Source organism: Methylocystis bryophila, assembly GCF_027925445.1.
In the GTDB taxonomy this organism is placed as follows: domain Bacteria; phylum Pseudomonadota; class Alphaproteobacteria; order Rhizobiales; family Beijerinckiaceae; genus Methylocystis; species Methylocystis bryophila.
Map to the genome: position 1 here is coordinate 3,401,792 of NZ_AP027149.1, position 226,829 is coordinate 3,628,620.

The window sequence follows — 226,829 nt, forward strand, 5'->3', positions numbered from 1 at the left end:
ACCCTGCGCGCCGCAAGCGCGCGCAAAGGCGGCAAAATCTGGATTTGGGAATTCGATGCCGTGCTCATAGGCCGGCACGCCGATCGACTCGGCCTCCAGCCGGATCAAGCCGAAGGCGGAGTTATTGTAGATGACGACCTTGACCGGCAGCTTGTGGTGAACCGCCGTGAGGAACTCGCACATCAACATGTTGAAGCCGCCGTCGCCGGTGAGCGCGATCACCTGCCGCGCGCGATCCAGAGCCTGAACGCCATTGGCCTGCCCCAGCGCCGTCCCGACGGCGGCGTTGTTGAAAGAGCCGATGATGCGCTGCGATCCGCTTTGCCGGATCCAATTGGCGGACCATAACGTGTTGAGGCCGGTGTCGAGCACGAAAACGGCGTCGCGCTTGGCGAGATCGCTCACCGCCCGGGCGACCGCCTGCGGATGAATGCGCTCGGCGCTGCGCGCGAGGTCCGCCTGCTGATCGAGCTTGCGGCTCCAGGCCCGGCAATCCTGCGTCAGGCGATCCCAGAAGCTCGTGTCAGTCTTCGGCGCGACCTGATCGATAAGCAGCTTGAGCGTCGGCCGCGCCGAGCCCAGGACGCCAAGCGTCGTGGGCGCGCGGCGGCCAAGCGCCTCGGGCCGCTCATCGATCTGCACGACCACCGGCCGGTTCGGCAGGAAATTCGGATAGGGATAGTCCGTGCCAATCATCAGCAGCAGCTCAGCGCTCATCACCGCATCGTAAACGGGCTTCGAGCCGATCATGCCGATCCCGCCCATCCAGTGCGGATCGTCGTAAGGCATGATGTCCTGGCCTTTGACGGAATGGATCAACGGGGCCTTGATACGGTCGGACAGCGCCCGCAGCTCCTCTGCAGCTCCACGGCAACCGGCGCCGCAGAGGATGAGGACGCGGTTGGCTGCGTCGATCCGACTGGCGAGACGAGCGACGTCGTCCGGGTTTGCAGCGATCTCCGGACGGGGCCGCAAAGTGTCCACGCTGGCGACCCCGCGACTGCATCGCGCCATCATGATGTCTTGCGGCACAGTGAGATGAGCGACGCCCCGGCCGGCATAGGCCGCAGCGATGGCTTGGTGAATGACCGCCGGCGCCTGTTCCGGCGACGCAATGGTTTCGGTGTAGAGCGACACGTCGCGAAACAAGAGATCGGGCTTGGTCGTCTGGATGTAATCCGTGCCCTGCATTTTGAGCGGCATGTCGCCGGAGATCGCGAGCACGGGCGCATGATCGCGCGAGGCTTCATAGAGGCCGGCGACCAGATGCGTGCTGCCCGGCCCCGTGGTGCCGGCGCAGACGGCGAGCCTGCCCGTGAGCTTCGCCTGGCCTGCCGCCGCAAGAGCTGCCCCCTCTTCGTGGCGAACGCCGATCCATTCGATCGAAGAGTGTCGCACGGCGTCGGCAAGCGGATTGAGCGAGTCGCCGATCAGAGCAAAAATCTGTTTGACGCCAAGACTTTCGAGAACATCGACCAACACTTCCGCGACTGTTTCCGCCATGAACGCCTCCCAAATCTCGCCGTCGGTCGAGCCTCAGTCCGCCGGACCCGCCACCTCATCTAGTCGCGCCTCGGCGAAGTCCATCCCTGATGGTCTTCAAAGCGACGCTTCATGCGGAAACAATTCCCGCAGCCCCTTCTCGCTCGCCGCGCAAACACCGCGTTCCGTGACGAGCGCCGTCACATAGCGAGCCGGCGTCACGTCGAAGCCGAAATTCTTCGCAGGCGAACTCTGAGGCGTGACGCGCACCCGCGCCACCTCGCCTGCATCCGTCAAGCCCTGCATGAAGGAAACCTCGTCGCCGCTGCGCTCCTCGATTGGGATTTCCGCGACGCCGTCAGAGAGCCGCCAATCGAGGGTCGAGCCGGGTAGAGCGACATAAAAGGGCACGTCGTTGGCGTGCGCCGCGAGCGCCTTGAGATAGGTGCCGATCTTGTTGCAGACATCGCCCTGCCGCGTCGTCCTGTCGCTACCGACGATGCAGAGATCGACCTCGCCGTGCTGCATCAGATGGCCGCCGGCGTTGTCGACGATCACCGTATGCGCGATCCTCTCGGCTCCGAGCTCGAAGGCCGTGAGGCTCGCGCCCTGATTGCGCGGGCGCGTCTCGTCGACCCAGACATGGAGATCGATCCCCGCGCGCGCCGCCTTGTAGATCGGCGCGATCGCCGTGCCCCAATCGACGGTTGCGAGCCAGCCGGCGTTGCAATGCGTCAGTATGTTGACGCGACCGCCCTTGCGCCGCGCGGCCTCCTCGATCAGCTTGAACCCGTTCTCCCCAATCGCCTCGCAGCAGGCGGCGTCCTCGTCGGCGAGACGGCCCGCCTCCGCGAAAGCCTCGGCCGCACGCTCCCCAATCGGGGCGCTGAGGAGCTTCGCGAGCACGCGGTCCAGCGCCCATTTCAGATTGATCGCAGTCGGCCGCGTGGCGAGGAGCGCCGCATGCGCGCTGCGCAACGCCGCCTCGCTCGCGTCCTGCCTTGCCGCGAGCGCGAGTCCATAGGCGCCCGTCACGCCGATCAGCGGCGCGCCACGCACGACCATGTCGCTGATCGCGCGCGCAGCCGCCTCGACGGAAGCCAGCCCGCGGGTCTCGAAGCGAAACGGCAGTTTCGTCTGATCGATGACGTGAACCGTGGCGCCATCCTCGTCGAGCCAGATTGTCCGGTAATGCCGCCCCTCGATTTCCATGCGCCCGCTCTCCTTGATCCAGTCTTTCGTTAGCATGACGAAGCCCGCCAACGAACCTTGCTTGCCGCTCGCCCTTGCTCGAGGACCAGCCCGCGCTAGAATCCCCTCGCAAGGCCTATAATCGAGACAGAACCATGCGCGAATATCTGAAGTTCTACATCGACGGTCATTGGGTCGAGCCGGCGGAGCTCAGGACGCTCGAGGTCATCAATCCGGCGACGGAGGCCGTCTGCGGGCATATCGCGCTCGGCTCGGCGACGGATGTGGACCGCGCCGTCGCGGCGGCTGGCGAAGCCTTCAAAAGCTTCTCACGGACGAGCCGCAGGGAGCGTCTCGAGCTACTACAGCGGATTGTCGTTGAGCTCGAGAAACGCCATGAGGACATGGCCAGGGCCATCACCGAGGAGATGGGCGCGCCCGTCTGGCTCGCGCAGCGCGCGCAGGCCCGCATGGGCGCGGCGCATTTCAGCACGGCGATCGAGGTGCTGAAGCGTTACGAATTCGAGGAGCGCCGCGGCGCGACGATCATCGTCAAGGAGCCGATCGGGGTGTGCGGCTTCATCACGCCCTGGAACTGGCCGCTCAATCAGATGGCCTGCAAGATCGCGCCCGCGCTCGCGACCGGCTGCGCCATGGTGCTGAAGCCCTCCGAGATCGCGCCTTTTTCGGGCATAGTCCTCGCCGAGGCGCTGGAAGCGGCGGGGACGCCGCCGGGCGTCTTCAATCTCGTCAACGGCGACGGCCCGACGGTCGGGGCGGCGATCAGCTCGCATCCTGGCGTCAGCATGGTGTCCTTCACGGGCTCGACTCGCGCCGGCGTCGAGGTGGCCAAGAACGCCGCCCCCACCGTCAAGCGCATCTGCCAGGAACTCGGCGGCAAGAGCCCGAACATCCTCCTCGAGGACGCCGACATGAAAGCCGCCGTGACGGCGGGCGTCAACGCGGTCATGCTGAACTCCGGTCAGTCCTGCAATGCGCCGACGCGGATGCTCGCGCCGCGCAAAAGAATGGAAGAGGTCATCGGTTTTGCAAGAAGCGCGGCGGAAGCGACGACGGTCGGCGATCCCAACGGAAATGCGCAGATGGGCCCGGTCGTCTCCGAGGCGCAATGGAACAAGGTGCAGGGCCTCATCCAGAAGGGACTGGAAGAAGGCGCGAGCCTCGTTGCGGGCGGTCTCGGCAAGCCCGAGGGCCTGGAGAAAGGCTACTACGTCAAGCCCACCGTCTTCGCGAATGTCACGAACGACATGACGATCGCGCGCGAGGAGATTTTCGGGCCGGTCCTGTCGATCCTTGCCTATGACAGGGTCGCCGACGCAATCGAGATCGCCAACGACACCGAATATGGCCTCTCAGCTTATGTCTCCGGCGCCGACCCGGCCCGGCTCATGGAGACCGCATCGCGCTTGCGCGCGGGCCAAGTCCAGCTGAACAGCGCGCCCATGGACCTGATGGCGCCCTTCGGCGGTTACAAAATGTCCGGCAATGGTCGCGAATGGGGCGATCACGCCTTCGCGGAATTCTTGGAGACGAAAGCGATCATCGGCGTTGCGCCGTAGGTTGAGACGCGTCAAGCTGCGCGCCTCGACGCGCTCTCAGCCGAAATTCATTGCGGCGTCACACAATAAGCCGTGAAACCGCGTTATCTCTGATATCTTGGCTCTCCGCTAATCCTTTGGCCACCCCGTCTCGATCCTGCTTGGAGCGATTTTGACTCATTTTCCGCTTCGCATCGAGACGAGAGATCGGCATGCGCAGGCCCACGACGCTGCGAAGTTGCGATTTAATGTAATCGGGCGGCGCATCCGTCACCGCCCACGGCTCAGGCCGCGAGGATTCATGTAACGTGGTCAAGCGCGTCACCACGTCGAGCAGTCGCTCTTCCTCAGTAAAAAACTCGATTGTTCCATAGGCATGCACGGCGACATAGTTCCAGGTGGGGACGACTTTCCCCGTTTCCTGCTTCGTTGGATACCATGAGGGCGTTATGTAGGCGTCGGGTCCCATGAAGATGACCAAGGCCTCGCCCATTACGGGCGCCTGCCATTGCGTATTCGCCTTGGCGATATGTCCGTAGAGCGCGCCGAGTGCGCCCTCCGCCTCGTCATAGAACAGAGGCAAGGGCGTGGCGATCAGACCGCTAGCCGTGACGGTCACGAGATTGGCAAGCCGAGCGGCCCGTATGGTTTCCCGGATCGCGGCTCCGTCGGTCTCGCGAAATTCAGGGCTGATGTACATGCTTTTTTCGCCTCTCGCGTCCGTTCATTTCCAACAACGCAGCCCTTTCGTTAGCCACCCCAGCAGCTTCGGCGAACAAGCGGCTCGACCCTCACGAACGTGGAATCGTTCGAGCGATAAGGAATCGCGCCAAATGAAAAGTTTGGAGCCTGTCCTGACCGGAAAACCGCTTCGCGCTTTTCCGGGACATGCTCTAGTCCCCGTCGAGAAAAGCGGCGATGGCGGGATCGGCGCGGAGCCGCGCGAGGTCGGCCTCGCTCGGCAATTGCGGCTTGTCGCGCTCTCTGTTCACGAGGCAGAGGAACCCCAAGGTTTCGCCGGCGTTTGCGCGGAATTGATGCCAGGTCCAGGGCGCTATCGCCACGAGATCATGCGGCGCGAGGGCAAGGATCTTATCGCCCACGAGGCATTGGCCGCGCCCGCGCAGGATCATCACCGCATGTCGATGCTGATGGCTCTCGAGCGTCGAGTGACCGGAAGCCTCGATCTCGAAGTAGCGAAGCTCGCCTTCAAGGCCTTCGCCGCCAAAAAGCGTCTGGCGCGAGATCGACTTGAAGGGCGCCGATCCCTCCTCCTTGTAGGCGAGCAGGTCGACCCCGGACCATCGAAATCCCGATTCGGCCTTGCGCAACACGTCTTCGCCGCCGCCGCTCATGCCGATCCTGCGCCATAGTTTTCGACGCCGCGCACGAAGGCCGCCGTCTCGCGAGCAAGCGCCTCGCGCTCGGAAAGCAGCAGATCGCCGCCGATGAGCAGCATTGTCTCCTCGCCGTAAAAGTCGAGCGTCTCCTTCACCCGCGCGAGCGTCAAGCCGCCCGCCGGAACAGGCATGGCGCGTCGCAGGCGTCCGAGCGGCTTCCGCGCGCCGTCGGCAATGCCGCGGCACGTCTCGCGGCTGTAACCGAAGCGCCCGCCGAAGGTGGCGTAGATCACCGCGTCGGCGCCGAAGAGCCGATAGAGCTTGTTGTATAAGGGCTGCGCGATGCGCGCGCCGCCGGTGAAGCTCGGATGCGCGAAGAAGGCGAAATCCGCATGCTTGCGCGTCAGCGCGACAAGATTTGAAACGCCAATGAGCGCCGGCGCAACCATGACCGCCTTGAGGCCCTCGTCGCGAGCCAGGCGAATGCGCGCGTCGATCTCTTCAAAGCTTCCCCAGAGACTCGGGACGTAATGGGTGAGTCGACCCGTGACCTTCGCGGCCTCTCGCATCGCGCGCGCGCAGGCGGGGGCGCGCTCGGCGAAGGGCGCATAGTCCTGATCCGCGAGGCCGTGATCGTCCTTAATGAAATCGGCGCCGCCGAGCGCGAACTCATGGGCGAGCTCGGCGAGCGCCGCCGGGGAGAGGCCTTGCGGCTTCAGGGCCGAGCATGTCAGCGCGCGGCGTTCGACGCCCGCCAGCGCGCGCAGCCCCTCGATCCCGTGATTCGGCCCGCCGAAGGCCGCGAGCAAGGAGGGCGGCAGCTCCGCGTCCTCGAGCGAGACGTCCTCATGCATGGAGCTGTTGCCGAGCAGCATATTGAGCAATTGCCCAGCGTCGGCGCCGACCGTGCGCGCGGACAATCCGATCGTCGCGTCGAACAGGCGCTCGCCCCGCTGTTGAATGCAGAGCACCTTGCCGACGATGTTTTTCATAATATCGGGATCGCGGACGCCCGCGAGCGGCATCTCGACGCTCTGCTCCACGGCGATCTTTTGGGCGCGATCCTCGACCACGCCCGCGTCGCAGCGCAAGCGATAGCGGGCGATGATCCTCGGCTCCTCGACCGCTTGCGCGCCATGTCCCGGCCGCACGGCCTCAGTCTCGCTGTCGGCGCGCAAGGCTATCGCCACCAGACGTAGATAAAGCCGACGGCGACCGCCAGCAGAAAGCCGATCATCAGTTGGCGGAAGAAACCGCCCCCGAACTCTTCCATTTCCTCATCCCTCAACCGCCGCCGGTCCGAGCTTCCGCACTTATAGCAAGATTTGCGACCGCGGGATCGGGATTCTTGAGCGGCGCGCGATCCCCCGCCTCGGCGTCCGAGCTCAGCGCGCCGCGCCCTCTTCCTGAGGAGGATCTGCAGGAGCCGTCTCGAAGGAGAGGGCTCGGAATGACTCCGCGCTTGGCTGCCCTTCGAGACGCCCGCTTCGCAGCCTCTCAGGGCGAGGCGAGAGTGGAAAAACGCTCACTCGATCTCTTTGCGCGCCGCTTGCGCCGGCCGCAACGATATCGCAAAAGGTCGTCGCTTTCGCGTTCCCCGACAGGGGAAGCGCCCGCGATGAGCTGGGAGAACGAGAGAGAACGAGGGAAAGAATGGCCGCCGTTCCGCTCCTCGCCATAGAGCGCGCCTCGAAGCGTTTCGGTTCGACCGTCGCGCTCGACGACGTGTCCGTCGACGTGGCGCCGGGCGAGTTCTTCGCGCTTCTCGGCCCATCGGGCTGCGGCAAGACAACCCTGATGCGCCTCATCGCCGGCTTTGAGAGGCCCGATTCCGGGCGGCTCACGCTCGAGGGCCGCGATCTGGCGGGGCTGCCGCCTCACCAGCGGCCGATCAACATGATGTTTCAGTCCTACGCGCTCTTTCCGCATCTCGACGTCTTCGAGAACATCGCCTTCGGTTTGCGACGCAAGGGTCTCGCGCAAGACGATGTGAAGAAACGAGTGCAGGAGCTTCTCGACGTCGTCCAGCTGGGGGGCTTCAACGCGCGCCGAATCCACCAGCTTTCCGGCGGCCAGAAGCAGCGCGTGGCGCTCGCCCGGGCGCTGGCGCCGGGGCCGAAGCTCTTGCTGCTCGACGAGCCGCTCGGCGCCCTCGACCGAAAATTGCGAGAAGAGACCCAGCTCCAGCTCAAGCAGATTCAGCGCAAGCTCAATACAGCCTTCGTTATCGTCACGCATGATCAGGACGAAGCGCTGGCGCTCGCCGATCGCATCGCCGTGATGCGCGCAGGCAAGATCGAGCAGATCGGCGCGCCGCCGGACGTGTACCGACGACCGCAAAACCGTTTCGTCGCGGACTTCATCGGCGCGACGAATCTGATCGAGGGCCATGTGTCGCGCGCGGACGGAGTCTGGTTCGTCGCTCCTTTCGGGAAGATCGCGCGGGCCGTCTGCACGCTCGACGACGGCGCCAGGGCCGCGCTGTCCTTGCGTCCGCAGGACATTCGTCTCGCGCGGGACGGCGCGGGGCTACCGGGACGCGTCGCGCAGGCGAGCTTTCGCGGCGAGACCACGCTGCTGTGGGTCGAGCTCGACACGGGGGGGACGCTCCGCGTCTCCTGCCCTCCTGACGCGGGCCTCGCGCAGGGCGACAGCGTGCGCGTGACGATCCCGCCCGAGGCCGGCGCGCTCCTCGCGGAGCCAAGGCCGTGAGCGCGCGGCTGAGCCGTGGGCGCCGGGCCGTCCTGGCCCTGCCCTATCTTTGGCTCTTGATCTTCTTCATCGCGCCGATGGCGCTCGTCGCAAAGATTTCCTTCTCGCATCCCGCGGAAGCGCGCCCCCCCTATGAGCCGGTCTTCTCGCTCTCCGACGGCTTCTCCGGCGCGATCGAGAAGCTGCGCTCCCTCAATCTCGACGCCTATCGCGCCTTCGCTGAGGACAATCTCTACCGCGACTCTCTTGTCACCTCGCTCGTCATCGCGGCGACCTCGACGCTGATCACGCTGTGCATCGCCTATCCCTTCGCGCTGGCCATGACGCGCGCGCCGGCGCGCCTGCGCCCGATACTGGTCGCCCTCGCCGTCGCGCCTTTTTGGACGAGCTTTCTTATCCGCGTATACGCTTGGATCGCGCTCTTGAAGGACGAAGGCCTCATCAACCACGTGTTGACGACTCTCGGCCTCATTCAGGAACCGCTCGGCATCTACGCGACGAATGTCGCCGTCATGATCGGCATCGTTTACAGCTATCTACCGTTCATGCTGCTGCCGCTCTATTCGACGCTCGAGCGCCTGGACCCTTCGTTGGGAGAGGCGGCGGCAGATCTCGGCGCGACGCCAGCGACGGTTTTCTTGCGCGTGACCCTGCCCTTGTCGCGGCGGGGCGTCATCGCGGGCTGCCTGCTGGTGTTCATTCCGGCCGTCGGCGAGTTCGTGATTCCCGATCTGCTCGGCGGCTCCGACACGCTGATGATCGGCCGCACGATCTGGAACGACTTCTTCGCCAACAGGGACTGGCCGACGGCAAGCGCCGCGGCGATGCTCCTGCTCCTGCTTCTGCTCGGCCCTCTGCTCCTCACCGAGCGGCTGCGGTTGCGCGACGAAAGAGAGAACTCATGAGCGCGCCCGCTCGCCTTGCCGGCCGTGCGGCGCTCGCGTTTGGCTTCCTCTTCCTCTACGGGCCGATACTGGTGCTGGCCGCGATGAGCTTCAACGCCTCTCGGCTCGTGACGGTCTGGGGCGGTTTCTCGACGAAATGGTATTTTTCGCTGCTCGAGAACGACGCGCTGCTCGACGCGGCAAGGATCAGCCTGGAGGCCGCCGCGATCTCGGCGACGCTCGCGACGAGTCTCGGACTTTGCGCCGCGGTGGCGCTGACGCGCTTCGGCGCGTTCAGATCCCGCTCACTCTTCTATGGCGCCGCGCATGCGCCACTCGTGCTGCCCGAGGTGGTGCTCGGGCTCGCTTTTCTCAGCGCTTTCGTGTCCTTCGGCTTCAACCGCGGATTTCTCACGCTGGTGATCGCGCACGCGACCTTCACGATGTCCTTCACCACCGTGGCGCTCACTTCAGCGTTGCGCGACCTCGACCCCTCTCAAGAAGAGGCCGCGATGGACCTCGGCGCGACGCCGCCGCGAGCCTTCGTCTTGGTGGTGCTTCCGGCCATCGCCCCGGCGCTCGCCAGCGCTTATCTCATGGCGTTCACTTTGTCGTTCGACGATCTCGTCATCGCGAGCTTCGCCACGGGACCCGGCGCGACGACGCTGCCCATGCGCATCTATTCGCAGGTGCGGCTCGGCGTGACGCCCGAGGTCAACGCGGTCTCCACCCTGCTGCTGGCCTTCGTCTTTTTCGTGCTCGCCGTCGCTGCGCTGTTGCGCCGGCGTCGGCCCGCTTGAAGCGGGCGCATTACGATTCACTAACCGATTCATTTATTTGCAGAACGAGTCGCGCAAAAGTTTCTCCTGGACAATTTGCCGATGTCGGATTCTCATGGAGATGATTCGGGGGAAAGTCGCTGCGTTCCCTCTCGCCGCAAATTGATGGAGACATTCCATGGCGCGGGCCTCCGCCGCCAACGCGACGACTCGCGCCGAAGCGATCTGGAGCGCCGATCGCCAGGGCTGCAACGCCGGCGGCCCCGACCCGGGCGAAGAAAAGTGGTTGAGGCGCCTTGCGCTCCTCGCTGGCGTCATCTGCATCCTCGCCATATTCGAAATGGTCGGCGCGCTTTCGAGCGACGCGCATGATCGCCTGCTTCTCGACGCAGCCGCCGATCTTGACCTCTTTTCCAAGGCGATCTGGCGCGACCTTTCCGAGATCATCGTGCAAAACCGCGAAAGCGCCGCGATCGACGAGCCGCTTTTGGCGATCGCGCCGCTTCACGCGAGCCGCGGACGCAGCATTGTCGTCACCGACGGGAAAGACCACATCGCCGCGACCTGGCCGCAGTCGAAGCTCGCCGGCTCCACGCTCGTTTCAATGTTCGGCAAGCAGTCTCAGACGGACCTTGAACGATCGGGGCCTGTCCGCATCGTTATGAGCGACGGCACGCCGGCTCTCGCCATTATTCGTAAGCTTCCGGCCCCGTTTGGCAGCCTCGCCGCGATCCAGCCGCAAAGCTCCGTGCTGATCGACTGGCGCGCGGCCTCCTCTCGTCACAAGCTTCTGCTGGCCGCGACCGTGGCCGTTCTCATCGTCATCGTCGTCGCCGCCTTCAGGCAAGCGAGACGCCGACAGGCCGCGGAACAGACGAACCGTCGCATCAAGAGCCGGCTGGCGACGGCGCTCTCGCGCGGCCGCTGCGGCCTGTGGGACTGGGACATCGAACAGGGACGCCTCTACTGGTCCGACTCGATGCACGAGATGCTCGGGCGGGAAATCGAGCGCGGCTCCCTCACGATCGGCGAACTCGCGGAATTGATCCATCCCGACGACAGCGATCTTTTGAAGGTTGCGTCAACGGTAGCCTCGGGGCGGACCACAGCCGCCGATCGGGAGTTTCGCATCCGTCACACGAGCGGCGCTTGGATCTGGATGCGCGCGCGCGCGGAGGTCATCGTCGATCCCGAAACGAAGCGCATGCATCTTGTCGGCATCGCGGTCGATGTCTCGGAGCAAAAAGCGCTCGCGCAAGCGACCGAAGCCGCGGATCGGCGTCTGCGCGACGCGATCGACGCCGCCTCCCAGGCCTTCGTTCTGTGGGATGCGCACAAGCGGCTGGTCGCCTGCAACGCCAATTTTCTTGAGTTCCACGGCCTCAAAAGCGAAGACGCGTCTCCCGGCGCCGCCTATGACGCGGTGATGGGCCGCGCGAGCGGTCCGACGCTGCGCAACGAGGCGACGCCCAGCGCGTCGCTGGGGGCCTTGGCCTGCGCCTATGAGGCTCGCCTCGCCGATGGCCGCTGGCTGCAGATCAACGAAAGGCGAACGAAGGACGGCGGCTTTGTATCGGTTGGCACTGACATCACACAGCTCAAGCACAACGAAGAAAATCTTCTGATATCCGAGCGTCGCCTGCAAGCGACCGTGGTCGAGCTGACTCGCTCGCGGCAGGCTTTGGAGATGCAAAAACAGGAGCTCGCGGCGCTCGCCGAGCAATATCACTTTCAAAAATCCGAAGCCGAGGCCGCCAATCTCGCCAAGAGCGAGTTTCTCGCCAACATGAGTCACGAGCTGCGCACGCCGCTCAATGCGATCGTCGGCTTCTCGGAGCTGATGCTACAGCAGCCTTTCGGCGAGCTGGGCTCGAGCAAATATCTCGAATATTGTCGCGACATTCACAAGAGCGGCGGGCAACTCGAAGCGATGGTCGCGGACATATTGGAAATGTCCCGGCTCGAGCGAAACGAGCCGCAGCTCTCGGTCAACTCCGTCGACCTATCGAAGGTGGTTGACGACGCCGCGACGGCATGGCGTCAGAGGGCTTTGGAGAAGGGCGTCACCTTCTTCTGCGAGATCGAGGACGCGCTGCTGTGCGCGGGCGATCACGCCGCCATCGTGAAGATCCTGGGCGTGCTCCTTTCCAACAGTCTCAAATTCACGGCGCCCGGCGGCGATGTGCGGCTGCGTGCGCGCAAACGCTTCGGGACGATCTGGATCTGCGTCGCCGACAACGGCCAAGGCGTCGAGCGCGAGGCGCTTGCCAAGATCGGAACGCCGTTCCTGCAGTCCCGTGCGGTCATAGAAAATGGCATGAAAGGCTCGGGCCTGGGACTCGCGATCGCGCATGCCCTCGTCGAGCTGCTGGGCGGCGGTCTGCGGCTGCGCTCGCGCGTCGGCGTCGGCACGCTCGCGCTCTTCCGCCTGCCGGCCGATCCCACGGCGTCGCGCGACGACGCTTGGCGCGCCCAGCGCCCGCTGGCCTCGGTCGCGGCGGCCAGGCAGCCTCAGCCCTTGGGCGCCGCGCCGCGCCTCGCTCACGCCCGATCGGAAGGCGTCTCGGGAAGCGGCGCACGCAGCCACGGCGTCGAGAAGATCACGCGCAAGCCCGGCGCATTGTCCTCCAAGCGTAAATTGCCTTGATGCAGGCGGGCGATCGCGAGCGCCAGCGCCAACCCTAAGCCCGATCCCGGCAAAGATCGCGATGATTCGAGGCGCCCGAAGCGTTCGAGCGCTTTTTCGCGATCCTCCGGCAGGACGCCGGGTCCATGATCGGCGACGGCGATCTCGATGAGGGGGCCGGCGCGCCGGACCGTCACCCTGACTTCCCGCGCGTCGCCGCCAACCCCGTATTTCAACGCGTTGTCGACAAGATTGCCGAGCGCCTGAGCGAGGAGCTCGCGATTGCCCCGGGCAATCAGTCCTTTCTGCGCCTCGCTTTCGAGCCGCGCGCCGAGCTCCTCCGCCAATGGCTCATAGAGCTCGGCGATCTCGCCCGCGATCTCGCCAACATCCACCTCGCTCATCCCGTCGCCGACATGGCCGGCTTCCGCCCGGGCGATCATGAGCAGCGCGTTGAAGGTGCGGATGAGGCCGTCCGATTCGTCGAGAACGGCTCCGAGCGCGGCGCGGTATTCGTCCGGTGATTTCTCGCCCCGCAGCGCCGCCTCCGCACGGTTCCGCAAGCGCGTCAGCGGCGTCTTGAGATCATGCGCGATATTGTCGGAAACCTCGCGCAGCCCCTGCATCAACTGGCCGATGCGCGCGAGCATCGCGTTGAGATTCTCGGCGAGACGATCGAGCTCGTCGCCAGCCTCGGAGGTCTGCAGGCGTTCGCTCAAGTCGCCCCACATGATGCGGCGCGCCGTGGCGGAGAGCTCGTCGACGCGCTCCAGCATGCGATACGCCACATAAAGGCCGCCGAGAGTGCCGACCATCGCGAGCCAGAACAGCGAAGCCCCCAGACCCTGACTGAGGATTTGGCGCAGCACGCGATGATCCTCGATATCGCGCCCGACGAGGAGACGAAAACCATCGGGCAAGATGACCAGCTTGGCGAGAGCGATATGCGCCTGGCTAGAGGCTTCGGCATGGCGACGATAAAGCGTTTCGATCAGCGTTCGCTCTTCCCCGCCGATGGCTGGCGAGGCGACAATATTGCCGCCGACGAACTCTCCAGCCGGCGTCGTCACGAGATAGATCATGCCCCCCGGCGCGCGTGCGCGACGGGCGACGGAGAGGCTGAGCTGCAGCAGGCCGCCTTCCGAGTAAATGTCTTCCAGCGTCTGGATCTCGGCGTCGATGGACCGACTGATCTGCTCGTCGAGCACGATCTCCACATTGCGTCCCACGCTGCCGAGCACCAGCACGGCGCCCACCGCAAACAGGATGAAATAGGCGGCGGAGAGCTTGAACGCCGTCGTTCGGAAAAGCTTAGCGAGCGCTTTCACGGATCATGTATCCCGCGCCGCGGACGGTATGCAGCAACGGCGTCGCTCGTCCCTTGTCGATCTTGGAGCGTAGACGCGAGATGTGGACGTCGATCACATTGGTCTGCGGATCGAAGTGATAGTCCCAGACGTTTTCGAGCAGCATGGTGCGGGTGACCACCTGGCCGGCATGCTTCATCAAATACTCGAGCAAGCGGAATTCCCGCGGCTGCAACGTCACCTCGCGGCCACCGACGGTCACATTGTGCGACAATCTATCGAGCTCGAGATCGCCGACGCGATAAACGGTCTCCTCGCCGCGCGATGCGCCCCTCCGGCGCCGCGACAAAACCTCGACCCGCGCCAAAAGCTCCGAGAAAGCGTAAGGCTTGACGAGATAATCGTCGCCGCCGGCGCGCAACCCCTTCACCCGGTCGTCAACTTGTCCGAGCGCCGACAGGATCAGGCAGGGCGTCTCAACCTTCTGCTCGCGCAGGCTCGAGATCAGCGAAAGCCCGTCGAGCTTGGGGAGCATCCGATCGACGATGAGCACGTCGTGCTGACCCTCACGCGCCTGGGCGTAGCCTTCGAGGCCGTCCGTCGCAAGATCGACGACATGCCCCTCCTCGCGGAAAGCCTTGACGAGGTAGGCCCCCGCTTCCTTGTCGTCCTCGATGATCAGCAGTCGCATGGCGACAATATAGGGGTTATGTCGTCAGAACCGAAGAGTCGAAGCTTCGATCGCCGAGACCTTCCGACCCTCGACGTCGTCTCGTGCGGGGAGCAAAATTTCCCCTTGGCGCCCCCAGAGTATGCGTCTATAAGCCTATTTTCGTGGCGCGCGGCCTTCCGGTCCCGCGCCGCGACTGTTTTGCGCGGGGCGCGCGATGCGTCCAGCCTCCTTCAAAAACGGGCTCAGGCAAGAGACGATGGCCAATCCCCTCCAATTCATCCAGGACGTGCGCTCCGAGGCCAAGAAGATCTTCTGGCCGACGCGCCGCGAAACCATGATCACCAGCTCCATGGTGATCCTGATGGTGATTCTGGCCTCTCTCTTCTTCGTCATCGTCGATTCGGCGCTGCGCTTCGGCGTGAAGCTGATGCTGACGGCCGGACATTAAAGTTCAAACTTCGGAGCGGCTTTCATCCTCATGAGCAAGCGCTGGTACATCGTCCACGCCTATTCGAACTTCGAGAAGAAGGTCGCGGATTCGATTCGCGAGCAGGCCGCCCAGCGCCATCTTACCGAGCGCTTCGACGAGATTCTGGTGCCGACCGAGCATGTCGTCGAGGTGCGGCGCGGTCGCAAGATCAACACGGAACGCAAGTTCTTCCCGGGCTATGTGCTCGTGAAATGCGATCTCACCGATCAGGTGTTCTCGCTCATCAAGAACACCCCCAAGGTCACTGGATTTCTCGGCGCCGACAACAAGCCCATGCCGATCTCCGAGGAGGAGGCGAACCGGATCAAGGGCCAGGTGGTGGAAGGAGCCGAGCGGCCGAAGTCGACGATCACCTTCGAGGTGGGCGAGACGGTGCGTGTCGCCGACGGGCCCTTCGCCTCCTTCAACGGCCTCGTCGAGGAGGTCGACTACGACCGCTCACGCCTGAAGGTCGCGGTTTCGATTTTCGGCCGCGCGACGCCGGTGGAGCTCGAATTTGGGCAGGTGGACAAGGTCTGACGACCCAACGAGGCGCAATCTCAGTTGCGCAGATGATCGTTCACGCGCGTCCTTAATTCACTCAAATCCCTGCGCCACTGCTCCAGAGCGAAGGCTACGGCAAAGATTGACCGAACCGCTTCCTCCGGCATGGGCCGCAAAAGCCCCTCTGCCCGGAGCGCGACGATCTCGTCGTGGAACGCGTCAAACGCGCTTTCCCAACCTGCCTCGGCCGGCGCTTCGCCGCGCGCGCGCAGCCGCCTGGCGTTCAGCCGCAACTGGTCTTCGATCACTTTCGCGAGCGACGCGAGCGACGCCTCCAACCGCATGGCGATCGCCTCGGGCAAAGGCGCATCGGCGGCGCGCCCCGTCATGATCAGATCATGCCGCAGGCGCAGCAGCGTTCGGCGCAGCTGCTCGAACTCGGGCTCGCTTGAAGGATCCTCAGTCAAGAGCGAGAGGCGCTCATGCCCGGCCTCCAAGCCCGCCGCTTCGAATTTTGCGTAGGCGGCGGCAATCCGTCGGTGCAGATCCGTCACCTTCTGCCGATCGAAGGGAATTGTGAAGCCCGCGAGAACCATGGGCGCCGCGTCGGCGATCGCCTCCAGCATGGCGGCCGCCGAACGCCTCGCCATGTTGCTCGCCCGCGCGGGCAGGACGACGAGCGAGACGGCCAACGCCACAGTGGCGCCAAGCGCGACCTCCTCCACGCGGTCGATTGCGGAAGCGAGCGGCGTTGCGTGCGTCAGCGTCGGCACGACAACCACGATGAGGCCCGTCGGGACGGCCGCGGCGAATTTCGGGCTGACGGCGGCGAGCAGCGCCAGCGGGGGCACGGTGGCGGCCAAGGCCGCGAGGAGGCCGGCGTCAGTCGTTTGCGGGATGAGCGCCGATATGGCCGCCGCATAAACGACGCCGCCGAGCGTGCCAACGAAATAGTCGAGCGTCGCCTTCACCGACTTCCCGACGCTCATCTGCGTCAGGAGCACGCTGGTCAGCAGCGCCCATAAGATCATTGGAAGCCCGAGCAGCCGCCCAAGCCCGAAGGTCAGCAATGTCGCGAGCGTGACGCGCAGGCAAAGATAGAATTCCATCTTGTAGCGGGCGATGAAACGCCACATGGTCCACCCACCGCAGGCGCGGCGCCCCTAATCCGCAAGGAACATCGACCACATAGGCGCAGGCGCCCGGTGCGAAGCGAAAGCCTTTGCATTTCCCCCGACAGAGCTTTAAAAGGCCAGAGCCCTCTTCACGAGGGCTTTTTTCGTTCCCTGAAAGAACGAAACCGCACGTGGCGGGCGCGCCCTTTCGCCAAGGGAGACCGCGTCGGACCACGACCTGCAACCGGCGACGCTGCGCGGGCTCCGCGTGGCGGCGCCTATCGTTGGAGAAGCAAATGGCGAAGAAAATCGCGGGCTTCATCAAGCTCCAAGTGCCGGCGGGCGCGGCCAATCCGTCGCCGCCGATCGGCCCCGCGCTCGGTCAGCGCGGGTTGAACATTATGGAATTCTGCAAGGCCTTCAACGCGAAGACCGCGCAGATGGAAAAGGGGACGCCGATCCCCGTCATCATCACCGCCTATCAGGATCGCTCCTTCACCTTCGAGATGAAGCAGCCGCCGGTCTCCTTCTTTCTGAAGAAGGCGGTGGGCCTGAAGATCGGCAAGAAGCCGGCTTCCGGCTCCAAGACGCCGGGCCGCGGCACGGTCGGCAAGATCACCATGGCGCAGATCCGCGAGATCGCGGAGAAGAAAATGCCCGACCTCAATTGCTCGACGGTCGAGTCGGCCATGACCATGATCCAGGGCTCGGCGCGGGCGATGGGCCTGCAGGTGGTGGAGTAAGACGATGGCGCATATCGGCAAACGCATCGCCAAGGCGCGCGAGGGCATCGAGCGCACCAAGCTCTATCCGCTCTCCGACGCCGTCAAGCTCGTGCGCGAGCGGGCCAAGGCCAAATTCGACGAATCGGTCGAGATCGCCATGAATCTCGGCGTCGATCCCAAGCACGCCGACCAGATGGTGCGCGGCGTCGTCAACCTCCCGAACGGGACGGGCCGCACGCTGCGTGTCGCGGTCTTCGCGCGCGGACCGAAGGCTGACGAAGCGAAGGCGGCGGGCGCGGACATCGTCGGCGCCGAGGATCTCGTCACCACCGTGCAGGGCGGCACGATTGATTTCGACCGCTGCATCGCCACGCCCGACATGATGCCGCTCGTCGGCCGTCTCGGCAAGGTGCTGGGCCCGCGCGGCCTGATGCCGAACCCGAAGGTGGGCACGGTGACAATGGACGTGACCGCCGCGGTCAAGGCCTCCAAGGGCGGCGCCGTGGAGTTCCGCGTCGAGAAGGCGGGCATCGTGCAGGGCACGATCGGCAAGGCTTCTTTCGACGACGGCAAGCTCGTCGAGAACGTGAAGGCCTTCGTCGACGCGGTCGCCAAGGCGAAGCCCGCGGGCGCGAAGGGCACCTATATCCAGCGCATCGCCATCAGCTCCACCCAGGGGCCGGGCGTGAAGGTGGACGTGGGCAGCGTCGGCGGCGTGACGGCGTAAGTCAGCGCCAAAAAAAGCAATTTGCGAAGCCGGCGGGCGACCGCCGGCTTTTTCTTTGCGGATTGGCGCAGCCTATACTCGACCCGTAAGCTGATTGGGGAACGCGCATGCGTTATTTCACTGCGATCGCCCGCCCGGTTTTCTTCGTCATGGGGCTCGCTCTGGCGCCCGCCCTCGCCTCTGGCGACGACGACAAAGCGGCGATCGCGGCGCGGCTTGCGGAATGGAGCGACGCCTTCAACACGCGCGAGGCCTCCAAATGCTGCGATCTCTTCTCGGCCGACCTGATTTCCACAATGCGCGGCCGGCCTGACGAGGGCCGCGACGCGGTGTGCCGGCGGATCGCGAGGGCGCTCGCCGATCGCAATGTCAGTCTGCGGTATACAGCGAAGATCGAGGAGATCATCCTGAGCGGCGAGCTCGCGGTCGTGCGGCTCGTTTGGACGATGACGACGCGTCGGGGCGCCAAGGTCGTCGCCTGGGAGGAGCCGGGCGTCGACGTCTTTCGCCGCGAAGGAGACGGCAAATGGAGAATTTTTCGCTTTCTCGCCTTCTCCACCGCGCGAGACTGAGGGTCAACGCCGCCGTAATCACGGCGTCATCCGCGTGCTGCTCTACTCTCCCTGCATGGTTTTGGTTTGCGTGCAGACGCCCGGAGCGGCTTCCCGGCCAGGACATGCTCTAAGCTTTTGATTGCGAGCGAATTCTGATCGCAAAAGTCTGTCAGCTTTTACGGAACCCGCTCTCGAGCGACGAAAGGGCAAGATCAATGGCCGTCAAAACCGACTTTTCCGCCGAGGAATGGAATACTGTGCTCGCGGCCCCCGTTCTCGCGGGCTTCGCGATCACCGCCGCCGACCCAAGCGGGATTTTCGGCACGCTCGCGGAAGGCTGGGCCAGCGCCAAGGAGCTCGCCGCCGCGAAAGCGGGCGCCAGCGACGAATTGATCAAATCCACCGCCGAAGACCTCTTCACCTCCGAGGGCCGCTCCAACGCGCAAAACCGAATGGCTGCGCTGCTGGAGGACGCGAAGGCCGAGGAGCTCAAGGACCGCGCGCTCGAGGAGTTGAAGCGCGTCGTGGCGCTCGTCGACGCCAAGGCGCCGAACGACGCGGCAGCCTTCAAGCATTGGCTATCGCATATTGCGCAGATCGTCGCGGAGGCGAGTTCGGAAGGCGGCTTCCTCGGCTTCGGCGGCGTGCAGGTGTCCGAAAAGGAAAAGGCGACGCTCGCCGAGATCGACGGCGTGCTGGGCGTCTAATACGACTTTCGAAGGTGCGCCTCGTGCGAGCCAGAGGCTCGCGGTCCTGGCCCGCTCGGACCGCGAGCCTCCGGCTCGCTGGAGACGGGGAATTGCCGTCTCCTACTGCGGGTTCTCGAGGCTGAAGGACTGGCTCGCCTCGTCATAGGCGAAGATCTCGCCGTAGCGGCCCCAAGTCGTCACGCTCCTGAGCGTCGTCTCGGCGTATTCCTCGCTCATATAATCCTGGAGCTCCTCGCGAAAGCGCGTCGCCGGCGCATGATGCGAAGGCCGCTCATCGAGCACGCGACGGATTCGCTGCGCGAGCGGCACGTAAGCGAGCAGGTGATCGCCGAAGAGCTTCTTGCGCTGATCGACGCCGAGCTCCGCGAAGCGCCGGCCGGCCGAAGTCAGCTTGATGTCGCCCTCGGCCAGTTCGGCGAAACGCAGAAGCTGCAAAGTTTCGGCGACCGGAAAAAGATCGTCGATCTCGAGCTGCAGGCTGTCGGCCAAGGCCGGTAGGTCGGCCTTGCCGTCGTAAGGCTCGGCCGCAACCTCCTCGATCATGCCGGCGAGGGTGTTGGTCGAGACGGTCGGCAGCGCCATGCCGAGGCCCAAACCTGGGAAGGCGCCGGACCCTGTCTTGGCCATTTCGGCGCGGCGCGTCATTAGCGCATAGATGCGATCGACGAGCTGACGGAACTCGGGATCAAGCCGATTGCGCGGATGCTGCATGGAGACGCCGATCTCGGCCGCGATGCGTCCGGGATTGGACGACAGCACGACGATGCGGTCGCACATCAACACGGCTTCCTCGATGTTATGCGTGACCATGAGAATCGATTTGATGGGCATCCGTCCTTCGACCCAAAGGTCGAGGAGATCGGTGCGCAGCGTCTCGGCGGTCAGCACGTCGAGCGCCGAGAAGGGTTCATCCATCAAGAGAAGGCTGGGGGCCACCACGAGCGCGCGCGCGAAGCCGACGCGCTGCCTCATGCCGCCCGAAATCTCCTTCGGATAGGCGTTCTCGAAGCCGTCGAGGCCGATGATGTCGATCGCCTGCAGCGCACGCTTGCGCGCCTCCTCTCGGGGCGCGCCCTTGGCCCGCAGCCCCAGTTCCACATTGGCCAGGACAGTGAGCCAAGGGAAAAGCGCGAAGCTCTGGAAGACCATGGCGACGCCGTCTACGGGACCCGCGACCTTCTCGCCGCGATAGCGCACCTCTCCGCCAGACGCACGGTTCAGCCCCGAGACGATGCGCAGCAGGGTCGACTTGCCGCAGCCCGACCGTCCCAGCAGTCCGACGATCTCGCCTTCCTTCAGCGTAAGCGAAACGTGGTCGAGGACCGTGGTGCCTTTATCTGGGCCGCGTCCGTAGTTCTGCGAGACGTCGTCGATGACGAGGAGCGGCGGGTTGGAGCTTCTTGATTGCATGGAGGCGGCCTTTACGGGTAGCGGGATTCGTCACAGCAAACGCAGCCGGCTTTCCGCAAAGACCGAGAGCCGGCGCCAGAACAGACGGTTGACCAGGATCACGACGATGCTCATCGCCGCCACGCCCAGCACGATCTTCGGATAGTCGCCGACCTCGGTCGCCTGAGCGATATAGGCGCCGACGCCCTCCGCGGAGACGCGATCGTTGCCCCATTTGACGTATTCGGCGACGATCGAGGCGTTCCACGAGCCGCCCGAGGCCGTGATCGCGCCGGTCACATAATAGGGGAAGACGGCCGGCAGGATCACGCGCTTCCACCAGTCCCAGCCCCTGACGCGAAAATTCTGCGCCGCCTCGCGCAAATCATTAGGAAAGGCGCTCGCGCCGGCGATCACGTTGAAGGCGATATACCATTGCGTGCCGAAGACGATCAGCACGGAAAGCCAGATGTTCGGGTTGAGGTGGAAGCGCAGTATGCCGATCACCGCCACCGGAAACAGAACATTCGCCGGAAAGGCGGCGAGAAATTGCGCGAGCGGCTGCACTTTTTCGGCGACGCGGGGCCGCAGACCGATCCAGACGCCGATCGGGACCCAGATGAGCGTCGTCAGCGCGATCAGCGCCGAGACGCGCAGGAAAGTGTAGAAGGTGAGCTGCGCCACGCGGAGGACTTCGGCGAAGTCGATGCTCGTGCGCAAGAACTCGATGATCAACGCCGCCGCAGCGCAAATCGCGGACCCGAGAATAAGATACCAGGCGAAGTCGAGAGCCCGCTCCGCGTACGGGTTGTTCTCGCGCGCAACGCTTCTCGTCCCGGGAAGCCGCATCTGCAGAAGCGCGATGCGCGCCAGCAACCGCGCGAGCGGAGTGGTCGCGTTCCGCAGCCAGCGTGTGCGCAGAAAAAGATCGCGCACCCAGGATTCCGCCGGCGTCTGCGAGGCCGTCAGCTCGACTCGAAACTTGTCGGCGAAGGCGACGATGGGACGAAATAGCAGCTGATCATAGGCGAGAATGATCAACGCCACGGCGACGACCGCCGCGGCCACGCAATCGATTCGGCGCTCGTCGATCGCGAGCGCAAGATAGGACCCGATCCCCGGCAAACGGATATTCACGTCCCCGACCAAAATCGCCTCCGAGGCGACGACGAAAAACCAGCCGCCCGACATCGACATCATCATGTTCCAGATGAGGCCGGGCATGGCGAAGGGCGTCTCGAGCTGCCAGAATTTCTGCCAGGGCGTGAGGCCGAAATTCGCCGCGACCTCCTCGAGATCGCGCGGCACGCCACGCAACGACTGATAGAAGGAGAAGGCCATGTTCCAGGCTTGGCTCGTGAAGATCACAAAAATCGCCGCGCATTCCGCGCCGAGCGTCGAGCCGGGAAAGAGCCTCAGAAAGAAGGTCACGGTGAAAGAGAGGAAACCCAATATCGGCACGGATTGCAGGACGTCGAGAATGGGAATCAACGCCATCTCGGCCCGACGGCTCTTCGCGGCGAGCGTCGCATAGGTGAGAGTGAACACGAGCGAGACGCAGATCGCCGCGAACATTCGCAACGTCGTGCGCAGCCCGTAATAGGGAAGATATTGATAATCGAGCGACACGCCGGTTGCCTCGGGCGCGCTCAAGGGAGTGGTCATGCCGCGCGAGCCGTAGCTCATCAAGACGAAGACGCCGAGCACCAGCAGGAAAGCCGCGACGTCCCAGAAATTCGGCAGCCTCGCGACTTGTTCTCGGGAAAGCAGGGCGTAGCGGTCCATGGTCATAAAGGGCCTGTGCGGTTCAAGACGATGGGCCGGGCGTCGCCAATGCGACGGCCGAGATAGCCAGGAGGGAGACGTCGCTCATAGGCTTGACGGCGAACGAGAAACGACGCGCGAGGCTTTACCACCTCAGCGGCTGACGTCCAACGCGATCGCTCAATCTGGCGCGCCGCCCCCAGCGGCTCGGCGATCCTTGCCCGATAGTCTTGAACCGGGGCGCCCGATCACGGAGGTTGACGTCGGATCCGCGCCCGCGCGCTCGAGCCGTTCGAGACGGGCCTCGAGGGCGCCGAGCTTCGTTGCTGTCGCGCTCGCAAGCTGCGCCTGCGCGAGGCTCGCCTCGTGCGCCGCCTCGAGCGCCTTGATGCGCTCGCCGGCTCTTGAGGTTTCGGCCGTGTGACGAAGCTGCTCGATCTGCGCGCGCAGGCTCCGCACGTCATCGCGAAGGTGGGCGAGCTCGACGAGGGCGACCCGGTCGAGCGACGCGGGTTCAGCGATTCGCCCACTCGTCGGCGGCGCAAGCCCGCCGGCCCGCAGCCCGAATTCCAGACCCAGGGCGGCGCCCATGAGAATCGCCAGAGCCAGCGCGCTCCAGAAGGATGCGGGCGAGCGCCAACCTGCGACAGAATAGCGCAGGCGCCGAAGCGCGCCGCTCTTGTCTGCAGCTTTCCTAGAGGCGAGCGGCGCTTCTTCAGCGCCAACCAACGACGGAAGCAGGGAAGAGTTTTCTTGCATGCCCGGCCGAGCTCTATTAGCGCCGCATGGGAATTCGAGGCCGACAGGGCCTGAGGGAAGGCTTCATTAATCATGGCCTCGCCGCGTTAAATCCGCGTAAAATCGATCCTGCCCGGCGCGCGGCGTTCGCGCTTTGACGCCGACTGATAATCGTGTATCCGGGACGGATAACTTGGAAGGAAACGGACTGGAGCATGTGCTGGAGTGGTGAGGCGTCGGCAGTATTGGCGACGGTGGGCATCGGCGGAGCGGCTTATTCGGCGTTGAAGCGTAATCCGGAACCGATGGCGTTGTGGGTGTGTCTCCTCTATTTCGCCAGCATGGAGTCTCTGCAGGCCGTCAGCTATTCCGTGCTCGGCCAATGTGAGTCGCCGCTCAACCAGTTGATGACGCTCTTCGGCTACCTGCACATCGCCTTCCAGCCATTTTTCATCAATGCGGTCGCCCTCTACTTCATGCCGAAGGACGCGGCGCGCAAGGTCGCGCCTTGGGTCTTCGCGGCGTGCTTCGCGAGCGCAATCTTCATGATCGTGCAGCTCTACCCATTCGCCTGGGCCGGGCACTGCCAGATCGGCCGCCCCTTGTGCGGCGATGTGCTTTGCACGGTGCGCGGCGAATGGCACATCGCCTGGCATCTGCCAGTCAATGGCATCCTCAACAGCATGACCGACAACGCCTACCTCGGTCGCGGCTTCATTTCCTATCCGTTGACGGCCTTCTTCATGCCGGCCTTGATCGGCAGCTGGCGTTTCACGCTTTTTTCCTGGGTCGCCGGCCCCTGGCTCGCCTCTCAGACGACGAACGACATCACGGAATGGCCGGCCGTCTGGTGCCTCTTCAGCATCGGCCTCGTGCTCGCGATCATCAAGACGCCCTTGCGCGCGCATCTGCATGTCGGCGAGCCTTGGTGGCGAAGGCTCGCCAATTGGTGGGAGGCGCGACGCGCCGAGCCGGCGCTGCCCCAGGGCGCGCGCGAGGCGCCGCCCGCGGAGTGAGAGCCGGAAGTTCTCGGACTTTGCCACGGCAAGAGGTTTCGCGGGCGTCGAAGTGCTCGCCCAGTTGCTGCACGGACGCGGAAGTCGGCCGTCGCTGAGCCGAATTCCGCGTCTTTGTGGGACGGACCGGCCTTATCGTAAATGATTTGTAAACGGACTCGAACGTATAAACTGTTGCGATAAGGCACGGCGAAGGGGTTCCTCCCGTTCCCCTCGCTTACAGCACGTTCACCCTCCACAGATTGTTCTTAGCCGTGGCATTTTTGTCACAGCCCGGGACTTTTTGATTCCAGTTCCGACTATCAACTTGCTTTGACCGTATTCAATGGTAGCTTCGAGACCGGTAAGCACTTGGGTCAAGATTCTCACAACCATCTCCTGAAGAGTAATCTGCGTTGAAGGCGTTCATTGACTAGCATCACGGGGACTTCTTTCTTTGTGGGCGATTCTTGTCTTCAAGCTGGCCCATTGACGGCGGCGGGAAGCCTGAGGCGTCCAAAAATGCAGGCGGGCCATCTCGAAAGCCCGAGGCGAACCGCGAGTCTTCACCGGCCTCGCGAGGCGCTCCGCGGGCTTCATCGAGCAGAGAGAGAGCATTCAACGATGAAGACGATCCGTTACCTTTTCGCGGCCTTGCAGGCGCGGCCATGTCGAAACGACGCGGCAAACGTCATGAGAAAGCTCGCCCTCGCTGCAAGCCTAGCGCTGGGACTCGTCGGCGGATCGGCGTTCGCGGCCGGTGTTCCCAGTCTCAACGCGCCGATCATCGTGCCGCCGCCAGTGTTTAGTTGGACCGGCCTCTATGGCGGCGTCAACATCGGCTATGGCTTCGGCAATAACAATCAGGATCCGGGGGGGTTGGTCTACGAACGGTTCCTTTGCTGCATCGTGCCGGGCTCAGCCTGGTCGATTCCCGATGACCCCCGCGGCGTGCTCGGCGGAGGACAGGCCGGCTACAATCACCAGTTCAATCCTTGGCTCGTCGTCGGCATCGAGGCAGACACGCAGGCGACCGACGTGCATAGCCAGGGAAACGGGATTAACGGAGCGCCCGGAGTGGGCGCGATCGGGACCGGCCCGCATTTCGCCTTCGCCAGTCAAAATAAGAGCGTCGATTGGTTCGGCACGGTGCGCGGACGCATCGGCGTGACGATCCCCAACTTGCCCAATCTGCTGCTTTACGGCACCGGCGGGCTTGCTTATGGCGGCGTGGTCCAAAGCGTAAATGTCTCGGACTTTTTCCCCGAGCTCCCCGGCGTTATCGTGGGCGCCGGCACGAACTACGACAAGACGAAAGTCGGCTGGACGGCCGGCGGGGGCGTCGAGTGGTTCCCGGCCCCTGCGCACTCGCTGTTCCACGCCTTTTCGATCAAGCTCGAATATCTCTACACCGATCTTGGCCCAACGACCCTCTATGGAACGTCGATCCTCGTCCTCACTTCCCCTCCCGGACCGGGACCGACCTTTTTCTATTCCCAAACCTCCCCGACGCGCTGGCATACGGTCCGCATGGGGGTGAACTGGCACTTCAATCCCTTCGCACCCGATCCCGTGATCGCGAAATATTAATCGGCTTTGGCCTGGGCCCCAGCAGCCCTCCAGGCAAAATCCCCAAAAAAGAGACGAGTTGGAGCGAATTCCGCAAATCCGGAATTCGCTCCAACCTTTGATTTGGCGCGTTCCTTATCGCTCAAACGATTCGGTTCGAGCAGGAAACGCGCTAGGCCAAGGTCAGGGCGCGCTCTTCCAGCCGGTCGCGAACGACGTCGAATGTCGATCGGCGATCGACCCAGGGCGACGCGGCGCTGCGGAGGCGCGACGAAACCTTATCGCGGCGTCGATAGTGTTGGAAGACCGGCGCGCAAAGGACTCCGTCGGCCTTCGGCTCGCCGTATTTCCGATAGTAATCGGCGAAATTGGCCGCCTTCTCACCGACGTTCAGGAGCGATTCGCAAGCCAGGTCCTCGGCGTAAACGACATCATGGCATTCGAGCTTGATATGGAAATACTCAAGCTCATCCCATTGTTCCGCAGCATCGACAACAATCGTCGTTCCATTGACCAGACTGCCCGCCCCGATCAGCACGCCGTCGACGTACAAGCAATGCTCCTGGGTCAGATAGAGATCCCGGCTGGGAACATTGGGCGCTATCGCGGAGCGCGCGACACGAACCGGACGAACATCCTCTTGCCAGGGCTTTGTCGCGTCGCTCTTCCTGTAGCGATAATGGCCGACCCATTGGACGGCGCGGGCTCCGCCAAAATGGGTCGGAAGCATGTCTCCTGCCGCAATATCCTCGACATTGCGCTCCCCCTCCAGCGTGCGAATCTTCGTTCCTCGCAGAAAGCAGTTGCAGCCGAAAGCTTGGCCGAACGTCATCGCAGAGGCGCTCTTGCTCGTCAAAGAGCCTGCAGCGATGACGCCGATCGCCAGCAGATTTCTTGTCACAAATCTGCGCCGAGCGTCTGATATTTCCCCAGCGTCCGGGGTTATTCGATTTTCAGTCGCCATAAAGGTCCGCCTCCATCTATTCGCGTATTCGCGCTGTGGCGCGCCAAAACGTGAGATCCACGCCAAGCTGACGCGCGACAGGCCGCAGCAGAGGTTCCGAGCATTTGCGGGACCAAAAGCAAATCAGATAAAAAAACAGTCATTTATGGCCTCGCCAGGGCGCTTCGATATCCAGCGTTCCCAGATTGCAAATGAAATTGCGCCGCAAGAAGAGAGTCGGACGGTCTCCGTCTCTTGGCGTTTACATTGCGAGGACGCCGTTGACGCGAATGAGCGAGGCCGCGCGCCGTCCTGCGCGCCCGGCTTCCTCGAGCCGAGGTGAAGATCGGCGCTCTCGCACGCCCTCCTTCGCGGAACATGTCGCGAATGTGGACGAACGATTGACCGGCTCTCGCCGCCCCGGCGCGGCCAAATTCTGATCGGCTGGAAGAGCCCGATCACCAGAAGGCCCGGCCCCCTTTCCTTAATGACTTATTGCAGCTCGAAACATCGACCGGCGGGCGGCAAAACTGTTGCTCCCCTGCAAAACTGTTGCTCCCCTGCAACACTCCTCGAAAAAACGACACTTTATCGCCAGAAACAACGCCTCTTGCCTTGCAGACTCAGGCTCGGCGCCTTCTAATTTCACCAGCTTCAAGGGCTGGGCGCCTCAGGGCGTCCGCGCGCACCGCCTTCGCAAGAGGCGAGGCGCGTGGCTCCTGAGAGCGCATACACCGCGTTAAGGAGAATTTGCCTCCTTGCGCGGCATTATTGGCCGGAGGCTCGCGACTCCCCTTCGGGGGTGGAAGCGAGAGGCGCCCGCAGGAGCAGGCGGGTTTCTCGAGGCCCATGAAGGACGCGGTTCTTCCGTGTCCTGAACGGGTCGAGTCTCGGTCTTCAAGAGAGCAGAGAAAGAGCACAGAGCATGAAAAAGATCCTCCTTTCCGCGACCGCGCTCAGCTTCGCGCTGACCGCGTCCGCCTTCGCGGCGGACCTTCCGAGCCGCAAGGCTCCCCCGGTCTACGTGCCGCCGCCGCCCATGCTGACCTGGAACGGCTTCTACGCCGGTCTGAACATCGGCGGCGGCTGGAACGCCAACAACCCGCGCAACGAAGGCTCGGCCTATTGGGATCCGAAATACCCCTTCGGCGGCTTGGGCGTCCTGCCGAACGCAGCCACCTCCTCGAACCTGTTCTTCCTGCCTAACGGCAATCAGACGGGCAATGCGGGCGGCGTCATCGGTGGCCTGCAGGTCGGCTATAACTTCCAGTTCAACCCGTCGATCGTGGTCGGCGTCGAGACCGACTTCCAGGGCTCGAGCCTCGGCGGCAATGGCCCGGGTAACTACTCGATCTACCCGTCGCCTTTCGTCAACCCCACCAGCGGCGCGCTCAACGACGTTCTGGTTCCGGTCGCGGCGATCAACGGCGGCCGCCTCGGCCTCGACTACATCGGCACGGTGCGCGGCCGCGCCGGCTGGCTGTTCACGCCCACTCTGCTCGTCTATGGCACGGCGGGCTTCGCTTATGGCGGCGTGAGCGCCTGGGGCCAGAGCAACATCCGCACCGGCTGGACCGCCGGCGGCGGCCTCGAGTGGATGTTCGCCCCCAACTGGTCGGCCAAGGTCGAGTACCTCTATGCCGACCTCAGCAGCGGCGGACAGACTGGCGGCTTCGGCTGGAACTGGGGCTATCACTTCCATCCGCAGGTCAACATCGTCCGCGCCGGTGTGAACTATCACTTCAACTGGGCGGCCCCCGCTCCGGTTCTCGCCAAATACTGAGCGGCTTCAACAGCCTCAAAGCAGAAAGCCCGGCCTCGCGCCGGGCTTTTTGCTTGCAGCAAGCACTCGCCCTGTTGCACGAAGAACACAGTGCTGTTGCAGAAATGGCACACCTGCCAGGAAAATAGACGACGCGGCGTTTTGTGTGTTGAAGTCAAGCGCAATTGCTGTGCATCTTCTTATCGAAAGTCGTCGAAGAATCCACCTCCAAGACGTCCTCGCTTTACCGCCTATTCCACGAAGGAGGCGAATATGAAAAAGGTTGCTTCTATTTCCGCGATCGCGCTGGCGATCGGCATGAGCTCCGCGTTCGCAGCAGATCTCCCCTCCCACAAGGCTCCGGTCTATGTGCCGCCGCCGCCGCCCCCGCTGACCTGGAACGGCTTCTACGCCGGTGTGAACGTCGGCGGCGGATGGAACTCCAACAGTGTGAACCAGGTCTACGCGCCCTATTGGGATCCGCGGTATAGCTTCGCCTCCAATGTCACCCCGACGGGCGCGACGAACCTCTTCTTCCTGCCCGGCAGCTCGAATTTCAACGGAACCTCGGGCGGCGTCGTGGGCGGCGGACAGGTCGGCTACAACTTCCAGTTCAACCCGTCGGTCCTGGTCGGCGTCGAGACCGACTTCCAGGGCTCGAGCATCGGCAACAACAACAAGTCCGAAGCCGCTCCCTTTTACGCTTCGCCTCTCGCCGCCGGCGGCCTCCTGGTCCCGCTCGTGGCGACTGGCGGCGGCCATGCCGGGATCGACTGGATCGGCACGGTGCGCGGCCGCGCGGGCTGGCTCTTCACGCCCTCGCTGCTCGTCTACGGCACGGCCGGCTTCGCCTATGCCGGCGTCTACGCTGGGAACTACAACAACACCCGCACTGGCTGGACCGCCGGCGGCGGCCTCGAATATATGTTCACTTCCAACATCTCTGCGAAGATCGAATATCTCTATGCCGATCTCAGCAGCGGCGGGCAGACCGGCGGATGGGGCTGGAACTACGGCAACCACCGTCATCCGCAGCTCAACATCGTCCGCGCCGGCGTGAACTATCACTTCAACTGGGCGGCCCCCGCTCCGGTTCTCGCCAAATACTGAGCGGCTTCAACAGCCTCAAAGTAGAAAGCCCGGCCTCGCGCCGGGCTTTTTCATTCAATCCAAAGCTCTACAGAAACGGGCGAGCCCGGCTCAGTCCACGGGCGGACCGTCGTCCTGATGAACGGAAAGCGCGCGGCGCAACTTGCCCAAGGCCCGATTCTCGATCTGGCGAACGCGCTCCTTGGATATGCCCAGCGATTCGCCGAGCGCTTCCAACGTCACGACCGAATCGTTCAAGCGCCTTTCGCGAAGAATTCGCAGCTCGCGCTCGTTCAGCACGGCGAGCGCGTCGGTCAGCCAGCGCGCGCGTCGGTCCTGATCCACTCTTTCCTCGACGATCTCGTCCGGGAGAGGCCCGTCGTCGACGAGAAAATCCATTCTCTCTGTCGCATTCGCATCGTCGGAGATCATCTGCGCATTGAGCGATGCGTCGCCGCCGCCCAGGCGCGAATCCATCAGCTCGACGTCCGCGCGGGGAAGCTTCAAGGCGTCGGCGATGCTTTGCAACGGATCGGCGCAGTGAGCCGCTCCGCTGCCCTGCGCAAGCCGCGCGCGCAATCGGCGCAGGTTGAAAAACAAAGCCTTCTGCGCGGAACTCGTCCCGCCGCGCACGATCGACCAGTTTCGCAGCACGTAATCCTGGATTGACGCCCTGATCCACCAAGTGGCGTAGGTGGAGAATCGCACGTCCCGCTCCGGCTCGAAGCGGGCGGCCGCCTCCAAAAGCCCGATATGGCCCTCCTGGACCAGATCAGCCGCGGCGAGCCCATAGTGGCGGAACCGCGCTGCGATCGCGATCACGAGCCGCATATGAGCCGCGGTAAGGCGATGCAGAGCATGCTGATCCTGCCTGTCGCGCCAAGCCAAGGCTAGAATGCGTTCCTCCTCGCGCTCCAAAAAAGGGGCGGACGTGGCGGCCTTGAGGAGCTCGCGGCTGATTCCTGGCATATAAGCCATAGCCATCTCCCTAGCCGAGGCTCACCGCAATATCGCTGCGAGGACGCTCGACGCTTCAACTTCGTATTTTAGCCATTCTGAAAGCCATAACCCCGTCGCTCTCCCTTTGGTTCCGCCTCGGCCAAGAAATTCATTCAGTTACAATCTTGTAATATTCGCCTAAGCTGAGCTGCTGGTCCTTGTCGAGCCCGTTGATAAGTCGGAAATATTCCCCCGGCGGATTGGCGGTGGCCATGCGTCGCGCCATGGTGTCGAGCGAATCGCCTGACTCGGCGACAACGATGGCGAGCCTTGGGCTTCGCAAGGCGGCGACCTCTTCTCCCGAGAGCGGCCGAAAGGACGCAATCGAAGCGTCGAAGCGCTTTTCCGTTTCCTCGGTCAGCGCGTGCATCGCAAAGAGCAATCTGAAATACCGGCCATTGTGCTCGAAGACCGCGACGCGAAAGTTGAATTCGCCGGCCCGGGCGTTCGCCGTGACGGCTTTTAACCCGTTGATTTGCGTGGCCTTGACCGAGGAGCGCAAGAGACCTTGTATCCATCCGCCCGAGGTGAGGTAATTTTTGGCCGAGTCGCCGGGCGGCGCATCGACCCAGTCGAGGTAGAGAACCTCATCGTCGCGATCGCCCACGCCGCGAAGCGAGGCGGCTGAATTTTTGAGCATGAAGCCCTCCGGCGCCTTGAGCGTGAAGCGAAGCCCGCCATGGGTGTAGCGATCGCCTTGGACGAAGCCGGTCGCCGGATCGCCCCCGAAGGCCACGCCATCTATCGCGACGAGATAGCCCGCACGGTCGCGCTCGCCCGAACCGGGAGCGCTGATCGCGCGCGCCGCCGCGACGGCGCGAGCGACCCGTTCCGGCGTGGAAGGATGTTCCGAGAGAATATCCGAAGCATAGGAGGACCGCCTATCGGCGTTGAGCGCAGCGAGCTCCTCCGTCGAGCGGCCAAGCGCGGTGAGGAAGCGCGAGGCGCCATAAGGATCGAATCCCGCGGCGGCGATCACCTTCACGCCCATCGCATCGGCTTCGAATTCTTGGCTCCGCGAGAAGCTGGCGAAGGAGAGGCGCTGCCGGATTCGCGCTTCCTCGCGATTTTGCCCTGCCTTGAGGGCCTCGGCTGCCTTGGTGATCACCTCCGCCTCGCGCTGCCGCTCGTCGCGCAAGGCGCGATGGCGCGCCGTCACATGGGCGATCTCATGCGCCATGACCGCCGCGACTTCCGAAGCGTCATTGGCGAGCGCCAAAAGCCCCCGGGTGACGTAAAGATTGCCGGACGGCAACGCATAGGCGTTGGGAACCGGGGTGTTCAGAATCGTGACCTTATAGGCGGTTTGCCCCGCCCCGCCGCTCGCCGCGGCGAGTCGCTGCAGGATGCGATTGAGATAGGCCTCCGTGACGGGCGCGCGATAGACGCCGCCAAACTGCTCGACAAACTCGTCGACCGGCACCGTCTCCCGACTGGCGCCAGCGACCGGCGGCGCGACGGTGACGTTCGGCTTAAACAACTGTCCTTGTCGTTCCAGCTCCGCGCAAGCCGAAAGCGCCAGCGTGGCGAGAAGGACGAGGAAGGGATCGAGCTTAAGCGCGCCCCGACTCCTGCTTTTGTGGTTTTTCAGCAGAAGCAGCGAAGCCACCCGCGCCGTGAAGAGTTTCAGCAACTTTAACCGCCCCTTGCACCTAGAAACGAGCGAGGGCGAGGGAGAGTGCCGCCGCCAAATCGCTAGCCGCGAAACGTCAATCCTCAAACGCATCGCCAAGGAGCTCGATCTCCGCGGGGCTCGAAATTTCGATCCTCGGTCCGCTATTCGTTTCGATCAGGCCGCGCACGCGAATGCGTCGTCCGAGCAGCGAGCGGGGAGTCCATCCCTGGGCCAAGAATATAGGCAGATTCTTCCTGGAAATCACGACGGTGGCGTCGCGCCCCCGATTTTTCCCGAGATTCAAGTAATAGGCCGTCGTCGTCTCGCCGACCGAAGCGACCCTGCCAGAAAGCGCGGCCATGCCCTTCTTCTGGGCGAGCGCCGCAAACGTCGCTTCCGAAGCCTTGGACTCGTCGATCTCCGGATCGTCGGCCCAGACCCCGATTCTTCGCGCACGGGGGAGGGTCTCCGCCGCGAGATAGGCTTTGGCGCAAGACGCGGCGGCGAGGTCGGGACGATAACGCCCAAGGCCTTCGCCGATCATCACGACGCCCACCGAAACGAGCGGCGCGCCGGGCTCGTCGCTCGAGGCTGCTGACATCTGCACGGGCAGCCGTCCCCAGCGGTCGGGAGCCGCCGCGAGGGGCTCGACGAAGACCTGCGCGCCCTCGAGCCAGGCGATCAGCCGCGTGAGCGCCGCATCGCGTGTGACGCCCTGCGCCGTGGGGAATTCAAGCCCTGCGAGCATCGTGCGGCGGCCGTCGACAAGGTGGAAGTCGAAGTCGTCCGAAATTCTGGCGATCGTCGCGGGCTCCGCCGCAGCGAGCGAGCATGGGCCGGCCTCGGGGGCGTTCGGCGGGCTCTGCGCAAGGGCCGCCCCCGAACCGAGAAAGGCGGAGAACGCGAGGACGCGAAATGCGCCCCGGAGCTTTCTCGGCGCGCTCCGCCGCTTCGTCGAGCCGACTCCCGAGCGCGCCGGAGGATGCTCCAACTTACTCCGGCGGCCTGACCGGGATCTGTTCCGGCGAAAGCGCCGGCGCGAGCCGCACGCCCGTGATCTCGAACTGCGTGCGCCGCCGGCACATGAGCGGCAGCGGGAGGTCGAGCACGAAGAGCTTCTGGTTATATTGCAGCGCAACGGAACTTCCCGGGGGAATATTCTCGAGCTGCTTGCGCGCTTCGGGGTCCGGCACGGAAAAGTCGAAGGTGTTGTCGACCGGCGAGTTTCTCCCCGAGCCGAACGCGCTCGAGCGCGCGAAGTTCGGCTGCGCCAATTGCCCTTCCCAAGTCCAGCAGGCGATACCTTTCTGCGAGAGCTTCGAGATCACGCCGGTGCGCTCGCCCACCGCATAGTTGAAGGAGTCGAGCAGCAGCAGGCCCACCACGAAAATCGTAATAGGAGCGATCAACACAACGAAAATCTTGAGTTTCCAGTTGAGATTCCAGAAACGTTGGAACAGGCCGGTCGCTGTCGAACTCATCATCTCCTCCAAGCCCCTTGGTCGACCGTCGCGCGGCGCGCCGGCCAGAGAGCGCGGCGGGACTCTGCCCGCGAATGCAATTTCGCACAAGCGCAAAAAGATGCGTCCGGCGTCACGGTGAGCGCCTCAAGACCCGCCGTCTGCAGTCCCCACATGCGCCGGAGCACTGCAGCAAAAATTCGGAAAACTGCCTCGGGCGCGGCGCTTCCGCGTGCGGCGCGTCGATGGGATTGGGTCAGCGCATCCTTGCCAGCGCGACGGCGCGCCGCCTATACCCGGCCGCGACGACCACTTCGGATCAGGAGACGCGCGCACATGGCGGATAAGAAGCCCTCGGGGCATGAGCGCCCGGTCTTCACCGACAAAGAGGCGCTGCTCTTCCATTCGCGCGGGCGCCCCGGCAAGCTCGAGATCGTCGCGACGAAGCCGATGGCGACGCAACGCGATCTCTCGCTCGCCTATTCGCCGGGCGTCGCGGCGCCGGTCCTGGCGATCGCCCGCGATCCCTCGACCGCCTATGATTACACGGCCAAGGGCAACATGGTCGCCGTCATTACCAATGGCACGGCGATCCTTGGACTCGGCGATCTCGGCGCGCTCGCCGCCAAGCCTGTCATGGAAGGCAAGGCCGCGCTCTTCAAGCGCTTCGCCGACATTGATTCGATCGATCTCGAGGTCGACACGCGCGACATCGAGGAATTCATCGCCGCCGTCCGCTATCTCGGCCCGTCCTTCGGCGGCATCAATCTGGAGGACATCAAGGCTCCGGAATGTTTCATCATCGAGGAGCGGCTGCGCGAAGTGATGGACATTCCGGTCTTCCACGACGACCAGCACGGCACCGCGATCATCTCGGCGGCGGGACTTCTCAATGCGCTGGCGCTCACCGGACGCGACATCAAGGAGGCGCGCCTCGTCTGCAACGGCGCCGGCGCCGCGGGCCTCGCCTGTCTCGACCTCGCCAAGGCGCTCGGCTTCAACCCCGCCCATGTGACGCTCTGCGATACGAAAGGCGTCGTCTATCGTGGCAGAAGCGAGGGCATGAATCAGTGGAAGAGCGCGCATGCGGTCGAAACCAAGGCGCGCACGCTCGCCGAGGCGCTCGAAGGCGCCGACGTCTTCTACGGCCTTTCGGTCAAGGGCGCGCTGACGCCGGCCATGCTGCGCGGGATGGCCAAAGACCCAATCGTCTTCGCGATGGCCAATCCCGACCCCGAAATTTCGCCCGAGGAGGCGCGCGAAGCGCGTCCCGACGCGATCGTCGCGACCGGGCGCTCGGACTACCCCAACCAGATCAACAACGTCTTGGGCTTTCCCTACATCTTTCGCGGCGCGCTCGACGTGCGCGCCAAGACGATCAACATGGAGATGAAGATCGCCGCGACCAAAGCCCTGGCGCAGCTCGCGCGAGAGGATGTGCCGGACGAGGTCGCCAGCGCCTATCGCGGCGCGCGACCGCGATTTGGCCGCGACTATCTGATTCCCGCGCCATTCGATCCGCGACTCATCTCGGTCGTGCCGCCGGCCGTCGCGAAAGCGGCGATGGATTCGGGCGTCGCGCGCCGGCCGATCGTCGACATGAAGTCCTATCGCGGCGAACTCTCGGCGCGCCGCGATCCCGTCGCCGCGCTGATGCAGACGATCTTCGACCGCGTCCGAAGCGAGCCCAAGCGCGTCGTCTTCGCAGAAGGCGAAGAGGAGCAAGTGATCCGCGCCGCGCTTGCCTTCGTCAATGAAGGCCTGGGGCGCGCCATTCTCGTCGGGCGCGAGAATCGCGTCGTCGAAACCGCCGCCGCCGCCGGCCTCGAGCTCGGCGACAAGCTCGAGATCCACAACGCGAAGCTCTCCTCCCGCAACGCCGATTACGCGCAGTTGCTATACGCCCGTCTGCAACGCAAGGGCTATCTCTTTCGCGACTGTCAGCGGCTCATCAACAACGACCGCAATCATTTCGCCGCCGCGATGGTCGCCAAAGGCGACGCGGATGCGATGGTCACCGGCGTCACGCGCAATTTCTCCAGCGCGCTCGAGGACGTGCGCCGCGTCGTCGATCCGAAAGCCGGCAGACGCCTGATCGGCGCCTCGCTCGTGCTCGCCAACGGTCGCGTCGTCGTCGTCGCCGACACGGCGATCACCGAAATGCCCGAGGCGTCGGACTTGGCCGAAATCGCCATTGAAGCGGCGCGGCTCGCCAAGCGCATCGGCCTCGAACCGCGCGTCGCGATGCTCGCCTTCTCGACCTTCGGCTATCCGCCCGGCGAGCGCACGGCGCGCGTCAATGAGGCCGTGAAGATTCTCGATCAGCGCAAGGTCGACTTCGCTTACGACGGCGAGATGGGCGCCGACATCGCCTTGAACCGCCAGCTCATGGCCGCCTATCCCTTCTGCCGGCTGAAGGACACGGCGAATGTTCTGGTGATGCCGGCCTTTCACTCGGCGGCGATCTCGACCAAGATGCTGCAGGAACTCGGCGGCGCGACCGTGCTCGGGCCGCTCGTCGTCGGGCTGGATAAGCCGATCCAGATCGTGCAGCTCGGCACAACGGCGAGCGAGATCGTCAATATGGCGGCGCTGGCGGCTTTTGGCGTAGGTGGCTGAGAGGGCGTCGGGAGCGCGCGTAACAGAGGGCGATCTGGTAAATGTCTTATTCCCCCCGCCCTCACCCGGAGGAGCCCGCGAAGCGGGCGTCTCGAAGGGTGGGCGAGCCCAGATTTTCGCATGACTCGGAGACCCACATCCTTCGAGCCGGCTCCTGCGGAGCCTCCTCAGAGGCTGTGACTTAATTGCGAGGAGGGTGAGCGGCGTGAGATGTGGGGGGTGGCGTGCTTCTTTTTTATTGCGGCGCGCCACTGCTTTCTGGTTTTTTGCATGCGCTTAGGCGGTCTGCAGCCTCGCTTCGGTCAGGATGTTGGACGCCAGGCTAAACCAGCGCATCAAGGTCTCGATTTTTTCCTTGCCGCGAAGCAACGGGCGGTCGAGACCGAGGTTGCGGAGTTTGGCGTGGACAAGCTCGCAGCGTGAACGGCGTCGATAGGTTCTTTTGCCCTCGTCGCTCGCCATGCGCTCGCGCCACGCGGCCACCGAAGGCGTATCGCCCGGGCGGACGAGATAGGGGTCGCGCCCTGATTTCGACTTGAGCGGCGGACAATAAAAATCTGTGCCGGCCCGCGCCGCCGCATCGATGTCCTCCGCCGCCAGATAACCGCCGTCGACCAGATAGACCTTCGCGCGCCGCCCATAGGTCGTTTCGATCCTTTGCGCCATCGGTTCGGCCAAGCCCCGATCCGACCCGATCGTTTCGCACGAGACACATACGATCACGCCGGTCTCGGGCAAGCTGGTAAACTGCACATTATAAGCAGGGCGAAAGCCGCCATCGGCCATCTTCAGGACCCGAGCCTGCGGATCGGTGGTGGAGGCGCGCGGCTCCTTTTGCCGCTCCGTTTCCTTCTTGTTGGTCTTTTGCCGCTTCTCGCGCAGCTTTTCGGCTTCGCAAAGCGCCGCCAACGCCGCTTCCACCTTCGCCTGCCGCTCGCGCGCGGCCCGTTCGCGCGCAGCCTTTTGGCGCTTGCCCGAAGCGCCGGGATCGTCGTCTTCGTCCTTGGACAGGCGCTCCACCAGCGCCTTGGCCTTCGCCAATTCACTTTCCAGCGTCTTGCGGCGGCGGAAAGAGGCGGCTCCGGCGTTCGCGCGCAAACGCACGCCGTCCTGCGCGATTTCGCCGAGACTGATCACGCCGGCCACCGAAAGGCTGGCCACATGCTCGGCCAGCAGCCGGCCGATCAGATCGCCGCGCTGGCTGCGAAACTCCGACAGAAGCCGATGATTGACGCTCACGCCGCCGCACAGCCAGCGAAAGGCGACGGCGCACTCGCACAATTGCGCCAGCGCCCGCGCGCTGCCGACGCCCCGCGCGGTCGCATAAAGCCACAGCGCCAGCAAAAGATGCAGCGAGGTTTGCGGCATGCCCGGCGCGCCCTCGCGCGATTTCACATCCGCTTCGAGGACGGAAAGATCGACCTTCGCGGCATATGCCCAGATGATCCGCGCCGGATGATCCTCGTCAATCAAGGCGTCGAGGTCGCAAACCTGTAAGCTCACCTGATCGCGCACCGGCTCCCGAAGCCGGGCGCGGCCTGTTGTTTTCGCCGCGCACGCATCAACAACGGGAAGATCATCAAAAAGCTCGCCCACGACTCATGCTCCCTGGAAGGAATCCAGCGAATCACGAGTTGTGGGCGTCAGCAATCGAAAAAGTCACAGCCTCTCAGGATGAGGGCGAAGGCAGTGCCGATTTACCGGGCGACCTGGCCGCCTCGACCAGCGCTTTTGCCGCGTTCAGATGAACGTCGAGAACAAGCCGGTGAGCACGGCGAAGACGAAAGCCGTCGCGGCGACGATCTGATAATTGTCTGTGCCCCACAGGGCCAGGATCGCGCCCATAATGCCGCCTCCGAGCGTGCACAGCACGAGAGTCGGGCGAAGGGTCAGGTTCATTTCCTTGACCAGAGGCGTTTCTTTCCCACTCATGGCGTCTCTCCAGAAGTCGGCCTCCTCGAAATTGCTGCTAATTGCAGGATCGCAGAAATCCACCCTGAGGGGTAGGCGATTCTTTGCCGTTTGACCCGCGATCTCGCCAAAAGCGTCCGGACGTCCGCTGGGCCATCGGCTTGCTCGCCGGAGACGGTCCTTTTATGAAGCCGGGATAAGGCTCAGCCCTGCGTGCTCGGGGGCGCTGGCCGCGGAAGGTCGGGGTTTCGGCCCACGATCCGCGAACGGGGTCGCCACCCCGTCATGACACTGTCACAGGCGCGCGGGGAAAGGAGAGGCGGCGCTCAATCGCCTCGGCTCACGAACCCGGCCGAAGATGAAATTGCTGCGCAGGACAAGGTGCGGCGCCGGCGTTCATAGGATCAAAGGAAAGATTCTCCCACATGCACATAACGATGATCGGTTCGGGCTATGTCGGCCTGGTTTCGGGCGCCTGCTTTGCGGATTTCGGCCATGTCGTAACCTGCGTCGACACGGACGCGGGCAAGATCGATCGCCTGAACCGCGGAGAGATCCCGATCTATGAGCCCGGCCTCGACGAGCTCGTCGCGACCAACGCCCGCCAGGGCCGCCTCTCCTTCACGACCGAGCTGGCGCCGGCCGTCAAAGGGGCCGACGCCGTCTTCATCGGCGTCGGCACCCCGTCCCGGCGCGGCGACGGCCATGCGGACCTTTCTTATGTCTTCGCCGCCGCCAAGACGATCGGCGAGGCTCTGGGCGAAAAATTCACCGTCGTCGTGACGAAATCGACCGTGCCCGTCGGCACCGGCGACGAGGTGGAGCGCATCATCCGCGAGATCAGGCCCGACGCCGACTTCGCTGTCGTCTCCAATCCGGAATTCCTGCGCGAGGGCGCGGCGATCGAGGACTTCAAGCGTCCCGACCGCGTGGTCATCGGAACCGAAGATGCGCGTGCGCGAGAGGTGATGGAGGAAATCTATCGGCCCTTGAGCCTCAATGCGCCGCCGCTCTTTTTTGTCGGTCGTCGCACCTCCGAGCTCACCAAATATGCGGCCAATGCGTTCTTGGCGACGAAGATCACCTTCATCAACGAGATCGCCGATCTTTGCGAGAAGGTGGGCGCGGACGTGCAGGACGTCGCGCGCGGCATCGGGCTCGACAAGCGCATCGGCCCGAAGTTTCTGCACGCGGGGCCTGGCTATGGCGGCTCCTGCTTCCCCAAGGACACGCTGGCTCTCTTGAAAACCGGCCAGGACGAAGGCGCGCCGCTGCGCATCGTCGAGACCGTCGTCGCCGTCAACGACGCGAGGAAGCGCTTGATGGCGCGTAAGATCATGCAGGCGCTGGGCGGCTCCGTGCGCGGCAAGCGCATTGCGCTTTTGGGTCTCGCCTTCAAGCCCAACACCGACGACATGCGCGACGCGCCCTCCATCTCCATCGTCGCCTCGCTCGTGGGCGACGGCGCGAGCGTGCACGCCTATGATCCCGAAAGCATGGAGCAGGCGCGCCCGCTCATGCCTGAAGTGAGCTTCCATGACGACGCCTATGGCGCGATCGAGGGAGCGGACGCGCTGGCGATCGTCACCGAATGGGACGCCTTCCGCGCGCTCGATCTCGACCGCGTCAAGACGCTGATGAAGTCCCCGATCATCGTCGACATGCGCAATGTCTATCGACCCGCGGAAGCGAGGAAGCGCGGCTTCACCTATGTGAGCGTGGGAAGGTCTTAAGTCAGCGGGAGGCGGCTCTCACCGCCTCCCATTGACCCCCTGTTAGGCATGGCTGCGGCGCTCCCTACTTCCGACGCAATGGCCTGACACAGGGCTCACATGAAGACACGTCCCCTCGCGGCCCTGTTGTGCCTTCTCGCGCTCGCTGCTTGCGGGCGCGTCCACGGGGTGTTGACCCCCACCGGCGCGCAGGCGCCGGGGACAAGTCGCGTGGACATGCTGGTGGCCACGACCCGCAGCGACCTAGGGGCCGCCCCGGGCGAAATGTTCACGGGCGAGCGCGGCGAGGGCCTCAGCTTCGCCGACATTGCGATCTCGATCCCGCCGGATAGCGCGCGCCAGATCGGCGACGTGCAGTTCCCGCAATCGCTGCCCGCCGATCCCTTGCGCGACTTCGTGACGCTGAAAGCCGATCGGCTCAGCAAAGGAGCGGCGCTCGCGCAGTTGAACGGGCGTCTCGCGCATACGCCTCGGCGCCAGGTTCTCGTCTTCGTGCACGGTTTCAACAATCGCTTCGAGGACGCGGTCTATCGCTTCGCGCAAATTATTCATGACAGCAATACCGACGCGCTGCCCGTGCTCTTCACCTGGCCTTCACGCGGCAAGCTCCTTCAATATGGCTACGACCACGAAAGCGCGAGCTTCTCGCGCGACGCGCTGGAGCGAGTCCTGCAAGCTCTGGCGCAGGACCCGTCCGTCGGCGAGATTTCGGTGCTTGCGCATTCCATGGGCAATTGGGTCACGATCGAAGCGCTGCGACAGATGGCGATCCGCGACCGAGGCCTGCCCGCAAAGATCAACACTGTGATGCTCGCTGCGCCGGACGTCGATTTCGATGTCTTCCAGCGCCAGATCGCCGAGATCGGTTCGGCCGCCGCCTCGCGCTTCTATATCTTCGTCGCCCGTGACGACGGAGCGCTCGCCGTCTCTAGGCGCGTCTGGGGCGACATGCCGCGGCTCGGCGCCATCAACCCCGAGGCCTCGCCCTATAACGAGCTGCTCGAGCAGGACAAGATCCGGTGGATCGACCTCACCGGCGTCAGCTCGGACGATCCGCTGCGCCACGGGACCTTTGCGTCGGCTCCCGGCGTCGTGCGCGCGATCGGCGTGCGTCTTGCCGGCGGCCAATCGCTGGCTGAGGCTCCCGGAATCGGCGCGAGGGTGGGACAAGCCGCCACCGGCGCGGTCGGCGCCGTCGGCGCGGCGGCCGGCGCCGCAGTCGCAGCCCCCTTCGTTCTTGCCGACCCCGAGTCGCGCGACAATTTCGGCGACAATCTCGGTCGCGCCGGCGCGGGATTGGGTGACGCTCTGGGAGCGGGCGCCTTGACCGGCCGCTAGCTAGCGCTCAGACGCCTCCCCGCGAGACGTCGTCATCCTCGACGCCCATGCCGCTGGCTCCCGCTGCGGCGCCCAGACGCTGTCCCGAAGCTGCGCCCGCGCCGCCGAGACTCGACACTTTCTCGGCGACCGCGGTGACGATGAACTGATTGAGGCTCGAGCCCTGCCCCGCGGCTAGTCGTTCGGCCTGCTCCTTCAGCGGAAGGGGAAGTCGGAGCGCATAGGCGGCGATTTTGGGTTTCATTCTTTGGTCTTCGCTCCTCGGCGCCGCTAGGGAAGCTTTCGCGTGGGACGCGCTCGGCGTCTCATTGGCTGAGCCCGTTCTCATCCGAAAACGCTTCGCGCGTTCTGGCGGCATGTTTAGAAAGGCGCTTCTTTGCCGGCCGCAACATAAGCGTCGGCGTCTTGCGAAAGCAACAGGCGATCCTTGACGAGCTTATTGGCGACCGAACGCAGCGCCGCGACAAAATAGCTGCGCGCGCCATAACGCTCGACGAGCGACTGACGTGGGTCTCCTGAGGCGTCGCGCGCGGCGCGGGTCGATGGAAAAACATATTCGGCCCCGGCCGCGCAACCAGTCCGCTCCCTCGACGCGTTCCAGCCCGTGAAAGTGGCGATGGGCAAGGCCTGATCGGGAAGTCGCAGTCCCGACGTCTCATTGCCGTCGACGTCGATCTTGGGCGCAAGCCGATCATTGGCGGGAGGCGCAGGAAGACCTGGGATTTTCGGCCAAGCCAAGCTTTTCGCGGGCGCGAGCTCGGCTTCGCGCGAGGCAGGCGGCGCCGGGCCGCCGGAAAGATAGTCGTCAAGCGCGACAAGCAGCGCCCGCCGCGCAGGCTCGCTCGTGCGGCGATTGACCGGCGCGGCGCATGGCTCTTCGCCCGAAGGCCCGAGCACCGCGCCGGCGAGAAAGAAATGGCGCCGGCGCGGCCCTGCGAGCGACGGCTCGTGACGCGGCGCGGCGCGCCAAAAGGCGTCGGAACCGTAAAGCTCGACGACGAAGGGTCCGTCTGCGCCGAAGGCCGGCGCGGCCGCGTCCTCGAGAAGCAGCGCGTCGAAAAGCTTTTCCTGCGCGGCGTCCGAGAACGCCTCGACGGCTGCGCCGCGCGCGACGCCGATCCTCTTCCCCTGCCCCGCCCCTTTGAGCGCCTTGCGCAAGGCGTCCGGCTGCGGCTCAGGCCCTAGAAAAAGCACGCTCATGTTGCGCGCGCGCGCAATCTCCAAGAGGTCGCGGCGATCGACTTGCAATGACGCCGGCTCGTCCTCTGCGAGGATCAGCAGCGTCCGCGCGCGCTTCAGGGGTCGCCAGAAAACGAAGCGCGACGGGCCCTCTCCAACAAGCGCGCGCGCGTAACCGTCGGGCAGCGGCGGCGGCGGCGGGCCGTATGGCGCCTGCGTCTGCGCCGAGCTCCGGCAGGAGACAGCCAAGGCGAGCGCCGCGACGCAAAGGCTGGCGCGCCTCACAGTTCCGCCAGAAAATGCGCGAAGGCCATCGAGCCCTCGGGCCAGGGGCCGTGGCCGCTCGCGACATTAATGTGACCCGAGGCGCCGGCGTCGAGATATTTCGCCCCGATCGCTTCCGCCAGCTCGCGCGCGAAACCCGGATCGGCGAAGGGGTCGTCCTCGCTGCCGACGAGCGCGGCTTTGAAAGGGAGCCGTTGACGCGGGTAAGGCAGAAAGTTTTCGTCTATTTGCGGCGTTTCGCGTATCGCGCGGTCGGAAGGCGGCGCAACGAGAAAAGCGCCGCCGATCTTTTCGCCGACGCGCCCCGCCGCGTGGAGCGTCGCAAGCACCCCCAGCGAATGGGCGACGATCACGACAGGACGCGCGCATTCCTCAACGGCCCGCTCGATCGCGGGGCGCCATTCGGCGAGGACCGGCCGGCTGAAGTCGCGCTGCTCGATCCGGCGCGCGCTCGAGAGCTTCTGCTGCCAACGGCTCTGCCAATGATCGGGCGGAGAATCGTCCCATCCCGGAACGATCAGAATATCGGCCTCGGAAGCGCGCATGAGGGACCCCGTTTAGGTCGAGATGAGGATTCTGCTTTAGCGCAAAGCGCGAGGCAAGCGTCGATTTAACGCAAGCTTTTGCGCGAGGCTTCGTGGAGGACTAAAAGCGGCGTCGGCGTCAGTGTCGGGACCACAGCAATGAAGGGGACGCAAGATCAAGCGAATCTCGCTTCAGAGCCGCGCGTCTTCCGCTTCGCGCCCTCGCCGAACGGATTCCTGCATCTTGGCCATGCCTATTCGGCGCTGTTGAATTTCGAGCTCGCGCGCACGTGTGGCGGACGCTTCCTCCTGCGCACCGAGGACATCGATCTGGCGCGTGCAAGGCCGGATTACGAAGCCGCGATTTATGAAGACCTCGCTTGGCTCGGGCTCGACTGGGAGCGGCCCGTGCGCCGCCAATCCGAGCATTTCGCCGATTACGCCGCGGCGCTGGAGCGGCTCGACGCGATGGGTCTCGTCTACCCTTGCGCCTGCACGCGAAGCGAGATCGCGAAAGCCGCCGGACCCGATCCGCTGCGCGATCCGGACGGCGCGCCGCTCTATCCCGGGACTTGCCGCGGCAATAGGCGCGAAAGCTTGCGCGAGATCCTAAAGGCCGGCGGCGTCGCGCTGCGGCTCGACATGGCGAAGGCGATGAACGTCCTGGGCGCCGAGGCGGGGGCGCTTTCCTGGCGCGAGCACCGGCGCGGCGATATCCCAGCGCATCCCGAGCGCTGGGGAGACGTCGTGCTCGCCCGCAAGGACACGCCGACGAGCTATCATCTCGCGGTCGTCGTGGATGATGCGCTGCAGGGCGTGACCAACGTCGTGCGCGGCGCGGATCTGCTGCCCGCGACGGGGCTGCATCGCCTGTTGCAAGGCCTGCTCGGCCTGCCCGCGCCGAGCTATCGGCATCACGCCCTTCTGCTTTGCGCTGAAGGCGAAAAACTCTCGAAGAGCAAGAGCAGCAAGACGCTGCGCGACTTGCGCGCAGAAGGGATGAGCGCCGCGGCCGTGCGGGAGGCGGCAAGGCCAGCGCGCGACGTCCGCCGATCCACCACAGAGGGAAGCGGCTAGACGTGATCTAACGCCGCTGCGACGCCACACCAACCCAGCCCCCGAGCGTCAACCAAAAGAAGCCGAGGAAGAGGAGGGACAACGCCCCGAAGGTCAGGGTCATTCTAGCCTGTCCCTCGCCAAGCAACCATGAGCGCCTAAAGTGTTCTGAATGGCCGTGATCAAAGGAGTCTGGGGCTCCTCGCCGAGCACAGCCACCAACTTGGCGTTGTCGAGCTTCACCGGGTGACGCCACAGATAGCGCATCTCCCAAAGCTCGCTCAGGAACGGAACGAAGGGCGCCGCCATGCCGACCAACCACCAAGGAAATTGGCGTGCCGGCAGCCGCGGATTGTCAGTGACCTGACGCACGGCCTCCACCAACTCGGCGCCGGTAACCCAGTGCCCGCCAAAATGCAGCACCGCAGTCGTGGGCAGCTCGGTTTCGATTTCAGCCAGGCGGGCAGTGGTTTCAGCCAAGTCGGGCAAATAGGCCCAGGCATGACCAACCTCGAGTGGACCGGGGTAAACGACGCGGGTCGGTGGCTTTCCAGCCGGCGCGATAACTTTGGCAAGCCAGCTGTTCACGGCCGACGGCCCAAAGAAGTCGCCGGCCCGCACGACGAGCGAGCGCACGCCGCGTTGCCCGGCCTCGTGCAACATCGTCTCCATCTCTACGCGCACCGCGCCTTTGCGAGTCGTCGGGCGCTGCGGCGCCGTTTCCGCGACGAACGGCCAAGCGTCGGGACCGAAATTATAGATGTTGCCGGGGAAAATCAGCCGCGCGCCGCTGGCCTCCGCGGCCGCCACGGCATTGGCGAGCATGGGTAAGGCCAGGCCCCGCCAGTTGCGGTAGAGTGGCGGGTTGGCGGCATGGAAGATGATGTCGGCGTCGCCCGCAGCGGCGACCACGGCGGCACGATCCATGGCGTCGCCGCCGATCCAGTCGAAGCCTGGTTCACGCTCGGCGGCGGCGGAAGGGTTGCGGGCCAGCGCTCGCACCTGCCAGCCGCGCGCCCGAAGCGCCCGCGCCACATCGCTCCCCACTGCCCCTGTCGCCCCGATCATCAGGGCTAAACGCCGTGCCTCCGCCATCGCCACACCTCACCCTTTGCAACACGCTGACTTCAGACAAAATCGCCAGCGCTCACGTAACGATGCCGAGCTTTTAGCCATGCGAAAACTATGAAAAATCGTTTGGTCATCATACAATTTCGCATGACCAAGCCGGACTGGAACCTCTATCGGTCCTTCCTTGGCGTGATGCGCGCAGGCAGCCTCGGCCAAGCGGCAAAGCGCCTCGGTCTGACGCAACCGACCGTTGGCCGCCATATCGAGACGCTTGAGCAGACGCTGGGTATAGCCCTGTTCACCCGTTCGCCAAGCGGGCTCGCCCCGACTTCAGCGGCGCGGGATTTGTTTCATCATGCGGAGAGCATCGAAGCGGCGGCCGAAGCGCTCGTGCGCGCGGCTTCCGGCGAACGGGCCGAGGAGCAAGGCACAGTGCGCGTGACCGCCAGCGAGGTCATGGGAGCCGAGGCGCTGCCATCGATGTTGGCGTCGTTCCGCGAACGCTGGCCGCGCATCGACATCGAGCTGGCGCTCAGCAATCGCACCCACGATCTGCTGCGGCGCGAGGCCGACATTGCGGTCCGCCACGTCAGGCCAGCCCAGGAGAACCTGGTCAGCCGACGCATTGGGACCATCGCCATTGGCCTTTACGCTCACCGCCGTTACGTTCAGTCGCACGGCCTACCCAGGACTCTCGAGGAAGCCTATGAGCATACGCTAATCGGTTGGGACCACGACCCGCAAGCAACCCATTTGGCCGCATCCGTGCCGGGCCTTGACCGCGATCGCTTCGCCTTGCGTAGCGACAGTCATTTGGCGCAGCTCGCCATGGTGCGGGCCGGTCTGGGCATTGGCGCCTGTCAGGTTCCGATCGCCAATCGCGAAGCTGAGTTGACCCCGGTCCTCGCCGACGTCATCCGCTTTGATCTGGACCTATGGCTCGCCATGCACCAGGACCTGCGCGCCAGCCGGCGAGTGCGCCTGCTGTTCGACCATTTGGCCGTCACCCTATCAGGATGGATCAGGCAGGCTCACAGCGCCAATGTCTCTTTGTAGCGAGAGAGAGATTGCGTGAGGTGGAGGCCCGCCTGCTGAGCGTATTTCTGCCGATCAGCTCCGATAGTCGCCGTTGATCGCGACATATTCCTTGGTGAGGTCGCAAGTCCACACGGTGGCGGCGCCAGGACCGATGCCGAGATCGACAGCGAGCTTGATCTCGTCGCGCTTCATGATTTCTGAGACAGCGGCCTCATCGTAGGAAGGATCGCGTTGGCCCTTGTAGGCGACGCGCGTGTCGCCGAACCAGATCGCGAGCTTATCACGATCGGCCTCCTCGCCGGACTTGCCGACCGCCATCACGACGCGTCCCCAATTGGCGTCCTCGCCGGCGATCGCGGTTTTGACCAGCGGCGAGTTCGCGATTGAGAGCGCGATGCGTTTCGCCGCCCGCGCATTGACCGCGCCCGAAACGCGCACCTCGACGAATTTGCGCGCGCCCTCCCCGTCCTTGACCACCTGATGCGCGAGCTCGAGCAGCAGCGAGTCGAGCGCTGCGGCGAAGCCGTCGAGGCGCGCATCGGAGGCTTTGTCGATCTGCGGCGCGCCGCGCGCGGCGGCGGCGCCCGTCGCAAAGAGAAGCAGCGTGTCGGAGGTCGAGGTGTCGCTGTCGACGGTGATCGCGTTGAAGCTGTCGCGCACCGAGCGGGAAAGCAATACCTGCAGAGCCTCGGCGCCGATCGGCGCATCGGTGAAGACGAAAGCGAGCATCGTCGCCATGTCGGGAGCGATCATGCCGGCGCCCTTGGAGAAGCCGGCGATGCGCACCTCGACGCCGCCGATCTCCGCCGAGCGCGTCGCGAGCTTGGGAAAGGTGTCGGTCGTCATGATCGCCCGCGCCGCGTCATGCCAAGCGTCGGGGCTCGCCGTCTTGACGAGCTTCGGCAGCACGCGCTCGAATTTCGTGGCGTCGAGCGGCTCGCCGATCACGCCGGTCGAGGCGAGAAAAATCTGCCGCTCCGAAGCCTGCGCCGCCTTGGCGACGAGCTCCGCGGAGAGCTTCACCGCATCACGGCCCAACCGACCGGTGAATGCGTTCGCATTGCCCGAGTTGACCAGAAGCGCGCGCGCCTTTCCGGCGGAAAGCCGGGCGCGACACCAGTCAACCGGCGCCGAGGGACATTTGGAGCGTGTGAACACGCCGGCGACGCGCGTTCCCTCGTCAAACAGCGCGAGCATCACATCGACGCGCCGGCTGTAACGCACGCCGGCCATGCCGGCGGCGAAGCGTACGCCGTCGATCGGCGGGATTTCGGGAAGCGTTGCGGGCGCGAATTTTGAGACGGGACCGGCTTTCGCCATGAAGAGAGGTCTTTCGGGGGCAGTCGCGGCGCCAGGCGCCGCGCAGGGGACACAGGCCGGAGATCAGGCTCCGGCCGCTTCTCACTTCTTCTTGTCGTCGACCTTGGTCTTTTCGTCGGGCTTTTGCGTCCCCGCCGCCGGCGGCTGCGGCGCGTCGGCGCGCTCGATCTGGGCGGTCTGCTTCAGGCGCTCCAGCAAGGAGCGGCGCGCCGTCTCGGAGAGATAGCGTGAGATGTCCCCCTGCAGCTCCTGTTGCGACGGGAACTTTCTCGGGCGCTTCTCGACCAGCTTGATCACGTGCCAGCCGACCTGAGTTTTCACCGGATCGGAAACCTGGCCGGGGGAGAGCTTGACCACCTGCTCGGCAAATTCCGGCAACCACTCCTCCTTCACGCGCCAACCGAGGTCGCCGTTCTTCGCGCCGGGATCTTTCGACACTTCCGCCGCGACCTTGCCGAAGTCCTCGCCCGCCTTGATGCGCTTCAGCGCTTCCTTGGCCTGGTCCTCCGTCGAGACGACGAGGTGCAGGGCGTGATACTCATCCACCGGCTTGTAGTCCTTCGCCGCGTCCTCATAAGTCTTCTTGACCGCCGCGTCGGTGATCGCTTCCTTGCTGAGCTTGCCGAGCATCGCCTGCATCAAAGCCATGTCGCGCAGATAGGCGAGGCGCTTCATGAAGTCGGGGGTTTCGGCAAGCTTTTCCGCCTGCGCCTCCTGGACGAGAAGCTGCTGCGAGACGAGAAACTCGATCAGCGCGGACTCCCGCGCCTTGGGATCGACCTGGCGAGAGAAGTTCGATCCAATATATTCGTCGGCGAGCTTCAAGTCCTCGTCGGTGATCTCGACGCCGTTGACCTTCGCGAGAACCTTGGCCGAGGCGTCCGGGGCGGCAGCCAGACAAAGGCCAAGAGCGAAGATCGTAAACGCGAAGCGAGGAAGCAGCGCGTTCCAGCCAGACTCTGTCATAGGGGTCTCCGAATCATCCGAGCGTGAAGCACGCGACTGATCGCTGCGCCACCATCGTTCGCGGCGCGCTACGCGGGGCGTAACTACGCCCCAAGAAGCGCTCTGACAAGTCGCTGCTTCTCCATCTACGAGAGAGGGATGGTCTCAGCTCGCGAGCAGAAAACGCTCGGCCTGCGCGAGATCGACGGAGACAAGCTGCGAGACGCCGCGCTCGGCCTGCGTCACGCCGAAGAGCCGGTCCATCCGCGCCATGGTGATCGGGTTATGCGTGATCGCGACGAAGCGCGTGTCGGTCTTCTTGCGCATCTCGTCGAGAAGGTCGCAGAAACGTTCGACATTGTAATCGTCGAGGGGCGCATCGACCTCATCCAGGACGCATATCGGCGAGGGATTGGTGAGGAACACGGCAAAGATCAGCGACATCGCGGTCAGCGCCTGCTCGCCGCCCGAAAGCAGGCTCATCGCCGCGGGTTTCTTTCCCGGCGGACGGGCGAAGATTTCGAGCCCGGCCTCGAGCGGATCTTCGCTCTCGACGAGCGCCAATTCCGCCGTTCCGCCGTCGAAGAGCAGCGTGAACAGCTCCTTGAAATGCGCGTTGACCCTGTCGAAGGCTGCGAGCAGCCGTTCGCGCCCCTCCTTGTTGAGGCTCGCGATCGCGGCGCGCAATTTCTTGATCGCTTCGGAGAGGTCGTCACGCTCGGCGCACATTTTCGACTGCTGCGCCTCGATCGCCGCGAGTTCGTCGTCTGCACGCAGATTGACGGCGCCGAGCCGCTCGCGATCGGCGCGCAGCGTCTCGAGCTTGCGTTCGACCACGTCCGCCGGCGGCAAATCCTCGCCCGGCGAGACGCCCGCAAGAGAGACGAGCGCTTCCGGCGTCGCCTCCAGCTCATGCGCAATAGCGTGGGCCACATCGGCGGCGCGCTGCCGCGCAGCTTCAAGTTGCGCTTCGCTGCGGGCCTTTTCCTCTCGCGCGGCGCTCAGCGCGTCGAGCGCGGCGCGAGCGGCCCTGTCGCCCTCGGCGAGCCGCGTCTCGCCCTGCACGCGCGCATCGGAAGCCGCGCGCCGCGCAGCCTCGGCCTCCTCGACGCCGTTGCGCAGGGCGCGGCGCTGGCGCTCGAACTCGATCGGCGCCTCGGCAAGCTCTTCCTGCTCCTGGCGCGCCGCATGCAGACGCTCCTCGATCTCGCCGATACGATCCTGCGCATGGTCGCGCCTTTGCGACCAGGAAGCGCTCTCGCGCTGAATCGCCGCCTGACGGCTGGCCCGCATAGAGGCTTCATGCGCAAAAGCTGTCAACGCGGCGCGCGCCTCGCCCGCCTGTGCGCGCTCGGCCTGCGCCCGCGCCCGCAAGCTTTCGAGCGCGCCAGCGAGGAAGGCCGGCTCCTCCAAGGCCTCGAGCGCGGCTTGCGCCGCAGCGCGTTTCTGCGCCGCCTCGTCGCGGTTCTCGATGGTCTGCGTCTTCGCGGCCTCGAGCGCCGACAGACGCTGGCCGATCTGCGCCTGGCGCCGCTCGGCCGCCGCGTGGCGATCGCGCGTTTCGTCGAGGCGCGATCGCGTCCTGCGCTGCTCTTCGCGCGCGTCGCTCTCGGCCTGCTGCGCCTCGCGCATGCTTTCGCGCGCGGCCTCCGCCTCCTCGGCCGCCGCATCCGCCAGATAGCGGGCCTCTTCGGCCTCCTGGCGCAGCTCGGAAAGGCGGTTCTTCTCGACAAGGCGACGCGCCGCGGCCGTCGGCGCCTCGGCCGCCTGGGTGAAACCATCCCAGCGCCAAAGATCTCCCTCTTTCGAGACGAGCCTTTGTCCGGGCTTCAAGAGCGCGCGCAGCCGCGAGCCTTCCTCGCGGGCGACCACACCGATCTGCTGCAAGCGCCGCTGCATCGCCGCCGGGGCTTGCACGACTCCGCTCAAGGGCTTCGCGCCCGCCGGCAGAGACGCGTCGTTCGCCGCGTCCGTCAGCGCCCAATGCGCAGGCGCTTCCGGGTCGGAGGAAGCATCGAGATCGTCGCCGAGCGCCGCGCCAAGCGCGGTCTCATAACCCTTCGCGACGACGATCTCCTCGACAACCGGCGTCCAGGGATCGCCTGAGCCGGCGTTGAGAAGCTTCTCCAACGTGCGCGACTCGGTGTCGAGCCGCTGCGCGCGCGCTTCCGCCGCAGCGAGCGGCGCGCGCGAAGCGGCTTCCATCTCGCGCGCTTCCTGGTGACGCGCCGCAGCCAATTCCGCGGCTTCGTCCGCAGCCTGCGCCGTTTCGGTCGCCAGCTCCAGGCTCGCTTCGAGCCGCGCCAGATCGTCTGCGCCGCCGCCTTCCGAAGCGATCAGCGCGAATTCCGTGTTGAGCCGCGTGAGCTCCGCCTCGAAACGGGCGATGCGGCGGCCCTCCTCCTCGATCGTCGCCTGAAAGCTTCTCGCGCGCGCGTTGACGGATGCGAGGCTGTCTTGCGCCTCATGCAGCTCGTCTTCGGTCGCCGCGAGCGTCGCTTCGATCTCGACGAGGCGCGCCCTCGCCGCTTCCTCGCGCTCGCGGCAGTCTCCTTCCGCCTCGATGAGCTCGCCGCGCTCCTCCTCGAGGCGTTGCGCCACCTCCGCCGCGTCTTGGATCAGCGAGCGCTCGCGCTCGAGGTCGCGGCCAAACTGCTCAATGCGCCGCGTCAATTCGCCTACGCGCTCCTGGGCGCGCTTCTCCTCGACGTCGAGCGCGTCGCGCGCAACGATGAGCCGGTGCAGCGCTGCGCCCGCTTCCGCCTCCTTGTCGCGAAGGGAGGGCAGCTCATGCGCGGCGAGCGCCTGCTCGCGCGCCGCCGCCGCCTGCTCGATCATCCGCTCGTTGACGATCGTCGTGTCGGCGGCGAATTTGCGCTCGGCCTCGGCGAGCCGCGCGGTCGCGGCGCGGTGCCCGATGAGGGCCGCGAGGGCCTCGTTCTGGCGGATCTGCGCGGCGACAGCGCGATAGCGCGACGCTCCCCTCGCCTGTCGACGCAGGCTCTCGACCTGGCTGTCGACCTGCTTCAGCACGTCTTCGAGCCGCAACAGATTTTCGGAAGCCCCCTGCAGGCGCAGCTCCGCCTCGTGACGACGCGAGTGCAGGCCCGCAATGCCGGCCGCCTCCTCCAGCACGCGGCGGCGGGCCTGCGGTTTCGCCCCGATGATCTCGCCGATCTGCCCCTGGCGAACCAGCGCCGGCGATCGCGCGCCGGTCGAGGCGTCGGCAAAAAGCAGCTGCACGTCCTTGGCGCGCACCTCGCGGCCATTGACGCGATAGACCGAGCCCTGCTCGCGCTCGATACGGCGCGTGACCTCGAGCGTGTCCTCATCGTTGAAGGCGGCGGGCGCGCTCCGTTGGCTGTTGTCGAGGACGAGGCCGACCTCGGCGACATTGCGCGCCGGCCGGGAGCCGCCGCCGGCGAAGATCACGTCGTCCATGCCGGTGGCGCGCATGTTCTTGAACGAATTCTCGCCCATGACCCAACGCAGCGCTTCCACGAGATTGGACTTGCCGCAGCCGTTCGGCCCGACGACGCCCGTGAGGCCGGGCTCGATCAGGAACTCGGTGTGCTCGCAGAAGCTCTTGAACCCGAGCAGGCGCAGCCGCAGAAAGTGCATGACCCATGAGCGCCACAAAATAGGGGCGATTGCAAGGTTTTGGGGCCAATATGTTGTGGGTAGGAGCTCTTGCTGCCCGAGAAACAGTCAGTACGGGAGGCCTCGGGGCGACAGCGCGGCGGCGGCGGCCGTCATCGCGAGCGTAGTGGAGCCCTCCCGAACGCTGCCAATCGCCCGTCATCGCGAGCGAAGCGATCCCGCGGCCTCGCGCGCCTCCTGGCTTGCTTGGTCGCTCCGCGCCTCGCAGCGACGACTGCAGGAAGCCTCACCCGCCGCGCAGCGCCTTGAGGACTTTCAGCCCAGCGCGGCCGTCGGGCGTAAGGCCGAGCCGCTGCTGGACGTCGGCGATGGCTTCCTTCGTCTTCGTGCCGATCACGCCGTCCGGCTCGCCGAGCTGATAGCCGTTGCGAATGAGCAGCGTCTGCAGCTCCTTTCGCTCCTCGCGCGAGAGGCCGGGATCGTCCGTCGGCCAGGGCGTCTGGATGCCCGGCAGTCCCCGCAGCCGATCTGCAAGCACGCAGATCGCCAGCGCGTAGGATTCGGCCGCATTGTAAGAGAAGATAGCGTCGAAGTTCTTGGTCACGAGAAAGGCCGGGCCTTCACGGCCAGCCGGCAGCAGGAGCGCCGCGCGCGGGCCGCCGCCGAGCGGCGAGCCGTCGAGCCTGGTGATCCCGCGCGAGGCCCAGGCGGACATCGCCTGGCGATGCGTGCGGCCCGAAGGGCCCGCGTAATTCTGTGGCAGCTTCACCTCGAAGCCCCAGGGCAAATGATGCTCGAAACCGTTCTTGGCCAGATAATTCGCGGTGCTCCCGAAGGCGTCGGCGGGATCGCTCACGACGTTCTTTCTGCCGTCGCCGTCGAGATCGACCGCCTTCGAGAGAAAGGTCGTGGGCATGAATTGCGTATGCCCGAAGGCGCCGGCCCAGGAGCCGTAAAATTCCTCGGCCGCGACGTCGCCATTATCGACGATCTTCAGCGCAGCCATCAGCTCTTTTCTGAAGTAGTCGGCGCGGCGCGGCGCGGCGCAGGCGAGCGTGGCGAGCGACTGGATGACGGGGCGCTTGCCGAAGCCTTTGCCGAAATCCGACTCGACGCCCCAGACCGCGACGATATAGGGCGCGTCGACGCCAAAGCGGCTCTCCGCAGCATGCAGCCAATGCGCGTGCTTGTGCAAGAGCGCGCGGCCCTCCTCGACGCGGTCCTCGTCGACGAGGCCGGCCATGTAGTCCCAAATCGGCGTCGTGAATTCCGGCTGCTTGTCGGTGAAGCTCACGGCGTCATTGGGCTCGAGAGAGCCGAGCGCGCTCTGAATCGTCTCACGCGAGACTCCCGCCTCGGCCGCGCTCTGCCGGATCCCCGCAAGACAGGAGGCCCAGTCCGCCTGCGCCGGAGCGCAGAACGCAAGGAGCGCGGCGAGCGAAACGAGACACAGGTGATTCGCTTTCATGGGCCCGATGCTAGCCGCTTGCGTTCCTTACGCAAGCTTGGGCGCAAGCAGCTTCCCGCCCAGCCCAGCCTCCCTGTCATGTTGGATCCGCACTTTTGAAGGCGTTCAAGGCGACGGCAAGAACGACCGTGGCCGGCACCGCCAGCGCCACGCCCATAGAGCCAAAGAGCGTGCCGAAGGCGAGCATGCAGAAAAGCAGCACGGCAGGCGGCACGCTCAGCGACCGGCTCTGCAGGAAGGGCGTGATCAGATAGCCTTCGAGGAAGCTCGCGCCGCCGACGGCGAGCGCGGCCAGGGCGGCTGTCCCCAGCCCATGCGGGAGCGCGACGAGGGCCGTCACCACAATTGCGATGATCGACCCGAAATAGGGAATGAAGGCCAGAGCGCCGCTGATCGAGGCGAGAGCCAAGGCTGCCGGGACCCCAAAAGCCCACAAAGCCACCCCGGCGAAGACAGCGTTCATCAGCACCACGTAAACCTGGATGACGAGCCATTGCCGCAGCGAGGCGGCCGAGCCGTCGAGGAACCGCGCAATCTGAGCCCGCCGCGCGGCCGGCGCGAAGGCGGTCAGGCCCGAGACATGGGTGTCGGGATCGGCGGCAAGATAGGCGGCGCCGATGATGGCGAATACCGCGAAAGCGAGGGCGCTGCCGAAAGAGGTCAAAATCGCCGCGATATGCATCGCGACGGGGCCAGTCGCCTTGGAGAAATCGACGCCCGCAATCAGCTTCTCGACGAATTCGCCCCAGGGGTGCGCCTCGACGGACCCTTCGATCATGGCGATGGCGGTCGGAACGTCTATGGCGATCTCATCATATTGCTTCAGGAGATCGCCGCCAAAGAGCGAGAAGGCGAGCGCGACGACCCCGGCGAGCCCGAGCGCGACGAGGGCCAGGGAGATCCCGATCGACAGGCCGAAGCGTTTTGAAAGGCTCTCGCCCGCGCCCCGCCACCCGACCGCCAGCAGGATCGTCGCGAAGACCGTGGGAATGAGATCCTTGAGATGCCAGAGGATCCAGAGCAAAGCCGCCGCGACCGCCGCAACGCCGGCGACGACGATCGCCCGATAGACAAAGCTCTCCGACCCTGAGTCCTGGGTGTTGAAGTTGAATCTCATGGCGCGCCCTGTTTCGCTCTTGTCGCTGTCTCCGGAACGCTCGGCGGCGGGCCGGCGATCCACGCCTATACAGACAAAACATGTCGCATAGATTTCTCCTCGATCCAAAAAACGCCGGAAATCCGGGAGAAGCTAGTGGTTTGGAAATCAAGGACGCACTCGTGACCCCGAGAAGCAAGCTTCTGCTAGCCGCCGTGACGGCGCTTTTCATCGCCCCTTCTGCGGGTCTCGCCGAGGAAGCGTCGCCGCCGCCACCCGAGAAGAAAGCCGGCCCGATCGCGGCGCGGCGTAAGCACGCCCAAACCTCCGCCTCAAAGCCTGTCGCCCAAAAGCCTGCGGAAGCGTCCGATTGTCCGCGCGCCCATTATAAGGGCGACCCCGTCTGCTTCGGCGCGGAGGACGACGCCGCGCTTCCCCTGCCCTCGCGGGCTTCAGGCGAAGCGGCGCCAAAGCGCGTCGAGGACGTGACGCTCACCGCGAAGCCGCGCCTCAACCAGCCCGTGGAAAGCCCGAACTATTTCAATAATCCTAATCCGCGTCCGAGCACCAATGATGTCGGCGGCGGGGTCGGCGTCGGCTTTCATTTCTGAGTTCTTTTAGAGACTTCGCCCGAGAGGGCGCTTTGCGGCTGATTTCTACAGCCTCGCGTCGCAAATCTCCCCCTTCACGCCGAAGGCCGAGGGCCATTCCGCTACGGCAGCGCCCCTACAGGCTTCCGTCAAGTCGACCTTCTCCAAATAGGTGAACTGCACGGAGTCGATCCTATTGCCGCCTTCGAGGATCAGCGCAGGATAGTAGGCGGTTGGAAAAAAGCCGATCTCTTCGAGAAGACGATGCAGATCCGCCTCGCCCGACCTGACATCGACCACCAACGAGAACACGGCGCCGATTCCAGCCTTTGCAATCTCGATGACATGCCTCAGCAACGTCTCCAGGACTTGACCGTCGCACCCCCTGAGATCAGCGATCTTGACGCGTCGATCACGAGCGTCCTGGTCCAAGATGGCGTAGCCGACCGCCTGCTCGCCGCGCGAAGCGACAAGAAACTTCCTCTCAAATCGACAAGATCGCGCTAGGATTCCGCGCATGCGGTTAAGGACGATGAAACCGGTTCTCTGCAAGCCGAGACGCTGCAGAACGTCAACGATTTTAGACTCGTCATACGTAGCTTCCGCGACATGGACGGCATGGCTCTCATCGCAAAAACCCGCCTCCAATGCAGGGGTTTCCTTGTTCTGAACGAGCGGTCTCGCGCCTTGGATTTGCTCCAACACCACCGCTGACAGCCTCTGCACGGCTACAGAGCTCGCCGTCGGCGGCGCCCAGAGCTCCAAGGCCCTCGAAGACAGTTTGCCGGTCAACAGCATGGATTCGTAGCCAGCCGGCGTGAGATGGGCTGCAGGCTCAAACCCCAGCGCGATGAACCCGCACCGCCTCGCCACCTTCCATCCGCCCGAATGCGCTGTCCGCGTTTCGGCAAGGATGAACAGGGATCCTTCGCGCGCGAGGCAACCATCCAATTGGGCGAAGAGTTGCGCGCCATAACCGCGATAGCGAAACCGCTCTTTGATCACTAATCCGAAGACCTCGGCGATTTTGTCCTCGGGCGCGCCGACATTCAATACGGCCCCACAGGCGCCGATGATCGCGCCGTCCAGTTCCGCGACAAGCCACAGGACGCCGCCGCCCTGGATCATGCCCTTTACTTCCCCCGGCGTAAGGAGTTGCGGATAGGGATAAAAATCGCTGGCGTCACCCCCGCTGACGGGCCGGTAGGCTTCCTGGTAAAGTTCGCTGATCGCCGCGGCGTCCTCACAGGACGCCGATCTATACGTCGCAGTTGCGGCTGTCGTGCTCAGCTTGATCGTCAGGGTTTCTTCTCCGCCCAAATCGTTGCGCAATTGCCGTAGTGCGAATCCTGAACGCCCTTCACGTAGAAGCAGTTTGCTGAAAGAATCTCTGCTATGTCTTCGACGAATAAGCGCTTGCCTCGTTTTGCCGGGTCTATTTTCTTGTTGATTTGTCCGACGCGCTTCCAGTGCGTCTCCAATTTTTCGAATAAGCCCTTTTCTCTCAGAGAGGCTTCAGCTGAAGCCAACAGCTGGATGATGTCGAACCTGCGCCTTGGCTCGGTTATCACCATGACCCCGCCTCGTCTCAGCACGCGCATCGCTTCGTTGAGCGCCGCGATCGGATCGCCCATGTCGAAGAGCGCGAGAAGAATATTCACGCCGTCGAAAGAACAATCCTTGAACATGCCCAAATCTTTAGCGTCGCCCTGTAGAATTTCCGCTTTTTCGGCTTCTTTCGGCGCAAGCTTCGCTCTGAGCCTTTCCAGCATGGCCCGGCTCACGTCGATCGCCGTCACCCGGCAACCGGCGCTCAGCAGCGCTGCCGTGACGCTTCCCGTGCCGGCGCCGATATCGAGAACCCGTTGAACGCCGTCCTGGGACAGGGCGCAGATATGCCGATTGACCACTTCGAGATAATAATCGAGTCGTGGCAGGACGCTATCATAGCTCAGCGCATAAGCTTCCCAAAGCAGATTTTGCTGATGCTCACGTCGTAATTCATCATTGAACAATTGCATGTCAGCAAGCTCTGTGATTTCTCCATAAACAGTGATTTCAAATAAATCTTCTACAGAAGCGCTCGGGAGCTTGACGATTGTGAAGCGCAGCCCACTTTTTCCAAATTTTTCCGACTGGACTTCCCTCTCTAGGCGCCCAACAAAGACTTCCTCCGCGCTCTCTTCACGAATTCTGCTTGCGATCAAGCCATCCGCGCCGTAAATCGCTTGCGGACTGCCGCCAAAAAGGAGGTCAGTCGCGGGGTTCGCCTCCAAGAGTCGCCCCGCTGCGTCGAGCTTGAAGATTGGAAAATATGCGTAGTACTCGCTCGCGGACAACAAGGCCTTCATGAGATCAGACTCCTTTAAGGCCGTCGCCGCCAGCGATATGCGTCTAACTCAGGCTTAATTGCTTGTCGCATTTGAGAGTGCACGTAAAATAATGTTTTGCGCTATCCATTGTCGTAGCGGTCGTCACATCCAGATAAACAACCCTAAGCCGCAGAACATTTGTAGCAGGAGAGAATTGATATCTGACAATAATAGGCAGGAACGCTCTACCCGCAAGCTTGCTATGTTTTTCGAAAACAATCGGAATTGTCGCATAGGGATATTCAACATCACTGACATTTCCCATGCTGAGAATGAGACTTCCAATAAGGCTGTTTTGCTCCTCCATGAACGGCCTGCGCTGATAATCCGGCATTTTCATGGTAAGATGCTGTATGACGTCGTTTAGCAATTTCCCTTTGACTCTCTTCATTTCAAAAAACGCTTCGATCTGCGGCGATCCCTCAATATATTTTGAAGCGGCTGGATCACCCAACTTAAGATCAATGGTTGCGTTTGGATAAAGATAATTCCATTGTTTGTCGATTACAGCGTCCTTGATCCGGTCTTTTATCGTGCGAACCGTTGCCGCAATATCATCGTCCTTGCCCGGAACCTCGGGTATCTCAACAACTCTTTTGTCCTGAATATCGAAAGGCAATTCATACTTCTTGCCGTCGGCCGTCATATCCTTGAGCGCGATATAGGGGGCGTCGTGCCGTAGACCCAATTCATACATGACGTTCGGGTTCCAGCCGAGCTTCGGCGAGCCAAGATATACGAGGACGATGGGGTCGCTTTGGAGAGCGTCGATCATCTCGGGCGTAATTTCTCCGCCGCGCATCATGTCGGCCCGCACCGCTCGAAAAGAGGCGGCCTCGCAGGCCGGCTTGACATATGTCTTGAAAACATAATCGGCGCGCTCGCGAACCGGGCTTTGCGCGTCGCCGATTGGGGATATGATGAAACAACGCTGCGCATCCTCTTGGAGGCGCTGATGCACGAGGTCTTTCCCAACCTGGGTCGCGGCCCGGTAAAGGTCCTGATGGCGCGGGTCCAGCGCGTCATAGATATCAGGCGTAATATATGTGTCGATGGGATATTCGGAAGACGGCTGCTTTTGCTCTATCTTGTCAAGCATAGCGATCGCCCGCGCGACCATTATTCCGTCATTGCTGCTCGCTGAACAACTTATCACTACGATATTGAGATGGAAATCTGTTTGATCCTTCGCATTCTCCGTGCTTTTGTAGGCGAAGCTTATGAGCTGCTCGGCGGCTTCATAGCTGTCAAACAGGCACGCCGCCTTATTAAGATCAATTGCGGAAAGGGGCAATTTGGGTTCAAACGAGGCGAACAGCGTCTCGAGCGATGCGGGCGGCCCCGCTGCCGCCGGCTGACTATCCTTGTGCGTCAACCCCAAGGCCATCACGAGCTGCTTCGTCATGGGCAGCCTCCCGGAAAATGACTTCGTCTCATATTTCGATGCCAGGAACTCTATCTCCGATGCGTCACTCTGGCAAGGAAGCGTCCCCTCTGGCGAGGGCGATACCGTTTGAGCGGAAAGCGCGCTAAATGTCGTCCATGGGCATCGACTCCAACTGCGAAGCCGCCGGAGGACGCGGACTGACGCCGGCGCGGCGGCGCGCGCTCGCGATACTGAAGGAAGCCAGCCGCCCCATCGGCGCCTATGAGATGATCGAGCTCATGGCGGACGAAACGGGCAAGCGGCCCGCGCCCATTTCCGTTTACCGCGCGCTCGCCTATCTCCTCGATCACGGCCTCGCGCATCGGCTTGCTTCGCAAAACGCCTTCGTCGTCTGCGGGCATGCGCATGGCGCCGAGGAGCCCGTGCTCTTCCTGATTTGCGAGCGCTGCGGCGAAGTGAAGGAGGCGACCTCACCCGCGCTGTCGAAATCGCTCGCCGCGTTGGCGACGGAAGCGGGATTCGCGCCCAGAAGCCGAGTGATCGAGATCGCCGGCTGCTGTCAGCGTTGCGCTTCCGAATGAAGCCGCTTCTCTCGACGCTCGTCGCGGCCGCCGCCGCGTTCACTTCCCCTATGGCCGCGGCTGCTGAGCCGTCGAGCGCGGGAGCGAACCCCAACGCTCTCCTCTCTCGGGTCGAGACGCTCGCGCTGATCGAGACGCTCAACGCCGAGCTGCTCGCGGCAAAGAGCGCGACGTCGACGCTTGAGACATGGTGCGCGGATCATCATATGGCCGTGGCGCCGAAGATCGTCGCAAAGCGCGTCGCGGGCGCTGAGAAGCCCGCGAGCGCGGAGACGCGCCGCCGCCTTTCGGTGAGCGAGGGCGAAACCGTGAAATACCGCCATGTCCAGCTCCTCTGCGGCGCGCATGTCCTGTCGGAAGCTGACAATTGGTACGTGCCGGGCCGTCTCACGCAGGAGATGAACCGCCTGCTCGAAGACACTGAGACGCCCTTCGGCAAGGCCGTCGCGCCGCTTCATCCCTATCGGCGAACCTTTGAAGCGAAGCAGCTTTGGTCGCCACTGCCTTCGGGGTGGGAGATGGCGCCGCGTGTGAAGGAGGAGGACGCCGCGGTCGCGCCGCCCCACGTCCTTTTCGAGCATCGCGCGCTGCTCTACGGAGAGGACCAGCGCCCCTTCTCCGAAGTCGACGAGACCTATACGAGCGGCGTGCTCGAGTTCGATCGGGCGAGGTGATGCGCAAAAGGAATGCGAAGCGCGTCTCCGCCTAAATCTGTTCAGGCTGGAAATTTCCGGCGCCGATAGCTATGAGACGCCTTACAGCTCATGGCGGCGAGCATGGCGAGCGGTCGATCTTTGTCAAGGATGCAAGCCATAGGGCGTCCCCGCGGACGCCCGTCAAATATGACGGGCTATGGCTCGCACCGCTCCGCGGCGGCGCAAAGCGCCGTCCTTGACAAAGATCGAGCCGTCTCGCCGACAATGCTCAGCCAAGAGATTTAAGGCGTGCTGTGAGCTTTCGGTCGCGCATCAGCGACCGCATAGGACTCTTGTGCGCCTCCCGTGATTCTCCGGAAGTGAACCAATGCACGACGCAAATCTCTCGCAAACGCCCGTCGCCACGTCCCGACCCGACGCCATCGACTTCTTCCGCGCCTGGGACACCTATGCGAAAGTCGTCGCCGCCAATTACATGTTCCATCGCGAGCTCGGACAGGCTGTGCGTGACGCCCTGCGCCGGCGTTTCGAGGGGCGCGCTTTTTCTCTGCTCGACCTTGGTTGCGGCGACGCCTCGGCCATGGCGCCGCTGCTCGATGGCCTCCGCCTGAAAAGTTACAAGGGCGTGGATCTCGCGCCGCCCGCGCTGGCGCTGGCGAAGCGAAACCTTGCTCCTCTCGATTGCCCCGTGGAGCTCGTGGAGGCGGACTTCATGAGCGCCTTGCGTGACTCCAACCCGCAGGACGCCATCTATTCGAGCTTCGCGCAGCATCATCTGACGAGCGAAGGCAAGGCGGAGTTCTTCGCGCTCGCAGCCAAACGGCTCAATCCCGGCGGCCTGCTCATTCTCGTCGACGTGACGCGCGAGGAAAGCGAAAGCCACGACGACTACATGCGCAATTATCCCGCCTGGCTGCGCAAGACGATGACGAGCCTCTCGACCCAAGAGCACGATCAGATCTGCGATCACCTCACGCGGAACGACTTTCCCGAGACCGCTTCGACGCTGCGCGCCCAGGCGGAGCGCGCCGGCCTTAGCGCGCTGGAAGGTCTTGTCCCGCACAAATGGCACCGCCTGCTGCTCTTCGCCCCGGCATGAGTCTCGCGGCGGAACGAGCCTCATTCGCGGGTCTTCCCGAGGCGCTTCAAACCCGCTGGACCGCGCATTCGCGCGCGCTGCTCGACTCCTATCGCGCGCGCGTCGGCAGGGAGCTGATCGCGCGCGGCGGCGGCGCGCGAGAGGAAGCCGAGCGGCTGTTTGCCGCGCCCTTCGTCGCGGTCTCGCACGGGGCCGAGGCCGATCCCATCCTCAATTATGGCAATGGAGTCGCGCTGGCGCTCTGGGAAGTCTCGCCGCAGCAATTGATCGCGACGCCCTCGCGGCTCACCGCCGAGGCGGAAGTCCGCGAGGCGCGCGAGCATGTTCTGCAGGAGACGGCGCGCAAGGGCTTCGTCACCGGCTACACGGGCGTGCGCGTGAGCAGAACCGGCCGACGCTTCCGCATTCTCGACGTCACGGTCTGGAACGTGACGGACGCCGATGGGAGCCCCTGCGGACAAGCGGCGACTTTTGCGCACTGGGAGCCGCTCTGACGCTGCAGCAAAAAGCACAGCGGCCGTCATTGCGAGCGAAGCGAAGCAATCCAGAAGTCGCGTCGGGCGACGTTGCTATTGCCCCAGGATCACTGCGCTCACAATGACGGTGGCGGCGTCGGCGCGCAGACGCCGATCGATCACGCGGCGTGCGCGGGCTCCAAGCCACGGAAGATCGCGCAGCGCTTGAACACCTCGAGACTCGGCCCCGTGTTCTTCTGGCGGCAGTATTTCGCGACGAGCTTGGCGAGCCCCTTAATGTCGCGGCCTGTCGCCTCCGGGAATGTCGCGACCAGCGCATCGACCAAGGCGCCGTCGAGCTCCAGACCGAACTGCTCGCCCATCACCGACCAGATGCGCCGCCGCGCCTCGCCATCGGGCGGACTGTATTTGATCAGCGCGATGCAACGGGAGACGATCGCCTCGTCGATATCGTCGACGCGATTGGTGGTGAGGAACAACAGCCCGTTGAAATATTCGAGCACGCGCAGAAAGACGCCGACGACGGCGTTCATCGCAATATTGTCGTCGCGGCGCTTGATATAGACGTCGGCCTCGTCGATCAGCATCACCGCGCCCCAGCGTTGCGCGCGCGTCAATATGTCCTTGAGCGTCGTCTCCATCGTCGCGACATTCAGGCCAAGCTGGCCTGAGTGAACGCGATAGAGCGGACGCTGGATGATCTCGGAATAGACTTCGGCCGTGAGAGTCTTGCCGACGCCGGGCGGCCCCGCGCAGAGCACGGTCGCGCCGCCGGATTTACCGCGCACGATATCGTCCATCAGCACGTCCATCTCGGCGGTCAGAATATCGATGAGATCCGTCTGCTCCTCGGGCAGCACGAGCTTCTGCTTGAGCTCTGGGGCATAGCGATAGGGGCGCATCTCATCGACATGCACCCAGACGTGATGATGCAGATCGAGATGGAACATCAGAATATAGGGATGAACCGGAATCTGCGTGAAGAACCCCGCCGGGATCTTCTCGCGCAATTCATTGATCTCGTCCTCTGCGGCGAAGCGGTTGCTTTTCCCCGCCTTGCGCACGAAATGGCCGAGCACGTCGCCCGGGGCCTCCAGCGTGAGGCTACGCGCCGAAAGCGCCGCTTCGTCGTTGACGAGACGCGCCTCGCCTCCGCTCGCTGAGAGCACGATCACGTCCTTGCGCGACCAGTCGGTGTCGCGATGCGTCGAGTTGGGGTCCTCGGCATGGAAGCCCGTTCCCTTGCCCGAAAATTGCGCGCCATAGCGCCCGCGCCAGTCGAGATAGGTCTCGGCGGCCGCGTCGAAGGCCTCCAACAAGCCCGGAGATTCACGCAAAAATCCCTTGGCTGCAAGAATTTCGCCGACCGTTCTGCCGGCCGCGTCATTGGCCATGATGCGGAGCATGCTGGTTTGCAGCGAGCCCTTCACATTGGCCTTCATCTCGATGATGATCTTGCCGGCTTCGTCATTCGAGGCCGGAACGTAATCGAAGCGCGTCACCACATAGGGAAGCGGCTTCGTTGCGACATTCGCGGCAAACAGCCAGCCGCGCTCGCCGCCCGCGATGATATAGGCGACGACCGCGGGAAAGAGATCCTCGAGATCGGCCGCCTCGAAACGCCGTCCCTCCGAATCGAAGGCGCCGCGTAGCGTCGCGAGCTGTGCGGCGCGCGCGTGCAGCTCGGGTCCGGAACGACGATAGAGATCCTCCAGAAAATCGAACTCCGCGCCGCTGAGGCGCATCAGATCGAGCTCGACGCGATCGCCAAAGCGAAGCTGCGCCTCGAGCCCTGCGCGATCGGGAAATTTGGCGATCAGCGCCTCAACATGCGGCCTGTCAATCTCGATGCGCATCATCGTCCTCGTCTGCTGTCGGGATAGGCGGGAAGCGTCAGCAGCCGCGCGTCCTCGACCGCGCCGCCGACCGTGAAGTGATAGACCGTCTGGAATTGCTGCTCTTCCGGCGCGAGCCCGATGAGCCCGTGAATTTGATCGTCGAAGAAGCAGCCAATGCCGGTTCCGGTGAGCCCCAGCGCCGTCGCCCAGAGGTAAAGCGCCTGGCCGATGAGCCCGGCCTCCCAATGCAGGCGCCGATAGGCGAAGGCGCCCTCCTCGCCGATCGTGCGCTCGAAGTCGGAGATCATCGAGACGGCGAAACAGCCCTTGCCCGCGATCGCCTGCTGACAGGAATAAAGCGAAGCCTCGCGCTCCACGGCGCCGCTCTTGAGACGCCATAAGCGCAAGCCGGCAAGCTCACTGGGCGTCCAGTCGAATTCCCCCATCGCCGCGCGCAGACGCGCCGCGGAGTCGGCGTCGCGTTCGAGAAAATACAGTCCCGGCGCGAGCCCCTCGACGCGATGCACGAAGAGCAGCAGATTTATTCGCGGCGGAAAGGATAAGGCCGGCAGCAAGGGAGCGGCGTCGGGCAGCGTCGCCGCGAGCATTGCGCGGAGAGACTCGAGCGGCGCGACGATCTTGCCGTCCATGCGTTGGGCGCTGCGCCTTCCGCGCACGACGGCGCCGGTCTGCGGCAATGACGCCGTCGTCTGCACCGGGCGCGGCGTCAGGCGGCTGGTCGATGCACCCTGCGCTTTGCGCGTGAGCGCAAGCGCGCGATCGACGGCGGGCCAGGGATCGTGATCCTCGCTCAGGCGATTGGCCTCCCCCCGCCAGTCTCGCGGCAGGGCCAGCAGCGCGGCAAGATCGAGCGGGGGCGGCTCGCCTCCCGCGACATCAATCCACAGGAGCGCGTCGGGATGCTCGACCTCCCAGCGGCGCCAAGCGTCGGGTCGATCGAGACCCAGCAGCGCCGCGACTTCCGCGTCCGTGGGCTCGGTCAGCAGAGAGGCGCGCCAGCCGAGCGTGGCGGCGGCCATGGCGGCGCAGCCGATCGCGTGCCCCGCGTCGAGTTGGCAATAGCGAAAGGCCCGCTCGCCATATTTCCAGGCCTCGCGCCAGGGCACGGCGGAAAGGCCCAGGAGAAAGCCGCCCTTGGGCAGCGCCTGCGGCTGCGCGAAAGTCGCGCGCCTCTCCAGCCCATGCTCCTGCGGCGCATAATGATAGAGCGCCGCCGTGTCGTTCAGGCCGGCGAGGGCGTCGAGGATGGCATAAGCCTCGGTCGGATGCAGATTGCCTGAGGAAGGATTGTTGCGCAGCGCCCAGGTCGCGCCATCCACGCTCTTCCAGGCGGCAAGGCCAAAACCCAGCTCGAAAAACAGGCCCAGCGTCTCGGTCGAAAGCGCTGCGGGCGCGGGCGCCGGCCCCGGAAAGGCCGGGGTCGGTCGATCCAGAAGCAGCGGCAGCTCGGTCAAAGGCGCGCCCTCGAAGCGCCGATAGGGCGAGGGCTGCGAGGTCCAGTCCAGAAAGGCGGGGCCGAGCGCATAACGGGTCGGCCGGTGCTTGGTCCGCCAGTGATAGGCGGCGATATCCTCCGGCAACGCATCGTGATCGATCAGCCGCTCCCGGCCCTCGGCCTCTTGGGCACGGATTTTGTTTGCGGCTGTGTCCATGTCGGTCCCCATTTCCCTGCCGGGGATTCAAAAAGGGCGCCGAGGACGAGAATGACGCAGCCTTTTTCGCTCGAGCCCTTCGCGCACGGCTTTCTGGGGCCGCTCATCGCGCTGAGGTTGCCTGGCCAGCCGCGCCGCCGCCTCACGCTGCAGGAAGCGACGATCCTCTCGCGCGCGCTGGACGCCGTGGCCAAAGGCGCGAGCGCAGAGCGCCTGATTTATATGAGCCCCGTCGCGAGCGATTGCGATTTCGAGGCGCGCGTGGTCTCCTCTTGCCTGGTCGTGGTCATGGAGGGATTCGCCGACGCGAGGCTGAGCTTCGAGGAGGCCATGCAGCTTGCGCAGGCGCTGAAAGAGGCGGCGGACGCCTGGCTACAAGGCGTGACGGCTGAAAAAGAGGGCGGGGACGAATGGCCGACGTGATCTTTTACGAAAAGCCGGGTTGCGGCGGCAATGCGCGGCAGAAGGCGCTCCTCGCCGCGTCTGGCCATCGCGTCGAAGCGCGAAGCCTCCTCACAGAGCCCTGGAACGCCGAGGAGCTCAGGAGCTATTTCGGCGCGCGGCCCGTCGACCAATGGTTCAACCAGGCTTCGCCCCGCATCAAAAGCGGCGAGATTGATCCCGCGCGCTGCACAGAGGCCGAGGCGCTGCGGTTCATGCTCGCAGACCCGCTGCTCATTCGTCGCCCGCTGATGCGCGTCGGAGAACGTCGCGAGGCCGGTTTCGATCAGGCCCTTGTGGAGGCCTGGATCGGCCTCCGGCCGGCCAATGAGAAAGTTTCCGACACGTGCATCCGAGCGGGCCGCGAGGAGACGACGCCGACATGCGATTCCGTTGAGGTCAAAGCTTCGTAAGGCCGCCCTGGGAAGCGCCGCAGCTTTCTTGAGCGTCGCCTTGTCGAGCCTCCATCGACGCCGCTAACGGGATCACGATTTCGGCGGAGAATGCTCCAATCGGAGCGAGCCTTTGACGTTGCTGATCAAGCTGTCAGACAGCTTGTTCAAGAGGCCGGACAGGAGCCCCAACACGCGCACTTCAATGCGCAGCAAATCGTTTTGGACGTCGAGCTGCGCATTGACGGTATGCCCCAGCGCCGAAACCTGCAGATCGGCCGTGTTCCCCGTCCAGTGGACCTCGGTCCGAGCCAATTTGTCGAGATCGGTCCTCAGGCGTTCGATTCCCTTGCTGACCCGCGCCTTTGCGGCCTCTGCCCCGAGCTTGTGCGGCACTGTGACGACGATCGGCTTGTCCATGATTGCGCCTCCGCTGGTGAGCATGTGGGTTCCTCCCGGCCGTTTGGTAAGGGGAGCAGGAGCCTCGACGCGTCGCAGATCCCGCCCCGCTCGCGGCTTCACGCGCCGTCAAAGCGTTCCGGAAACAGCGCCGACGCGCCATCCAGCGCGCCGGTCTCGCGATAAAGCATCGGCTCGGCCTCGGGGTCCAGCAGTCGGCCGTCGATCACCCGCGCCAGCGCCAGCACGTGATCGCCGGCCGGTTGCTCGCTGACGACCCGGCAGTCGAACCAGGCCAGGCAATCCCGCAGCAATGGCGCGCCAGTCCGACCCTCGGTCCAGGCGACGGAGCCCAGCTTGTCGGCGCTGGCCGCTTGGCCGAAATGGGCGGCCAGATGCAACTGGCCCTTCTTCAGCACGTTGACGCTGAAGGCTCCGCTTTGCTGCAGCAGCACATAAGACGAATGTCGCGCATGAATGCTCAAAACGATCAGCAGCGGATCGAAAGACGCCTGCATCACCCAGGCGGCGGTGAAAGCGTTGCGCGCCCCTCCATGCGCTACGCCCACGACGTAGACGCCCTGCGTCAGGCGTTGAAACAGCGTTGCGATAGAGTCGCCCATGATATCTCCCTCCCTCTCGGTCCACCACGGTCGCGAAGCTTGCGCCGTCCCCCATACATGCTCGCCGATTCATTTGGACAAATGTCCAAAACATGCTTCATTTTTGTCGACATTGTTGCAAAGATGACGCCTCTTTCTCATCTATGAAATTGTGATATATAACGGTCATCCAGCTCGCTTTCGCTCCCCTCGACAGCGCGCGCAAATTCCCCCAAATTCCCTCGCACGCATGCAGACGACAGACAGCCCAAAAGGCCCCGAGGCCTTCTTCCAGGAACTGAGGTCCGCCTTCGGCCAGACTCTGACGCATTTCGGAGAGCGGCCGGAGTCGATCGGCGCCCTCTGCTCCATCGCATTCGACGCTTTCGAAACCAATATCGACGCGCAGGCGCAAGATGCGCCGCAGCTTGCATGCCGGGGCGATTGCCCGGCTTGCTGCTGTCTGCGCGTCACCGTCACGGCGCCCGAAGCCTTGCTGCTGGCTCGATTCGTCAGCGTCAACGCGCAGGCTTTCGCCGCGCGCGACGTCGATCTCGTCGCGCGGATCACGGCGGTCGCCTCCTCGGTGGGCTCGCTCGCCGAAACGGAACGCATGGCGGCGGGCCGCTCTTGCGCGATGCTCGAAGCCGGCTTCTGCCTCGCCTATAAGCTGCGCCCCCTCGCCTGCCGGGGCCATGCGAGCTTCGACGCGCAAGCCTGCGCGGCGGCTACCGCCGGCCAAAACGTGGACGTGCCGGTTTCCACCGAGCATATCTTGCTCCGCGGCCTCGTGCAGAGCGCGATGATGGCGGCGATGCACGAAGTCGGTCTCGCGAGTGGACTCTACGAGTTGCACGGCGCGGTCGCACTGGCTTTGACGACGCCCGACGCGCCGCAAATCTGGGCGCGACGCGGAGACCCGCTCGTGAAAGCGAAAGTCGCGGATTTCGACGGACAGGATCCCACTGTCTTCGTCGCTGCGGCGACCGGGCGCTGATCGGCCTCGGCCGACCCTTCTCTCGTTGATCTGGCAGATTTGTTGCTTCGAAACCCTTCGCATTTCCGTCCTCGAGCCTGGGGCGAATAGATGTCGAAGGATAAGAGCGTTCTGGTGTGCGGCGTGGGCGAGACGGCCTCGGCCGCCGCGCGGCGCATCTTTCTAGAAGGCTACGCCGTCGCGCTGTTTCGCACCACCGCGCCGCGCGTGCTGCGCCGGCGCATGACTTTTTCCGACGCATGGTACGATTCCTTCGCGCAGCTCGAGGGCGTCGAAACGCGGCGCGCGGACGTGAGCGGTGAATTTCTGCTCGGCCTCCAGACCCGCAGCTTCATCCCGCTTCTGCGTCAGCGTTGGCAGGACGTGATGGGCTTCTGGCCCTGGGACGTCATCGTCGCCGTCGAAGAAGACGCGGAGCCACGGCCGACGGCGCTGCGGGACCTCGCCGAGCTGACGATTGGGATGGGTCCGAATTTCAAGGCTGGGCTCGATTGCGACCTCGTCGTCGAGACCGAAGGGCCCGACCCCGGCGCGATCCTGCGCCCCGGGGAAAGCGCGAGGGCGCCCGACTCCGGTCGCAAAGGAGAGCCCGAGGACAGCGTCCTGGCCCTGGCGCCTCGCAACGGGCTCTTTCGCGCCAGCGTCTCGATCGGCATGACAATCGAGGCCGGCGAAGCTTTTGGATTCGTCGACGATACGCCGGCGCTGGCGCCGGCGGGAGGGCGCGTCAGGGGCTTGGCGCGAAAGGAAGCCGCGGTGGCGCAGGGTGAGCCGCTCGCCGACATCGCCTTCTCGCCGTCCACACGCGTCGCTGGCGTGAGCGAAAGAAACCAGCTGATCTCGCGTGGCGTCGCCTTCGCCATTGAGATGGAGTCGGAAGGCTGGAAGCCGTTTTCCTTCGAAAATTGGGCTTGAGCGCGCTTGCTTTTCGAAAGGAAACGCTCTCACGAGGCGCTAGCGCGTTTCCCGCTCGAACGGAATCGTTCGAGCGATAAGGAATAGCGCCAAATCAAAAGGGTGGAGCATGTCTTGACCGGAAAACCGCTTCGCACTTTTCCGTGACATGCTCTAGGAGCGAAACAAGCTCGACTGTGGGCGGCGCTCTCTTGATCACGCTGTGTTATAAGCCGCTTCGCACTTAATCGCGCGCTCAGTCGGCAGCAATCTCGTCGACGTCGAGCTTCTTCAGCGCCGTCTTTAAAATGCGTGCGACCTCGCTTTTATCTGCGGAGGCGAGATCGATTCTGACCGACACGCCATCACTCTCCTCTTCGATGATTCCCTTAGCCTCCGTCACCAGGCCGCTGACCTTGTATGTGCTGACGGGCGCCTGAACGCCTTTGACGTGGATGGGCGCCTGTTCTTCGGCGAGGACTTCGTCCTTCACCAGGGACCATGTCTCATGCGCCAGGAGGATCGAGTTGGGCTCAGCAGCCTTTTCAATGCGCGCCGCCAAATTAACCTGGTGGCCGACGATCGTGTAATCCATCCGCTGCTGGCTGCCGAAGTCGCCCACCGTGCAATAGCCGGTATTGATCCCGACCCGCAGGCGCAGGGGATATCCCAGCCCAGCGCTTCTCCATTTTCGATCGAGCCGACGCGCGGCCGCCACCATCTCCATCGCCATCAAGACGCATGCCTTTGCGTCTTCCTTGATCCCTCGGCTTTTCGGATCGCCGAAGAAAACCATGATCGCATCGCCGATATACTTATCGATCGTCGCGCCATGCTTGAGCGCGATGCCCGCCATCTCGTTGAGAAATTCGTTGAGCAGCCGGGTCAAATCCTCCGCTTCGACGCTCTCGGCGATTTCGCTGAACGAAACAACGTCCGCGAAGAGAATGGTCAGCTTCTTGCGCTGCGCCAGCGTTGGCACGACCTGGCCGTTCTGGAAAAGGGTTTCATAAACTTGTGGAGACAGATAGCTCGATAGGCGCTCCGATAGCCGCATGAGCTCGCTGTTTCTCGCCTCGAGCGCCGTCGTGCGCTGCGCGACGAGCGCGTCGAGCGTCTTTTCCCGCGTCAAGAAGTCCTGCGCTGTCGTCATAAAGACGCGCGCGAGCTGACCCAGCTCGTCATCCTTGGCCGCGACGGCCGAGAGGCGTCCATCCAGGACGCGATCCGCTTCGAGGCTTCGCGCCGCGCGTGTGATCGCTCCGATCGGAGCCATTTGACGGCGGGCGATCCAGGCCGCCAGCGCGGCGCCGGCGAGCGAGGCGATCATCGAGATCGCGAAGGCGACCATCAGCTGGACGCGTATATGATGACCGATGCGGCCGAGCGGCAACCGGATCAACGCGGCGCCGAGGCGCTCGCCATTCTCGCTGTTGATCGGCGCGATAACGCTGTCGCCGGAACCTATGGTCATGGATTTGGCGACGCCCGTGCGGATCACTTCGGCAATGGGCGCGAGCTCCCCCTCGCTCAGCTTCGCGCCCTGGCGTTCAACGTCTCGTTTTGGACCGACGATCAGTCGCGATCCCTTGTCGAAGATGAAGATTGCGTCGATGTCCCCGCCGGCGAGCAAGCCGTCCACGACGCGCTGCAATCCGATTCGCTCCTTCATGCGATCGAAGTAGCGCGCGCTGTAGCCGACCTCGACGATCCTGGGTTTGTCGACGCCGGGGACGCCAACATATTTATATCTTTCGCCGTCGACCTCGCGCTTCTGGATGCTTTGAATGACGACGGAGCTCGCGCCGGTGAGCAAGCCCCAGAATTCGTGAGCTTGTGGCTGTTCCTTGGCCGAGGGCTTGAATTGGAAATCCGGAGAGTGGCCGGTGTGGAGCTTGGAGAAGCCCTTTTCGTCCGAGACCCAGACTTCATCGAGGATCGACTTGTCGTCGATACGCGTCAATCGCTCGTTGATTTGCTCCGTCGTCAAGCCGCAGGTTTCCGCGACGGCGACGAGCTCCGAGATCGCTGTCGCGGCGACCACCATATGCTGGGCGATAATCTCCTCGACATCGACCGGCGTCTGATCGGCGACGGCGGCGGCGCGCGCGAGCAGGCGTGCGATGGTCAGGCCCTGACGCTCGATCTCCGTTAGCTGATCACGATAGAAGAACCAGGACGACGCCGCGGACGCGAGCAGCGTCGAGGTGACGGCCGCGCCGATGACGAGCGCGACGAGACGGGAGACGAAAGACAGTTTGAAGAGCATTTCGCGATGTCCGACGGGTCGCTTCGGTTCCGGCCCAAGCCCTTTAGCCTTTTTCGGGATTGGGCGCGAAGGATACCGATCTCGAGCTTAGCGGTCAGGCGCGCGAGATGGCGACCGCAACGTCGCAGGGCGGGGCAAGATAGGGCGCCGATGTGACGAGAACGTCCGCGCCGGCTTCGGCATAGTCGCGCGCGTTCCCTGCATTGACGCCGCCCGCCGCGGCGACGACGGGGCGTGGTGCGCGCCTCGCGGCATAGCGCGCGACCTCGGCGACGCCCTGCGGGGCGAATTTTTCTGTCTGGATCACGTCGAAACCGGCGTCGATCGCCGCCAATGCCTCCTCCAAGGTTTTGACCTCGATGACGAGCTTCTTTTCGGGCGCGGCGCGGCGCAGACGCCTCGTTGTTTCCGAGAGCGGCTCCGCATCGAGAAAGGCGCGGTGCTCAGGAAAGACGAGGATCGTCTCCGAAAGCCCCGCGCGATGCGCGATCACGCCGCCCGCCTTGACCGCCGCGAGCGCAAAGGCCCGCGTCCCCGGCGCCGTCTTGCGCGTGCAGGCGACGACGATCTCGGGAGAGCCCTTCTGCGCCGCCTCGACGATGGCGCGCGCGCCGCTCGCGACGCCTGACCAGATTTCGATGAGCGTCTGAGCGGTCTTCCAGGCGCGAAGCAAGGACGTAGCAGGCCCCCGCGCGGAAAGGATTGCGTCGCCCGCTCGAAGCGCGGAGCCCGAGGCGCAGGCCAGCGCCACTTCGCCGCCCGCGATCTCGATCAGGCTCGCCGCCTCCTCTACGAGCGCCGCGATCATGGGTCCACGCGCCGAGAAACGCATGGCGCCGGCGGCGGCGCCGAGCGTCAGCGTCTCGCTGGTCAGATCGCCGAAGGGCGCGTCCTCTAAGAGCAGCCGTTCGAGCTCGGCTCGGCTCACGATCATAGTTTCCCCTCCGGATCGATGGTCCTGCGTCGCGTCGCAAGAAGCGCCGGCCACATCGGCCTCTTCCCGCGCCGTCCGAGGTTTTGCGCGAGCCGCCCTGTCGTGGCAAGAAAGGCTTCCTTCGGAGACGCTCCACATGCCTCTTTACACGCTTGACGATGAAACGCCGCGCCTGCCGCCAGACGGCCGATTCTGGATCGCCCCGAACGCCATCCTCGTCGGCCGTGTGGCGCTCGCGGAGGACGCCAACGTCTGGTTCGGCTGCGTGCTGCGCGGCGACAATGAGTGGATCACCATCGGCGCCAGGACCAACATTCAGGACAACAGCGTGCTGCACACCGACCCGGGGTTTCCGCTCGATATCGGCGACGATTGCACGATCGGCCACAACGCCGTCTTGCACGGCTGCACGATCGGCGAGAACAGCCTGATCGGCATGGGCGCGACGATCTTGAACGGCGCGAAGATCGGCAAGAACTGTCTCGTCGGCGCCAATGCGCTCATCACCGAAAACAAGGTCTTTCCCGACAACAGTCTCATCGTCGGGGCGCCGGCGCAGTTGAAGCGCGAGCTCGGTCCAGAGTCTGCGGCGCAGATTCTCGAGTCGGCCAAGCATTACGTCGAGAATGCGCGCCGTTACGCCAGGGGTCTGCGAGTTTTGCCCGACTGAGACCCCCGAAGGGGCGAGCAGTTCAGTTTGCGTTCAGGCAGGCTCGTCTCTAACGTCGTTCCTTGCGACGAAACTCTGGGGAGCCCGATCATGCGGTCACGCCTCGTCCTTTTCTTGCTTGCGACGCTTCTCTTTTGCGTCGCCCAGGCAGCAGCGGCGGCCGAGCGGCGCATCGCGCTCGTGATCGGCGAGAGCGCCTATGAAGGAAAGCCGGTCGAGACCGCGGCCAATGACGCTGGGCTCATCGCGCAAACGCTGCAGACGGCGGGCTTCGACGTCAGCGGCGCGCGGGACCTCGACGAGACGGCGCTGCGCGGCTCATTGCGCGACTTTCTCGAAAAGGCGCGCGCCACAGGCCCCGACGGCGTCGCCTTCGTCTACTTCGCGGGCGCGGCGGCGCAGCTCGAAGGCGACAATTATCTTCTCCCTGTCGGCGCGCCCATCACGCGCGACGCCGATATCCCTTTGCACGGCGCGCGTCTCTCCGACTATTTGAAGCCGCTCGCCTCGATGGGACTGAAGACCGCGGTCATCGTGCTCGACGCCGCGCGCGCCCTTCCCTACCCGATCGAGGGCCAGCCCTTGGCGGGCGGATTGGCGCTCTACGAACCGGGCCCGAGCCTGCTCCTCGCCTTCAACGCCGCGCCGGGAACGATCGCTCCGCCGGAGCCGGGTCCCTACGGCGTCTACGCACATGCCTTGACCGAGATGATTCGCGCTGGCGGCCTGCCGGTCGCCCAGGTCTTCGACCAGACGCGTCTGCGCGTCATGGAAGCGACCAGAGGAGCGCAAATTCCCTGGAACTCGCAGGGCTTCGATACGCCCTTCATCTTCTTCGAGCGCACCGCGCAGGCGCCTTCGCGCGGCGTCGACGAAGCCGCGCTGCGCAGCAAGCCCATCGCGCAGTTTTCGGCTCAGGACGCCTTCGCGGCGGCGGTCGCGCGCGACACGCTGCAGTCCTATCAGGAGTTTCTCGTCGCCTATCCCGACGACCCGTTGGCGCATCGCGTGCGGGCCATTCTCGCCGCGCGGCGCGAGGCGCTGTTCTGGCGCAAGGCCCGCATTCTCAACACGCCCGCCTCCTACTGGACCTATCTGAACCGATATCCGCGCGGCGCGCACGCCTTCGACGCACGCCGACTGCTCGCGATCCTCGCAAGCCCGCCCGAGCCGCCGCCCGCCTTCGCACCGATCGATCTCGGCTATCCGCCGCCGCCGCCGCCCGAGATCGTTTTCGTCAGCCGGCCGGTCATCTTCTTCGGCGATCCCGTCTGGGGCTTCGCGCCGCCGCCGCCGCCGCCGCCCTTCTTCCTGCCGCCGCCTCCGCCCGACTTCATCGTGCTGCCGCCGCCCGTCGTCATAGGCCTCGCGCCCTACGGCCTGCCGGTGCCGCCCTTCGTCCCGGTTCCGGTCTATGTGCAGCCCCCGGCCTTCGTCACGCCGCCGCCCGACAATGTCTTCTTCGCCAATATCCACAACAGCGTGGTCGTGGACGCGAATCAGAATGTCGTGATCGCCAATCCCCAGGGTCGCGTGCTCTCGACGACGCCCATCGCAGCGGGCGCCGTCGCAGGCGCGGCGGGCGCCGTCGCGGGCGCAGCCCTCGGCGCGAGCCTGCCGAGATTCATCGCCAATAAGGCCGCAGTTCAACCCGGCGCAGCGGTCCCGCCCGGTACGGGCGCCCAACGGGCGGGCCCGGGCGCGCCGCTACAGGGTCAAGGCGCGCCAGCGCAAGCTCCGCTCGCGCCGCAGTCGGGACAGGCCCAGCCGACGCCGGGACACGGCCTGCAGGCGCCGGCCGCGGGCGCCCAGCAGCCATTCCAGGGCCCTCATGCCTTGCCCCAGCCAAGCGTCAATGTCTTGCAAGGGCAAGGGGCGGCGACGCATGGCCAAGTTCCCCAAGCGCCGGGGCGGGCTCCGCAGAACCCGGGCGGCCCCGCGCAACAGGGCCAAGCCCCGCATGAGCAAGCCCCGCATGAGCAAGGACAGGCCGTGCCCCAGGCTCAAGCTCCGGCAGCCCATACCCAGGGTCCCCAGCAGGGCGGCCGCGAACAAGGGGCGCAGACGCAAGCCGCGCCGAGTGGGACGCAGCTTCAAGACCAGGGTCACGGCCAAGCAAGCCAGGACGCGCACCGACAGAGGCCGCAGGACCAGACGCAGCCCCAGCCCAGCGCCGTCGCTCCCAAGACCGCGCCTGAGAACCTGCCGGCTTCGTCGGCCCAGGGGGTCAAAGCCCATGGCCATCAGGACCACGCCCACGGACCCCAGTCGCAGACAGGCCCCGCCGCCGCTCCAAAGTCGCAACTCGTGAATCAACCGCCCCAGGGCGCGCAGAGCCATGGCCGCCAGGATCACGGCAATGGTTCGCAAACGCAAGCGTCGCACGGCCGCGCCGCCGCGCCGCCGCCCGCGCCACCACCCGCGCCGCCGCAGAACCATGGTCACAGCGCGCCGCCAAACCCCATGCAGAGCATCCAGCGGCCGGCGGGAATGGGCCAGGGGCCGCAGTCGGCCGCGCCGAGGCCAGCGCCACATCCGCAGGCTCAGGCGCAGAAGCCCGCGGGGCCCGCGAAGCCAGATCCCCACAACCACGACCACCACGATCATCACTGAGGCAAAATTGCCGGCTCCACTGTTTCGGAGCCGGCCCAAACCCACCGTATCGCTTGCAGGCGCAACCGCCGCTCTGCTATAAGAGCCTCGCCGTTCTCTGGTCTGCCGGAGCGCGACGCTTCGCCTAAACCAGCTTTCGCTCCCGGGCCGCGCCGGCCGGTTCGCTCGCGAACCTTCGCTTTCCTCGTCAAGCTCGAGAAGCTTGACGCGAGAAGCCTCCAGGAACCGAAAGCTTTCCGCAACGCCAACCCCGCCGGCGCCCGCCCCAATGGGCTCCTCTGGAGAAAAAATGGCTTCCGAACATTCGCTCAGCGCGCCGACGCGCGACGATTTTGCTGCTTTGCTCAATGAAAGCTACGGCGGCACAGACGCTTTCGAAGGCTCCGTCATCAAGGGTCGCGTTGTCGCGATCGAAAAGGACGTGGCCGTCATCGATATCGGCTTGAAGACGGAAGGGCGCGTGCCCTTGAAGGAATTCACCGGTTTCGGCCGCGATCCGGCGCCCAAGGTCGGCGACGAGGTCGAGGTCTATCTCGAGCGCGTCGAGAACGCGCTCGGCGAAGCGGTTATCTCGCGCGACAAGGCGCGGCGCGAAGAAAGCTGGATCAAGCTCGAGAAGGCCTTCGAGGCCAACGAGAAGGTCGAAGGCGTGATCTTCAATCAGGTCAAAGGCGGCTTCACTGTCGATCTCGACTCGGCCGTCGCCTTCCTGCCGCGCTCGCAAGTCGACATCCGTCCGATCCGCGACGCGGCGCCCTTGATGAACGTCCCGCAGCCCTTCCACATCCTGAAAATGGATCGTCGCCGCGGCAACATCGTCGTCTCGCGCCGCACCGTCCTCGAGGAGAGCCGCGCCGAGCAGCGCCATGAGATCGTCGCCAACCTCGAAGAGGGGCAGGTCATCGACGGCGTCGTCAAGAACATCACGGACTACGGCGCCTTCGTCGATCTCGGCGGCATCGACGGTCTGCTGCATGTGACCGACATCGCCTGGCGGCGCGTCAACCATCCGTCCGAGGCGCTGACCATCGGGCAGACGGTGAAGGTGAAGATCGTCAAGATCAACCACGAGACGCATCGCATCTCGCTCGGCATGAAGCAGCTGCTCGAAGATCCGTGGCAGGGCATCGAGGCCAAATATCCGATCGGCGCGCGCTTCCACGGGCGCGTCACGAACATCACCGACTACGGCGCCTTCGTCGAGCTCGAGCCCGGCATCGAGGGCCTCGTGCATGTCTCGGAGATGTCCTGGACGAAGAAGAATGTGCATCCCGGCAAGATCGTCTCGACGAGCCAGGAGGTCGACGTGCAGGTGCTCGAGGTCGATCCGGTCAAGCGCCGCATCTCCTTGGGTCTCAAGCAGTGCCTGCGCAATCCCTGGGAGCTTTTCGCCGAGAAGCATCCGGTGGGTTCGGAGGTCGAGGGCGAGGTCAAGAACAAGACCGAGTTCGGCCTCTTCATCGGACTCGACGGCGACGTCGACGGCATGGTGCATCTCTCCGATCTCGACTGGAACCGTCCGGGCGAGCAGGTCATCGAGGAGTTCAAGAAGGGCGACGTCATCAAGGCGCAGGTTCTCGACGTCGACGTCGAGAAGGAGCGCATCTCGCTCGGCGTCAAGCAGCTCGCCGGCGATCCCTTCGCCGCGGCCGAGGGCGTCACAGGCGTAGACCTGAAGAAGGGCTCGGTCGTCACCTCCGAGGTGCTCGAGGTCAAGGACAGCGGCATCGAGGTGAAGATCGTGGGCACGGATCTGACGACCTTCATCAAGCGCGCCGAGCTCGCGCGCGACCGCGCCGATCAGCGCCCCGAGCGCTTCGCGGTCGGCGAGAAGGTCGACGTGCGCGTGACGCTCTTCGACCGCAAGGCCCGCCGCATCGGCGTCTCCATCAAGGCGCTCGAAATGGCCGAGGAGAAGGAAGCCATCGCGCAATATGGCTCGGCCGACTCCGGCGCCTCGCTCGGCGACATCCTCGGCGCGGCCTTGAAGGCGCGCGAAGAGGACGGCGCGAAAAAGAAGAAGGGCGAGGAGTAAGCGGACCGCCGCTTTCTCTATTGGCGAGAAATTGGGGGAGGAGGCAGTGGCCCCTCCCCTTTTTTATTGGGCGCCAGATTTAAAAAACAGATGCGCCGACCTTGCGCCTGCAGACACGCTTGCCGGATTGAGAAGCGAATCCTTGATCGCAGTTACGTGATGGCCGAGGCCAACGTTGGAGCATGGCGCATCAGATCGCGAAGCGGTTTCCGGTCAGGACACGCTCTAGATTTTTGATGTGAAGCGCGTCTTTCGCTCACGGAATCGTCCGAGCAATTATGAATCGCGTAAGGTTGGAGTGGATTCCAATCGCAAAACTCCGTCAATTTTTTTGCGGAATGCACTCCAGAGAACGTCGCCGGTCAGATGTCCGGGGCCTCGGACAAAAAAAGAGCCGCCGCCCGAAAGGCGACGGCTTGGTTCAGGAGAGCGCGATAACCGCGAATCAGGCGGCGCGCTCGACGTCTCCCTCATCGCCAGCGGCATCGCCGGCGTCGGGCTCGCTCTTGGCGCCGCGGCGCGGCCCCTTGGCGAGATAGCTCTCGATCACTTTCAGCGACTCGGAGTCGATGAGCTTGCGCACCACCGAGATCTCGCGCGACATGCGGTCGAGCGCCGCCTCGTAGAGCTGGCGCTCCGAATAGGACTGCTCCGGCTGCGTGTCCGAACGATAGAGGTCGCGCACGACCTCGGCGATCGTCACGAGATCCCCAGAGTTGATCTTCGCCTCATATTCCTGGGCGCGACGCGACCACATGGTGCGTTTGATTCGCGCGCGGCCACTCAGCGTCGTCAGCGCCTTCTCGACGGTGTCCGATTCGGAAAGCTTGCGCATGCCGACGGAAGCGACCTTGCTCGTCGGGACCTTGAGAATCATCTTGTCCTTGACGAAGCTCACGACAAACAGCTCCAGGCTGAAGCCCGCGACTTCCTGAACCTCGATGCCGACGATCTGGCCCACGCCATGCGCCGGATAGACGATGTGCTCGGAGAGCTTGAATCCGAGCTTCTGCGAGGAAGGCCGGGGCTTCGGCGTGGCTCCGGGCCTAGCGGCGGGCGCGGCGCCCCCCGGCGTCCCCGACACGGCGGAGGAGGCGGATTTTTGAACGGAGGTCGCTGCGGCGCTTGAAGATAAATTCATGCTCACTCTGGCTGGTTCGCTTCCGATAGGACGTTTTTGATCCGGCGCCGCGCGCGGCGGAGCCGGAGGAGTTGGCGTCGTCGAGGCTTTCGCCTTGCGGACTTCTGCGGCTGCGCCCGAGGACGCAGGGACTATGCCTTTCGCGCTTGGCGGAACTTTGACGCCCGCCGATTGCGGCTTGCCGGCGGAGGAGCCAGTTGCGCTCGCCGGGGTCGTCGTCTTGAGCACGGGCGCCGCCTGCTGCGTCTCGACGGGTTTCGCAATTGCGGCGTTGGCGGGGTTCTCCGTCGCGACGGAGGCGCCTTGACGCTTCGCAGCAGCGATCTTGGCCTTCGCCGCGGTCGGGTTCGAGGTCGCGGACTTTCGGCTCGCCGCGGCTTTCTTCGCTGCAGCCTTGGTCGCGGCGCTCCGCGCGGCGGCGGCTTTCTTGGCGGCGGCTTTCTTGGCGGCGGCCTTCTTAGCGGCGGCTTTGCGCGCCGCGGCCTTTTCCGCCTCGGACTTCGTCACTGCGGAGCGCGCGGCTTCAGACGCCTTCTTCCTGGCGGACGCGGTTTTCGTCTTCGCGGCAGAGGACTTGCTTTGCGCCGCGCTCGACTTAGACACATGCGCCCGCTGCGACTTCGCTGCGGAGGCCGGCCTCGTCTTGGGCTTTGCGGTTTTGGCGCGCGACTTGGCTGCAGAGGTCTTCTTGGCCTTCACGGGCGGTTTTTTCGAAGCCATGGCGCGGCGCACTCCCTCATTAATCTTGCTAAAGTTCCAGGCTTCAGGGCGGAACGAATCCCAGCCCCGCGCTCACTTAACTCCTCCAATAAGGAGGGAGCGCCGGCGCCTTCGTCCTACTGCTCCTGAATCATGCCCACGTCTTAGGAAGCTGAGCTTCCAAAGAAGGAAACGTAGGCCGACCTTCGCGCGCCGCACCTCACCGTGGCTTCGTCAAGCCAGGGGTCTTCAGGCGCGCCTCCGTCCCGAATTTGGAACGTCCGCATTTGACGTTTGCAATATATAACATATCAGCTTGCGATAATCAAAGCCCCGCGGCTCGCGCAACCGCACAAAATGGCGATTTCGCAACAATTAAATGATTGTAACGTAACGTGATGAATGGCGGTTAACCATAAGCGGCCCGCGAGCGGCTCAGTCCCCTTGACCGGGCTCAGGCGAGAAATGCGCCTCGAGCTTGCCTGGTTTCCCGTCCCATTCCTTCGCGTCGGCCGGCGCTTCCCGCTTTATGGTCACGTTCGGCCAGACTTGGGCGTATTCCAGATTGAGCGTCAACCAGGCCTCGAGCTCCGGCTCTGTGTCCGGCTTGATCGCCAAGGCGGGGCACTCCGGCTCGCAGACGCCGCAGTCGATGCATTCATCGGGGTGAATGACCAGCATGTTCGCGCCTTCGTAGAAGCAATCCACGGGGCACACCTCGACACAATCCATGTACTTACACTTTATGCAATTCTCGGTGACGACGTAGGTCATGGCGCTTTCCCATTCTCTTGGCGGGCTAGCTAGCGCCTTTGTAAAAGGGATTCAAGCCGCTTCGGTTTCCGCCTCCTCCGGACTATTCTGGGCTTCGCCATGACTGTCTCACTCGCTCTGTCTCCCGCCCCGAAAATTCTTGCGCGCGCCCTGCTGCTCGGCGAACGCATCGACACCGTCGGGCTCGAACGGGCCGATCTCGTCTCGACGGCGCCGCTCGCCTTCCACTCGGGAAGCGCGGGCTTCGTGGTGCTCTTCAAATTCGGCGTCGCGGTTCTGTTTGGCCTCTCTCCGCTGGAGGAGGACGAGGTGCTGGCGCGTGTCGGCGCGCGCGTCGAGGGCGCCACCTCCCGCCGTGACGACGAGACGCTCGCGCTGGAGCTTTCCGGCGAGGGCGAGGAGAAGCCCCACGCCAACGGCCGTTTCGCGGTGAAGGACATGAGCGAATCAGTGCTGCTCGTCGTCGCGGACGCGCTTGCAAAGAGCGTGGCGCTCGCAAGAGACGAGCGGCGAGTCAATGCAGTGTTCGACACGATCGAGCCGATTGCCGCGACGCTCGCGGAAACAGGCCGCCCGCCATGGAGGCGAGGCGAGATGCTCAAGCTCGTCGGCCAGACGCTTCTCGTGCAGCATCGCGTCTCGGGTCGTGTCGCCGTCGAGGACAAGCCCGACGTTCTTTGGGATCGTCCCGATCTCGAGCGGCTCTACGCGAGGCTCGAGGACGAATATGAGCTTGCCGAGCGGGCGCGCACGCTCAAAGCCAAGCTCGACGTCATCAGCGAGACGGCGCGCGCCTTCACCGAGATCATCGACGCCGACCGCTCGACTCGGCTCGAATGGACGATCGTCGTTTTGATCCTTGCCGAGATCCTGCTCTCGCTCATCCAATTGTGGTTGTATCCGCACGGACATTGATCTTCATGTCTCGGATCTTCATGTCTCGCGCCCCCGCAGCGCCGCGAGCGCCTCGCCTTGCGGATCGGGGCCTTCGAGCCAGGAAAAGCTCGGCAGCTGATGGCGCGCGAAAGTGAATTGCCGTTTCGCGTAATGGCGCGTGTCGAGCTTTCCGCGCGCCGCGGCCTCCTCGAGAGAGAGCCGGCCTTCCAGATGCGCGATCAGGTGCGGGACGCCATGGGCCCGCATCGCCGGCAGCGCGGGATCGAGACCGCGCGCGGCAAGGGCGCGGACCTCCTCCAGCGCGCCTTGCTCCAGCATTGCGTCGAAGCGCGCGTCGATGCGCGCATAAAGCGCCTCGCGCGACGGCGCGACAAAAAAGGCCGGACACGACTCTGCGGTGAGAATCGGCGCGGCGCGCGCCTCTTGGAAGCTCGCGAGCGGCCTGCCCGTCGCCTCGAAAACTTCGAGCGCCCGCAATAATCGTTGCGGGTCGGTCTCCCGAAGCCTCCCCGCGCTGACGGGATCGAGCGCCGCGAGCGCGCGATGCATGTCCTGCGGCGTCTTTCCCTCGAAGCGCGCGCGCACGACTTCGCGCACCTTCTCGGGGACGGGGGGAATTTCCGAGAGCCCGTATAGCGCGGCTTTGAAATACATGCCGGTGCCGCCCGTGACGACCGCGGTCTGCCGCCCGGCGGCGAGGCGAGCGAGGGCCGCCTCGAAATCCTTGAGCCAGAGACCGACCGAATAATTTCGCGCGGCGTCCACATGGCCATAGAGAAGATGCGGCGCCTCCCTCTCCTCGGCCTCGCTCGGGCGCGCGGTCAACACCCGCAAATCGCGATAGACCTGCATCGAATCGGCGTTGACGATCGCGCCGCCAAGCTCGCGCGCCAGCGCGAGCGCCAGCGCCGACTTGCCGGAGGCGGTCGGGCCGGCGAGGAAAACGACCCGCGGCGGCGCTTTATCTTGTGGCATGCGCCTATAGGCGCAGACACGGAGCGGATGTCAAAAGGCGGCCCCCAGCGCGTTTCCCGCTCGACCGGAATCGTCCGAGCGATAAGGAATCGCGCCAAGTTAGAAATTTAGAGCATTTCACGACCGGAAAACCGCTTCGCACTTTTCCGTGACATGCTCTGAGGGGCCGCCCCTGCGCTCCGCGCGAGGTCAGCGACAAAAGGCTTCCCTCGCGCCCGCCACCCAAAATTACGACGTCGTGACGATCACGAAGTCCTTGCCGGAGCGGGTATCCGGCGTAAGCGGCGTGTCCGTCAGCACCATTGTCATGCCGGGGTGCATGCGTTGTTTCAGCGCCGCCACGAATGACGGCTCGGCGCGAAGGCGCTGAAGCACATTTTCGTCTCGCGAGAGATCCCCCTCCTCGCTGTGGTGAGTGATCGCTGTCCACTGCATCCCATGTGCGTTCTCATCGGCGCCATTGAGAACGAAAACATGCGAGCCGAGCTTCTCGTCGCCCTTCAGCGCCAGACTCGAGGTCGCGACCACGACGTCGTTCTCGATCAGCTCAATCTTATGATCGGCTGAAGAGGCGACGACGCTGATGACCGGCTTATCCTCAGCCTGAGACCAATCCGACGGATGCTTCTTCCCGTCGAGTCCCGCCAGCACGTGCTGAAATTCGTCCTCGGCATAGCCGCTCAGCACCATGCCGGGATGGGTCAATTGCCAAGGGTCGGTATGAGCCCCCGCGATAATGACAGGCGTGCCCAGATGCGTCACGCCAAACAGCAGTTCCGAGAATTTCCGCGGCAGACGCACGCAACCATGCGAAGCCGGATAGCCCGGCAGATTGCCCGCATGCAGCGCCACGCCGGACCACGTCAGGCGGTTCATGTTGGGCATGGGCGCGTCGTCATAAGTGGACGAGCGATGATTCTTGTCTTTCTGCAACACGACGAAGACGCCGGTCGGAGTCGCGTGTCCGGCCTTGCCGGTCGAGCAGGTGGAGACGCCGATGCGGATGCCGTTGCGATAGACATGCACACGCTGCTGCGGAAGGGAAACGACGATGGAGACCGGTCCTGTCGGCGCGAGCTCCGGGCGCCATGTGAACTGTCCGGGCTTCAGCTGGGAGATGTCCTCGCTCTCCTCATTGCCGAAAGCGGAAGGCGTCGCGACGAACGCTCCGGCTCCGATCACGCCGCCAAGAAACATGCGCCGACTGCAATGGCTCATCGTCACCCCCAAGGTTGCTAAGAGGAGCCGGCGATATCACGGAGCCGCGCCACGGCAAAGTTGACGCGGCCGCTTGACTGGGAGGCAACGGAAGAGGGTTGGATCGCGCGAAGTCCTGAGAAATAACCGGGGCAGCCTCATTTATACGCGCCGGCCTCGCGGATTCTGCCGGGGTTCCTGGCGATTGCCAAGCCCAGCGTGGTCCCCAGCGCCCGCTCCTTATGCAGCATGCCCGCTATCCCGGCCGCGCCTCCCTTGACATGTCCCGCCAAGCCCTTTGTGCTATGCCGGCGGCAATGCTCAATCGGAGAATGGGTTTTCAGTGTCGATCCAGGTCGCGCTTCACCACGTCACGCACTACAAATACGACCGGCCCATCTCGCTCGGTCCGCAGATCGTGCGGCTGCGCCCCGCCGCGCATTGCCGCACGCGCGTCACCGGCTACTCGCTGAAGATTTCGCCCTCCGACCATTTCATCAATTGGCAGCAGGATCCGCACGGCAATTGGCTCGCGCGCCTCGTCTTCCCCAATAAGGCGGAGGAGTTTCGCATCGAGGTCGACCTCCTTGCCGAGCTCGCTGTCTTCAATCCCTTCGATTTTTTCGTCGAGCCGACGGCCGAGCATTATCCCTTCTCCTATCCGCCCGACACGCTCGAACAGCTGCCGGGATATCTCGACCCCGTCGACGTTGGCCCGCTGACGGAGACCTTTCTGGGTCACTTCCTGAAGGAACAATCGTCGGAGGCTTTGAGGACGATCCCCTTCCTCGTCGAGCTCAACGCGCAGCTCAATCGCGAGATTCGCTACCTCATTCGCATGGAGGCGGGCGTCCAGTCGCCGGAAGAAACGCTGTCGCTCAAATCCGGCTCCTGCCGCGACAGCGCCTGGCTTCTCGTGCAGCTTTTGCGGCGGCTGGGCTTCGCCGCGCGTTTCGTCTCCGGCTATCTCATTCAGCTCAAGGCGGACGTCGATCCCATCGAAGGGCCGAAGGGGACGGATCGCGACTTCACCGATCTGCACGCTTGGACGGAGGTTTATGTTCCCGGCGCGGGCTGGATCGGCCTCGATCCGACGTCCGGCCTTTTCTGCGGCGAGGGCCATCTGCCTTTGTGCGGCGCGCCGCATTATCGCGCCTGCGCGCCGATCTCGGGCGTGGTCGATCCCGCGAATGTCGAGTTCGGCTTCGAAATGCGCGTCGAGCGCATTCGGCAGGCGCCGCGTGTCACGGCGCCTTTCAGCGACGAGGCCTGGGCGCGGCTCGATCGGCTTGGGCAGACGGTGGACGCCGATCTCGTGAAGGAGGACGTGCGGCTCACCATGGGCGGCGAGCCGACTTTCATCTCCATCGACGATTTCGAGGGCGCCGAGTGGAACACGGCCGCGGTCGGTCCGACCAAGCGCGATCACGCCGACGCGCTCATTCGCCGTTTGCGCGACGTTTACGCGCCTTCTGGGCTGCTGCATTACGGCCAGGGCAAGTGGTATCCGGGCGAGAGCCTACCGCGCTGGGCTTTCGGGCTTTATTGGCGGAAGGACGGCAAGCCGATCTGGAAGGACGAGCGTCTCATCGATCGCCCGGCAGGCTCCAACGCGGCGACCGTGGCGGCGGCCGAGCGCTTCGCTGCGAAAATTGCCACGGGCCTCACGGTCGCCGCCGACTGTGTCATGCCGGCCTTCGAAGACCCAGTTCTGTGGATGGAGAAGGAGGCGCAGTTACCCTTCAACGTCGATCCGACCGATCCGAAGCTCGCCGATCCTGAAGAGCGCGCGCGCATGCGCCGCGTGTTCGAACGCGGCTTGGGCACGCCGACCGGCTTCGTTCTTCCGATCCAGCGCTGGAACGCGCAAGCGACATCCGGTTGGCGATCGGAACGCTGGAAGCTTCGCCGCGAACGCCTCTTCCTGGCGCCGGGCGACTCGCCCATCGGCCTAAGGCTGCCGCTGCCCTCCCTCCCCCACGCGGCCGAGCCTGAGCACATTCACCCGCAGGATCCGCTCGAGGAGCGGCCGGAGCTTCCGGATTTCGAAGCGACGACGTTCCGGCAAGTCCATTCCGAGCGGGCAGCTTCGGCCGGCCAGGACGTTCAGGAGCAGTCTCTCGTCGAAGGCGTGGTGCGCACCGCGCTCGCGATCGAACCGCGCGACGGCGTGCTGTGCGTGTTCATGCCGCCGGTCGCAAAGCTCGAGCATTATCTCGAGCTGGTGTCCCTCATCGAAGCGACCGCCAATGAGATGGGCCTGCCCGTGCACGTCGAGGGCTATCCGCCGCCCTCCGACCCGCGGCTCAACGTCATCAAGGTGACGCCCGACCCCGGCGTGATCGAGGTGAACATTCACCCTGCCGCCTCCTGGCGCGAGGTGGTCGAAACGACGACGACGCTCTATGAAGAGGCGCGCATGGCGCGGCTCACCACGAACAAGTTTCTGCTCGACGGCAAGCAGACGGGCTCGGGCGGCGGCAATCACGTCGTGCTGGGCGGAGAGAAGCCCGCCGACTCGCCCTTCCTGCGCCGGCCGGATCTCCTGAAGAGCGTCGTGCTCTACTGGCAGCGGCATCCCTCGCTGTCCTATCTCTTCTCCGGCATGTTCATCGGCCCGACGAGCCAGTCGCCGCGCGTCGACGAGGCGCGGCACGACTCTCTCTATGAACTGGAGATCGCGCTCGCCAACACGCCAGCGCCGGGATCGGGCGAGTTTCCGCTCTGGCTCGTCGACCGGCTCTATCGCAATCTGCTCGTCGACGTTTCCGGCAACACGCATCGCGCCGAAATCTGCATCGACAAGCTTTACTCGCCCGATGGCCCGACGGGACGGTTAGGGCTCGTCGAGTTTCGGGCCTTCGAGATGCCGCCCGACGCGCGCATGAGCCTCGCTCAGCAATTGCTGCTGCGCGCGCTCGTCGCCTGGTTCTGGCGCGAGCCGCAGGAAGGCAATTTCGTGCGCTGGGGAACCGCGCTGCACGATAAATTCATGCTGCCGCATTTCGTCTGGGAGGATTTTCTCGACGTTCTCGGCGACCTGCGCCGCGCCGGTTACAACTTCGAGCCCGAGTGGTTCGAGGCGCAGCGCGAGTTCCGCTTTCCCTTCGCAGGCGCCGTCGAGCACGGCGGCGTGCGGCTCGAGATCCGCCATGCGCTCGAGCCCTGGCACGTTCTGGGCGAGGAGAGCGGCGGCGGCGGCGCCGTGCGCTACGTCGACTCGTCGGTCGAGCGGCTGCAGGTGAAAGCGCAAGGCTTCGTGCCCGGGCGGCATGCGATTGGCTGCAACGGCCGGCGGGTGCCGATGACGAGCGCGGGCGCGCAAGGCGAAGCCGTCGCAGGCGTTCGCTTCAAGGCCTGGACGCCGGCTTCAGGCCTGCATCCGACGATCCCGGTGCACGCCCCTCTCACCTTCGATGTGATCGATACTTGGAGCCTGCGCTCGCTGGGCGGCTGCGTCTATCACGTCGCCCATCCCGGCGGACGCAGTTACGAGACCTTTCCCGTCAACGCGCAGGAGGCGGAGGCGCGGCGGCTCGCCCGCTTCCAGGAGCACGGCCATACGCCCGGACGGATCGATCTGCCGCGAGAGGAGCTGGCGGGAGAGTTCCCCTTGAGCCTGGATTTACGGAGGCGACTTGGCGGTTGAGCAGAGCGCCTGGCGCGACGACGATTCGGTCCCCGTCTCGGCGTGGCTCGCGGGTTACAGTCCCCTAGCCGGCACGCATGACGAGCTGATCGGGCCGGACGGCCGCCCGCGCGCGCATTGGCTGACCTTTTTCGACTCCCTGTCGGCGCTCGGCGAGAATGAGCTCGAGCATCGCTTCGCCGCCGCGGGCCGGCGCATTAGAGATTACGGCGTCACCTACCGCGTGCATGGGGAGGCGCGCGAGCGGCCGTGGCCGCTGAGCCGTTTGCCTCTGCTCATCACGGAAAGCGACTGGCGCGGACTGGCCGCGGGCGTGACGCAGCGCGCCACCCTGCTCGAGCGCTTTCTGCGCGACGTCTATGGCGAGGCTCGTCTCGTCGCGGAGGGCGCGCTTCCCGCCGCGGCCTTGGCCGGCTCGCCCAATTACATTCGCCCCATGCACGGCGTGGCCCCCCAGGGAGGGCGTTGGCTCGGATTTTACGCCGTCGATGTGACCCGCGGCGCCGACGGATCTTGGCGCGTGCTCGGAGATCGCGCGCAGGCCCCTTCCGGAGCAGGCTACGCGATCGAAAATCGGCTCATTCTCGCGCGTACTTTCCCGAGTCTCTATCGCGAGATGAACGTGCGCCGCGTCGGTCCGTTCTTTCGCGATTTTCGCGTCGGTCTCGCGGCGACCGCGCAGCGCTCGGCGCCGCGCATCTGCCTGATGACGCCCGGTCCCTATAGCGAGACTTATTCGGAGCAGGCCCTTCTCGCCCGTCATCTCGGTTTTCTGCTCGTCGAAGGCGCCGACCTCATCGTGAATGAGAACCGTCTGCACGTGCGCACGATCGCCGGACAAAAGCGCGTCGACGTGGTCTGGCGGCGCATCGACGCCGATTGGTGCGATCCGCTGGAGATGAACGCGGCGTCGCGCTTGGGCGTGCCGGGATTGTTCGACGCCATTCGTCAAGGAGCCGTCGCCGTCACGAACATGCCCGGCGCGGGCCTCGTCGAGTCGCGGGCCGTCTTTTCCTTTCTGCCCGCCCTCGCCCCGAAGCTTCTCGGGGAGGAATTGCGGCTGCCGCAGACCGGCGCCTGGTGGTGCGGGGATCCCCGGGCCCGCGAAGACATATTGGCGAGACTCGATGCGCTCGCCATCACCGGCGCCCATGGCGAAAAGGCGCCGGGTTTCGCGAAAGACGGCGCGACGATCGGCGCAGCGCTCGACTCGAGCGGCCGGGAACGGCTCGCGGCCGCGCTCGAGGCGCGCGGCATGGACTATGTCGGGCAGGAGATCGGGAAATTCTCGACGACGCCGAGCTTCGTCGACGGCGCGCTCGCCCCACGGCCTTTCGTGCTGCGCGTCTTCGCGGCGGCGACATCCGATGGGTGGAGCGTCATGCCCGGCGGATTCTGCCGCGTCTCCGATGACCCGAATATGCAGGCCGTCTCCATGGGAGCGGGGGCGAGCTCGGCCGACGTGTGGGTGCTCGCCGAACGCCGCGTCGAGGAAACGAGCCTGGTGGCGTCGCTACGTGACGACCGCATCATTCGCGTGCTGGGCAATCTTCCGAGCCGCGCCGCCGACAATCTCTTCTGGATGGGCCGCTATCTCGAGCGCGCCGAAGCGACGCTTCGGCTCGTGCGGGCGCTCTGTCACCGTCTTACCGACGAGTGGTCGGATCGGCGATGGGTGGTCGAGCGGCTGAAACGGATGCTCCTCGCCTGGGGCGCCGTCTCCGAGCTGTCGGAGCAGTCGGCGGCCGCAATCACCGTCGCCGCGACGAGCGATCCGAGCGCTTACGGCTCGGCGCTCTCCATCGCGGGGCAGATCAGAGCGGCGGCCTCGATCGTCCGCGATAGAATCTCTCCCGAGGTCTGGCAGCTCGTCGCCAGGCTCGAAATGCGGCTGGAGCGAGCGGCGAAGCTCACGGACTCCGAGCCCGAGATGCTGGAGAACGTGCAGCTCGCCTTATACGCGCTCGCGGCGCTCTCCGGTTACATGAGCGAGAATTTCAATCGCGTCGCCGGCTGGGATTTTCTCGATCTCGGCAAACGCATCGAGCGGGCGATCGTCACCTGTCGCTTCGCGCGCCAGTTCGCCGACGCGGAGGCGAACGACGATAGCCTCGACGCCCTGCTCGAATTGATCGATTCGCAGATCACCTACCGTTCGCGCTATCTCGGCGAAGTCTCGCGCGTGAGAACCCTGGACATGGTCATGCTCGATCCTTTCAACCCGCGCTCCGTGGGCTTCCAGCTCGCGCAGATCGACGCCCATCTCGCAGCGCTGCCGACCTTGCACAGCGACGGCATGCCGGAAGCGCCGCGTCGACTGGCCTTGAAGCTGCGTGCGGAAATCGAGGTCGAAGACGCCCGGCGCGTCGACGCGCAGCGCGTGCTGGAGTTCGAGCAAAGCATCATGCTGCTCGCGGACGCGCTGGCGGATCGCTATTTCGTTCAGGCGACGGCGGACGCGCCGAAAGACGAGCCTTCGGGGCTCGCGTGATCTACGACATCACCCATACGTCGACCTATGTCCACGCGGCGCCCGTCGCCTCCACGCGCGGCGTCATCCGGCTGCTCCCGCGCAACGACGATCGCGGGCAAAAGGTCGACTTCAGCGCGATCGAGACGACTCCGACGCCTCATACCGTGCGAGAGCGGCGCGATTTCTTCGGCAATCGCGTCGTCGAGGCGCAAGTCAACACGCCGCATACGAAGCTGCGCATCGTCCTGCGCGCGCGAGTCGAGGTCGATCGCCCAATCGCTCCCGCAGCAGCGTTGACGCCGGAGTGGCGGGAGGCGCGACGCCTGGCGCAGGCCTGTAATTCGCTTGCGGCCGCGTCGCCCGTGCATGCGCTCTTTCCGAGCCGCCTCGCGCCGCTCGACGAAACGGCCACGCGCTATGCCTCCGAAAGCTTCCCTTGCGGCAGGACGGTTCTTGAAGGCGCGCAGGACCTCATGCGCCGCATTCATGCGGATTTCGTTTATGACGCGCGCGCCACCAAGATCGGCACGCCGATCGCGCAGGTCTTCGCCAAGCGTCGCGGCGTTTGTCAGGACTTCGCCCATTTGATGATCTCGGGGCTGCGCGGGCTGGGCCTGCCCGCGGCCTATGTCAGCGGCTACATCCGGACGCTTCCCGTCGGGGGCCTGCCGTCCCTCGAAGGCGCCGACGCCTCGCACGCCTGGGTTTCCGTTTGGTGCGGTCCCGCTTTCGGCTGGATCGGACTCGACCCGACCAATTGCACGGCGGTCGGCGACGATCACGTCGTCGTCGCCATCGGCCGCGACTATTCCGACGTCTCGCCCATCGACGGCGTCGTGACCGGATCGGGCGAGCAGGAGCTCGAGGTCAGGGTCGCGATGATTCCCGTGGGCGAGCGCAGGTGAAGCGCGGAGCGCCGCTTCAGTAGGCTCGGGCGATCAGAATGTCCTCGACGGCGTCGCGTCCGGTGAACACACATTTGCCCTTGGCGGGCTCCTGACCCAGCGGCGCGTTGCGCAGCGTGAGCTTATAGGCCTTCAGGCGCTGCTCAACCTGCTCCAGCTCCGCGCCGGTCGGACGCGACCAGGGCGCGCGCACCCAGCCCTTGAAGGCGCCCGCGCCGTCTTCCGCCTCCTCACCGAAATAGGCGGCGACGGCCTCAAACGTCGCGAGATCCGTGCGGATGTTCGCGTCACGCTTGGCCTTCGCCTCGTCGAAGAGGGCGGCCTGAATGTCGGCGAGCAACGCCGGCGCCAGCTCCATCAGCGCGCTTCGCGTCATTCCCGTCGAGGCGATCTTCTCGCCGTCGCGCAGTCGGTCGCGGCGCAGCAGCGTCACACTGTCGTTCGCCATATCGCGCGGTCCAACCTCCAGAATGATCGGCGCGCCGCGGCGCACCCAGTCCCAGCGCTTATTGGCCGCGCGCGCCGGCTTCTTGTCGAGATGGGCGCGCACCGGCGCGCTGAAGGCTGTGAGACGGTCGAGCTCGCTCTTGAGCTTCTCGCAATAGGCCAGGACCTCGGCATCCTCAGGCTTCTCGCGCAGCATCGGGACGATTACGATCTGCTTGGGCGCGATCTTCGGCGGCAGGCGCAGCCCGTCGTCGTCGCCATGCGTCATGATCACGCCGCCGATGAGCCGGGTTGAAACGCCCCAGCTCGTCGTGTGGCAGAATTCGAGATCCCCTGTCGCCGACTGGAAACGGATGTTCTGCGCCTTGGCGAAGTTCGTGCCGAGATAATGCGAGGTGCCGGCCTGCAGCGCCTTCCCGTCCTGCATCATCGCTTCGATCGAAAATGTGTTGTCGGCGCCGGGGAAGCGCTCGTTCTCCGGCTTTTCGCCCACCACCACGGGCATCGCCAGCACATCTTCCGCGAGCTCGCGATAGACCTCCAGCATTTTCAGGGTCTCGGCGCGCGCGTCTTCGGCGTCGGCATGGGCCGTGTGGCCCTCCTGCCAGAGGAATTCGCTCGTGCGCAAGAACATGCGCGTTCGCATCTCCCAGCGCACGACATTCGCCCATTGATTGATGAGCACGGGTAGGTCCCGATAGGACGCGACCCAGCGCCGGAAGGCGTCGCCGATTATTGTCTCCGACGTCGGTCGCACGACGAGCGGCTCTTCCAGTTCGGACTCGGGGTCGACGAAGAGCTTTCCGTCCGCGGCCTTCAGCCGGTGATGGGTGACGACCGCCATCTCCTTGGCGAAACCTTCGACATGGGCCGCCTCCTGGGCGATGAAGCTCAAGGGGATGAAGAGCGGGAAGTAGCAGTTCTCGTGCCCGGTCTCCTTGATGCGCTTGTCGAGCGCCGCCTGCACAAGCTCCCATACGCCCCAGCCCCAGGGCTTGATGATCATGCAGCCGCGCACCGGGCTCGCCTCGGCGAGATCCGCCTGGGCCACGACGGCCTGATACCATTCGGGAAAATTCTCTGCGCGGGTGATGTCGAGGGCGAATTTCATGGGGCCGTACTGGTCTCTGGAAGCATGCGGCGGCGGCCGAAGCCCCGCCCTTGGACCCCGTCGATAACCGGGATTTGGGGTTGGGACAATGCGGCGGGCGATGAAGCGCGGACGCTTTAACCTTGCCCCCTCCCCCAGCCCTCCCCCGCTTCGCGGGAGAGGGGGCGGACTCGGCGCTGCATTCAAATTCCGAAAGCTGGTCGTTAGGGTCCCCTCTCCCGCCGTAGCTCGTCGAAAGGCGGGCGTCCAAAGACGCCCTATGGCGGGGGAGGGACAGGGAGGGGCCTAGGCCCGCACCCGCTCACTCCCCGAGCGTCACCGCAACAAAACGCGTGTCGCCGCGGCTGTTGGCGACGATGAACAGCGCCGATTTCTTGCCGGCTTCCTTCAGCGCCGCGATCTTCTTGACCGCATCAGCGGGTTCGGCGACGGACTCTTGATTGATCTCGGTCACGATCTCGCCCGCGCGCAGGCGCTTCTCGGCGGCGTCGGAATGCGGGTCGACAGAAAGAATCACGGCGCCGGACTTCACGGCCTCCTTGATCTGGTAACGCTTGCGCGATTCGTCGGAGAGCTTGCCGAACTCCAAGCCCAGCGCCGCGGGCGGCTTTTCCGCCTCCTTGGGCGCGCTGGCCTCGGCGGTCGCCAGTTTCTCGCTCTCCTCGAGGCGGCCCAAGGTCACCCTTCTCGTCTGCTCCTTGCCGTCGCGAATGACGACGATCTCGACCGCCTTGCCGACCGGCGTCAGCGCGACGACCTTTGGCAGATCGTGGGAGTCCTTGATCGGCTTGCCGTCGAATTTGACGATGAGATCGCCGATCTTCACGTCGGCGCCCTTGCTCGGTCCCCGCTCGTCGACGGCCGCGACGAGCGCGCCGCGCTGCTTGCCGAATCCGAGCGTCTCAGCGATCGCGTCATCGACGCTCTGGATGCGGACGCCCAGCCAGCCGCGGCGCGTCTCGCCGAACTTCTGCAACTGCTCGATGATCGGCGCCACAGTGTTCGCAGGCGTCGCGAAGCCGATGCCGATCGAATTGCCGGAGGGCGAAAGGATCGCCGTGTTGATCCCGATGACCTCGCCGTTCATGTTGAACATCGGACCGCCGGAATTGCCCTTGTTGATGGCGGCGTCCGTCTGGATGTAATTGTCGTAGGGACCCTTGTCGATGTTGCGGTTGCGCGCCGAAATGATGCCCTGCGACACCGAGCCGCCGAGTCCGAAGGGATTGCCGACAGCGAGCACCCAATCGCCGACGCGCGTCTTGTCGCTGTCGCCGAATTTGACGGATTTGAGCGGCTTCTCGGGTTTCACGCGCAGCACGGCGACGTCGACCTTCGCATCCTTGCCGATGATCTCCGCCTTGAGCTTCTGTCCATCGGTGAAGTTGACGGTGATCTCATTGGCGTCGGCGATGACATGATTATTGGTGACGATGATCCCCGAAGGATCGATCACGAAGCCGGAGCCCATCGCGCCGTGGCTCTCTTGCGGCGGCTCGGGAAGACCGGGATTGAGCTTTTGCTGCCGGCGCAGAAACTCGTCGAAATATTCGTCGAAGGACGGCGCGCTGGGGTCCACTTGAGCGATCTTGCCGCGCTTCGGCTCGACGACTTCCGCGGAGATGTTGACGACGGCGTCCGAGACTTCCGCCGCGAGATCGGCGAGCGATTCCGGGCCTCTGGCCCAGGACGGTGCGAGCGTCAAAGAAATGAAGAACAGCGCCGCGGCGAGGGCGGTCTTCGGCGCGTATCGTCTCAAGCTCATCTCCTTGTCGCGGCGAGCGCGCGGTCGCAGAAAACGCGCTCCAATCTAACTTGAATTGATCATGTTTTCTGCGTTCAGGCGACTCGGCCCTAACGCAGCGCGATCTCGCGCGCCTCCACTCGAACGGAGTCGTTCAATGATCGACATCGCGCGGGATCGAAAGCTGGAGCGCATGTCGGACGGGCTCCAACTCGCTCCGTGACGCTTACTCTCCCGATAGGGACGCTCCATCGCAGCCGCGACGATCCGCGGGTTTGTGTTTTCTCGCGTCAGGGTTTCTTTTCCGCTTCCTCGGCCGGGTGGGCCTTCGCGATCATGGGCGAGGAGAAGAAGCGGAAAAAGTCGGAGCGCGGGTTGATCAGGAAGCGCGTGTCGCCGCCCTTGAAGGCCGTCTCATAGGCCTGCATGGAGCGGTAAAAGGCGAAGAAGTCCGGGTCCTTGCCGAAGCTCTCGGCGAAGATGCGGCTGCGCTCGGCGTCGCCCTCGCCCTTGGTCTGATCGGCCTGCTGCTGCGCCTCGGCCTTCAGCACGATGACGTCGCGATCGGCCTTGGCTGTTATCCTTTGCGCCTGCTCCGCGCCCTGCGCACGATATTCGGCGGCCTCGCGCGCGCGTTCAGTCTGCATGCGACCGTAGACCTTCTCGGATATCTGCTGCGGCAGATCGACCCTGCGGATGCGCGCGTCGACCACCGCGACGCCGAATTTATGCCCCTCGAGATCCGCCTGCTCCTTGATCTTGACCATCAGCGCCGCCCGCTCGTCGCGCACGATCTGCCGCTGATTGGCCTCGCTCAGCACGCGCCGCACCGCCGAATTGAGCACGGAGGCGAGTTGGTTCTTGGCGCCGAGCTCCCCGCCGACGGTTTGATAGAATCGCAGGGGATCGATAATCCGATAGCGCAGGAAACTGTCCACCTCGAGACGCTGATTGTCGGAGGCGAGCACCTCGAGATTCGGGCTCTCCGCGAAGAGGATGCGATTGTCGAGATAAACGACATTCTCGATCAGCGGCAGCTTGAAGTGAAGGCCGGGCTCAGTGACGAGGCCGCGGCCGGCGACGGGCTCTCCGAGGCGCAGCACGATGGCCTGCTCGGTCTGTCCGACCGTGAACACGGCGCCGAGCGCGACCACGAAAACGACGATCGCGGCAAGAAGCAAGGGTAGTGCGAGCCTCATTTGCGCTGGCCTCCCTGGAACGGCGCGAAAGCCGGGAGCGGCACATAGGGCATGACGCCCGAGCCGGAGCCCTGCTCGTCGAGCACGACCTTCTCGGCGCCGCCCAAAACGCGCTCCATCGTCTCGAGATAGAGACGCTCGCGCGTGAGCTCGGGCGCGCGCTTATATTGCTCGTAGATTTGCTCGAAGCGCGACGCCTGACCCCGCGCCTCCGCCACCACTTGCTCGCGATAGGCCTCCGCCTCCTGCACGATGCGCGCCGCCGCGCCGCGCGCTTCCGGCACGACCTTATTGGCGTAGGCTTCCGCCTCGTTGCCGAGACGCTGCAAATCCTGCTGAGCGGCCGTCACGTCGCGAAAGGCGGTGATGACTTGCGGGGGAGGATCGACGGAGAGCAGCAGCACTTGCACGATCTGCACGCCGCTTTTGTAGCCGTCGAGAATCTTCTGCATTAGCTGCTGCGAGGCCGGCTCGATGAGCTTGCGGTCGGCGGTGAGGATTTTTTGGATCTGCGACTGGCCGACGATCTCTCGCATCGCCGATTCCGCGACGCTGCGCACTGTCGCGGGCGGATCGAAGACGTTGAAGGCGAAATCCTCGGGGCGCGTCGGATCGATCTGCCAGATCACGCGGAATTTGATGTCGGCGATGTTCTCGTCGCCGGTGAGCATCAGGCTTTCTTCGGGCGCCTCCGGGCCCTGCGCGCTGGTGCGGCGTCGCGTGGCGGCGCCGTCCTCGCGGAAGCCGATGTCAATGGAGTTGCGGTCGGTGACCGGCAGCTTGATCACCGAGCCGATCGGGCTCGGCAGATTGTAGTTGAGGCCGGCCTGCGTCTTTCCGCGATATTTGCCGAAGATGAGATTGAGGCCGATCTCGTTCGGGCCGACTGTGTAAAAACCGGACGAAAGCCAAGCCAGACAGGTCAAAAGGATAAGAATCGCAACGCCGCGTCCGCCGAGGCCCGAGGGCAGAACCTGCTTCAAGCCTTCCTGGCTACGACGCAGGAATTCCTCGAGATCGGGCGGCCCTTCGCCGGGACCGGAGCCCCAGGGGCCGGTCCCTTTGCCCCAGGGATCGTTGTTTCGATGCGGAGGTTCGTTTTGGTCGCGCCAGGGCATGTCGTCTCAGGGCTTACGGTCCCACGCCGAGAACGACTTGACGCAAAAGCGGAAAGACTTTTGCTATCAGAATTCGTCCGAGCATCCTGCTGGCGGTCGCTCGAACGTCTCCGCTCGAGGGACGGCGCCCACGCGGTCCTTTGTCTTGGCGGGATATAGCGCCTCGCGCGCCCGCGGGCAATTCAGCTTCCGTTATCCGGGACGCCTCTCTGGGGGCGAGACGGGCGCCGCCGCGGCGGCTTTACAGCGCGCCGCCGGTTTGACCCCGTTTGCAGGCGTCGCGGAAGCGCTTCCGCGGCTTGCCGCGCAGCCCCTTGGCGTCCGCCTGCTTCGAACATTCCTTCGCGAGCGCTTTGCGGTCCGCGCCCCCCGGCGCTGGGGCGGGCGTCGGCTGCGCGAGAGCCGCGCCGGTCATGATCGCCATGGCCAGACCGGCCGACAGGAGCGCGACGGAATAGTTTCTCATGCGTCTTTCCTCTTGGCCGTCTTTCCTCTTGGCTCCGTCGCTTTTGCGAGGGCCGTCACGCCCTATCGCCCAGGCTGGCGGCGCTTGGCAAGACTAAGCTTGCGGCAGACTCGCTCCTTTCGGCGCACGGCCGGCGGGTTAGCGCTTTGCACAAGTCTCGCGCGAGAACTTCGAGCAAGTTTCGGAAAATACGAGTAGCGGCTCAGTCGACCGCCCGGACGGCGGCGGCGCGGCGGAAAAGCGGGACCCGCGCCGTGCGCAGGAAGTCTCGCAGCTCCTTCGTGCGCGACTCCGTCACGCGCGAGAACGCATAGGCGAAGACCAGCCCCACAAGCATCAGACCGGCGACCGTGATCCAATGCGCGGGCGTCGGGAGCTGCTTGAACCATTCTCGCCCGAAAAGCCCGCCCACAGCCGCCCAGACGAAGAAGACGAGCGGCGCGTGCGTCGCATAGAGCGAATAGGAGAAATCCGAGAGCCGCCAGTGGATCGGGCCGAGGCGCGAGAAGAAACCGCCCGGCGGCGCATGGCGCAGCGCCAAGAGCAGCGTCGCAAAACTCGCGACGACGCTGAAATCGCCGACGGCGGAAAGCCAAGGATGCGCCGCCAGGATCGGCCCGCGCACGGCCAGACGCGTGACCGCAAGCGCCGCGAGGAACAAGCCGAGCGCGATCCAAATGGAGCCCACGACGGGGCGGGGCGCGACGCGGACCAGGGCGCCCAGGGCCCATACGCCATAGCCGAAGAGGAACATCCCGACGCCATTGTTGAGCATGGGCATGAGCCCGCGCGCGCCCACGTCGACGCCCGACGCCGCCATGAGCTCGGGGGTCGCCAAAACGGCCACCAGCACGACGCCGAGGCCGAGGCCCGAGAACCGCCAAAACCGGGAATAGGCCGAGCAGAAGGGCGCAAGCAGCAAGGGGAAGGTAATATAATACCACATCTCGCAAGCAAGCGACCAAAGCGGCCCGTTGGTGCCGGCCTGCGCCGCCCAGAGATGCTGCTGCTGAAGCAGTGTCCAGAGATATTGGATCGGCTCGAAGACCGAGGCGAAGAAGGGCGCGTCATAGACGCCGGTCGCCGGAAAGACGGCGCGCCCGACTGTGTCGATCGCAAAAGTCCACAGGAGCGCCGGAATCATCACGATGTAGATGCGGCTGAAGCGGTCGGCGAAATAACTGCCCAAATAGGGTTCCGCTCGCGCCCGATCGCGCAGGAGCGGCCCGCCGATGAGAAATCCCGAGATCACGAAAAAGACGAGCACCGCCTGATGCGAAAAGGCGGAAAGAAACCACCAAGCATAGACGCCGGGCCCGTGCGGCGCGACCATGATGTCGGAGATGTTGATCAGCACGCCAGCGTGGCCGACGAGCACCGCGACGGCCGCGACCCAGCGCGCCATCGCGATGAAATTCGTGAGGTCCTTGGTCAATGACCCTCCGCCCTCGAAAGGCTCCGGATAATTCGCGAGCAAGAGATTTTCATCCAAAACCCGGCTTTTTTGGGAAATTCTGCCGGGGCAGCCTCTCAATTTCTGCTCTGTGGCCCCCGCGTCAGCCGCGCGCGCCCGCCCCTGACGAGCGCTGGGCCAAAGCCGCTAGGCTCACGGGTGAGGATGGGGACAGGCGAAACTTTCCCGTCCAGCTCTTCGCCGGCGCGGCCTCACGGAAGCCATCCCGGCGCCGCGCGGAGTCCGGGCGCTCGAGGTTCGCCTCTCAATACGATTTGAGCGAGATCGTCAGCGTGAGGAGTCCCGGCTCACTCCTCACGAAGGCCCTCGGGGGGCAGCGAGGCGTCGGACGCGCCGCGCATGAAGATCCAGGCCAGAGCCGCAGCCGCCGTCCACAGGGCGACGACCCAGTAGCCGTGACCGAAGGCGAAGCCGAGCGCGAAAAAGGCGAGGCCGAAGACCGCAAGGGAGGGCAAGGCTTTGAAGATCCCTCTGCTTCCCCGGGCATCGGAGAGCAAGGAAAAGACCGTCATGGGCGCTCCCTGCGACTTCACCACCAACGCCATTCTGTCCTCCAGCGTCATTTTTTGAGCGTCCGGCTCGCGCGTTTCCGCAAGGACGCGTTCTGTCTTTTGGCCGCGAGAACGCTGCAGTCCCGCATTCTCGGCCGCGGCCTGGTTTCGCCTTAAACGTTTTAGGCGCATAAAGGTTCCGGCGCGCGGCGAGAGAAGGATCCCGTTTTCTCGCACGAAGCGCGCGCTAACTTTCTAGAAGCGATGACGTTTTTGCGATTGCGGCGGATGCGCCGCACCCGCCGCTGCAGGGCTCAGTAGCGAGAAAGACGGACGCCGGCCCTTTTCTCGCCGCGACGGCGCCCCAAAAGTTGCATGATCGGATCTTAGGCTCCGCGCATCGATGGCCCTTGCGGGGCCGGATCGTCGCCCGCTCTTAAAGGATTCTTCATCAGGGCGTGGTGAATTCCCCGTCAACCTCAAAGAAAAGTTGAGGGCTTGTTTTGGGTTACCTGACACCGCCTCCCAATCCCGCGCCCGTGATTGTCTATAAGGACACGGGCGGTCTCGTCAGCGACTATGAAGCGCAGACGGAACTCTATCGCCGCCAAAATCGCGAAGTCCGCCTGCACGAGTGCCGCTCGGCCTGCACCATGGCCTTGAGCCTGCCCAACGTCTGCGTCTATCCGGACGCGCAGGTCAAATTTCACCAAGCCTATAACGCGATAACCCGCGAGGTCGACCTCGGCGTCTCCCAACAGCTCTTCGACAGCTATCCGACCGCCGTGCGGGCCCGCCTCGGCTATTTGACGCGGCAGTATAAAGTGCTGAGCGGGCGAGAGCTGATCGCGCTCGGCATGCGCAACTGCAATCCCGGTCACGATGACGGCGTGATGATCGCAAGCCGTAAGGACCCGGCGCAGGCCATCGCTCAGGCCGAGACCCCGCACGACGATGCCCTCCAGAGCATGGCGAAAAGCGTGAAGACGGCCGTCGCCAAGGCGCTCGCGCGCCCCGAAGGCGAGCCGGCCGAAGCGCTGGCCTTCGCCGATCGCAGCCCCGCGCCTCCCCAGCCGCTCCCGGCGATGGCCGGCCTGTCGCAAGAGGTGGAAATCCCCCTGCCCCCGCGCCGTCCGGACTTCCGCGTCGCGGCGATCACGCCGGCCGAGACGGTCGGCGTCGCCGCCGAGACTGCGTCCGCGCCGCCGCCGGTCGTCATCGCCCCGCTCGCGCAGGAGCCGACCGCCAACGCCCAGCCGCGCCATGCCTTCGTGCCGCGCCGGATGGAAGGGGGAACGCCGATGCTCGCGACGGGACGCTTCTACCCCCCGCCTGACGAGCGGCAGGCTGACAGAGGCGGCGAGCGCAAAACCTCCGGCAGCTGAGTCGTCGTTTCGCTCCCTCTCGTCTTTTCCTCGCATGCGCAATGGAATCGTTCGCGCATGAGATCGAGTGCGACGCGCGAGCGTTATGCAGGAAAAGCACATATCGCTCTCGGCTTTGCTCGCAGAATCTTGAAGCCCCGCTATGGCGGGGGCGGCATCGCGTGTTATTTGCCTTTTCATGAACTTTCGCCCTCAAGACTCCTCCTTCGTCGCGACGCCGCGCGCGCTGGTCGATCGCTTCGCCCGGCCGATCACCTATCTGCGCGTCTCCGTCACCGACCGCTGCGACTTCCGCTGCGTCTATTGCATGTCCGAGCGCATGCGCTTCCTGCCGCGTGACGAGTTGTTGACGCTTGAGGAGCTCGATCGGCTCTGCTCCGCCTTCGTCGCGCGCGGCACGAAGAAGCTGCGCATCACGGGCGGCGAGCCGCTGCTGCGGCATGGCGTGATGACGCTGTTCCGCTCGCTTGCGCGTCATCTCGATTCCGGCGCGCTCGACGAGTTGACGCTCACGACGAACGGCTCGCAGCTCGTGCGCTTCGCTGCCGAGCTCGCGCTCTGCGGCGTCAAGCGTCTCAACCTCTCGCTCGACACGCTCGACGCCACAAAGTTCCGCACGATCACGCGCAACGGCGATCTCGCCCGCGTGCTCGAGGGGCTCGACGCCGCGCAGCGCGCAGGGATCGCCGTCAAGCTCAACACTGTGGCGCTCAAGGACGCGAACGAGGAAGAGCTCGTCTCGCTCACGCGCTTCGCCCATGATCGCGGCATGGATATTTCCTTCATCGAGGTCATGCCCTTGGGCGAACTCGACGGCCCTGCGCGCATCGATCAATATCTGCCGCTCACGCAAGTGCGCGACCGGCTTTCACAGGTCTTTTCGCTCGAGGAGATCGACTATCGTTCCGGCGGCCCCGCGCGCTATTTGCGCGCGCGCGAGACGGGCGGAAGGATTGGCTTCATCACGCCCTTGACGCATAATTTCTGCGAGAGCTGCAATCGCGTGCGCGTGACCTGCACGGGCAGGCTCTTCATGTGCCTTGGCCAAGAGGACAGCGCCGATCTGCGCCAGCCCTTGCGCGAGGGCGCCGACGAGGTTGCGCTCGACCGCGCGATCGAAGAGGCGATCTCGCGCAAGCCGAAGGGCCATGATTTCGTCATCGACCGCGAGACGCAGACGCCCGCGATCGGAAGGCATATGAGCACGACCGGCGGGTGAATGGCTGAACGGGAAAGTTTTGGCGCATCCTTCGAGACGCCCGCTTCGCGGGCTCCTCAGGATGAGGGCGCAGACGCCCGCTTCGCGGGCGCTTCAGGATGAGGGCGCAGACGCCCGCTTCGCGGGCTCCTCAGGATGAGGGCGCAGACGCCCGCTTCGCGGGCGCTTCAGGATGAGGGCGCGGGTGCGGATCAAACGGGGACAGGATGCGGGCGCGAGAGATAAATCTGTCACCGCAGGCTGATTCCTCCCGATAGCCTCATCCTGAGGAGCGCCCGCAGGGCGCGTCTCGAAGGATGAGCGCTTGGCGAGCCCATTGTTGAAACTTGCGGAGAGGATCGACGTCGAGGCCATCGTGGATCCAGCTCTAAAGAACTTTGCGACTCCAGCTCTCCTGCCGCTCGGGATCAATCTCACGGCGGCCATCGTCGCGCTTTGCGACGACGAGCCTCTCATCCTCACGCTGTCGTCGGAGTCTCTCGCCGCGTTGCCCTCCGGCGAATTCGATCCGCTACGCCATCGCACCTTCGAGCTCGCGCTGCGCGCCTTCGTCGCCGCGCAGACCGGCGCGCCGCTCGGCTATGTCGAGCAGCTTTACACTTTTGGCGATCGAGGCCGGCATGCGCGCCTGGGCGACCGCGATCCGCACATCGTGTCGATCGGCTATCTCGCGCTCACCCGCGTCGGCGAGCCGCTTCGCGACGAAAGCGGAAGCTATCGCGGCTGGTACGAGTTCCTTCCCTGGGAGGATTGGCGCAGCGGCCGCCCCGCGGTGATCGAGGAGAGAATCCTGCCCGACCTTGCCGCTTGGGTCGCCGAGGCGCCGTTTGAAATCTCCTCCTCGGGCCTCTCGCGCGAGGAGCGCTTCTCGCTGCTCTTCAAGCAGGCCGCCAAAGGCTTTTACGAGGAGAACGTGCTCGAGCGCTACGAGCTTCTCTATGAGGCGGGACTCGTCGAGGAGGCGCGGCGCGACGGACGCAAGTCGGCGCTCAAGCGCGGCCCGCAGCCCCCGCTCGGCGCCGCGATGCGCCATGATCATCGCCGCATTCTCGCAACCGCCATGGGGCGTTTGCGCGCGAAGATGAAATACCGACCCGTCATCTTCGAGCTGATGCCTGAGCGCTTCACGCTCTCCGCTCTGCAACGCAGCGTCGAGGCGCTCTCCGGCCGCCGTCTGCACAAGCAGAATTTTCGCCGGCTCGTCGAAACCTCGGCGATCGTCGAAGCGACGGGCGAAACGACGATGAAGACCGGCGGCAGACCCGCCGCGCTGTTTCGCTTCCGCCGCAACGTGCTGCAGGAGCGCTCCGCGCCGGGACTGCGCGTGGGGATTAAGGGCTGAGGCGCAAGCTGGAAAAAGACGGCGGCGCCGCTGCGGCCGGCTCGCATAGGCTATGCGAACCTCGACGAAAAGATAGGCCTTGCCGGTGCAAAGGGCGGGTCTGTTTCTCGCCTCGGGAAGGACCGTTCTCGGCGCTCGCATCCGGCAGGGCTCAAGGGGCCGGAGATGGAAAGTGTCACCTTGAGCATCCATTCGACGGAGCATTGCCCTTGCGGGTCGGGTGCGCTGCGGCACATTCATATGGCGGTAACCAAGCTAGCTTCTCCCCATCGACAAACCGAGGGAGAGGGTCGTGTCGGACAATTTCTTTGAGAAATGCGGCAGAGACTCCGTGCGCGAAAAGCTGCGCTTGTCGGCACTAATGGTGGTGGGGCTGGCGCTCGGCGCCTTCATTCTCGGCTTCATGACGACGACCACGCTGACGCCGAAAGCGACGCTTGCAGGTCACATCGACGTTTTCTCGGGTCGTTTGGTGACGGGCTTACCACTGTGACAATTTAGGGCTGAGGCGCGACCGCTACTGACCGGCGATCTTTTGCGCGACCCATTTGTTTCCGCTGCAGTCCGGACAATAGAACACATCCCAGATCTCGCCGATCCGTCCGTCCCCATTGGTCGCGAGATAGGCGAAGTGCTGCTGGTCGTGACCCGAGAAGTAATTGATGAACGGCGCCGTCGCAGCCGGTGGCGCGGTGCTGACGCCGCCGCCGTTGATCATCTGCGGTCGCCAGGAGGGGCCGCTGCAGCCCGGACAATAAAACGCGTCCCAGATTGCGTTGGTCACCGCGAATGTGTTCAGGGCCAGATAGGCGAAGTGCTGCTGATCGTGGCCCGCAAAAACGTCGACGAACGGAACCGTGGCCGAGGCCGGCGCCGAAGGCGCAACGCCGCCCTCATTGATCTTCTGGATGCGCCATGGGTTTCCGCTACACCCAGGACAATAGAAAGCGTCCCAAATCTCGCCGTTAGCCCCCAGATAAGCGAAGTGCTGCTGGTCATGCTCGCCGTAGGTGTCGACGAACGGTCCGGCTGACGCGGGATCGCCCCCCGTCAGGCTGTTCGGGCCGTTGATCTGCTGCGTCTTCCATTGGCCGCCGCTGCAGCCCGGGCAATAGCGTCCCAGATCTCGCCGTTCCTGCCGTCCGCATTGGTCGCGAGATAGGCGAAATGCTGCTGATCATGCCCGGAGTAGACGTTGACGAAAGGCAAGGAGGCTGCGGGCGGCGCGTTGGGCCTTCCAGTGGCTTCCCTCCCAGTGACGCCGCCGTCGTTGATCTGTTGAAGGCGCCACGGGTTTCCACTGCAGCCGGGACAGTAGAACGCGTCCCAGATCTCGCCGTTGGCGGCAAGATAAACGAAATGCTGCTGGTCGTGCTCCGCGTAGGTGTCGATGAAAGGGCCCGCGACCGCGGGAGGGCCGTTCGTGACGCCGCCGGGGCCGTTGATCGTTTGGAGACGCCAGGGATTCCCGCTGCAGCGGGGACAATAGAAGGCGTCCCAGATCTCGCCGTTGCGTCCGTTCTCGTTCGTCGCGAGATAGGCGAAATGCTGCTGGTCATGCCCGAAGAAGACGTTGACGAAAGGCAAGGAAGCCGCAGGAGGCGCGTCAGGCGCGACTCCGCCGTCGTTGATGAGCTGCAAGCGCCAGCCAGGACCGCCGCATTGCGGGCAATAGAACGCATCCCAGATGTCGCCGTTGGCGGAGAGATAGACGAAGTGCTGCTGATCGTGCTCCGCATAGGTGTTGACGAAAGGGCCCGTGACCGCGGGCGGTCCGCCGAGGCTTTCCCAAAAGGCGATCTTGGGCGACTCGCCTCCGGTCGCCGTGCAGGGAGACGCCAGGAGGAGGTTGTTCGTCTCGCCTGTCGTGCCGGCGTTCGCTTCGCATGAGGGCGCGTTTCTCGTCCCGTCGTCTATGGCCGCGTTCACCAGAAGCGTCGTCCCCTCATTGAAGACGGCCTGGCTCAAGCAGCAATCGCCGAACACGTTGAACTCGACGGCTTTCCAAGATTTCGACAATTCGAGCACACTGTCATTCGCTAGGGCGAACATCTGTGCGCCCGACGACAGGATCACCTGGTCTTGGCCGCCGCCAGTCGAGCCCGTCAGCACCAGATCGCTAAGATTCTCGACGTTCTGCGGCGGAGCGATGGTGGACGCCGTGTTGAAGAAGCAATCGTTCTGCCCGTCGGATATCCAGGGCGCGCCCGGACAGGTCGGACCGAAGTTGAGCATCCAATATTCGATGAACACGCAGGGAACGGTCCCCGACTCGATGCCAGGCTGGCCCGACGTCGTCGGCGTGCATTGGCTTTGCGAATACAGAAATTGCACCCACCCCTGACATCCCGAGGCGTTTTTGCAAGGCGGCGGGTTGGAAAAGAACTGCGTGTTGAGCTGAAGCATCCAGGCGCCAGCCACGGCCGGAGACTTGCCCAGCACGTCGCCGCTCTCGCTTCCCACGCCGAGCACGACGGGGAATGACCCTTCCGCCTTGGCGATCAAGCCGGAGGTTTGCGCGGCGAAGTCAGCGCCGTTGCCCACCGCGTCCGGACGCGGCTTCAGCGCGGGACGATTGGCGGGACCATTGGGATGCGTCGAGGCGGGACCGCACGCGATCTCTTGCCAATCCGCGTCAGGGTACTTCGCGGCGAAACAGCCCTTTTTGGGCAGCTTGCGCTGCGCCAAAGCAGCGCGCCACGCTTTTTGTCTCTGCCTTAGCTCCTCCGCCGCTCGGTCTGGGCGCGCTGGTGTCTCGTGAACGGTTGGGGGAAGTCCCGAAGTCTGCGCAGAGGCAGGCGCGATCACAAGCGTGGCGGAGAAAATAAACGCAGCGCCTATAGCGCGGATCGCCGCGATCAAATCGACTCGAGCGAAATTGGGAGAACCCATGAGCTCCTCCTAAATTCTTTGTGTTTTTACGGCATTAGCTAAGACGATTAACTCTCGGGCGCCGACAACGTTCCGAGCGCAGCAAAAAAGAACGGAGCTTATGCGAAGCGATTTGAGCGCGTGAGCAGAGCCAGTTGTTCGCGGGGGGCCAACGCGGCCCAGCAGCAAGCGCAAGCCCATTCATAGGGCTGAGAATTCCAAGTGTCAGATGCTGAGCCCCGACCGAAAACCGCTCTGCACTTTTTCGCATCGCGCTCTAGCTGCGTCGAAATCGGAATAAGCGCGATTTCCATTCGGCCAGCGCCCGCTTTACCCCGCGCCGGTATTCGGCAGGAATGCTCGTGCGCGCCCGGTCCTTGGCGACGCGAGCTTCCTCAAGGGCGGCGTTGACCCAGAGCAGGACGCGCCCCCACGGCCCACGCGCCAGCCGATAGGTGATCAGAGGCCGATCGCCTGTCGCCCAGATTAGCTTGTGCGGCTCCGCACCGATGCGGAAATCGTAAACAAGTCCGCGCTCCCGGCACCATTTCAAGCATTCCACGAGGGCGAAGGAACCGAGCGAGTAGTGCGCGAATTCGGGGTCGTGCACTTCAAAGAAATCCTCGTATCGGAATGCGTCCAGCGCGCCGAACCGGGTGGCGACGGGTCGACCGTCGAGTTTCAACGCGAACATCACAAAGCCTTCGCGCGTCAAAGGCGCAGCGCCAATTTCGCGCAGGAATACGGGGAATTCCGCCGTACGCATGAAGTCGTTGTCGAGGCCGGTGCGGGCCATCCACGCGGTCTTATGGGCAAGAGACCACGCCAACAGCGACTCGAACTCCGCCTGATCCTCAACGATGCCAAACGTGACGTCGCCGAGTTCGGCAAAACGCCGCGATCGGCGGCCGACCTCGGCCCTCCACTTGCGGCTGCGCGCGTTCCAGTAGGAGGTCCAATCCTGAAAGCGCTCCCATGACACATATGTCGACAGGTCTGTGCTGGCGGCGCCCGGGGTCGCGTCTGAGCCAATAACATCCTGCAAGGGCTCTCCCTCGCGACAATGCTGGACAAGAATCACGTCCGCTGGACAGTTTATGCGCAGGAAGCGCCAGGCTCCGCGAAGGCGTTCGATGGTTCCAGGAGAATCTTCGACTAGACCAGGGTCGTAATCGGTCCATTCCGGACCGAGCGGCGCGGCGACCGTCCAGAACAGTCGCTCGCGGCGGATCGCAAGCGGCCAAATCAGGACTACCCGCCCATTGACCCGCGCGACCAGGATGAAAAGGCGTCGCCCTCGCGGTCGCCCCGTCGTCTCCCAGCCAGAGTGGAACCACCGGAACGACTGCGAGAAGCGCGGCTCGTGAAGCTGTGCTCGAAGTTTTTCCCACTCCGGCTCCAGCGCGAGAAACCCCGCTTCGTCGGTGACAATCTCGAATATCGACTCTCCCGCGGCGCTTGCGCCGCCGCTAGGCCCGCAAAGATCATGATGAAATTGCATCGCCGCCCACTCCATCACTGATTGTCTCGCGACATGCGGAAAGACCACGGTTCAGGTGCAAGCCTCCCCGGTTTCATCGCCTTTGACAAGGCTGCACGATCCCGAAAAGCCTGCAGGAGTTGGGACGCTCCGTCTCCGCCGTTGCGACACACTCATTTGTGCGAAAAACCGGTTTCTCCCTTTTCGCATCGCGCTCTCGCATGAAGGGATCTGCGGCAAGCAGAGGCCCCCGGCAAAACCGAGGGCGTCTGCTTCGCTTTAATACGCGCCCTCGCCGCAGAGCACCGCATAGGGGGTGCGCAGGAGGATCCAGAGATCGAGGACGATCGACTGATCTCGGACATATTGGCGGTCGAGCGCAACCTGACCGACGAAGTCGATATTCGCACGTCCTCCGATCTGCCAGAGGCAGGTGATGCCTGGCTTCACGCGCAGTCGAACGCGATCGCTCGGGGCATATTTCGCCACTTCCGACGGAAGCGCCGGACGCGGACCGACGAGGGACATGTCGCCGATGAGCACGTTCCAGAATTGCGGAAGCTCGTCGATCGAGTATCTGCGGATGAAACGGCCGGTCAGCGTGATGCGCGGGTCGTTTTGGTTCTTGTAGCGGATGTCGTGACGGGACGTGGTCGCGCCCTGCATCTTCGCATGCAGAGCATCGGCTCCGACGACCATCGAACGGAACTTCACCATGGAGAAGGGAGCGCCGTTCTTGCCGACCCGCGTTTGGCGGAAGAAGACCGGACCCTTCGACTCCAGCCTGATGGCGATCGCCGTCAGCAGGAACAGGGGTGCAAACAGCGTGAGCGCGCCAAGAGCGCCGACGATGTCGACAACCCGCTTCAACATCGGCGAACGGGCTACGCTGCCAAGCAGCGCGTTATTGCGGATCTCGAAGGTGGTGGTGAGCGACATCTCGTGCCTGCCTCTGAACTTTGGAACTCGCCGCGACCGGCGTTCATGGGCCAGGAGTTGCACGAGACGCGCCATAGGCGAGGCGATATATAACTAATTGATTTATTATGATAATAGCGAAGCGCGCGGGAGCTGCGCCTGATTTTGAAAGACCGCTTTCGCAGCTTTGCATTGCAAATCGAAAATCGCGAAGATGGTGAAAGGACTGGGTGCTCCGCCACCGCCGCCACATACGGCGGCTCCTGAACTCGGCGCCACATTGCAAGCGGCCTTGGCAACCACCACTTCCTTTGGCGTCACCAATCACCCAAGGTTCCTTGTCATGAACATCGGTAGAGCCGCGGGCGTTTCGGCTCTGACCTTCAGCGTTGCCGGTAGGTGGGGGAGGCCGCCAGGCCGAAGTGGGACGACTCGCGTGAGTTCGGCCCTAAGCTGTATTGCGCTGCTCGCGCTCTCGACGATCGCTGTCGCTGAGGACTTGCCGCTCGATGTCGCGGTGGATCAAGCCACGATCCAGGACACCATTTGCTCTCGGGGCTGGGCCGAGACGGTTCGCCCGCCTCTCTCAGTTTCGAACACGATCAAGCGCGCCAAGCTTCGCGAGAGCGGCATTTCTGAGGACGACACCGCCATGTTCGACTTAGACTACAAGATACCCCTCGAGCTTGGCGGCTCGCCCGACGATCCGCGCAATCGCGAACTGCGGAAGTGGCCCGAGGCGATGGAGAAGCATGTGGCCGACGTATGCCTTTGGGGCGACGTCTGCGCTCGGCGGTTGACTCTGGACGAGGCTCGCCATCGCATATGGAAGGATTGGCGGGCCGAGGAGGAGAGTTGTGCGTCTGCAGCGCCCATCGGCGGCCGAGGCGCGCGCTTGCAACGTAGCTTTCCGCCGCGTGGCTCGAACGGCTTGCTATACGGCGTCAAGCCGTAATTTTGACGCCAACCGCGTCGCGTCGCGCTCTAGACTAGCGATGAGTCTTAGGTCGAAGCGCGAGCGCGACACGCCGTTTCAGTCGGCTTCAAAAAAAAGCGGAGCATTTCGCGCGAAGCGTCGGGGCCGTGGCGGTCGGCGTAGGAGCCTTTCGGATCGCCGCCCGACCAGGCGTGGCCGAGTCCTTCGATCTCCCAATGTTCGACGCAGGCGTGGCCTTTCGCATCGACCATCACGGTGCGCCGGAATTTTCGCCCGCCCTGTTCAGCATCCTCCTCGATGAGCTGCGTCCGGCCGGCAAGGCCGGAGCGCGCGTCGGAGAAGATCATGCCGCCGTTGGAAGGGTGAACCTTCGTATCCTCGGCGCCATGGAAAATGATCGCGCGCACGGCGCTGGTTGCGCCGGCGCGGGTTTTCGACGCGGCGTTCGGCGTGAGATTGACGGGTCCCCGCATCGCGGCGAAGGCTGAAACGACGTCGGCGGCGACGCCGAAGGCGAGGCCGGAGTGAACGCCCACCGCGGCGTAAAGCTCGGGATAGGTCTCGCCAAGCACCACCGCCATGGCGCCGCCGGCCGAGAGTCCCGCGACGAAGACCCGATTGGGGTCGGCGCCGAATTCCTCCACGACGCTTTGCGTGAGGCTCGCGATGATGCCCGGCTCCCCGACGCCGCGGCTCTGATGCGCGCGATGGAACCAGTTCCAGCACGTGGAGCTGTTGGCGCTCCGCGACTGCTCCGGATAGAGAACGATGAAGCCGGCTTCTTCCGCGAGCTGGTTCATGCGCGTGCCGACGGCAAAGTCGTCGGCGTTTTGCGTGCAGCCGTGCAGCATCACGACGAGCGGCGAGTTCTCCCGCAAGCTGCTTGGCGCGTAAAGCTTGTAGTCCCGCGACCCCGCCGCGCAGGAAAAAGAACGCGTGAGATAGGCTGCGCCGTTCGGCACCGGAGGCTGCGGGTGTCTCGCCAGCGGCAGTCCGCCAAGATCGACGCGCGGCGGCTTGAAGGTTCGCAGCAGGTCGAGAGCCTCGCCCAAGGGTTTGCGCGCGCGCGCGCCGCGCGCGGGATCGGCGCTTTCCTTAGGCCTGGCGGCGGGCGCGGCGCCCTCGAGCAAATGTGGCGGCGACGCGCTTGCCGCGGGCGCGGGTTCTGTGGGAGCGGAGCCGTTCAGCGCCTGCTGAAGGATCCGCGTGGCGCCGACGAGATCGCGAGCGAGAGTCAGTTTGGTCGCCTCCCGCATCGCGGGAATGATCGATTTCATTTGTGTTTCCCGATTGGAGCCTCGGCGCCGCGGCTAGATCACGCGGCGTTCAGACGGTATCGCCTGATGGCGGCGTGATCGATTCTTGAAGTTTAGAGCGCGAATGGCGCGAAAAACCGGATTCACGTTTTCGCATCGCGCTAGTTTAGGCGATTCGATCCGCAAGGGCCGCCTTCACGGCATTGCTGGCCTGGAACGCGCCCAAAACATGGATGGACGCGATCGTCTCGCGCGCCAGATCCGGCATCACATCTTCGTCGATCATCGCAAGACCCAGGACATGAATGCGCAGCTTCTCGCCCGCGGCTCTCACGGCTTCCAGTTCCTCACGGCTGTAGCGCCGCAATCCCAGCTCCAATGTGTGCCGCGCGATCGATTGCTTGACCGCCTCCGAATGGCTGGCGAGCTGATTGCGTATGGCTGTTCGGATGAAGTCGGTGCGGTTGGAGTAGAAGCCCTCGCGCACCAGCAGATCGACATGGCCAAGGTCGACATAGCCGAGATTGACGGTGATCTTTTCTAAATCCCCGGCTCGTTCCGCAGGGCGAGCTTTCAACGCCATCCTGTCACCATCCTTGTGGATGGTATATGGAGTTATTTTCGGTTTTTCAAGCCCGCCTTCGCCCATGACGGAAAGACGCGCGGCCCACGGCTCCAGCTCAGGCTCCACAATTCTATCAATTTGGTAGATTTTCTTGGCCGGGGGCGTATCGTCGAAACGTCAGCGACGAAAGACACGTCGCCTCTAGAGGGAGGTTTTTCATGAACCGAAGACGTTTCACTGCTTTCCTGACGATCGGTCTCGCGGCCGCTCTCTTCCCGCGCGCGGCTTTCGCCGAGGATCATCTGGCGGAAGCGATCACGCACACACAGCAAGCAATCGAGACCGGCAAGCAGGGCCAGGCTGACGCGCTCGTGACGCACGCCGAGGCCGCGCTGACCCACGCCAACGCCGCGGAGAAGGAGAAGGCCAATCCGCACATCAAGCAAGGGATTACTCATCTCAACGCCGCCATCGCCGAAGGCAAGAAGAAAGACGCCGCAGCGGCGACGAAACACGCCGAGGAAGCGCTGACGCATCTCCAAGCCGCGCAGAAATAAGCGTTGACGCGAATGTCCCACCCTGACGTCCGAGGCGGGACGAAGTTTCATCGAGAACTGACATTTTATCGCAGCGGCGCTGTTACATTTAGCGCGTGGAGCGCGAACAGTGATTTCGAGACGCTTGCGCTCGAACCGGCGCGCCGTCTTCACTCCAAAGGATCAGCCCATGTCGCAGAACCCCGCCTCCACCGCCTTGTTGCTCGCCTCGGCCCTCGCCGTCGCCACGGCTGCGCTCGACTCCGCCAGGGCCGAGAAAGCCGAAATGGAGAAATGTTACGGCGTGTCGCTCAAGGGCAAGAACGATTGCGCCGCCGGCCCCGGCACGTCCTGCGCCGGAACCTCGAAAACCAATTACCAGGGCGACGCCTGGAAATTCGTACCGAAGGGAACCTGCCTCTCGATGACGACGCCCAAAGGCAAAGGCAGCCTCGAGCCGATGAAGAACTGACCTGACGGCGGGCGCGCAGCCGATGAGCGCTCAGGCTTTCGATTATGCGGGCTTCGCGGCGGCCCTCCTCGATCCGGGCCTGCCGCCACCCTATGGGTTGCCCGAGCCAGGCTTCGCGATCTATCGCAACAATGTCGTCTTCGGCCTCATCGAGGCGCTCGGGGCCCGTTTTCCCGTATGCCGGCGCCTGCTCGGCGCGGAGTGTTTCGACGCGACCGCCGCGCTCTATGCGCGTCGAAGGCCGCCGAGGTCGCCAATCCTGCATGAATATGGCGAGGGCTTCGCAGAATTTCTCGAGAGCTTTCCGCCCTTCGCCGAATTCGACTATCTCGGCGACATGGCGCGCTTCGAGGCGGCGATCACCCGCGCCTATTATTCGGTCGACGCGGCGCCGCTGGCTCCCTCTGTTCTCGCCCGCCTCACATCTGAGAAATTGGATCGCTCCACACTCTCTCTCCATCCTTCGATCCAAATCGTCTCTTCGAAGCGCCCCGTCCTGTCGATCTGGCGCGCGCATCAAAGCTGCGAGCGGCCGACAATCGCGTCGCTCGAGCGCGGCGAGGACGCGATGATCCTTCGACCCGATCTCGATGTGGAAGCGCATCAGCTCCCCCCGGGCGGGCAGGCCTTTCTGACTGCGATCGTCGAAGGGCGCAGGGTCGGAGAAGCGATTGAGCGCGCCCTTGAGTCGACCGCCGGTTTTGATCTCGCCGCCATGCTGAGCCTGCTCTTCTCATCCCGCGCGATCGTCCACGTTGGCGTCCCGAATTCGGAACCCATCTGAACAATTGATGCGCTCGTCGTCGCGAGGACGCCATGGGGAAATGATCCAGGAGCGACGCCGCACCCTTCGGCGACGCAGATGGCGGCGCGACCGAGCACAGCGCCGTTAAGAGGAGAAACCATATGAATTTTTTACGTCGATCCCAGGGCGTCCTCGACGCGATCCCCTCCTTGGTGGCGCTTTTCGTGCGCATCGTCGCGGCGCATCCTTTCTTCGTCTCGGGACAAACGAAGGTCGACGGGCCGCAGATCGGCGCGACGATTCTGGGTCAGGAGATTTCCTACACGCTCCCGACATCGATAAGGGACGCAACCTTCGCGCTTTTTGCCCAGGAATATAAAGTGCCGCTGCTCTCGCCCCAGATCGCAGCCTATCTCGCGACAGCGATGGAAAGCGTGCTACCCATTTTGCTTGTCCTTGGATTGCTGACGCGACTCTCGGCGCTGGGCCTTCTGGCGATGACGCTCGTGATCCAGATCTTCGTCTTTCCCGACGCCTGGTGGACCGTGCACGCCTATTGGGCGGCGCTGCTCCTCGTGCTCATCGTGCGCGGGCCGGGAGCGCTGGCGCTCGACCGCCTCTTCTGTCGAGGCGATGATCGCTGAGGAAACCAAAGGAGAAGCCCAGCCTTGGAGCAAAGGCTGGGCTTCCGTTTTTCACATAAGCGCAGAGCTTCAGAGCTTACTGAGCGCCGGCGCGCCCGATCAGAATTTAGCGAGAACCGGCGCGGGCGCCGCCCAGTCGAAGTGATAGTTCACGCCGGCGCGGACGATGTTGAGCTGCGGATGGAACCTATAACCCCAGTTCCAGCCGGAGCCGTTATTGTTCCCGCTATTGCTGAGATCGGCATAGAGATATTCGATCTTCGCCGACCAGTGAGGAGCAAACATCCACTCCAGGCCGCCGCCGGCGGTCCAGCCGGTGGAGGTGTTGTTGTAGCCCCAGGCCTGGACGCCACCATAGGCGAAGCCCGCCGTGCCATAGACGAGCAGCGTGGGCGTGAACAGCCAGCCGGCGCGGCCGCGCACCGTGCCGAGCCAATTGATGCCCAGATTGCCGCCACTGACCGCAGAAACAGGGACCAGATAGCTGCCGCCGACGAAAGGCGACGGGTAGATAGAGGAATTGCTGGACCCGCTGCTGCTGATGCTCGATCCTTGGAAATCGGTCTCGACGCCGATCACGATCGAGGGGTTGAACTGGTAGTTGTAGCCGACCTGCGCGCCGCCGATGACGCCGGCCGCCGTGCCTGACTGATTGCCGTTGGAGAGGAAGAACAGGTTCGACGTGGTGGAGCCCGCCGGGATGCCGCCGAGCGCGTAGGCCGGATCATAATAGACGGAGCCTTGGTTACTAGGGTTGTTGGAATTCCAACCTCCGCCAATGTTCAGACCGCCGTAGAAGCCGGTCCAGACGAGCGGAGGCGGCGGCGCCACGTAGACCGGCGGGGCCTTGCGCGAGGGGAGATCGGCGGCGAGCGCCGAGCCCATGCCCATCGCCAGCGCGATGGCGGAGATAACAGCTACCTTTTTCACTTTCGCCTCCTCTTAGAAAGGGCGGACCAGTCGAGCGCGCCTTGAACATTGGCAGCCTTAGACATGGCGGCCGCGGCGACTTACCGAGCGACTATGCGCGTCAATAGTGGTTAGCTTCAACTCGAAAAGCGTAGGATAGCTTGCTTTTTATTGATGTGTGATATTTATGCAACAGTTCTTGTCTGTCTTGTCTAATCCATATTGCTTGTTCATGTCTCGCCTTACTCTAGAAAACTTTTGCCATCGTCGAGCCAAGATCCGTTGTTCCGGCGCACGGCCATTTCGGTAGCGCGGGCGCTACGGCGAGAGCGCGATGCGAAAAACCGGGAACCGGTTTTTTGGCGCCAATCGCGCTCTAAAACTTTGGAATCGATCATATTTTCTGCGTTCAGGCCATTCCGCCCGAAACGCAGCGTGATCTTGGGCGAGGCTGCCGGCGCTCTATCTGAGGCTCTGACATCGAGCTGGTTTAACGCGAAAGGAACCCGCCATGGCCCCGGTGCGCTATCACAAGGCGAAGATTGGCGAGCGCGAGCTGCAGCCGGAGACGCTGATGCTCGGCTATGGTTATGATCCCAGCCTCTCGGAAGGCTCGGTCAAGCCGCCAGTCTTCCTCACCTCCACTTTCGTCTTTAAGACCGCCGAGGAAGGCCGCGATTTCTTCGACATCATGGCCGGCCGGCGCCCGCCGCCCAATGAAGGGCCTCCCGGCCTCATCTATTCGCGATTCAACCATCCCAATCTCGAGATCGTCGAGGATCGGCTCGCAATTTACGAAAAAGCCGAAAGCGGTCTCGTGTTCGCCTCGGGCATGGCGGCCATCGCCACGACGATGCTGGCCTTCGTGCGGCCGGGCGAGACGGTCCTGCACAGCCGGCCGCTTTACGGCGGCACGGAAACGCTGCTCTTGAAAACGCTCGCGCCTTTCGGCGTCAAAGCCGTCGGCTTCACGGACGGCCTCGACGAAGCGAATATTCGCGCCGCCGCGGCGCGCGCCGAGGGCGAGGGGCGCATCGCGATGATCTTCATCGAGACGCCGTCCAATCCGATGAACAGCCTCGTCGACATCGCGCTGGTGCGTCGCATTGCCGAAGAGATTGCGCAGCGCCAAGGCTCGCGCCCGCTCGTATGCTGCGACAACACGCTGCTCGGCCCCGTGTTTCAATCGCCGCTGCGCCACGGCGCCGATCTCTCCTGCTATTCGCTGACGAAATATGTCGGCGGCCACAGTGATCTCATCGGCGGCGCGGCGCTCGGCTCGGCGGAGAATTTGAAGCCTCTCCGCGCGATGCGCAGCGCCATCGGCACGCAGCTCGATCCGCATTCCTGCTGGATGCTGGCACGCTCGCTGGAGACGCTGTCGCTGCGCATGGAGCGGGCAGCCGCCAATGCGTCGATTGTGGCGCGCTTCCTCGCCACGCATCCCAAAGTGGCGCTCGTGCATTACCCGCCCCTGCTCCCCGCCGATCATCCAGCGCGGAAACTCATGGAGAGACAATCGTCCTCCGCGGGCTCGACCTTTTCCTTCGACGTCAAGGGCGGGCAGGAAGAGGCCTTCGCCTTCCTCAATCGCCTGCAGCTCTTCAAGCTCGCCGTAAGCCTTGGCGGAACAGAGTCCTTGATCTGCCATCCGACGACGACGGTGCATTCGGGGTTGACCGAGGAGGCGCGGCGCGAGATCGGCATCACGCCGTCGCTCATCCGCATGTCGATCGGCGTCGAGCATCCCGACGATCTCCTCGCGGATATCGCTCAGGCTTTCGGGTAAACGGGAAAGACACGTTCATGACGGCGCTGAGCCAGGACCTGCTTTCGAAGGTTCCGAGCATCGTCTGGATTGCGGTGCTCTGCCTCGTGCTCTTGCTTGAATTCAAGCGATGGGGGTCGATGCGGGGTGAGCACCGATGGTGTCACAGCTCTCATCTGATCATGCTTGTCGGCATGATCTACATGTTTTTTGCCATGGCCTTCGAACGGGAGTGGATGTTCAGAAGCGCGTGGATGACGCTTTATGCGGTGATATGCCTCGTAATCTTGTTCTGGATGATGATCCGGCTGCGCGGCCAAGGCTCAATCGGCAAGATGTGGATTTCGACCTTCATCCAGCAGGCGGCCATGGTCTATATGTGCTATTCTCCGATGCGCTGGATTCCCGTCGTCAGTTACGCCTTGGTGTTATATTTCGCTTTCGAGGCGCTCACCCCGCTGATCTCGGCGCCCATGGGGCGTTCGGCGAAGGGCTTAGCGCCGACGCCGCTTTTCTGCTGGCCAAACCCCAATCAGCTCTGCGCCTTCGTGATGGCGGCGTCGATGGGCTACATGTTTCTGGGAATGCAGCTCAAGGCTAGCCTGAAGGAATCGGAGCGGCTCGCCCTTCAAACCAACCTTGAACCGGTCGAAGCCAATAACGCGAAACGCGCGGAAGGATCGATGCTTTCGCCTGCATCAGCCTTGGCCGCGGCGACGTTGGCCGCGTCATCCTCCGCGCCGCCGCCGCCCGCGAACGACCCTGCGCCGTCACGGGTTCAGCCACAGCAGGGAGCTGAGCCCGCCATCCGCAAAGCCTCGCGGGCTGTCGGTATGTCCCAGGCGCGTCGACCCTTATGGCGATCTCGCGCTCGCGCGCACCCTGTTCATCCGCATGTCCCGAGGCGACATCGTCCGTGGCGTTGATCCAGAATCAGCGGGAAGCATTCGCTCTCATGCGCCGAGCATTTTGAGCGCCGCCTCATGCACACGGGGATCGCCGGCGGCGATGATCGCGCCGCCCTTCGACGCGTCCTCGCCGCTCCATGTCGTGACGATTCCGCCCGCACCGCGAACGATCGGGATCAGCGCGACGATGTCGTATGGGTGAAGCCCCGCCTCGATCACGAGATCGACATGGCCCGCGGCGAGCGCGCAATAGGCGTAGCAGTCGCCGCCGTAACGAGAAAGTCGCGCTTGCTTCTCGACGCGGCGGAAGGCCTCGAGGCGCCCTTCCTCGATCAGGAGCGGCGAGGTCGTCATCAGCGTCGCCTCCGAAAGCGCCGCGCAGCGCCGCGTCGCGATCCTGCGCTTCTCGGCGCCGTCATACCGCGACCAGAAGGCGGCCTCCCCGTCGCCGAAGAAACGTTCGCGCGTGAAGGGCTGGTTCATGAGGCCGTAGACCGGCGCGCCCTTGTGGGAAAGGCCGATCAGCGTGCCCCATGTCGGAAAGCCGCAAATGAAGGACTTGGTGCCGTCGATCGGGTCCAGCGTCCAGACATATTCGGCGTCGACCCTGCGATCGCCGAACTCCTCGCCGACGATTCCGTGCTCGGGGAAGAATTGCTCGATCAGGCGCCGCATCGCGGTCTCCGCCGCGTGGTCGGCTTCCGTCACCGGATCGAAATCGCCGGCGGAAGACTTGTTCCGCGCCGAAAGCGCCGTGCGAAAAAAGGGAAGGATCGCCTCGCCCGAAACATGTGCGAGCTCCTCGACGAATTTTTCGAAATCGACCGCTGTCATGCGTCTACCAAAGCCCCCATGCAGTGTGTGATAACCCTTGCCCAAGGAGCGGTGACGAAGCAATTCAGGGACAGGCCCCTTCCGCTCGTCTCTTTTATCCACGCTGAGGCGACGAAGAACGCTTTTACAGTCGGGCATGCGCCGCGTCACGCGCACGAAATGGGCAAAAGGAGAGCTGGCTTCCTATTCCGCCGCGAGCCGCGCGGGCGGAGCGGCGTCGCCGACGGCGCGCAAGAGCTCGCCAATCGCCTCGCGCAGATGCTCCGCCACGGTTTGGAACTGATCATTAGGCTCGAGCCTCGCCTCGTCCATATAGAGGCTGCGCGCAACCTCGATCTGCACGGCGTGCCTGCCCGTCCGCGGACGCCCGTAATGCTCGGTGATGAATCCGCCGGCATAGGGCCGGTTGCGATGCACGTTATAACCCAAGCGCCGCAGCGTCTCCTCGAGCGCGTCGGCGAGGCGCTGCTCGCAGCTCGCGCCGAACCGGTCGCCGATCACGAAATCGACGCGGCGCTTCTCGGCCCGCGCGCCCTCACGCGCCATCAGGGTCGGCATCGAGTGGCAATCGATCAACACCGCCACGCCGTGCTCCTGGCGCGCGCGATTCATAAGCTCGGCGAGGGCAATGTGATAAGGCTCATAGAGTCCGCCGATGCGTAGGAGCGCGTCGGCGACGCGCAGCTTCTCGCGATAGATCTCGCGCGCGTCCGCCACGACGCGCGGTATCGTCCCTAGACCCGCGGCGACGCGCAAGGAACGCGAATTGGCGTTCTCCGGCAGCGCGTCCTCGAACATGCGCTGATCGAGCTCGTAGGGCTCGCGGTTGAGATCGAGGTAAGCCCGCGGAAACTTGGCGCAGAGCATCGGCGCGCCGAGCGCCGCCGCGGGCTGGAAGAGCTCGTCCACGAAGGCGTCCTCGGAACGGCGCAGCGTGGCGATGTCGAGCTTGGTCGCTTCGAGGAAGCGCGCCGGATAGATGCGCCCCGAATGCGGGGAGGAGAACACGAGCGGCGTCGTGGCGTCGCGGGCGGCCAGAAGCGCCAGCGGCTCTCCAAGCTCCGGCTCGACCGGCGAAGCTCGTCCCGCCTCGAGCGCGCGCTGCAACCGATTCGGCTCGAACTCGCCTGTCATGGTTCCTTCGATTTCCTTGTCGCCCGTCCCCGGCGCGACGAAGCGGCTGGCGCCCCCGGCGGGTTGGCGATAAACTCCGATTAAGGTAACGGCAATCGGCTAGTTTTTCACGCGATTTTTACGAACAGCCCCCTTTATAGGGTAAACACCTAGAGGCGCGCGATGACAGACTCCACACCTGCAAAGATACTTCTGGCCGAGGACGACCACGACATGCGGCGCTTTCTGGTCAAAGCGCTGCAGCATGCGGGGTTTGTCGTCACCTCCTTCGACAATGGACTCGACGCCTATGATCAGCTCCGGGTCGAGCCTTTCGAATTGCTTCTCACGGACATCGTGATGCCCGAGATGGACGGCATCGAGCTTGCCCGCCGGGCCACCGAGCTCGACCCGGACATCAAGGTCATGTTCATCACGGGCTTCGCCGCGGTGGCGCTGAACCCGGACAATCAGGCGCCGACTCAGGCCAAGGTTCTCTCGAAACCCTTCCATCTGCGCGACCTCGTCAACGAGGTGCAGCGGCTGCTGGCGGCGTGAGCTGAAAAAAGCCCCCTCCCTGTCCCTCCCCCGCAAGCGGGAGAGGGCACCCTAACGATCAGCCGTCTCGATGAGGCCGAATCCGCCCCCTCTCCCGCGAAGCGGAGGAGGGCTGGGGAGGGGGGCCTACTCCCGAGCCAAAAGCTTTGCGGGCTTCGGTCCGCCGCTCGCCCAATCCAATAGCTCGACGAGATGCAGCACGGGAAGGTCCGTGCCCCCCGCGATCTGCGTGATGCAGCCGAGATTGCCGGCGGCGACGACGTCGGGCGCGAGCGCCTCGATATTGGCGACCTTGCGGCTCCGCAGGGCCGCCGCCATTTCCGGCTGCAGCAAATTATAAGTCCCCGCCGAGCCGCAGCAGATGTGGCCTTCCGGCACGCCGAGCGTCTCGAAGCCCGCCGCCTCGAGCAAGGCCATCGGCTCCTGCGTCACCCTTTGTCCGTGTTGCAGCGAGCAGGCGGAATGGTAGGCGACGCGAAGCTTCGGCGCCGCTCCCGGCCACGCAATCGCCAACTCGGCCAGGACCTCGCTCACGTCGCGCGCGATCGAGGCGATATGCGCTGCGGCCTCGGCCCTCAGCGGGTCGTTGCGGAACATGAAGCCGTAATCCTTGACGGTCGTTCCGCAGCCTGACGTGTTGATGACGATCCGATCGAGCCCGCCCTTCGCGATCTCGCGCGTCCAGGCGTCGATATTGCGCGCCGCGAGATCCCGCGACGCGTCCGTCTTGCCGAGGTGATGCTCGAGCGCTCCGCAACAGCCTGCGCCGTGAGCGATCACGACCTCGACGCCGTAACGCGTCAGGAGCCGCACAGTCGCTTCATTGATGGCGGGATCGAGCGCTTGTTGCGCGCAACCGTTCAGCAGAGCCACCCGCAGTCTGCGCGCGCCCTGCGCCGAAAAGATTTGCGGCCGGTCGACCTCAGAGGCCTTGGGGATCTTTTTTGGCGCCAGCGCGAGCATCGCAGCGAGACGCTCGGAAAAGAGCCGCGCGAAAGGCCGCGCCAACGCCGAAAATCGCAAGCCCCATCGGAACAGCGCCGGCCGCGCGAGCACGAAGGCGAGTGTCGCGCGCAAGCCGCGCTCAGGGAGAGGACGGACATAAGTCCGCTCGACGCGCGCGCGCGCGTGGTCGAGGAGATGCATGTAGTGGACGCCCGAGGGACAGGTCGTCATGCAGCCCCAACAAGAGAGACAGCGATCGAGGTGACGCGTTATGCGCGCGTCGGCCGCCCGGTCGTTCTCGAGCATCTCCTTGATGAGGTAGATGCGTCCGCGCGGGCTGTCGAGCTCGTCGCCGGTGAGCAGAAAGGTCGGACAAGTCGCCGTGCAGAAGCCGCAATGCACGCAAGCGCGCAAAATTTTCTCCGACTGCGCCATGTCGGGATTTTCGAGGAGAGCCGGCGGGAAATGCGTCTGCATCGGATCAGAACTCCGCGCAAAGCCGGCCGCGCTCCAAAATATGCGCGGGATCGAAGCTTTCCTTCACACGGCGAGAGAGCGCCGCGAGCGCGGCGGGTTTCGGCTGAAAGACGCCGACGCGGGCGCGAATTTCATCTTCGGCCCGCAGCAGCGTCGCCTGTCCGCCGAGTTCTTCCACGATGCGGCGCAGCACGCCGGCGCGGGCGTCCGCGGTCGGCTCGAAGCAAAGCCAGACAAGGCCGCCCGCCCAATCATAGAAATGCGCGATCGGCGCCGCGCCCGCCGCGTGCAAATTCTCTAAGAGCTTCGCGCCATTCGTCGGCGCAAGCGAGACGCGCCACAGGTCTCCCGGCGCGCGCGCGACGGGCTCGGCGTCGCGCAGCCGCCGCCACAGCGCGCGCGAGGCGTCCGCATCGAGCGTCTCGAACGCGCCGCCCCGCGGAGCGAGAAGCGCAACCAGCTCGTCGCGCCGCGAGTCCAGCGAGATCGCCGCTCCCTCGAGCCGGATCGCCGCGACGTTGCGTGCGAGCGAAAGCGGTCGTGAGCCCGCGGGCAGCATCGCAAAGCCGCTCGCGTCGGCTTGCGCCTGCGACGCCTTGCGCAGCGCCGCAAGGCTCGCCGCCTCGTCGAGGCCGGTTTGAAGCAGCGTCGCCTCGCTCGACGCTTTCGGCAGAACCTTCAGCGTCACCTCGGTCAACGCTGCGAGCGTGCCGAAGGAGCCCGCGACGAGCTTCGAGAGATCATAGCCTGTGACGTTCTTCATCACGCGGCCGCCGGATTTGACGATCTCGCCCCGTCCCGTGACGCAACGAAAGCCGAGCAGGTGATCGCGCAAGGCGCCAGCCTTGATGCGACGCGGCCCCGAGGCGCCCGTCGCGACGAGCCCGCCGATCGTGCCGGCTCCCGAGCCGAAAAGCGCGCCGAAGTCGATCGGCTCGAAAGCGAGCTCTTGGGCCTTGGCGTCGAGAAGCGCCTCGATCTCCGCGCGCGGCGTCGCCGCGCCGGCCGTGAGCACGAGCTCCTCGGGCTCATAGAGCGTGACGCCGCTGAAGGCCGCGAGGGAAAGCGCCTCCCCCCTCGAGGGACGGCCGAACGCGCGCTTCGTGTCGGAGCCTACGAGCCGCAACGGCGCGACGCGCGCGGCGGCGTCGCGAATGATTTCGGCGAGCTCGTTTTCGTCTTGCGGAACGAGGCTCATCAAAATCTCGGAAGCTCGGGAAAGGGCAAGGCGCCGCCTTCGACATGCATCATGCCCATCTCGGCGCAGCGATGCAGCGTCGGGAAAACTTTGCCGGGATTGAGCCGGCCTTGCGGGTCAAAGGCGCATTTGACGCGCATCTGCTGCTCCAAATCCGTCTCGCTGAACATCTCGCCCATCAGATCGCGCTTCTCGACGCCGACGCCGTGCTCGCCCGTCAGCACGCCGTCGAGAGAAACGCAGAGGCGCAGGATGTCGGCGCCGAGCGCCTCGGCGCGCTCCATGTCTCCGTCGATCGACGCGTCATAGAGAATGAGCGGATGCAGATTGCCGTCACCGGCGTGAAACACATTGGCGACGCGCAACCCATATTTTTTCGCGAGCGCCTCCATGCCGAGCATCGCCTCGGGCAAACGTCCGCGCGGGATCGTGCCGTCCATGCAGAGATAATCGGGACCGATGCAGGCGACCGCCGGAAAGGCGTTCTTGCGACCGGCCCAAAACTGCAAGCGCTCGGCTTCGCTGGTGGAGGCCTTGACGGTCGTCGCGCCTTCCCCCCGCGCGATGTCCTCGACGACACCGACGAGATGATCGACCTCGGCCGCGGTTCCGTCGAGCTCGACGATGAGCATCGCCTCGGCGTCTTGCGGATAGCCGCAGGGTTGGAATCGTTCGGTCGCGCCGATCGTCGCGCGATCCATCATCTCGAGGCCCGCCGGAATGACTCCCTTCCCGATGATCGCGCCGACGCTGCGCGCGGCCGCCTCGATGCTCGCAAAGCCCAAGAGCAAGGCGCGCGCGAGCGGCGGCTTGCGCAAGAGCCTCACCGTGACCTCGGTCACGACGCCGAGCAGCCCTTCCGAGCCGGTCATCAGGCCGAGAAGGTCGTAGGGCTCGCAATCGAGACCCTTGCCGCCGAGACGGACGACTTCCCCGCCCATGAGCACGATCTCGAGACCGAGAATATTGTTCGTGGTGAGGCCGTATTTGAGGCAGTGCACGCCGCCGGCGTTCTCGGCGACATTGCCGCCGATCGAGCAGGCGATCTGCGAGGACGGGTCAGGCGCGTAATAGAAGCCCTGCGCTTCGACCGCCTTGCTGATCGCGAGATTGGCGACGCCCGGCTGCACTCTGGCGCAGCGGTTCTCATAGTCGATTTCGAGAATGCGGTTGAACTTGCCCATCGCGAGCAGAATGCCGTCCTCGAGCGGCATGGAGCCGCCCGAAAGAGAGGTGCCGCCGCCACGCGGCACGACCTTGACGTTCATCTCTTGCGCAAGCGCCAGGATCGCCGAGACCTCTTTCACGCTTTGCGGCAGGACGACGACGAGCGGCAGCGCGCGATACATGGTGAAAGCGTCGCAATCATAGGCGCGCCGCGCGGTTTCATCCGCGATGACGCGCTCGGACCCGAGCAAGACGCGAAGCTTGGAGACGATTTCGTCGCGGCGCGAGAGGATTTGCGGCTCGGGGGCCGGCATGAGGAGAGGCATGGCGTCCTATCGAGCGCGCACAAGGTCAAGGCCGGCGGTTCAGGAGGAGCCCTGCGCTCGTCGGCTCATATAGCGAGACGAAGGGCAATCCGGCAAACATCGCGCTGATCAGGGTCTGCCGAGGAGCAGAAAATGCCCCGGGCGACGCCAAGAAGTCGATCCGTTGCGATCTCAAACTGAGATCATAGCGAGATGATCAAGAGGCCCGCGCGCAGGCTGACGCCAAATCGTCGGCCGTAATTCCCCTCCCCTCGCGTTTCACGCTCGAATGAAATTATTGGAGCCTCGGCCCTCGCGGGGGCCGAGCTCGGAAGGGCGCCCTTTGGGCGCCCCTCAGCGTTAGGCGTGCGGCTTATGCGCCGGCTTCTTGGGCTTGTGCACAGGCTTCGCCGGTTCGGCAGCCGGCGCGGGCGCGGCGGCAGGCTTGGGAGCCGCGGCGGGGGCCGGCGCGGGCGCGGGCGTGGGCGCAGGCTTGGGCGCCTCCGCCTTCTTCGCCTCGGGTTCAGGCGCAGGCGCCGCCGCGGCGGGCTTCGCCTCCTCGGCCTTCGCGCCGCCGCCCGCCTCCGCGAGCTTCTTCTTGCAGTCGTTGAAGTAATCGCCCCAGGGCTGATAGAATTTGGGGTTCTCCTTCGCGGCGATCCATTTCGTCGCGCATTGCGCCAATTCCTCGCCCTCCGCCAGCGCCACTGACGGCGCAAGGAGCGCGGCGACGAGCGCGAGACCCCGGAGGGAAACAGTCGTTCGAGAGATCGTCATAGAATTTCTCCTGGATCACGCTGCTGTGAGCGGAAACGTGACCGATTTTGCGGTTTTCGAGCGCGCCTTACGCGAAAAACCGGTTCCCATTTCTTTCGGCGCCCGCTCTGGCCCGAGCACGCGCCTTTTCCTTACTGTCGGGACCGGCGCGAAGGCCCACCCATTGCTGGCTTGTAGGCGCGCCGCGCGGCCGAAAAGGTCTTTCGAGCGAGGGCGGTCTGCGCATGAGATAAGGAGCAGGTCTCGTTACGAATTGCGTGGGAGCGGCGCCCGAAAGCGCCGCTCCTGTCGGCCAAGGCCTCAGTAATTGTATGCGCGCTCGCCGTGATCGGTGATGTCGAGGCCCTCTCGCTCCTGATCGGGCGCCGGGCGCAGGCCGATGACGAGATCGACGACCTTATAGAGGATCGCCGAGCCCACGCCCGACCAGATCAGCGTCGCGACGACGGCGGTGACCTGCGCGATCATTTGCGCCACGAGGTCGTATTTGCCGGCGTAGCTCTCGGCGATGTTCGTATAGTCGGTGATGCCGACGCCGCCCAGCGCGGGGCTGACCAGCAGGCCCGTCGCCAGCGCGCCGGTGATCCCGCCGATGCAATGCACGCCGAACACGTCGAGCGCGTCGTCATAGCCGATGGCGTTCTTCACCTTCGAGACGAAGAACAGGCAGATCGGCGAGACGATGAAGCCCAGCGCCAGCGAGCCGATCGGACCCGCAAAGCCCGAGGCCGGCGTCACCGCAACAAGGCCCGCCACCGCGCCCGAGATCAGGCCCAAAAGCGAGGGCTTGCCCTTCGTCGCCCATTCCGTCAGCAGCCAGGAAAGCGCCGCCGCCGCGGTCGCCACCATCGTGTTGACGAAGGCCAGCGCCGTCGTGCCGTTCGCCTCGAGGTTGGAGCCCGCGTTGAAGCCGAACCAGCCGACCCACAGCAGCGAGGCGCCGACCATCGACAGCGTCAGCGAATGCGGCGGCAGCGCTTCCTTGCCATAACCGATGCGCTTGCCGACCATGATCGCGCCGACAAGGCCCGCGATGCCCGCGTTGATGTGAACGACCGTGCCGCCGGCGAAGTCCAGCGCGCCCACGCCCTTCATCCACGGAGCCAGGCCGCCCGCGAGCCAGCCGACCGAGGAGGTCGCCGCGTCGATCTTGGCCTGCGCCGCCTGCTTCGCCGCATCCGTCGTCGCCGCCGCCAGCTCCGCCGCCGCATCGACGATCGCATTCGGATCGGCAACCGCCCAGACCCAATGCGCGATCGGGAAATAGATCACCGTCACCCACAGCAGGATGAAGACGAACACCGCCGAGAACTTCATGCGCTCCGCAAAGGCGCCGATGATGAGCGCCGGCGTGATCATCGCGAAGGTCATCTGGAACACGAAATAAGCGTATTCCGGAATGACGTGGCCCGGCGTGAAGGTCGGCGACACGGCGTTCGCGTCGACGCCCTTGAGAAACACCTTGCCCAGCCCGCCGATGACCGCGTTGAGCGCGCCGCCGTCGCCGAAGGCGAGCGAATAGCCGTAAAGCGTCCACAGCACGCCCACGAGCGCCACGATCGTGAAGGTCTGCGTGAGGATCGAGGCCATGTTCTTGATGCGAACGAGGCCGCCGTAAAACAGCGCCAAGCCGGGAATCGACATCATCAACACCAAGGCGCTCGACGTCAGCATCCAGGCCGTGTCGCCCGGATTAGGCGTCGGCGAACCGGCTAACGCCGGAGACGCAGCGCACAACAGCAGCAGCGAAGCGCCCGCAACGGCGGTCCGACGCAAATTTTGAAGCGGGCGAATGCTCATGGTTTTCTCCTGGGAGGTCTGAACGGAACGTGTCATCAAAGCGCATCCTGGTCGGTTTCGCCGGTGCGCACGCGCAGCGCGCTCTCGATCGGGGTGACGAAAATCTTGCCGTCGCCGATCTGACCGGTGCGCGCCGCAGCGGAGATCGCCTCGACGGCTTTGGCAGCCAGCTCGGAAGCGACAGCGACCTCGATCTTCAGCTTGGGGAGGAAGCTCACGGCGTATTCGGCGCCGCGGTAAATCTCGGTGTGCCCTTTTTGTCGGCCGTAGCCCTTCACTTCAGTCACCGTCAGCCCGTGCACGCCGATGCTCGTCAACGCATCTCGAACCTCATCGAGCTTGAACGGCTTTATGATCGCAATCACCAGTTTCATCTGATTTTCCCGTCTTGGCGTTGGATCGAGGTTGGAGCCCCTAGCCAACGAAGCCTGTGGCGCGGCCCCAACGCCGCCGAGCCGTTGACTACAAATGCCGTGCCAGCGGGAGATGAGCCTGATTTGCAGGCGCCTTCGCCTTTGCCATGGCATTTAGGACTGTAATCTACCGACTCTACGCCTATTCCTTGCCACAACCCGCTTGTTGGGTAAGCAAAAGGCTAAAATATAGGCGCCAAGAGCCGTGACGGAGGCGGCGCGCCTAGATTAGGCGCCTCGCCAGCGACGACGCGGCGATTGACCGGGAGGGCCGCATGGAGCAGAGAGCGGGCGCAGTTGGAAGGGGATGGGATTTTCGAAGTCATGTCCACGAAGGCGACCATTACGCTGTGCGCTGACGACTATGGGCTCACTTACGGCGTGAGCCGCGGCATCCTCGAGGCGCTCAAGGCGCGGCGCCTCTCTGCCGTCTCCGCGCTCGTCACGGGGCCGCGCTGGCCGGCGCTCGGCCATGAGCTGATGCGCGGCGGCTTCGACGCGGATATCGGGCTGCACCTCAATCTCACTCTCGGCGAGCCGCTCGGATCGATGCCGCAATTCGCCAAGCAGGGGGTTTTCCCGCCCATTCGCGAGCTGGTGCGCGCTGCCCGCCAGGGCAAGCTGCCGCTTGCGGAGATCCGCGCCGAAATCTCCCGTCAGCTCGACCGCTTCGAGGCGGTGATGGGGCGCCCGCCGGACTTCGTCGACGGCCATCAGCACGTGCAGGTTCTGCCCGACATTAGAGATGAGCTGCTGGAGGAGCTCGCCCAGCGGGGACTAAAAGGCCGCTGCTGGCTGCGAGATAGCGGCGACGCGCTTGCGCGCATTCTGGCGCGCGGCGCGCAAATCAAGAAGGCGTTGCTCCTTCGGTATCTCTCATCGGATTTCGGTCGCGACGCGGCCCTCGCCGGCTTCGCGGTCAACCAGGGTTTTTCGGGATTTTCGGATTTTCGTCCTGGCGAAGACTATGCGAAATTATTCAAGTCCTATTTGCGGGCGCGCGGACCGCGGCATCTCATCATGTGCCACCCCGGCTATGTCGACGACGAGCTGCGCGAGCTCGATCCGGTGACGGTGACGCGCGAGCAGGAGCTCGCCTTTCTACTCTCACCCCGCTTCGAGGCGGCGCTCGCCAAGAAGCGCTTGCAGCTCGGCCGGCTCTCGACCGCCGTCTAGATCACGCTGTTTCAGGCGGAATCGCCCGAACCCAGAAAACGTGATCGGTTCTAAAAGTTTAGAGCGCGTCTCCCGCTCGAACGGAATCGTTCGAGCGATAAGGAATCGTGCCAAATCAAAAGTTTGGAGCATGTCCTGACCGGAAAACCGCTTCGCACTTTTCCGGCACATGCTCATAAGAGAGTCCCGAGCCAAGGAGGCGCCCGCATGTCGCAGCAGGACGACCACGCTGACATCCCCGTCCTGCCGCCCTTGGTCCCGGCGGCGACCATCCTTCTCGGACTCGCCTTGCAGTTCCTGTGGCCGATCGGCTTTCTTCCCGGAGACAGCGGAAACTGGTTCGGCTGGCTGCTGCTTGCGACGGCGCTTAGCTTCGCTGGCTCGGCCGCGTGGGAGATGAAGTCCGCCAGGACCCACGTCCACGCGTTCAAGCCCGCGACGAGTCTCGTCACCGGCGGCGCTTTCGCGTTCAGCCGCAACCCTATCTATCTCGCAATGGCGGCGGCCGTCGTCGCGATCGCGGCTCTCGCCAATTCCTTGTGGTTCCTGCTGTTGGCGGGCCCGACCGCGCTCGCCTTGCAGAAAATCGCCATCGAGCCGGAAGAGCGCTATCTCGAACGCAAGTTCGGGAGTGAATATCTCAATTACAAGGTGCGGGTGAGACGCTGGTTGTGAGGCGCACAGCCTCGGCGCCGCAGTGTCCGTACCCGTCATCGCGAGCGCCGACAACTTTAAGCGCCATCACATGGCGCGCTCTCCCGAGCCTGAGACGAGCGCCGGCTTCTCCCGATAAAGGGCTGGAAACAAGCGCTTGAGCGCGGCGATCTTCGGCAGATCGTTGTAGACGATATAAGGATGATCGGGATTTCGCTCGAGAAAATCCTGATGATAGGATTCTGCCGGGAAGAAGCTCTTGCCCGGCTCGAGCGTCGTGGCGATCGGCGCGGGGAAGACCGCCGCGGCGTCGAGCTGCGTCAGATAGGCCCTGGCGATGTGCGCTTGCTCGTCGCTCTGCGGGAAGATCGCGGATCGATACTGGCGTCCGGTGTCCGGCCCCTGGCGGTCCAACTCCGTGGGATCGTGGACGACCGAGAAGAAGATCTGCAGGATCTTTCCGTAGCTGATCTTTGCCGGATCGAAGCTGATGCGCACGGCTTCAGCGTGTCCCGTGTCGCCGCGACCGACCACCGTGTAATGCGCGGTCGTCTTGTCGCCTCCCGCGTAGCCGGAGACCGCGCCGGTCACCCCCGCGACGTGCTGGAAGACGCCCTGCACGCCCCAGAAGCAGCCGCCGGCAAGCACAGCCGTCTCGCTCGTCGCCTTTGGAGCTTCTCCCGCGGCCACAGGCGCGGGCAGCGCACGGGACGGTTCCGCGTCGCTGGGCGCCGGGCTCGCGGCGAGGACGCTCGCCGCCACGGCGAGAATGCAAATCCCCTTCCCCGCGACCCGGCGAAAGCATCTGCTGGTCATGGTCTCTCCTTCCTCTTTTTCCTCTTTGGCGGTCTCGAGCGGGTCGAAAAGCTCGAGCCCAGGCCTCAAGCCCCGGCCGGTTTGAAGACGAGCGCGACGCCGTTCATGCAGTAGCGGAGCCCGGTCGGCGGGGGACCGTCGTCGAAGACATGCCCGAGATGACCGCCGCAGCGTCGGCAATGCGCCGAAGTGCGCAGCATGCCGAAGGAGCGGTCGGACTCCGTGCCGACGGCGCCGTCGAGCGGTCGCCAGAAGCTGGGCCAACCCGTGCCGCTGTCAAATTTCGTTTCGGAGGAGAAGAGATCTCGCCCGCATCCTGCGCAGGCGAAGACGCCGGGACGATGCTCGTTCAAGAGCGGGCTCGTGAAGGGCCGCTCCGTGCCGGCCTGTCGCAGCACGTCGAATTGCTCGGGGCTGAGCATTTTTCGCCACCCGGCCTCGGTGCGCTCGACCTCGAGCCTCTCCCCTGCCCGCAACGCCCTTGGCCCGGTGATCCAGAATAGGCTCCCACTCACAGAAAGAAGCATCTTGCGGCGCGTCGTCATCTCGGCCTCCAGGCTCGTCAGGATCGGCTTCGAAAGAGACTTCGCGATCGCCAGGCCGGGCGTTACACGGCAGAGACAACGACCGAACGGGCGTCTCCTTGCTACGTTCTAGCTATGAAAAGGAGCGCTTCGCTTCGGCGCGCATCTTGCGTCGCGTCGAGCCGGCGTGACAAACTCGATCGATTGATGACGTTCTGCAATTTCCACATTGCAGAGTCCCGCGGCTGTCCTTTCGCTGGATCACGACACATATTCAAATTTGTAAGCTGCCCATCAAAGCGATGACGTAGTGAAGCGCATCGCATAGATTCAAACGGCGCGACGATGGGAGCGCCGAGTCGCGTTAGCCTGTGAGCCGGCGCTCGTGTCGAGATCCGGTTCGAGGACGGGAAAGCGGTCACGATGACAAACACTCAGCTTCTCGCCGACTTCGCTCAATCCTATCGGGAGCGCCAACCGACAGAGATGTCGCTCGAGGCTTATCTTGATCTGTGCCGTAACGATCCCGGAGCCTATGCGACCGCGGCCGAGCGGATATTGAAGGCGATCGGCGAGCCGGCGCTCATCGACACCTCGAAGGATGCGCGGCTCGGCCGCATCTTTATGAACCGGACCATCCGCGTTTATCCGGCCTTTAGCGAATTCTTCGGGATGGAAGAAACGATCGAACGCATCGTCAGCTTCTTCCGTCACGCCGCGCAGGGTCTCGAGGAGCGCCGACAGATTCTTTATCTGCTCGGTCCGGTCGGCGGCGGCAAATCGTCGCTGGCCGAGCGGCTCAAAGCGCTCATGGAGGTCAATCCGATCTACGTGCTGAAGGCGGGGCAAGAGATCAGCCCGGTTTTCGAAAGCCCGCTCAGCCTCTTCAATCCGGCCGACACCGGACAGATTTTGGAGGAGCGCTACGGCATCCCGCGGCGCCGGCTTGGCGCGCCGATGAGCCCTTGGTGCCTCAAGCGATTGGACGAATTCGGCGGCGAGATCGCGAAGTTTACCGTGGTGAAACTTTCGCCCTCTCGCCTTCGTCAAATCGCCGTCGCCAAGACCGAGCCCGGCGACGAGAACAATCAGGATATCTCGTCGCTTGTCGGCAAGGTGGACATTCGTAAGTTAGAAGCGCATGCGCAAGCGGACCCCGACGCCTACAGCTACTCGGGAGGCCTCAACCGCGCGAACCAGGGCCTCCTCGAATTCGTGGAGATGTTCAAGGCGCCGATCAAAATGCTTCATCCGCTCCTGACGGCCACCCAGGAGGGCAATTACATCGGCACGGAGAACATCGGCGCCATTCCCTTCTCCGGCGTCGTCCTGGCGCATTCGAACGAGGCGGAATGGCAAGCTTTCAAGGCCAACCGAAATAATGAAGCCTTCGTCGACCGCATTTACGTGATCAAGGTGCCCTACTGCCTGCGCGTGACCGAGGAGCAGCATATCTATGAAAAGCTGCTGAAGGGCTCCGAGCTTGCGGAAGCGAGCTGCGCCCCGCACACCTTGGAGATATTGGCGCGGTTTTCCGTCCTCTCGCGGCTGATCCCGCACGCAAATTCGACCCTCTTCTCGAAAATGCGGGTCTACGACGGCGAAAGCCTGCGCGAGATCGAGCCGCGTGCGCGAAGCGTCATGGAGTATCGAGAAGCGGCCGGCATGGACGAGGGCATGACGGGACTTTCCACGCGCTTCGCTTTCAAGGTTTTAGCCGCAACCTTCAACCACGACACCGTGGAGATCGCGGCGGATCCCGTCCATCTCATGTATGTGCTCGAGCAGTCGCTCAAGCGCGAGCAGCTTCCCGCGGAAACGGAGCAGCGCTACCTGGAGTTCATCAAGGCCGACCTTGCGCCGCGCTATGCGGAATTCATTGGCAAGGAGATTCAGAAAGCCTATCTCGAATCCTATCAGGATTACGGCCAGAACCTGTTCGATCGATACATTGACTATGCCGACGCATGGATCGAAGACCAGGATTTCAAGGATCCGGACACGGGACAATTGCTGGATCGGGAGCTGTTGAATCAGGAGCTGACGAAGATCGAGAAACCCGCTGGAATCTCGAATCCTAAGGATTTTCGAAACGAGGTGGTCAAATTCGCCTTGCGTTGGCGCGCCTCCAACAAGGGTCGCAACCCTTCCTGGGCGAGCTATGAGAAAATTCGCGAGGTGATCGAGAAAAGAATGTTCTCACAAGTCGAGGATCTCTTGCCCGTCATCAGCTTCGCCACAAAAAAGGACACCGAGACAGAGAACAAGCATGGCGAATTCGTCAGTCGAATGGTCGCGCGTGGATACACCGAGCGCCAGGTGCGGCGCCTCGTGGAGTGGTACATGCGCGTCAAACAAGCGAATTAATCGGGATGCGGCGACGGGGAGCCGCGACTGTGCAGGCGCCGATCTATGAAGGACACGATGCGCATTGTCGACCGCCGGCTGAACCCACAGGGCAAGAGCTTTGAAAATCGTCAGCGCTTCCTTCGGCGGGTGAAGGACGCTCTCGAGCGCGCGGTGCGCGAGGCCAGCCGCGACCGGGCCATCGGCGACCTCGAGAAGGCAGGCGAGATCGCGATCCCCGCGAAAGGGGCGCGAGAGCCGGTTTTCTCCCATACGCAAGGCGCCAGTCGCGATCTGATCCTTCCCGGCAATCGAGAATATGTCGAGGGCGACCTCATCGACCGCCCGAGCGGCGGCGAGGGAGGCGGCGCCGGTCCCGGTCTCGGCGGGCAAGGAGGAGAGGACAGCTTTCGCTTCATGCTCACGCGAGAAGAGTTTCTGAGCATTTTCCTGGATGATTTGGAACTGCCTCAGCTCGTCAAACGGCGGCTCTTTGGCGCGGAGGCGCACGGGATTCGACGCGCGGGCCATACGAAGACCGGCGCCCCGGCGAACCTCTCGCTCGGACGAACCATGGAGATGTCACTCGCGCGCCGCATCGCCTTGAGAAGGCCGCGAGGCCACACGATCGAGCGGCTGGAGCAAGAGCTCGCGGCGGCGGAGGCGCAAGGAGAGCAGGTCGATCGGATTCAAAGAGAGCTGGAGGCCGCCCGCGAGCGACGCGTTCGCATCCCCTACCTTGACCCCGTCGATTTACGTTTCCGCCGCTTTGAGCGCTTTCCGAAGCCGGTCGCGCAAGCCGTCATGTTCTGCCTGATGGATGTCTCTGGTTCGATGACAGAACATATGAAGGACCTGGCGAAACGCTTCTTCATGTTGTTGCATGTGTTCCTCACACGCCGCTATGAGCGCGTCGAGCTGGTTTTCATCCGGCACACGGACAAGGCCCAGGAGGTGGACGAGGAGACGTTCTTTCGCTCCACCGAAACCGGCGGCACGTCCGTCTCGTCGGCCCTGATTGAAATGGCCCGCATCATCCAGGATCGCTTCGATCCGGCGAATTGGAACATCTACGCCGCGCAGGCCTCCGACGGCGACAATTTCCCGAGCGATAACGGACCGACGCTGGCCTTGCTGCAAGAGACGATCCTGCCGCTATGCCAGTATTACGCCTATGTCGAGGTCGCTCCTCCCAACGTCGACACCTCCGGCTCCGCAGGACAAGAAAGCCAAAGCTCCTTGTGGTTGACCTATGCGAAGCTGCGAAGTGAAAAGACCATCTTCCAGATGCGGCGTGTCGCGCGTCGCGACCATATCTATCCGGTGTTCCGACGACTGTTTCAGCGCCGCCAGGTCAGCGCCGAGGAGGCCTCGGGATGACAGACGATCGACTTTTGTTTGAGGGAAATGATTGGGATTTCAGGACGATTCAGCGGATTCACGACGCCGTTGCCAAGATTGCAGGCGATGAGCTTGGTCTCGACACATTTCCAAATCAAATCGAAGTGATCACAGCCGAGCAAATGCTCGACGCTTATGCGTCGACGGGCATGCCTATATTTTATCGTCACTGGTCATTTGGTAAGCATTTCGTGCAGCACGCGGACATATATCGTAGCGGATTGCAAGATCTTGCCTATGAGATCGTTATCAATTCAAGCCCTTGTATAAGCTATATCATGGAAGAGAACACTGCCACCATGCAGGCTCTCGTCATCTCCCACGCAGCTTTTGGGCACAATCACTTCTTCAAGAACAATTATCAGTTCCGCCAATGGACGGATCCCGCCGGAATTCTGGATTATCTCACCTACGCCAGAGGTTACATCGCGAAATGCGAGGAACGCTACGGCGAAATGGAGGTGGAGCGCCTGCTCGACGCCGCGCATTGCCTGAGGCCGCAAGGGGTGCAGCATTATCCGCGCAAGAGGGCGCTGGATTTACGTTCCGAGGAAAAGCGGGACCGCGACCGCATGCAGGAGCGGGAGCGTCTCTATAACGACCTGTGGCGAACCGTCCCCAGGCCTTCACGTCAAGTCGCGCGCAAGCCGCTGGATCGGCAGCGCGCGATGCTCAGCCTCCCGCAAGAAAACATCCTCTATTTTCTCGAAAAGTTCGCGCCGAGACTGCAGCCGTGGCAGCGTGAGGTGCTGCGCATCGTTAGGCTGATCGCCCAGTACTTCTACCCGCAGATGCAGACCAAGGTCATGAATGAAGGCTGCGCAACCTACTGCCATTACCGCATCATGACCACGCTGCACGAGACAGGGCAGATCAGCGACGGGAGCTTTTTCGAATTTCTGCGATCGCACACCAACTCCATCCGTCAACCGACCTGCTACGACCCCGTCTACAGGGGGATCAATCCCTATGCGCTCGGCTTCGACATGATGAGCGACATCGCTCGCATCGTGCGCCAGCCGACGGAAGAGGATCGCGCGTGGTTTCCCGAGATCGCCGGGAAAAGCGACGAGATGGCGGTGCTTCGCGACATCTGGGCCAATTACCGAGACGAGAGCTTCATCAGCCAGTTCTTGAGCCCGACCCTCATGCGCAAGTGGCGGCTCTTTCACATCGTCGATGAGGAGGACGCGCCGAAATTGGAGGTGACGGCAATCCATAATGAGCGCGGCTATCACGACCTCAGGCGGAGCCTCGCCGCGGAATACGAGGTCGGTCGCCAAATTCCCGACATCCAAGTCGTGGATGTGGATCTGAGCGGCAACCGCAAGCTCATCATGCATCATCGGGTGGTCGAGGGCAGGCTTCTGGAGATCGGCGCCGCGTCCCTCGTCCTCAAGCACCTCGCCGACATATGGGGATATGAGGTTTTGCTCGAGGAGATCGACGCGGCCACCGAACAGGTCATAAAATCGCATCTGGCGTCGCCAGCGCCGCGTTAGCGCCTTGTTGGTAAGGCGACCTCAGATGTTGGCCTCGAGCCTATGGCAAAGGTTCCGGAGCGGACTATGTTAAGGCTGCCGCCAGCGTTGGCGCGGGCGCATTCAAGAGGCGACCATGCACGTCACAATCGAAGCCGCCGGAGCCGCTATTCAGGCCGCACGCAAACGAGCCATGGAACTCAAGACCGAGCATGGACGCGGCTTGGGTCGGCAGCATCGACATCGCCATCAAGAAAGCCAGGACCGCCGTCTTCTTTGGTATGCCGACAGGCCAGATCGGCGCATTGTCGCAACCGGGAGGCTCCCTTTTCGGAATTGAACATTCCAATGGCGGCCTCATAACTTTTCCCGGCGGCCTTCCCATCGTCGACGAAGCGGGGGTGCTCATCGGAGCAATCGGCGTGAGCGGCAGCACGGTCGAAAACGATCACGCGGTCGCACAGGCCGGCGTCAGCGTCGTCGGGGTCAGCGACCTGCCGGCGCATCCCTGGCGCACTTGAGTCTCCAAGCGCGCTGTCCTACTCGCCGCGGCGGTCCGTCAGCGTCTCCAGAAAGGCCGTGATCGCGTCGATCTCCTCATCGCTGAGACGAGGCTTCTGGCCGGGCTTGCGGTCGTAGGGGACTTCCTTGACATTGACGTTGGCGCGGAATTTCGCGGGCAGATCGTCGAATTTCTGCACCTTGCCCTTCGCATCCTTGGGGTACCAGCGCTCGGGATTGGTGTCGCGCGTCGCGTAAAAGGCGACGGCGTCGCGCAATGTCTTCATCGATCCGTTGTGGAGATAGGGCGCGGTCAGCGCGACATTGCGCAGGCTCGGGACCTTGAAGGCGCCGCAGACGCTCTCGACGTCGAAATGCTTCGGCGCGAGGGCGGCGAGCCCCTCGCGCTTGCAGAGACCGAGATCGAAGCTCTTCGGATCACCGTTGGCGGGAATGGCGTGGTTGCGCGGCGCGCCGAGCGAATCATAGGTGAAGTCCGTGAAGAGCCAGTCGGAAGGCTCCTTCGACTCTTCCTTGCCGTCGTGACAGGCGAGGCAATTGCCTTTTTTCTTGTCCTTGAACAGCTCAAAACCCTTCGCCTCCTGCGGCGTGAACTGCGCCTTGCCGCGCAGCACCTCGTCGAAACGCGAGGAGAAGGGACGAAAGACCTCGGTGCGCTCGAAGGCGGCGATCGCCTGAGTCAGGCGATCGAACGCCTTGTTGGGATCGTCGAAGACATTCGCGCCGAAGACTTCGCGCATGAGCGGCGCGTAAGGACCGTTCTTCACCTTCTCGACGACGGCGGCCTTGGAGGGATTGGCCATCTCGACCGGATTGAGCAGCGGGCCGCCCGCCTGCTCCTCGAGATCTGCTGCGCGGCCGTCGCGGAACTGCCCGCCCGCGGGAGTCTTCTCCATGCGGCCGGTTGTCTCATCCTCCTTATCGATGAAGCCGAAGGGCGGCGCGAAGGCGGCATAGGTGAGCCCCGGCGGCTTGCGCACGCCAAACGAGCCCGGCGGCGCGCCCGCGGCCACGGCCGCGATCGACGAACCGTTTGTCCCTGAAAAGGCGCGCGCGGGATCGTGACAAGAGGCGCAAGCGACGCCTTGAGGCTCGGAAAGACTCTTGTCGGAAAATAGCAGCGCGCCCAGTTTCTCGATCGGCAGCTGCGCGCTCTGAGCAGCGACGGCTGCGGAGGCGAGGCAAAGGCTCGCCCAGCAGCAGGCGGCGAGGAGCAGAAATGCGAAGCGAGCTTTTGGCGACGACGCCATCATCTGTCCGTGACTGTGGCTTCCTGCGGGCGGCAACGAGCGGCCAGCCTTTTATCAATAGGAAGCGCCGACGAGCCTCGTCAAACCCGTTTTTTTGGAGAAATTCCAGATTGCATAAGAGGATGGGATTAGCGCGCGTCCCGCTCGAGCGATAGGAATTGCGCCACATCAAAAACTCAGAGCATGTTCCGGAAAACCACTTCGCGCATTTCCGGAACATGCTCTGAAGTCGGCGAGCGCGGAAACGCTCATGCGCGCGACGCTGCGCGAAAGGCGATGAGGATGAAGACACTATTGGCGCTGGCTCTCATCTTCGCGACCTCCGCTGCCGTGGCGCAGGAAAAGCTCAAAATCGCTTTTTTCGGCTTCGAGATGATCAGCACGTCGGACACGCCGGCGAGCGAGGCCGAGCGTCTTCGTCTCGCGCGTCTCGACATCGTGTTCGAGGAGATGTTGAAAGCCTCGGGCCGCTTTGAGATCACGCCCATTCCCGAGGAGCTTGCGGCGAAGATCGCCAGAGAGATCAAATTCTCGACCTGCAACGCCTGCGAGGTCGAATTCGCGCGCGAGATCGGCGCCGATGTTGCAGCATTTGGCACGGTGCAGAAGGTGAGCAATCTCATTCTCAACGAGAACCTCTACATGCGGCGCGCGGATGGCGCGCCCTTCTTCGCCCACAGCGTCGACATCCGAGGCAACACCGACGAATCCTGGGAGCGCGGGCTGCGCTACATGCTGAAGAACCACCTTTTCGTAGGACGCTAAAGCGCATGCCGGAGCTTCCCGAAGTCGAGACCGTGCGCCGCGGCCTCGCAAAGGTTTTCGAAGGCGGCGTCTTCGCGAAGGTCGAGCTCGCGCGCGGCGATCTGCGATTTCCCTTTCCCAAGAATTTCGCGGCGCGCCTCAAGGGCCGGCGCGTCGAGGCGCTGGACCGGCGCGGCAAATATCTTCTCGCCCGGCTCGACGACGGGGCGAGCCTGCTCATGCATCTCGGCATGAGCGGCTCCTTTCGCATCGACCACGGCGGGCCGATCGGCGACCCCTATATCCCGCGCGGCCGCAATCCGGCGCATGATCACGTGATCTTTCGTTTCGAAAGCGGCGCCAGCGTCACCTACAATGATCCGCGCCGTTTCGGATACATGCTGTTGCTCTCGCCAAAGGAGCGCGAGTCGCATCCGCTGCTGAAAAACTTAGGCGCAGAGCCCTTGAGCGCCGAGTTGAACGCCGCGGCGCTGGCCAAAACGCTTGCCGACCGCAGCGCGCCGCTCAAGGCCGCGCTCTCCGACCAGAAGACGATCGCGGGCCTCGGCAATATTTACGTCTGCGAGGCGCTGCATCGCGCCGGCCTGTCCCCGCTGCGCGCGGCGGGAAGCCTCGTCTCGAGCTCTGGTCGCGCGACGGCGGCGCTGACGAAGCTCACGCGCGCAATCAAGGAAGTGCTCAGCGAGGCGATCGAGGCCGGCGGCTCGTCGCTGCGCGATCATCGCCAAACCAATGGCGATCTCGGCTATTTCCAGCACAGCTTCCGCGTTTACGACCGCGAGGGCGCGGCCTGCCCGAAAAAAGGGTGCAAGGGCACGATCGCGCGGATCGTGCAGGCCGGGCGCTCCACCTTTTATTGCCCTATGTGCCAAAAATAGATGCGAGATCTGCCGCATCGGGGCGCTCAGGAGTCCTGACTGAGCCAGGCGCGCGCTTCCCCCGACTCAGGGACGGTGAACACCCTAGTCGCTTTGGGCAGCACAAAACCGAACAGCTGGACCAGCTGCTTGATCCACGCAACGTCGGTGACGACGGCGATCCGCTTCCAGCGGTTGAGATGCCGCATACCGATCCAGAAATCCTCCCACATCGCTCCCGGCGAGATTCCCGAAAAATCGGGCGCGATCTCGTAGTAAAGCCGCAACCGTTCATGGGCCTTCAGCGCCCGCTCGACCGCAGGCGCGACCACTTCGTCGTAGTCGGCCTTATTGACGAATCCGTTGCATCTGACCGCCAGCGCATCGGCGGGAAAACCTTCCAGCGTCTCAATCATCGTGGCGCTCCTTTTCCCCCGCCCTTAAATGTTTTGGGAGAGGAGCGCGTCAACGGTCCTGCATGACGAGACCCCGACGCCAAGGCCCATAAATCTCGGCTCGACGAAGGCCACGGCTGCGAAATCCTCATAGCAAGCTTAAGCCGGGCGCCGCGTAACGTTAGGGCGCTTTCAGGCGAAACTGAAGCTAAGAAGCGTCTCCCGCCGACGTGGTCAAGCACTGGCGGCAAAAACCGAGCTGCGACAGTTGAGTTTCGTTTTATATCGTGTTACGATATATATTATGTCGTAACACGACATCTATGACCGAGAAGCGGACGATCGGAGAGGCTTCCCGCAGTAATGTCGAGCAAGGCGTCGGACGGACAGAGGTCTCGCAAGGAAAGAGCCCTCGCCACGAAGGCGCTGTGCCCCCGACGTTACGCGATCGACAACGGAGGTAGGCATGATTCCGCTGCGTAAATGTGCTGCGATGGCTGGATTGGAATCGGAGAGGCTCGTCATTGGAGCGTCGATCCGTCCGATACATTGGCGGATGCTTTCCAGCTACTTGGCCAATCTGGATAAAGGACCGGCCGTCGTCTGCGCCCTCATCACTGCTGACCTTCGCACCTATCTGGATCTCGGAGCGACGGAAAGGGCCGCGAGCGTGCTGATTGTCTTGCGGTTGCTTCTCACGCAATTCCCGGATCTGGCGAAGAGCGCGATTCCGCCGTCTTGCCGGCTGCGCACATTAGCAAACTTCTCGCATCTCGATCTCGATACGAGAGCGTCCAATATGTGCGACGGTGAGAATGATAACTCTCCAGTGTCCCCCGGCGGCGCGCTCTGCTCATTCCCAAAGCCGAAGCTCGATGCAAGCCATCAGTCAAGCTCGGCTTAGCGTCTATTGACGCCCATCGAGAGCGACGCGGCCCGGAGGGCGCACACCCCCAGGGGGAGCGCGCCCAGCCGAGCAACCAGTCGACGCTACGCCGCCTCCTGCATGGCCGAGAGCCTCCAGGCGTCTGGCGGCGCGCCGGCCGGGCGGCGGAAGGTCCAGATCTGCGTCGCCTGCGTCGGCGTCGTGGGGTCGCCCGAGACGATCCGGCCCGTGGCGCGGTCCTCGGTGACGTCGAGGAGCGCAAAACGCATCGCGACGGTCGCATATTCGTCGCCGCCTTCGCGCCACGCCTCAGACAGATCGCCCTGCAAGAGCTTCACGCCGGAGATCTTGTTGATCACGCCTTGGCGCCGGTGCTGGTTGAGCTCCTCGTTGAGATAGCCGACGATCTCAGGCGTCGCGACCCGCGAAAGCGCGTCGAGATCCTCGCGGCTATAGGCGTCCTGGGTGGCGCCGAGCAGCCGTTCAAAGGCGGGGAAGTCAGCGGCTGAGAGCTGGAGCGGCTGGCCCCGCGAAGGCTGGGGAGCGCCGCCGCCAAAGCCCGCGCCCGAGAATGCCGCGCGCGGGTCGAAGCCGAAGACATTCGCGCCCGGCCGGCCGCCGAGCCCTGCCGCCGCAGCCTGCCGTCCCTGCCACCATTGGAAGGCGAGACGCGCCAGGAAGGCGAGAAGCGCAATCTGGAACAGAAAGCCGAGGATCGAGGCGAAACCGCCGATCCCACCAAGAAAGCCGTGTCCCGTCAGCAGGCCGAAGAGTCCGGCGCCGATGAGGCCGCCGGCGAGCCCGCCCATGAAGGAGCGGCCGAAGCCCCCGCTTTGCGCGAAGCCTGGACGCTGCGCCCCGAGGCCCGGCTGCGGCTGGGCGGAAGGGGGCGGCGTGACGCTGCGCTCGATCGGGGCAGCGGTGCGCGGCGCCGTGTTCGTCGCGGGCGGCGGAGAAAATGTTCGCGAGCCCCGGCTGCCGACGCCGCCGCCAAAGCTTCCCCCCATCTTCGCTTCAACGAGCGAAGGCGCGAAGGCCAGCAAGGCCGCCAGCAGGGCGACGGGGAGAAAATGTAAAGAATTTCGGCGCGAGGACATGGATCTCACTCTGGTTGAGCGGGCGAGGCCCGCGCTGCCGGCTATATAGGCATTGGGCGCCGGGCTCGCAAAGGCCGCGCCTGCAAAAGCTCAGGAAAATAGACGGGGCCGCCGCTCGGGCTTAAACCAGTGGCATGCGACAATATCTCGAGCTTCTCGATCTCATCCTGCGCGAAGGCCGCCGCAAGGAGGACCGCACGGGAACCGGCACGCTCTCGATCTTCGGTCATCAGATGCGCTTCGATCTGCGCGAGGGCTTCCCCCTCGTCACGACAAAGAAGCTGCATCTAAAGTCGATCATCCACGAGTTGCTGTGGTTTCTCTCCGGCGACACCAATATCGCCTATCTGCGCGACAAGGGCGTTACGATCTGGGACGAATGGGCGGACGAGAAAGGCGATCTCGGACCCGTCTATGGCCGCCAGTGGCGCGCTTGGGAGACTCCGGACGGGCGCGTCATCGACCAGATCGGCGAGGTCGTCGCGGAGATCAAGCGCAACCCCTTCTCGCGCCGGCTCATCGTCACGGCCTGGAATCCGGCCGACCTCGACAGAATGGCGCTCGCGCCTTGCCATTGTCTGATCCAGTTCCACGTCGAGGAGATCGAGGGGAGAAAACATCTCTCCTGCCAGCTCTATCAGCGGTCTGCCGACGTGTTTTTAGGCGTCCCCTTCAATATCGCGAGCTATGCGCTGCTCACCCATCTCATCGCGCGCGAGACGGACTGCGAGCCCAAGGATTTTGTGCACAGCTTCGGCGACGTGCATCTCTATCTGAACCACATCGAACAGGCGAAGCTGCAACTGACGCGCGCGCCTCGGCCCCTGCCGCGCCTGCGTTTGGCGCCCGGCGCGCTCTTTACGACGCGCTACGAGGACATCGAGATCTTGGACTATGATCCTTGGCCGGCGATCGCCGCGCCGGTAGCGGTGTAGTTGGCCCATCAGCCAAACGTTGAAGAATCATAACTTCTGCATAGTTTCGGCTGTCGCTAACGTTCGCTTTTGCTATCAATTGCAAGGAGCCCCGCATGGACTTGGACACCCAAACGATCGATGGCGCGTGCCATTGTAAAACTGTACGCTTTCGTGTGCGCCTGACCGATGGTCTGCACACCGCGCGTCGATGCACATGCTCATATTGCCGCATGCGCGGCGCAATTGCCGTCTCCGCTGACCTCGAGGGTGTCGATATTTTAGCGGGGAGCGAAGCGCTCTCGACCTATACATTCAACACACGAGCGGCAAAACATTTTTTCTGTTCAAGGTGCGGCATCTACACGCACCATCAGCGGCGCTCGAAGCCTAATCAATTTGGCGTCAATGTTGCCTGCCTCGAGGGTGTGAGCCCCTTCGATTTCGACGACGTCATTGTCTACGACGGCGCCAACCATCCCGAAGACGCCTATTCATCGCCGCCGCGCGTCGCTGGTCATCTGAAATTTGTGCGGGCGTGAAGCCGAGCGTGACAAAGGGATGCGCGACGAGCGGGCGGGTGTGCAAAACTCAAGATTTTCAACATGTCCAACGGCTGTGATTAAATTGACCCTGCCGTTACCGGCGGAGGGAAGCCGTCCACACGCTCGGCGTCGGCTCATCTTTAATTGCCCGACAATTTGTCGCATTCGAATTTGACCTCGCGCAAGTCAAATATCAAGCTCTGGCTTCCAGGTGAGGACATGGGCGGGAATCACGCAGAATTTTTGGAAGAACGGCTCGAAAAGCTACGGCCGACGCAAATGACCGTCGGATTTGCGGAGGTCGCGCTCAAGCGCAAGACGTTTCGCGCGCTGTCGACCGAAGGCAAGCGTCGCTTTGTTTCCGAGCACCCCTTTCCGGCCGTGCGTGGACCGGGAGGACGCTACTATATTACGGACGGCCATCATCTTGGCCGCGCGCTTCTCGAGGAAGGCGCGGGCGCGGCGAAAATCTCACTCCTTGGCGACCTCTCGCATTTTGACGCTCCCGCCTTCTGGCGGGAAATGGACCAGCGGGGCCTCAGCTTTCCCTTCGATGCAAAAGGAGGGCGCCAGCCCTTCGAGAACATGCCGCGCTCGCTGCGCGAAATGACCGACGATCCCTATCGCAGCCTTGCGGCGCAAGTCCGGCGCGCCGGCGGATATCGGAAAGATTCGATCCCCTTCGCTGAATTCAAATGGGCGGAGTATTTTCGCCGTCGTCTATCCCTCGAGGCGGTGAACGGCTTTCCCGAGCTCGCGCTCCAATGCGCGAGGAAACTCGCGCGCCATGGGACGGCCCTTTGCGCGCAGTGCGACGCCGCCTTTTCCAAAATCTGCGGCGCTCGAGAGCGAACCGAGGATGATCTCTTGTCCAGTGAGAACGGCTGAAGCGGTGTCGGCGGGGCAACACAGAATCCCCCGCCTCGGGCTCGCTTTCCCACGGGAGACGACAGACCTCGGGACGGCCCCTATTTCTTGAGGAACGCCGCCACGTCTTTGGCGGTCTGAAAGCCCGCCAGCGCCGCCCCCTCGGCGTGGCTATTGTAGAGCCAGTCCCCGGCCAGAAAGAGCGCGTCAGAGGGCTGGCGCAACAGCGTCGAGCCCTCGTCCAGCGGCGACCGCCCGGGTGGCCAATACGCGACCGAGCCCGGGTGGTAGCCGTAGATGTAGGCAGCGCGCACCTGCTTCGAGAACCCCGGATAAAGCTTGTCGAGCTCGGCCAGGACATCGTCGCGCGTGGCGTCGCGCGGCTTCATGTGATGGGCTTGCGCTTCCGGTCCATAGACGAGGAGGCCGAACACCATCTCCCCGGCGCTGTTGCTCTTGCCATGCGGGCCGTAGATCACGCCCAAGGGCCCGTTCGACAGAATGGGGAAAGGCGAGGCGCCATTGTCGACGCTCCACAACTTCGTCGCCTCGGTCGACATGATGAAGTGCAGCACCGTGTACTGGCCGCGTCCCAGCGTATCGATGGCGTTCCAGCGCGCCTCGCCCAAAGGGGGATCGAACTGGACCCCGTGCAGGCGCAGCCAGGGAATGGCGACGACGACCGCCTTCGAGCGCATCTGCCGAATCTCCCGTCCGGCCTGATAGGCGACTTCACAATCGAAGCTACCTCCCGCCTGCGGGACGCGCTTCACGGCGACGACCTCGGCGTTCACCTGCACAGGACCGCGCAGGCGCGACGCCAGACCGGCGATGACGCCAGAATTGCCCCCCTTTACGTGGTAGTTCCTCTCCCCGCCGAAGAGGAACACGCGCCACTCCAGGATGGCCGAGAGCGCGCTGAACTGCTCGGACCTCGCCGCGAGCTCCACCTCTATGATGAGGCGCAGCGCTTGCTCCACCTTGCGGGGCAGTCTGCGCGACACAAGCCAATCGGCGTAGGACACGTCCTGCAAGGCCCGCGTGCGCGAGGTCAGGCCTCTCGCCGTGGCCTCGCGGTAGAGATCCTCCATCTCTGCGATGACGCCGTCGAAGACTCTGCGCTCCTCGGCCGAGAACAGAGTCTCGAAGAACTCCTTACGGCTGCCCTGGATGAAGGGGTACAGCGTCCCGTCAATGATGAGGCTCGAGTAGGCGTCGTCGGTCGCCTCGGTCTCCAGGCCGAGTTCCTTGACGACGCCCAGGAGCGGGTTCTTCTCCCAAATCTCCTGCATGCCGAACTCGGCCTCGAGGCCGTTGCCGTAGTCCGCCGTCTGGATGCGCCCGCCCAGGCGCGGCCCAGCCTCGAGCACGGCCGTGCTGACGCCCTTCTTCTCCAGCTCATAGGCCGTGAGAAGGCCGGCGAGTCCGCCGCCCACGACGACGACGTCGACATCGGGCGCTTGGGCAGGCGCTGCGCTCAGAGGCGCCGTCAGACGCGCCATGGCGAGAAGGATGAGCGTCAGCAGGGTCAGGAATTTCATGCCAGGAATCTCATGCCAGGCATCTCTTGCCAGGAATCTCATGCAAAGCCTCTCGGCGGGGACTTTCATGCGCTACGCGGCGCTCGCCAGCCTTCGATGCGGACCGTCGACGGCTATCCTTCCTATTTCCCCGAATTTGGGTCCATCAACAAGGTCGCGGCGCCGCCGAAAGTCGGCAGAGCCCTGCTCCATGACCAGGACGCCCGCCGCCGGCGCGAGGGCCTTCCTGCTACGCCCAAGTTTCGACACCATCGGGAAGGATGCAGCACGCGCAGTCGGCCCGGGGGGACTTGCGCGATGAAGTTTCGGCGTCCGCCACGAGAGCTGGGCCTCACGCTTCTCGCCAATGCGCTGATCAGCGTCGAAGCCGCCGCGCAGACTGCGCTCCCGGACATCACGGTTCAACACAAGCCGTCCGCGCGCGCAAAGCCGCAAGTCGGACGCGCGGCATCCATCCCTAAGCCGCATCCGGGCGGACAGAAGCACATCGCAGCGGCGCTCAGGCCGGCGCCTCAGCCGAACAGCCCTGTTCGGGCGCCGACGCCGCCTCCCCTCGCGGCCTCGACCCTCGACCAGAAGATGAGGAACCTCGACGCGGCGCGTGAGGCGATGCTCCCGAAAACTGGGGCTTCGGTCTACACGCTTGGCCGCGAGACGATCGAGAATTTGCCGCAGGGAGACAACACGCCGATCGACAAGGTTTTGCTGCAGGCGCCAGGCGTCGCCGCCGATAGCGCTATCGGCGGCCCGAACGGTTTCCACGTGCGCAACGAATATGGGAACGTGCAATATCGCATCAACGGCGTCCTTCTGCCGGAGGGAGTCGGAGGCCTCGGCCCGGTGCTCGACACGAGCTTTGTCGGGCGCCTTTCGCTGCTCACCGGCGCGCTCCCCGCCCAATATGGCCTGCGAACGGCGGCCGTCATCGACATCACGAGCCGCACTTTTAGCGAAAACTCCGGCAGCCTCAGCGCCTATGGCGGCAGCCGCGAGACGATCACGCCGAGCGTTCACTACGGCGGCGTGTCGGGGGACACGCAATATTTCTTCGCGGCGCGCGGGCGCTGGAGCGCGCTCGGGCTCGAGAATGCGACGCAAAGCTTCGACGCGGCGCACGACCACACCGAGCAAGGCAAATATTTCGCGTATCTCGCAACGCTGCTCGGCGACGAAACCCGCTTGAGCTTCTTCTCTGGGGCCGCCACGAGCAATTTTCAGATCCCCAACGATCCCGGTCAGACGCCGATGGGCGATTTCGGCCCAAGCGTCTATCCGTCTTCCACATTGAACGAAAACCTGTGTGACCGTTTTGAGTTCAACGTCGCCGCCTTGCAGACCAAGGCGGGAGAGCTCGACGCCCAGGCGGCCCTGTTCCAGCGCCATGCGCATGTGCATTTCGCGCCCGACGTCTTCGGCGATCTCGTCTTCAACGACGTGGCCTCGAACGTCACGCGCGACAGCGATCTCTACGGTGGGCAGATTGACGCGTCCTACAGGTTGAGCGACGCGCATAGGCTCCGCGGCGGATTTTCTTTCAGCGCCGAGCGTACGCAGGTCACAAACATGTCGGCTGTGCTGCCCGCCGATCCGACGACGGGCGCGATCGCGCCGACGCCCTTCGGTATCACCGACTACAACGCCAAGACCGGCTGGAACGTCGGAGGCTATCTGCAGCACGAATGGAAGCTCAGCGAGCAATTGACGTTGAATGCAGGCGCGCGCTTCGACCAGCTCTATCAGTTCGTCGACGCCAACCAGTTGAGCCCCCGCTTCGGACTCGTGTTCAAGCCGACGGCGGACACGAGCTTTCACGCGGGCTGGGCGCGCTACTTCACACCGCCCATGCAGTCGCAGGCCGTCTCATCGAACATCGCCCTGTTCACCAACACGACGAACCAAGCTGACGTGCCTTTTGACAGCCCCGTGAAGCCCGAGCGCGCCAATTACGTCGACGTCGGCGTCGACCAGAAGCTCACGCCGAACCTCAGGATCGGGCTCGACGCTTACGCCAAGGTCGCCTGGAATTTGCTCGACGACGGCCAATTCGGAGAGGCTTACGTGCTCACGCAGTTCAATAGCGCGCGCAGCTACACGAAGGGAATCGAGCTCAAGAGCGCCTATCAGCAGGGCGACTTCAAAGCCTATGGCAATTTCGCCGTGGGCACGGCGCGCTCCAAGGACGTAACGACGAACCAATATCTCCTCGACGCGATAACTTTTGTCTATCTCCTCGACAACTACCACAACACGGACGACTCGCAGTTCATGACCGCCTCGGCGGGCGCCTCGTACAAATGGGATAAGACGCTCTTCGCGACGAGCATGACCTATGGCAGCGGCCTACGCTCAGGCTTCGCCAACATGGACCACGTTCCGGCCTATTTTGTCGTCAACCTCGGGGCCTCGCGCGAGCTCGAGCTCGTTCCGCAGACCAAACCGCTGACGGCGCGCTTCGACATCATCAACGTGACCGACCGCAAATATGAGCTGCGTTCGGGAACCGGCGTCGGCGTCTTCGCCCCGCAATATGGCGCGCGCCGTGGGTTCTTCGTCGGCTTGTCGCAGAAGCTTTGATGGCGAAGACTGGGGCGCGCCGTCATTTCATTGGCGGCGGATGCATGAGGCCGCCTTCGGTCCAAAGCGCGTTCAGACCGCGGTCCAGGTGGTAAGGCCCGCCGACAGTGCGTTGGAAGATCTCGCCGTAATTGCCGGTGGCGGCGATGACCTTGGCGGCCCAATCATGCGCGAGCCCAAGCGCCTGAGCCGTCGCAAAATCCCGCCCGAGCAATTGCTCGGCGCGCAAGTCCTCGCGCTTTGACGCCGCCACATTGTCTCGCGTGATTCCCAACGCCTCCGCCTCGATCAGCGCGCCGATCGTCCAGTCCACTGTAAGCCCGAAGATCTGGTCGCCGTAGCGATAGGCGGGAACGACAGGATTTATGCCAAACCGCTCGGGCAAGAACGAGAAATTGCTGGTCGGCGCGTGAAAACCGGCGCGCGATTGCGCCAGCCGCGACTCCATCGCCGTGGCGGCCTCGCATCGGCTAACGGCCACCGCCGCGTCCATCTCACCCTGCTCGGAGTGAGCCATCAGGCCATAGGGAATTCCTCGCGCGGTCAATTCCTCGCGCAAAATGCGCTCGGGCGGCGTCATGTCGAGCGCGCAGACGAGCTTGTCGCGAAGTCCCGCGATGTCTGTGACGCCGCTGCCCTTCGCCACCATCAATCGCTGGGAGTCGTAAAAGACGGGGGGGCCGAACCCCACGCCGAAACGCGCCGCTGTCGACGCCGAAGGCGTGACGCCGATCGCCAATTGTATCTTGCCTGCTTTCAGCGCATTCAGCGCTTCGAGCTCGGCGGGGAAGTTTTGGATCGTGACGGCGCTCGCGTCGCCAAGAAGAGCGACGGCGACCGCGCGGCAAACCTCAGCCTCCAGGGCCGAGAGATTGCCGTGAAGATCTTCTCCGTTCCAGTCGTCCACGCCTGTAACGACGCCGCACTCCATATGTTTAGCGGAGCGGATAGACTCCAGGGTTTGCGCGTGAGCGACGCCGCAAGAGGCCAGCAGACCGGTGACAAGGAGACTCAGAAGCAAGCGAGGCATCGACACACCCAGGCTCGTTAGAAAGGAAAGAGGACGAAGGTCGCAACCTCCGTCCTCCCGCCGTATGATCATCATTCAGGCTGCGCCTGTCGCCGCCCTGCGTTCGGGCGATTCCGCCTGAACGCAGCGCGATCTAGGATCAGGGCGTCCAGTTGCCCGCGGTCGGCGTGCCCGGCGATTGGGTCGGGCGCGGATTCACGTCGACCGGATAGGGGTCGATCGGCGCGCCCGACTGGTAGGCGGCCCAAGAGGGGAAGTCGGTGGGCAGAATGTTGATCGCGGCGCACGCCCCATTGGTGTAGCCGTTCGGCGAGGACGTCCCCGCGAGGTGAGGCAGCGAGTTGACGACATTCGCCGGGATCAGAGCCTTGGAAGCCGGAACAGGCGGCTTGTTTCCTTGAAGGATGGCGTAATCGAAGGCTTCCGTGAGGTCGCCAACGTCGTTGTCAGGATCATCCGAGGGACCGAGGTTCGGCTGACCCAAGGTTCGAGCGCCTATTTGCCGACCGTTTTTCTCGTCGGGCAGAGAAGCAAGCGGCGTGAGGCCGAAGAGCGCGTCGATGAATTTGATCACCGAGCCATGCTCGCTATAGCGATGCGAGATCAAGCCGGTCCTCGCATAGGGAGAGATCAGGATCGTCGGAATGCGCGGGCCGGCGGCAAGCGCGGAGCCGTCGGCGAATGTGCTGCGCACTTCCGGCGACACGTGGTCGTAGAAGCCGTCGGTCTCGTCATAGGTGATGATGATCACGCTTTCCGGCCAGTAAGGACTGTTGACGATGTCATTGATCGCCTTGGCGGCAAAGGCCTCGGAGATCTGTTGATCCGAGTAGGCGGGATGGTCGTCATTGCCAAGAAAGGCGTGCTGAATGGCTGGCGTCGGGTCCACCGGCACGAGCCCGTCATTGTTGTTGTAGCCGCCGCGCAGATAGAACACGCCGCCGCCTTGCGGCAGGGTGCGGTTTTCGACAGCCGTGAAGAAATCCTTGGCGCCGTGCAGATTATTGGCCAGCACCAGCGTGTTGTCGCCGAGATAGCCGAAATACTGCGGGCCATTGTGGTGCAGTATGTAGCCCGTGTAGAGCCCCGGGTCGTGGGTGGGGTTGGGCGTGCCCGTGTTTTGCGGCTCGTAGGGGTCCGCCGCATCATTGCCGTTATAGCCCTGCTGATACCAGCCCCAGCTGACCGCGGGATTGGAAGCGATGACCTTGATGTCGTCTTGAATGTCCGCGAGATCCGCCGTGGGATTCTCGTCTGCTGCGATGATGCTGTTGATGTTTCCTCCCATGAATGACAGCGGCAAGGAGGCAAAGGTCAGGTTTGGAGCCGGATTGGCCGCGTTCTCATCGAAGTTGTAAGGCGGCTTCGTCGCGTTTTGGTCCAGATTCGAGCCTGGGAACGGACCCGGATCGGCGACGATCGGCACGTACGCGCTGGTGTCGCCGGCGGCCGGGGGAGCGCTCTGGGAGTAGCTTGCGCCCAGAACGTTGGGGAAGCTCGGCGCGGAATAAGTGGTGGTCGCGCCTTCGGCGTTGTGAAGCGCCCATTGGGTCTCGCCGGATTGACCGGCGATGAGCGCGATCGCGTTCGGGGTCGAGGGTCCGACGATCGTCTGGCGGAAGTTGTCGAACAGCACGAAGTTCTTCGCCCACATCCACATGAAGGGGATCGTGTCGCAATCAATGTGGCTGACGTCGATTTCGGCTTTCTGCTTCTGCGCGAGCGAGATCGCGGTGGGCGTCGCGCCCGTCTTGGTCACGATTTGGCCGGAGCTGTTGGTCGTCAGCCCCTCTTGATTCATCGCGTAACGGTCATTCGCCGCAAGGCCGGATGACGCGTCGATATGCATGCCGTTCGCCATGCCTTGGTGCGAGTGATCGACAGAGATCTCGTCGGCGGGATAAACCGGCACGATCGAGCCTACCGGCCCTGCGGATCCCGCCTGCGTCGTCTGGACCGCCTGCGGAATCAGAAAGGGGGAGATCGTCGCGGGCTTGAGCGAGGTGTCGAGATAATTCTGCACGAAGCTCGCCGTCTTATAGGCGGGCGTCGCGCCGATCGGCGCGCTGAAGAGGCCGTTCGCTCCCGGGAATGTGCCGAAGAAGTGGTCGAACGACTCATTCTCGTGGAAAATCACGAAGACATATTTTACCTTTTTGCGCAGCAGCGCGATCCTCTGGGCGAGCGGCAGCAAGTTCGCGCCGTCGTTCGACTTCACGCCGGGGCTCCAGTAGTGCCCCGCGTCGTTCTGAGATGTTTGCGCGAAGGATGGCGTCGCGTTCAACAGGACCGCCATCGCGCCGACCAGCGCAGTGCTGCGCTTGATAAGCCTCGTAAAAGACATTTCCGCCCCCTCAATGTAGCCGACAGTTACGAATGTTAGCCGACAGTCACGGTTCAGCCTGCTAACGAGCCGGCTTTGCAAATTGATGACGGATTGACGACGACGTCGCGGGCGAGCGGGGGAACTCTGCCTCAAAGCCATAACACACTGAAAAACCGAGTATTTTTGCGTCAGGCCCTAGGCGGGAAACATCTTCTCCGCCAGAGCCGGCAGCGTCTCGATCAAGCCGCCGAGGGCGCCGGAGGTCAGCAGCAGGACGACGTCGTCCGCGCGGAGCCTTTCGCCCACAACCGGCGCGGGATCGACATGCGGCAGGACGATCGCGTTGATTCCACTCGCCGCGATCCGGGCCGTGATCTCCGCTTGCGTCACTTGCGCATGCGTCGCCGCGCCTTGCGTCGCCGGCTCATAGACGAAGACCGTCTCCGCGCCCCTAAAGGCGTCGTCGTACCAGGCCAGCGCCTCGCGATTGCGCCAGCTGAAGGCGTGCGGCTCGAAGGCGACCACGAGGCGACGCTTCGGGAAATGCAGCTTCACGGCGGCGATGGCGCTGCGCGCTTTCTCGTAAGACGAACCGAAACCTTCAAATATCGGGATTGCGGATTTCTCCGTTTTCAGGTCGAGGCGACGGCGCACGCCTTTGAACGAGGCGACGCCCCGCGCGAAGACCCCCTCGCCGAGGAGTCCTTGCGAAAGCACGAAGGCGGCGACGCCGACGATATTTTGAATGCTGTGCTCGCCGAGCTGCGACGTCGCGAGGCGCATCACCCTCGCCCCCCGATAGGTCAAATCGAAATGCGTCGTGGCGCCCCAGGCGATATTGGCGGCGACGTAATCGCCCGTCCCCAGACCATAGGTGATGACGGGACGGCGCAGGCTCGCGAGAAACTGTCCGCTGAGCGCGCCTTCCGTGCAAGCGACCATCTGCTCGGGCATTTCGGCCAGTTGAGCGAAGGGCCGCAGATAGTCTTCGATCGTCGGATAGACGTTCACGTGATCATGCGCCAAGGGCGCGAGCAACAGAGATTTCGGCCGATAGTGCAGAAACTTCGCGCGCGAGTCGGTGTTTGAGGAGGGGTATTCGTCGCCCTCCAGGATAAAGATCTTGCCGGCGCCAAGCCTCGAGCTCGTCGACGGCGTGAGCGGAATCGCGCCGATGAAAAAGGACGGGTCCACCCCCCCTTGCTCCAGCACATGCGCGAGCAAAGCGGCGCAGGTCGATTTGCCGTAGCTGCCCGCCACCACGGCCGTCTCGCGACCCTTCGCAAGCAGCGTCAGCACTTCGGGGAAGGAGAGAATGGTTTTGCCGCTGTCGAAAGCCGCACGCACTTCAGCGTTGGTCGCCGACACGAGCCGCGCATTCTTGCCGATGACGATGACATCGGTCTGAGGGGGAATATTGGCCGGGCTATAGCCGACGACATAGGGCAAACCCTCCGCCGTCAAGAAATCGGATATGGGCGGATAGACGCCCTCGTCGGAGCCGGTGACGCTGACGCCGCTATCGCGGAGAAGCTTCGCGACCGCGCTCATGCCGGCGCCGGCGATGCCGATGAAATGAACATTCTGTGCGAGCATCTGGACCTTGGAGCCAAAATTTCGGGATTTTTTGCGATTCGAGCGGAGATTTTCGCAACATGGCGCCTTTTCCAAGGCGGAGCCGCGGCGGCCGCGGCGCGATGAGGTGAAGGTCGCATCCCCAAATCCCAGGCCCCGGGAGCCCGCGAGGCGGCGTCTCGATGGGCCGCCAAGCGCGGACTACCGTTCGCTTTCCCGAGCTCGCCTCCTTCGAGACGGCTCCTGATCGGAACGCCCGATTGACTCCCCGCAAGCTCGGCCTAAAACCGCGCAACACATTTAAGGAGAGCGCCACGCATGCCGCATACGGGACTTGAGAGCCTCATCACCGCCGCCTTCGAGGACCGGGCGAACATCACGCCGTCGACACAGGGCGACATCCGCCATGCGGTCGAGAGCGCGCTGCGCCTCCTCGATTGCGGCAAGCTGCGCGTCGCCGAGAAGATCGAGGGCGAGGAGGGACCCGCCTCTTGGCGCGTGCATCAATGGCTGAAAAAAGCCGTGCTGCTCTCCTTCCGCTTGAACGACATGAACGTGATCGCGGGCGGGCCCGGCGGCGCCACTTGGTGGGACAAGGTCCCGTCGAAATTCACGGGCTGGGGCGCCAAGGAGCATGCGGACGGGGGCTTTCGCTCCGTCCCCGGCGCGATCGTGCGCCACTCGGCCTATGTGGCCCCTGGGGCCATCCTGATGCCCTCCTTCGTCAATCTCGGCGCCTATGTCGATTCGGGAACGATGGTCGACACCTGGGTCACAGTCGGCTCCTGCGCGCAGATCGGCAAGAACGTGCATCTTTCCGGCGGCGTCGGAATCGGCGGCGTGCTGGAGCCCTTGCAGGCCAATCCGACGATCATCGAGGACGATTGCTTCATCGGCGCGCGCTCCGAGGTCGTCGAAGGCGTCGTGATCGGCAAGGGATCGGTGCTTTCCATGGGCGTCTTCATCGGCGCCTCGACCAAGGTGATCGACCGCTCGACCGGCAAGGTTCATGTTGGCTATGTGCCGCCCTATTCCGTCGTCGTCTCGGGGAATATTCCCGGCAAGTCCCTGCCCGACGGCCAATCGGGCCCCTCCCTCTACTGCGCGGTGATCGTGAAGACCGTCGATGCGCAGACCCGCGCCAAGACCGGCATCAACGAGCTATTGAGGGACTGATGGACGCCGAGCGCTTCCACTTCCTGTTCCAGCAGGACAAGGGCGAGATCGACCGCGCCGCATGGGGAAAATATGCGGCCTATATGGCCGGCCTCGTCTTGCTCCTGACCCTGCCCTGGTTGTGGGCGCGCCACCACATCGTCCATGATCTATCGAAAGACCCGCTCTTCGCGCCGGAAATCTTCCTCGCGTATTTCTATGCGGTGCTTTATGGCGTCGCCCTCATGCTGATCGGCGCGAGCTACATGAATCTCACGGCCAAGCGCTTTCGCGCGCTGCGCTGGCCGAGCCCGCTCGGCTTCGCCAGTCTCGCGCCTCTGGTCGCCTATTTGGCCGCCGCGTTGCGACTCGCGCCGATATTGAGCTCCTTTCTGGCGGATTACGCGCCGACCTGGGCGATATGGGGCTCGGAGGCGGCCTTCATGGCCGTCGCCGCCTGGACGGCCTGGGAGCTCGGGGTGAAGAAGGGATAGCGGCTTCGACGGCAACAGGACCCGCGCGCAGCGCGGCGGTGAGAAACGGGGCTCATGAGCAAGGAGAATCCTGCCATCGAGAATTCTTATGCGCGTTCGAAACCGCTTGCGGAATCCCGGCAGGCCCGACGCCCTCCCTGTCCCCGCTTGCAGGGAGAGGGTCGGGGTAAGGGGCCCGGGGGCGCGGACAGCAATACCTCCGCCGCCACGACCCCTAGCCCTCTCCCCGTGAGCGGGGAGAGGGGACTGGCTCGCGCCCTCATCGACGCAGCCCCCTGATGTCCCTCTCCCCCTCCGTCGCCCTCGCCCGCGATCTGATCCGCTGCCCTTCGGTGACGCCAGCCGACGCCGGCGCGCTCGACGTGCTGCAAGGATTTCTGACGGCGGCCGGCTTCGCTTGCACGCGAAAAATCTTCACCGAGCCCGGCACGCCGGACGTGGACAATCTCTTCGCCAAAATTGGCCAAGGCCCGCCGCATCTCGTCTTCGCCGGCCATACCGATGTCGTCCCGCCGGGAGACGCCAAGCGCTGGCGCCATGATCCCTTCGCCGGCGAGATCGAGAGCGGGCGGCTTTGGGGCCGCGGCGCCTCGGATATGAAGAGCGCCGTCGCGGCCTTCGCCGTCGCGGCGCGCGACTTTGTCGCCGCGCATGGGAGCGCGAAAGGCGCGATCTCCTTCCTCATCACCGGCGACGAGGAAGGCGCGTCGATTAACGGCACCGCGAAGCTCCTCGACTGGGCCAAGGAACAGGGCGAGCGTTTCGATCACTGCATCGTCGGCGAGCCGAGCAGTGTTCTGGCGCTCGGCGATATGATGAAGATCGGCCGGCGCGGATCGCTCAGCGGACGCGTCACGATCGAGGGCGTGCAAGGCCATGTCGCCTATCCCGAGCGCGCCGACAACCCCGTGCCGAAGATGGCGCGCCTCGTCGCCGCGCTCTCGGACCATCGCTTCGACGAGGGCTCCGCGCATTTCGGCGCTTCAAATCTCGAATTCACCTCGGTGGACGTGGGCAATCCGGCGGTGAACGTCATCCCGGCGCGGGCGACCGCGGCCTTCAACATCCGCTTCAACGATTTGTGGACGCCGGAGCGGCTCGAGAACGAAATCCGCTCAATCACGGCGCAGGCTGTGGGCGCCGCCGCGCAGCTCGACTTCACGCCCTGCAACGCCAGAGCGTTCCTCACGAATCCGGGCGCCTTCGTCGCGCTCGTCTCACGCGCCGTGGAGGAAGCGACGGGCCGCAAGCCCGAGCTCTCGACCACCGGCGGCACTTCGGACGCGCGCTTCATCGTGCGCGACTGCGAGGTCGTCGAATTCGGCCTCACAAACGAGTCGATCCACAAGATCGACGAAAACGCCGCGCTCGACGATATCGACGGCCTGACCAAGGTCTATCGTCGCATCCTCGATCTCTATTTCGAACGGCCATGACGAGTCTTTCGCCGACGTCAAAGATAAAGGTCGAGGTCGCGGACCATGTCGCGCGCATCCTCATCGACAATGCGGCGCGCCGCAACGCCTTCGACTATGAGATGTGGCGCGCGCTCCCCAAGATCATGCGCGCCCTCGACGAGCGCGACGACGCGCGCGTCATCGTGCTCGGCGCAGCCCAGGGGCTCTCCTTCTGCTCGGGCGCCGATATATCCGAGTTTTCGACCCTGCGCGCGACGGCCGATGGCGGCCGCGCTTATGAAGAAGCCAATCTCGCCGCATTCGACGCGCTGGCGCAGGCCGCGAAGCCCACGATCGCCGCGATTGGCGGCTTCTGCATGGGCGGAGGCGTGGGCCTTGCGGCCTCCTGCGACCTTCGTATCGCGCGCGAGGATTCGGTCTTCGCCATCCCCGCGGGACGGCTCGGCCTCGGCTATCCGCCGAAAGCCATGGCCTATGTGACGACGGCGCTGGGCGCGCAGACCGCAATGGAGCTCTTCTTCACGGCGCGCCGGCTCAGCGCCAGGGAAGCCTTCGAACGCGGCTTCGTGGCGAGGCTCTTGCCGAGCGAGGGTTTCGACGAGGCGATCACCGCGCTCGCGGCGATGATCGCCGCCAATGCGCCCCTGACCTTGCGCGCGGCCAAGGCCGCGATTCGCGCCGCGATTCGCGCTCCCGGCGCGCCCACGGGGGAGGACTGCGCGCGGCTCGCCGCCGTTTGTTTCGACAGCGCCGATTTCGAAGAGGGCCGCGCGGCATTTTTGGGAAAACGTGAACCGAAGTTTTCGGGGCGATGAGGCGACACGCGCTGTTGCGTTCTCGGAAAGGCGGGTTCAGCGCAGGACTGCGTCCCTAGCGACAATCGGGATAGAGAAGGAGAACGCCGCGCCCTGGCCGGGCCGAGCCTTCACCGATATCCCCCATCCATGGCGGTCCGCGATCGATTTGCAAATGGCGAGCTCTATTCCTGTTCCGGCATACTCGCTCTTGCCGCCGAACGTCTTGAACGGCTCGAAAATCGTTTGCGCGAATTCCTCCCTGAAACCGACGCCGTGATCGATGATCGTCAAATTGACGGCCCCCTCGCCGATCGGGGCCGCGGCGATGTCGATCCTCGGCGCCTGGCCCGGCTTGCCGTATTTGATCGCGTTCGAGATGATGTTTTGCAGCAGGCAGGCAAGCTGCGACCGATCCGCCATAATCCGCGTGGGCGGCATGGAGACGTTCACCTGAGCCTTGCTCTCGACGATCGAGTCCGACAGGAGATTCACGATCGCGTCGATCTCCTCTCTGAGATCGACCGCCTCCAGCCTTTGCTCGCCTAAGATCGTCGAGGAGTAGATCAACAAATCGTCGACGAGCTTGCGCGCGCTTTCCGCACAGCTTCGCATGGCCTTTCTCGCATAGGCCATGTCCTTCTTATTGGAAGAAGCGACCGCTTGCTCCAGCAGCTCCGAAAAGGCTTCGATTCTACGCAGAGGCTCCTGGAGATCGAGCGAGGCCACGTAGACGAATTGGGCGAGACGCTCGGGACTCGAGGCGCTCGCATATTGGCTTTCCAAAAGCTGCTTGATGTTCTCGACTGTCCGCTCAGCCCCCTCTTTCAGCGTCGAACGAAAAAGCGCCGCAAACGGACGCATGAAGAGGTCCTGTTCCTGAATCTCGACGCTGAAATCGAGCCTCGTGGATCCAGGGGCCTCCTCCCGAAATTCATAGGAGCATTTGAACGGCTCCGAAATTCCCGCGATCCCGATGAGCTGGGGTGGACCGAAGCGCACGATCTCGAAGGTCGATTCGCTGCGGACGCCGCGATCGAGCGTCACCTGCCGCGCTCTGACGCCGGGGCGAATCGGCCCCTCCGACAAGGGCTCCAGTTCCACCACCTGCGGCGACCAGCGGGCGTAGTTTTGAAAAAAGCCATGGCCCACAAAGTTGAAGGCGCTCGCGATCGGACACCCCACCGAAGCTTGCGCCCCGGCTGAAATCGGTTTGGCGGCTCCTAGAGTCAGCATTGATCTTTCCCCGTGGCTCCGCTTGCGCGCCTTCCCCAAACGCACGAAGCGATTTCTAGAAAAAATTGACACGCTCAATGGTTTTAAAGCTCGTTCAGAAGCGCTTCCGTTGAATCTGGTCCTTCGCTACGCCAGAATCAACATGAGATCATTCCGGATAGCCGCTCGAAAAAACAAGCGAGGGACAGGGTTGACGGCGAGGAATTCGTCTCCAGCTTCTCCGAGGGAGAGGCGAATCCTTGTCGCCAAGCTAGAGCTGTGGCCGGTCAGCAGCAATCGGTAGGAAGTGACGAGCGATGAACGTAGCTTTCCGGATCGAAAACGTTCTTTTTGCGATCGCGCTTGGGGCCTTCCTATTGCTGCTTCTGCTGGAAAAGTGGCATCCCCATAGAAAATTCTCAGCAAGACGCCTGCGACAGTCTTTTTCTACGAATACATCAGCTTTTTTATTTAATACGATGACGATGAATATTTTTTCAGCGACAAGCTTGCTACTTATTGCTTCAAATTACTCGCACTACGGCCTCTTAAGTCACTTCAATAACAATTTATTTAAATTGATCTTCTCATTTATTTTGTTCGATTTTGCGGTTTATGTTTGGCATTTCTTCGGGCATAAATCAGAATATCTATGGAGGTTCCACAAGATTCATCACAGCGACAAGAGCATCCACGTCTCCACGGGGCTGCGGTTTCACATTGTCGATCAATTCTTTGAAGTCATTTTCAAATGTCTATGCACTGTCATTATCGGTGTCGGCGCGCATGTCGTCATCGTCTGCGAGCTTCTGCGAATGCTCTTCGTGTTCTTCCATCATGCGAACGTGTCTCTGCCCGGGGAAAAATGGCTATCATACGTCGTGATTACCCCCTCCCTGCACCGGGCTCATCATTCCACGCTGCGCAGCGAGCACGATAGCAATTATGGGATCGTGCTCGCCATATGGGACATAGTATTTGGCACGCGGAAAGAACTGGCGCCCAAGAAGATTGGCTTGGAACTGGCCGAGGCGGAGAATTTTGTGCAGCTCTTCAGTCTGGCTTTCGTGACGGAAGCGCGCTTTGCGAGGATGCTGCACCTGCTGCCGCGCCTCGGTGCGACTTCCACGAGAAAGCGGGCCGCCAATTTCTCAAGCGATTGACGCAGCTTCTCCAAGACGCGGCGCGCGCAAAGGCCCGCTTGATCGGAGAAGCCTTAACCGCCATGTTTAGGATCTCCGAACTCAGGAAGGTCCTATGCCGCTTTATGCCTATGCCTGCGCCGACTGCGCGCATCAATTCGAGACGCTGGTTCGCTCCGACGAAACGCCCGCCTGCCCCTCCTGTGGCAGTGAGAAGCTGGAGCGGCAGTTGTCCCTCATCGCCAAGCCTGCCCCGGGCGGCGACACGGGCGACAGCGCGCCGGCCTGCGCGGCGATGAATGGTGGGACGCCCTGCGGCGCCTGTCCGGCCTTCAACGACGCGGCGTGAGACGGCCCCACGCAAGCCCGCCCCGCCCGGAAGGTCTAAGCCGGGCCGGCACGCCCGCACCCGAGTCCATTGGCGCGGGCGCCTTAGGTCATCAAATCACGAGATCAGAGCTGCGGCGGCGAGTCGGGCTCGACGAGGCTCAACCGCGTGAGATCGGCGACGGGGCGCAGTCGATCGTCAAGGGTGACGGTTTCGGCATAATGCATCCCATGCAGAATATCGTCCGGACCGTAGATGCGTAGGTCATGGACAACGGCGCCGATAAGGTGGTCGCGCGCCTCGATGCTAAGAACGAGGCGCACGTCGTCGCCCCTCAAGCGATCGGGGTCATAGCCGGCGAGAGGACTATTCTCGTCGATTTCGTGCATCACCGTCCACGTCATCGAGAACAACGACAGGGCGCCGTTCGACAGAACGAGATCATGCAGTTGACGCAGCGGCATCTCCTCTGCGTTCTCCTCCGGCAACACGGCGACCAATCGCGCCACGGCGCTGGTCAGCAAGGTTGTGCGCCCATTGGCGACTTGCACCATCAAGGTCGGCGCGCCGCGGCGTGTTGTGATGACGGCCCGATCCGCGAAGCATATCTTCGATCTCGGCTTGGAAAAGCGGACGAACAACAGGCCGGTCATGATCGCGGCGAAGACCATGCCGCAAAGGATTTCAATCGCTGAGACGGCATGGCCATAGAAGGTCGCAGGAACCATGGTTCCATAGCCCACAGTCGCGAGAGTCTCGATGCTGAAAAAGAATGCGTCGGAGAAGGATCCCGGCCGCACATGGGCGATGCAGCCTGGGCTCGCCAGATAGAGAAGAGCGAAGACGGCGTTGATGCCGAAGCCCAATACGAGAAATACGAAAGCGAATTCCTTCGAGCTGAGCCCGACGGCCAAATGATAGGGGTCGGTCAGATCGTAGCGGGCGACGCCACGCTTGACGATCTCGAAAGCGCCGACGCGCATCGTCGCCTCGCGGTTCTTGAGCTTGCTATGTGGCTCGTTTGATTTCACCGCGGATCCGTGAGTTCGAGCGCCGGCGCCCTCAGAACGAAGGCGCGCAAAACAATTCTCTGCGGAGCGAACCCAGCAAAAATGGCGCGAGAGTGGTCGCGTCCCAACTCATTGAGACAACGCGATTTTTTGTCGCTCTAGCGGCTTCAGTCGAGGGGAAAGCGCTCTCGAGCGCGTCCCGAATCAAGCGATCGAAAAGGACTCAGCTCCAGATCAAAACTTTGAGCATATCCTGACCGAAAACGCATTTCGCGCTTTGGAAAGCCGCCTTCGCGTTCAAGCCCAGAATAAAAATATAGCGGCGAAGCGAGCTCGCCCGGCAGCCTTCTCGCAAATTATCGATTGCGACTTGCCCATCGACTTACCAAAACGATCGCTAACGTCGGAGATGCGAGGAATATCGATTCAATACGTCAAAAATACTGGAGCGGGTGAAGGGAATCGAACCCTCGTATTCAGCTTGGGAAGCTGCTGCTCTGCCATTGAGCTACACCCGCGCGAGTGGAGAGATAACAGAGTTTCATGCTCTGGGCCAAGGGGGGTTCGACAGTCGCGCTCAGGGCGGCGCCGTCATTGCCGCCCACTCCCCTTTGCGCTAGGAACGCCCGCCCGCCGCTTTCCTAGGAATCGCCTATGTTCCCGAAGCCCGTCGCCGAATTGAAGCCCAACACTTTCGCCTATGAGACGACGCCGCTCGTCAAGGCCACCGGCTTTCGCGAATATGACGCGCGCTGGCTCTTCGAGAAAGAGCTGAACCTGATGGGCGTGCAAGCGCTGGGACTCGGGCTCGGGACGCTGCTGCACGAAATGGGCGCGCCCTTGGAGCTAGCGACGGGCCACGACTATCGTTCCTATTCCGCGTCGATCAAGCTAGCGCTGGTCACCGGTCTCATGGCGGCGGGCGTAAAGGTCCAGGATATCGGCCTCGCGCTCTCGCCCATGGCCTATTTCGCGCAGTTCGAGCTTGATTGCGCCGCCGTCGCCATGGTCACGGCGTCGCATAACGACAATGGCTGGACCGGCGTCAAAATGGGCGCTCAGCGTCCCGTGACCTTCGGTCCCGTCGAGATGACCCGCCTGAAGGAGATCGTGCTCTCCGGCAAGTATCGCGAGGCGAGTGGCGGCTCCTATCATTACGTCGAGAATTTCGGCCAGCGCTATCTCGACGATCTCGCCAAGAACGTGAAGCTCACGCGCAAGCTCAAGGTCGTCGCCGCCTGCGGCAATGGCACGGCCGGCGCCTTCGCGCCGCAACTGCTGGGGCGCGTCGGCTGCGAGGTCGTTCCGCTCGACGTCGAGCTCGACTACACCTTCCCGCGCTACAATCCCAATCCCGAAGATATGCACATGCTGCATGCGATGGCCGACAAGGTGCGCGAGAGCGGAGCGGATGTAGGCTTAGGCTTCGATGGCGACGGCGACCGCTGCGGCGTCGTCGACAACAAGGGCGAGGAGATTTTCGCCGACAAGATCGGCGTGATGCTGGCGCGCGATCTCTCGCGCGTGCACCCCGATGCGCGCTTCGTCGTCGACGTGAAGTCGACGGGGCTCTTTGCAACCGATCCCGAGCTTATCGGACGCGGCGTCAAGACCGATTATTGGAAGACCGGCCATTCCTACATCAAGCGTCGGGTCAACGAGCTCGGCGCGCTCGCGGGCTTCGAGAAGTCCGGGCATTTCTTCTTCAATAAGCCGATCGGACGCGGCTATGACGATGGCCTGCTCACGGCGCTGCATGTGCTGGAGATGCTTGATCGCAATCCAACAAAGAGCATGTCCGATCTCTACGCCGCACTGCCGAAGACTTGGGGCTCGCCGACAATGGCGCCGCATTGCGCCGACGAGATCAAATATACGGTCGTCGATCGCGTGACCGAGCGCTTCAAGAAGATGCAGGCCGACGGCGTTTCCTTCCTCGGCGGCCCGATCCGCGACCTCGTGACGGTGAATGGCGTGCGCGTGACGGTGGGCGACGGCACCTGGGGTCTCGTGCGCGCATCCTCAAACAAGCCCGAGCTGGTGGTCGTCGTCGAAAGTCCGGCGTCGGAAGCGCGCATGCGCGAGATGTTCCACGCGGTGGACAAGGTGCTGCGCGAGAACCCGGAAGTCGGCGCGTATAATCAGACGATTTGAGCGAAGAAACCGTTACTCGCCGGCATTTTCCCTCTCCCCGCGAGCGGGGAGAGGGCTAGGGTGAGGGGCGAGGGGTTTCTCTGCGACTTTTGCTCACAACCTGCGGCGCGCTTTCAGCTCTCTTCCGATATGCGCCCCAGGCCCCTCTCCCCTTCCCTCTCCCCGCAGGCGGGGAGAGGGGGACGCCCGCTCTTCGTGATGCGAGCCTGAATATGTCGAGCACCCTGTCCTCCCTTCTCGACCACTTGCGCGAGTGGCGTGACAGAAAGCTCGCCGATCCGAAATTTCGTGCGAGTCTGCTTGCCAATCCGCTCACGCGCGGCTTTGCGCGCCGCCGCGCCAAGGCGATGCTCGATCTCTGCGCGGGCTTCGTCTATTCGCAGACGCTTCTCGCCTGCGTAGAGCTGAAGCTCCTCGAGCAGCTTCGCGCCGGACCGCAAACCGCCGATGCGTTGGCGCCGAAGCTCGGACTCGAACCGAGCGCTGCACGACGTCTTCTGGAGGCGGCGACCTCGCTCAACCTCGCCTCGCGGCGGCGCGATGGACGCTATGGCCTCGGCGATTTGGGGGCGGCGCTGATCGGCACGCCCGAGGCGCTGGCGCTGATTGCGCATCAGCCGATCTTTTACGCCGATCTCGCCGACCCGGTCGCGCTCCTGCGGGGCAAAACGCAAACGCGGCTCTCGCGCTACTGGCCCTACTCCGGCGACGTCGCGCCGCAGGAATTGAACGCCGAATCCGTCGCTCCCTATAGCGCGCTCATGGCGGCGTCGAACCCGCTCTGGAGCGAGACGGCTCTCGCTGCTTACGACATCGGCCAGCATCGAAGGCTCCTTGACGTCGGCGGCGGCGAGGGCGCGTTTTTAGAAGCCGCCGCGGCCCGGGCGCCGGAGCTGGAGCTCATGCTCTTCGATCTCCCCGCGGTCGCGGAGCGCGCCAAAGCGCGGCTGACGGCGGCGGGTTTGGCGGAGCGCACGCAGATCTTCTCCGGCGATTTTCTCAAAGACTCGCTGCCGCAAGGCGCCGACGCGATCTCGCTCGTGCGCATCGTGCATGATCACGACGATGCTTCGGCGATAGCTTTGCTTCGCAACGTGCGCCGCGCGCTGTCCGGCGACGGGACATTGCTGATTGTGGAAGCAATCTCCGACGCCAAGGGGGCGGAAGCGCTCTGCGCTTATTACGCCTTTTACACGCTGGCGATGGGACGCGGCGAGCCGAGGCGTTTCAAGGAGATCGCCGCGCTGCTCAACGCGGCCGGCTTTGCGGACGCGAGGCTCGTCAAGACGCCGCTTCCGGCGGCGACGAGCCTCATCGTCGCCAAAGCCGGCTGAGCCCGAGGCGCCCTATCCATCGGCGCCGCTCCCGTATAAGAATGCGCCCCAACCGGCCGGAACGCCGGCCAAAACACCCGTTTTTCCTCAAGGAGCCTCTGCGTTGACGAAGACCGAAGCCGCGCCCCTCAAAGACCTCTATGAGATGGGCGAAATCCCGCCGCTCGGGCATGTGCCGAAGTCCATGTACGCCTGGGTGATCCGCAAGGAACGGCATGGCCCCCCGGAAGACGCGATGAAGCTCGAGGTCGTGCCGACCTGGGAGCTCGACAGCCACGACGTGCTCGTGCTGGTGATGGCGGCGGGCGTTAATTACAACGGCGTCTGGGCGGCGCTTGGCCAGCCGATCTCGACGCTCGACGTCCACAAGCAGGCCTATCACATCGCCGGCTCGGACGCTGCGGGCGTCGTCTGGGCCGTGGGCTCCAAGGTCAAGCGCTGGAAGGTCGGCGACGAGGTCGTCATCCACTGCAATCAGGACGATGGCGACGACGAGGAGTGCAACGGCGGCGATCCGATGTTCTCCGCCTCGCAGCGCATCTGGGGCTATGAGACGCCGGACGGCTCCTTCGCCCAGTTCTGCCGCGTGCAGGACCGCCAGCTGATGGAGCGGCCGAAGCACCTCACCTGGGAGGAGTCGGCCTGCTACACGCTGACGCTCGCCACCGCCTATCGCATGCTTTTCGGCCATGAGCCGCACCGGCTGAAGCCCTCGGACAATGTGCTGATCTGGGGCGCGTCGGGGGGACTGGGCGTCTTTGGCGTGCAGCTCTGCGCCGCGGCCGGCGCGAACGCCATCGGCGTGATCTCGGATGAGTCAAAGCGCGATTATGTGATGTCGCTCGGCGCCAAGGGCGTCATCAATCGCAAGGATTTCAAGGGTTGCTGGGGGCAATTGCCCAAGGTCAACACGCCCGAGTTCAACGAGTGGACCAAGAACTCGCGCGCCTTCGGCAAGGCGATCTGGGACATCACCGGCAAGAAGGACGTCGACATCGTCTTCGAGCACCCAGGCGAGCAGACGTTTCCGCTCTCCTGCCTCGTCGTGAAGCGCGGCGGCATGGTGGTCTTCTGCGCCGGCACGACGGGCTTTAACCTGACCTTCGACGCACGCTATGTCTGGATGCGGCAAAAGCGCATTCAAGGCTCGCATTTCGCGCATCTCAAGCAGGCGGCGGCGGCGAATCGTTTCGTGATCGACCGCAGGGTCGATCCTTGCATGTCGGAAGTCTTCCCCTGGGAGAAGATCCCGCTTGCGCACACAAAAATGTGGAAGAACGAGCACGCGCCCGGCAACATGGCCGTGCTCGTCAACGCGCCCACGGCGGGGTTGCGCACGATCGAGGATGTGATCGAGGCGGGCAAGCGCAGCTAAGCCGCGAAGCGCCCCCTCCCCAGCCCTCCCCCGCTTCGCGGGAGAGGGAGTCGGATTGTGGGCTTCATCAGCTTTCCGCGTAACCTTCGCCGCTCCCCTCTCCCGCGAAGCGGGGGAGGGTGAGGGAGGCGGCTACCACCCTTCTTCTGCTATCCCCCGAAGGACGCGTCGAGCAGCTTCTCGTCGATCGCGCCGGCGCGGAAAGTTTCGCCGGTCTCCACTGCCGTGACCACTGCCTCGGCGGGCGAGAACAGGCTGGGGTCGATTTTGTAGAAGTCGCCCTTATAGGCCTTGAACACTTCGGCGAAGGGCCGGCCGTAGTCGCGCGAGTTGCTGCTCGGCAGATTCTTGGCGAGCTCGCGGGCGGCGTCCGACGGCCCCTTCACGAAAAGATGTGCGCGGCCTGCGTAGATGATCGCGTCATTGGTGCGGCCCATCGCCTGCACGAAATCAGGATGCGGCGGCGAGAGGGGCGCCGTGGCGACGCCGTCGATAATGTGCTCGAGCGGGAATTTCAGCTCATGCGCCTTGTGCAAGGCGACTTCGAGCACGCGGCCGACAACCTGGACGGAGCCAGCGAGGCTCTGCGTCGGCGCATAGACGAAGGCGACGTCCGATGCTTCGACCTTGGCCGCGTTTGCGACCTTGGCGACGATCGCCGCCGGCGGCGGCGTGTCGCCTTCGAGCACGATCGTGACCCGCCTCGCATTATCGGAATAGGGCAATTCCTCGAAGAGCTTCTCGACTCGAGCCAAGGCGCGTCCAGGTCCAGAGCCGAGCGCGAAGAACTTCTCGTGTTGCAGGCTCCAGCCAGCATATTGGCTGGCGAGGCAGGCGACGACCGGATCGTTTGAGGAGACGGTGAGCCAGAACGGCCATTTGGAGGCGCCGGGCGCCGGGATCAGCGCGACGCGGCCGAGACCGCCCATGCAAATTTCCGTGAGCAGAAGACCGACCTCGATCCCGCCAGCGGCCTTTGCGCCGGCGTCGATCAGGAGTTCGCCGCTTTCGCCACGCGTAACCGAGACGCGATAACGCCCAGGGTCAGCGGCGATCCTGTCAACAATCTCGCCGGCGAGCAGATTGACGCTCGCAATCACGCGGTTGCTCGTATCCAATGTTCTTGTCACGATGATGTTCCTCACCTCGACGCCCTTCTCATTTTGGAGGGCCTCGGGCTGCGACTCTAAATGGGTTCGCCGCCGGACGGAAGCAGTCGCGCGCGCCGAGACGTGAGACGGCGTGGAAAGCAAGGTTACGCAATTGAAGGGCAAGGCGCTCGCAGGGGATGACGTCCCCGTGTTCAGTCGCCGTAACGAATATGCAAGGACTGTCTCATATTGGCAAAGGCTTCGAGAGGCCGCCTTGATTTGAGCGGCCGCCTTGTGTCAATGGTTGCTGCGTTATAGCCTGCAACGCGTGTGGGTGGTCAAAGGCTCGCAAAATAACATGAGCCGGCCGAAGGTCGGCTAGGAAGAGGAAAGGAACAAGGAATGAAATCTTTTTCGATGTTGAGCGTGGCGACGGCCATCGCCTTTGTGGCGCTGAACGGATCAGCGCTCGCCGCCGGCGACGCCGCCGCGGGCGAGAAGGTCTTCGCCAAATGCAAGGCCTGCCATCAGGTTGGCGAGACGGCGAAGAACGCCATCGCGCCCGAGCTCAACGGGCTGGACGGCCGCAAGGCTGGCTCCGTCGAGAGCTATCATTATTCCGACGCGATGAAGGACTCGGGCATCACTTGGAACGAGGCGAGCTTCCAGGAGTTCATCAAGAACCCGAAGGCGAAGGTTCCCGGCACGAAGATGGTGTTCCAGGGCCTCTCCTCCGACAAGGATGAGGCCGATGTTTGGGCCTATCTCTCGCAGTTCGGCGCCGACGGCAAGAAGAAGTAAGCCGTCGCTCCGACAAAAAGAACGCATACACAAAAGCGGTCTCGTCAGAGGCCGCTTTTTTTGCTGGCGCTCTAGCCGCCGGTGCAGTCTCCGGTCTTCGTGAGGAAGGGCTTGCCGGTCTCTGTGTTGATGTATTTTTGCGTGACCTTGCCAGTCGCGCGGTCGATCTTCCAATCCCAGGCGACGCGCGTGGCGGCGAACATCTGGCGGAAGGAGATCAGGTCCTTCTTGATGACGAGCGAGCGCTTTTCGAGCGACTGCGCGTCGACGATATTCTCATGGTCCGAGCCCAGCCGCACGCCGCCGTCCTCGATCTCCAATACAAGCTCCTGCTTGGGCATGCCCTCTTGACCGAGCGAGCAGGTCAGGGTGACGGGCGCCGCCTCAGCCCTTGTGGAGACGGCTAGGAGCGGAAGAAACACCACCAGGGCGCGACGCATCGACGATTCCTTATCTGAAGCTTATCAAGCGCAGCATAGTCGAGCGCCGCAACGGCGCCAATCGCCAGATCACGCTGTGTTCAGGCGGAATGGCCTTTTGCCCGCGAGAGGCGATAGGGGAAGCTCAGCCTCCCCTGTTTATTTGCTTCTCGCCCGCCACCGGCTTCTCAACCAGCCCGTTCTTGATCTTATCGAGGATGCGCGGCAGGTCGTCGGGCTCGGGGCCCAGATCGCGCGCGTGATTCCATTGAAACTGCGCCTCGAGCTTGCGCCCGACGCGCCAATAGGCGTCGCCGAGATGATCGTTGACGACGGGATCGGCGGGCTTGAGATCAATGGCCCTTTCGAGCTCGCGCACCGCGTCCTCGTAGCGACCCAGGCGATAATAGGCCCAGCCGAGGCTGTCGACGATATAGCCGTCGCGCGACTTCAGATCGACGGCGCGACGCAGCATGCGGAAGGCCTCGTCGAGATTGGCGCCCTGATCGACCCAGGAATAGCCCAGATAGTTCAATACCGAAGCCTGATCCGGATTGAGCTCCAGCGCTTTCTTCAGATCAGCCTCGGCCGCCGGCCAATTCTTGCGCCGCTCATTGGCGATCCCCCGGTAGTAGTAGAGGAGCCATTTCGCCTTCTCGGGCGTGCCGTCGATCGCCAAGGCGCGCGTGTAGCTGTCCACAGCCTGGTCATAGAGCTTGCGGGAGCGTTGCAGATTGGCGAGCGCGGTCAGCGCGTCGGCGTTTCTCGGATAGGCGTCGACGACCGCCTGCAAGTGCTCGGCGGCTTCCTTTTTCTTGCCGATCTCCTCGAGCAAAAGCGAGGCCTGCACTTCGGCGTTGACGCGCAGAGGGCTCGTCTCCGGCACCGAATCATAGAGCTGGATCGCCGACTCCTCCTGCTTCATGCGCTCGTAAATGTCGGCCAGCGTGAAGAGCGCGAGCTCGTTGCGCGGCGCGAGCGCTTGTGAAAGGCGCAGGTAGATGAGCGAGGGCAGCTCTTCGCCCGGGCGTCCGCCGCCGAGCGCGACGAGGCCATAGAGCACCTCGCCGGCGCCCTCCTCCGCGCTGCTCACGATCGGCTGAAGCTTCTTACCGGAGTCGATCTCGGCGAGCGCCGCGACGACCAGCGGATGACCCGGCACGGCCTCGTCGAAAGCCTTGTAAAGGCGGCGGGCCGCTTCATTGTCGCCCTGGCCCGAGAGGAAGCGTCCGTAGGCGTCGATCAACCGCAGCACCGTGCGGTCGGCGCTCATGACCGATTTAAAGCGTTTCTCGGCCTCGACCTTGTCACCGAAAAGATTCGCGATCAGCGCCGCATGATAGTCGCGCAGCGTCGAGAGCCCTTCGCCGCGCAACTGATCGAGCGTCTGCAGAGCGCGGCGCTCCTGCTTTTCGCCGGCGTAGGTCCAGGCGGTAAGCAGCACGTTCTTCACGTCGATCGGCGTCTCGCCGCCGTCCTTGGCGATGCCTTCTCGCGCCTTGGCCCATTTGTGCTGGAGCATGGCGTCGACGCCGCTCGTCAGATTGGCGACCGGATTCTTGCGGTCCTGCACCAACACCTTGCCCGCGAGGTCGAAGGCCTCGGGGAAGTTGCCATTGGCCAGCGCCGCGATCATCGCCCGTTCGGCGAGATCCTTGTTGCGCGGGTCCACGCGCAACGCCTCGCGGAAGAAGGTCGAAGCGGCGAGCGTGTCGCGCTCCTCATTGGCGACGATCGCCGAAAGGATGTTGCCCGACGAGCTCTCGCCGACCTCGAAAGGACGCGCGACCGAGAAGCGCTCGCGCGCCTGCGCCGCAGCGGCGGCCGCGCCGCATTGAAGCACCCCAAGCGTGCAGAGAAGCTGCGCGCAGAGGAAGAGAAAGCTCGACGAGCGTCGAAGCAAGGGAGGAGAGGATCGCACGTGATTGGGTTCCGGGTTCGCCGCTTCATCGAAACGAGCTTCGGCCGCGGGCCTTCGGCTTCGCCATAAGTAAAATCATGGCCGCTTTGCGCGGTCATCGCAAGCAGTAAATGTGAAGGCGAGGTCTAAAAAAGGCCGCAGATCCGCTGGCGGATCGTTAAAGTCGCGCTCTAGGCGAGCAGCCAGCGCACGATCTCGCCAAGGGGGGAAGGCCTGTTTTCACGCAGAGAACGGCCAGTTCTTGACGATTACGCTTGCGGCGCTCAGGCTATTTTACCCAAGCGCCGCTGGAGCTGGAGCGCGTTAAGCCGCCACTTTCACCGCCGCGACGATCTTTTGCGCGGCGTCGTCGAGGTTTTCGGCGGCGATCACATTGAGGCCGGAGCCGTCGATGATCTTCTTGCCGAGATCGACGTTCGTGCCCTCGAGGCGGACGACGAGCGGGACCTGAAGCCCGACCTCCTTGACCGCCGCGATGACGCCCTCGGCGATCACGTCGCATTTCATGATGCCGCCGAAGATGTTGACGAGAATGCCCTTCACCTTGGGATCGGCGGTGATGATCTTGAAGGCCGCCGTGACCTTCTCCTTGCTCGCGCCGCCGCCGACGTCGAGGAAGTTCGCCGGGAAGGCGCCGTAGAGCTTGATGATGTCCATCGTCGCCATCGCGAGGCCGGCGCCGTTGACCATGCAGCCGATGTCGCCGTCGAGCGCGATATAGGCGAGCTCATATTTGGAAGCCTCGATCTCCTTCTCGTCCTCCTCGGTGATGTCGCGCAAAGCGACCACCTCGGGGTGACGGTAGAGCGCGTTGTCGTCGAAGGCGCATTTGGCGTCGAGGCAGCGCAGCTTGCCATCCTTGGTGACGATGAGCGGATTGATCTCGAGGAGCTCCATGTCCTTCTCCACGAAGGCGGTATAGAGCTGCTCGGTGAGCTTGCCGGCCTGCTTGGCGAGATCGCCCGTGAGCTTCAACGCATCGGCGACGTGGCGGCCATGATGCGGCATGATTCCGGTCGCCGGATCGACCGCGAAGGTCACGATTTTCTCAGGCGTCTCATGGGCGACGTCCTCGATGCTCATGCCGCCTTCGGTCGAGACGACGAAAGAGACGCGCGACGTCGCGCGGTCGATGAGCAGCGACAGATAGAACTCCTTGTCGATCGCGGCCCCGTCCTCGATGTAGAGACGGTTGACCTGCTTGCCGGCCTCGCCCGTCTGCACGGTGACAAGCGTGTTGCCGAGCATCTGCTTGGCGAAGGTCTCCGCCTCCTCGATCGATTTGGCGATGCGCACGCCGCCCTTCTCGCCCGCGGCGGCCTCCTTGAAATGGCCCTTGCCGCGTCCGCCCGCGTGAATCTGCGCCTTAACGACATAGACCGGGCCCGGAAGCTGCTTCGCGGCGGCGGCGGCCTCTTCGGCCTTGAGCACCGGAACGCCCACGGCGACCGGCGCGCCGAACTCGCGCAAAATGGCTTTGGCTTGATATTCGTGGATGTTCATCCCTAAACCGCTCCCTGGAAGATGAATGGCCGCGCCGCAGGCCGTCTCGCCAATGGCCACAGGAGGCCGGTGGCGTCAAGAAGACGCAAGGTCGCGCGGGGACGACGCAGATTCGAGAAGGATCAGGAGCGCCGACTTATTCCCCAAAAGGCGCCGCAAGCTTGACCGATCCGAGTCGGGACTTTGCCAAGCTCGGCCGACAGGTCATTCGCGCTGCGGCTTAGCTTGTCAGCTGCCAGTTCGAGGCGCATGCTGCGGCTGCGCCGTTGATGTGGCGAAGAGTTTTTGAACTTTCCATTGTCGCCCGGGCGCTGCTTTCCGGAGGTGCACAAGATGTTGAAGCATTCAGCGACCCAAATTGCGGCGGCCCTGCTTTTGGTCCTTACAGGCCTTTGGGCGGAACGCGCCTTGGCCATCGGCGATTTCGGACCCGACACCTGCGCGGAGGGATATGTCTGGCGCGAAGCCTGCGGGCCGAGCGATCATGTCTGCGTCACGCCGAACCTTCGCACGCAGGCGGCTCAGGACAACGCTCAAGCCGCCAGCCGGCGTCAGGCGGGCGGAGGACCGTACGGGCCAGACACTTGCATACAAGGCTTCGTGTGGCGCGAAGCTTGCGGTCCAGGCGATCATGTCTGCGTGTCGCCGGCCACGCGGTCGGAAGCCGCTGCCGACAATGGCCAGGCGCCGCATCGGCTGAAATATCCTGTCTGCCAACAGTACGCGCACGCCGCCGTCGCCGCCAATCAACAGAACCTCGCACAGCACTGCGGGTTCAGCGGTCCGCGATGGCAGAGCGACTTCCAGACGCATTTCCAATGGTGCCTGAATGTGGCGGCCCAGCCGCCCATTGACGAAACGAATGCGCGCAACCAGCAACTCGCATCCTGCTCGCATCCGCAGACTTGCGCGCATTGCAATGACGGCAGCTGTCAGTGCGGCGGGGGCTCTCCGGACCAGCTCTGCGCCGGTCACGGCGGCAACGACCCGAGCATCGGATGTGTCCAGCAACCGTGAGCTTCTGACTTGAAGCGCCTTAGGCCGCCGCGCCCGCGTGGCGGCCCGGAGCATGTCACGGAAAACTGCGAAGCGGTTTTCCGGTCAGGACATGCTCGAAGTTTCTAACTTGGCGCGATTCCTTATCGCTCGAACGATTCCGTTCGAGCGGGAAACGCGCTAAGGCGAGGGCGCGAGGTCGTGGAAGCTCCCCGCAGCCGAGGAAGCCCCCTACCCCACGAGCCGCTTGCGCATATGCTTGCGACCAGAACGAGGACGAGAAGCGCCAAGGCCGGCAAGCCGGCGCCGGGAAGCGGGCCAGGGGCCGAATCCAAAACTTGCGCGATCACTGGAGCGTCGATGTTTGCGAGGAATGTGCCCGTGACGTCCCCGGTCGTAGTATTGATGGTAGAATTCGGCCCGAGATAGTCGACAGCAACTGTCGACGGCGTGCTCCCTGAAGCCTGGAGCCAATCGACAACAGCCTCGTAGCCAGTGGCATCGGTAGAAATGAAATCAGGGCCGCCGGAAATCCCAGGACCGGACCAGGATCCGATATAGACCGAAAATCCTCCAGGAGGCGTGGCCACCGCAAAATTGGGGTTCGCAAAGGTGACGGAAGCCCCTCCGACCGGGGTAAAACCCAAGCTCGAGGAGATGACGCTGTTGGTGGCGAAATCAACCGTGAAGGAGCCGGACAAATACCCTTCGGGTGTTCCGGTGCTCGGCGGAGGTGAGGAGAGCGAGGTGACAGTATACAGCGGATCATTGTTAAAACTATAGGTTACGACGGTCACGACAGTTCCTCCAGCTCGATCGATGTTTGCAATGGCGCAGCGTCAGCCGTGCGTTGGGAGAATGCACGCGGAAACACCAAAGTAAATCGTTATAAAGTGGAGTTGTATGAGACAATAAACAAATATTTCGCCTGTTGCATCGGCGCCACAGTCTCCCCCGATGAGGTACCAGAAGCCCAGGCCCGTCGGTGAGCGGCGAAGAGAAAACGAGGAGCACAGCGTCTTTCTTCCGGCCGACGTTATGTTATAACGCTCGCATGTCCGACCTGCCCGCGACCGCCGCCTTTAAGAAAGCTCCGTCGCCCGCCGACAGCCCGATGCGCGACGCGCTCGGCGCGTCAGCTTGGGCACGGCTCTCGCCGATCCTGGTCGCGCTCGTCGGCCTCTGGGGCCTCGTTTATTGGGCGCTGCGGTGAGCGCGCCCGCCGCGCCGACGATCACGCTGGAAAATCTGACGCTGGGCTATGAAGGGCGCGACGTCGTCGAGGGACTCGACGGCGCCGTCCGGCCCGGAGAGCTCTTAGCGCTCTGCGGGCCGAACGGTGGCGGCAAGTCGACGATCCTCAAAGCCATCGCCGGGCTGCTCAAGCCGCTCTCCGGACGCGTGCGCATCGCGGGCGGCTCGGCCGGGGAGATCGCCTATCTGCCGCAGAGCGCGGACATAGACGTGACCTTCCCCATTCGCGTGGGCGAATTCGTCTCGCTCGGCGCGCTGCGCCGGCGCGGCCTTTTCGCCGGCTCCAACGCCGAGGAGCGCGCACGCGTCGCCGCCGCATTAGAAGCCGTCGGCCTTTCAAGCCTGGAGCGTCGCCCGCTTGGCGCGCTTTCGGGGGGCCAGCTTCAGCGCGCGCTTTTTGCGCGACTGATCGTCGAGGATCGCGACGTGATCCTCCTCGACGAACCCTTCGGCGCGATCGACCGGGCGACGACCGAGCATCTGCTCACGCTCGTCGAGCGCTGGCATGCGCAAGGCCGCACGGTCATCGCGGCGCTACACGAATTCGACCTCGTGCGCCGCGCCTTTCCCACGACGCTGCTCGTCGCCGGACGGCCGATCTTTTTCGGAGACACGCGCCGCGCGCTCAGCGAAGAGAATTTGGCCGCTGCGGAGCTGGCGGCGCGAAAGCGCGAAGCGGTGCGAGAATCGCGGGCGGCGCGCCATGCTGTTTGACCTCCTCGTCGCACCTTTTGCGGACTATGGCTTCATGCGGCGCGCGCTCGTGGGCGGCCTCGCGCTCGCGCTGTCGGGAAGTCCGCTCGGCGTGTTTCTGGTGCTGCGGCGCATGTCTCTTGCCGGCGACGCGCTCTCACATGCGATTCTGCCCGGCGCGGCGATCGGCTATCTCCTCGCCGGCTTGTCGCTTCCGGCGATGAGCTTCGGCGGGCTCGTCGCGGGGCTCGCCGTCGCCCTGCTCTCGGGCGCAGCCGCGAGACTCTCGGCGTTGCGCGAGGATGCGTCGCTCGCCGCCTTCTACCTCGTCTCGCTCGCGCTCGGCGTCACGCTCATCTCGATCAAAGGCTCGAGCGTGGATCTGCTGCATGTGCTGTTCGGCTCGGCTCTCTCTCTCGACGATGCGGCGCTCTACCTGCTTGCCGGCGTCGCGAGCGTGACGCTCGCGCTCATCGCGGTCTTCTATCGCGCGCTCGCGCTCGACACGCTCGACCCCGTTTTTCTGCGCCGCGCCAGCCGCTGGGGCGAGTTCATCCCCTTTCTGTTTCTCGCTCTCGTCGTGCTCAATCTCGTCGCGGGCTTTCAAGCGCTCGGCACGCTGATGGCGGTCGGGCTCATGATGCTTCCCGCCGCCGTAGCGAGGCTCTTGGCCCGCGATCTCTCGACGACGCTGGCGCTCGCGGCGCTGATCGGCGCGGCCTGCGTTTATGCGGGTCTCGTATTCTCCTACCACTCCGGCGCGCCCACGGGACCGTCGATCGTGCTTTGCGCCGGTCTCGCCTATTTTGTGGCGCTCGGTCTCGCATCGCGACGCCAAATCCTGCCGAGGAGGCAGCCATGCGAAGACTAAAGCGAATTCTCCTGCTGCTCTGCGTCCTTGCGGCGGCGCCGGCCGCGGCGGAAACGCCGGCAGCGCCGCTGCCCGTCGTCGCGAGCTTCTCGATCCTCGGCGACTTCGTGCGTGAGGTCGCCGGCGACGCGGCAACGGTGAGCGTGATCGTCGGGCCCGACGGCGACGCGCATGTCTATGAGCCGACCCCGGCGGACGCGAGGAAGCTCAGCGAGGCCAAGCTCGTTTTCGTTAATGGGCTCGGCTTCGAGGGCTGGCTCGACCGCCTTGTCGCCGCTTCCAACGCCAAGGCCCGCGTCGTCGTCGCGAGCGCTGGCGTCGCGCCCCGCGAGCTCGACGGCGGCGCCGATCCGCACGCCTGGCAGGATGTCGCCAACGCCCGCCGCTATGTGGAGACCATCCGCGACGCCCTCACAGCCGCGGACCCGGGGCGCAGCGCGCTCTATGAGAAGAGAGCGGCGGCCTATCTCGCGCGGTTGGAGGCGCTCGATAAGGAGATCGTCGCCGCGATCGCGGGGATACCGAGCGACCGGCGCCGCATCGTCTCGACGCATGACGCTTTCGGCTATTTCGCCGCGCGCTATGGGCTGGCGTTCATCGCGCCGCAGGGCGTCTCGACCGAAGCCGAGCCCTCGGCGCGCGACATCGCCCGCATCATCGACGCGGCGCGCCACGAGAAGGTCGCGGCGGTCTTTTTGGAGAACATCTCCGATCCGCGCCTCGCCCGGCGCCTCGCGGCGGAAAGCAGCGTGAAGCTCGGCGGCGAGCTCTATTCCGACGCGCTCTCAGGACCCCGCGGCCCGGCCGCGACCTATGTCGCGATGATGCGCCATAACGCGCAGGAGCTGACGAAGGCGCTGGGGCGCTGAGAGAGGGAGTAGAAGCCCCCTCCCCGACCCCTCCCCCGCACGCGGGAGAGGGAGAAGACTCGGCGGCTCACCCTGACAGCGCCGCCTTCACCGCCGCGCTCGCCTTGGAAAAATCCATGCGGCCGGCGTGCTTTTCCTTGAGCGCGGCCACGACCTTGCCCATATCCTTGATGGAGCTGGCGCCGACCTCTGCGATCGCCGCTTTGATCGCCTCCGCCGCCTCGGCCTCGCTGAGCTGCTGAGGCAGATAGCTCATGATCACCGCGATCTCGCTCTTTTCTTTCGCGGCGAGATCGGGACGGTTGTTCTTCTCGTAAATATCGAGCGATTCCTGACGGCTCTTGATCATCTTCTGCAGCACGGCGAGCACATCGGCGTTGGCGACCGTCCCGCCGGCAACCCGCGCCTCAATGTCCTTGTCCTTCAACGCGGCGTTGATGAGCCGCAGCGCGTCGACCTTCTCGCGCTCGCCCGCCTTCATGGCGACTTTCATGTCCTCTTTCAGTTTTTCGCGCATGGCCTTTCCCCTTGACAGCCGTTTATATAAGACCGGGGGCGAAGCCCTCGCCGGGACGGACGACGGGCATAGAGCGGGCGCGAGCGTGGATCAAGGAAAAGAACAGGGCTGGACCAAACCGGTGAAGACGGGCGTGCTGGTGCTGGCTTCGGGCGAGGTTCTCGAAGGCTTTGGCGTCGGCGCCGAGGGAGAGGCCGTCGGCGAGGTCTGCTTCAATACGGCGATGACCGGCTATCAGGAGATTTTGACCGATCCTTCCTACGCCGGGCAGATCATCACTTTCACCTTTCCGCATATTGGCAATGTCGGCGCGAATGACGAGGACGTCGAGACCGTCGATTTTTCGCGCAGCGCCGGCGCCCTCGGCGCGATCTTCGGCCTGAAGCCGACAGAGCCCTCAAGCCATCGCGCGCAAACGCCGCTGGCCGACTGGCTCTCTTCGCGCGGGATCATCGGCCTGTATGGGATCGACACGCGCGCGCTGACCGCCTTCATCCGGGACCGGGGCATGCCGAACGCCGTCATCGCGCATGCGCCGGACGGGCGCTTCGACCTCGAGCGGCTACGCGCCAAGGCTGCCGCCTGGCACGGCATTGACGGCACAGACCTCGTGCCTTCGGTCGGCGCCAAGGAGCGTTTCGACTGGAAGGAGACGAGCTGGAAGCTCGGCTCAGGCTATGGCGTGCGCGACGGAGAGCCGAAACTGCGCGTCGTCGCGATCGACTATGGCGTCAAACGCAACATCCTGCGGCTGTTGGCCGAGGCCGGCTGCGAGGTGATCGTGGCCCCGGCCACGGCGCCCGCTTCCGAGATTCTCGCCTACCACCCCGACGGCGTCTTTTTGTCGAATGGCCCGGGCGACCCGGCCGAAACAGGCAAATACGCCGTGCCGGTCATCAAGGCGCTGCTCGAGAAGAAGGTGCCGACCTTCGGCATATGCCTCGGTCATCAGATGATGGCGCTCGCGGTCGGCGCGAAGACAAGGAAAATGCCGCAGGGCCATCACGGCGCCAATCATCCGGTCAAGGATTTCACGACCGGCAAGGTCGAGATCGTCTCGATGAACCACGGCTTCGCCGTCGATCGCGACACGCTGCCGGCCAACGCCACGGAGACGCATCGCTCGCTCTTCGACGGCTCCAATTGCGGCATCGCGCTCACAGACCGTCCGGCCTTCTCGGTGCAGCACCACCCCGAAGCCTCGCCCGGCCCGCAGGACAGCCATTACCTCTTCCAGCGCTTCGTCGAGATGATGGAGAAGTCGAAGGTGGCGTGAGCAGTGGAGCCCCCTCCGGCTCGCTCCGCTCGCCACCTCCCCCGCTCCGCGGGAGAGGGGACGCTCACCATCAGCCTATCGCAAATCATAAGGGCCGAATCTGCCCCCTCCCCCGCGTAGCCCGTCATTCGACGGGCTACGCGGGGGAGGGTTGGGGAGGGGACAATCTAAGCGCCGCCCCTACCCTCTACCCAAGCCAGAATCGTCTCGCAGACGCCGTCGAGATTGCGATACACGTCGTCATTGCTGACGCGCAACACGCGATACCCATTGGCGCCGAACCACGCCTCACGTCGCGCGTCGTCGGCAATCTATTCGTCGGTCGAATGCGTCGCGCCGTCCACCTCGATGACGAGGTTCGCCGTCGCACAGATGAAATCCGCGATGAAAGGGCCACAAGGCGCCTGCCGTCGAAAAGAGTGACCCGCAAGGCGATGCGCGCGCAGCCGATACCAAAGCTTGCGTTCGGCGTCAGTGAGATCATGCCGCAGCCCACGCGCATGCTGCGTCATGGTCTTTGTCTGACGCACACGGCGGTCCTTTCACGCCCCCTCCGGCTCGCTGCGCTCGCTACCTCCCCCGCTGCGCGGGAGAGGGATGCGCGGGCGCGCCATTACTGCTTACGTCGAAGTTCCCAGTACCGTCATCACATGCGCAACCCGCCCCCTCTCCCGCGAAGCGGGGGAGGGTTGGGGAGGGGGCATCGTGTGCATCTCATCTACATGAGACACCGCAAGCAATGCATCGGAGCCTCGATGCGATGATCGCAACCGACTGAGATCCGCATCTTAGACAGAATTCGGAACTCATTCTGAGCGGTCTTCTCTCCTGAAGCGCTCGCCAAAAGTCATAGAACTCTGACGGGAAGTTGAACCGGCACATGAATGAAGCTCGATCATCGCATCCCACCGCAAGATAGGCTGGCGCCATCACAAGCGCAGCCCAAGCGTTCGCTTGCCACTCCGCGCTCTCCGTGTTCTCGGCATAAGCGATTTGAGATTCGGTACTATATGAAAACGACGAGATGGCATGCTTGTGAAATTTTGCATGAGCAAGCTCATGAAGCAACTTGAAGCAAGCCAGAGGCTCTGGAATCGCATCCCCAGCCTCGTCCCACAAACCTTCGTTGCAAACTATCGCCAGCTCTTTCCGATCAAAGTAAGGCTCCTCCTCCCGATCATGCCGGAGGAGGCGAAGCATTTCCTTTCTTTCAGGATCGAGACTAACATTCCTCTCAATCAGGATCCGAAAGCGGAGTTGGCACAGATGATCAACGCCAGCCCTTTCTCGCTCATCCATAGCCGATGCGAGCAGTGTTTCGTATGAACGAAATGCGACTTTGTGGTCGATCGGCATGGGCGTCCCCCTTCGTTAGGAACACCCCGTCGTCGCCCCGCAGGTCTCGCACTTCAGGCAGGTCCCGTTGCGCACGAGCGTGAAATTCGCGCATTCGGGGCAGGCTTCGCCGACATAGCCCTTCATGCGCGCCTCGGCGCGCTTCTCGGCGACGCCATCGACGGGTTTCGAGGGCTCGGTCCAGCCAAGAATGGAAAGTGGCGTGTCGCCTAGTGCGAGCTCCGGCTCCGACTTCAGCGCCACCGCGCCCACCGAGCCCACCGCTTGCGGCGCGTTGCGCACGAGGCTCAGCCGGTCGGTCTTGTTACGCAGCAGCCCCCGCGAGACGATCGCCGCGGTCTCCGCCTTGCCTTCATGCTCGCCCTTGCCCAGCACGTCATGGCCAATGTCGTCAGGCGAGACATGCGCGAGATCGTGACGGCCCAGATAGGAAATCGCGAGCTCGCGGAAGACGTAATCGAGAATGGAGGTCGCCATCTTGATCGCGTCATTGCCGAGCACGAGGCCTGCCGGCTCAAAGCGCGTGAAGGTGAAGGCGTCGACATATTCCTCGAGCGGCACGCCATATTGGAGGCCAAGCGAGATCGCGATCGCGAAATTATTCATCAAGCTCCGGAAGGCCGCGCCCTCCTTGTGCATGTCGATGAAGATCTCTCCCAGGCGCCCGTCGACATATTCGCCCGTGCGCAGATAGACCTTGTGCCCGCCGACCGCCGCCTTTTGCGTGTAGCCCTTGCGGCGATCGGGGAGCTTCTCGCGCTCGCGCACGAGCTGATGCACAATGCGCTCGACGACGCGCTCGGCGACTTGGGCTACGCGCGCCGGCGTGTTCTGCGCGAGGAGCTCATCGACGCGCTCTTGCACGTCGTCGTCCTCTTCGTCCGCCGCCAAGAGCTGCGCCGAAAGCGGCTGCGAGAGCTTCGAGCCGTCACGATAGAGCGCATTGGCCTTGAGCGCGAGGCGCCAGGAGAGGAGATAGGCCTGTTCGCAGTCCTCGATCGTCGCGTCATTGGGCATGTTGATCGTCTTCGAGATCGCGCCCGAGATGAAGGGCTGCGCCGCGGCCATCATGCGGATGTGCGACTCGACCGAGAGATAGCGCTTGCCCAGACGCCCGCAGGGATTGGCGCAGTCGAAGACGGGATAATGCGCCGGCTTGAGGAATGGCGCGCCCTCGAGCGTCATCGCGCCGCAAATATGCGTGTTCGCCTGCTCGATCTCCTGGCGCGTGAAGCCCAGCGCCGTGAGCAGGTCGAAATTCTTGTCCTCCAGCGCCGCAGCCGGAACCTTCAGCGCGCCGGTCAGAAAATCTGCGCCGAGCGTCCATTTGTTGAAGACGAATTTGATGTCGAAGGCGGAAGCGAGCGCCGCTTCGACAACGCTAAGCTTCTCGTCGGAGAAGCCCTTGGCGCGCAAGGTCGCGACGTTGATCGCCGGCGCGTTGGAAAGCGAGCCGTGGCCAACCGCGTGAGCCTCGATCTCGGCGATCTCCGATTCGGGATAGCCCAGCGCGCGCAGCGCCTCCGGCACGGCGCGATTGACGATCTTGAGGTAGCCGCCGCCGGCGAGCTTCTTGAATTTCACCAGCGCGAAATCGGGCTCGATGCCGGTCGTGTCGCAATCCATGACGAGACCGATCGTGCCCGTCGGCGCGATGACCGAGACCTGCGCGTTGCGATAGCCGTACATCTCGCCGAGCTTTAAGGCCTCCTCCCAGGAGTTGACGGCGGCCTCGACGAGCAGCCTATCCGGGCAAGCGGCGTGGTCGAGCGGCACGGGCGGCGTCGCGAGCTTTTCATAGCCCTGCGTCTCGCCGCGCGCGGCGCGCGCATGATTGCGCATGACGCGCAGCATCGCCTCGCGGTTCTCCATGAAGCGCGCGAAGGGCCCGCGCTCGCGCGCCATTTCCGCCGAGGTGCGATAGGCGACGCCAGTCAGGATCGCCGAAAGCGCGCCGCCGATCGCGCGTCCCTCGGCGCTGTCATAGGCGATGCCCGACGACATCAAGAGGCCGCCGAGATTGGCGTAACCCAGGCCGAGAGTACGGTATTCGTACGAAAGCTGGGCGATCTCGCGCGAGGGAAACTGCGCCATCAGGACGGAGATCTCGAGCACGATCGTCCAGAGGCGCGTCGCGTGCTCATAGGCTTCGACGTCAATGCGCTTCGTCTCGGGACTCCGGAACTGCAACAGGTTCAGCGAGGCGAGATTGCAGGCCGTGTCGTCGAGGAACATATATTCCGAGCAGGGGTTCGAGGCCCTGATCTCGCCGCCCTTCGGGCAAGTGTGCCAGTCGTTGATCGTCGTGTGGAACTGCACGCCGGGATCGGCGGAGGCCCAGGCGGCGTAGCCGATCTTCTCCCAGAGCTCGCGCGCCTTGAGCGTTTTCGAGACTTTGCCGTCGAGCCTTTTGGTGAGAGACCAATCCTCGTCCTTCTCGACCGCCTTGAGGAAAGCGTCGCTGACGCGCACGGTGTTGTTGGAGTTCTGACCCGAGACCGTCAGATAGGCCTCGCTGTCCCAATCGACGTCGAATGTGTCGAACTCGATGTCCTTGAAACCTTGGCGAGCGTATTGGATCACGCGCCTGATCAGCGCGTCCGGCACTTCCTCGCGCCGCGCGAGCTTGATCTCCCGCTTCAAGGCCGGGTTGATCTCCGGGTTGAAGCAGTCGTCGTTCGGACCTTCGCAGTTGACGCAGGCGCGCAGGATCGCCTTCAGATGCTTCTTGACGATCTTGGAGCCGGCGACGAGCGCCGCAACCTTCTCTTCTTCCTTCACCTTCCAGTCGATGAAATCCTCGATGTCGGGGTGATCGACGTCGACGATGACCATCTTGGCCGCGCGCCGCGTCGTGCCGCCCGACTTGATCGCGCCCGCGGCGCGGTCGCCGATCTTCAGGAAGGACATCAGCCCCGAGGAGGAGCCCCCGCCCGAGAGCTTCTCCTTCTCGCCGCGCAGCTTCGAGAAGTTCGAGCCCGTGCCCGAGCCATATTTGAAGAGCCGCGCCTCGCGCACCCAGAGGTCCATGATCCCGCCGTCATTGACGAGATCGTCGGCGACAGACTGGATGAAGCAGGCGTGCGGCTGCGGGTGCTCGTAAGCGCTCTTGGACTTGACGAGCTTGCCGTTGGAGAAATCGACGTAATAGTGCCCCTGCCCCGGGCCGTCGACGCCATAGGCCCAATGGAGTCCTGTGTTGAACCATTGCGGCGAGTTGGGCGCCGCCATCTGCATCGCCATCATATAGCGAAGCTCGTCGAGGAAGGCCTCGGCGTCCTCTTCCCCATCGAAATAGCCGCCCTTCCAGCCCCAATAGGCCCAGGCGCCGGCGAGCCGGTCGAAGACCTGCTTGGCGCTGGTCTCCGAGCCCTGGCGCTTGTCCTTGGGCAGCGCCGCGAGCGCCTCGCTGTCGGCGACCGAACGCCACAGGAACGCGGGAACCGCATTCTCTTCGACGCGCTTGAGCTTCAACGGCACGCCGGCCTTGCGGAAATATTTCTGCGCCAGCACGTCGCAGGCGACCTGGCTCCAGGCTGCCGGGACCTCGATGTTCTCGAGCGAGAAAACGACCGAGCCGTCCGGATTGCGGATCTCGCTCCTGCCGGCGCGGAACGCGATCGACGCATAGGGAGACTGTCCAGCCGTGGTGAAGCGCCGCTCGATTCTCATGGGTCAATTCCTGCTGGGGCGCCCTCGTCATCTAGGGCGCAAGGCTCGTCGTCGGCGCCCGCGCCGCCAAGGCGCAAGCCTTGGCCCGGGGCGCCGGGTGGAAACGCTTCGGCTCGCGGACTCTTTTCGGGAACGCTGGCGCGCTGACGAACGGGCGGCTCCGGGTCATTCGAACCGCCGGCATCCCCGCCCCGATCCCGCGCCCGCGTGTCCATTCGTAATATCCGAAGAGTGGGCCAAAGGCGGACCCACGTCAAGATTTTGTGATCAAATTCTTTATGAACCCTATATGTTGGGGAAATTCGTGGATATCGTGGATAAATCGGTCGAGAGGCGTTCGGGGAAGGCTGCGAATCGTACAGGGGGCCGGTTTCCGCCAGGCTTCGCCAAATCGCCAGAGGCGGAACTTTCCGCTATGTGATTGAAGCGCCCCGTGCTCGATAGGGCGTCCGTGGGAGCGGTCGGTGGCGGAAGGGTCGGATTTTTTCCAGGAGGCGTTGGCCGCGCCCCTCTCGAGCGCGACGCCGCGCCCGGCGTCGCGGGCGCCTCAGCTCTCGCAGCCCCCGCATAAGGGCGTCGCCGCGCTGCTCGGGCCGACCAACACCGGCAAGACGCATCACGCCATCGAGCGCATGCTCTCCTTCAAGAGCGGCCTGATCGGCCTGCCGCTGCGTCTGCTCGCGCGAGAGGTGTATGGGCGCGTGGTCCAGAAGGTCGGCGCGGACAGGGTCGCGCTGGTCACCGGCGAAGAGAAGATCAAGCCGCCCGCGCCGGACTACTGGGTCGCGACGGTGGAAGCCATGCCGCGCGATCTCGACGTTGAGTTCCTGGCGATCGACGAGGCGCAGCTCGCCGCCGATTACGACCGCGGCCACATCTTCACCGACCGTCTGCTGCGCTGGCGCGGCAAGGCCGAGACGCTTCTGATCGGCGCGCAGACGCTCGCGCCGGTGATCCAGCGCTTTCTGCCCGGCGCGCCGATCTTCTCGCGCCCGCGGATGTCGCAGCTCACCCATGCGGGCGCGCGCAAGATTGTGCGGCTGCCGCCGCGCAGCGCGGTCGTCGCCTTCTCGGCGGAAGAGGTCTATGCGATCGCCGAGTGGATCAAGCGCCAGCGGGGCGGGGCGGCCGTCGTGCTCGGGGCGCTGTCTCCCAAGACGCGCAACGCGCAAGTCGAGCTCTATCAGAGCGGCGAGGTCGATTATATTGTCGCGACGGACGCGATCGGCATGGGGCTCAACCTCGATATCGATCTGATCGCCTTCGCCTCCGACAGAAAATTCGACGGCTGGCGCCATCGCCGGCTCACGAGCGCGGAATTCGGGCAAATCGCCGGCCGCGCCGGGCGGCATATGAGCGACGGCGCCTTTGCGACGACCGGCCGCTGTCCGCCTTTCGATGAAGAACTGGTCGAGGCGCTGGAGGCGCATCGTTTCGATCCCGTGGCGACGCTGCAATGGCGCAATCCCGAGCTCGACTTCTCCTCGATCGAGGACCTCGCCGCCTCCCTCGATCGCGCGCCGAAGGAGCCGGGCCTCGTGCGCGCCCCTCCGCGCGAGGATCAGATCGCGCTCGAAATTCTCGCTCGCGACGAGGGCGTGCGCCGCAACGCCAAGGTCAGAGCCGACGTGGAGCGTCTGTGGGAAGCCTGCCAGATTCCCGATTACCGCAAGACCTCGCCCGCCGCCCACGCGGAGCTCGCGGCGACAATCTTCGCCTTCATCGCCCGACGCGGGAAAATTCCGCCGGACTGGATCGCCCGCCAGATCGCCCTGGTGGACATGGTCGAGGGCGACATCGCGACCCTTGCGAATCGCCTCGCGCAGGTTAGAACCTGGTGCTTCGTCGCAAACCATGCGGGCTGGCTGGACGACGCCGCCCATTGGCAGGGCGTCGCGCGTCGGGTAGAGGACAGGCTGTCCTCCGCGCTGCACGAAGGCCTCATTCAGCGCTTCGTCGACCGCCGCGCCAGCGTTTTGATGCGGCGCCTCAGAGAGAATGCAATGCTTGAAGCCGAAATCACTTCTGGTGGCGACGTTATCGTTGAGGGCCAGCATGTCGGGTCGCTGCAGGGTTTCCGCTTCACGGCGGACCCAAGCGTCGCTGGCGAGGCGGCGAAGGCGCTCAACGCGGCAGCGCACAGGGCGCTCGGGGCCGAATACGAAGCGCGCTCCACCCGCATCGCCGACGCGGTGGACGAGGCTTTCGCGCTCGCAAACGACGGGACGATCCGCTGGCTCGGGGAGCCGGTCGGCAGGATCGCGCCAGGGCCCGGGGTGCTGAAGCCGACGGCCCAGGTCCTCGCCGACCCCGAGCTCGGGGAAGCCTTGCTCGAGAAGGTGAAGCGCCGGCTGGAGCTTTGGCTCGCCCAACGCATCAAAAAACTGCTCGGCGCGCTCGAGCCGCTCGAATCGGGCGAGGGACTTTCCGGGACCGTCCGCGGCGTCGCCTTTCAAATCGCCGAGGAGCTCGGCGTCTTGGAGCGCTATCGCGTCGCCAAGGAAATCCGGAATTTCTCGCAAGAAGATCGCGCCGCGCTCCGCAAGCTCGGCGTGCGTTTCGGCGCCTATCACCTCTATCTCCCGCTCTTGCTGAAGCCCGCGCCCCGCTCGCTCGCCTCGCTGCTCTGGGCTCTGCGCCACGGCGGGCTCGAGGGCGTGAAGGGCCTCGAGGAGGCGCCGCATCTTGCGGCCTCGGGCCGCACCTCCTTCGCCGCCGATCCCAATGTCGGCAAAGAATTTTATCGGGCCGCGGGCTATAGGCTCTGCGGCGACCGGGTCGTGCGCGTGGACATATTGGAGCGCCTCGCCGACCTCATCCGTCCCGCGATCGCTTACCGCCCGGGCGCAAGCGTTGGCGAGCCGCCTGCGGGAACCGCGGACGGCGACGGCTTCGTCGTCACCGTGGCGATGACCTCGCTCACCGGCTGCTCAGGGGAAGCCTTCGCCTCGATCCTGCGCTCGCTCGGCTATGTCAGCGCACAACGGCCCGGACCCGCGATCACTGTGCCGATCATCCCGGCGGCCGCGACGAAGCCCGTGGTCGCAGCGCCGGCCGCGGAAGAAGGCGCGGCTCCGGCCACCGAGGCCGCGGTCACGAAGCCGGAAGCCGCCGAGCCGGAGACCACGGAGCCCGGGATCGCCGAGCCAGCCGGGGACGCCATCGAGGCGGGGCCGGCCGCCGAGGCGTTGGAAATCGCCGACGCGACCGTCGCAGAAGTCGAAGTCCCGGCCCCAGCAGAAGGAGAGCCGGCGGCGCCCCCCGAAGCGACCCCTGCCCCCGAGACAGACGAAGGCGCGACAGCGCAGGCGGGCGAGCCCGAGGCGACAGCGCCGAGCGAAACGCCCGAAAGCGAAGCCGCGCCGCAAGACGCCGCATTGCCGGAGGCCGCGGCGCCGGTCGCGATGATCGAAGTCTGGGTCCAGCAGCGTCATTCGGCGCAAGGCCCACGTCGTCATCACGGCGGCGGCGAGGCCCGCGGTCCTCGTCAAGGCGCGGAGCGGGAGCGCGGGCCGCACCGCTCCTCTCCGCAGCGCGCCGAAGGCGAAGGCGCCGCGCCCGCCCGCGCCGAGGGCGAGGCGAGGAACCGCTCTGCGCCCAGCGGCCCGCGACCTCCTCATAAAGGCGAGACTGCGGGACGCGGCGATCGGCGTCCCGAGAATCGCGCGCCGCGGGACGAGAGCCGGCGCAATCCCGTCGGCGGGCCAAAGAAGCAGCGGGAGCGTCTGCCCGACCCGGATTCGCCCTTCGCCAAGCTCCTCGCCCTGAAGGCCGAGCTGGAGAAAAAGGGCAAATCATGAGGCCGCGCGGCTTCTGCTTGAGAAATCCCGAGCGATCCCGCATTCTCGCCCTGTTTAACGGTTAACTGCGCCCCGCGGCGGCGTCAGGCGCCTGCGGCGATTCGCCGGCGCGCTTCAGCTTCGGGACGCGAGCAATTTGCAGCGCTCTCTCTTGAAAGGCGGATCGTGACGAAAATTCTCCCCGTGATCATGTGCGGCGGGTCCGGCACCAGGGTGTGGCCGGAATCGCGCGAGACCCTGCCCAAGCAATTCATCCCGCTGATCGGGGAGCGTTCGACCTTTCAGACGACCATGCAAATGCTCGACGATCCCGCCTTCGAGCGGCCGATCGTGATCTCGAGCGTGGACTACCGCTTTCTGATCGCCGACCAGCTTCGCGAGATCGGAGCGCAGGCCGATATCGTGCTCGAGCCGATGCGCAGGGATTCCGGCCCCGCGGTCGCAGTCGCCGCAGGCCTCGCCGCGCGCCGGTCGCCGGGTACCGTCGTCGTCGTGCTCGCCGCCGACCATGTCGTGCGCGATCAGCCCGGGCTCGTGGATCTCTGCAAGAAAGCCGCTGAGGCGGCCAAGGAAGGCTACATCGTCACGCTCGGCGTGAAGCCGGATGCGCCGGCGACGGGTTACGGCTATCTGCGTCCTGGCGCGCAGATCCACGAAGGCGGGGAGGTCTTGAAGCTCGAGGCTTTCGTCGAAAAGCCCGACCGCGCGACGGCGCAGAGCTACCTCGACCAGGGCTATTTCTGGAACAGCGGCAATTTCATCTTCCGCGCCGACGTGATGCAGGCCGAGATCGCCAAATATGAGCCGACGATCGCCAGCGCAGCCGAGGGCGCGATCGACGCAGCAAAGATGGATCTCGGCTTCCTCGTGCTGGACGAGGCGTCCTTCCAACTCGCGCCCAAGAAGTCGATCGACTACGCGGTGATGGAGAAGACGACTCAGGCGGCGTTGATCCCGGCCGACATCGGCTGGTCGGACGTCGGCAGCTGGCGCGCCGTTTGGGAACTCTCCAAGCGCGACCAGCACGGCAATTCCGTGCGCGGCCACGGCGTCGTGATGGACGCGACCAACGTGCATGTGCGCTCCGATGAGACGCTGACCACCGTCGTCGGCGTCTCCGACGTCATCGTGGTGACGACGCAGGACGCGGTGCTGGTGCTGCATCACGATCACGGCGACAAGGTCAAGCAGCTCGTGCAGCAGTTGCAGCGCGAGAACCGGCGCGAGGCGGGCGAGCACAAGCGCATCTTCCGTCCCTGGGGCTATTACCAGTCGATCGACTCCGGAGCGCGCTATCAGGTCAAGCGCATCGTCGTGAAACCCGGCGAACGTCTCTCGCTGCAGATGCATTTCCATCGGGCCGAGCATTGGATCGTCGTGAGGGGCACGGCCGAAGTCGATTGCGACGATCTGACAAAGCTCGTGCACGAAAACGAGTCGATCTATCTGCCGATGGGCTGCAAGCACCGGCTGACCAATCCGGGCAAGATCGACCTGGAGCTCGTTGAGGTGCAGACCGGCTCCTACCTCGGCGAGGACGACATCGTCCGCTTCCAGGACGCCTATAACCGAGGGTAGCAGCGCCGCCCTTCACCTTAGCCCCAGATTCGGCGTGCGCCGGCGCGCGGCGCTTGTTAAGGGCTGGACCAAGAAAACGCGAATGGCTCGCAATCGCTTCTCCCTCTCCCCGCAAGCGGGGAGAGGGAGCCTGCGACGAGCGACGCCGAGCGCTCCCGCCCAATGAATTTAGGATCGTGCGAGCCGTGACGCAGAGCGCAATCGCCAGCATCGACGCGCGCCTTCAGGCGGCGCTTGATAAATTCGGCGCTGCGGGATTTCTTCGCCGCGCGCCCGCGCTGCTCTTGCCGGCGGGAATCTTCCTCGATCGTCTGGGCGAGGAATTTCGCGGCAAGCTCTATCTCACCGGAGAGAACGGGGGATCCGAGCTGTGCCTCAGGCCGGAATTCACGATCCCCGTCGCGCTCCAGCATCTCGCCTCGCCTTCGAATGGCGAGGAAGCGGACATCGCTTATGGCGGCCCGGTCTTTCGCGCGGGTGAAGGCGAGCTTTTCCAGACGGGCGTCGAGAGCTTCGGGCGCAAGGACCCTGCGGCCGCCGACGCTGAAATCCTCGGCGTCGCGCTCGAGGCCGCCGCCGCCGCCGGCGCGCCACGGCTCATGCTCAGGCTCGGCGACGTGGGGCTTTCACGCAGCTTTCTCGCCCGGCTAGAACTTCCGCCCGCCTGGCGGCGCCGGATCGAGACGGGCGTCGCGCGCGGCGCGGCGCTCGAGGCCGTTCTCGCTCCCGCGCCGCGGCAGAACGGCGCGCTCGGCGCGGGCGTGCGCGCCGCGTTGGAGAAGAGCGACGCGGCGAGCGCGCGCCAGCTCGTCGAGGACCTGCTGGCGATCGCCGGCGCCGCGACAGTGGGCGGCCGCTCGGCGGCGGAGGTGGCCGAACGCTTCCTCGAACAGGCGTCGCTGCAAGAGCCGTTGAACCCACGCACGCGCCAGCAAATCGTAAATTTCTTTGCGGTCGAGGCGAGCCCGGACGCGGCGAGCGAGAGGCTCCGCGCGCTCGCGCGCGACAGCGGGCTCAAGCTCGACGAAGCGCTAGAGGCCTTCGAGACTCGCACAAGCTTTCTTGCCGCGCGCGGCGTTAAATTGGAGGAGACGGTGTTTTCGACGCGCTTTCCCCACGCGATCGGCTATTACTCGGGCTTCATGTTCGAGGCGCGTCCGTCGGGCGCCGGCGTGCAGGGCGCGCCCCTGCTCTCGGGCGGGCGCTACGACGGCCTCCTGAAATCACTCGGCGCGCAATCGAATATTCCAGCCGTCGGCGCCGCGATCTTCGTCGATCGTTTGGGAGCGGTTTCGTGAGCGTCGCTTTCTCCGACCGCCTCATCGTCGCCGCGCCCTCCAAGGGAAGGCTCCAAGAGAACGCGCTCGCCTTTTTCGCCCGCGCCGGCTGCGAGCTTCAGCAGGGTCGCGGCGCCCGCGATTATCGCGGCCTCGTCGCTTCCGTGGATGACGCCGAGGCGGCCTTCCTCTCCGCCGGGGAAATCACGCTGCGCTTATCGCGCGGCGAGGCGCATCTCGGCGTCACCGGCGAGGATCTGGTGCGCGAGGAGATCGCCGATCCCGACTCTTGCGTCGAGCTCCTGACGCCACTGGGGTTTGGGTCCGCCAATGTCGTCGTCGCCGCGCCCGACGCCTGGATCGATGTGCGCACGATGGCGGATCTCGCCGACGTCGCGGCGGGGTTTCGCGCACGCCACGGACGCGGACTGCGCGTCGCGACAAAATATGTGAACTCGACGCGTCGTTTCTTCTCCGTCCATGGCGTCGGGGATTACCTCATCGTCGAGAGCGCCGGCGCCACCGAGGGCGCGCCAGCCGCAGGCACGGCGGACCTCATCGTCGACATCACGACGACAGGAGCGACGCTCGCCGCGAATGGCCTGAAAGTCCTGGAAGACGGCATGATCCTGCGCTCGCAGGCCAATCTCGTCGCGTCTTTGAAGGCGCCTTGGGGAGAGAAAGCGCGCGAAGCGGCGCGCGTGATGCTCTCGCGCATCGCAGCCGAGGAAGAAGCGCGCACGACGCGCGAGATCAGGGCGCATCTCTCAGAGGTGACGAACGCGCTGCTCGGCGAGGCGCAAGAGCGCTTCGGCGCGACGCTAGGCGAGAGATCATCGGCCGGCCTCGCGATCTTCAGCGTCCTAGAAAAGCGCGCGCCGCAATTTTGCGACTGGCTCATCGCCCAGGGCGCGACGACTGTGACCTCGACGAAACACGACTATGTGTTTCGGGCCGACAATTCCTTGTGGCGCAAGCTCGCGGCCCGCATCGGAAGGTGAGCGCGCCACTTCTGCAGGAGCGCACAATCATGAATCCGGGACGCCGAAGCTTTCTTGTGGGCGCATCCACGCTGACGGCCGCCATCACAGCGGTGGCAGGCCGCGCGAACGAGCTCGAGCCGTCAGCTCCGGCGGCAAGCGACGCCAGCGCTCCCGTGCCGAAAGGCGGCGTCAGCCGTTTCGCGCGGGTCAACGGCATAGACATGCACTATGTCACCGTGGGCGCTGGCCCGGCCCTGGTTCTGCTGCACGGCTGGCCGCAGACATGGTTCGCATGGCGGAACGTGATGGAGCGGCTTTCGACGCGATTCACGCTCATCGCCCCGGATCTTCGCGGTCTCGGACTGACCCAACGAACAGCAGACGGATACGACAAGCGAACGATTGCTGCGGATATTCGCGCCTTGATTGACGAAGCCGCCGGAGGACGCGCTCATGTCGTCGGCCACGACATGGGCGGCAAAGCGGCGTTCACGCTCGCCCATCTTCATCCCGAGCGCGTCAATAGGCTCGTCCTGGTGGACTGCCTTATCCCCGGCACGGAAAACATGGACGCATTGCGCGGAGGCGCTTGGCATTACGGATTTCATATGGCGCCGGACTTTCCCGAGATGCTGACAAAGGGCAGAGAGCGCGAGTATATCGCCGCTCAGATCCGCGCCTGGTCGCACAAGAAGGATGCGATCGCCGAAGCCGAGATCTCCGAATTCGCGAGACATTATGCGACGGAGGGCGGCATGACGGCGGGCTTCAATTATTATCGCGCGCTCCGCGACGATGCGGCGCTCGCGGCGTCCTTCGGAGACAAGCGCCTGGAGATGCCTGTGCTGACGATCGCAGGACGCTATGGCGTGGGAGCGAGGCTCTCAGAAGGTCTGCAGGGGCGCGCGCAGAATCTCACCTCGCTGATCGCCGAGGACAGCGGCCATTTTGTCGCGGAAGAGGCGCCGGAGTATTTTTGCGAGAAAGTTAGCCAATTTCTCTCAAGCTGAGGTCAGATTGCGAATCTATCTCTGAGAAAGACGCCGCGCCAAGCGCCAATCACATGCTCTAGGTCCAAGCTTTCTCACGGCTTCGCTTCTTTTACGAAGTCCGCGATCGGCTTCCCGCCGACATAGAGGTTTTCGATGACACCGTCGCCATCGCGCACGCGGACGGTGACATAGGCGTCCTGCGCGCCTCTTCGGTTGTGCTCGCGATAGGCGGCTTCCGCCGCGGGCGCCCTACCCTCCTCCATGTAAAAGCGATCGAAAGGCAATTGCAGATTGATCTCGCCTTCGCCGCTGGCATAGCCGGCTCTCACCTTGAGATAGGGCTTGTCCTTCGGCGGCGAGAGCGTGGCGACGCCGAATTTGGCGAATCCATCGTCGCCTTTTTCGATCGTCGCGTAGAGCCTTTGGCCGAAAGGCGCCGTCACGCCCGGCGCCAAGGCCGCCCGGTTCTCGAACCCGAGCGCCACATAGCGGCCGCGAAAAGCGTCATAGGGATCGACAGGCGCCGTGCGGAACTTGAACTCTTCGCCCTTCGAGAGCGTCTGCTCGCGACTGTAGATCATGCTCGCGGGCGCCGCCAGCTGCAGGAGCGCCATCGCCGCGAAGAGCCAGAGTCTAGCCCGAGAAGTCATGGCGTCGCCACTCCGCGTCTACGCGCCATCACGACGTTCACGGCCAAGAAGCCGGCGCCGAGAAGGATGAAAGCCACCGCCCGAGGGATGAAGCCGAGATCCACGTCGAAAAAGCGGAAGAGAATCACGGCCGCGAGAATCAGCATGCCGCCGTTGACCCTGCCGAGACTTTGCCCGCGAAGCCCCGAGAGCAGGACGCCGACGCCGAGCGCGAAGAGATAGGCGTTGAAGAGCAGCATGGCTGAAAAAGAATGGCCGACATTCGTCAAGGCGAGCCCAGCCGCAAGAAAGAGCGGCATTGCGCCCAAGAACGTCCGCAGCGGGTCCTTGCAGCGAAAGCTGTCGATCCAGAGGCACAACCAGCCGCCGAGCCAAAGGACGACGATCGTCCAGGCGAGCGGCTGCGACAGGAACTCGTTCTTGAGGGCCTGCGCGCCGCTCCCCCAAGCCCCGATCTGCGATCGCCAGGCTTCCTCGAAAGTGAAAGCGAGCCCCAACAGAATGAGGGCGAGAGCGCCCAGCGTCTGCAGGGGTTTTTGTATCGTGGACGGCGCCTCTCCCCAAAAGCGAAGCCCGGCGAGAAAGAGCGCTCCCGCGATCGCGCTTGCTAGCAGCAACCAAGTCGCGTGGACATCGAGCACGCTTCGCAAGGAGGCGGCGACGCCGAACGGAAGCACGAGAGCGAAAAGCCAGGCGAAGATTATGGGGGGCGACCGATAAGGGTTTTGCTTCGCCTCGAGCCGCCACCACGGCATGACCAAGCCGAGCAGTCCCCAATAGCCCAACGCCTCGGCGCTCGACGTCCATTGCGCGCCGGCCCAAGCCGCGATGCCGACGAGATAGAGCAGCGCCGGGAGGGTGGCGCGCATCACATAGGCGATGGGAAGCGCGAGCAGCGTCCAGGTCAGCAGAAAATCGCCGAGATCCCCGCCGATGTCGTAGGTCTGCGAGACAAGGGCGATCGAGGCGCCGATGGCGAGCGCGAGAAAGGAGCCGGCGCTCTCGCGCCAGGCCGCGCTTTCGGGGCGGCGCCACAAGGCCCAGGCCGCGATCGCCTGCGCCAGAACCAAAGGCGTGAAGCAGAGCGCCACGCGCGTCGCGCGGCCGAGATCGTCCCAATTATAAGCGATCAGCAAAATGATCCCGCAGCCGATCAGCACGGCGCCGAGCACGCCAAAGAGCGTCACCCCTTGCGGCCCGCTTTCTCCCCCCGCTTCACCGTAACGCCGCCGCAGATTTTGCGCGGCCTCGCTCGAGAGCGTTCCGTCGGCCACCAAGCCGGGAAGCTGCTGGTAAAGCCAGGCGACATGTCTTCGCTCGCGCATTGCTCTCCCGCATCCTCTTCGCCGGCGAGCTTCCCTCAATTCGCGCCATTCCACAAGGTTGAACAATCGCCGGCTGAACAGATCACCGCAAATTGTGGTAAGAGGCTCTGCGGCGCCAATCCGTCTGTTCGCCTGGAGGAAAGTCCTCATGCTCGATGTCGTCGCGCTCGTCGCCGACAGGTTCACCCGGTCGCTGACGCAGGAATTCCAAAGGGCCTTCAGTCACAGCGAAGGCCCTTATCTCGAAGTCATCGAAAACGCGTCACGCATGGCGATCGAGCGCATCGGAATCAGCAACGCCCTGTACCATAATTTCGAGCACACGATCCTCGTCACCCAGGTCGGCTGGGAAATTCTAAAGGGAAAGCGACTGCACTCGGCGGTCGACTCGATCGACGCCGCGCATTTTTTGCTCGCCTGCTTAATGCACGACATCGGCTATGTCAGAGGCATATGCGCCGGCGATACGCGTGAAGATGTCGTCATCAACGACGCGGGCGACACCATAAAGTTGTCCCTGGACGCATCGGACGCGGCGCTCGCCCCTTATCACGTCGATCGATCCAAGCTCTTCATCCGAGAACGCGCCGCGCTCGTCGATTACATAGACGGCGAGCGGATCGCGCGCGCGGTCGAGCTCACGCGCTTTCCCATTCCCAATGACGCCGACCACGCGGAAACCGATACGGAAGCCGGGCTCGTCAGAGCGGCCGACCTGATCGGACAATTGGCGGACCCTTATTATCCCCGAAAATGCGTCGCCTTATTCTATGAATTCGAGGAGACGGGCCTCAACGAACAGCTCGGATATTCGAACCCCGGCGACCTGATACGAGGTTATCCGCAATTTTTCTGGAATTCGACATATAAATACATAAAGCCGGGCCTCAAATATCTGGAGTGCACCGCCTCCGGGCGCGCATGGACCGCCAATTTATTCCGGCATGTTTTTGCAAGCGAGCACACCAGAGACCTTGCAGGATAGATAAAACGGCCGAGCGCGATCTGCGCATTTCGAGCGGTACTGTCCCAAGCTAAAGCGTCCGCGCCTCTTGGCGATTGATGCGACGCGGCCGGCGCGGCCCCTGGCGCGTCCAACGCGGACGCCTAACTGAATGCGTGGCCCGTTCCCAGGATCGGGCTAGCGGAAAGGCCCCGGGGAGCGTCGCCATGACCGCCGTCACTTACAAAACCGCCGACGTCGACGGTCTCCGTGTCTTTTACCGTGAAGCGGGGCCGAGAGGCGGCCCAAAGCTGCTGCTGCTCCACGGGTTTCCGACTGCGGGACATATGTTTCGCGACCTCATCCCGCTTTTGGCCGATCGCTTCCATCTCATCGCGCCCGATCTGCCGGGGTTCGGCAACTCCGACTTGCCGGAGAATGGCCACAGCTTCCAGAAAATCGCGGAGACGATCGATCGCTTTACCGAGATCGTGGGCTTCGATCGCTATGCCGTCTACGTCTTCGATTACGGCGCGCCGACTGGCTTCCGACTGGCTGTGACGCATCCGGAGCGCATCACGGCGATCATCTCGCAAAACGGCAACGCCTATGAGGAAGGCTTGAGCGAGGGCTGGAGCCCGATCCGGGCCTATTGGGAAGACGCTTCACCTTCAAATCGGGAAGCGCTCCGCGCGTTCCTCGCGCCCGAGACGACCCTTTGGCAATATACGCAGGGCGTCCCCGATCCCAGCGCCGTCTCTCCCGACGGCTACTCGCTCGACAATTACTATCTGACGCGGTCAGGCGCGCACGAAATGCAGCTCGATCTCTTCGGGGATTACAAGAACAACGTCCGACTCTATCCGATTTTTCAGGCGTATTTTCGCGCCCACACGCCGCCGCTCCTGGCCGTGTGGGGCAAGAACGATCCGTTCTTTTTGCCGGCGGGCGCCGAGGCGTTCAAGCGCGACATTCCTCGAGCCGTTGTCCGCTTCTATGACACCGGGCATTTCGCGCTGGAGACGCACGCCGCCGAGATCGCAGCGGAGATCAGCGCCTTCCTCGCGAAATGACGCCCGCCCAGGTCAATACTGCGCGGCGAGCGCAGCCCGTTCGCGGAACTTGTCGTCGACGGCGCTCGGCTCTATCGCAATGTCGATCTTGAGCACGGATGTCATGTCGCGCTGATGCATCGAGACATCGACTCTTTCCGGATCGACCGGAATATGTTTCGCGACGGCGATCAGGACTTCCTTTTGAAGAATCGCGATGAGATCGGCCTGATAGGCGGATTTTCGCTCATGCGCCAAGAGGATTTGCAGCCGTTCCCGCGCCACCGGCGCGGTCGCGCGCCGATTGAGAAGTCCGAACAGGTTCATGCCGCCCTCCGACCGAAGATTTTGCGGAACAGGCCCACTTGGTTCGACGGAATGCTCATCGGCACATTGGCGCCGCAGAGACGTTGGGCTGCGTCGATGTAGGCGCGCGCCGCGGCGCAGGCGGCGTTATGCAAGACAATGGGAGATCCGAGGTTCGAGGCGCGCAACACCTCCTCATTGTCGGGGACAATCCCGAGCAAGGGAATCGAGAGAATTTCCAGCACGTCTTCGATGCTCAACATCTCGCCGCGCGCGACGCGTCCCGCGTCGTATCGCGTCAAGAGAAGATGCTTTTCCATCCGGCCGCCCTTCTCCGCCTGGAAGGTCTTCGCGTCGAGGAGACCGATAATGCGATCCGAATCGCGCACCGATGAAACTTCCGGGTTTGCGACGACGACCGCCGCATCCGCAAAGCGCATGGCCAGCGTCGCCCCGCGCTCAATGCCTGCAGGACTGTCGCAGATCACGAAGTCGAAAAGGCTCCGCAATTCCTCGATGACGCGCGCAACGCCTTCCTCCGTCAACGCGTCTTTGTCGCGCGTCTGCGACGCCGGCAGCAGGGAGAGGTTGGGGAGGCGCTTGTCCCGAATGAGCGCCTGGTTCAGCTTCGCGTCGCCTTGAGCAACATTGATCAAGTCAAAGACGACGCGTCTTTCGGCGCCCATGATGAGATCGAGATTGCGTAAGCCGACATCGAAGTCCACGACGGCGACCTTATGGCCCTCTAGAGCCAGAGCAGCGCCAAGGGCGGCGGTTGAGGTGGTCTTTCCGACCCCGCCCTTGCCGGATGTGACTACGATTATTTTCGACATGTTCCTCGTCCTCTGTCAGTCGAGCCGAGCGATTTTGACGCTATCCTGTTCGAGCCACGCCTGCACGGCCTGACCACGCACACTCGCTTTGATCTCGTCGGCCGTCATAAAAACCCCGGTGACCGCCAGGAGCTCAGCCTCCAGGCGACGGCAAAAAATGCGCGCCGTCGCCTCGCCGCCTGCGCCTGCAAAGGCGCGCCCACGCAACGCCCCGTAAACGTGAATGGAGCCGCCGGCGATAATGTCCGCTCCCGAAGCCACGGAGCCGACGATGGTCACGTCGCCGTCGAAATATTGAATCGTCTGCCCCGACCGGACGGGAGACGTGATGACGAGCGGAGCGACAGTTTCGGGCCGCGAGCGAGACACGCTCGGCGCGGCGGGCGCAGCAAGTCCGTCCATCGCTAGCGCAGCTGCGATTTCCTTGAACGCCGCCTGCTCCTGGGCGTTCAGCCCGTTCGCCGCGCCGCCAGCTTCTGTGGCGCCATCAACTTGGATTTGGTTTTCCTTCGCGCCGCTGCGCGACCAGCGCAGGAGCGGCGGAAGATCTTCACTGGTCCACGCAGGATCCGCGCCCGCGAGACCCATGATGCGAATGCCGCGCCCTGTGAGGCTGTTCACGAATTGAACAGCTCCCCGGCGGTCGATTTGGAGATTGGACACGTCGATCACGATCGATTTGCGCGCGAAGAAGAATGGGAATTGCGCGATGTAAACATCGAGCCGCTCGATCCAGTCTTCGATCGGCGCGTCAGGTTCAAGCGTGAGCGCGTCGAACGAGCGTCCGCGGAAGCGAATACTGCGGGGAGTGGATTCAGTCACGGCGACCTCGCTCAAACGACGAACAAATTATTAACGATAACGTAGTTAAGAAAGGATTAACGTCCTGTAAATCAAGGGTTGCGGCGCCAAGCACCCCCCTTCGAGGCCATCGCGTGCGGCGCAATCGCCGAACCGCAGTTTCAGGCGGGAAAGGAAACTTCAGCCACCATGCCGCCTGCCGGCGGTCTTGCAATATCCAGGCGGCCCCCGTGAATTTCGGCGATCCGTCCGACGATCTTGAGCCCGAGCCCGATGCGTGGGGGCGAATGAGGGGCGGGTCCAGTTTCGATGGCGACGGCCTGCCGGCCGTTGTCGGAAACGCGAAAGGCCGGCCCCGGACCAACCTCCACCAAGATATGCGCCTGCGGCCCCGAATGTCTCAACGCGTTGTCGATCAGATTGCGCATCGCATTTTCGATCAGGCTCGGATAGCCACTGAATTCCGAGCTTCCCCTCTCGATGAGCTCAATGGACTTGCCCGAGGCGTAAACCAGTGGCGCCATTGCGCTGACAACTTCCTCACCCAATTGCCGGAGATCGATTTTTTGGGTCGGGATGCAATCAGCGCCGTCTAGTCGCGCTAGGGTCGTCAACTGTTCGACAAGTTGATTGAGCGTTTCAAGATCCGCTTCGACTTTCCGGGCTCTGGGATCCCGGATTTTCTCGAGTTCGAGACGTGCGACGGCGAGCGGCGTGCGCACCTCATGTGAAATGGCGGAGGTAAAATCTCTCTGCGCACGCATGAGGTCTCCCAACCGATCGCACGCCTTGTTGACGGCAGAGGTGAACATTGCGACCTCTAACGGCAGCCTCTCCGTGGCCAGCCGTGTCTCCTTCTTGAGCGGGTTGATGTTTGGAATTTGAGCCGCAGTTTGCGCGACCGGCTTCAGCGCGCGCCGAATAGAAAACAGGGTGGCCGCAAGAACGACAAGAAGCAAAAGCGACATCGGGGCCGCCATGTGGTCTTTGATCTCATGGATCAAAACGGCGTTAACCACATGATCCTCATCGCCCAGGATCGCGACCTCAACGAGGATGGGTTCGACGCCGCCGACCAAGAGGCCCCCCGCAACCTTCAGAGGCTTCCCGGGGGCCAGTTGCCTCACCCAGAAGTTCGGCGGGTCGATGTTGAGAGGAAGAAATCTTTCGGCGCATTCGACGTCGCAATTCGAGAAAAGAACGACGCCGCTTCTGCTGCGAATCCGGGCGAAGTAATCTCGTCGTCCTTGCTGGTATCGCCCTCGTAAATCCTCGGGAAGGGCGTAGGAGACGCTGCCTCCGGCGTCGCGCGTCAGTCCCTTCGCAAGCGCAAAGCTTTCCTGCTCGATCGCCATGTGGCCAAGCTGCATGTCGTCGGACCAAGTGAAAAGGACGACGGCGACGAGCTGACCAACCATGGCGAGCGCCGCGAAAAAAACGATCCTCCGAGTGACGATCGCGCCGAGCGAGGGCGGGGCTTTGATCACGGCTCGATCTCACGAAGCGAATAGCCGATGCCCCGAATGGTCTCCAATGCGACGCCGCTGTCATGAGGCTCGAGCTTCTTTCTCAGGCGCGAGACGGCAAGCTCGACAGCGTTGCTCGAAAGCTCGTCTCCGAATTCCGAAAGCGCATGTTCCAGCTTTCGCTTCGAAACGACGCAGCCGGCTTCGCGCATGAGAATTTCGAGCAGGGTTCGTTCGCGAGGCGCAAGCCCGAGATCGACGCTGGAACTGCTCGCCAGACCGCTCGCAACATCGAGAGAGAGCCGCGCGACGGACAGAACGGGCGGCTTCACATCCGGAGCGCGCCTCAGCAGAGCACGGCACCTTGCGAGAAACTCACCATGATTGAAAGGCTTTATCAGATAGTCGTCCGCGCCCGCGTCGAGTCCCGATATGCGCTCTTCGATCGTCGAGCGCGCCGTCAAGACCAGGATGGGCGTTTTGACGCTGCTCTTGCGCAACCCGCGGACGAGATCGAGCCCGTCGCCATCCGGCAGGCCAAGGTCCACGAGCAGCAAATCATAGGCGGCCACCGCGATCGCCGCTCTTGCGCCTTCGGCGGTGGCGACGGCGTCGACGCGCCAACCCGCTCCGTGAATAGCTTCGGCGAGAAGCTCTCTAAGCCGCGCCGAATCTTCGACCAGAAGCAGCCTCATGCGCGCTTGCGGCCCGTCACCATCGCCCAGACGAGATTTTCATTGTGTCGCCGGCCCTCGTAAATTGCGGCCACGGCGTGCAACCCCGCAAGGGCAAGTATGAGATTAGCGATCCCTTCATGCAACTCCTCGAGCGCTTTGCTGCCAAAATTGGCGTCGAGCGTGAGCATCCAACCCGTTACCGACACGGCGGCGAGAAGGCCCATCAGCGTCAACATCACGACGGCGCCGGCGGGATTATGGCCGATGTATCTTGGCTCTTCCTTTCGCATGACCGCTTGGAGGTAATGGCCGAGCTTTGTCGGCGTCGGCACGAAATCGGCAAAGCGCGCGTGCTTTGACCCGATAAATCCCCATAGCAGGCGCGCGACAAGCGCGAAGGCGACAATATAGCCGATCGCGCGATGCGCGCCTTTGCCGTCCTCCAGGATGAAAAGGTCCACGAAGCAGCCCACGGCGACCGTCCAGTGGAATATCCGCACGACGGGATCCCAGACGCGGATTTCCGCGCGTGACTCCTCTCGGGCCTCGCGCGGGAGAGACGCCCGGCTCATGCTAGCCGCCTATGTAGGATTTCACGATATCGCCGGAGACGGGGTTGAAATAGACCTCGGCCTTTTGCCCGTCCTTGGTGTAGCCATAGATTTCATAGCAGCTTCCGGTGACCTTGAAAGTCTTGATCTTGTCATAGCCAAGCGCCGGGAGCTTGGCCTTCATGGCATCTTCCGTGATCCAATTCTCGCGAGGCTGGTTCGTGCAAGACGGGCCTGCCTGGGCCAAGGCTGGCGCGGCCAAGACCACGAGAGCAGCGAGATTGCGAACGATCCTGCGCATGGGAGTCTCCCTTGATGGAGTCGGTCGAGCCGACAAGCTCATAATGCGCGCGCCAGCTGTCAAAACGCCGTCGAGACTGACTGAAAACACTTCGCGAGCCCAGAGTGAGCGGATTGCAACTTCGGACAGCGAATGGACAGCGGCGGGATATATCAGCGCACCGACGAAAATTCTCCTCCCCGCGACCTTGCCGATCCGATCTAAACCGTCGGATCGGCTTTTTGTCATTTTTGATTGACGAACGCTTCCGATATCGATCGAGGCGAGTGGCGTTCTAAAGCGCGACGGGAGTATCACAAGCATTGCCGCCACCAACGCGACTCCTTTCCGCTAGCTTCCTCGAGCGACAAACGGACTGCAGATGGACGGACGTATCCTGAAGCGCGTGCTGCTGGTCATCACGGTCACCGGGCTCTGCGCGGGCCTGACCGCAAAATTTTCGAGCCTGCCGGAGTTGGCGCAATGGGCCTGGGGACTGGGTGCAGCCCCGGTTCTGGCCAGCTTGGCGATCTCAATCCTTCGCGACCTTTCGGCCGGGCGCATGGGCGTCGACGCCATCGCGTTCCTTTCCATGGCCGGCGCCTTGGCTCTCGGGGAGAGCCTGGCAGGCGTCATCATCGCGATCATGTATGCGGGCGGCAATCTGCTCGAGGACTTTGCGGTCGGCCGCGCGGAGCGGGATCTGAAAGCGCTCATCGATCGAGCGCCGCGTCTGGCTCACAGGAAGAACGGCGACGCCATCGAAGACGCGCCAATAGAGGCAATCGCTGTCGGCGACGCGATCCTGGTGCGCGCCGGTGAGATCGTCCCGATCGACGGCTTGATTACGAGCCCGGGAGCCTTGCTCGACGAGGCGGCGCTCACCGGTGAGCCCATTCCGGTGACGAGATTCACTGGCGAGGCCGCGAGCAGCGGGACGATCAACGCCGGCGAAGCCTTCGAGATGCGCGCAAGCGCCACCGCTGGGGAGAGCACCTATGCGGGCATTGTCAGGATGGTCTCCGCGGCCCAAGCCGCGAAGGCGCCATTCATGCGCATGGCTGACCGTTACGCCCTGATGCTCCTGCCAATCACGCTTGCCCTCGCCGCGGCCGCCTGGTGGTTTTCGCAGGACCCGATTAGGGCGCTCGCCGTCCTCGTGGCGGCGACGCCTTGCCCCTTGATCCTCGCCGCGCCTGCCGCCTTCATCGGCGGGACCTCGCTCGCCGCCCGGCGCGGGATATTGATCAAGGGCGGCGGGCCGCTCGAGATCCTGGCGCGCGTCCACACTGTGCTCTTCGACAAGACGGGGACATTGACGGTCGGCGGAGCTCGCCTCGTCTCGATCGAAACGGCTCCAGGAGTTTCGCCCGACGAGGCGTTGCGTCTGGCCGCGTCATTGGAGCAAGCCTCGCACCATGTGCTCGCGGCGACGATCGTTTCGACGGCCCGCGGCAAGGACCTTGCGCTCAGCGCGCCCGAAGACGTTCGGGAGGTCTTGGGAACTGGGCTGACGGGCCTGGTCGAGGGAAGGCGGATCGCCGTCGGCGCGCTCAGTCTCGTCCGCAGCGATGAGCGGATGGAAGAATGGGCGCGACGGGCGGCGCAGCGCGCTTCTTGGCGTTCAGCGCTGACCGTCTTTGTCGCCGCCGACGGGAAGATGATCGCCGTTCTGCTCTTTGCCGATGAGCTTCGGCGAGAGACGCCGCGAGCCATACGCGGCCTGCGAAGCGTCGGAGTCGAAAGAATTGTCATGGTCACGGGCGACCGCGCGGAGCCGGCCGAAACAATCGGCGCCGCTCTCGATCTCGACGCCGTGCTCTCCGAACGCGTTCCCTCCGACAAGGTCGACGCCGTTGTCGCGGAACGGCGCATGGCCCTCACGCTGATGGTGGGCGACGGCATCAATGACGCTCCCGCGCTGGCCGCCGCAAATGTCGGCATGGCCATGGGCGCGCGCGGCGCCAGCGCTTCTTCGGAAGCGGCGGACGCGGTGCTTCTCGTCGATCGGCTCGATCGCGTCGCCGAAGCGGTCGCGATCGGCAAGCGCACACGCGCCATCGCCCTGCAAAGCATCGTCGCCGGCATGACAATGTCCGGCCTGACCATGGTGGCGGCGGCCTTCGGCTATGTGACGCCCGTCGCCGGGGCCTTGATCCAGGAAGCGATCGACGTCGCCGTCATTCTCAACGCCTTGCGGGCGCTGAGCCCGATCCGCGCCTTTGACGCTCCAACCATGTCGGAATCCGCGGCGAATGTCCTTCGCGAAGAGCATGAGAGACTCGAAAAGAGCCTGGCGCGACTGCAAGAAATCGTCGACGCGCTGGACATTTGCAAAGCACAGGCTGCGACGGCGCTTATTTCGGAGGCCGATGAGATTGTCGCGACGCAGATCGTCAAGCACGAGCGCGAGGACGAGGAGACGGTTTATCCGCGGGTTTCGGGTTTCCTCAAGGACACGCACGGCCTCAGCGCCATGAGCCGAGCCCATCGCGAGATCCTGCACCAGGCGCGGCTTCTCGCGCGACTCACGCAGGGCCTGAGGCTTCAGGACCTCGAGACCTATCTTATTCGCGACGCGCAGCACATCGTGGAATCGATCGTATCGCTTGTCCACATCCATAATGCGCAGGAGGAGGACATTTACGAGCACGCGGCGGCGCAATTCGCCAGCGCTCCGGGCCTGCCGCGAGCCGGCGCGAAGCTTGGCGGAACGCGCGCGCCCTCGGCTTTCGAGCGAGCGCTCGCCGCGCCTCGTGTTAAGCGCCGCTCGGCCGTCATGGCGGGCGCGCTCATCGCATTGGCGGTCATTGCGGGCGGCGGCGCCTTTTGGGGCTGGCGTCATGGGCGCCTCCCGCTCCAGTCAAGGGAGGAAAGCTCGTCCGCCGTCGTCGCGACAATCCACGCCAGAGAAACGACCCCCATCACCGCCGAGACATCGGGCGTCATCGGAGCTGTCTACTGCAAGAGGGGAGAAGCCGTGCGGGCAGGCCAGCCTTGCGCCAGGATCGAAGCTCGCGGCCTTCAAGACGAGCTTGCGCGACAGGAATTGGCGTTGCGCCAAAGGATCGCCGAGGCCGAGAGGGCCAGGGCCGAAGCAGGTCAAGCGAAAGCCGCTGCCGACAGAATGGCGCGTGGCGGAGCGCGGAAGCAAAAAGCGCTCAGCGCCGCGCGCAGAGCTTACGAACGGGCGCAAGCGCGCGCCTTAAGCGAGGACGCCGCTATGACGACTGCGGAAGCGGCGATCAACGCAACAAAAGCAACTCTGAAAACTGCAGAGCTCGTCTCGCCGATCGATGGAACCATCGTCGGTCGCGCCGTGGATGTTGGAAAAATGGTAAGAGCCGGAGAACCATCTTTCCTCGTCGCGAGCGACATTGGCGTCGTCAAAATCGAAGCGCAGGTCGATGCGGCTTTTGCAGCGACACACAGACTCGGCGACGCCATCGCTTTTCGCGTCGACGACATCCCCGGACAGCTATTTCACGGCAAGCTCACGCAGATGTCGCAGGAGCCGGCCGCCGGAGGCGCCGACGAGATGAGCGTCGTCCTCAGGGCGAGCAATGAAGACGGTCTCTTGCAGCCAGGCTCTTCGATAAGAATTCGCTTTGAGCAGAGCGGGACTGGACTTTAGAGCCTGCTCCCTCACCCCTGCAGCGGCCCCCATGCAGGATCGGAAGCGAAGCCCGGCGTCGGGACTTGCGTCTCGGAGCGCCCAAAAACGTCGACCATGTAGATCTTCGGCCCCCCTCCCCCGCCGGAGTCGCGAAAGAACATCAGGAAGAGGCCGTTGGGCGCCCAGGTCGGCCCTTCGTTGTGGAAGCCTTCGGTCAGGATGCGCTCGCCGGAGCCGTCCGTCTTCATCACGCCGATCGCGAAATTGCCGCTGCCCTGCTTCGTGAAGGCGATGTAATCGCCTTTGGGCGACCAGACCGGGGTCGAATAGCGTCCGCCGCCGAAGGAGATGCGCTTCGCATCGCCGCCATGGGCGTTCATCATATAGATCTGCTGCGAGCCGCCGCGGTCGCTCTCGAACACGATCTTGCCGCCGTCGGGCGAGTAGCAGGGCGAGGTGTCGATCGCCGAGGTGTCCGTCAGGCGCGTCGTGCGGCGCGAGCTCAAATCCAGCGAATAGAGATTCGTCTCCGAGCCTTCCGAGAGCGACATCACGACCCTGCTTCCATCGGGAGAGAAGCGCGGCGCGAAGGCCATGCCTGGGAAATCGCCGAGCGGCTCGCGCTCGCCGCTCTCGACATTGAGCAGAAAGACCTTCGGATCGCCCTCTCCGGCCATGGCCATGTAGGTGACGTCCTGCGTCGAGGGCGAAAAGCGCGGCGTGACGACGAGCTCGTCGCCGCGCGTCAGATAATGCAGATTGGCGCCGTCCTGATCCATGATCGCGAGACGCTTGCGACGCTGGTTCTTCGGCCCGCTCTCGTCGACGAAGACGACGCGCGAATCGAAAAAACCCTTCTCGCCGGTGATGCGCGTGAAGATTGCGTCCGACACCAAATGCGCGAGGCGACGCGCGCTTCCCGCATCGGCCGTGAACTGCTGGCCAGCCGCCTGCTGACCCGTCGTCGCGTCGAAGAGGCGGAAGGCGATTTGCCCATGCTGCGCGCGGCCGGACACGACGAATTGGGCGTTGAGCGCGCGAAAGGCCTCGAGATTGGGGATGGCGTCCGGCGGAGCGGCGTTGGGGCCGAGGCTCGAGGAATCGATCGGATTGAGGAACACCGAGCGCTTGAAGTTGTTGACGATGACGCTCGTGGCGAGACGCGCATTCTCGTCGCCGGCGAAGGGCGCGACGGCGACGTTGATCGGCTGGAAGGCGCCGCCCTTGAGCTCGATGAGCCGGCCAGCCTCGGCAGGCAGGATGGGCGCAGCAGCAGCCGCGGCTATGAGTTTTAGAGCGCTGCGGCGGGTCGTGCTCATTGGTTCTTTCCTTGGACGATGGGGGGACAGCATCGGGTCGAGTAGGTCGTCATGGCCGGGCTTGTCCCGGCCATCCACGCCGAGACGATGAAGTCTTCTGCGAAATTTCGCGCGAAGTTGCCGCTGTCCTTCGCTTTCAAAAATTGCGCGCGCGCGAGACCCCGGAGGCCGCATGTCCGGCGCTTTCCAACGATGCCGCAGCTGACCGGCGTGGGTGGCCGGGACAAGCCCGGCCATGACGTGGTTGGAAACCTTCGAGATTGGCGCATGCCATAGCCGTGGCGAGGGGCTCAATCCAAGTCGCTAAACCTGATGTCCACCTCATGCAGAACCTGCTCGTAATAGGGCAGGAATTCCGCAGGGATTTTCATCGGGCTACAGCGCCGCACGGCCTGCACCGCCTGCGCGCTGCGCGCCTGCTCCACCGAGCCGGGCGCATGGTTGAGGATCAGCGGCGCTCCTTCGAGGTCGCCCTCGCGGGTCAGATGGAAGCGCACAACCGGCGCGAAGGTGGATTGGCCGAGCGAAAGACCGGATTTCCAGCAGGGCTGGTAATGGTCCTTGATGTATTGGCCGATGCGCGCCTCCATGGAGGGCGTCAAATGCTGACCGGTCGCGGTCGGCGCGCCGAGCGCGGCGAGTTGCACGCGCTCATTGGCGGTCGAACCGCGCTGCTGCGGCGCCTCATGGCTCAAGAGATTGGAGATGGTCGCCGCGTTGAACTTCGATTTCGGCGCGTTTTCGTCGCCCGATTTCGGCTTGGGCGCGGCGCTATCCTTGGCCTTTTGATCGAGGATCTTCGAGATGTCGTCGACCTTGAGGCGCGGCTTTTCCTTCGGCTTCTCGGGCGCCGGCGTGTCCGCCTTGGCCGTCTCTATCTTCGGGCGGACCGGCGGTTTGGGCTTGACCACCTCGGCGTCGTCGGGCTCCTTCGCGTCGGCCTGCGGCTGAGCGACCTTCGGCCGCGAGGGCGGCAGCGGCGGCGCCGCCTGCGCGGCCTTTTGCGGCGCTTCGTCGGGGTTTGGCTCACCATTGGGTTTGGCCTGCGGCGGCGGCGCAGGAACATCGCGCTTGGCTTCGCGGGACGGCGGCTCTGGACGCGTCTCTGTCTTTTGCGCCTTTTCTGCGCGTACCGCCGGCGGACCTCGCTTGGCGGATTTCTCACCCTTGCTGACCTCATTGATCTGCGAGTCGCTCACGACGTCGATCGAGATCGTCTCGAGCGCGTCCTCGAACTTCGGCGCGCGCGAAAAGCTGATGAGCAGCGCCGCGAGCAGCCCCACGTGGAGCGCCGCGGAAATCGGCAGACCTGGCTCGGAGCGCGAAAACCCAGAGAACATGGCGAGGCGCGACCTTATTTGTGTTCTTGCTCGGTCACGAGCGCCACCTTGCGATAGCCGGCGGTGGTGACGAGCGACATGACTTCTGCGACACGTCCGTAATTCACGGCTTTCGAGCCGCGCACATAGATGCGCTCGTCGAAGCCTTGCTTGGCGACGTCCTTGAGCCGGTCGACGAGCTGGCCGATCTCGACGGGCTGATCCATCAGGAAGATGTCGCCCTTGTCGTCGATCGCGATCGCGACCGGCTTCTGATCGATATTGAGCTGGCCCGCCTTGGTCTGCGGCAGATCGACGGCGACGCCCGTCGCGAGCAGCGGCGCGGCGACCATGAAGATGATCAAGAGCACGAGCATCACGTCGATGAACGGCGTCATGTTGATGTCGGCCATCGGCGCGCGGCGACCGCCGCGACGGCGCCCGCGTCTTCCTCCGCCCCGCGCTGCTACCTGGATGGAAGCGCCCATATTTTGTCCCCCTTAAGCCGCCCGGTCGCGGCCACCGGCCGTCTGGTCGATCTGTCGCGACAGAATGGCGGAGAACTCGTCGGCGAAGGTCTCGAGACGCCCCTGCGCTTTCGACACGTCGCCCTGGAGCTTATTGTAGAAAATCAACGCCGGAATGGCGGCGACGAGCCCGACCGCCGTCGCAAACAGGGCCTCCGCGATGCCGGGAGCCACGACGGCGAGCGAGGTGTTCTTGGAGGCGGCAATCGAGCGGAAGGCGGTCATGATGCCCCAAACCGTGCCGAAAAGGCCGACGAAGGGACTGGCTGAGGCGACCGTCGCAAGCACGAGCAGCGAGGATTCGAGCTTCTCGATCTCACGGCCGATCGAGACGTCGAGCACTTTGTCGATGCGCGAATGAAGCCCCATGAACGAGGCGTTGGGACTTTGTAGAGAGCGCTTCCATTCGCGCATCGCCGCAACGAACAGCGAGGCGGTGCCGTTCGTCGGCCGCTCGGAAACCTTGTTGTAGAGCTCTTCGAGCGAATTGCCGGACCAGAAAGCCTCGTCGAAGAGATCCATCGTGCGGCGGGTGCGCCGAATCAGAAGGCTCTTGTCGATGATGACCATCACGCTCCAGATCGAGGCGCAGAGCAGGCCAAGGATGACGCATTTGACGACGATATGCGCGCCCCAGAACATGCTCCAGATCGTGATCTCGGCGACGGGAGCCGCGAGGGTGCTGGCGGCGACTTCGGCTGCGTTCATTCGACTTTCCTAGCGTCTGCGCTTTGGCCGGCGGCGCGCCGGCTCAGGACTTCTGACGAGAGCGCCGCGCGGCGGAAGCGCCCGTTTCCGGCCAAATCCCGTCGCCTCGCACGGCTTCTTGCCGCCGATGATCTTTCTAAAAAGCCTATGCCCGACAATTTCGCCGATTCTTGGGCTTTTTTGCAGCGCGGCAGGGAGCCGGAGCTTCGCCGCAAAAGCAGCCCCAAACGGCTCTGGCTCTGTCAGCCGATCAGAAGACGCTCGAATTTTTCACGCACCGGGGCTGGCAGCCGTTGCGGCCGGCCGCCGGAGACCAGCGCAACCGTCACGCGGGCGCCCGCGAGCAGCGCGTCTCCGCGCCGAACTGCCTGACACATCGTCAGGGAAGCGCCGCCGATCGCCTCGAGCCTCGTCTCGATCGAGAGCAAATCGTCCATATGCGCAGGCTGGCGGAAATCGATCTCCATCCTGCGGACCACGAAAAATAGGGCGTTGGCCGCGTCGGACAGCGCCAGATCCCGCTGCATGAGCCCAAGATCGCGCAGCATCTCCGTGCGGCCGCGCTCCATGAAGCGGAGATAGGAGGCGTGATAGACGAGTCCGGAAAAATCCGTGTCTTCGTAATAGACGCGGACCGAAAGCTTATGAGCGCTCATAATTCGTCCTGGCGACTCGTTTTCTATTGACGCGTTTGCGCGGTACGGCGGCGAGATCAGTAAGAGTAGCGAATTCCCGCCGAGAACACGCTTTGCGTGTAGCCAAGCCGCAGGTTCGGGCTCGCGAGCAAGAGCGCAGAAGGGTTGCCCCCGCTGCTATCTTGGAAGGTGTACCCCAAATTGATCGTGGAGTTGCGCCAGAAGTTATAGGAGAGGCCCCCGCCGATGGACCAAATTTGGTTTGTGTAGCCGGAGCTCGCATAAGCCAGCCCTCCGGCGCTGGACGCGGCGAAGCTCTGTCCCGTATAGCTCGAGTAGCTCGACGCCCCATTGTATCGCGTTTGGCCCCAGCCGGCGCGCAGGTTCAGACTCGTGTAGCTGTTCAGCCCGTAGTTCGTCGTAAAATAGACCTGCTGCGTCAAGCCGGCGTTGGCGTTTGCCGTGGGCGAGGCCGGAACGCTTCCCGCCCCGATAGACTGAGCCGCGCCGAGGACCTGGCTGAAACCCACCGTAAGAGTCAGCAACGGCGTCGGGACATAGCTGATGTGCGCGCCAAAGGATGGCGCGGATCGAGTGGGGAAGTAGCCGTAGACGCTCGACTGCGACTGCCAGCCACCGTAGATCTCGCCTGAAAAGAAACCGATCAGTTTGGACCCGAGGCCGACGTTCGCCGAGTAGCCGTTCGCATTGTCGTAGTATACATTGTAGCGCTGGAGGCTATAGGTGGGTTGGACGTAGACGTAAACCTGCGGCGTCGCATAAAAGCTTCCGCGCATCGACGCGCCATAACTCATGCCGCCAGGAGAGGAGCTGCTGGAGACACTCGTAGGAACCCCGCTCACGAGCTGCGTGATCGAAGGGGTGCTGTCATAGGAAACGCCCTGCGCAAAGATCGACCCGCTCAAAGAGGTGCGCTCGTTGATCGTCTTCTGGACGCTGAGCTGGCCGCCATACATGTTCGTGTATTGCTGCTGCGGCGAGAACGTGCCGATCGAGGGGATGTAGGACGGGTTGAAGGCGGATGCGGTCACGCCGGGCGTGCTTAGCCCAAATCCGTTGGTGGCGGAGCTAGGGCCGAAAAAGCCCTGGGTGCGAATGAAGTTGCCGGTAGCCATGACCGACCAGTCAGCCAGCGGCAGCCAGGTTTCAGACACGCTCGCGTGACCGGTGACGTTGCTCGGCCCGGCGTCCTGCACCGACGTCCCCGTGCCGTAGCTGTTGCGGGTCTGCCCGCCCAATCCCGGATAGTAGATGGCCGACGCCTGGAAGGAGATGTTCGTTCTCCACAGGCCGTTGTCCAACCCGCCTTGGAGAGACGGCGAGAGCTGGACGCCCGAAGCGGCCACGCGGTAATTCTTGGTCGCGTAGACGTTGTCGTTAAAGGTGTAGCCGAGGAAGATGGAGGGATAGAGCAACCAGCCCGCGAGGACGAGACCTTGGTTGGCGCCTGGTTTAGTGCCGCCGTATACTTGAAGTCCCACATCCGCAGGGCCGGCGCCGGGAGCCGACAGACCGCTGGAGGGCGCGCTCGACACGCCCGCATCCTGGGCTTGGGCGTCAGGAACGGCGAAAGCAGAGAGCGCCAACGCCAGCAAAGAGATTTTGAGCGATTGGGGCTGCATCTACAGTACACCTCTGAGGAATCGCTCCTCGCCGCCAACTTCCTGACGAGAAGTCCAGTGTAGACTGCCGACCGCGCCGACGCAATGTTCGTACACAACTTGTGGCCTGGTGTGTCTTTCCTGCCACACCCTCAGAACCCATTGACTGCGCGGGGCATTCACGCCTGGATGGAATGCTCTTTTTCGTAGAGCGTCTGCACTACCTCATTGACGGCCCGGTGTAAACCAACGCCCAAGCTGACATTTCTTCTTCTAGGGTTATCAAGGACTAAACAGCATGCGTCGCCCCATGCCCCCCCCCCAAGGCGGCGATACGGCGAGTTCCGCTTCCCATGAGCGGCCCAAGGCACTAAGAAGCCACGCATGATATGGGTTGTCTTCGCGTTTCTTGCCGGCGTCGCCTGTCTTGCGCTCCTGACGCCGCTCGCCTTCGAGAGCGCGGAACCCGATCCCGGCGAAAGCGATCGGGTGTTTTATGCTCGGCAAATCGCCGAGATCGAGCGCGAACGCGCCGAGGGCCGGCTTCGCGCCGACGACGCCGAGGCGGCTCGGCTCGAGGCGGCTCGCCGCCTATTGCGTAGCGACGAAGGTTCAGGAGCGCCGGCGCCGGGCGGCTCAAAGCGGCTTCGGCCCGCGGCGGCGATCGGCCTCGCCACGCTCATCCCGCTCCTCGCCCTCGCGCTTTATCTGAAGGTCGGCGCGGTCGGGCTTCCCGATGCCCCGCTCGAGGCGCGTCGGGAGCTGGCCGCGGCGGCCTCGCCCGACCTCGCCAAGGCGGTCGCGCGCATCGAGGCGCATCTCGCGGAGCACCCGAACGACGGACGCGGCTTCGAGGTCGTCGCGCCCTATTATCTGCGCGCCGGTCGCTATGACGAAGCGATCCACGCCCGCGAAGAGGCGCTGCGCCTGCTCGTCGAGACGCCCGAACGCCATGACGACCTCGGAGAGGCCCTTGTCGTCGCCGCGCAAGGCCGGGTCACCGACGAGGCGCAAAGTCACTTTGAGGCGGCCGCGCGCATCGCGCCAGGCGACCCCATGTCCGGCTATTATCTGGGTCTCGCCGCCGCACAACAGGGACACGCCGATAAGGCGAGAGAAATCTGGGAGCGTCTCATCGCCTCGGCGACCCCCGACGCGCCCTATCGCGAGATCATCAGCGGTCAGTTGCAGGCGCTCAGCCGCGAGGCGCCCGCGGGCGCCGCTGCCGAGGCCGTGGCGGCGCTGCCAGACAATGAGCGCATGGCGACCATTCGCGGCATGGTCGATCGATTGGCGGGACGTCTCGCCCAACAGGGCGACGACGTCGAAGGCTGGCTCAAGCTTCTGCGCGCTTACACGGTGCTAGGCGAGCATGAGAAAGCGACGGCCACTCTCGCCGACGCGCGCATCGCGCTCGCCGCGAAGCCCGCCGAGGCGGCCCGCGTCGATGGCCTGGCGCGCGAACTCGGCGTATCGGAGAAGACTGCGCGATGACCCGCAAGAGCAAAAGACTCGTCTTAATCGTCAGCGCGCTCGCGGCGCTGGGCCTCGCGCTCGCGCTGGCGCTCTTCGCCCTGCGCGAGAACATCGTGTTTTTCCGCACGCCGACCGAGCTCGTCGAAAAGAAGCTGCCGGCCGGGACACGGCTGCGCATCGGCGGGCTCGTCAAGCCCGGCTCCTTCGTCAAGGGCGCGGGGGGCGAGGCGCGCTTCACGGTCACCGATAACGCCCATGACGTGTCGGTCTCCTATGTCGGCCTGCTGCCGGATCTTTTTCGTGAAGGACAAGGCGTCGTCGCCGAAGGCGTCGTCACGCCGGAGGGCTTTCGAGCAGACAATGTGCTCGCCAAGCACGACGAGCGCTACATGCCCCGCGAGGTGGCCGACGCCTTGAAAAAGCAGGGCGTGTGGCAGGGAGAAAAAAAGTGAGCGCAGAATGATCGTCGAGACGGGTCACTTCGCGCTCATCCTCGCCCTCGCGATCGCTCTGGCGCAAGCGATTGTCCCTTTTGTCGGCGCAAGGCGCGGCGAGTCGGCGCTGATGCGCGTCGCGCGTCCGGCGGCGATCGTGCAATTCCTGCTGATCGCGCTTTCCTACGGCGCGCTCACCTATGCGCATGTCGTCTCGGACTTCTCGCTCGCCAATGTGATCGAGAACTCGCATTCGGCGAAGCCGCTGATCTATAAGATTTCCGGCGTCTGGGGCAATCACGAGGGCTCCATGCTGCTGTGGGTCCTTGTGCTGTCGCTCTGCGGCGCGCTGATCGCGCTGTTCACGCCCGCAATGCCCCTAAGGCTGCGCGCCGACACGCTGGCCGTTCAGGGTCTCCTCGGCGCGGCCTTTCTGCTGTTTATCCTATTGACCTCTAACCCTTTTGAGCGCGTTTTACCGGCGCCCTGGGAGGGACGCGACCTCAATCCGATCCTGCAGGACCCCGGCCTCGCGATCCATCCGCCGCTGCTTTATCTCGGCTATGTCGGCTTCTCGATCGTCTTCTCCTTCGCCGCCGCAGCCATGATCGGCGGTCGAATTGACGCGGCCTGGGCGCGCTTCGCGAGACCCTGGACGCTCTTCGCCTGGATCAGCCTGACGCTCGGCATCGCGATGGGCTCCTACTGGGCCTATTACACGCTGGGCTGGGGCGGCTTCTGGTTCTGGGACCCGGTCGAGAACGCCTCGCTCATGCCCTGGCTAGCCGGGACCGCGCTGCTCCATAGCGCCGCCGTCATGGAAAAGCGCGAGGGGCTGAAGATCTGGACGATGTTCCTGGCGATCCTGGCCTTCTCGCTCTCGCTGCTCGGCACCTTCCTCGTGCGCTCCGGCGTGCTGACCTCGGTGCACGCCTTCGCCAGCGACCCCGAGCGCGGCGTGTTCATTCTTGCGATCCTCGTGCTTTTCATCGGCGGCGCCTTCGCGCTCTTCGCGTTACGCGCCGGCGCCCTGCCGCAAGGCGGGCTGTTTTCGCCGATCTCGCGCGAAGGCGCGCTGGTGCTGAACAATCTGCTGCTGACCGTCTGCTGCGCGACGGTCGTCGTCGGCACGCTCTATCCCCTGGCTCTCGAAGCGCTTGCCGGCGACAAGATTTCGGTCGGCGCCCCGTTCTTCAACACGGTGCTGATCCCCATCGCGCTACCGCTCGCGCTGCTCATGCCCATCGGCCAGATGCTCTCCTGGAAGCGCGGCGATCTGCCGGGCGCCTTGCAGCGGCTGCGGCTGGCCTTTTTCCTCGGCGTGCTCGCCTTCGGATTTTTCGGGGCCTCCCATGGCGCGCCCTATCTCTCGGCCATCGCGGCGGCGATCGCGATCTATGTCATCGTCGGGGCGCTGATCGAGCTCACGCAGCGCGCATTCGCAAATGCAAGGACCCCTCGCGCCGCTCTCTCGCGCTTCCTCGGCCTGCCGCTCTCGGCTTTCGGAACCGCCTTTGCGCATGCCGGGCTCGGGCTGACTTTGCTTGGCCTCGCTGCGACGGGTTGGGGCGTGGAGAACATCACGACGATGCGGCGCGGCGATTCCGTGGCGCTCGGCCCTTACAAAGTCGGCCTGGAGGCGCTCGCGGAGCGGCGCGGACCGAATTATTTCGAGAGCTTCGCGGTCATGCAGATCGAGCGCAACGGCCAGCCCGTTGCGCGGATCGAGCCCGGCAAGCGCTCCTATCCCACGCGCAAGATGACACGCGCCGAAGCCGGCATCGCGACCCTCGGCTTTGGCCAAGTTTACGCGGCGCTGGGGGAATTTCATGAGGACAGCGGCGTCGACGTCAGGCTCTACTACAAGCCGCTCGTCACGCTGATCTGGATCGGCGCCCTCGTCATGGCCTTGGGCGGAGGTCTTTCCCTGGCGGACCGAAGGCTGCGCGTCGGCGCCCCGCGTCGGGCGCCGGCAAGCGTGCCGCAACCGGCCGAGTGAAAAGCCCTAAAGCGCGACGCGAAAAAGTGGAAACCGGCATTTCGCGCTCAGCGTGATCTAACCGTTCAAGCGCCGCGATAGGCCGCCTCGAGCGCGGCTACGTCAAGCCTGCTCATTTGCAACATCGCTTCCATAGCGCGCCGGGCGCCGGCCTTGTCCGGGCCACAGATCAGCTTGGGAAACGCCGCCGGAACGATCTGCCATGACAAGCCATAGCGATCCTTGAGCCAACCGCAGCGGCTGTAGCTCCCGCCTTCGCCGAGCCGTTCCCAGAGGCGATCCGCCTCTTCCTGGTCGGCGCAATCGACGGACAGGGAGATCGCCTCGGTGAACTTGAAGACTGGCCCGCCGTTCAGGGCGAGATATTGCACGCCGCCGAGCTCGAAGCTCACCATCAGCACGGAGCCGGGCTTTCCCGGCCCCGCTTCGCCATAGTGCGCAATTTCGAGAATGCGTGAGTTGGGAATGAGAGACACATAGAAATTGACGGCTTCCTCAGCCTCGGTATCGAAACAGAGACAGGGGCGGACTTTTTGCGTCGGGGTCATTGGCGTGTTTCCTTTTTGATCAGGCTTCGGCCCTGGCCTTCAAATCGGCGAGACCTCTCTCGAACGCGCCCCCGACCATTTTCTCAGTGTTGACGAAAACACTGAACAGCTTTCCCATGAAGGACTGCTTGCCGCTCATCGCCCAGGTGACGTCCGATCCGTTCTCGCTCGACGCGATCGAGAACTCCACGCGGTTTTGGCACTTCATGGGGCGATCCATGCGCAGCGCCAAGACCACTTTGGACGGACACTCCGACAAGACAATCTCCGCGCGACCCGCGCCAACTCGGCTGTCGCCCTCGAAATCATTGGCGGCTCCGACGCCGTTCGGAGGACCGCTATACGCGAGCTTGATCTTCGGATCGGCCTTCACGAAAGGGTTCCATTCATTCATGGCCCGCAAATCGTCGATCAGCGGAAAGATTCTCTCTGGCGGCGCCGACACGTGAATCGAACGCGAGAATTGGCATGCGTTCGGTTTCACCGATGCGTAGAGCAAGAGCGCGCCGAGTACGCCGGCGAGAAGAGCGAAAAAAATGAGCATCAGAACTCTCCTTTTTATGATCTTTCGGCATCGCGAGCGAAGTTGTCGAGGATTGCCTGCCAGCCGTCGCGCTGTTGCTCGATCGGATGCGCCGTCTCCGCGTCGAAGGTCACGCGCATGTTTACGCGCTCCGGCGTCTCGGTGAATTCAACCTCAGCCTTTCGATCGCCGAAGGCGTATTCGATGAGCCTTGGCGCGACGATCTTGGTGTAGGTCCCGGCAAAGTCGAAACCCATGCTGCCGTCCTTGGCTTCCATGCGCGAGGAGAAACGGCCCCCCTCGCGCAAGTCGACCGTTGCAGCGGTCGTATGCCAATCGTCGGACGCCGCGTTCCATTGCGTGATGGCTTCCGGGCTGCTGTAGGCGCGCCAAACGTCGTCAATTGAAGCCGCGACCGTGCTTTCAACCGTGATCCACATGGCGCGCCCTTTCCGTTACTCGCCCGGTATCGGCAGCACGGGCATCACCTCGACGGATTCGCCGGGGAAGAAGGCGAAGTGCGGATGATTTTCGAAGAGCTTTGCAGCGGCCTCGTGCGACTCAGCGCTGACGACAGTGAATCCGCTCAACGCGTTGCTGATGTCTTCAATCCCGCTCTCGGAGATTTTCTTCGTCTTTCCTAGCGGCCCGCCCATCGTGACAATGGCCTGCTGATGTTTCTCGACCCAGGCGCGCCACGCCGCGATGCCCTCCTGCGCCTTTTTTTGCCGTTCCGATTCAGAGAGAGCGTTCCAAGCCGCCATTTTCGGGCTGGTCTTGCTGCCGAGGAAAATGGCGAGGAACGTGTTCTGCGTGGTCATGATCTATCCTTTCGTTGCGCTATGCGCTTTGCGGGGAACTGCGGGAGGCCGTGCGGGAGGGCGCTTTATTGATTGATTTCCGGCTCGACGAGCCTCGCCAGATTTTGCAGCGATTCCTGCCAGCCGAGATAGCAGGCTTCCGGCGGTATGGCGTCTGGAATGCCTTCCTGCACAATATTGAGCTCGACGCCGACGGACACTTTCCGCAGCGTCACCGTCACCTGAATTAGACCCGGCAGATTAGGATCGTCGAACTTATCCGTGTACCGAATGCGCTCGTTGGGCACGAGCTCGATATACTCGCCACTGAACGAGTGGCCGGCGCCAGTGGTAAAATTCCGAAATGACATCCTGAAGGCGCCGCCGACCTCCGGGCTCAGATGATGTACAGTGTTTGTGAAGCCGTTCGGAGGCAACCATTTGGCCAAGGCGTCCGCCTCTAGGAACGCGCGATAAGCCTTTTCAGGGCTTGTCGCCAGGACGCGATGCAGGCGAACCGTATTCGGCATCTTTATCTCTCCCCAGCTTGACGCGAATCCGGAAGATGCGAGACCGCCTCGCTTGTTATCCGCGCCAGATTTTCAAATGCGCCCGTCCAGCCCTGCCGGTGCGAGCAAGCCGATTCCTCTGTCGCGAGACCCGCGTGGATGAAGATCATCTGCGTCGCGGCGCCATTTTCATTGAGGATGACGGTGATCTTCGTATTCGCCACCGGCTCGAGGCGATTCCTCTCCCATCGATGTGTGAAGACGAGCCGCGATGGCGTTTCGATAACGAGATATTCGCCGCAATGAATGAACTCCTCGCCATCTGGCGAGCGCATGCCCGAGCGCCAGACGCCGCCGACGCGCAAATCATTTTCGGCAAACAGAACAGTGAAGCCTGAAGGGCACAGCCAGCGATGCAGATGATCGGCTTCCGTCCAGGCCTTCCAAACGAGGATTCGCGGCGCCTGGAAAGTTCGATGCATGATGAGCGTGTGGCCTTGGCTCTCTTCGCCGATCGCGCGCGCCAATCCTTCGAGCGCGCTCTGCCAGCCGGCCCGCACGCTCGCATCCATTGCGGTCCAATCCGGCAAGAGATGATGTGTGAGCGTGAGAAGGCTTCCCGCGCCGTCGGCTTCGATTTGCACCGTCACCAAGCTGAACGGGCCGTCCTTGCTGTTTCCGAATGTGAAGACGATTCGATGCGGGCGGACGAGCTCGAGATATTTGCCGAAATGCGTCGCCAGGAATTGGTCGCGCCGCTCGTGAATTGCGAAACCGCCGCCGACGCACGCATCAATCTCGACATGCGCGGAGACTCCGCCCGGCGTAGAGAACAGCCATCTCCCGACAGCCTTGGGGTCGAGCCAAGCGTCGAAGACGAGCGCAGGCGGCGCCGCAAAGCGACGAGAGACGACGAGCGGCGCGTGCGCGAGATTAGTTGCGAGTCCCATCGGGATCCCCTGCTTGCAATTCCTTGAGATAAGCGTCGAGACGATCGAAGCTTTGGTCCCAAAAGCGACGGTAGGTCTCGAGCCAGCCGGCGAGATCGCGCAGCGGCGCCGCCTCGAGCCGGCAGGGCCGAGATTGCGCCAGCCGCCCGCGGCTGATGAGCTTGGCCTCCTCCAGAACCTTGAGATGCTTGGAGATCGCCGGTTGGCTGATCGAAAAGGGAGCCGCGAGCTCATTGACTGTCGCCTCGCCCTGCGCAAGCCGCGCGAGAATCGCGCGCCGGGTCGGATCCGCCAAGGCGGAGAAAGTGGCGCTGAGCTCGTCCCGCATGATTAGCCTGTCATTTATATAACTGAGCAGCTATATAAAGCGCGAGCCTCCGCCCTGTCAAGCTCCAAGACGCGACGAGCGAGAGCGCGGACGCGCCTCACCCCACGCGTCGCCAGCCCTCAGGGCCGAGCCTCTCCTGCGGCAGGAAGCGCGCCTTGTAATCCATCTTGGTCGAGCCCTCGACCCAATAGCCAAGATACAAATGCGCTAGGTTCATCTCCTTGGCGCGCGCGATATGATCGAGGATCATGAAGGCGCCGAGCGAACGCGGCGCCAGCGCCGGCTCGTAAAAGGAATAAACCATCGACAGCCCGTCGCAGAGGCGATCGGTGAGGCAGCAGGCAAGAAGGCGGTCCGAGGCCTTCTCGCGATATTCGGCAAGATTCGTCTCGACGTGGCTGTCCTCGACCATCGTCTGATAATCGGAGAAGCTCATATCGGCCATGCCGCCATCGCCATGGCGCGTTTCCACATAGGCGCGAAACAGCACGAATTGCTCGAGCGTCGCGCGGGGCGCTACGAAACGCAGCGCCAGGTCGCCATTGCGCGCCGAAATGCGGCGAAAGCCGCGCGAAGGGACGAAATCGCGAACCGCGACGCGCACGGACACGCAGCCGCGGCAGGCCTCGCAGGCGGGACGGTAAGCAATGGTTTGCGAACGACGAAAACCCGACTGCGTCAAAAGATCGTTCAAGCCAGCGGCGCGGCGGCCGACGAGATGCGTGAAGACCTTGCGCTCCTCCCGCCCCGGCAGATAGGGGCAAGGGGCCGGCGCGGTCAGATAAAATTGCGGCGCGTCGCGAATCTCCCTCGTCACTTGGGCTCAGTCCTCAAGCTCAGGCGCAGCACAGCTATACAGCTATTTAGAGCGGCGGCCGCGCGCGTCGAAGCACGATCAGATCGGCGAGAATATCATGGAGGCAGCGTTTGTCGCTCGTGATAAACGACACGAGGAGGAGCGGCGGGAGCAGCGTCGTGAGGTAAAAAAGGACCGCGTGCACCGCAGCATTGAGGAAGGGCGCCGGCCCGCCGGCCATTGTCCTGACCTCGAGGTCCATCAGCCGCATGCCCGGCGTCGCCATGGCGGGTCCGGAGATCGTCAGGCCGTTGTAGAAAAAAGCGACCAGCGGAAAGAGCGGCGGCAGGACGAAGAGCGACATGCCGAAGCTCAGGAACAGCAGGCCGACGAAGACGATCCCCGAGAGGCACGACACGGCGACGAAGTCGAAGGCGACCGCCATGATACGGCGCATGCGGACGCCGTCCAACGCCGCGCGCGGTATAGACGGCGGCGGCGGGAATGGGCGCGGCGCGGGCTCGAAACGGTCGCTTTCGTGAAACTCTGCCATGCTTCCCTTCGCTTTCGCCGCGAAATGTCGTCCGTCGCGGGGGACAATTCAAGGGGGCGTCGCAGCAGCCCGCTGACCGGTCCGGGAGGTTGGAGGGCCCCCTGCGGCGAAGCCGGCTTCCGCCCTTTCTCGCCCGCGCCGGAGATCGTGGATAAAGCTCGAGGCGAGTGGATAAACCGCGGCCTCCCGCGCTGGACGGCTTGACGACGAGCGTTCGCCCGTTGCAAGCCGGGGTCCCAGCGAGAGGCAGCCTCCTGTGGCCCCCGCTTTCCCCTCAAAGAGACATGCGCTCATGGACAGCAACGCGGTAGACGGCGGCCATCTGAAAGCCTTCATCGAGCGGATCGAGAAGCTCGAGGAAGAGAAGCGCGCCCTCGCGGACGACGTGAAAGACGTCTATGGCGAAGCGAAAAGCATGGGCTTCGATCCCAAGATCATGCGCAAGATCATCTCCCTGCGCCGCCAGGACAAAGGCAAGCGCGAGGAAGAGGAAGAGATTCTCGGGCTTTACCTTTCGGCGCTGGGGATGGAGTGAGCGTCGGCGAGCCGAGACCCGGCGCGTCGCGCGGAAAACTCCTGACCCTGCGAAGACAGTGACTTCGCCGCATTGGTCATGGTAAGCCACGCGCAAAGTCAGAGCTATTGCGCGCGCCGCGCGCTCGGGAAGCTTGGATGAAAGACGAGCACGGCGACTTTAAAATTCTCGGCTGGACGCCCCACGAGGCGGAAGGCCGCGTCGAGCTGCATTACGGATATGAATCCGGCCTGCGCTTTTGCGAGAGGGTTGATTTTCATGCGCCGCTGCCGCGCGCGGGCGGATTGCGCCAGAGTTTCGACGCCGCCGTCTCCGCCCTCTGCGCGCTCGCCGGCGTCAGCTATTACAAGGCCTTCGTCCCGGAGCGGATCGTCGTCGAGGCGCCGCCGCTCGACGCTTCGCAACGGGCGTTCCTGCGCGATCTCTATTTGAACGGGCTCGGCGAGTTCGCCGTGCGCAACAATCTGGATCTCTCCGACCGCGCGCGGTTCGTTTGCAGCGAGCCGGCGGCGGAGTCTGTATCTGCTGGGCCCCTCCACGAGCCCCTGCCCCGCCGCGCAGCCGTGCTGATCGGCGGCGGCAAGGATTCGCTCGTTAGCCTCGAGGCGCTGCGCGCCGGCGGGGAGCCGATGGTCCTCTTCGCCGTCAATCCCAAAAAGCCGATCCTCGACTGCGCGGCGGCGAGCGGCCTGCCCTTCCTCAAGGTGACGCGCACGCTCGACCCCGCACTCTTCGCGCTCAACGAAGCCGGAGCCTACAACGGTCATGTGCCGATCACGGCGATCGTCAGCTTCATCGCCATCGCGGCGGCCTTCGTGCACGGCTTCGACGCGGTCGTGCTTTCCAACGAGCGCTCCGCGAATGAAGCGACGCTGGAGAAAGACGGGGTCGCCGTCAATCACCAGTTCAGCAAAACATCGGCGGCAGAGGCCGAGATCGCGCATTACGTCCGCGAGCATGTTTCGCCGACGCTCGAGTATTTTTCGCTGCTGCGTCCGCTCTCCGAGCTGCATATCGCGCAGCTCTTCGGAAAGGCTGACCGCTACGACGCCGCCTTCACGAGCTGCAACCGCGCTTTTCGCCTGCGCGCGGAAGCGCCGAGCGAACGCTGGTGCAGCGACTGCCCCAAATGCCGCTTCACTTTTCTTATGCTCGCGACAACGCTTCCCTATGAGCGGATGATCGCGATCTTCGGCAAAAATCTCCTAAACGAGGAGAGGCAGCTCTCCGGTTACGAGGAGCTCACCGGCCTCTCCGGCCACAAGCCCTGGGAATGCGTCGGCGAGATCGGCGAGAGCTGCGCCGCCGTCTTGAAGCTTGCAGCGCGCGCCGAATGGAAGGACAGCGTCATTCTGCGCTCGCTGGCTCCGCGGCTCGAGCCTTTCTCAGCGCGACTTGAAGACGAATGGCGCCGTCAGCTCACGCCCGCTCGCGATCACAGCCTGCCGCTTCGCTACGAGAGACTTCTCAATGCCTATCTCGGCCCAAGCTAAATCCATCGCGATCTGGGGCGCGGGGCGGGAAGGCGCCGCGGCGCTCGCTTATATCAAGACGCATCGTCCGGACGCCGCGATTACCGTGCTGAACGACTCCCCGCTCTCGGCCGCTGCGCTCGCGGCGCTCGAAGGCGCAAGCGTGCTCATCGGCGCCGAGGCGGCGTCAGCCCTCAGCGCCGGGATGTTCGACGTGGTGATCAAGAGCCCCGGCGTCAGCCCCTATCGCCCCGAGGTCGAGACGGCGAAGCAGCGAGGCGTCGATTTCACCTCGGTCACCAATCTCTGGTTCGAGGAAAATCCAAAGGCCAAGACGATTGCGGTGACCGGCACCAAGGGCAAGACGACGACGTCCGGCCTGATCCATCACATGCTGCGCGCCGCAGGACTCGACGCGAGCCTCATCGGCAATGGCGGCGTGCCGGCCTTGGCGCAAAAGACGGCGCATGACGTCACGGTGCTGGAACTCTCCTCCTATCAGACCGCCGACCTCAAGCACGCGCCGACGATCGCCGTCATCACGAGCCTCTATCCGGAGCACGCGCCCTGGCACGGCGGCGTCGAACGCTATTACGCCGACAAGCTCCGCCTGGCTCAGCTTGACGAGAAAACCTTGCTCGTCGCCAATGGCGCTGATGCGCGACTGCGCACAGCCTTCGCGTCACGCCCCAACACGCTCTGGTATAATGCCGGCGACGGTTTTCGCGTCGAGGATGGCAAGCTGCTCAAGGAGGCCGCGCCCTTCGCGCATGAGCATTTCCCGCTCAGAGGCGCGCATAATCTTTCCAATCTCGCCGCCGCGCTCACCCTCGTCGAACATCTCGGCCTCGATGCTGCGGCTTGCGAGACAACGCTCGCCGACTTCGCGATCCCGCCGCATCGCCTCAGCGAATTCGACGTCGATGGCGTGCTCTGCGTCGACGACAGCATATCGACGATCCCCGAAGCGACGCTCGCCGCGCTGAAGACCTTCGCGGACCATCCCTTCTGCCTCATTCTCGGCGGCGAGGACCGTGGACAGAACTATGCCGAGCTCTACGCCTATCTGAAGATGCGGCCGCCGCGCTTTGTCGCGCTGATGCCCGCGAATGGAAAACGCATCCTCGACGAGCTTTCGCCGCTCGCGCCTTCGTTTGAATTCCAGCTCATGGAAAATCTGCGCCAGGCTGTGGACGCTTGCTTTCAGCGGCTGCAGAAAGGCGATTTGCTGCTGCTCTCGCCGGCTGCGCCGAGCTATGGGCAATTCGCCAATTTCGAAGAGCGCGGCCGCGTATTTGAGGAGCTGTGCCGGGCCAAGGCCGGCAAGTGAAGAAAGGCTCGATCAAAACTCGGCTTCCAGCTCCTCGAAACTCTCCGTCTCCTGCAGCGCCTGCTCGATCCATTCCTGCATCGCGGGCCACGCGTAGATACTCTCGCTATAGGCCTCGCATTGCGCGTCGAGCGGCACATGATAAGTGCGAAAGCGCGTCGCGACCGGCGCATACATCGCGTCCGCCATTCCAAACTTCCCGAAAAGATACGGGCCGCCGCTCGTCTCGAGGCATTCGCGCCAGATCTCTTGGACGCGGGCGATGTCGCCCAGCGCCTTCGACCAGATCTTGAACTTCGGAAAATCCCCCTTGAGATTCATCGGCAGGGCCGATCGCAGCGACGTGAAGCCGGAATGGATCTCGCCGCAAATCGAACGGCAGCGCGCGCGCGCCAATCGGTCGCTCGGCAAGAGCCCCGCCTGCGGCGCAATTTCGTTGAGAAATTCTCCGATGGCGAGCGTGTCCCAAATCTTGAAGTCGTCGTATCTCAAGCACGGCACGCGTATCGAGGGCGACAACAACAAGAGCTCCGCACGCACGGAAGGATCTTCGGGATCGACGGCGACTTCGTCGAAATCAATGCCGGCGAGCTTCGCCAAGAGCCAACCGCGCAGGGACCAGGATGAATAATTCTTGCTGCTAATCGTTAACGTTGGCCGCGACATCGGTTTTCCTCCGCTTTCTGCTAGCAAAGGCGGCGCCATTCGTCTATGGCACGGGCCTTGCCTCTCAACCCTCGTTCAAACCCTGGGCTGCTCCACAGCATGATGTATGACGCCTATCAGGCTTACGCCGACCTCAGTCACCCGGTCCGCGCGTTGGCGTCAAACTCCAACTGCATCCTTTCGCTTTGGAGCACGATGCAATTCGCCTCGCCGCTGCGGCGCATGGCGGCCTATTACGAGATCGTCGCCCTCGCGGGCTTCACGCATTCGCGGCCGGACTACCGTATTCGCGAGGTCGTGACCGACTCCGGCGCAAGCGCAAAAGTGATCGAAAAGGAAATTTTCGCGACGCCTTTCTGCGGGTTGAGACGCTTTGCCCGCGAGGACGGTGAGAATGATCCGCGCGTCTTGCTCGTTGCGCCGATGTCGGGTCATTTCGCGACGCTCCTGCGCGGCACGATCCGCACGCTTCTCCGGCATCATCAGGTCTATGTCACGGACTGGCGCAACGCGCGGGACATTCCGTTGGAGCATGGGACTTTCGGCTTCGACGACTTCGTTCAACATCTCATCGACTTCATCAAAGTCATTGGGCCGCAAACGCATGTGGTCGCCGTGTGTCAGCCCGCCGTCCCCGCGCTCGCGGCGACCGCGATCATGTCTCAAGACGACGATCCACAGCTGCCCGCAAGCCTGACGCTGATGGCGGGGCCGATCGACACGCGAATCTCGCCGACCAAGGTCAATGAGCTGGCGACGTCCAAGCCGATCGAGTGGTTCAAGGAAAAAATGATCGGCGTGACGCCGAGGACCTTGCGCGGTGCCGGAAGACGAGTCTACCCGGGTTTTCTGCAACTTGCCGCTTTTATGAGCATGAACGCCGAGCGGCATTCGAAAGCCTTCGTCGATCTCTTCAAGAGTCGAGTGGAAGGCGATTTTCAAAAAGCCAACCAAATTAGAGAGTTTTACGAAGAGTACTTCGCCATTATGGATCTCGATGCGAAATTCTATCTTGAAACCGTCGAGCTCGTGTTCCAAAAATACGCTTTGCCGCGGGGCGAGTTGTCATTTCGCGGGCGGCTGATCGAGCCGAGAGCCATCAAGAAGACCGCTCTGCTTACCGTCGAGGGCGAGCGAGACGACATTTGCGCCGTCGGCCAAACCCTGGCAGCCCATGATTTGTGCACCGGCCTGCGACCCTACATGAAGTCCCACGTCTTGCAGCCGGACGTGGGCCATTACGGCGTTTTCAACGGGCGGAGATGGGAAACGAAGATCTATCCGGTGGTCCACGACCACATTTACGCGAGCCTTTAATTCGCCTTCCGGCCGAGCGCTTTGCGGATGAGTTCAAGGCGTCCATAGCATGTATTGTGCGACCGCAGTTCTAATTTGTGGCAGATTTGTCACAGACTCGGAAAATCGACACGTCGACCTTAACTTTTGACTTTCAGCAATGACGCCCAGGTCGGCGCCTGCGATCGTCGACTCTTCGCGAGTGTCCTCGCGCCTCTCACTGTTCCCGCGCGGCGTTTGAGCTTGGAAAGCTAAAGGATTCGATAATGAAAACGAAGGTGTCCTTGGTCGCGCTCGCGACTGCCCTCTCGATCGGATCGGCCTTCGCGGCCGACCTCCCCAGCACAAAGGGACCGGCGTTTGTCCCGCCGCCCCCGCCCCTCCTGTGGACCGGCTTTTATGTCGGCGTCAACGGCGGCTATGGCGGCGGCGGCAATGACTTTACCTCATCAGACTTCAGCCCCAGCGGCGGGGTCGGTGTCGGGACATCAAACGGGACGGCTCGGACCGGCGGCGCTTTGGTCGGTGGCCAGATCGGATACAATTATGAGCTGTCCAACCAATTGGTGCTGGGCGGCGAAGTCGATATCGACTGGGCTGATCGGGCTTCCAGTAGCAACAGCAACTCCAACACCGCAATTTCCGGGGGAGAATTTCCCTCCCAATTGAATATTGGAGGCGACTTTCACAACGTGGGCCTGGATTGGCTGGGAACAGCTCGCCTGCGCGTCGGTTACGATCTGGGGTGCTTCCTGCCCTATATCACGGGCGGCGTCGCCTTCGGCGGGTTGAGCAGCAATAATAGCACCTGGGCTACGTCTGCCTCCACCGACGGCGGCAGCATCTCCACGGGAAGCGCTTCCGGTTCAACCACCTCGGTAGGCTGGGCCGCCGGCGCCGGCCTCGAATTTCTGATCAGCAATACTTGGTCCGTAAAGGCCGAATACCTGTACACTCAACTTGGCAGCGTGACTCAGACTGGAGCAACCATCAGCGCGCCTGTAGGATTTGCCGGGCCTGGAGGCGTGGCCTTCCAGACGCAGACAAACCGCGACTTCGGCACGCATTCGGTGCGCGTCGGCCTGAACTATCACTTCAACACCGTGGCCACCGCGCCGGTCCTCGCGGCCGCTCCGATCCTGGCGGCCGATCTCCCCAGCACAAAAGGGCCAGTGCTTGTCCCACCGCCTCCGGCCCTCCTATGGACGGGGTTTTACGTCGGCGTTAACGGCGGCTACGGCGGCGGCAACAATGACGTCACAGTCACCGCGTTGGGCGTCTCCGGTCCTCAGGTCTTCAGCGGAACACAGATTGGCGTGGATCGGACCGGCGGCGCTTTGGTCGGCGGGCAGATCGGATACAATTACGAATTGTCCAGTCGGTTGGTGCTGGGGGGCGAAGTCGATATCGACTGGGCTGATCCAGCGACCAACACGAACAGCAACTCCAACAACGCAAGCTCAGGGGCAGGGTTTTCCAGCGTAGGTATTGGAGGCGACGTTAATAACGTGGGTCTGGATTGGCTGGGAACAGCGCGCCTGCGCCTCGGTTATGATCTGGGCCGCCTCCTGCCCTATATCACCGGCGGCGTCGCCTTCGGCGGGTTGAGCAGCAATAGCAGGAGCTGGGCCGCGAGCGCCTCCGGCTTGAGTGGCGCTGTGGCTGCTGGAAGCGCCTCCGGTTCTACGACTTCGGCGGGCTGGGCCGCCGGCGCTGGCGTCGAATATCTGATCAGCAACAACTGGTCGGTGAAAGCCGAATACCTATACACACAACTTGGCAGCGTGACCCAGACCGGAGCAAGTATCGAGGCCATCGTGGGGCCTTTCGCCGGGCCTCCGTCCCTCCTCTTCTCAACGCAAACAAACCGCGACTTCGGCACTCATTCGGTGCGCGCCGGCCTGAACTATCACTTCAGCACCGCCGCCGCCGCCCCGATCTTCGCCAACTATTGATCTCTCTGCGATAGAAGTTGCCGCCCGCAACGGAAGCGAGCGATGGAAGCCCAGCCCCTGTGGCCGGACTTATCCCGTGCCGTCAGCCATGCTCCCGCCGTCAGAAGAGGAAGCGGATTCATGCGAGCCATTACTCCGCTTTCTGGCCCAGCGCGCTTTTGATCAGCTTCACGGCGTCTTCCGAGTCCCACACGGCGGGACCGGACATGCGACCGATCTCGCAGCCGGCCGGGTCGATCAGGAAGGTCGTGGGCAAGCCGGTGAGTCCGCCCGTCTGGCGCAGCCGGAAGAAGACCTCGGCCTTGGGGTCCGAATAGAACTTCAGCGCGCCCACCCCGAGTTCCGAAAGCAGAGCCTTGGGCTTTTCCAGATGCGAGGTGTCGACATTGATGGCGACGACCTCGAAGGACGGAGAGCCGAGCTGTTGTTGCAGCCGGTTCAACGCGGGCATTTCGGCGCGGCAAGGCACGCACCAGGCGGCCCAGACGTTGAGCAGCAACGTCTTGCCCTTGAAGGCCGCGACATCGAGCGGCGCGCCGTCGGGTCCGTTGAAGCTCAAGGCCGGAAAGGGCTCCGGATCCGCGGCGACATTGAGCGCGGCGACCTCGCCTTTGGCGAGCGGTGCAAGGGCTGCGGCGAGCGGCTTTGCCGCGGCGCAGACTTGCGAACCGGCTTTCTTGCGGCTCTCCCCGCCCTTCACGTATAGAAGCGCCGCGACGCTGACGATCGCCAGGGCGGCGAAGGCGAAGGTAATGCGGTGACGCGTTAGAGCCGAAGGCTCAGGCTCGCTCATCGTTTTCAGCTCCCAGGTGGACGCCGCGGAAAGGGCGATATGACCAGCAAAATCTGGGGTGGACGTTTCAGTGACGCGGCGGACGCCGTTCTGGACGCGATCAACGTCTCGATCGACTTCGACCAGCGCCTGTGGACCCAGGACATAGAGGCGTCCAAGGCCCATGTCGCGATGCTCGCCGCACAAGGCGTCGTCACGCACGCGGACGCTGAGCGCATCACAAACGGCCTCGCGCAGATCGAGGACGAAATCCGCTCCGGCGTCTTTGTTTTTTCCCGCGGGCTCGAAGACATTCACATGAATGTCGAGTCGCGGCTTGCCGAGATCGTTGGCCCCGTCGCCGGCCGCCTCCATACGGCGCGCTCGCGAAACGATCAAGTCGCGACAGATTTTCGCTTATATATCCGCGACTTCGTCGATCAGCTCGACGCGGCGCTGCTCGATTTGCAGCGCGCGCTCGCCGAACGCGCGCTCGCGGAAGCCGCGACCGTGATGCCGGGCTTTACTCACCTCCAATCGGCCCAGCCCGTGACTTTCGGCCATCATCTGCTGGCCTATGTCGAGATGATCGCGCGCGATCGAGGACGCTTCCACGACGCACGCGAGCGGCTGAACGAATCGCCCCTTGGCGCCGCGGCGCTCGCCGGCACCTCTTTTCCGATCGATCGCGAAATGACGGCCAAAGCCTTGCGGTTTGCGCGCCCGACAGCGAATTCGATCGACAGCGTTTCGGATCGCGACTTCGTGCTGGAGACGCTCTCCGCCGCGTCCATCTGCGCCATGCATCTTTCGCGCTTCGCCGAAGAGATCGTGCTCTGGACAACGCCGCAGTTTGGCTTCGTCGGACTCTCCGACAAGTTCACGACGGGCTCCTCGATCATGCCGCAAAAGCGCAATCCTGACGCGGCCGAGCTGGTGCGCGGCAAGACAGGGCGGATCTTTGGGGCGCTGCAAGCGCTCCTCGTCGTGATGAAAGGCCTGCCCCTCGCCTATTCCAAGGATATGCAAGAGGACAAGGAGGGCGCCTTCGACGCGCTCGACTCGCTCGCGCTCTGCGTCGCGGCGGTCGCCGGCATGACGCGCGACATGACAGTCGATCGCAATGCGATGCGCGCGGCGGCCGGCGCGGGCTACGCGACCGCGACCGACCTCGCCGACTGGCTGGTGCGCGCGGCCGGCTTGCCCTTCCGCGAAGCGCACCACGTGACCGGGCGCCTCGTCGCGCTCGCCGCCGCGCGCGGCGTCGGGCTCGAGGCGCTCGCGCTCGAGGATCTCACGGCGGTCGATCCTCGCATCACTCCGGAGGTCTTCGAGGTGCTGGGG

Annotated in this window: 200 protein-coding genes, 1 tRNA gene and 3 pseudogenes (2 of these 204 running past the window's edge); 96 read left to right on the top strand and 108 right to left on the bottom strand. The window is 63.9% G+C overall.

The features are described from left to right. A protein-coding gene (locus QMG80_RS15710; protein WP_085770041.1) for a thiamine pyrophosphate-dependent enzyme crosses the window boundary here: on the bottom strand, window positions 1–1,503 show its 5' portion. Its footprint begins 192 nt before the window's first position; only the first 1,503 of its 1,695 coding nucleotides appear in the window; its start codon is at window positions 1,501–1,503; its stop codon lies beyond the left edge, outside the window. A 96-nt stretch (window positions 1,504–1,599) separates the two neighbouring features. After that, the gene (gene mtnA, locus QMG80_RS15715) at window positions 1,600–2,694 is read right to left on the bottom strand and encodes an S-methyl-5-thioribose-1-phosphate isomerase (protein ID WP_085773425.1); all 1,095 of its coding nucleotides are present in this window, start codon (window positions 2,692–2,694) and stop codon (window positions 1,600–1,602) included. A 134-nt stretch (window positions 2,695–2,828) separates the two neighbouring features. Here mtnA and QMG80_RS15720 point away from each other — a divergent pair, with 134 nt between their 5' ends. Next, the gene (locus QMG80_RS15720; protein ID WP_085770042.1) at window positions 2,829–4,253 is read left to right on the top strand and encodes an aldehyde dehydrogenase family protein; all 1,425 of its coding nucleotides are present in this window, start codon (window positions 2,829–2,831) and stop codon (window positions 4,251–4,253) included. Window positions 4,254–4,311: 58 nt separating this feature from the next. Here QMG80_RS15720 and QMG80_RS15725 read toward each other — a convergent pair whose 3' ends face one another. From QMG80_RS15725 to QMG80_RS15735, 3 genes are all read right to left on the bottom strand, one after another. Beyond that, entirely contained in the window at window positions 4,312–4,932 is a 621-nt protein-coding gene (locus QMG80_RS15725) for an FMN-binding negative transcriptional regulator (RefSeq protein ID WP_085770043.1), read from the bottom strand. A gap of 193 nt (window positions 4,933–5,125) precedes the next feature. Further along, entirely contained in the window at window positions 5,126–5,587 is a 462-nt protein-coding gene (locus QMG80_RS15730; protein ID WP_085770044.1) for a cupin domain-containing protein, read from the bottom strand. Beyond that, on the bottom strand, window positions 5,584–6,750 hold the full coding sequence (locus QMG80_RS15735) for a RuBisCO large subunit C-terminal-like domain-containing protein (RefSeq protein WP_245300022.1): 1,167 nt from the start codon (window positions 6,748–6,750) through the stop codon (window positions 5,584–5,586). The genes QMG80_RS15730 and QMG80_RS15735 overlap by 4 nt, the downstream gene beginning before the upstream one ends. Window positions 6,751–7,225: 475 nt before the next feature. Here QMG80_RS15735 and QMG80_RS15740 point away from each other — a divergent pair, with 475 nt between their 5' ends. The 4 genes from QMG80_RS15740 to QMG80_RS15755 all read left to right on the top strand — a co-directional run bounded on the left by QMG80_RS15740 (window position 7,226) and on the right by QMG80_RS15755 (window position 12,594). Continuing rightward, window positions 7,226–8,284, top strand: a complete 1,059-nt coding sequence (locus QMG80_RS15740; protein WP_085770045.1) for an ABC transporter ATP-binding protein — start codon at window positions 7,226–7,228, stop codon at window positions 8,282–8,284. Continuing rightward, window positions 8,281–9,189 (top strand): ABC transporter permease, encoded by a 909-nt coding sequence (locus QMG80_RS15745; RefSeq protein WP_245300023.1) that lies wholly within the window; start codon window positions 8,281–8,283, stop codon window positions 9,187–9,189. The genes QMG80_RS15740 and QMG80_RS15745 overlap by 4 nt, the downstream gene beginning before the upstream one ends. After that, window positions 9,186–9,968 carry an ABC transporter permease gene (locus QMG80_RS15750; protein WP_085770046.1) on the top strand — a complete coding sequence of 261 codons (783 nt, stop codon included), beginning with the start codon at window positions 9,186–9,188 and terminating at the stop codon, window positions 9,966–9,968. The genes QMG80_RS15745 and QMG80_RS15750 overlap by 4 nt, the downstream gene beginning before the upstream one ends. Window positions 9,969–10,125: 157 nt before the next feature. Continuing rightward, the gene (locus QMG80_RS15755; RefSeq protein WP_085770047.1) at window positions 10,126–12,594 is read left to right on the top strand and encodes a PAS domain-containing sensor histidine kinase; all 2,469 of its coding nucleotides are present in this window, start codon (window positions 10,126–10,128) and stop codon (window positions 12,592–12,594) included. Here the strand turns inward: QMG80_RS15755 and QMG80_RS15760 are convergent. Then, window positions 12,489–13,901, bottom strand: coding sequence for an ATP-binding protein (locus tag QMG80_RS15760; RefSeq protein ID WP_085770048.1), 1,413 nt, complete (start codon window positions 13,899–13,901; stop codon window positions 12,489–12,491). The two genes, QMG80_RS15755 and QMG80_RS15760, sit on opposite strands and share 106 nt — an antisense overlap. Beyond that, window positions 13,885–14,571, bottom strand: coding sequence for a response regulator transcription factor (locus QMG80_RS15765; RefSeq protein ID WP_085770049.1), 687 nt, complete (start codon window positions 14,569–14,571; stop codon window positions 13,885–13,887). The genes QMG80_RS15760 and QMG80_RS15765 overlap by 17 nt, the downstream gene beginning before the upstream one ends. A 238-nt stretch (window positions 14,572–14,809) precedes the next feature. Between QMG80_RS15765 and secE the strand changes: the two genes are divergently transcribed. Next, entirely contained in the window at window positions 14,810–15,001 is a 192-nt protein-coding gene (gene secE / locus QMG80_RS15770) for a preprotein translocase subunit SecE (RefSeq protein WP_085773428.1), read from the top strand. Between the two features lie 30 nt (window positions 15,002–15,031). Further along, the gene (nusG, locus tag QMG80_RS15775; RefSeq protein WP_085770050.1) at window positions 15,032–15,562 is read left to right on the top strand and encodes a transcription termination/antitermination protein NusG; all 531 of its coding nucleotides are present in this window, start codon (window positions 15,032–15,034) and stop codon (window positions 15,560–15,562) included. A 20-nt stretch (window positions 15,563–15,582) separates the two neighbouring features. Here nusG and QMG80_RS15780 read toward each other — a convergent pair whose 3' ends face one another. After that, window positions 15,583–16,662 carry an FUSC family protein gene (locus QMG80_RS15780; protein ID WP_085770051.1) on the bottom strand — a complete coding sequence of 360 codons (1,080 nt, stop codon included), beginning with the start codon at window positions 16,660–16,662 and terminating at the stop codon, window positions 15,583–15,585. 275 nt (window positions 16,663–16,937) lie between these two features. Between QMG80_RS15780 and rplK the strand changes: the two genes are divergently transcribed. From rplK to QMG80_RS15800, 4 genes are all read left to right on the top strand, one after another. Then, complete coding sequence (rplK, locus tag QMG80_RS15785) at window positions 16,938–17,384, top strand: 50S ribosomal protein L11 (RefSeq protein ID WP_085770052.1); 447 nt, start codon at window positions 16,938–16,940, stop codon at window positions 17,382–17,384. Window positions 17,385–17,388: 4 nt separating this feature from the next. Continuing rightward, window positions 17,389–18,093, top strand: coding sequence for a 50S ribosomal protein L1 (gene rplA / locus QMG80_RS15790; protein ID WP_085770053.1), 705 nt, complete (start codon window positions 17,389–17,391; stop codon window positions 18,091–18,093). 107 nt (window positions 18,094–18,200) lie between these two features. Next, complete coding sequence (locus QMG80_RS15795) at window positions 18,201–18,665, top strand: YybH family protein (protein WP_085770054.1); 465 nt, start codon at window positions 18,201–18,203, stop codon at window positions 18,663–18,665. Window positions 18,666–18,862: 197 nt separating this feature from the next. Further along, the gene (locus QMG80_RS15800) at window positions 18,863–19,354 is read left to right on the top strand and encodes a hypothetical protein (RefSeq protein ID WP_085770055.1); all 492 of its coding nucleotides are present in this window, start codon (window positions 18,863–18,865) and stop codon (window positions 19,352–19,354) included. A 102-nt stretch (window positions 19,355–19,456) separates the two neighbouring features. On the opposite strand, the gene QMG80_RS15805 is transcribed toward QMG80_RS15800, so the two are convergent. The 3 genes from QMG80_RS15805 to QMG80_RS15815 all read right to left on the bottom strand — a co-directional run bounded on the left by QMG80_RS15805 (window position 19,457) and on the right by QMG80_RS15815 (window position 23,269). Continuing rightward, window positions 19,457–20,767 carry an ABC transporter ATP-binding protein gene (locus QMG80_RS15805; RefSeq protein WP_085770056.1) on the bottom strand — a complete coding sequence of 437 codons (1,311 nt, stop codon included), beginning with the start codon at window positions 20,765–20,767 and terminating at the stop codon, window positions 19,457–19,459. 30 nt (window positions 20,768–20,797) lie between these two features. Next, complete coding sequence (locus QMG80_RS15810; protein WP_085770057.1) at window positions 20,798–22,531, bottom strand: ABC transporter permease; 1,734 nt, start codon at window positions 22,529–22,531, stop codon at window positions 20,798–20,800. Between the two features lie 159 nt (window positions 22,532–22,690). Then, a complete protein-coding gene (locus QMG80_RS15815) occupies window positions 22,691–23,269 on the bottom strand; it encodes a hypothetical protein (protein WP_085770058.1) in 579 nt (192 codons plus the stop codon). A gap of 194 nt (window positions 23,270–23,463) precedes the next feature. On the opposite strand from QMG80_RS15815, the gene QMG80_RS15820 reads away from it, so the two are divergent. Both QMG80_RS15820 and QMG80_RS15825 read left to right on the top strand, forming a co-directional pair. Beyond that, window positions 23,464–24,264, top strand: coding sequence for a DUF5765 domain-containing protein (locus QMG80_RS15820; RefSeq protein ID WP_085770059.1), 801 nt, complete (start codon window positions 23,464–23,466; stop codon window positions 24,262–24,264). Window positions 24,265–24,936: 672 nt separating this feature from the next. Continuing rightward, window positions 24,937–25,833 (top strand): outer membrane protein, encoded by an 897-nt coding sequence (locus QMG80_RS15825; protein ID WP_158658544.1) that lies wholly within the window; start codon window positions 24,937–24,939, stop codon window positions 25,831–25,833. 151 nt (window positions 25,834–25,984) lie between these two features. On the opposite strand, the gene QMG80_RS15830 is transcribed toward QMG80_RS15825, so the two are convergent. Further along, complete coding sequence (locus QMG80_RS15830) at window positions 25,985–26,713, bottom strand: Hint domain-containing protein (protein ID WP_158658545.1); 729 nt, start codon at window positions 26,711–26,713, stop codon at window positions 25,985–25,987. 967 nt (window positions 26,714–27,680) lie between these two features. Between QMG80_RS15830 and QMG80_RS15835 the strand changes: the two genes are divergently transcribed. Continuing rightward, complete coding sequence (locus tag QMG80_RS15835) at window positions 27,681–28,538, top strand: outer membrane protein (RefSeq protein ID WP_085770062.1); 858 nt, start codon at window positions 27,681–27,683, stop codon at window positions 28,536–28,538. 252 nt (window positions 28,539–28,790) lie between these two features. Next, window positions 28,791–29,627 (top strand): outer membrane protein, encoded by an 837-nt coding sequence (locus QMG80_RS15840; RefSeq protein ID WP_085770063.1) that lies wholly within the window; start codon window positions 28,791–28,793, stop codon window positions 29,625–29,627. 90 nt (window positions 29,628–29,717) lie between these two features. Here the strand turns inward: QMG80_RS15840 and QMG80_RS15845 are convergent, their stop codons facing one another. From QMG80_RS15845 to QMG80_RS15860, 4 genes are all read right to left on the bottom strand, one after another. Further along, window positions 29,718–30,584, bottom strand: coding sequence for an RNA polymerase factor sigma-32 (locus QMG80_RS15845; protein ID WP_085770064.1), 867 nt, complete (start codon window positions 30,582–30,584; stop codon window positions 29,718–29,720). Between the two features lie 130 nt (window positions 30,585–30,714). After that, the gene (locus QMG80_RS15850) at window positions 30,715–32,238 is read right to left on the bottom strand and encodes a M48 family metalloprotease (protein WP_245300024.1); all 1,524 of its coding nucleotides are present in this window, start codon (window positions 32,236–32,238) and stop codon (window positions 30,715–30,717) included. 76 nt (window positions 32,239–32,314) lie between these two features. Next, window positions 32,315–33,211: a thermonuclease family protein gene (locus QMG80_RS15855; protein ID WP_085770066.1), complete on the bottom strand. Its 897-nt coding sequence runs from the start codon at window positions 33,209–33,211 to the stop codon at window positions 32,315–32,317. A gap of 1 nt (window position 33,212) precedes the next feature. Continuing rightward, window positions 33,213–33,701: a hypothetical protein gene (locus QMG80_RS15860; RefSeq protein WP_085770067.1), complete on the bottom strand. Its 489-nt coding sequence runs from the start codon at window positions 33,699–33,701 to the stop codon at window positions 33,213–33,215. A 315-nt stretch (window positions 33,702–34,016) separates the two neighbouring features. On the opposite strand from QMG80_RS15860, the gene QMG80_RS15865 reads away from it, so the two are divergent. Beyond that, window positions 34,017–36,299: an NADP-dependent malic enzyme gene (locus QMG80_RS15865; RefSeq protein WP_085770068.1), complete on the top strand. Its 2,283-nt coding sequence runs from the start codon at window positions 34,017–34,019 to the stop codon at window positions 36,297–36,299. A gap of 276 nt (window positions 36,300–36,575) precedes the next feature. On the opposite strand, the gene QMG80_RS15870 is transcribed toward QMG80_RS15865, so the two are convergent. Both QMG80_RS15870 and QMG80_RS15875 read right to left on the bottom strand, forming a co-directional pair. Further along, a complete protein-coding gene (locus QMG80_RS15870) occupies window positions 36,576–37,895 on the bottom strand; it encodes a transposase (RefSeq protein ID WP_085770069.1) in 1,320 nt (439 codons plus the stop codon). A gap of 144 nt (window positions 37,896–38,039) precedes the next feature. Next, window positions 38,040–38,231, bottom strand: a complete 192-nt coding sequence (locus QMG80_RS15875; protein ID WP_085770070.1) for a hypothetical protein — start codon at window positions 38,229–38,231, stop codon at window positions 38,040–38,042. Between the two features lie 404 nt (window positions 38,232–38,635). Here QMG80_RS15875 and QMG80_RS15880 point away from each other — a divergent pair, with 404 nt between their 5' ends. After that, window positions 38,636–39,943 carry a UDP-glucose dehydrogenase family protein gene (locus tag QMG80_RS15880; protein ID WP_085770071.1) on the top strand — a complete coding sequence of 436 codons (1,308 nt, stop codon included), beginning with the start codon at window positions 38,636–38,638 and terminating at the stop codon, window positions 39,941–39,943. 99 nt (window positions 39,944–40,042) lie between these two features. Then, window positions 40,043–41,281, top strand: a complete 1,239-nt coding sequence (locus QMG80_RS15885) for an alpha/beta hydrolase (RefSeq protein ID WP_085770072.1) — start codon at window positions 40,043–40,045, stop codon at window positions 41,279–41,281. A gap of 7 nt (window positions 41,282–41,288) precedes the next feature. Here QMG80_RS15885 and QMG80_RS15890 read toward each other — a convergent pair whose 3' ends face one another. The 3 genes from QMG80_RS15890 to QMG80_RS15900 form a co-directional block, all read right to left on the bottom strand. Further along, window positions 41,289–41,525, bottom strand: a complete 237-nt coding sequence (locus QMG80_RS15890) for a YlcI/YnfO family protein (protein ID WP_158658546.1) — start codon at window positions 41,523–41,525, stop codon at window positions 41,289–41,291. A gap of 116 nt (window positions 41,526–41,641) precedes the next feature. Beyond that, the gene (locus QMG80_RS15895; RefSeq protein WP_085770074.1) at window positions 41,642–42,745 is read right to left on the bottom strand and encodes an alpha/beta hydrolase domain-containing protein; all 1,104 of its coding nucleotides are present in this window, start codon (window positions 42,743–42,745) and stop codon (window positions 41,642–41,644) included. Next, entirely contained in the window at window positions 42,742–43,290 is a 549-nt protein-coding gene (locus QMG80_RS15900; protein WP_085770075.1) for an RBBP9/YdeN family alpha/beta hydrolase, read from the bottom strand. Before QMG80_RS15900 ends, QMG80_RS15895 begins: the two co-directional genes overlap by 4 nt. A 138-nt stretch (window positions 43,291–43,428) precedes the next feature. On the opposite strand from QMG80_RS15900, the gene gluQRS reads away from it, so the two are divergent. Further along, entirely contained in the window at window positions 43,429–44,346 is a 918-nt protein-coding gene (gluQRS, locus tag QMG80_RS15905; protein ID WP_085770076.1) for a tRNA glutamyl-Q(34) synthetase GluQRS, read from the top strand. A gap of 99 nt (window positions 44,347–44,445) precedes the next feature. Here the strand turns inward: gluQRS and QMG80_RS15910 are convergent, their stop codons facing one another. Continuing rightward, window positions 44,446–45,393 (bottom strand): NAD-dependent epimerase/dehydratase family protein, encoded by a 948-nt coding sequence (locus QMG80_RS15910; RefSeq protein WP_245300025.1) that lies wholly within the window; start codon window positions 45,391–45,393, stop codon window positions 44,446–44,448. Window positions 45,394–45,543: 150 nt separating this feature from the next. Between QMG80_RS15910 and QMG80_RS15915 the strand changes: the two genes are divergently transcribed. Next, the gene (locus tag QMG80_RS15915; RefSeq protein ID WP_085773429.1) at window positions 45,544–46,452 is read left to right on the top strand and encodes a LysR family transcriptional regulator; all 909 of its coding nucleotides are present in this window, start codon (window positions 45,544–45,546) and stop codon (window positions 46,450–46,452) included. 54 nt (window positions 46,453–46,506) lie between these two features. Here the strand turns inward: QMG80_RS15915 and argJ are convergent, their stop codons facing one another. The 5 genes from argJ to QMG80_RS15940 all read right to left on the bottom strand — a co-directional run bounded on the left by argJ (window position 46,507) and on the right by QMG80_RS15940 (window position 54,884). Further along, on the bottom strand, window positions 46,507–47,754 hold the full coding sequence (gene argJ, locus QMG80_RS15920; protein ID WP_085770078.1) for a bifunctional glutamate N-acetyltransferase/amino-acid acetyltransferase ArgJ: 1,248 nt from the start codon (window positions 47,752–47,754) through the stop codon (window positions 46,507–46,509). 81 nt (window positions 47,755–47,835) lie between these two features. Beyond that, on the bottom strand, window positions 47,836–48,720 hold the full coding sequence (locus QMG80_RS15925) for a peptidylprolyl isomerase (RefSeq protein WP_085770079.1): 885 nt from the start codon (window positions 48,718–48,720) through the stop codon (window positions 47,836–47,838). Between the two features lie 144 nt (window positions 48,721–48,864). Next, window positions 48,865–52,320, bottom strand: coding sequence for a chromosome segregation protein SMC (gene smc, locus QMG80_RS15930; protein ID WP_085770080.1), 3,456 nt, complete (start codon window positions 52,318–52,320; stop codon window positions 48,865–48,867). A gap of 265 nt (window positions 52,321–52,585) precedes the next feature. After that, the gene (locus QMG80_RS15935) at window positions 52,586–53,767 is read right to left on the bottom strand and encodes a lytic murein transglycosylase (protein ID WP_085770081.1); all 1,182 of its coding nucleotides are present in this window, start codon (window positions 53,765–53,767) and stop codon (window positions 52,586–52,588) included. A 76-nt stretch (window positions 53,768–53,843) separates the two neighbouring features. Continuing rightward, a complete protein-coding gene (locus QMG80_RS15940) occupies window positions 53,844–54,884 on the bottom strand; it encodes an AI-2E family transporter (protein WP_085773430.1) in 1,041 nt (346 codons plus the stop codon). A 161-nt stretch (window positions 54,885–55,045) separates the two neighbouring features. Between QMG80_RS15940 and QMG80_RS15945 the strand changes: the two genes are divergently transcribed. Next, complete coding sequence (locus QMG80_RS15945) at window positions 55,046–55,474, top strand: hypothetical protein (protein ID WP_158658547.1); 429 nt, start codon at window positions 55,046–55,048, stop codon at window positions 55,472–55,474. A 45-nt stretch (window positions 55,475–55,519) separates the two neighbouring features. On the opposite strand, the gene QMG80_RS15950 is transcribed toward QMG80_RS15945, so the two are convergent. From QMG80_RS15950 to QMG80_RS15960, 3 genes are read right to left on the bottom strand one after another with little or no spacing between them, the layout of a single operon-like run. After that, on the bottom strand, window positions 55,520–56,785 hold the full coding sequence (locus QMG80_RS15950; protein ID WP_158658548.1) for a GNAT family N-acetyltransferase: 1,266 nt from the start codon (window positions 56,783–56,785) through the stop codon (window positions 55,520–55,522). Further along, window positions 56,752–57,804: a methyltransferase domain-containing protein gene (locus QMG80_RS15955; protein ID WP_085770084.1), complete on the bottom strand. Its 1,053-nt coding sequence runs from the start codon at window positions 57,802–57,804 to the stop codon at window positions 56,752–56,754. Before QMG80_RS15955 ends, QMG80_RS15950 begins: the two co-directional genes overlap by 34 nt. A 43-nt stretch (window positions 57,805–57,847) precedes the next feature. Continuing rightward, on the bottom strand, window positions 57,848–59,230 hold the full coding sequence (locus QMG80_RS15960; RefSeq protein ID WP_085770085.1) for a hypothetical protein: 1,383 nt from the start codon (window positions 59,228–59,230) through the stop codon (window positions 57,848–57,850). A 128-nt stretch (window positions 59,231–59,358) separates the two neighbouring features. Between QMG80_RS15960 and QMG80_RS15965 the strand changes: the two genes are divergently transcribed. The 4 genes from QMG80_RS15965 (at window position 59,359) to QMG80_RS15980 (ending at window position 62,042) form a co-directional block, all read left to right on the top strand. Then, on the top strand, window positions 59,359–59,793 hold the full coding sequence (locus QMG80_RS15965) for a Fur family transcriptional regulator (RefSeq protein ID WP_085770086.1): 435 nt from the start codon (window positions 59,359–59,361) through the stop codon (window positions 59,791–59,793). Beyond that, window positions 59,790–60,467: a hypothetical protein gene (locus QMG80_RS15970; RefSeq protein WP_085770087.1), complete on the top strand. Its 678-nt coding sequence runs from the start codon at window positions 59,790–59,792 to the stop codon at window positions 60,465–60,467. The genes QMG80_RS15965 and QMG80_RS15970 overlap by 4 nt, the downstream gene beginning before the upstream one ends. A 349-nt stretch (window positions 60,468–60,816) precedes the next feature. After that, on the top strand, window positions 60,817–61,548 hold the full coding sequence (locus tag QMG80_RS15975) for a class I SAM-dependent methyltransferase (protein ID WP_085770088.1): 732 nt from the start codon (window positions 60,817–60,819) through the stop codon (window positions 61,546–61,548). Beyond that, on the top strand, window positions 61,545–62,042 hold the full coding sequence (locus QMG80_RS15980) for an MEKHLA domain-containing protein (protein ID WP_085770089.1): 498 nt from the start codon (window positions 61,545–61,547) through the stop codon (window positions 62,040–62,042). The genes QMG80_RS15975 and QMG80_RS15980 overlap by 4 nt, the downstream gene beginning before the upstream one ends. Window positions 62,043–62,182: 140 nt before the next feature. Here the strand turns inward: QMG80_RS15980 and QMG80_RS15985 are convergent, their stop codons facing one another. Together QMG80_RS15985 and QMG80_RS15990 are read right to left on the bottom strand one after the other, a co-directional pair. Continuing rightward, window positions 62,183–63,880 carry an AAA family ATPase gene (locus QMG80_RS15985; RefSeq protein ID WP_085770090.1) on the bottom strand — a complete coding sequence of 566 codons (1,698 nt, stop codon included), beginning with the start codon at window positions 63,878–63,880 and terminating at the stop codon, window positions 62,183–62,185. Further along, window positions 63,880–65,535 (bottom strand): SagB/ThcOx family dehydrogenase, encoded by a 1,656-nt coding sequence (locus QMG80_RS15990; RefSeq protein ID WP_085770091.1) that lies wholly within the window; start codon window positions 65,533–65,535, stop codon window positions 63,880–63,882. Before QMG80_RS15990 ends, QMG80_RS15985 begins: the two co-directional genes overlap by 1 nt. A gap of 51 nt (window positions 65,536–65,586) precedes the next feature. Between QMG80_RS15990 and QMG80_RS15995 the strand changes: the two genes are divergently transcribed. Together QMG80_RS15995 and QMG80_RS16000 are read left to right on the top strand one after the other, a co-directional pair. After that, the gene (locus tag QMG80_RS15995) at window positions 65,587–65,958 is read left to right on the top strand and encodes a hypothetical protein (protein WP_085770092.1); all 372 of its coding nucleotides are present in this window, start codon (window positions 65,587–65,589) and stop codon (window positions 65,956–65,958) included. Next, entirely contained in the window at window positions 65,946–66,389 is a 444-nt protein-coding gene (locus QMG80_RS16000; protein ID WP_085770093.1) for an ArsC/Spx/MgsR family protein, read from the top strand. Before QMG80_RS15995 ends, QMG80_RS16000 begins: the two co-directional genes overlap by 13 nt. A gap of 72 nt (window positions 66,390–66,461) precedes the next feature. Here the strand turns inward: QMG80_RS16000 and QMG80_RS16005 are convergent, their stop codons facing one another. Both QMG80_RS16005 and QMG80_RS16010 read right to left on the bottom strand, forming a co-directional pair. Next, window positions 66,462–66,812: a polyhydroxyalkanoic acid system family protein gene (locus QMG80_RS16005; protein ID WP_245300026.1), complete on the bottom strand. Its 351-nt coding sequence runs from the start codon at window positions 66,810–66,812 to the stop codon at window positions 66,462–66,464. Window positions 66,813–66,886: 74 nt separating this feature from the next. Further along, complete coding sequence (locus QMG80_RS16010; RefSeq protein ID WP_085770094.1) at window positions 66,887–67,390, bottom strand: flavin reductase family protein; 504 nt, start codon at window positions 67,388–67,390, stop codon at window positions 66,887–66,889. A 229-nt stretch (window positions 67,391–67,619) separates the two neighbouring features. On the opposite strand from QMG80_RS16010, the gene QMG80_RS16015 reads away from it, so the two are divergent. Both QMG80_RS16015 and QMG80_RS16020 read left to right on the top strand, forming a co-directional pair. Continuing rightward, window positions 67,620–68,366, top strand: coding sequence for a hypothetical protein (locus tag QMG80_RS16015; RefSeq protein WP_085770095.1), 747 nt, complete (start codon window positions 67,620–67,622; stop codon window positions 68,364–68,366). 90 nt (window positions 68,367–68,456) lie between these two features. Next, on the top strand, window positions 68,457–69,281 hold the full coding sequence (locus QMG80_RS16020; protein WP_085770096.1) for a hypothetical protein: 825 nt from the start codon (window positions 68,457–68,459) through the stop codon (window positions 69,279–69,281). Window positions 69,282–69,516: 235 nt separating this feature from the next. On the opposite strand, the gene QMG80_RS16025 is transcribed toward QMG80_RS16020, so the two are convergent. Both QMG80_RS16025 and modD read right to left on the bottom strand, forming a co-directional pair. Beyond that, window positions 69,517–71,529 carry an adenylate/guanylate cyclase domain-containing protein gene (locus QMG80_RS16025; RefSeq protein WP_085770097.1) on the bottom strand — a complete coding sequence of 671 codons (2,013 nt, stop codon included), beginning with the start codon at window positions 71,527–71,529 and terminating at the stop codon, window positions 69,517–69,519. Window positions 71,530–71,623: 94 nt separating this feature from the next. Further along, a complete protein-coding gene (gene modD / locus QMG80_RS16030; RefSeq protein ID WP_085770098.1) occupies window positions 71,624–72,463 on the bottom strand; it encodes a ModD protein in 840 nt (279 codons plus the stop codon). A 136-nt stretch (window positions 72,464–72,599) separates the two neighbouring features. Between modD and QMG80_RS16035 the strand changes: the two genes are divergently transcribed. The 3 genes from QMG80_RS16035 to rpsA all read left to right on the top strand — a co-directional run bounded on the left by QMG80_RS16035 (window position 72,600) and on the right by rpsA (window position 77,781). Then, the gene (locus QMG80_RS16035; protein ID WP_085770099.1) at window positions 72,600–73,133 is read left to right on the top strand and encodes a gamma carbonic anhydrase family protein; all 534 of its coding nucleotides are present in this window, start codon (window positions 72,600–72,602) and stop codon (window positions 73,131–73,133) included. Window positions 73,134–73,223: 90 nt separating this feature from the next. Continuing rightward, window positions 73,224–75,746 carry a caspase family protein gene (locus QMG80_RS16040; RefSeq protein ID WP_102938042.1) on the top strand — a complete coding sequence of 841 codons (2,523 nt, stop codon included), beginning with the start codon at window positions 73,224–73,226 and terminating at the stop codon, window positions 75,744–75,746. Window positions 75,747–76,035: 289 nt separating this feature from the next. Then, window positions 76,036–77,781 (top strand): 30S ribosomal protein S1, encoded by a 1,746-nt coding sequence (gene rpsA, locus QMG80_RS16045; protein WP_085770100.1) that lies wholly within the window; start codon window positions 76,036–76,038, stop codon window positions 77,779–77,781. 445 nt (window positions 77,782–78,226) lie between these two features. On the opposite strand, the gene QMG80_RS16050 is transcribed toward rpsA, so the two are convergent. Continuing rightward, window positions 78,227–79,642, bottom strand: a complete 1,416-nt coding sequence (locus QMG80_RS16050) for a CarD family transcriptional regulator (RefSeq protein ID WP_342586560.1) — start codon at window positions 79,640–79,642, stop codon at window positions 78,227–78,229. A gap of 414 nt (window positions 79,643–80,056) precedes the next feature. Further along, window positions 80,057–80,395, bottom strand: a complete 339-nt coding sequence (fdxA, locus tag QMG80_RS16055) for a ferredoxin FdxA (RefSeq protein ID WP_085770101.1) — start codon at window positions 80,393–80,395, stop codon at window positions 80,057–80,059. A 99-nt stretch (window positions 80,396–80,494) separates the two neighbouring features. On the opposite strand from fdxA, the gene QMG80_RS16060 reads away from it, so the two are divergent. Then, on the top strand, window positions 80,495–81,310 hold the full coding sequence (locus QMG80_RS16060; protein WP_085770102.1) for an RMD1 family protein: 816 nt from the start codon (window positions 80,495–80,497) through the stop codon (window positions 81,308–81,310). A gap of 18 nt (window positions 81,311–81,328) precedes the next feature. Here the strand turns inward: QMG80_RS16060 and miaA are convergent, their stop codons facing one another. Both miaA and QMG80_RS16070 read right to left on the bottom strand, forming a co-directional pair. Next, window positions 81,329–82,267: a tRNA (adenosine(37)-N6)-dimethylallyltransferase MiaA gene (gene miaA / locus QMG80_RS16065; RefSeq protein ID WP_085770103.1), complete on the bottom strand. Its 939-nt coding sequence runs from the start codon at window positions 82,265–82,267 to the stop codon at window positions 81,329–81,331. A gap of 228 nt (window positions 82,268–82,495) precedes the next feature. After that, window positions 82,496–83,491, bottom strand: coding sequence for a L,D-transpeptidase (locus QMG80_RS16070; RefSeq protein ID WP_085770104.1), 996 nt, complete (start codon window positions 83,489–83,491; stop codon window positions 82,496–82,498). Between the two features lie 316 nt (window positions 83,492–83,807). Between QMG80_RS16070 and QMG80_RS16075 the strand changes: the two genes are divergently transcribed. Genes QMG80_RS16075 through QMG80_RS16085 form a run of 3 tightly spaced genes read left to right on the top strand, consistent with a single transcriptional unit; the run spans window position 83,808 to window position 90,491 of the window. Further along, window positions 83,808–87,113 carry a transglutaminase family protein gene (locus QMG80_RS16075; protein WP_085770105.1) on the top strand — a complete coding sequence of 1,102 codons (3,306 nt, stop codon included), beginning with the start codon at window positions 83,808–83,810 and terminating at the stop codon, window positions 87,111–87,113. Next, a complete protein-coding gene (locus QMG80_RS16080; protein ID WP_085770106.1) occupies window positions 87,103–89,604 on the top strand; it encodes a circularly permuted type 2 ATP-grasp protein in 2,502 nt (833 codons plus the stop codon). Before QMG80_RS16075 ends, QMG80_RS16080 begins: the two co-directional genes overlap by 11 nt. Further along, window positions 89,601–90,491 carry a transglutaminase family protein gene (locus QMG80_RS16085; protein WP_085770107.1) on the top strand — a complete coding sequence of 297 codons (891 nt, stop codon included), beginning with the start codon at window positions 89,601–89,603 and terminating at the stop codon, window positions 90,489–90,491. Before QMG80_RS16080 ends, QMG80_RS16085 begins: the two co-directional genes overlap by 4 nt. A gap of 16 nt (window positions 90,492–90,507) precedes the next feature. On the opposite strand, the gene proS is transcribed toward QMG80_RS16085, so the two are convergent. From proS to QMG80_RS16120, 7 genes are all read right to left on the bottom strand, one after another. Further along, on the bottom strand, window positions 90,508–92,049 hold the full coding sequence (gene proS / locus QMG80_RS16090) for a proline--tRNA ligase (protein WP_085770108.1): 1,542 nt from the start codon (window positions 92,047–92,049) through the stop codon (window positions 90,508–90,510). 301 nt (window positions 92,050–92,350) lie between these two features. Beyond that, a complete protein-coding gene (locus tag QMG80_RS16095) occupies window positions 92,351–93,814 on the bottom strand; it encodes a Do family serine endopeptidase (protein ID WP_085770109.1) in 1,464 nt (487 codons plus the stop codon). 269 nt (window positions 93,815–94,083) lie between these two features. Continuing rightward, window positions 94,084–94,992, bottom strand: a complete 909-nt coding sequence (gene hflC / locus QMG80_RS16100) for a protease modulator HflC (protein ID WP_085770110.1) — start codon at window positions 94,990–94,992, stop codon at window positions 94,084–94,086. Next, window positions 94,989–96,110, bottom strand: coding sequence for an FtsH protease activity modulator HflK (hflK, locus tag QMG80_RS16105; protein ID WP_085770111.1), 1,122 nt, complete (start codon window positions 96,108–96,110; stop codon window positions 94,989–94,991). The genes hflC and hflK overlap by 4 nt, the downstream gene beginning before the upstream one ends. Window positions 96,111–96,351: 241 nt before the next feature. Beyond that, the gene (locus tag QMG80_RS16110) at window positions 96,352–96,576 is read right to left on the bottom strand and encodes a PsiF family protein (RefSeq protein ID WP_085770112.1); all 225 of its coding nucleotides are present in this window, start codon (window positions 96,574–96,576) and stop codon (window positions 96,352–96,354) included. A gap of 202 nt (window positions 96,577–96,778) precedes the next feature. Next, window positions 96,779–98,068 (bottom strand): acyltransferase family protein, encoded by a 1,290-nt coding sequence (locus QMG80_RS16115; protein WP_085770113.1) that lies wholly within the window; start codon window positions 98,066–98,068, stop codon window positions 96,779–96,781. 269 nt (window positions 98,069–98,337) lie between these two features. Beyond that, on the bottom strand, window positions 98,338–98,562 hold the full coding sequence (locus QMG80_RS16120; protein ID WP_210190838.1) for a hypothetical protein: 225 nt from the start codon (window positions 98,560–98,562) through the stop codon (window positions 98,338–98,340). A 482-nt stretch (window positions 98,563–99,044) separates the two neighbouring features. Between QMG80_RS16120 and QMG80_RS16125 the strand changes: the two genes are divergently transcribed. The 4 genes from QMG80_RS16125 (at window position 99,045) to QMG80_RS16140 (ending at window position 102,980) form a co-directional block, all read left to right on the top strand. Next, window positions 99,045–99,926 carry a hypothetical protein gene (locus QMG80_RS16125; RefSeq protein WP_199769018.1) on the top strand — a complete coding sequence of 294 codons (882 nt, stop codon included), beginning with the start codon at window positions 99,045–99,047 and terminating at the stop codon, window positions 99,924–99,926. A gap of 178 nt (window positions 99,927–100,104) precedes the next feature. Then, window positions 100,105–101,145 carry a GTP 3',8-cyclase MoaA gene (moaA, locus tag QMG80_RS16130; protein ID WP_085773433.1) on the top strand — a complete coding sequence of 347 codons (1,041 nt, stop codon included), beginning with the start codon at window positions 100,105–100,107 and terminating at the stop codon, window positions 101,143–101,145. Window positions 101,146–101,500: 355 nt separating this feature from the next. After that, window positions 101,501–102,487 carry an NUDIX hydrolase gene (locus QMG80_RS16135; protein WP_085773434.1) on the top strand — a complete coding sequence of 329 codons (987 nt, stop codon included), beginning with the start codon at window positions 101,501–101,503 and terminating at the stop codon, window positions 102,485–102,487. 292 nt (window positions 102,488–102,779) lie between these two features. After that, the gene (locus tag QMG80_RS16140; RefSeq protein WP_085770115.1) at window positions 102,780–102,980 is read left to right on the top strand and encodes a hypothetical protein; all 201 of its coding nucleotides are present in this window, start codon (window positions 102,780–102,782) and stop codon (window positions 102,978–102,980) included. 24 nt (window positions 102,981–103,004) lie between these two features. On the opposite strand, the gene QMG80_RS16145 is transcribed toward QMG80_RS16140, so the two are convergent. The 4 genes from QMG80_RS16145 to QMG80_RS16160 form a co-directional block, all read right to left on the bottom strand. Further along, on the bottom strand, window positions 103,005–103,271 hold the full coding sequence (locus QMG80_RS16145; protein WP_158658551.1) for a hypothetical protein: 267 nt from the start codon (window positions 103,269–103,271) through the stop codon (window positions 103,005–103,007). Between the two features lie 266 nt (window positions 103,272–103,537). Beyond that, entirely contained in the window at window positions 103,538–105,175 is a 1,638-nt protein-coding gene (locus tag QMG80_RS16150; protein ID WP_158658552.1) for a hypothetical protein, read from the bottom strand. 460 nt (window positions 105,176–105,635) lie between these two features. Continuing rightward, window positions 105,636–106,859 carry a GNAT family N-acetyltransferase gene (locus tag QMG80_RS16155; protein WP_158658553.1) on the bottom strand — a complete coding sequence of 408 codons (1,224 nt, stop codon included), beginning with the start codon at window positions 106,857–106,859 and terminating at the stop codon, window positions 105,636–105,638. Between the two features lie 258 nt (window positions 106,860–107,117). Then, window positions 107,118–107,777, bottom strand: coding sequence for a sugar transferase (locus QMG80_RS16160; RefSeq protein ID WP_158658554.1), 660 nt, complete (start codon window positions 107,775–107,777; stop codon window positions 107,118–107,120). 415 nt (window positions 107,778–108,192) lie between these two features. Between QMG80_RS16160 and QMG80_RS16165 the strand changes: the two genes are divergently transcribed. Next, on the top strand, window positions 108,193–108,711 hold the full coding sequence (locus QMG80_RS16165; RefSeq protein WP_085770120.1) for a hypothetical protein: 519 nt from the start codon (window positions 108,193–108,195) through the stop codon (window positions 108,709–108,711). Between the two features lie 47 nt (window positions 108,712–108,758). On the opposite strand, the gene QMG80_RS16170 is transcribed toward QMG80_RS16165, so the two are convergent. Both QMG80_RS16170 and QMG80_RS16175 read right to left on the bottom strand, forming a co-directional pair. Then, the gene (locus QMG80_RS16170) at window positions 108,759–109,970 is read right to left on the bottom strand and encodes an extracellular catalytic domain type 1 short-chain-length polyhydroxyalkanoate depolymerase (protein ID WP_085770121.1); all 1,212 of its coding nucleotides are present in this window, start codon (window positions 109,968–109,970) and stop codon (window positions 108,759–108,761) included. A gap of 145 nt (window positions 109,971–110,115) precedes the next feature. After that, window positions 110,116–110,532, bottom strand: a complete 417-nt coding sequence (locus QMG80_RS16175; protein WP_085770122.1) for a CopG family transcriptional regulator — start codon at window positions 110,530–110,532, stop codon at window positions 110,116–110,118. Between the two features lie 200 nt (window positions 110,533–110,732). Between QMG80_RS16175 and smbP the strand changes: the two genes are divergently transcribed. The 4 genes from smbP (at window position 110,733) to QMG80_RS16195 (ending at window position 112,911) form a co-directional block, all read left to right on the top strand. Then, window positions 110,733–111,071 (top strand): small metal-binding protein SmbP, encoded by a 339-nt coding sequence (gene smbP / locus QMG80_RS16180; RefSeq protein WP_085770123.1) that lies wholly within the window; start codon window positions 110,733–110,735, stop codon window positions 111,069–111,071. A 169-nt stretch (window positions 111,072–111,240) separates the two neighbouring features. Next, window positions 111,241–111,522, top strand: coding sequence for a BufA1 family periplasmic bufferin-type metallophore (locus QMG80_RS16185; protein WP_085773435.1), 282 nt, complete (start codon window positions 111,241–111,243; stop codon window positions 111,520–111,522). 22 nt (window positions 111,523–111,544) lie between these two features. Continuing rightward, window positions 111,545–112,306, top strand: coding sequence for an HvfC/BufC N-terminal domain-containing protein (locus QMG80_RS16190; RefSeq protein ID WP_085770124.1), 762 nt, complete (start codon window positions 111,545–111,547; stop codon window positions 112,304–112,306). Between the two features lie 122 nt (window positions 112,307–112,428). Continuing rightward, window positions 112,429–112,911 carry a DoxX family protein gene (locus tag QMG80_RS16195; RefSeq protein WP_085770125.1) on the top strand — a complete coding sequence of 161 codons (483 nt, stop codon included), beginning with the start codon at window positions 112,429–112,431 and terminating at the stop codon, window positions 112,909–112,911. Window positions 112,912–113,010: 99 nt separating this feature from the next. On the opposite strand, the gene QMG80_RS16200 is transcribed toward QMG80_RS16195, so the two are convergent. Continuing rightward, window positions 113,011–113,841, bottom strand: a complete 831-nt coding sequence (locus QMG80_RS16200) for an outer membrane protein (protein WP_102938045.1) — start codon at window positions 113,839–113,841, stop codon at window positions 113,011–113,013. A gap of 490 nt (window positions 113,842–114,331) precedes the next feature. Here QMG80_RS16200 and QMG80_RS16205 point away from each other — a divergent pair, with 490 nt between their 5' ends. Next, window positions 114,332–115,609: a cystathionine gamma-synthase family protein gene (locus QMG80_RS16205; RefSeq protein WP_085770126.1), complete on the top strand. Its 1,278-nt coding sequence runs from the start codon at window positions 114,332–114,334 to the stop codon at window positions 115,607–115,609. 17 nt (window positions 115,610–115,626) lie between these two features. Continuing rightward, entirely contained in the window at window positions 115,627–116,514 is an 888-nt protein-coding gene (locus tag QMG80_RS16210) for a DUF5134 domain-containing protein (protein WP_085770127.1), read from the top strand. 27 nt (window positions 116,515–116,541) lie between these two features. On the opposite strand, the gene hisN is transcribed toward QMG80_RS16210, so the two are convergent. Both hisN and QMG80_RS16220 read right to left on the bottom strand, forming a co-directional pair. Then, complete coding sequence (gene hisN / locus QMG80_RS16215) at window positions 116,542–117,330, bottom strand: histidinol-phosphatase (RefSeq protein ID WP_085770128.1); 789 nt, start codon at window positions 117,328–117,330, stop codon at window positions 116,542–116,544. A gap of 183 nt (window positions 117,331–117,513) precedes the next feature. Continuing rightward, on the bottom strand, window positions 117,514–118,464 hold the full coding sequence (locus QMG80_RS16220) for an N-formylglutamate amidohydrolase (protein WP_085770129.1): 951 nt from the start codon (window positions 118,462–118,464) through the stop codon (window positions 117,514–117,516). 162 nt (window positions 118,465–118,626) lie between these two features. On the opposite strand from QMG80_RS16220, the gene cpdR reads away from it, so the two are divergent. Next, the gene (cpdR, locus tag QMG80_RS16225) at window positions 118,627–119,001 is read left to right on the top strand and encodes a cell cycle two-component system response regulator CpdR (RefSeq protein WP_085770130.1); all 375 of its coding nucleotides are present in this window, start codon (window positions 118,627–118,629) and stop codon (window positions 118,999–119,001) included. Between the two features lie 126 nt (window positions 119,002–119,127). On the opposite strand, the gene glcF is transcribed toward cpdR, so the two are convergent. From glcF to QMG80_RS16255, 6 genes are all read right to left on the bottom strand, one after another. Next, window positions 119,128–120,423 (bottom strand): glycolate oxidase subunit GlcF, encoded by a 1,296-nt coding sequence (gene glcF, locus QMG80_RS16230; protein ID WP_085770131.1) that lies wholly within the window; start codon window positions 120,421–120,423, stop codon window positions 119,128–119,130. 4 nt (window positions 120,424–120,427) lie between these two features. Continuing rightward, a complete protein-coding gene (glcE, locus tag QMG80_RS16235; RefSeq protein ID WP_085770132.1) occupies window positions 120,428–121,621 on the bottom strand; it encodes a glycolate oxidase subunit GlcE in 1,194 nt (397 codons plus the stop codon). Continuing rightward, window positions 121,621–123,114: an FAD-linked oxidase C-terminal domain-containing protein gene (locus tag QMG80_RS16240; RefSeq protein WP_085770133.1), complete on the bottom strand. Its 1,494-nt coding sequence runs from the start codon at window positions 123,112–123,114 to the stop codon at window positions 121,621–121,623. The genes glcE and QMG80_RS16240 overlap by 1 nt, the downstream gene beginning before the upstream one ends. 339 nt (window positions 123,115–123,453) lie before the next feature. Then, window positions 123,454–123,870, bottom strand: coding sequence for a hypothetical protein (locus QMG80_RS16245; RefSeq protein ID WP_158658555.1), 417 nt, complete (start codon window positions 123,868–123,870; stop codon window positions 123,454–123,456). A 300-nt stretch (window positions 123,871–124,170) separates the two neighbouring features. Continuing rightward, entirely contained in the window at window positions 124,171–125,670 is a 1,500-nt protein-coding gene (locus tag QMG80_RS16250; RefSeq protein WP_085770134.1) for an ammonium transporter, read from the bottom strand. A gap of 35 nt (window positions 125,671–125,705) precedes the next feature. Then, window positions 125,706–126,044: a P-II family nitrogen regulator gene (locus QMG80_RS16255; RefSeq protein ID WP_085770135.1), complete on the bottom strand. Its 339-nt coding sequence runs from the start codon at window positions 126,042–126,044 to the stop codon at window positions 125,706–125,708. A 363-nt stretch (window positions 126,045–126,407) separates the two neighbouring features. On the opposite strand from QMG80_RS16255, the gene QMG80_RS16260 reads away from it, so the two are divergent. Continuing rightward, complete coding sequence (locus QMG80_RS16260; protein WP_085773437.1) at window positions 126,408–127,259, top strand: ChbG/HpnK family deacetylase; 852 nt, start codon at window positions 126,408–126,410, stop codon at window positions 127,257–127,259. Window positions 127,260–127,466: 207 nt separating this feature from the next. Next, window positions 127,467–127,934 carry a methyltransferase family protein gene (locus tag QMG80_RS16265; protein WP_085770136.1) on the top strand — a complete coding sequence of 156 codons (468 nt, stop codon included), beginning with the start codon at window positions 127,467–127,469 and terminating at the stop codon, window positions 127,932–127,934. A 66-nt stretch (window positions 127,935–128,000) separates the two neighbouring features. Here QMG80_RS16265 and msrA read toward each other — a convergent pair whose 3' ends face one another. Further along, window positions 128,001–128,729: a peptide-methionine (S)-S-oxide reductase MsrA gene (gene msrA / locus QMG80_RS16270; RefSeq protein ID WP_085773438.1), complete on the bottom strand. Its 729-nt coding sequence runs from the start codon at window positions 128,727–128,729 to the stop codon at window positions 128,001–128,003. A 65-nt stretch (window positions 128,730–128,794) separates the two neighbouring features. Beyond that, on the bottom strand, window positions 128,795–129,274 hold the full coding sequence (msrB, locus tag QMG80_RS16275) for a peptide-methionine (R)-S-oxide reductase MsrB (RefSeq protein WP_085770137.1): 480 nt from the start codon (window positions 129,272–129,274) through the stop codon (window positions 128,795–128,797). A 402-nt stretch (window positions 129,275–129,676) separates the two neighbouring features. Between msrB and QMG80_RS16280 the strand changes: the two genes are divergently transcribed. The 4 genes and pseudogenes from QMG80_RS16280 to QMG80_RS16295 all read left to right on the top strand — a co-directional run bounded on the left by QMG80_RS16280 (window position 129,677) and on the right by QMG80_RS16295 (window position 135,002). Then, complete coding sequence (locus QMG80_RS16280; RefSeq protein WP_085770138.1) at window positions 129,677–131,620, top strand: PrkA family serine protein kinase; 1,944 nt, start codon at window positions 129,677–129,679, stop codon at window positions 131,618–131,620. A gap of 57 nt (window positions 131,621–131,677) precedes the next feature. Further along, window positions 131,678–132,979, top strand: coding sequence for a YeaH/YhbH family protein (locus QMG80_RS16285; protein WP_085773439.1), 1,302 nt, complete (start codon window positions 131,678–131,680; stop codon window positions 132,977–132,979). Further along, on the top strand, window positions 132,976–134,502 hold the full coding sequence (locus QMG80_RS16290) for a SpoVR family protein (protein WP_085770139.1): 1,527 nt from the start codon (window positions 132,976–132,978) through the stop codon (window positions 134,500–134,502). Before QMG80_RS16285 ends, QMG80_RS16290 begins: the two co-directional genes overlap by 4 nt. Window positions 134,503–134,617: 115 nt before the next feature. Beyond that, a pseudogene (locus tag QMG80_RS16295) lies at window positions 134,618–135,002 on the top strand (GlcG/HbpS family heme-binding protein). An 18-nt stretch (window positions 135,003–135,020) separates the two neighbouring features. On the opposite strand, the gene QMG80_RS16300 reads toward QMG80_RS16295, so the two are convergent. After that, window positions 135,021–136,253: a cytochrome-c peroxidase gene (locus QMG80_RS16300; RefSeq protein WP_085773440.1), complete on the bottom strand. Its 1,233-nt coding sequence runs from the start codon at window positions 136,251–136,253 to the stop codon at window positions 135,021–135,023. A 282-nt stretch (window positions 136,254–136,535) separates the two neighbouring features. On the opposite strand from QMG80_RS16300, the gene QMG80_RS16305 reads away from it, so the two are divergent. Then, window positions 136,536–137,018 carry a DUF3280 domain-containing protein gene (locus tag QMG80_RS16305; RefSeq protein ID WP_158658556.1) on the top strand — a complete coding sequence of 161 codons (483 nt, stop codon included), beginning with the start codon at window positions 136,536–136,538 and terminating at the stop codon, window positions 137,016–137,018. 5 nt (window positions 137,019–137,023) lie between these two features. Beyond that, on the top strand, window positions 137,024–137,896 hold the full coding sequence (gene mutM / locus QMG80_RS16310; protein WP_085770141.1) for a bifunctional DNA-formamidopyrimidine glycosylase/DNA-(apurinic or apyrimidinic site) lyase: 873 nt from the start codon (window positions 137,024–137,026) through the stop codon (window positions 137,894–137,896). A 26-nt stretch (window positions 137,897–137,922) separates the two neighbouring features. On the opposite strand, the gene QMG80_RS16315 is transcribed toward mutM, so the two are convergent. Continuing rightward, the gene (locus QMG80_RS16315; protein ID WP_085770142.1) at window positions 137,923–138,291 is read right to left on the bottom strand and encodes a SpoIIAA family protein; all 369 of its coding nucleotides are present in this window, start codon (window positions 138,289–138,291) and stop codon (window positions 137,923–137,925) included. 445 nt (window positions 138,292–138,736) lie between these two features. Between QMG80_RS16315 and QMG80_RS16320 the strand changes: the two genes are divergently transcribed. Beyond that, a complete protein-coding gene (locus QMG80_RS16320) occupies window positions 138,737–139,174 on the top strand; it encodes a hypothetical protein (RefSeq protein ID WP_210190839.1) in 438 nt (145 codons plus the stop codon). An 86-nt stretch (window positions 139,175–139,260) separates the two neighbouring features. Here the strand turns inward: QMG80_RS16320 and QMG80_RS16325 are convergent, their stop codons facing one another. Then, a complete protein-coding gene (locus QMG80_RS16325) occupies window positions 139,261–140,253 on the bottom strand; it encodes a Tim44 domain-containing protein (RefSeq protein WP_085770144.1) in 993 nt (330 codons plus the stop codon). Window positions 140,254–140,387: 134 nt separating this feature from the next. Here QMG80_RS16325 and QMG80_RS16330 point away from each other — a divergent pair, with 134 nt between their 5' ends. The 3 genes from QMG80_RS16330 (at window position 140,388) to QMG80_RS16340 (ending at window position 142,600) form a co-directional block, all read left to right on the top strand. After that, window positions 140,388–141,188 carry a thymidylate synthase gene (locus tag QMG80_RS16330; protein WP_085770145.1) on the top strand — a complete coding sequence of 267 codons (801 nt, stop codon included), beginning with the start codon at window positions 140,388–140,390 and terminating at the stop codon, window positions 141,186–141,188. 95 nt (window positions 141,189–141,283) lie between these two features. Continuing rightward, complete coding sequence (locus QMG80_RS16335; RefSeq protein WP_085770146.1) at window positions 141,284–141,709, top strand: GFA family protein; 426 nt, start codon at window positions 141,284–141,286, stop codon at window positions 141,707–141,709. A gap of 222 nt (window positions 141,710–141,931) precedes the next feature. After that, entirely contained in the window at window positions 141,932–142,600 is a 669-nt protein-coding gene (locus QMG80_RS16340; protein ID WP_158658557.1) for a ParB-like protein, read from the top strand. Between the two features lie 80 nt (window positions 142,601–142,680). On the opposite strand, the gene QMG80_RS16345 is transcribed toward QMG80_RS16340, so the two are convergent. Next, window positions 142,681–144,120 carry a flavin monoamine oxidase family protein gene (locus QMG80_RS16345; RefSeq protein ID WP_158658558.1) on the bottom strand — a complete coding sequence of 480 codons (1,440 nt, stop codon included), beginning with the start codon at window positions 144,118–144,120 and terminating at the stop codon, window positions 142,681–142,683. Between the two features lie 297 nt (window positions 144,121–144,417). Between QMG80_RS16345 and QMG80_RS16350 the strand changes: the two genes are divergently transcribed. Next, window positions 144,418–146,694, top strand: a complete 2,277-nt coding sequence (locus QMG80_RS16350; RefSeq protein ID WP_085773441.1) for a TonB-dependent receptor — start codon at window positions 144,418–144,420, stop codon at window positions 146,692–146,694. A gap of 22 nt (window positions 146,695–146,716) precedes the next feature. On the opposite strand, the gene QMG80_RS16355 is transcribed toward QMG80_RS16350, so the two are convergent. The 3 genes from QMG80_RS16355 to QMG80_RS16365 all read right to left on the bottom strand — a co-directional run bounded on the left by QMG80_RS16355 (window position 146,717) and on the right by QMG80_RS16365 (window position 151,646). Then, the gene (locus QMG80_RS16355) at window positions 146,717–147,724 is read right to left on the bottom strand and encodes a type 2 periplasmic-binding domain-containing protein (protein ID WP_085770149.1); all 1,008 of its coding nucleotides are present in this window, start codon (window positions 147,722–147,724) and stop codon (window positions 146,717–146,719) included. 139 nt (window positions 147,725–147,863) lie between these two features. Further along, window positions 147,864–150,068, bottom strand: coding sequence for an alkaline phosphatase family protein (locus QMG80_RS16360; RefSeq protein WP_158658559.1), 2,205 nt, complete (start codon window positions 150,066–150,068; stop codon window positions 147,864–147,866). Window positions 150,069–150,245: 177 nt separating this feature from the next. Beyond that, window positions 150,246–151,646 (bottom strand): UDP-N-acetylmuramate--L-alanine ligase, encoded by a 1,401-nt coding sequence (locus tag QMG80_RS16365; RefSeq protein ID WP_085770151.1) that lies wholly within the window; start codon window positions 151,644–151,646, stop codon window positions 150,246–150,248. Window positions 151,647–151,943: 297 nt separating this feature from the next. Here QMG80_RS16365 and dapD point away from each other — a divergent pair, with 297 nt between their 5' ends. From dapD to QMG80_RS16385, 4 genes are all read left to right on the top strand, one after another. Next, window positions 151,944–152,801 carry a 2,3,4,5-tetrahydropyridine-2,6-dicarboxylate N-succinyltransferase gene (dapD, locus tag QMG80_RS16370; RefSeq protein WP_085770152.1) on the top strand — a complete coding sequence of 286 codons (858 nt, stop codon included), beginning with the start codon at window positions 151,944–151,946 and terminating at the stop codon, window positions 152,799–152,801. Continuing rightward, on the top strand, window positions 152,801–153,274 hold the full coding sequence (locus QMG80_RS16375) for a hypothetical protein (protein WP_085770153.1): 474 nt from the start codon (window positions 152,801–152,803) through the stop codon (window positions 153,272–153,274). The genes dapD and QMG80_RS16375 overlap by 1 nt, the downstream gene beginning before the upstream one ends. Window positions 153,275–153,552: 278 nt before the next feature. Then, the gene (gene dapE / locus QMG80_RS16380) at window positions 153,553–154,710 is read left to right on the top strand and encodes a succinyl-diaminopimelate desuccinylase (protein ID WP_085770154.1); all 1,158 of its coding nucleotides are present in this window, start codon (window positions 153,553–153,555) and stop codon (window positions 154,708–154,710) included. Then, window positions 154,707–155,507: an enoyl-CoA hydratase-related protein gene (locus QMG80_RS16385; RefSeq protein WP_085770155.1), complete on the top strand. Its 801-nt coding sequence runs from the start codon at window positions 154,707–154,709 to the stop codon at window positions 155,505–155,507. The genes dapE and QMG80_RS16385 overlap by 4 nt, the downstream gene beginning before the upstream one ends. Window positions 155,508–155,543: 36 nt before the next feature. Here the strand turns inward: QMG80_RS16385 and QMG80_RS16390 are convergent, their stop codons facing one another. Then, entirely contained in the window at window positions 155,544–156,722 is a 1,179-nt protein-coding gene (locus QMG80_RS16390; RefSeq protein WP_085770156.1) for a sensor histidine kinase, read from the bottom strand. 296 nt (window positions 156,723–157,018) lie between these two features. Here QMG80_RS16390 and QMG80_RS16395 point away from each other — a divergent pair, with 296 nt between their 5' ends. After that, a complete protein-coding gene (locus QMG80_RS16395) occupies window positions 157,019–157,864 on the top strand; it encodes a sterol desaturase family protein (protein ID WP_085770157.1) in 846 nt (281 codons plus the stop codon). Between the two features lie 94 nt (window positions 157,865–157,958). After that, window positions 157,959–158,192 (top strand): FmdB family zinc ribbon protein, encoded by a 234-nt coding sequence (locus QMG80_RS16400; protein WP_085770158.1) that lies wholly within the window; start codon window positions 157,959–157,961, stop codon window positions 158,190–158,192. A 104-nt stretch (window positions 158,193–158,296) separates the two neighbouring features. Here the strand turns inward: QMG80_RS16400 and QMG80_RS16405 are convergent, their stop codons facing one another. Further along, window positions 158,297–159,202: an ion channel gene (locus QMG80_RS16405; protein WP_085770159.1), complete on the bottom strand. Its 906-nt coding sequence runs from the start codon at window positions 159,200–159,202 to the stop codon at window positions 158,297–158,299. Between the two features lie 423 nt (window positions 159,203–159,625). Then, window positions 159,626–159,699 (bottom strand) — tRNA-Gly (locus QMG80_RS16410). A gap of 136 nt (window positions 159,700–159,835) precedes the next feature. On the opposite strand from QMG80_RS16410, the gene QMG80_RS16415 reads away from it, so the two are divergent. The 3 genes from QMG80_RS16415 to ccrA all read left to right on the top strand — a co-directional run bounded on the left by QMG80_RS16415 (window position 159,836) and on the right by ccrA (window position 164,044). Further along, window positions 159,836–161,335 (top strand): phosphomannomutase/phosphoglucomutase, encoded by a 1,500-nt coding sequence (locus QMG80_RS16415; protein WP_085770160.1) that lies wholly within the window; start codon window positions 159,836–159,838, stop codon window positions 161,333–161,335. Window positions 161,336–161,547: 212 nt separating this feature from the next. Then, on the top strand, window positions 161,548–162,669 hold the full coding sequence (locus tag QMG80_RS16420) for a methyltransferase (RefSeq protein ID WP_085770161.1): 1,122 nt from the start codon (window positions 161,548–161,550) through the stop codon (window positions 162,667–162,669). Between the two features lie 145 nt (window positions 162,670–162,814). Continuing rightward, on the top strand, window positions 162,815–164,044 hold the full coding sequence (ccrA, locus tag QMG80_RS16425; protein WP_085773442.1) for a crotonyl-CoA carboxylase/reductase: 1,230 nt from the start codon (window positions 162,815–162,817) through the stop codon (window positions 164,042–164,044). Between the two features lie 149 nt (window positions 164,045–164,193). Here ccrA and mch read toward each other — a convergent pair whose 3' ends face one another. After that, on the bottom strand, window positions 164,194–165,174 hold the full coding sequence (mch, locus tag QMG80_RS16430; protein ID WP_085773443.1) for a methenyltetrahydromethanopterin cyclohydrolase: 981 nt from the start codon (window positions 165,172–165,174) through the stop codon (window positions 164,194–164,196). A gap of 363 nt (window positions 165,175–165,537) precedes the next feature. On the opposite strand from mch, the gene QMG80_RS16435 reads away from it, so the two are divergent. Beyond that, entirely contained in the window at window positions 165,538–165,936 is a 399-nt protein-coding gene (locus tag QMG80_RS16435; RefSeq protein WP_085770162.1) for a c-type cytochrome, read from the top strand. Between the two features lie 71 nt (window positions 165,937–166,007). On the opposite strand, the gene QMG80_RS16440 is transcribed toward QMG80_RS16435, so the two are convergent. The 3 genes from QMG80_RS16440 to sucC form a co-directional block, all read right to left on the bottom strand. After that, on the bottom strand, window positions 166,008–166,376 hold the full coding sequence (locus QMG80_RS16440) for a hypothetical protein (protein WP_085770163.1): 369 nt from the start codon (window positions 166,374–166,376) through the stop codon (window positions 166,008–166,010). 124 nt (window positions 166,377–166,500) lie between these two features. After that, window positions 166,501–168,276: a tetratricopeptide repeat protein gene (locus tag QMG80_RS16445; RefSeq protein ID WP_245300029.1), complete on the bottom strand. Its 1,776-nt coding sequence runs from the start codon at window positions 168,274–168,276 to the stop codon at window positions 166,501–166,503. A gap of 303 nt (window positions 168,277–168,579) precedes the next feature. Next, entirely contained in the window at window positions 168,580–169,779 is a 1,200-nt protein-coding gene (gene sucC / locus QMG80_RS16450; RefSeq protein ID WP_085770165.1) for an ADP-forming succinate--CoA ligase subunit beta, read from the bottom strand. Between the two features lie 333 nt (window positions 169,780–170,112). Here sucC and QMG80_RS16455 point away from each other — a divergent pair, with 333 nt between their 5' ends. The 5 genes from QMG80_RS16455 (at window position 170,113) to QMG80_RS16475 (ending at window position 174,462) form a co-directional block, all read left to right on the top strand. After that, the gene (locus QMG80_RS16455; protein ID WP_199769019.1) at window positions 170,113–170,796 is read left to right on the top strand and encodes a hypothetical protein; all 684 of its coding nucleotides are present in this window, start codon (window positions 170,113–170,115) and stop codon (window positions 170,794–170,796) included. A gap of 1,033 nt (window positions 170,797–171,829) precedes the next feature. Next, window positions 171,830–171,988, top strand: a complete 159-nt coding sequence (locus QMG80_RS16460) for a hypothetical protein (RefSeq protein WP_158658560.1) — start codon at window positions 171,830–171,832, stop codon at window positions 171,986–171,988. After that, window positions 171,985–172,743: a metal ABC transporter ATP-binding protein gene (locus QMG80_RS16465; protein WP_085773444.1), complete on the top strand. Its 759-nt coding sequence runs from the start codon at window positions 171,985–171,987 to the stop codon at window positions 172,741–172,743. The genes QMG80_RS16460 and QMG80_RS16465 overlap by 4 nt, the downstream gene beginning before the upstream one ends. Next, window positions 172,733–173,593 (top strand): metal ABC transporter permease, encoded by an 861-nt coding sequence (locus QMG80_RS16470; protein ID WP_085770168.1) that lies wholly within the window; start codon window positions 172,733–172,735, stop codon window positions 173,591–173,593. The genes QMG80_RS16465 and QMG80_RS16470 overlap by 11 nt, the downstream gene beginning before the upstream one ends. Next, window positions 173,581–174,462 carry a metal ABC transporter substrate-binding protein gene (locus QMG80_RS16475; protein ID WP_085770169.1) on the top strand — a complete coding sequence of 294 codons (882 nt, stop codon included), beginning with the start codon at window positions 173,581–173,583 and terminating at the stop codon, window positions 174,460–174,462. Before QMG80_RS16470 ends, QMG80_RS16475 begins: the two co-directional genes overlap by 13 nt. Window positions 174,463–174,529: 67 nt before the next feature. On the opposite strand, the gene QMG80_RS16480 is transcribed toward QMG80_RS16475, so the two are convergent. Then, window positions 174,530–174,979, bottom strand: a complete 450-nt coding sequence (locus QMG80_RS16480; RefSeq protein ID WP_085770170.1) for a GatB/YqeY domain-containing protein — start codon at window positions 174,977–174,979, stop codon at window positions 174,530–174,532. An 85-nt stretch (window positions 174,980–175,064) separates the two neighbouring features. Between QMG80_RS16480 and carA the strand changes: the two genes are divergently transcribed. Continuing rightward, window positions 175,065–176,255, top strand: coding sequence for a glutamine-hydrolyzing carbamoyl-phosphate synthase small subunit (gene carA, locus QMG80_RS16485; RefSeq protein WP_245300030.1), 1,191 nt, complete (start codon window positions 175,065–175,067; stop codon window positions 176,253–176,255). A 167-nt stretch (window positions 176,256–176,422) separates the two neighbouring features. Here carA and QMG80_RS16490 read toward each other — a convergent pair. After that, window positions 176,423–176,767, bottom strand: a pseudogene (locus QMG80_RS16490) (endonuclease domain-containing protein). A gap of 202 nt (window positions 176,768–176,969) precedes the next feature. Further along, complete coding sequence (locus tag QMG80_RS21755; protein ID WP_425351463.1) at window positions 176,970–177,374, bottom strand: ImmA/IrrE family metallo-endopeptidase; 405 nt, start codon at window positions 177,372–177,374, stop codon at window positions 176,970–176,972. On the opposite strand from QMG80_RS21755, the gene QMG80_RS16495 reads away from it, so the two are divergent. Continuing rightward, window positions 177,315–177,581: a hypothetical protein gene (locus QMG80_RS16495; protein ID WP_158658561.1), complete on the top strand. Its 267-nt coding sequence runs from the start codon at window positions 177,315–177,317 to the stop codon at window positions 177,579–177,581. The genes QMG80_RS21755 and QMG80_RS16495 overlap by 60 nt on opposite strands. A 45-nt stretch (window positions 177,582–177,626) precedes the next feature. Here the strand turns inward: QMG80_RS16495 and QMG80_RS16500 are convergent, their stop codons facing one another. Then, the gene (locus QMG80_RS16500) at window positions 177,627–181,283 is read right to left on the bottom strand and encodes a vitamin B12-dependent ribonucleotide reductase (RefSeq protein WP_085770173.1); all 3,657 of its coding nucleotides are present in this window, start codon (window positions 181,281–181,283) and stop codon (window positions 177,627–177,629) included. A 464-nt stretch (window positions 181,284–181,747) separates the two neighbouring features. Here QMG80_RS16500 and QMG80_RS16505 point away from each other — a divergent pair, with 464 nt between their 5' ends. The 5 genes from QMG80_RS16505 to QMG80_RS16525 all read left to right on the top strand — a co-directional run bounded on the left by QMG80_RS16505 (window position 181,748) and on the right by QMG80_RS16525 (window position 189,931). Continuing rightward, window positions 181,748–185,083, top strand: coding sequence for a helicase-related protein (locus QMG80_RS16505; RefSeq protein WP_425351451.1), 3,336 nt, complete (start codon window positions 181,748–181,750; stop codon window positions 185,081–185,083). Between the two features lie 165 nt (window positions 185,084–185,248). Then, entirely contained in the window at window positions 185,249–186,661 is a 1,413-nt protein-coding gene (locus QMG80_RS16510) for a mannose-1-phosphate guanylyltransferase/mannose-6-phosphate isomerase (RefSeq protein ID WP_085770174.1), read from the top strand. A gap of 185 nt (window positions 186,662–186,846) precedes the next feature. Then, complete coding sequence (locus QMG80_RS16515; protein WP_199769020.1) at window positions 186,847–187,959, top strand: ATP phosphoribosyltransferase regulatory subunit; 1,113 nt, start codon at window positions 186,847–186,849, stop codon at window positions 187,957–187,959. Further along, on the top strand, window positions 187,956–188,939 hold the full coding sequence (hisG, locus tag QMG80_RS16520; protein ID WP_085770175.1) for an ATP phosphoribosyltransferase: 984 nt from the start codon (window positions 187,956–187,958) through the stop codon (window positions 188,937–188,939). Before QMG80_RS16515 ends, hisG begins: the two co-directional genes overlap by 4 nt. Before the next feature lie 29 nt (window positions 188,940–188,968). Further along, on the top strand, window positions 188,969–189,931 hold the full coding sequence (locus QMG80_RS16525) for an alpha/beta fold hydrolase (RefSeq protein ID WP_085773447.1): 963 nt from the start codon (window positions 188,969–188,971) through the stop codon (window positions 189,929–189,931). Window positions 189,932–190,005: 74 nt separating this feature from the next. Here QMG80_RS16525 and QMG80_RS16530 read toward each other — a convergent pair whose 3' ends face one another. Both QMG80_RS16530 and QMG80_RS16535 read right to left on the bottom strand, forming a co-directional pair. Beyond that, window positions 190,006–190,563: a GDYXXLXY domain-containing protein gene (locus tag QMG80_RS16530; RefSeq protein WP_085770176.1), complete on the bottom strand. Its 558-nt coding sequence runs from the start codon at window positions 190,561–190,563 to the stop codon at window positions 190,006–190,008. Beyond that, a complete protein-coding gene (locus QMG80_RS16535; RefSeq protein ID WP_158658562.1) occupies window positions 190,560–191,888 on the bottom strand; it encodes a DUF2157 domain-containing protein in 1,329 nt (442 codons plus the stop codon). The genes QMG80_RS16530 and QMG80_RS16535 overlap by 4 nt, the downstream gene beginning before the upstream one ends. Before the next feature lie 148 nt (window positions 191,889–192,036). Between QMG80_RS16535 and QMG80_RS16540 the strand changes: the two genes are divergently transcribed. Together QMG80_RS16540 and QMG80_RS16545 are read left to right on the top strand one after the other, a co-directional pair. Next, complete coding sequence (locus tag QMG80_RS16540; protein WP_085770178.1) at window positions 192,037–192,873, top strand: HD domain-containing protein; 837 nt, start codon at window positions 192,037–192,039, stop codon at window positions 192,871–192,873. Window positions 192,874–193,058: 185 nt separating this feature from the next. Next, a complete protein-coding gene (locus tag QMG80_RS16545) occupies window positions 193,059–193,904 on the top strand; it encodes an alpha/beta fold hydrolase (protein ID WP_085770179.1) in 846 nt (281 codons plus the stop codon). A 12-nt stretch (window positions 193,905–193,916) separates the two neighbouring features. On the opposite strand, the gene minE is transcribed toward QMG80_RS16545, so the two are convergent. From minE to QMG80_RS16580, 7 genes are all read right to left on the bottom strand, one after another. After that, on the bottom strand, window positions 193,917–194,210 hold the full coding sequence (minE, locus tag QMG80_RS16550; RefSeq protein ID WP_085770180.1) for a cell division topological specificity factor MinE: 294 nt from the start codon (window positions 194,208–194,210) through the stop codon (window positions 193,917–193,919). Beyond that, window positions 194,207–195,022 (bottom strand): septum site-determining protein MinD, encoded by an 816-nt coding sequence (gene minD / locus QMG80_RS16555; protein ID WP_085770181.1) that lies wholly within the window; start codon window positions 195,020–195,022, stop codon window positions 194,207–194,209. Before minD ends, minE begins: the two co-directional genes overlap by 4 nt. Window positions 195,023–195,037: 15 nt before the next feature. Then, complete coding sequence (gene minC / locus QMG80_RS16560) at window positions 195,038–195,844, bottom strand: septum site-determining protein MinC (RefSeq protein ID WP_085770182.1); 807 nt, start codon at window positions 195,842–195,844, stop codon at window positions 195,038–195,040. Between the two features lie 140 nt (window positions 195,845–195,984). Beyond that, window positions 195,985–196,902 (bottom strand): sensor histidine kinase, encoded by a 918-nt coding sequence (locus tag QMG80_RS16565; protein ID WP_158658563.1) that lies wholly within the window; start codon window positions 196,900–196,902, stop codon window positions 195,985–195,987. Window positions 196,903–197,306: 404 nt separating this feature from the next. Continuing rightward, window positions 197,307–197,984, bottom strand: coding sequence for a response regulator (locus tag QMG80_RS16570; RefSeq protein ID WP_085770184.1), 678 nt, complete (start codon window positions 197,982–197,984; stop codon window positions 197,307–197,309). Next, window positions 197,981–198,538, bottom strand: coding sequence for a cytochrome b/b6 domain-containing protein (locus QMG80_RS16575; RefSeq protein WP_085770185.1), 558 nt, complete (start codon window positions 198,536–198,538; stop codon window positions 197,981–197,983). The genes QMG80_RS16570 and QMG80_RS16575 overlap by 4 nt, the downstream gene beginning before the upstream one ends. A 1-nt stretch (window position 198,539) precedes the next feature. Further along, on the bottom strand, window positions 198,540–198,818 hold the full coding sequence (locus tag QMG80_RS16580) for a PepSY domain-containing protein (protein WP_085770186.1): 279 nt from the start codon (window positions 198,816–198,818) through the stop codon (window positions 198,540–198,542). A 361-nt stretch (window positions 198,819–199,179) separates the two neighbouring features. Between QMG80_RS16580 and QMG80_RS16585 the strand changes: the two are divergent. Further along, window positions 199,180–201,471, top strand: a pseudogene (locus tag QMG80_RS16585) (heavy metal translocating P-type ATPase); the annotation flags it as partial. A 9-nt stretch (window positions 201,472–201,480) separates the two neighbouring features. Then, window positions 201,481–202,431: an efflux RND transporter periplasmic adaptor subunit gene (locus tag QMG80_RS16590; RefSeq protein ID WP_342586578.1), complete on the top strand. Its 951-nt coding sequence runs from the start codon at window positions 201,481–201,483 to the stop codon at window positions 202,429–202,431. 11 nt (window positions 202,432–202,442) lie between these two features. Here the strand turns inward: QMG80_RS16590 and tolB are convergent, their stop codons facing one another. From tolB to QMG80_RS16620, 6 genes are all read right to left on the bottom strand, one after another. Further along, on the bottom strand, window positions 202,443–203,732 hold the full coding sequence (gene tolB / locus QMG80_RS16595; protein ID WP_102938047.1) for a Tol-Pal system beta propeller repeat protein TolB: 1,290 nt from the start codon (window positions 203,730–203,732) through the stop codon (window positions 202,443–202,445). Between the two features lie 290 nt (window positions 203,733–204,022). Next, entirely contained in the window at window positions 204,023–205,072 is a 1,050-nt protein-coding gene (locus QMG80_RS16600; RefSeq protein ID WP_085770188.1) for a hypothetical protein, read from the bottom strand. Between the two features lie 14 nt (window positions 205,073–205,086). Beyond that, complete coding sequence (locus QMG80_RS16605; RefSeq protein WP_085770189.1) at window positions 205,087–205,539, bottom strand: ExbD/TolR family protein; 453 nt, start codon at window positions 205,537–205,539, stop codon at window positions 205,087–205,089. Between the two features lie 12 nt (window positions 205,540–205,551). Next, window positions 205,552–206,286: a protein TolQ gene (gene tolQ, locus QMG80_RS16610; RefSeq protein ID WP_085770190.1), complete on the bottom strand. Its 735-nt coding sequence runs from the start codon at window positions 206,284–206,286 to the stop codon at window positions 205,552–205,554. 242 nt (window positions 206,287–206,528) lie between these two features. After that, a complete protein-coding gene (gene ybgC, locus QMG80_RS16615; protein WP_085770191.1) occupies window positions 206,529–206,942 on the bottom strand; it encodes a tol-pal system-associated acyl-CoA thioesterase in 414 nt (137 codons plus the stop codon). Window positions 206,943–206,998: 56 nt separating this feature from the next. Further along, complete coding sequence (locus tag QMG80_RS16620; protein ID WP_085770192.1) at window positions 206,999–208,564, bottom strand: outer membrane beta-barrel protein; 1,566 nt, start codon at window positions 208,562–208,564, stop codon at window positions 206,999–207,001. Window positions 208,565–208,927: 363 nt separating this feature from the next. On the opposite strand from QMG80_RS16620, the gene ccmI reads away from it, so the two are divergent. Genes ccmI through QMG80_RS16635 form a run of 3 tightly spaced genes read left to right on the top strand, consistent with a single transcriptional unit; the run spans window position 208,928 to window position 212,452 of the window. After that, window positions 208,928–210,037 (top strand): c-type cytochrome biogenesis protein CcmI, encoded by a 1,110-nt coding sequence (gene ccmI, locus QMG80_RS16625; protein ID WP_085770193.1) that lies wholly within the window; start codon window positions 208,928–208,930, stop codon window positions 210,035–210,037. Next, window positions 210,034–210,471 carry a cytochrome c maturation protein CcmE gene (gene ccmE / locus QMG80_RS16630; RefSeq protein ID WP_085770194.1) on the top strand — a complete coding sequence of 146 codons (438 nt, stop codon included), beginning with the start codon at window positions 210,034–210,036 and terminating at the stop codon, window positions 210,469–210,471. Before ccmI ends, ccmE begins: the two co-directional genes overlap by 4 nt. A gap of 7 nt (window positions 210,472–210,478) precedes the next feature. After that, window positions 210,479–212,452, top strand: a complete 1,974-nt coding sequence (locus QMG80_RS16635) for a heme lyase CcmF/NrfE family subunit (RefSeq protein ID WP_085770195.1) — start codon at window positions 210,479–210,481, stop codon at window positions 212,450–212,452. Window positions 212,453–212,517: 65 nt separating this feature from the next. On the opposite strand, the gene QMG80_RS16640 is transcribed toward QMG80_RS16635, so the two are convergent. The 9 genes from QMG80_RS16640 to QMG80_RS16680 all read right to left on the bottom strand — a co-directional run bounded on the left by QMG80_RS16640 (window position 212,518) and on the right by QMG80_RS16680 (window position 217,459). Beyond that, window positions 212,518–213,000: a VOC family protein gene (locus QMG80_RS16640; RefSeq protein WP_085770196.1), complete on the bottom strand. Its 483-nt coding sequence runs from the start codon at window positions 212,998–213,000 to the stop codon at window positions 212,518–212,520. A gap of 19 nt (window positions 213,001–213,019) precedes the next feature. Beyond that, window positions 213,020–213,544, bottom strand: a complete 525-nt coding sequence (locus QMG80_RS16645) for an SRPBCC family protein (protein WP_085770197.1) — start codon at window positions 213,542–213,544, stop codon at window positions 213,020–213,022. Window positions 213,545–213,558: 14 nt separating this feature from the next. Then, window positions 213,559–213,963, bottom strand: a complete 405-nt coding sequence (locus tag QMG80_RS16650) for an SRPBCC domain-containing protein (RefSeq protein WP_085770198.1) — start codon at window positions 213,961–213,963, stop codon at window positions 213,559–213,561. Window positions 213,964–213,978: 15 nt separating this feature from the next. Further along, a complete protein-coding gene (locus QMG80_RS16655) occupies window positions 213,979–214,344 on the bottom strand; it encodes a YciI family protein (RefSeq protein WP_085770199.1) in 366 nt (121 codons plus the stop codon). A gap of 65 nt (window positions 214,345–214,409) precedes the next feature. Further along, window positions 214,410–214,853: an SRPBCC family protein gene (locus QMG80_RS16660; protein WP_085770200.1), complete on the bottom strand. Its 444-nt coding sequence runs from the start codon at window positions 214,851–214,853 to the stop codon at window positions 214,410–214,412. A 2-nt stretch (window positions 214,854–214,855) separates the two neighbouring features. After that, entirely contained in the window at window positions 214,856–215,782 is a 927-nt protein-coding gene (locus QMG80_RS16665; RefSeq protein WP_085770201.1) for an SRPBCC family protein, read from the bottom strand. Beyond that, complete coding sequence (locus QMG80_RS16670; RefSeq protein WP_085770202.1) at window positions 215,766–216,110, bottom strand: ArsR/SmtB family transcription factor; 345 nt, start codon at window positions 216,108–216,110, stop codon at window positions 215,766–215,768. Before QMG80_RS16670 ends, QMG80_RS16665 begins: the two co-directional genes overlap by 17 nt. 97 nt (window positions 216,111–216,207) lie before the next feature. Beyond that, the gene (locus tag QMG80_RS16675) at window positions 216,208–216,927 is read right to left on the bottom strand and encodes an arginyltransferase (RefSeq protein WP_085770203.1); all 720 of its coding nucleotides are present in this window, start codon (window positions 216,925–216,927) and stop codon (window positions 216,208–216,210) included. 46 nt (window positions 216,928–216,973) lie between these two features. Then, window positions 216,974–217,459: an RDD family protein gene (locus QMG80_RS16680; RefSeq protein ID WP_085770204.1), complete on the bottom strand. Its 486-nt coding sequence runs from the start codon at window positions 217,457–217,459 to the stop codon at window positions 216,974–216,976. Between the two features lie 292 nt (window positions 217,460–217,751). Here QMG80_RS16680 and QMG80_RS16685 point away from each other — a divergent pair, with 292 nt between their 5' ends. From QMG80_RS16685 to murD, 3 genes are all read left to right on the top strand, one after another. Beyond that, window positions 217,752–217,994 carry a DUF2312 domain-containing protein gene (locus tag QMG80_RS16685; RefSeq protein WP_085770205.1) on the top strand — a complete coding sequence of 81 codons (243 nt, stop codon included), beginning with the start codon at window positions 217,752–217,754 and terminating at the stop codon, window positions 217,992–217,994. A gap of 137 nt (window positions 217,995–218,131) precedes the next feature. Further along, window positions 218,132–219,487 carry a MurL-like N-terminal domain-containing gene (locus tag QMG80_RS16690; protein ID WP_085770206.1) on the top strand — a complete coding sequence of 452 codons (1,356 nt, stop codon included), beginning with the start codon at window positions 218,132–218,134 and terminating at the stop codon, window positions 219,485–219,487. Then, window positions 219,465–220,796, top strand: a complete 1,332-nt coding sequence (gene murD, locus QMG80_RS16695) for a UDP-N-acetylmuramoyl-L-alanine--D-glutamate ligase (RefSeq protein ID WP_085770207.1) — start codon at window positions 219,465–219,467, stop codon at window positions 220,794–220,796. The genes QMG80_RS16690 and murD overlap by 23 nt, the downstream gene beginning before the upstream one ends. A 12-nt stretch (window positions 220,797–220,808) precedes the next feature. Here murD and QMG80_RS16700 read toward each other — a convergent pair whose 3' ends face one another. Next, on the bottom strand, window positions 220,809–221,462 hold the full coding sequence (locus QMG80_RS16700; protein ID WP_085770208.1) for a glutathione S-transferase family protein: 654 nt from the start codon (window positions 221,460–221,462) through the stop codon (window positions 220,809–220,811). A gap of 99 nt (window positions 221,463–221,561) precedes the next feature. Between QMG80_RS16700 and QMG80_RS16705 the strand changes: the two genes are divergently transcribed. Both QMG80_RS16705 and QMG80_RS16710 read left to right on the top strand, forming a co-directional pair. Then, complete coding sequence (locus tag QMG80_RS16705) at window positions 221,562–222,779, top strand: polyhydroxyalkanoate depolymerase (RefSeq protein ID WP_199769061.1); 1,218 nt, start codon at window positions 221,562–221,564, stop codon at window positions 222,777–222,779. A 245-nt stretch (window positions 222,780–223,024) separates the two neighbouring features. Continuing rightward, window positions 223,025–224,713, top strand: coding sequence for an outer membrane protein (locus QMG80_RS16710; protein WP_085770210.1), 1,689 nt, complete (start codon window positions 223,025–223,027; stop codon window positions 224,711–224,713). A gap of 130 nt (window positions 224,714–224,843) precedes the next feature. Here QMG80_RS16710 and tlpA read toward each other — a convergent pair whose 3' ends face one another. After that, the gene (gene tlpA / locus QMG80_RS16715) at window positions 224,844–225,506 is read right to left on the bottom strand and encodes a thiol:disulfide interchange protein TlpA (protein WP_085770211.1); all 663 of its coding nucleotides are present in this window, start codon (window positions 225,504–225,506) and stop codon (window positions 224,844–224,846) included. A 39-nt stretch (window positions 225,507–225,545) separates the two neighbouring features. On the opposite strand from tlpA, the gene argH reads away from it, so the two are divergent. Next, window positions 225,546–226,829, top strand: partial view of an argininosuccinate lyase gene (gene argH / locus QMG80_RS16720; protein WP_085770212.1) — the 5' portion only. The gene runs 96 nt beyond the window's last position; only the first 1,284 of its 1,380 coding nucleotides appear in the window; its start codon is at window positions 225,546–225,548; its stop codon lies beyond the right edge, outside the window.

Excerpts from the sequence above, each read along its gene's own strand:
- proS (WP_085770108.1), bottom strand. The coding sequence starts at position 92,049 with ATGAAATTCGCCCTCGACATCACCCGCGCAGAGAATTTTCCCGAATGG.
- msrA (WP_085773438.1), bottom strand. The coding sequence starts at position 128,729 with ATGACCAGCAGATGCTTTCGCCGGGTCGCGGGGAAGGGGATTTGCATT.
- QMG80_RS16570 (WP_085770184.1), bottom strand. The coding sequence starts at position 197,984 with ATGAGGCTGCTTCTGGTCGAAGATTCGGCGCGGCTTAGAGAGCTTCTC.
- QMG80_RS16155 (WP_158658553.1), bottom strand. The coding sequence starts at position 106,859 with ATGCAATTTCATCATGATCTTTGCGGGCCTAGCGGCGGCGCAAGCGCC.
- tolB (WP_102938047.1), bottom strand. The coding sequence starts at position 203,732 with ATGAGCACGACCCGCCGCAGCGCTCTAAAACTCATAGCCGCGGCTGCT.
- QMG80_RS16525 (WP_085773447.1), top strand. The coding sequence starts at position 188,969 with ATGAATCCGGGACGCCGAAGCTTTCTTGTGGGCGCATCCACGCTGACG.
- QMG80_RS16580 (WP_085770186.1), bottom strand. The coding sequence starts at position 198,818 with ATGCGCAGGATCGTTCGCAATCTCGCTGCTCTCGTGGTCTTGGCCGCG.
- fdxA (WP_085770101.1), bottom strand. The coding sequence starts at position 80,395 with ATGACCTACGTCGTCACCGAGAATTGCATAAAGTGTAAGTACATGGAT.
- QMG80_RS16220 (WP_085770129.1), bottom strand. The coding sequence starts at position 118,464 with ATGACAGGCGAGTTCGAGCCGAATCGGTTGCAGCGCGCGCTCGAGGCG.
- QMG80_RS16025 (WP_085770097.1), bottom strand. The coding sequence starts at position 71,529 with ATGCTCTTCAAACTGTCTTTCGTCTCCCGTCTCGTCGCGCTCGTCATC.
- QMG80_RS16620 (WP_085770192.1), bottom strand. The coding sequence starts at position 208,564 with ATGCAGCCCCAATCGCTCAAAATCTCTTTGCTGGCGTTGGCGCTCTCT.
- QMG80_RS15845 (WP_085770064.1), bottom strand. The coding sequence starts at position 30,584 with ATGGCTTATATGCCAGGAATCAGCCGCGAGCTCCTCAAGGCCGCCACG.
- QMG80_RS15960 (WP_085770085.1), bottom strand. The coding sequence starts at position 59,230 with ATGACGAAGCAGCTCGTGATGGCCTTGGGGTTGACGCACAAGGATAGT.
- QMG80_RS15980 (WP_085770089.1), top strand. The coding sequence starts at position 61,545 with ATGAGTCTCGCGGCGGAACGAGCCTCATTCGCGGGTCTTCCCGAGGCG.
- QMG80_RS16020 (WP_085770096.1), top strand. The coding sequence starts at position 68,457 with ATGTCGAAGGATAAGAGCGTTCTGGTGTGCGGCGTGGGCGAGACGGCC.
- QMG80_RS15765 (WP_085770049.1), bottom strand. The coding sequence starts at position 14,571 with ATGCGACTGCTGATCATCGAGGACGACAAGGAAGCGGGGGCCTACCTC.
- QMG80_RS16360 (WP_158658559.1), bottom strand. The coding sequence starts at position 150,068 with ATGTCTTTTACGAGGCTTATCAAGCGCAGCACTGCGCTGGTCGGCGCG.
- QMG80_RS16035 (WP_085770099.1), top strand. The coding sequence starts at position 72,600 with ATGCCTCTTTACACGCTTGACGATGAAACGCCGCGCCTGCCGCCAGAC.
- QMG80_RS16245 (WP_158658555.1), bottom strand. The coding sequence starts at position 123,870 with ATGACGATCTCTCGAACGACTGTTTCCCTCCGGGGTCTCGCGCTCGTC.
- QMG80_RS16350 (WP_085773441.1), top strand. The coding sequence starts at position 144,418 with ATGAAGTTTCGGCGTCCGCCACGAGAGCTGGGCCTCACGCTTCTCGCC.
- QMG80_RS16545 (WP_085770179.1), top strand. The coding sequence starts at position 193,059 with ATGACCGCCGTCACTTACAAAACCGCCGACGTCGACGGTCTCCGTGTC.
- smc (WP_085770080.1), bottom strand. The coding sequence starts at position 52,320 with ATGCACTTTCTGCGGCTGCGCCTGCTCGGGTTCAAGAGCTTCTGCGAG.
- QMG80_RS15990 (WP_085770091.1), bottom strand. The coding sequence starts at position 65,535 with ATGGACACAGCCGCAAACAAAATCCGTGCCCAAGAGGCCGAGGGCCGG.
- minD (WP_085770181.1), bottom strand. The coding sequence starts at position 195,022 with ATGTCGAAAATAATCGTAGTCACATCCGGCAAGGGCGGGGTCGGAAAG.
- QMG80_RS16575 (WP_085770185.1), bottom strand. The coding sequence starts at position 198,538 with ATGAGCCGGGCGTCTCTCCCGCGCGAGGCCCGAGAGGAGTCACGCGCG.
- QMG80_RS15915 (WP_085773429.1), top strand. The coding sequence starts at position 45,544 with ATGACCAAGCCGGACTGGAACCTCTATCGGTCCTTCCTTGGCGTGATG.
- QMG80_RS16280 (WP_085770138.1), top strand. The coding sequence starts at position 129,677 with ATGACAAACACTCAGCTTCTCGCCGACTTCGCTCAATCCTATCGGGAG.
- QMG80_RS16440 (WP_085770163.1), bottom strand. The coding sequence starts at position 166,376 with ATGCGTCGCGCCCTGGTGGTGTTTCTTCCGCTCCTAGCCGTCTCCACA.
- QMG80_RS15875 (WP_085770070.1), bottom strand. The coding sequence starts at position 38,231 with ATGAGTGGGAAAGAAACGCCTCTGGTCAAGGAAATGAACCTGACCCTT.
- QMG80_RS16315 (WP_085770142.1), bottom strand. The coding sequence starts at position 138,291 with ATGATTGAGACGCTGGAAGGTTTTCCCGCCGATGCGCTGGCGGTCAGA.
- QMG80_RS16095 (WP_085770109.1), bottom strand. The coding sequence starts at position 93,814 with ATGAGCTTGAGACGATACGCGCCGAAGACCGCCCTCGCCGCGGCGCTG.
- murD (WP_085770207.1), top strand. The coding sequence starts at position 219,465 with ATGCCTATCTCGGCCCAAGCTAAATCCATCGCGATCTGGGGCGCGGGG.
- QMG80_RS16285 (WP_085773439.1), top strand. The coding sequence starts at position 131,678 with ATGCGCATTGTCGACCGCCGGCTGAACCCACAGGGCAAGAGCTTTGAA.
- QMG80_RS16325 (WP_085770144.1), bottom strand. The coding sequence starts at position 140,253 with ATGTCCTCGCGCCGAAATTCTTTACATTTTCTCCCCGTCGCCCTGCTG.
- argJ (WP_085770078.1), bottom strand. The coding sequence starts at position 47,754 with ATGGCGAAAGCCGGTCCCGTCTCAAAATTCGCGCCCGCAACGCTTCCC.
- QMG80_RS16175 (WP_085770122.1), bottom strand. The coding sequence starts at position 110,532 with ATGGCGTTGAAAGCTCGCCCTGCGGAACGAGCCGGGGATTTAGAAAAG.
- minE (WP_085770180.1), bottom strand. The coding sequence starts at position 194,210 with ATGAACCTGTTCGGACTTCTCAATCGGCGCGCGACCGCGCCGGTGGCG.
- QMG80_RS16650 (WP_085770198.1), bottom strand. The coding sequence starts at position 213,963 with ATGTGGATCACGGTTGAAAGCACGGTCGCGGCTTCAATTGACGACGTT.
- QMG80_RS16120 (WP_210190838.1), bottom strand. The coding sequence starts at position 98,562 with ATGACGGTCTTTTCCTTGCTCTCCGATGCCCGGGGAAGCAGAGGGATC.
- QMG80_RS16195 (WP_085770125.1), top strand. The coding sequence starts at position 112,429 with ATGAATTTTTTACGTCGATCCCAGGGCGTCCTCGACGCGATCCCCTCC.
- QMG80_RS16435 (WP_085770162.1), top strand. The coding sequence starts at position 165,538 with ATGAAATCTTTTTCGATGTTGAGCGTGGCGACGGCCATCGCCTTTGTG.
- glcE (WP_085770132.1), bottom strand. The coding sequence starts at position 121,621 with ATGAGCCTCGTTCCGCAAGACGAAAACGAGCTCGCCGAAATCATTCGC.
- QMG80_RS15910 (WP_245300025.1), bottom strand. The coding sequence starts at position 45,393 with ATGATCGGGGCGACAGGGGCAGTGGGGAGCGATGTGGCGCGGGCGCTT.
- rplA (WP_085770053.1), top strand. The coding sequence starts at position 17,389 with ATGGCGCATATCGGCAAACGCATCGCCAAGGCGCGCGAGGGCATCGAG.
- QMG80_RS16015 (WP_085770095.1), top strand. The coding sequence starts at position 67,620 with ATGCAGACGACAGACAGCCCAAAAGGCCCCGAGGCCTTCTTCCAGGAA.
- QMG80_RS15820 (WP_085770059.1), top strand. The coding sequence starts at position 23,464 with ATGTGCTGGAGTGGTGAGGCGTCGGCAGTATTGGCGACGGTGGGCATC.
- QMG80_RS16705 (WP_199769061.1), top strand. The coding sequence starts at position 221,562 with ATGATGTATGACGCCTATCAGGCTTACGCCGACCTCAGTCACCCGGTC.
- QMG80_RS16605 (WP_085770189.1), bottom strand. The coding sequence starts at position 205,539 with ATGGGCGCTTCCATCCAGGTAGCAGCGCGGGGCGGAGGAAGACGCGGG.
- QMG80_RS15800 (WP_085770055.1), top strand. The coding sequence starts at position 18,863 with ATGGCCGTCAAAACCGACTTTTCCGCCGAGGAATGGAATACTGTGCTC.
- QMG80_RS16205 (WP_085770126.1), top strand. The coding sequence starts at position 114,332 with ATGGCCCCGGTGCGCTATCACAAGGCGAAGATTGGCGAGCGCGAGCTG.
- smbP (WP_085770123.1), top strand. The coding sequence starts at position 110,733 with ATGAACCGAAGACGTTTCACTGCTTTCCTGACGATCGGTCTCGCGGCC.
- dapE (WP_085770154.1), top strand. The coding sequence starts at position 153,553 with ATGTCCCTCTCCCCCTCCGTCGCCCTCGCCCGCGATCTGATCCGCTGC.
- QMG80_RS16655 (WP_085770199.1), bottom strand. The coding sequence starts at position 214,344 with ATGACCACGCAGAACACGTTCCTCGCCATTTTCCTCGGCAGCAAGACC.
- QMG80_RS16190 (WP_085770124.1), top strand. The coding sequence starts at position 111,545 with ATGAGCGCTCAGGCTTTCGATTATGCGGGCTTCGCGGCGGCCCTCCTC.
- QMG80_RS16185 (WP_085773435.1), top strand. The coding sequence starts at position 111,241 with ATGTCGCAGAACCCCGCCTCCACCGCCTTGTTGCTCGCCTCGGCCCTC.
- QMG80_RS15935 (WP_085770081.1), bottom strand. The coding sequence starts at position 53,767 with ATGAAAGCGAATCACCTGTGTCTCGTTTCGCTCGCCGCGCTCCTTGCG.
- QMG80_RS16300 (WP_085773440.1), bottom strand. The coding sequence starts at position 136,253 with ATGGCGTCGTCGCCAAAAGCTCGCTTCGCATTTCTGCTCCTCGCCGCC.
- QMG80_RS16645 (WP_085770197.1), bottom strand. The coding sequence starts at position 213,544 with ATGCTCATTTTTTTCGCTCTTCTCGCCGGCGTACTCGGCGCGCTCTTG.
- QMG80_RS16480 (WP_085770170.1), bottom strand. The coding sequence starts at position 174,979 with ATGCGCGAAAAACTGAAAGAGGACATGAAAGTCGCCATGAAGGCGGGC.
- sucC (WP_085770165.1), bottom strand. The coding sequence starts at position 169,779 with ATGAACATCCACGAATATCAAGCCAAAGCCATTTTGCGCGAGTTCGGC.
- QMG80_RS16005 (WP_245300026.1), bottom strand. The coding sequence starts at position 66,812 with ATGCTCACCAGCGGAGGCGCAATCATGGACAAGCCGATCGTCGTCACA.
- QMG80_RS16400 (WP_085770158.1), top strand. The coding sequence starts at position 157,959 with ATGCCGCTTTATGCCTATGCCTGCGCCGACTGCGCGCATCAATTCGAG.
- QMG80_RS15725 (WP_085770043.1), bottom strand. The coding sequence starts at position 4,932 with ATGTACATCAGCCCTGAATTTCGCGAGACCGACGGAGCCGCGATCCGG.
- QMG80_RS16010 (WP_085770094.1), bottom strand. The coding sequence starts at position 67,390 with ATGGGCGACTCTATCGCAACGCTGTTTCAACGCCTGACGCAGGGCGTC.
- QMG80_RS16670 (WP_085770202.1), bottom strand. The coding sequence starts at position 216,110 with ATGCGGGACGAGCTCAGCGCCACTTTCTCCGCCTTGGCGGATCCGACC.
- QMG80_RS16530 (WP_085770176.1), bottom strand. The coding sequence starts at position 190,563 with ATGACTTCTCGGGCTAGACTCTGGCTCTTCGCGGCGATGGCGCTCCTG.
- QMG80_RS16395 (WP_085770157.1), top strand. The coding sequence starts at position 157,019 with ATGAACGTAGCTTTCCGGATCGAAAACGTTCTTTTTGCGATCGCGCTT.
- QMG80_RS15810 (WP_085770057.1), bottom strand. The coding sequence starts at position 22,531 with ATGGACCGCTACGCCCTGCTTTCCCGAGAACAAGTCGCGAGGCTGCCG.
- QMG80_RS16540 (WP_085770178.1), top strand. The coding sequence starts at position 192,037 with ATGCTCGATGTCGTCGCGCTCGTCGCCGACAGGTTCACCCGGTCGCTG.
- QMG80_RS15865 (WP_085770068.1), top strand. The coding sequence starts at position 34,017 with ATGGCGGATAAGAAGCCCTCGGGGCATGAGCGCCCGGTCTTCACCGAC.
- QMG80_RS15840 (WP_085770063.1), top strand. The coding sequence starts at position 28,791 with ATGAAAAAGGTTGCTTCTATTTCCGCGATCGCGCTGGCGATCGGCATG.
- ccmE (WP_085770194.1), top strand. The coding sequence starts at position 210,034 with ATGACCCGCAAGAGCAAAAGACTCGTCTTAATCGTCAGCGCGCTCGCG.
- QMG80_RS15965 (WP_085770086.1), top strand. The coding sequence starts at position 59,359 with ATGTCGTCCATGGGCATCGACTCCAACTGCGAAGCCGCCGGAGGACGC.
- QMG80_RS16160 (WP_158658554.1), bottom strand. The coding sequence starts at position 107,777 with ATGTCGCTCACCACCACCTTCGAGATCCGCAATAACGCGCTGCTTGGC.
- QMG80_RS16710 (WP_085770210.1), top strand. The coding sequence starts at position 223,025 with ATGAAAACGAAGGTGTCCTTGGTCGCGCTCGCGACTGCCCTCTCGATC.
- QMG80_RS15740 (WP_085770045.1), top strand. The coding sequence starts at position 7,226 with ATGGCCGCCGTTCCGCTCCTCGCCATAGAGCGCGCCTCGAAGCGTTTC.
- hflK (WP_085770111.1), bottom strand. The coding sequence starts at position 96,110 with ATGCCCTGGCGCGACCAAAACGAACCTCCGCATCGAAACAACGATCCC.
- QMG80_RS16330 (WP_085770145.1), top strand. The coding sequence starts at position 140,388 with ATGCGACAATATCTCGAGCTTCTCGATCTCATCCTGCGCGAAGGCCGC.
- tolQ (WP_085770190.1), bottom strand. The coding sequence starts at position 206,286 with ATGAACGCAGCCGAAGTCGCCGCCAGCACCCTCGCGGCTCCCGTCGCC.
- QMG80_RS16320 (WP_210190839.1), top strand. The coding sequence starts at position 138,737 with ATGATTCCGCTGCGTAAATGTGCTGCGATGGCTGGATTGGAATCGGAG.
- QMG80_RS15860 (WP_085770067.1), bottom strand. The coding sequence starts at position 33,701 with ATGAGTTCGACAGCGACCGGCCTGTTCCAACGTTTCTGGAATCTCAAC.
- QMG80_RS16240 (WP_085770133.1), bottom strand. The coding sequence starts at position 123,114 with ATGCCTCTCCTCATGCCGGCCCCCGAGCCGCAAATCCTCTCGCGCCGC.
- glcF (WP_085770131.1), bottom strand. The coding sequence starts at position 120,423 with ATGCAGACGCATTTCCCGCCGGCTCTCCTCGAAAATCCCGACATGGCG.
- QMG80_RS15730 (WP_085770044.1), bottom strand. The coding sequence starts at position 5,587 with ATGAGCGGCGGCGGCGAAGACGTGTTGCGCAAGGCCGAATCGGGATTT.
- QMG80_RS16040 (WP_102938042.1), top strand. The coding sequence starts at position 73,224 with ATGCGGTCACGCCTCGTCCTTTTCTTGCTTGCGACGCTTCTCTTTTGC.
- QMG80_RS16680 (WP_085770204.1), bottom strand. The coding sequence starts at position 217,459 with ATGGCAGAGTTTCACGAAAGCGACCGTTTCGAGCCCGCGCCGCGCCCA.
- QMG80_RS16390 (WP_085770156.1), bottom strand. The coding sequence starts at position 156,722 with ATGCTGACTCTAGGAGCCGCCAAACCGATTTCAGCCGGGGCGCAAGCT.
- QMG80_RS16335 (WP_085770146.1), top strand. The coding sequence starts at position 141,284 with ATGGACTTGGACACCCAAACGATCGATGGCGCGTGCCATTGTAAAACT.
- QMG80_RS15925 (WP_085770079.1), bottom strand. The coding sequence starts at position 48,720 with ATGACAGAGTCTGGCTGGAACGCGCTGCTTCCTCGCTTCGCGTTTACG.
- QMG80_RS16635 (WP_085770195.1), top strand. The coding sequence starts at position 210,479 with ATGATCGTCGAGACGGGTCACTTCGCGCTCATCCTCGCCCTCGCGATC.
- modD (WP_085770098.1), bottom strand. The coding sequence starts at position 72,463 with ATGATCGTGAGCCGAGCCGAGCTCGAACGGCTGCTCTTAGAGGACGCG.
- QMG80_RS16290 (WP_085770139.1), top strand. The coding sequence starts at position 132,976 with ATGACAGACGATCGACTTTTGTTTGAGGGAAATGATTGGGATTTCAGG.
- QMG80_RS16345 (WP_158658558.1), bottom strand. The coding sequence starts at position 144,120 with ATGAAATTCCTGACCCTGCTGACGCTCATCCTTCTCGCCATGGCGCGT.
- QMG80_RS15985 (WP_085770090.1), bottom strand. The coding sequence starts at position 63,880 with ATGCGCATCGAGATTGACAGGCCGCATGTTGAGGCGCTGATCGCCAAA.
- ybgC (WP_085770191.1), bottom strand. The coding sequence starts at position 206,942 with ATGAGCGCTCATAAGCTTTCGGTCCGCGTCTATTACGAAGACACGGAT.
- QMG80_RS16365 (WP_085770151.1), bottom strand. The coding sequence starts at position 151,646 with ATGCTCGCACAGAATGTTCATTTCATCGGCATCGCCGGCGCCGGCATG.
- QMG80_RS15805 (WP_085770056.1), bottom strand. The coding sequence starts at position 20,767 with ATGCAATCAAGAAGCTCCAACCCGCCGCTCCTCGTCATCGACGACGTC.
- QMG80_RS16535 (WP_158658562.1), bottom strand. The coding sequence starts at position 191,888 with ATGCGCGAGCGAAGACATGTCGCCTGGCTTTACCAGCAGCTTCCCGGC.
- QMG80_RS15755 (WP_085770047.1), top strand. The coding sequence starts at position 10,126 with ATGGCGCGGGCCTCCGCCGCCAACGCGACGACTCGCGCCGAAGCGATC.
- QMG80_RS16340 (WP_158658557.1), top strand. The coding sequence starts at position 141,932 with ATGGGCGGGAATCACGCAGAATTTTTGGAAGAACGGCTCGAAAAGCTA.
- QMG80_RS16050 (WP_342586560.1), bottom strand. The coding sequence starts at position 79,642 with ATGGCTTCGAAAAAACCGCCCGTGAAGGCCAAGAAGACCTCTGCAGCC.
- QMG80_RS16415 (WP_085770160.1), top strand. The coding sequence starts at position 159,836 with ATGTTCCCGAAGCCCGTCGCCGAATTGAAGCCCAACACTTTCGCCTAT.
- QMG80_RS15835 (WP_085770062.1), top strand. The coding sequence starts at position 27,681 with ATGAAAAAGATCCTCCTTTCCGCGACCGCGCTCAGCTTCGCGCTGACC.
- QMG80_RS15890 (WP_158658546.1), bottom strand. The coding sequence starts at position 41,525 with ATGAAACCCAAAATCGCCGCCTATGCGCTCCGACTTCCCCTTCCGCTG.
- QMG80_RS16170 (WP_085770121.1), bottom strand. The coding sequence starts at position 109,970 with ATGAAATCGATCATTCCCGCGATGCGGGAGGCGACCAAACTGACTCTC.
- QMG80_RS16260 (WP_085773437.1), top strand. The coding sequence starts at position 126,408 with ATGTCCACGAAGGCGACCATTACGCTGTGCGCTGACGACTATGGGCTC.
- nusG (WP_085770050.1), top strand. The coding sequence starts at position 15,032 with ATGAGCAAGCGCTGGTACATCGTCCACGCCTATTCGAACTTCGAGAAG.
- QMG80_RS16000 (WP_085770093.1), top strand. The coding sequence starts at position 65,946 with ATGGCCGACGTGATCTTTTACGAAAAGCCGGGTTGCGGCGGCAATGCG.
- QMG80_RS16640 (WP_085770196.1), bottom strand. The coding sequence starts at position 213,000 with ATGACCCCGACGCAAAAAGTCCGCCCCTGTCTCTGTTTCGATACCGAG.
- mutM (WP_085770141.1), top strand. The coding sequence starts at position 137,024 with ATGCCGGAGCTTCCCGAAGTCGAGACCGTGCGCCGCGGCCTCGCAAAG.
- moaA (WP_085773433.1), top strand. The coding sequence starts at position 100,105 with ATGAACTTTCGCCCTCAAGACTCCTCCTTCGTCGCGACGCCGCGCGCG.
- ccmI (WP_085770193.1), top strand. The coding sequence starts at position 208,928 with ATGATATGGGTTGTCTTCGCGTTTCTTGCCGGCGTCGCCTGTCTTGCG.
- QMG80_RS15750 (WP_085770046.1), top strand. The coding sequence starts at position 9,186 with ATGAGCGCGCCCGCTCGCCTTGCCGGCCGTGCGGCGCTCGCGTTTGGC.
- hflC (WP_085770110.1), bottom strand. The coding sequence starts at position 94,992 with ATGAGGCTCGCACTACCCTTGCTTCTTGCCGCGATCGTCGTTTTCGTG.
- QMG80_RS16460 (WP_158658560.1), top strand. The coding sequence starts at position 171,830 with ATGTCCGACCTGCCCGCGACCGCCGCCTTTAAGAAAGCTCCGTCGCCC.
- QMG80_RS16470 (WP_085770168.1), top strand. The coding sequence starts at position 172,733 with ATGCTGTTTGACCTCCTCGTCGCACCTTTTGCGGACTATGGCTTCATG.
- mtnA (WP_085773425.1), bottom strand. The coding sequence starts at position 2,694 with ATGGAAATCGAGGGGCGGCATTACCGGACAATCTGGCTCGACGAGGAT.
- QMG80_RS15975 (WP_085770088.1), top strand. The coding sequence starts at position 60,817 with ATGCACGACGCAAATCTCTCGCAAACGCCCGTCGCCACGTCCCGACCC.
- tlpA (WP_085770211.1), bottom strand. The coding sequence starts at position 225,506 with ATGAGCGAGCCTGAGCCTTCGGCTCTAACGCGTCACCGCATTACCTTC.
- rplK (WP_085770052.1), top strand. The coding sequence starts at position 16,938 with ATGGCGAAGAAAATCGCGGGCTTCATCAAGCTCCAAGTGCCGGCGGGC.
- QMG80_RS16495 (WP_158658561.1), top strand. The coding sequence starts at position 177,315 with ATGAAGCAACTTGAAGCAAGCCAGAGGCTCTGGAATCGCATCCCCAGC.
- QMG80_RS16250 (WP_085770134.1), bottom strand. The coding sequence starts at position 125,670 with ATGAGCATTCGCCCGCTTCAAAATTTGCGTCGGACCGCCGTTGCGGGC.
- QMG80_RS16355 (WP_085770149.1), bottom strand. The coding sequence starts at position 147,724 with ATGCCTCGCTTGCTTCTGAGTCTCCTTGTCACCGGTCTGCTGGCCTCT.
- QMG80_RS16665 (WP_085770201.1), bottom strand. The coding sequence starts at position 215,782 with ATGGGACTCGCAACTAATCTCGCGCACGCGCCGCTCGTCGTCTCTCGT.
- QMG80_RS16375 (WP_085770153.1), top strand. The coding sequence starts at position 152,801 with ATGGACGCCGAGCGCTTCCACTTCCTGTTCCAGCAGGACAAGGGCGAG.
- QMG80_RS16600 (WP_085770188.1), bottom strand. The coding sequence starts at position 205,072 with ATGTTCTCTGGGTTTTCGCGCTCCGAGCCAGGTCTGCCGATTTCCGCG.
- QMG80_RS16265 (WP_085770136.1), top strand. The coding sequence starts at position 127,467 with ATGTCGCAGCAGGACGACCACGCTGACATCCCCGTCCTGCCGCCCTTG.
- QMG80_RS15815 (WP_085770058.1), bottom strand. The coding sequence starts at position 23,269 with ATGCAAGAAAACTCTTCCCTGCTTCCGTCGTTGGTTGGCGCTGAAGAA.
- QMG80_RS15900 (WP_085770075.1), bottom strand. The coding sequence starts at position 43,290 with ATGCGCGCTTCCGAGGCCGATATTCTGATCGTTCCGGGATGGGACGAT.
- QMG80_RS15970 (WP_085770087.1), top strand. The coding sequence starts at position 59,790 with ATGAAGCCGCTTCTCTCGACGCTCGTCGCGGCCGCCGCCGCGTTCACT.
- gluQRS (WP_085770076.1), top strand. The coding sequence starts at position 43,429 with ATGAAGGGGACGCAAGATCAAGCGAATCTCGCTTCAGAGCCGCGCGTC.
- QMG80_RS16500 (WP_085770173.1), bottom strand. The coding sequence starts at position 181,283 with ATGAGAATCGAGCGGCGCTTCACCACGGCTGGACAGTCTCCCTATGCG.
- msrB (WP_085770137.1), bottom strand. The coding sequence starts at position 129,274 with ATGACGACGCGCCGCAAGATGCTTCTTTCTGTGAGTGGGAGCCTATTC.
- dapD (WP_085770152.1), top strand. The coding sequence starts at position 151,944 with ATGCCGCATACGGGACTTGAGAGCCTCATCACCGCCGCCTTCGAGGAC.
- QMG80_RS15825 (WP_158658544.1), top strand. The coding sequence starts at position 24,937 with ATGAGAAAGCTCGCCCTCGCTGCAAGCCTAGCGCTGGGACTCGTCGGC.
- QMG80_RS15955 (WP_085770084.1), bottom strand. The coding sequence starts at position 57,804 with ATGAAGGCCTTGTTGTCCGCGAGCGAGTACTACGCATATTTTCCAATC.
- hisN (WP_085770128.1), bottom strand. The coding sequence starts at position 117,330 with ATGACAGCGGTCGATTTCGAAAAATTCGTCGAGGAGCTCGCACATGTT.
- QMG80_RS16255 (WP_085770135.1), bottom strand. The coding sequence starts at position 126,044 with ATGAAACTGGTGATTGCGATCATAAAGCCGTTCAAGCTCGATGAGGTT.
- QMG80_RS16690 (WP_085770206.1), top strand. The coding sequence starts at position 218,132 with ATGAAAGACGAGCACGGCGACTTTAAAATTCTCGGCTGGACGCCCCAC.
- QMG80_RS16660 (WP_085770200.1), bottom strand. The coding sequence starts at position 214,853 with ATGCCGAATACGGTTCGCCTGCATCGCGTCCTGGCGACAAGCCCTGAA.
- QMG80_RS16385 (WP_085770155.1), top strand. The coding sequence starts at position 154,707 with ATGACGAGTCTTTCGCCGACGTCAAAGATAAAGGTCGAGGTCGCGGAC.
- QMG80_RS16455 (WP_199769019.1), top strand. The coding sequence starts at position 170,113 with ATGTTGAAGCATTCAGCGACCCAAATTGCGGCGGCCCTGCTTTTGGTC.
- cpdR (WP_085770130.1), top strand. The coding sequence starts at position 118,627 with ATGACAGACTCCACACCTGCAAAGATACTTCTGGCCGAGGACGACCAC.
- QMG80_RS15995 (WP_085770092.1), top strand. The coding sequence starts at position 65,587 with ATGACGCAGCCTTTTTCGCTCGAGCCCTTCGCGCACGGCTTTCTGGGG.
- QMG80_RS16475 (WP_085770169.1), top strand. The coding sequence starts at position 173,581 with ATGCGAAGACTAAAGCGAATTCTCCTGCTGCTCTGCGTCCTTGCGGCG.
- QMG80_RS15940 (WP_085773430.1), bottom strand. The coding sequence starts at position 54,884 with ATGAGATTCAACTTCAACACCCAGGACTCAGGGTCGGAGAGCTTTGTC.
- QMG80_RS16700 (WP_085770208.1), bottom strand. The coding sequence starts at position 221,462 with ATGTCGCGGCCAACGTTAACGATTAGCAGCAAGAATTATTCATCCTGG.
- secE (WP_085773428.1), top strand. The coding sequence starts at position 14,810 with ATGGCCAATCCCCTCCAATTCATCCAGGACGTGCGCTCCGAGGCCAAG.
- QMG80_RS15885 (WP_085770072.1), top strand. The coding sequence starts at position 40,043 with ATGAAGACACGTCCCCTCGCGGCCCTGTTGTGCCTTCTCGCGCTCGCT.
- QMG80_RS15780 (WP_085770051.1), bottom strand. The coding sequence starts at position 16,662 with ATGTGGCGTTTCATCGCCCGCTACAAGATGGAATTCTATCTTTGCCTG.
- QMG80_RS15795 (WP_085770054.1), top strand. The coding sequence starts at position 18,201 with ATGCGTTATTTCACTGCGATCGCCCGCCCGGTTTTCTTCGTCATGGGG.
- QMG80_RS16420 (WP_085770161.1), top strand. The coding sequence starts at position 161,548 with ATGTCGAGCACCCTGTCCTCCCTTCTCGACCACTTGCGCGAGTGGCGT.
- QMG80_RS16685 (WP_085770205.1), top strand. The coding sequence starts at position 217,752 with ATGGACAGCAACGCGGTAGACGGCGGCCATCTGAAAGCCTTCATCGAG.
- QMG80_RS16110 (WP_085770112.1), bottom strand. The coding sequence starts at position 96,576 with ATGAGAAACTATTCCGTCGCGCTCCTGTCGGCCGGTCTGGCCATGGCG.
- QMG80_RS16060 (WP_085770102.1), top strand. The coding sequence starts at position 80,495 with ATGACTGTCTCACTCGCTCTGTCTCCCGCCCCGAAAATTCTTGCGCGC.
- QMG80_RS15880 (WP_085770071.1), top strand. The coding sequence starts at position 38,636 with ATGCACATAACGATGATCGGTTCGGGCTATGTCGGCCTGGTTTCGGGC.
- rpsA (WP_085770100.1), top strand. The coding sequence starts at position 76,036 with ATGGCTTCCGAACATTCGCTCAGCGCGCCGACGCGCGACGATTTTGCT.
- QMG80_RS15720 (WP_085770042.1), top strand. The coding sequence starts at position 2,829 with ATGCGCGAATATCTGAAGTTCTACATCGACGGTCATTGGGTCGAGCCG.
- QMG80_RS16210 (WP_085770127.1), top strand. The coding sequence starts at position 115,627 with ATGACGGCGCTGAGCCAGGACCTGCTTTCGAAGGTTCCGAGCATCGTC.
- miaA (WP_085770103.1), bottom strand. The coding sequence starts at position 82,267 with ATGCCACAAGATAAAGCGCCGCCGCGGGTCGTTTTCCTCGCCGGCCCG.
- QMG80_RS16305 (WP_158658556.1), top strand. The coding sequence starts at position 136,536 with ATGAAGACACTATTGGCGCTGGCTCTCATCTTCGCGACCTCCGCTGCC.
- ccrA (WP_085773442.1), top strand. The coding sequence starts at position 162,815 with ATGGGCGAAATCCCGCCGCTCGGGCATGTGCCGAAGTCCATGTACGCC.